The following is a 230,686-nucleotide window of genomic DNA, read 5'->3' as shown; positions in this document are numbered from 1 at the left end:
GAGATCACTGCAGTGTAACCAGCGGCCTTGGCCATCTGGATGGCTTCCAGGGTTTCGGTCAGTGTGCCGATCTGGTTGAACTTGATCAGAATCGAGTTGGCGATCTTTTTATCGATGCCTTCTTTCAGGATCTTGGTGTTGGTCACGAACAGGTCGTCGCCTACCAGTTGGGTCTTCTCGCCGATTTTGTCGGTGAGGATTTTCCAGCCAGCCCAGTCGGACTCGTCCAGGCCATCTTCGATGGAGATGATCGGGTAACGCTCGGTCAGACCTTTCAGGTAGTCGGCGAAACCTTCAGCGGTGAACACCTGGCCTTCGCCAGACAGGTTGTATTTACCGTCTTCGTAGAATTCGCTGGCCGCGCAGTCCAGAGCCAGGGTCACGTCGGTGCCCAGCTTGTAACCGGCGTTGGCAACGGCTTCGGAAATCACTTTCAAAGCGTCTTCGTTGGACGCCAGGTTCGGTGCGAAACCACCTTCGTCACCTACGGCAGTGCTCAGGCCACGGGCCTTCAGAACAGCTTTGAGGTGATGGAAAATCTCGGTGCCCATGCGCAGACCTTCCGAGAAAGACTTGGCGCCAACTGGCTGAACCATGAATTCCTGGATGTCGACGTTGTTATCGGCGTGCTCGCCACCGTTGATGATGTTCATCATCGGAACCGGCATCGAGTAGACACCCGGGGTGCCGTTCAGGTTCGCGATGTGTGCATACAGTGGCAGGTCCTGGTCCTGTGCTGCTGCCTTGGCCGCGGCCAGGGAAACGGCGAGGATCGCGTTGGCGCCCAGGGAACCTTTGTTTTCAGTACCGTCGAGCTTGATCATCGCGTGATCCAGCGCTTTCTGGTCGCTTGGGTCAGTACCTTTCAACAGGTCGCGGATCGGACCGTTGATGTTGGCTACGGCTTTCAGAACGCCCTTGCCCAGGTAACGGCTCTTGTCGCCATCACGCAGCTCGAGCGCTTCACGCGAGCCAGTGGAAGCACCGGACGGCGCGCAAGCACTGCCGATGATGCCGTTGTCGAGAAGCACATCCGCTTCCACGGTGGGATTGCCACGGGAGTCGAGAACTTCACGACCTTTGATGTCGACGATTTTAGCCATTGTTGTAAACACTCCAAAGTTGACGAAAACGACGCAGCTGTAGGAAATCTTTGGTCGTCGGCAAGCGAGGTGCAGCGGGCAGTCTTGCAGACGACAAGGCTCAGGCCCGAGGGCCTGAGCGTTAAATCGTGCGGTACTTTACCGGAGAAATGAGGATTACGCGGTTTCTACCGTCGGAAAACTCTTCACCAGCTCGTCCAGAGCTTTGAGCTGGGCCAGGAATGGCTCCAGTTTGTCCAGACGCAAGGCGCAAGGGCCGTCACATTTGGCGTTGTCCGGATCCGGATGGGCTTCGAGGAACAGGCCGGCCAGCGACTGGCTCATGCCAGCCTTTGCCAGGTCGGTAACCTGAGCGCGGCGCCCACCAGCGGAATCGGAGCGACCACCCGGCATTTGCAGCGCGTGGGTCACGTCGAAGAACACCGGGTATTCGAACTGCTTCATGATGCCGAAGCCGAGCATGTCGACGACCAGGTTGTTGTAGCCGAAACTCGAACCACGTTCGCAAAGGATCAACTGATCGTTACCGGCTTCCACGCATTTGCTCAGGATGTGTTTCATTTCCTGAGGCGCGAGGAATTGGGCTTTCTTGATGTTAATCACCGCACCGGTCTTGGCCATCGCGACCACAAGGTCGGTCTGGCGCGACAAGAAGGCCGGTAGTTGAATAATGTCGCAGACTTCCGCAACGACCGCGGCCTGATCAGGCTCGTGGACATCGGTGATGATCGGCACGCCAAAGGCTTGCTTGATGTCCTGGAAAATCCGCATGCCCTCTTCCAGGCCGGGGCCACGGTAAGAGGTCACGGAGGAACGGTTGGCCTTGTCGAAGCTGGCCTTGAACACGTAAGGGATACCCAGTTTCTGGGTAACCTTCACGTACTCTTCGCAGACCTGCATCGCCATATCGCGGCTTTCCAGCACGTTCATGCCGCCGAACAGCACCATTGGCTTATCGTTGGCAATCTCGATATCGCCTACACGGATGATCTTCTGCGCCATAAGGTTCAAGCCTTCTTCTGGTGTTGAGCCAAAGCTGCTTTAACGAAACCGCTGAACAACGGGTGACCGTCGCGTGGCGTCGAGGTGAACTCAGGGTGGAACTGGCAAGCGACGAACCATGGATGATCCGGTGCTTCAACCACCTCAACCAGTGCGCCATCACCGGAACGACCGGAGATTTTCAGGCCGGCCTCGATGATTTTCGGCAGCAGGTTGTTGTTCACTTCGTAGCGATGACGATGACGCTCGACAATCACGTCCTTGCCGTAGCAATCATGAACCAGGGAACCCGGCTCCAGCAGGCAATCCTGCGCGCCGAGGCGCATGGTGCCGCCCAGGTCGGAAGTTTCAGTACGGGTTTCGACTGCGCCGGTGGCATCTTCCCACTCGGTGATCAGACCCACGACCGGGTGACCGCTTGCACGATCGAACTCGGTGGAGTTGGCGTCTTTCCAGCCCATCACGTTACGAGCGAACTCGATCACGGCCACTTGCATGCCCAGGCAGATGCCCAGGTACGGAACCTTGTTTTCGCGAGCGTATTGAACGGCGGTGATCTTGCCTTCCACGCCACGCAGACCGAAGCCGCCAGGCACCAGGATCGCGTCGACACCTTCCAGCAGCGCGGTGCCCTGATTCTCGATGTCTTCGGAATCGATGTAGCGCAGATTGACCTTGGTACGGTTGCTGATGCCGGCATGACTCATCGCTTCGATCAGCGATTTGTAGGCGTCCAGCAGTTCCATGTACTTGCCGACCATGGCGATGGTGACTTCATGCTCAGGGTTGAGCTTGGCGTCGACCACGGCTTCCCACTCGGACAGATCGGCACCGCCGCATTGCAGGCCGAAACGCTCGACGACGAAATCGTCCAGACCCTGCGAGTGCAAGATGCCCGGGATCTTGTAGATGGTGTCGGCGTCTTCCAGCGCGATGACCGCACGTTCTTCAACGTTGGTGAACTGCGCGATCTTGCGACGCGACGACAAATCGATCGGATGATCGGAGCGGCAGACCAGTACGTCTGGTTGTAGGCCGATGGAGCGCAACTCCTTGACCGAGTGCTGGGTTGGCTTGGTTTTGGTTTCGCCGGCAGTGGCGATGTATGGCACCAGCGTCAGGTGCATCAGCATCGCGCGCTTGGCGCCGACTTCGAAACGCAACTGGCGGATGGCTTCGAGGAACGGTTGGGATTCGATGTCACCCACGGTGCCACCAATTTCGACCATCGCCACGTCAGCATCGCCGGCACCCTTGATGATGCGGCGCTTGATTTCGTCGGTGATGTGCGGAATCACCTGGATGGTTGCACCCAGGTAATCACCACGGCGCTCTTTGCGCAGCACGTGTTCGTAGACACGGCCGGTGGTGAAGTTGTTGTTCTGGGTCATGGTCGTGCGGATGAACCGCTCGTAGTGGCCCAGGTCCAGGTCGGTCTCGGCGCCGTCGTGAGTGACGAACACTTCACCGTGCTGGAACGGGCTCATGGTGCCCGGGTCGACGTTGATGTACGGGTCCAGTTTCAGCATGGTGACCTTAAGTCCCCGCGCCTCCAGGATGGCCGCCAATGATGCCGATGCAATGCCTTTCCCCAATGAAGAAACAACACCGCCCGTGACGAATATGTAGCGCGTCATGAAAAACCCTAGAAGTCTGCGTTAAAGCGGTCCGAGCCGCCGGGGAAAGCGAAGGAAGGCCGAAGCCCCCGATCACCTGCATTAATCACAGTGCACCTTTCAAAAAAACCGCCGCGTTGGGACAGACCGGGAGATGAAACACCGGTACGTTGCTCGCTACACATTTTTTGGAATCGCCCAGCAAAGACTGCTTGGTAATCGGCAACTCCTGCAATTCAGGCGAATCCACAGAAGTTGTATCAAGAAGGGAGCGTAGTCTACCGGAAAGCCCCTTTCAGCTCAAACCTTGATCTTCGCTTGGCGGCTGCCAATGCAAATTCCAACTACCCGATGCACCACCATCCAGCCCCTTGAGGTTCGCTACTGCCAGCAATTGCTCCCCTTTGAACAGCAGCGGCAATCTGCCGCGCACGAATAACGGCAAAGCACTTTCGTTGAGCAACCGCTTGAGGTCACGATGACCACGACCCGCCAAATCCATCACCTCTCCCCCTTCACGATAGCGGATATGCAAAGGGCCATCGGGAATTTGCCCGGTGAGCGTCAGCACGCCGTTGCGCGGCAACAGCAATGGCAGCAAGGGCTCTGGCCATTCACCCACTGCAGGCGCGGCACGCAACCAGACACCGGACACCCACCAGATTCGCCCACCTGCTCGATGCAGATCGCCATCCGCCAGCCGCCAGATCGGCCGGGCATCGCCGGTCGCATCACGCAAATCCTCCCAACCCGACCAATGGTCGCTGTCCGGTAGTCTTGTCCGCGGCCCAAGCCAATGGCTGAGCGCATTGCGCTGGCGAGCGATGGAGAGTTTTTCCAGCGATGCCAAATCAAGGGATGGCAGCCCGAGCCAATCGAAATCGCTGGCCGTACCCGCGTCCGCCAGATCAAGTTGCGCCAACTCATCGAGCAAGCCCTGCGCCTCGCTCAAATGCGTAGCGCTGCGAGCCATGGTCGCCATCGCCTGCGGCCAGCGCGCGGTCAATAACGGGAGCACTTGATGACGCAAGTAGTTGCGCGAAAAATGACGGTCCTGATTGGAAGGATCTTCGATCCAGCTCAAGCGATGCGTGGCAGCGTAGGCTTCAAGCTCCGCCCGCGTGACATCGAGCAACGGCCGCAGCAGACACCCTTTGCCCAACGGACGCTGACGCGGCATCCCTGACAGCCCCCTTACCCCTGCCCCACGCAGCAGGCGAAACAGCAACGTTTCCGCTTGATCGTCCCGATGCTGAGCGGTCAGCAGCACTTCATCGGCTTGAATCGCTTCGATGAATGCAGCGTAACGCGCATCCCGCGCGGCACGCTCAAGACTGGCGCCAGGCTGAACCTGCACGCGGGCAATCTGCAACGGCACACCTAACGACTCACACACCGCCTGACAGTGAGCCGGCCACGCGTCAGCAGCAACCAGAAGACCGTGATGAACATGGATGGCGCTTAGCGCAGGCAGGGATTGGGTTTTTGCCAGGTGGGCAAGAAGATGCAGCAGGACAGTGGAGTCGAGACCACCGGAGAATGCGATGCGCCAGGTTTTGGCGTTGCGCCAGGGTGTCAGACTTCTCAGGAGCTTGGTGGACAAGTCAATGTTGGAAGGACTCATAGAGTTCTATCGCTTCACATAACCCACCTGTAGGAGCTGCCGCAGGCTGCGAGCTTTTGATCTTGAAAAAGCAAGATCAAAAGATCGCAGCCTGCGGCAGCTCCTACAGGGGTACGGCGTGGTCAGTTAGAGGCCGTAGCTCATCAGACGCTCGTAACGACGGGCCAGCAACGCCTTGCTGTCGAGCTTCTTCAGCATCGCCAGTTGCGAGCTCAGCTCGGCACGGATCGATGCAGCCGCTGCGGCTGGATCACGGTGCGCACCGCCCAATGGCTCGCCGATCACTTTGTCCACGATGCCCAGGCCTTTCAGGCGCTCGGCAGTGATGCCCATCGCTTCAGCGGCGTCCGGTGCCTTCTCGGCGGTTTTCCACAGAATCGATGCGCAACCTTCGGGCGAGATCACCGCGTAGGTCGAGTACTGCAGCATGTTCAACTGATCGCAGACGCCAATGGCCAGTGCACCACCAGAACCACCTTCACCGATCACGGTGGCGATGATTGGGGTTTTCAGACGGGACATGACGCGCAGGTTCCAGGCAATTGCTTCGCTCTGGTTACGCTCTTCAGCATCGATACCAGGATAAGCACCCGGGGTGTCGATGAAGGTCAGGATAGGCATCTTGAAGCGTTCGGCCATTTCCATCAGGCGGCAGGCCTTGCGGTAGCCTTCCGGACGCGGCATGCCGAAGTTGCGACGAACTTTTTCGCGCACTTCACGGCCTTTCTGGTGACCGATGATCATCACCGGCTGGTCGTCCAGACGGGCAATACCACCCACAATGGCAGCATCGTCGGAGAAGTGACGGTCGCCGTGCAGTTCGTCGAACTCGGTGAAGATGTGTTCGATGTAGTCCAGGGTGTATGGGCGTTTCGGGTGACGCGCCAGACGCGCGATCTGCCAGCTGGTCAGCTTGCCGAAGATGTCTTCGGTCAGCGTGCTGCTTTTGTCCTGCAGGCGGGAGATCTCATCGCCGATATTCAGCGAATTGTCATTACCGACCAAGCGCAACTCTTCGATCTTGGCTTGCAGGTCGGCGATCGGCTGTTCGAAATCTAGAAAATTCGGGTTCATAGGCGTCCGTCTAGGGTCAACGTCCAAGAGAGCTTGGGTCGGCCGGTTGTCTATTCGCGCCCTACCTTAAGGGACAGGCGCGTTCAGGTCGAGATTAAAAATTCAGGTCAAGGTCAGGGCAATCTAATGGCACTGACCGTCAACGGTATTGGAGGAAGACGTTGTCTCGCCCGAACTGGTCACGCAGGGCTTGAATCAACGCGTCCGCCGGATCGATTCGCCAGCCTTCGCCGAACTGCAGCAAGGCCTTCGCATCGGGGCTGGTGTACTCCATGGTGATCGGGCATGCACCGCGGTGACGCTTGAACAATTCACCCAGCCAGCGTAGCTGATCGCCTTTCAAATCCTTGGTGTGCAGCTTCAGGCGCAGGCTTTCGGCCAGGTTGGTGCGCGCATCTTCCATGCTCATCACCCGCTTGACCCGCAAGCGCAGGCCGCCGGAGAAGTCGTCATTGCTGACCTCGCCTTCGACCACCACCATCGCATCGGTCTGCAACAGCGACTGCGCGGAATGGAACGCATCGGCAAACAGCGACGCTTCGATCCGCCCCGAACGGTCGTCGAGAGTGATGAAACCCATCTTGTCGCCCTTTTTGTTTTTCATCACCCGCAGGGCAATGATCATCCCGGCAACGGTCTGCGTGTCACGCGCCGGTTTCAGGTCGATGATGCGCTGACGCGCAAAACGGCGAATTTCGCCTTCGTATTCGTCGATCGGGTGACCGGTCAGGTACAGGCCCAGGGTATCTTTTTCGCCCTTCAGCCGTTCCTTGAGGGTTAGCTCTTTCGCCTTGCGATGGTTGGCGTAGACATCGGCGTCTTCCTCGACGAACAATCCGCCAAACAGGTCGGCATGCCCGCTGTCATGAGTGCGGGCCGTTTGTTCAGCAGCCTTGATCGCCCCTTCCATCGCATTCAGCAGAACCGCACGATTTTGGTCAATGCTCGCTTGATACGCTTTGGGTTCGTCATGGAAATACGGGCCCAGGCGATCCAGCGCACCGCTGCGGATCAACCCGTCCAGGGTGCGCTTGTTGATACGCTTGAGGTCGACACGGGCGCAGAAATCGAACAGATCCTTGAACGGCCCGTCCTGACGCGCCTCGGTGATCGCTTCCACCGGACCTTCGCCCACTCCCTTGATCGCGCCGAGGCCGTAAATGATCCGGCCTTCGTCGTTCACCGTGAACTTGAACTCCGAAGTATTCACATCCGGCGCGTCGAGACGCAGCTTCATGGTGCGAATTTCTTCGATCAAGGTCACGACCTTGTCGGTGTTGTGCATATCCGCCGACAGCACCGCAGCCATGAACGGTGCCGGGTAGTGTGTTTTCAGCCACGCAGTCTGGTAAGAAACCAGGCCATACGCCGCGGAGTGGGATTTGTTGAAACCATAACCGGCGAATTTTTCTACCAGGTCGAAAATGTTACCCGCCAGGTCGGCATCGATATTGTTGGACTTGCAACCTTCAATGAAACCGCCGCGCTGCTTGGCCATTTCTTCAGGCTTTTTCTTACCCATGGCACGGCGAAGCATGTCCGCACCGCCGAGGGTGTAGCCCGCCATGACCTGGGCAATCTGCATCACCTGTTCCTGATACAGGATGATGCCGTAAGTCGGTGCCAAAACAGGCTTGAGGCCTTCGTACTGGTAATCCGAGTGCGGGTACGCGAGTTCGGCGCGACCGTGTTTCCGGTTGATAAAGTCATCAACCATGCCCGATTGCAGCGGGCCCGGACGGAACAGCGCCACCAGTGCGATCAAGTCTTCCAGGCAGTCGGGCTTGAGCTTTTTGATCAGCTCTTTCATGCCGCGGGATTCGAGCTGGAACACCGCCGTGGTTTCGGCTTTTTGCAGCAGCGTATAAGTTGGCTTGTCATCCAGCGGGATGAATGCGATGTCCAGCGGTGGTTCATCCACCTTGGCGCGGTCGCGGTTGATGGTTTTCAGCGCCCAGTCGATAACCGTCAGCGTCCGCAGGCCGAGGAAGTCGAACTTCACCAGGCCGGCGGCTTCAACGTCGTCCTTGTCGAACTGGGTTACCAGGCCGTCACCCGCTTCGTCACAATAGATCGGCGAGAAGTCAGTCAGCTTGGTCGGAGCGATTACCACGCCACCGGCGTGCTTGCCGACGTTACGCACAACGCCTTCCAGCTTGCGGGCCATCTCCCATATTTCTGCGGCCTCTTCATCGACCTTGATGAAGTCACGCAGGATTTCTTCCTGTTCGTAGGCCTTTTCCAGGGTCATGCCGACTTCGAACGGAATCATTTTCGACAGACGATCGGCCAAACCGTAGGACTTGCCCTGCACCCGCGCCACGTCACGGACCACAGCTTTAGCCGCCATGGAGCCGAAAGTGATGATCTGGCTTACCGCATTGCGACCGTATTTTTCGGCCACGTAGTCGATTACCCGGTCGCGACCGTCCATGCAGAAGTCGACGTCGAAGTCGGGCATGGATACCCGTTCCGGGTTCAGGAAACGTTCGAACAGCAGGTCATATTCCAGCGGGTCGAGGTCGGTGATTTTCTGCACATAGGCCACCAGCGACCCGGCACCCGACCCACGGCCCGGACCTACCGGTACGCCATTACTCTTGGCCCACTGGATAAAGTCCATCACGATCAGGAAGTAACCGGGGAAGCCCATCTGGATGATGATATCCAGCTCGAAATTCAACCGGTCGACATAGACCTGGCGCTTGGCGTCGTAGTCTTCGGTGGTGTCTTTGGGCAGCAGAACGCTCAAGCGATCTTCGAGACCATCGAACGATACCTTGCGGAAATACTCGTCGATGGTCATACCATCGGGAATCGGGAAATTGGGCAGGAAGTGCGTGCCCAGTTTCACTTCGATGTTGCAGCGCTTGGCGATCTCGACGGTGTTTTCCAGCGCTTCGGGAATGTCGCTGAACAGCTCGGCCATTTCCTCGGCGCTTTTGAGGTATTGCTGATCGCTGTAGTTTTTCGAACGTCGCGGATCGTCCAGGGCGCGGCCCTCACCGATACATACACGAGTTTCGTGGGCGGCGAAGTCTTCCTGCTTGATGAAGCGCACATCGTTGGTCGCGACCAGCGGCGCGCCGATCTTCTCGGCCAGGGCCACGGCGCCGTGCAGTTGCTCTTCATCATTAGGCCGACTGGTGCGCTGGATTTCCAGATAGAAACGATCCGGGAACACCGCCATCCATTCACGTGCCAGGGATTCGGCTTCGCCCGGGTTGCCACTGAGCATCGCCAGGCCGATTTCGCCCTCTTTCGCCGCCGACAACATGATCAAGCCTTCGCTGGCTTCGGCCACCCACTCGCGCTCGATGATGATCGAGCCATTACGCTGGCCGTCGATGAAGCCGCGGGAGATCAATTCGGTGAGGTTGCGATAACCCACGGCGTTCATCGCCAGCAGGCTGATCCGGCTCAACGCGTTATCCGGATCCTTGTTCGACAGCCACAAGTCGGCGCCGCAGATCGGCTTGATCCCGGCCCCCATGGACGCTTTATAGAATTTGACAAGGGAGCACATGTTGTTCTGGTCAGTGACCGCAACGGCAGGCATGTTCATGCCGACCAGGGTCTTGACCAGCGGTTTGATCCGCACCAGACCGTCGACCAGGGAGTATTCAGTGTGCAGGCGTAGATGAACGAATGAAGCCGGCATAGTGATCCTGTCTGTGAACGTGAAGACAACAAGGCCCGGATTGTACCGGGCCTTGGTAAAAAAAATCAGCCTTGCGACTAACTCTCTATGAGGCTTTCTCGCGCTTCGTAGGCGAGACGCACCGGGGCAAATGAACGCCGATGAATCGGTGTCGGCCCAAGCCGAGCGAGTGCTTCCAGATGGACGGGCGTCGGGTAGCCTTTGTGTCCGCCGATGCCGTAACCCGGATAAATCAATTCAAAAGCCGCCATTTCACGATCGCGACTGACCTTGGCCAGAATCGATGCCGCGGCGATGGCCGGGACCTTGCCATCGCCCTGCACCACCGCTTCGGCGCGCATCGGCAGTTTCGGGCAGCGGTTACCGTCGATCATCGCCAGTTTCGGCTGGATATGCAGACCGGCAATGGCGCGCTGCATGGCCAGCATGGTGGCGTGCAGAATGTTCAGCTCGTCGACTTCTTCGACTTCCGCGCGGGCAATGCACCAGCTCAGGGCTTTTTCGCAGATTTCGTCGTAGAGCTTTTCGCGGCGGGCTTCGGTGAGTTTCTTCGAATCGTTGAGCCCGAGGATCGGACGGTTCGGATCAAGGATTACCGCCGCCGTGACCACTGCACCACAAAGAGGGCCGCGACCGACTTCGTCGACGCCGGCAACCAATTCTTCGACTTCGGCGACCAAGGTGAAATCCAGCCCCATTTGCATGCTTGTTTTACTCATTGTACTTGGCCGATCAGTTTCAGAACCGCATCCGCCGCCTGATTGGAGGCGTCGAGACGCAGGGTACGGTGGATTTCGTCGAAACCGCGGGTTTGCTCTTCGCCACCCTCGATCAGCGGCGCCAGGGTCTGGGCCAGGGCTTCGACTGTTGCATCGTCCTGCAGCAACTCGGGCACTAACAGGCGTTGGGCCAGCAGGTTCGGCAACGAGACGTAAGGACTTTTCACCATCCGCTTGAGAATCCAGAACGTCAGTGGCGCCATACGATAGGCGACCACCATTGGGCGCTTGAACAACAATGCTTCCAGAGTTGCCGTTCCAGAAGCGATCAGCACCGCGTTGCAGGCAGCCAGGGCAAGGTGAGACTTGCCATCGAGCAAGGTCAGCGGCAGATCCCGACCGGCCAACAGCTCTTCAAGCTGTGCTCGACGCTCGGGATTGGCACAAGGCACGATGAACCGCACACCAGGGCGCATTGCTCGCAGCCGCTGGGCGGTGTCGAGAAACAACGCCCCAAGACGGCCGACTTCGCCGCCGCGACTGCCTGGCATCAATGCAACCAATGGTCCGTCGGGTAAGCCGAGTTCGGCCCGCGCGGCGGCACGATCGGCTTCCAGCGGAATGGTATCGGCGAGGGTGTGCCCGACGAACCGCACTGGAACACCCTTTTCTTCGTAGAATTTCGCTTCGAACGGAAGCAGCGTCAGCATCAGGTCGCAACCTTCGCGAATCTTCAGCACCCGCTTCTGCCGCCAGGCCCAGACCGACGGGCTGACGTAATGCACGGTTTTGATACCGGCCTGACGCAACTTGAGTTCGATATTGAGGTTGAAGTCCGGAGCATCGATACCGATGAACACGTCCGGCTTCGCGGCGATCAGGTCCGCAACCAGTTTCTTTCGACGTGCCAGCAACTCACGCAACCGGCCCAGCACTTCCACCAGGCCCATTACCGAAAGACGCTCCATCGGGAAATACGAAGTCAGCCCTTCGGCCTGCATCAACGGGCCGCCGACGCCGATGAACTCGACTGCCGGATGCTGAGCCTTGAGTGCTCGCATCAGACCCGCGCCCAGAATGTCGCCGGAAGCCTCACCCGCTACCAGCGCTATACGCAGATTGGCCATGATTAGCGGGTAATGCCGCGGGTCGAAGACTGGATGGAGTCACGGAACACCGCGACTTCCGGGAACTGTGCCGAGGGTTCAGACAGCTCGATGAGCGCTTGCTCGACCGTCAGGCCCTGGCGATAAACCACCTTATAGGCACGACGCAAGGCATGGATCGCGTCTTCGCTGAAACCACGACGGCGCATACCCTCGAAGTTCATGCTGCGGGCTTCGGCCGGATTGCCGAACACCGTAACGTACGCGGGAACGTCTTTGCCGATAGCGGTCCCCATGCCGGAAAAGCTATGGGCACCGATGTGGCAATACTGGTGAACCAGAGTAAAACCGGAGAGGATCGCCCAGTCTTCAACATGCACATGACCAGCAAGCGCGGTGTTGTTGACCAGAATGCAATGATTGCCGATGACACTGTCGTGGCCAATGTGGGCATAGGCCATGATCAGGTTGTGATCACCCAGGGTCGTTTCCGAGCGGTCCTGAATGGTCCCACGGTGAATCGTTACGCCTTCGCGGATAACGTTGTGATCACCAATCACCAGGCGGGTTTCTTCGCCCTTGTATTTAAGATCGGGCGTGTCCTCGCCTACCGAAGAGAACTGGTAGATGCGGTTATGCTTTCCGATTCGGGTCGAACCTTTGAGAATCACGTGCGGCCCGATCACTGTTCCCTCGCCGATTTCCACACCTGCGCCGACGATCGACCACGGGCCGACCTCGACACCGTCAGCCAGGATGGCTGTCGGATCGATGATTGCGCGAGGGTCAATCAAACTCATAGTTTGCGTTCCGCGCAGATGATTTCAGCCGAGCAGACAGGCTTGCCATCGACCGAAGCCTGGCACTCGAACTTCCAGATCTGACGCTTGCAGCTCAGGAACTTGGCTTCAAGAATCAGTTGATCGCCCGGCAACACCGGCTGACGGAAACGCAGCTTGTCGGAACCGACGAAGTAGTAAAGGGTGCCATCGGCCGGTTTCACGTCGAGCATTTTGAAACCAAGGATCCCGGCAGCCTGAGCCATCGCTTCGATGATCAATACGCCCGGCATGATTGGATGCGCAGGGAAGTGGCCATTGAAGAACGGTTCGTTGATGCTGACATTCTTGTAGGCGCGAATGCGCTTGCCTTCCACATCCAGATCCACGACCCGGTCCACCAGCAGGAACGGGTAACGGTGAGGCAGGTATTCGCGAATCTCGTTGATGTCCATCATTTCGGGGGGAAGCCTATGTAAAGATTGGGAGCGCGCGACTGACGCGCACTCCTCTAGCAAATCAAGGACGCAGTCTAGCGGCTGTGCACACTTGATATGGAAATGGTATCAGCCATCTGATGAAGCATTACCGTCAGGGGTCACTTCCCCTACTTGCTTTTCCAGCTGTCGCAAACGCCGCGCGATGTCATCGAGCTGACGGATACGGGCCGCGCTTTTGCGCCACTCGGCCGCTGGCTGCATTGCCGTACCGGAAGAATAGGCACCCGGCTCGGTGATCGAGTGAGTCACCATGGTCATCCCGGTGATGAACACGTTGTCGCAAACATCGATATGCCCCACCAGCCCTACGCCACCGGCGAGCATGCAATGCTTGCCGATCTTGGTGCTGCCGGAAATCCCCACGCAAGCCGCCATGGCGGTGTGATCACCGATCTGGACGTTGTGGGCGATCTGAATCTGATTGTCGAGCTTAACGCCATTGCCAATGATGGTATCGGCCAGTGCGCCACGGTCGATGGCGGTGTTCACGCCAATCTCAACGTCGTCACCGACCAGCACACCGCCAATCTGGGCAATTTTCTGCCAAATACCCTTCTCGTTGGCAAAACCGAAACCTTCGCCACCGAGCACGGCACCGGATTGAATGACTACTCGTTTGCCTACGCGCACGTCGTGATAGAGCGTGACCCGCGGTGCGAGCCAGCCACCTTCGCCGATGACGCTACGGGCACCGATGAAGCAATGCGCGCCAATGGTCGCGCCCGCTGCAATATGCGCCGCACTTTCGATTACGGCAAAAGCACCGATACTCGCCGCCGGGTCGACCACCGCGTCCGCCGCAATCACTGCCGTCGGATGAATACCGGCAGGTGCCTTGGGCTTGGGGTCGAACAGATGAGAAATGCGCGCATAGGCGGCGTATGGATCAGGCACCACCAGCGCATTACCGGCAAACCCTTCAGCATCAGCGGCTTTCAGCAACAAGGCTGCAGCCTGACTGCCTGCCAGGTATTTACGGTATTGGGGGTTTGCGAGAAAGCTCAACTGAGTTGGGCCAGCCTCCTGCACGGTGGCTAGCCCAGTAATTGCTTTCTCCGGGTCACCACGTAGCGTGGCGCCAAGGAACTCGGCCAGCTGGCCGAGCTTGATAGTCGCGGTCATGGATTACTTCAGCTGATTCATGCGCTCGATAACCTGGCGCGTGATGTCGTACTGAGGTTTGACATCAATCACTGCGCCACGCTCGAAGACCAGGTCAAAAGCACCTTTCTTGATGACTTCTTCTACAGCGCTGTCCAGTTTCGGCTTGAGCTGCTTCAGCATTTCACGGTCAGCGACGGCTTTTGCTTCATTCAATTCCTTGGACTGGAACTGGAAGTCGCGAGCCTTTTGCTTGAACTCAAGCTCCAGACGCTCACGCTCGCCTTGCTGCATTTTGTCGCCACCGGCCATCAGGCGGTCCTGGATACCCTTGGCACTGCTTTCCAGAGTTTTGAGTTTGGTCAGTTGCGGACCAAATTTTTTCTCGGCATCCACGGCGTATTTCTTGGCCGCATCGGATTCCAGCAGGGCCATCTGATAGTTCAGAACAGCGATTTTCATGTCGGCAAAAGCCGGACCTGCTACCAATACGGAAGCCAGGAGAACCAATTGAGTCAACTTACGCACGATGCACTCCTACAAAATCCATTGTCGTTATCTTGGGTCAGACGCTTAGAACGTCTGGCCGAGGGAGAATTGGAACACTTGAGTATCAGCATCATCCGGTTTCTTGACTGGCATGGCCAACGCGAAACTCAGAGGACCCAGCGCGGTAACCCAGGTCACACCTACACCGACGGAACTGGCCATATTGCTGAGGCTAATGTCGTTGCATTGTGTGTTGGACTTAACGCCATCGGTGTTCGTGGAGTCCGAGCACTTGGAGTCGAATACGTTACCCACATCCCAGAATACCGAAGTACGCAGGGAGCGCTGGTCCTTGACGAACGGCAGAGGGAACAGAACTTCCACACCGCCCTGAATCAGGACGTTACCACCGAACGGCAGCGGGTCCTGGTCCGGGTCAGCTTGAGTACCGGCGTTACCCGTTACAGCCTGGCCACGACTCGGGGTACTGCGTGGGCCCAAGGTACTGTCCTTGAAGCCACGAACCGAGTTGAAACCACCAGCATAGTAGTTTTCATAGAATGGCAAGCCATCGGTCGAACCGTAACCATCGCCATAACCCAATTCGGTATGCAGGCGCACGGTGTAGTTCTCGCTCAAAGGCTGGAACAACTGGCCACGGTAGTCGAGTTTGAAGAACGACAAGTCGCTACCCGGAGTCGTGGTTTCCAGCACCAGGCTTTGGGAGTGACCACGCGTTGCGAGCACGCCTTTGTTCAGGGTCGACTCGGACCAACCGGCCGAAGCCTTGAAGTTCAGGTACTCGTCGCCTTCCCTGTTAACGAAGTCGAAGATCTCGTCGACGGTGTAAACGCCAGTCTTGATCTTGTCTTGCTGTGCAGTCAGGCCGAAGGTCAGACGCGAAGTCTCGCTGATCGGGTAACCGACGCTCACGCCTGCACCCAGGCTGTCTACTGCATAGCTGGCTACATCGACGTCGAGGTCTTTGTAGTCGGTGGTACGGTAGAAAGCGTTGTAACCCAGGCTGACGCCATCAGCAGTCCAGTACGGGTCGACATAACCGAAGTTATAACGACTCTGGTATTGGCTGCGGGTCAAACCGATGCTGACCTTGTTACCGGTACCCAGGAAGTTGTTCTGGGTGATCGAGCCACCAAGGATCAGGCCGGCGCTCTGGGCAAAACCGACGCTGGCGGTAATCGACCCGGACGCTTGCTCTTCAACGCTGTAGTTAACGTCAACCTGGTCATCCACACCCGGTACGGCCGGGGTTTCAACGTTGACTTCCTTGAAGAAGCCCAGACGCTCCAGACGAGTCTTGGATTGGTCGATCAGGTAGGTCGAAGCCCAACCACCTTCCATCTGACGCATTTCACGACGCAACACTTCGTCCTCGGACTTGGTGTTGCCACGGAAGTTGATGCGGTTGACGTAAGCACGCTTGCCCGGATCGACAGCGAACATGATGTCTACCGTGTGGTCTTCATCATGCGGCTGCGGCACACCGTTGACGTTGGCGAAGGTATAGCCTTCGTTACCCAGACGACGAGTGATCAGTTCAGAGGTAGTGGTCATCAGCTTGCGCGAGAACACCTGACCTTTCTGTACCAGCAACAGGGACTTGACCTGGTCTTCAGGGACTTTCAGGTCGCCGCTCAACTTGACGTCACGTACGGTGTACTTTTCGCCTTCGTTGATGTTGACAGTGATATAGACGTGCTTCTTGTCCGGGGTGATGGACACCTGGGTCGAAGCGATATCCATGTTGATATAGCCACGGTCCAGATAGTAGGAGCGCAAACGCTCCAGGTCACCGGAGAGTTTTTCACGAGCGTACTTGTCGTCGTTCTTGAAGAACGACAGCCAGTTGGTAGTCTTGAGTTCGAACAGGTCGATCAAGTCTTCATCAGGGAAGACGGTGTTACCCACCACGTTGATGTGCTGGATAGCCGCTACGGTACCTTCGTTGATGTTGACCTTCAAACCGACGCGGTTACGCGGCTGCGGCACCACTTCGGTGTCGACGGTAGCCGAGTAGCGACCCTGAGCAACGTACTGGCGCTGCAGTTCGTTACGCACACCTTCAAGGGTGGCACGCTGGAAGATCTCGCCTTCGGCCAGACCGGATTGCTTGAGGCCCTTCATCAGGTCCTCAGTGGAGATCGCCTTGTTACCTTCGATCTCGATACTTGCAACCGAAGGACGTTCGACTACCGTGATGACCAGGACGTTGCCATCGCGGCCCAGCTGGATATCTTGAAAGAAACCGGTTTTGAACAACGCACGAGTGGATTCCACCAGGCGACGATCATCCGCCTGTTCACCGACGTTCAACGGCAAAGCACCAAAGACGCTACCCGCGGAGACCCGCTGGAGGCCATTGACGCGAATATCAGAGATAGTGAAGGACTCGGCGTGAACTTCGGCGATCATCAATACGGTGAGAACCGCAGTTAGCAGCAGACGTTTCATGAAGTCCTTTCTTATTCCAACTGGCAATAAACAAACTGCCGCAAAATGCGGCAGATTCGCAATTCAGCGACGTTACAGACGACCCAGATCATTGACCAGAGCAAGCAACATCACTCCGACCACCAAACTGATGCCTATCTGTATCCCCCAACCTTGCACCCGATCTGACAAGGGACGACCACGCGCCCACTCGATCAGATAAAACAACAAATGCCCCCCATCCAGCACAGGAATGGGCAGCAAATTCAGAACCCCCAAGCTAATACTCAGATAAGCAAGGAAATTCAGGAAATCTGCGACACCCGACTGGGCCGAAGCGCCCGCCACTTTAGCAATGGTTATCGGTCCACTCAAGTTTTTTACCGAGAGCTCGCCGAACAACATTTTCTTGAGCGAATCGAGGGTCAGCACGCTCATGGTCCAGGTGCGTCGAGCCCCCTCTCCAATCGCGGCCACAGGACCGAAGCTGACCTCGCGAATCATCTCCGGCGGCCAATCGACCGCTTTCACCCCTGCCCCCAGGTAACCACTTGGCGCCTTGCTCTCGCCACGCGCAGCCAGCGTGACGGGGACGTCGATTTGAGCACCATCGCGCTCGACGCGCAGCATGATTTTGGTATCCGGATGCATACGGACCGTATCGACTACCTGCTGCCAGTCATCCAGCGCTTTGCCATCAAGTGCCAGCAGGCGGTCACCGGTTTTCAGCCCTGCGGTCTGCGCCGGCCCCTTCGGATCGAGCTCAGCCAGAATCGGCGGCAGCGCCGGACGCCAAGGACGAATACCCAGCGAACGAATCGGATCAGGCTCGTCAGCCCCCTTGAGCCATTTATCCAATGCCAGCTCACGGGGCGAATCGACCGTGGAGCCTTGATCACGGACAAGCACCTGAAGGGCACCACTTTCACCAAGACGGCGTACCAATTGCAAATTCACTGCCGCCCAACCGGAAGTCGGTTCACCGTCGATGGAGATAATTTCCTGGCCTGGGCTCAAGCCCCCCTTGGCGGCGATGCTGCCGGATTCAATGGCACCAATGACCGGGCGCACTTGCTCGCTACCCAGCATGGCCAGTACCCAGAAAAACACCATCGCCAACAGAAAGTTGGCAATCGGCCCGGCCGCCACGATAGCGATACGCTGACGAACGGATTTGCGATTGAAGGATTGATCGAGCTGATCGGCCGGCACTTCGCCTTCACGCTCGTCGAGCATCTTTACGTAGCCGCCCAATGGAATGGCAGCCACCACGAACTCAGTGCCTTTCTTGTCGTGCCAGCGCAGCAGCGGCATTCCGAAGCCTACAGAGAAGCGCAGCACTTTGACTCCACAGCGACGCGCGACCCAAAAATGGCCGAACTCGTGGAAGGTGACCAGCACACCCAACGCTACCAGGGTGCCGACAATCATATAGAGCGCGCTCATCTACTTTCTCCGCAATCCTATCCGGTGCCGCATGGACCCACACATTGCAGCACTTATCGCCCCTGACGACTCAACCATTGTTCGGCCAGCACACGCGCCTTCGCATCTGCCGTGAACACTGCCTCGAGATCATCCACTGCTACCACAGGTTCGAGATTCAATGTTTCCTCGATGATACTCGCGATTTCCGGGTAACGAACCCGTCCGTCGAGAAAGGCCGCCACTGCCACTTCATTCGCTGCATTCAGCATGGCCGGCGCGCTGTTGCCAGCTTCAGCTGCCTGACGAGCCAGGCGCAGACAAGGGAAGCGTTCTTCATCCGGTGCCTGGAAGTCCAGACGCGCAATGGCAAACAAATCAAGCGGTGCCACACCCGAATCGATGCGCTCCGGCCAGGCCAGTGCATTGGCGATCGGTGTGCGCATGTCCGGATTACCCAATTGGGCCAACACCGAGCCATCGACATAGTCGACCAGCGAATGAATCACGCTCTGCGGGTGAATCACCACTTCGACCTGGGACGGCTTGGCATCGAACAGCCAGCAGGCCTCGATCAATTCGAGTCCCTTGTTCATCATGCTGGCCGAATCGACCGAAATCTTGCGCCCCATGGACCAGTTCGGATGAGCGCATGCCTGCTCGGGAGAAACATGCGCCAGTTCAGCCATGGGTGTCTGTCGGAACGGACCGCCAGAAGCCGTCAGTAAAATCCGACGCACGCCCACCGCACCGAGACCACGGGCAAAATCTTGTGGCATGCACTGGAAAATCGCATTGTGCTCACTGTCGATCGGCAGCAATACCGAACCACTTTTGCGCACAGCCTGCATGAACAATGCACCGGACATGACCAGCGCTTCTTTGTTTGCCAGAAGGATTTTCTTGCCCGCTTCGACGGCTGCCAAGGTCGGACGCAAGCCCGCAGCGCCGACGATGGCCGCCATGACGGCATCAACTTCTGGGTCAGCAGCGATTTGACACAGGCCTTCCTCACCCACCAGAACGCGGGTCGAAAGTCCTGCCGCACGCAAATCATCCTGCAAGCCTCGGGCAGTCGCAGCTTCAGGCACAACGGCGAATCGCGGAGTGTGGCGCACGCACAGCGCCAACAGCTCACTCACCCGCGTGAAGCCGCTCAAGGCAAATACCTGGTAACGCTCGGGATGGCGAGCGATGACATCAAGCGTACTCAGGCCGATCGAGCCGGTCGCCCCCAAAACAGTAATCTGCTGTGGGCGACTCACGACGCTGCCATCCACAACAGCACTGCAAATACAGGAATTGCCGCGGTCAGGCTGTCGATCCGGTCCAGCACGCCGCCATGACCCGGCAGCAGATTACTGCTGTCCTTGATACCTGACTGGCGCTTGAACATGCTTTCGGTGAGATCACCTACGACCGAGATAAACACGATCACGGCTGCGCCGATCAGGCCTTTGAACAGTTCGGCCACTGTCCAGTCGCGGACGAACCCGACAACAACAGTGATGACCAGACTCAGAGCCAAGCCACCGTAAACACCTTCCCAGCTCTTGCCCGGACTGACCAGCGGTGCCAGCTTGCGCTTGCCGAAGGCCCGGCCGGAAAAGTACGCACCGATATCGGCCCCCCAAACCAGCACCATCACCGCCATGATCAGCCAGTTACCCAATGGCTCTTGCTTGATCAGGACCAGACCTTGCCAAGCCGGCAGCAGAATCAACAGGCCGATGACCAGCTTGCAGGCCGCACTGGCCCAGTGCTCGCTGGATCGCGGATACGTCAGCACCAGATAAGTCGCAATCCCCCACCAGAGCACAGAAGCACCCAGCACCCAAGGCGCAAGGCCCGGCAGGACATACATGACAAATAGCATCATCGCGACAACAGCGGCATAGGCAACGCGCATCGGCTGGGCAGTGAAGCCCGCCAGGCGCGCCCATTCCCAAGCACCCAGGGTTACGACCAGCCCGATGAACAGTGCAAAACCGGAACCTTCGAGCAGGAAAAAACCGCACAGGGCAATCGGCAGCAGGATCAGCGCGGTGATGATTCGTTGTTTAAGCATTAAACCCGGGCTCCAGCCTCGACCTGCTCGCTCGTTTTACCGAAGCGGCGCTGGCGAGATGCGAAATCGGCCAGCGCGTTACGCATGGCATCGTGTTTGAAGTCCGGCCAGAACAGGTCGGAGAAGTACAACTCGGCGTAAGCCAGTTGCCACAGCAGAAAGTTACTGATGCGGTGCTCGCCGCCGGTACGGATGCACAAATCCGGCAACGGCAGATCACCGGTGGCCAGACAGGTTTGCAGCAGTTCCGGGGTGATGTCTTCCGGCCGCAGGTGCCCGGCCTGAACTTCCCGCGCCAGGCGCTGCGCAGCTTGCGCAATATCCCACTGACCGCCGTAGTTGGCTGCGATCTGAAGAATGAAACGATTGGACCCGGCAGTCATCGTCTCGGCTTCACGCATGGCAGCCTGAAGCTCGGGATGAAATCGCGAGCGATCGCCAATGATGCGCAAACTGATGTTGTTCTCGTTGAGGCGCTTGGCCTCGCGGCGCAATGCCTTGAAGAACAGATCCATCAAAGCACTGACTTCATCGGCCGGGCGCTGCCAGTTTTCACTGGAGAAGGCGAACAAGGTCAATACTTCGACCCCCGCCTCAGCGCACACCTCGATGACCGCACGAACCGCGTCCACACCCGCTTTATGCCCGGCGACACCCGGCATAAAGCGTTTTTTCGCCCAGCGATTATTACCATCCATGATGATCGCGACATGGCGCGGCACCGCAGACGGTGCAACCTGCTTGGTCTTTTCCATGAAAACGCGACCCTTATACGGCCATCAGGTCGGCTTCTTTCTGCTTGGTGGCCGCATCGATGTCAGCTTCAGCCTTGTCGGTCAGCTTCTGGATATCGGCAGCAGCACGACGCTCTTCGTCTTCGCTGATTTCCTTGTCCTTGACCAGCTTCTTAAGGTCACCCAAGGCATCACGGCGGATGTTGCGCACGGCAACACGGGCATCTTCAGCTGCGCTACGCGCCTGCTTGGTGAAGCCCTTGCGGGTTTCTTCAGTCAGGGCTGGCATGGAGATCAGCAGCAACTCACCCAGGTTGGTCGGATTGAGGTTCAGGCCAGCACTCTGGATAGCCTTGTCGACAGCTGCGAGCATGTTGCGCTCAAATGCCACGACCTGCAGGGTGCGAGAGTCTTTTACAGTGATGTTCGCCACTTGAGTGATGGAAGTGTCGGCCCCGTAATACGGGACCATCACGCTGCCCAAAATGCTTGGGTGCGCCTTGCCGGTACGAATCTGACCAAATGCATGGTTCAGTGAGTCCAGGGATTTCTGCATGCGCTCTTGAGCGTCTTTCTTGATTTCGTTGATCATTGTTGGCCTTCCTCGATCAGGGTCCCTTCGGCGCCGCCATGCACGATATTCAGCAGGGCGCCGGGCTTGTTCATGTTAAATACGCGCAGCGGCATCTTGTGGTCGCGGCACAGGCAAATAGCCGTCAGATCCATCACGCCCAGCTTGCGATCCAGCACTTCATCGTAGGTCAGATGATCGAACTTCTCGGCATGCGGGTCTTTGAATGGGTCAGCGGTGTAGACACCATCAACCTTGGTTGCCTTGAGCACGACATCGGCGTCGATTTCGATCGCACGCAGGCAGGCAGCCGAATCCGTAGTGAAGAATGGATTGCCAGTGCCAGCCGCGAAAATCACGACTTCCTTGGAGTTCAAGTGGCGCATGGCTTTGCGGCGATCATAGTGATCGGTCACGCCAACCATGGAAATGGCCGACATCACGATGGCCGAGATATTGGCACGTTCGAGCGCGTCGCGCATGGCCAAGGCGTTCATCACAGTGGCCAGCATGCCCATGTGGTCGCCAGTGACCCGATCCATGCCGGCTGCACTCAGTGCCGCACCGCGGAACAGGTTGCCGCCGCCGATAACCAGACCCACCTGGACACCGATGCCGACCAGTTGGCCAACTTCAAGCGCCATGCGATCCAGAACTTTCGGATCGATCCCGAACTCTTCCGAGCCCATCAGGGCCTCGCCGCTAAGCTTGAGTAGAATGCGTTTATAGCGAGCCTGATAACCACTGCCCTGCTGAGCCATTGCGAATCTCTCCTGCGGCGTATTTTAAAAATTCTTTGCGAGCTGTTTTCAGCTGGCGCTCACTCTAGCTTGGCGCTGCTTCAGCGCCATCGGAACATGGCTTTGTAAGCCAGTTCCAAAAGGAAACCAATCAAAAATTGATAACCCATCTGAAAAGAGGCTGCGCGCGTTAGCGGGCAGCCTCTTCAGGGCGACAGTTAAAAAACCGTCTTATTGCTTGGCGGCAGCCAGCTGTGCAGCAACTTCTTCAGCGAAGTTGTCAACTGGCTTCTCGATGCCTTCGCCCACTTTGTAGTAAGTGAAGGAAACGATTTCAGCACCGGCTTTCTTGGCCAGTTCGCCGACCTTGATTTCAGGGTTCTTGACGAACGCCTGCTCAACCAGACTGGCTTCGGCCAGGAACTTGCTGATACGGCCTTTGACCATATTTTCAACGATGTTTTCCGGCTTGCCGGCGATTTTGTCAGCGTTGAGAGTCAGGAACACACCCTTCTCACGCTCAATCGCTTCATCGGAAACTTCCGATGGCAGCAGGAATTCAGGGTTGGTCGCCGCTACGTGCATAGCGATGTCCTTGGCCAATTCAACAGTGCCGCCTTTCAGGACAACTGCAACACCGATCTTGTTGCCGTGCAGGTAGCCACCAACAACGTCACCTTCAACGCGAGTCAGACGACGGATGTTGACGTTTTCGCCAACCTTGCCGACCAGAACCAGACGATCAGCTTCGCGCGCTTCGATCAGCGGAGCAGCATCAGTCAGCTTGTCAGCAAAAGCCTGTTCAACGCTGGCAGCAACAAATGCCTTGAAGTCGTCCTGCAGAGCCAGGAAGTCGGTCTGCGAGTTGACTTCCAGCAGAACGGCGGATTTACCGTCTTCCTTCAGAGCGATAGCGCCTTCAGCAGCTACGTTACCCGCTTTCTTGGCAGCCTTGATGGCGCCCGAAGCACGCATGTCATCAATGGCTTTTTCGATGTCGCCGCCAGCCATGGTCAAGGCCTTTTTGCAATCCATCATGCCTTCGCCGGTGCGCTCGCGCAGTTCTTTGACCAACGCTGCAGTAATCTCTGCCATTTCAAAATTCCTCTTGGATAGGTTATCAACCATTCCACCCGATCGAACGGGCGATCAATTCTTCCCGAGCCACTTTGTTAGCTGCCACACGTTACAGATAGAACAGTGGGCGCCGACAAATGGTTTTCGAGGTGGCAAAAAGGGGGCCAAGCCCCCTTTTTGCTTACTGAGTCAACGCCAGGGCGTCAATTACTCAGCTGCAGCTGCCGGAGCTTCTTCAACGAACTCTACGGTACCGCCAGAAACGTTGTTGCGACCACGGATAACCGCGTCAGCCATCGAACCCATGTACAGCTGGATAGCGCGGATTGCGTCATCGTTGCCTGGGATGATGTAGTCAACGCCTTCCGGGCTGCTGTTGGTATCGACTACGCCGATAACCGGGATGCCCAGCTTGTTGGCTTCGGTGATCGCGATGCGCTCGTGATCAACGTCGATAACGAACAGAGCGTCTGGCAGACCGCCCATGTCCTTGATACCACCCAACGAACGATCCAGCTTTTCCAGGTCACGGGAGCGCATCAGCGCTTCTTTCTTGGTCAGCTTGGCGAAAGTACCGTCTTCGGCTTGTACTTCAAGGTCACGCAGACGCTTGATGGAAGCACGGATGGTTTTGAAGTTGGTCAGCATGCCGCCCAACCAGCGGTGATCGACGTACGGCGAACCGCAACGTGCTGCTTCTTCAGCAACGATCTTGCCAGCGGAACGCTTGGTGCCGACGAACAGGATCTTGTTTTTGCCTTGGGCCAGACGCTCTACGAAAGTCAGAGCTTCGTTGAACATTGGCAGGGTTTTTTCAAGGTTGATGATGTGGATCTTGTTACGCGCGCCGAAAATGTATTTACCCATTTTCGGGTTCCAGTAACGGGTCTGGTGACCGAAGTGCACACCGGCCTTCAGCATATCGCGCATGTTGACTTGGGACATGATAGTTCCTTAATAAGTCGGGTTTGGCCTCCACGTATCCCAATGACCAACCAGCAGCATCAGCTGAAGGCACCCAGGTCATCGTGTCGACACGTGTGTGGATTTAGGCTTCTCGGGGCATCCCCGGAAAGCGGCGCATTTTATATCACAAGGCAGGAAAAAACGGAACCCGGATTCTGAAATCCTGTTGAACACGCTGCTACACCCCTTGGAATCCGCCCAGAATGCACCATTCTATAGAGAGAAGCGATGCACAGAGCGGCGGATTTGCGCTGATCGTCTGGTAGAATCGCGTTTTTCAGGGCTGCGAATATCGATTGCGCAACGCCCTTTTCGTTAAGAAAGCGCCATCGAGCGCAGAGAGAGCCTGTATGACCGTCACCCTCAAAACCCCCGAGGACGTCGCAAAAATGCGCGTCGCCGGCAAACTGGCCGCCGATGTGCTGGAAATGATTGCCGAATACGTCAAGCCGGGCGTTACCACCGATCAGCTGAACCAGATCTGCCACGACTACATCGTCAACGAGCAGAAAGCCATCCCTGCCCCGCTCAACTACAAGGGCTACCCGAAGTCGATTTGCACGTCGATCAACCACGTGGTCTGCCATGGCATCCCGAACGACAAACCGCTGAAGGATGGCGACACCCTGAACATCGACGTCACCGTCATCAAGGACGGTTACCACGGCGACACCAGCCGCATGTTCCACGTCGGCAGCGTACCGGTCTGGGCCCAGCGCCTGTCGCAAGTAACCCAGGAATGCATGTACAAGGCGATTGAAATCGTCAAACCTGGCTGCCGCCTCGGCGACATCGGTGAAATCATCCAGAAGCACGCGGAAAAGAACGGTTTCTCGGTGGTTCGCGAGTTCTGTGGCCATGGTATCGGCAAGGTGTTCCACGAAGAGCCGCAGATCCTGCACTACGGCCGCGCCGGCACCGGCATGGAACTGAAAGCCGGCATGACCTTCACCATCGAGCCGATGATCAACCAGGGCAAGGCCGACACCAAGGTACTGGGCGACGGCTGGACCGCGATCACCAAAGACCGCAAGTTGTCGGCACAGTGGGAACACACGCTGCTGGTGACTGAAACCGGCTACGAGATCTTCACCTTGCGCAGCGATGACACCATCCCGCGCATTTCGGCCTGATCCGCCCAAAAAGCTCCCAGCCTTAAAGAAAGGAAAGCCAATCGATGCCGCAGGTGGATCCAGAACTCTTCGACCGCGGCCAGTTCCAGGCTGAACTGGCCCTGAAGGCAAGCCCGATCGCGGCCTTCAAGAAGGCGATTCGCCAGGCCCGCGAGGTGCTCGACGGGCGCTTTCGCAGCGGCCGGGACATTCGCCGGTTGATCGAGGATCGCGCCTGGTTCGTCGATAACATCCTGCAAAAGGCCTGGGAGCAGTTCAACTGGAGCGAAGACGCCGACATCGCGCTGGTCGCGGTCGGCGGCTATGGTCGCGGCGAGCTGCACCCTTACTCCGACATTGATCTGCTGATCCTGCTGGACAGCGCCGACCACGAAGTTTTCCGCGATTCCATCGAGCGCTTTCTGACACTGCTGTGGGACATCGGCCTGGAAGTCGGTCAGAGCGTTCGCTCGGTCGACGAATGCGCCGTCGAGGCCCGCGCCGACCTGACGGTCGTCACCAACCTGATGGAAAGCCGTACCATCTGCGGCCCCGAACACTTGCGTCAACGCATGCTGGATGTCACCAGCACGGCGCACATGTGGCCGAGCAAGGAGTTTTTCCTGGCCAAACGCGCCGAGCAGAAGGCCCGCCACCACAAGTACAACGACACCGAATACAACCTGGAACCCAACGTCAAAGGCTCGCCCGGCGGCCTGCGGGATATCCAGACGATTCTATGGGTGGCCCGACGCGAGTACGGCACCCTGAACCTGCGAGCCCTCGCTGGCGAAGGTTTTCTGGTAGAGAGCGAAAACGCCCTGCTGGCCTCCTCCCAGGAGTTCCTGTGGAAAGTCCGTTACGCCCTGCACATGCTCGCCGGTCGCTCCGAAGACCGCCTGTTGTTCGATCACCAGCGCACCATTGCCAAGCTGTTGGGCTTCGAAGGCGACGACGCCAAGCAGGCGATCGAAAACTTCATGCAGCAGTATTACCGGGTGGTCATGAGCATCGCCCAACTCAGCGACCTGATCATCCAGCATTTCGAAGAAGTCATTCTCGCCCCGGAAGATGAAGCACCGCCGCAGCCAATCAACTCGCGGTTCCAACTGCACGACGGCTACATCGAGGCGCGCAACGACAACGTATTCCGTCGCACCCCGTTCGCCATGCTGGAAATCTTCGTGCTGATGGCCCAACAGCCGGAAATCAAAGGCGTACGCGCCGACACCATCCGCTTGCTGCGTGAGAACCGTCACCTGATCGACGATGATTTCCGCAACGACATCCGCAACACCAGCCTGTTTATCGAACTGTTCAAGTGCAAGATCGGCATCCATCGCAATCTGCGCCGGATGAACCGTTACGGCATCCTCGGGCGTTATCTGCCGGAGTTCGGCTTCATCGTCGGACAGATGCAGCACGACCTGTTTCACATCTATACGGTCGATGCGCACACCCTGAACCTGATCAAGCACCTGCGTAAGTTGCAATACACGCAGGTGTCGGAAAAATTCCCGCTGGCCGCCAAGCTCATGGCCAAGCTGCCCAAACCCGAACTGATCTACATGGCGGGTCTGTATCACGACATCGGCAAAGGCCGGCATGGCGACCACTCGGAAATCGGTGCCGTGGACGCCGAGGCTTTTTGCCAACGCCACCAGCTCCCCGTGTGGGACAGCCGCCTGATCGTCTGGCTGGTGCAAAACCACCTGGTGATGTCGACCACCGCCCAGCGCAAGGACTTGTCCGACCCGCAGGTGATCCACGATTTCGCACAGGCTGTCGGCGACGAAACACGCCTCGATTACTTGTACGTGCTGACTGTCGCCGACATCAACGCCACCAACCCGACGCTGTGGAACTCCTGGCGCGCCAGCCTGTTGCGCCAGCTCTACACCGAAACCAAGCGTGCCCTGCGTCGCGGCCTGGAAAACCCTGTGGACCGCGAAGAGCAGATCCGCCAGACCCAGAGCGCGGCCCTGGACATCCTGGTGCGCGGCGGCACCGATCCGGACGACGTCGAGCAACTGTGGGCGCAACTGGGCGATGACTACTTCCTGCGTCACACCGCCGGCGACGTCGCCTGGCACAGCGATGCGATTCTCCAGCAACCGGCGGACGGTGGACCGCTGGTGCTGATCAAGGAAACCACGCAGCGCGAATTCGAGGGCGGCACGCAGATTTTCATCTACGCACCCGACCAGCACGACTTCTTCGCCGTAACCGTGGCCGCGATGGATCAGCTCAACCTGAACATCCACGATGCCCGGGTAATTACTTCCAGCAGCCAGTTCACCCTCGACACCTACATCGTGCTCGACACTGACGGCGATTCGATCGGGGATAACCCGGCACGGGTCAAGCAGATCCGCGACGGCCTGACCGAAGCCCTGCGCAACCCGGATGACTACCCGACCATCATCCAGCGCCGGGTGCCGCGCCAGCTCAAGCATTTCGCCTTTGCGCCGCAGGTGACGATCCACAACGACGCGCAGCGACCGGTGACCGTGCTGGAACTGACCGCACCTGATCGCCCCGGCCTGCTGGCGCGGATTGGTACGATCTTCCTTGAATTCGACCTGTCGCTGCAAAACGCGAAGATCGCCACACTCGGCGAGCGCGTGGAAGACGTGTTCTTCATCACCGACGCCCACAACCAGCCGCTGTCCGACCCGCTGCTGTGCAGTCGCTTGCAGGATGCGATCGTTGAACAGCTGAGCGTCAGCCACGAACCCGATATCAAACTGTCACGACTCAGTATCTGAATTAACAACGGCCCGCCCTTTTGTAAGAGCGAGCTTGCTCGCGATGGATTTAATAACGCCGCGTTTTCCTGGCAAACACGCGTTATCGTTGACGACCATCGCGAGCAAGCGCGCTCCTACAGGGACCAGCGCCGCTCCCACATTGAACGAGATCCATCGATGAATAACGCTCTGACCCAGTTGCAGCCTTACCCCTTCGAGAAGCTCCGCGCCCTGCTCGGCAGCGTTACGCCAAACCCGGACAAGCGCCCTATCGCGCTATCCATCGGCGAGCCGAAACACCGCTCGCCAAGTTTCGTCGCCGAAGCCCTGGCGAGCAATCTGGATCAGATGGCGGTGTACCCGACGACCCTCGGTATTCCAGCCCTGCGTGAAGCCATTGCCGCATGGTGCGAACGTCGCTTCAACGTGCCGGACGGCTGGCTCGACCCGGCGCGCAACGTGCTGCCGGTCAACGGCACCCGCGAAGCGCTGTTTGCTTTCACCCAGACCGTGGTCAACCGTGGCGACGATGCGCTGGTGGTCAGCCCGAACCCGTTCTACCAGATCTACGAAGGCGCGGCGTTCCTCGCCGGTGCCAAGCCGCATTACCTGCCGTGCCTGGATGAAAACGGCTTCAATCCGGATTTCGATGCGGTTTCACCGGACATCTGGAAACGCTGCCAGATTCTGTTCCTATGCTCGCCAGGCAACCCGACCGGCGCGTTGATCCCGGTTGAAACTTTAAAAAAGCTGATCGCCCTGGCTGACGAATACGACTTCGTGATCGCCGCGGACGAGTGCTACAGCGAGCTGTATTTCGACGAGCAAACTCCACCGCCAGGGCTACTCAGTGCCTGCGTGGAGCTGGGCCGCAAGGACTTCAAGCGCTGCGTGGTGTTCCACAGTCTGTCCAAGCGTTCCAACCTGCCAGGCTTGCGCTCGGGGTTTGTCGCGGGTGACGCAGACATTCTCAAAGGCTTCCTGCTCTATCGCACTTACCACGGCTGCGCCATGCCGGTTCAGACCCAATTGGCCAGTGTTGCTGCCTGGAATGACGAAGTGCACGTGCGCGCCAACCGGGCGTTGTATCGCGAGAAGTATGACGCGGTACTGGCAATCCTCAGCCCGGTCATGGATGTGCAGCGCCCGGACGGCGGTTTTTACCTGTGGCCGAATGTTGAAGGTGATGACGAGGCGTTCTGCCGCGATCTGTTCGTTGAAGAACATGTGACGGTGGTGCCGGGTTCTTACCTGTCACGCAATGTCGACGGCGCCAATCCGGGCGCTGGTCGAGTGCGCATGGCACTGGTTGCACCGCTGGCGGAATGCGTCGAGGCAGCTGAACGGATTCGTGCGTTTATAAACAGACACAAGTAATAGACAAAGGCCTGCGCTGTGCAATGCAGTGCGGGCCCTATCTCACATACAGCAACAGAGCTTATTTAATCCAACTTTTCTCGCACTCACTTTTCCAACTAGAATCAACTTTCAACTACGCGAAACTTTGAAGAATGCCATTACTGCATTTGTTCGAATTCGCACACCCACCACAAACATGGAAGTTTAATTATGAACAGGATCACCTACTGCACGCCCACAGAACCTGTAGACCCTAATGCCTCTTACCAGGCAGCCACTCATGAGAACCCGACGAATGCAGCAAACCTGTCTGCGGGCCGGAAAAAGAGATCCATTGGCGAGCACACCAAATACTGGAAAGCCGGAAGAACATTAACCATTGCAATCGCACGATTTGACGATGACGCTTATACCGCTGTTAAAAACGCCATCAATCACTGGTCCCGCCATGTAAACCTGAAGTTTGAATTCATGGAACTTAGCGATAACGATGAGCTTTATGAAGGTGACATCCGTATTGATTTATCCCCTTACTACAACAGTCTGGCCAGTTCAGCCATCGGAACGGATGCACTCCTGACGCCTTCTCATAAACCGACAATGTTTGTGGGGACCAATTACACATGGTCTGGCTATGAGGCGTTGGTCATGCATGAGTTCGGCCATGCCTTGGGGTTAGAGCACGAGCATCAGCATCCTGACGCGAGTATTCCGTGGAACAAGGAAAAAACCTATGAGTGGTTTCAACGGCACAACAGCATGCCCAAAGCCTTGGTTGACGCTCAGATTTTCCCCCGCGAACGAAACATCAATCTGACTTACGCGCCTTACGACCGACACTCCGTGATGCACTACGCCGTACCAAGCGAATGCACTCTGGGCGATTGGCATCAACCCCTGAACACACAGCTCAGCGCGGGAGATATTGCATTCGCGCGCCGTATCTACCCGTAAATAAGCCGTGGGGGCACAGCACTATTTCACTGGCCCTAACTTAGCCTCGCTCAAATCGAGTTCTCCCAGCACCTCCCGCAACACGTCATCACCGATCTGGTGATGTCGACTGAGGCTGTAGAGTTCAAGGCGCTGCGCCCGCAGCGCCTTCAAGCGTAATCGCCGCTCCAGTAAGTCCATCTGAAAGGCCAGCGCCTGGGCTTCCGCAGAGTCGTTGAATACGTCCAGTTGATGCCGATACTCGGACATGATCCGCGCCTTCAGTTCCGCTGCCAGCGCAGCCTGGGCAGCGTCCTGCGGATTGACCTCTTCGTTTTCGAGGGCATGAATGGCCGCCTCGGCGGTCTTGCGCCAGGCGTCACGCACTTCGTTGCGGCGTTTGTCGTCGGGGCTTTTCTCGATGCCACGCAGCAACAGCGGCAAGGCAATACAAGCGGCGATCAGCGACAGCAGAATCACCCCGGCGGCAATAAAGATCAGCAAATCGCGCTCAGGAAAGCCGTTACCGCCCATGAGCATCGGCACTGACAACACACCCGCCAACGTCACCGCACCGCGTACGCCACCGACGGTCAGCAACCAGCAGGAGCGCGCGCTCGGCCCTTGTGTTATCTGATCCTCGCCACGTCGGCGCCGAAGCAGAATGGACAGACGCCAGGTGCTCTGCACCCAGACAAACCGCAACACCAACAACACCAGGAAAATCGCCAGTACATCCAGGCCACGGTACAGAAGCGTTGGCCACAGCGATGTTTCGTGACTGGCCACGGCTTTGATGATGTCCGGCAATTGCAGACCCAAGAGAAGGAAGATCAGGCCATTGAACGCGAACTCCAACAATGTCCAGACACTACGATTGAGCAGACGGGTGTTGGTCTGGCGCGGCAGCAGATCGAGCCAGCTCTGCATCATCCCCGCCGCCACCGCCGACAAAATGCCCGACACGCCCATCCGCTCGGCCAGCACATAGGCAGCAAACGGCAGCAGCAACATGAAGACAACGTGCGTGGCCGGGTCATCCCAACCACGGGCAATCATCCACGAGCGCAAGCGCCCGATCAGCCAGCTCAACGCCACCCCCGTGGCCAAGCCCCCGATGGCCACCAACACGAAAGTGACACTGGCGCTGGCCAGCGAGAACATGCCGGTGATGGCCGCGACCAGGGCAAACTTGAACGTCACCAGACCCGAGGCATCGTTCATCAGGGCTTCACCCTGCAGCATGTGCATCAAGGGTGTCGGCAAACGATTCTGGGAAATTGCCGAGACCGCCACCGCGTCCGTCGGTGACAACACCGCCGCCAGCGCAAACGCTACGGCCAGCGGGATGCTCGGCAACAACCAGTGAATGAAATACCCGGCACCCACCACGGTGAACAGCACCAAACCCACCGCCAGTGTGAGGATCGGCCCACGCAAACGCCAAAACTCGCGCTTGGGCATGCGCCAGCCATCGGAAAACAACAGCGGTGGCAGGAACAGAAACAGGAACAACTCGGGGTCCAGTGCCACATGCAACCCTAGCGTCGGCCATGCCAGCAAGGCACCGGCGGCAATCTGCACCAATGGCAACGGCAGCGGGATCACCCGTCCGATCAGGCGTGAAACGCCCACCAGCATCAACAGGATCAGGACGGTGTAGGCGGTTTGCATAAAGCGTGGTTCCCGAGCAATCGACAGCATTGAAGTGCCATATTAGACGCTTAGACTGAGACTGGCCGTTGCACTAATGTCGCACGCGGTCACGAGCATTGCTCATGCTCGCACCCACAGGTTTTGGGTTTTAACTGGAAGGTCATGGCATAATCCGACACCTTTTTTCTCCAGCACCTGTAAAGGGGGCAATTCCTTGACCGTTTCAAGTAAAACGTTGCACCTTTTCGGCATCAAAGCCTGCGACACCATGAAAAAGGCGCGCACCTGGCTTGATGAACACGCTGTCAGCTATGACTTCCATGATTACAAAGCGGTCGGCATCGACCGTGAACACCTGACCCAATGGTGCAACGAGCACGGCTGGGAAGTGGTGTTGAACCGTGCAGGCACGACCTTTCGCAAACTCGACGACGAACGCAAAGCCGATCTCGACCAGTCGAAAGCCATCGAACTGATGCTCGCACAACCTTCGATGATCAAGCGCCCGGTGCTCGATCTCGGTAACCGAACCCTGATTGGCTTCAAGCCAGATATCTACGCGGCCGCGCTCAAGTAAGCAGCCCGTTTCAATTTGTTAGAGGTATCAACATGTCTACTACTTCGTTCAGCCTGGCCTTTGGTGTCGGCACTCAAAACCGTCAAGGCGCATGGCTGGAAGTGTTTTACGCACAACCGCTGCTCAATCCATCGGCTGAGTTGATCGCTGCGATTGCTCCGGTTCTGGGCTACACCGAAGGCAATCAGGCCATCGCCTTTACGACCGCTCAGGCTTCGCAACTGGCTGAAGCGGTCAAAGGCGTCGACGCTGCCCAGGCCGCCCTGTTGACCCGTCTGGCCGAAAGCCACAAGCCGCTGGTCGCGACCATCCTGGCCGAAGACGTTCAACTGACCTCCACGCCTGAGGCTTACCTCAAGCTGCACCTGCTGTCCCATCGCCTGGTCAAGCCGCATGGCCTGAACCTGGCTGGCGTGTTCCCACTGCTGCCGAACGTGGCCTGGACCAGCCAGGGTGCAATCGACCTGTCCGAACTGGCCGAGCATCAACTGGAAGCACGCCTGCGCGGCGAGCTGCTGGAAGTGTTCTCGGTGGACAAGTTCCCGAAAATGACCGACTACGTCGTACCGGCCGGCGTGCGTATCGCTGATGCCGCACGTCTGCGTCTGGGCGCGTACGTTGGCGAAGGCACCACCGTGATGCACGAAGGCTTCGTCAACTTCAACGCCGGCACCGAAGGTCCGGGCATGATCGAAGGCCGTGTATCGGCAGGCGTATTCGTCGGCAAGGGTTCGGACCTGGGCGGCGGTTGCTCGACCATGGGCACTCTGTCGGGCGGTGGCAATATCGTGATCAAGGTTGGCGAAGGCTGCCTGATCGGCGCCAATGCCGGTATCGGTATCCCGTTGGGCGACCGCAACACCGTTGAATCGGGCCTGTACGTGACCGCCGGTACCAAGGTCGCACTGCTGGACGAGAAAAACCAGTTGGTGAAAGTCGTGAAAGCACGTGAGCTGGCCGGTCAGCCTGACCTGTTGTTCCGTCGCAATTCGGAAACCGGTGCCGTGGAATGCAAAACCCACAAATCGGCCATCGAACTGAACGAAGCGCTGCACGCTCACAACTAAGCGTCACACGATCACCTTGTAGGAGCTGCCGAAGGCTGCGATCTTTTGATCTTTGAATTATTGAAAATCAAGATCAAAAGATCGCAGCCTTCGGCAGCTCCTACAAAGTCAGGCATTTCCCCGCCCATGTTCAGCAGGGCCCGATAGCATGATGATTCCCTCTCCCTGGCGCGCCGACTTTCCGGCCATCGCCGCGCTGCAACGGCAAGACCAGACCTATCTGGACAACGCCGCCACCACGCAAAAACCTCAAGCCCTGCTGGATGCCCTGGCTCACTACTACGCCAACGGCGCGGCCAACGTGCATCGGGCGCAACACTTACCCGGCGCCCACGCAACCCAAGCGTTCGAGGACAGCCGCCGCAAAGCCGCTCAATGGCTGAACGCCGGTGACTGCGGGCAGATTATCTTTACCCACGGCGCCACTTCGGCGCTGAACCTCTTGGCCTATGGCCTGGAACACCTGTTCAATCCAGGCGATGAAATTGTCATCAGCGCCCTGGAGCATCACGCCAACCTGCTTCCATGGCAGCAACTGGCGCACCGCCGCGATCTGAAACTGGTGATATTGCCGCTGGATGCCGACGGCGTGATCGACCTCGAAGCCGCCGTTCGCTTGATCGGTCCGCGCACGCGCCTGTTGGCGGTCAGCCAGTTGTCCAATGTGATCGGCGCCTGGCAACCGTTGCCCGCACTTCTGGCAATGGCGAAGGTGCATAACGCCCTGACCGTCATCGACGGCGCCCAAGGCGTGGTCCACGGTCGCCATGACGTGCAGGCGTTGGGTTGCGACTTCTACGTGTTTTCCAGCCACAAGCTCTACGGCCCCGATGGCCTCGGCGTGCTGTTCGGGCGCAATCAAGCGTTGGAACAATTACGCCCCTGGCAGTTCGGTGGCGAGATGGTGTTGGACGCCAATTACCACGACGCCCGCTTTCGCCCGGCGCCGCTGGGTTTCGAAGCGGGAACACCGCCGATCGCCAGTGTGATCGGTCTGGGGGCGACCCTGGATTACCTCACCGGGCTCGATCAGGACGCCGTGTCCGCCCACGAAGCGGCGCTGCATGACTATCTGCTCAAAGGCCTTGAAGCGCGCAACGGCATCCGCTTGCTGGGCAAACCGCAACTGGCGCTGGCCAGTTTTACCGTCGAGGGTGTGCATAACTCGGACTTGGCGCACTTACTGACGGAACAAGGCATCGCCGTACGTGCCGGTCACCACTGCGCCATGCCGTTGCTCAAAAGCTTCGAATTGGCCGGGGCGATCCGGGTGTCGTTGGCGCTGTACAACGACTCTGACGATCTGGAGCGGTTCTTTGAAGCGCTGGATCAGGCATTGGAGTTGCTTCGATGAGCCTGCCCGCCGAAGCGGCTGTGGCGCTGGAGACGTTCCAGAACGCTGCGGGCTGGGAACAACGAGCGCGGTTACTGATGCAATTTGGCGACCGCTTACCAGCCCTGAGCGATGCGGATAAGTCGGACGCCAACCGCGTGCACGGCTGCGAAAGCCAGATGTGGTTGGTGGGCGAATTGCGCGACGGCCATTGGCAGTTCAGGGCCAACAGCGATGCACGGTTGATTCGCGGGTTAGTAGCGTTGCTGCTGGCGCGGGTCAACGGGTTATCCGCGTCGGAGTTGCGGCAGGTGGATTTGCCGGATTGGTTCAATCAGTTGGGGCTGAGCCGGCAGCTGTCGCCTTCGCGTAGCAATGGACTGAATGCAGTCCTGCAGCGAATGCGAGAACTGGCAGACTGAACCTATTCCTGTAGGAGCGAGGCTTGCCCGCGAAAGCGGTTTATCAGGTAAGACGCCTTCGCGGGCAAGCCTCGCTCCTACAGGTTTTGTACCCCGCCGGGGTCACGCAGGTTTGATCCGATCAGCCGGCCGCCGCACACCTGCCACAATCTTATCCACAGCCTTGGTCGCCGCGACCATGCCGAAGGTCGCCGTTACCATCATCACCGCGCCAAACCCGCCAGCGCAGTCAAGCTTGACGCCGTCACCGACAAAACTCTTCTGCAGGCAAATGCTGCCATCCGGTTTCGGGTAGCGCAGTTGCTCGGTGGAAAACACGCAAGGCACGCTGTAATGGCGGGTCACGGTGCGGGAGAAACCGTAATCGCGGCGCAAAGTGGAGCGCACTTTCGAGGCCAACGGGTCATTGAATGTACGGTTCAGATCGCACACCTGGATCAACGTCGGATCGATCTGCCCGCCCGCGCCACCGGTGGTGATGATCTGGATCTTGCGGCGCTTGCACCAGGCGATCAGCGCGGCCTTCGCGTTGACGCTGTCGATGCAGTCGATCACGCAGTCGATGTTCGGCGTAATGTACTCGGCCATCGTGTCGCGGGTCACGAAGTCCGGCACCGCGTGCACCGTGCAGTCCGGGTTGATCCCACGCAGGCGCTCGGCCATCACGTCGACCTTGGGTTTGCCGACGGTGCTGTCCAGCGCGTGCAACTGACGGTTGGCGTTGCTCACGCAGACGTCGTCGAGGTCGAACAGCGAAATCTCGCCAACACCACAACGGGCCATGGCTTCCGCCGCCCAGGAACCGACGCCACCGACGCCGACGATCGCCACATGGGCCGCGCGCAGGCGCTCAAGGCCTTCGATGCCATACAAGCGGGCGATGCCAGCAAACCGTGGATCTTCTGTACTCATGACCAACACCTCAAAAACCGGCGCGCATTATAGGGCTTCACAGCACCAAAATTTAAGTTTCACGCTACAAGTGTAAGAACTTATGTGAAAGCACATTGCCCAACGTCGGGCATTTCCCTGTCTGCTGTACGGTCAGAGAACTGCCGGTGTAGGATGCGCGCCCCCTTGGCGACTGCCGACCGATCCTTCGTTCCACAGCCTTTGGAACCCGAAATAGCTATGTCATCGCGTAAATTTGGACTCAACCTGGTGGTGGTGCTCGCCATCGCTGCCTTGTTTACCGGCTTCTGGGCGCTGATCAATCGCCCCGTCACCGCCCCCAACTGGCCTGAACAGATCTCCGGCTTCTCGTACTCGCCGTTCCAGCAAGGTCAATTCCCGCAAAAGGATCAGTACCCTACCGACGACCAGATGCGCCGTGATCTGGAGATCATGAGCAAGCTGACGGACAACATCCGTATCTACTCGGTCGACGGTACTTTGCAGGACATCCCCAAACTGGCGGAAGAGTTCGGCTTGCGGGTGACCCTGGGGATCTGGATCAGTCCGGACCAGGAACGCAACGAACGGGAAATCGCCCGCGCCATCGAAATCGCCAACACCTCGCGCAGCGTGGTACGCGTGGTTGTAGGCAACGAGGCGATTTTCCGTAAGGAAATTACCGCTGCGCAACTGAGCGTACTGCTCGACCGCGTCCGCGCCGCCGTTAAAGTGCCGGTCACCACATCCGAGCAGTGGCACGTCTGGGAAGAACACCCGGAGCTGGCCAAGCACGTCGACCTGATCGCCGCGCACGTCCTGCCTTACTGGGAATTCATTCCAGTGGACAAGGCCCAGCAATTCGTTCTGGACCGCGCCCGCGACCTGAAAAAGATGTTCCCGAAAAAACCGCTGCTGCTTTCCGAGGTGGGTTGGCCGAGCAACGGCCGCATGCGCGGTGGCGCCGATGCGTCGCCGGCAGACCAGGCGATCTACCTGCGCACGCTGGTCAACAAGCTCAACCGCCAGGGCTTCAACTACTTCGTGATCGAAGCGTTTGACCAGCCTTGGAAAGCCAGCGACGAAGGTTCTGTCGGCGCTTACTGGGGCGTGTTCAACGCCGCTCGTCAGCAGAAATTCAACTTCGAAGGCCCGGTGGTCGCAATTCCGCAGTGGCGCGTGCTGGCCATCGGTTCGGTAGTGCTGGCATTGCTGTCGCTGACCTTGCTGATGATCGACGGTTCCGCCCTGCGCCAGCGTGGCCGCACCTTCCTGACCTTTATCGCGTTCCTTTGCGGCTCGGTGCTGGTATGGATCGGTTATGACTACAGCCAGCAATACAGCACCTGGTTCAGCCTGACGGTGGGTTTCTTGCTCGCCCTCGGTGCGCTCGGGGTGTTTATCGTGTTGCTGACCGAGGCCCACGAACTGGCCGAAGCGGTCTGGACCCACAAGCGCCGGCGCGAATTCCTGCCGGTGGTGGGCGATTCGGACTACAGGCCAAAAGTCTCGATCCATGTGCCGTGCTACAACGAGCCGCCGGACATGGTCAAACAGACCCTTACAGCCCTGGCTAACCTCGATTATCCGGACTTCGAAGTCCTGATCATCGACAACAACACCAAGGACCCGGCGGTGTGGGAACCGGTGCGCGACTTCTGCGAAACCCTCGGCCCGCGCTTCAAGTTCTTCCATGTCGCGCCGCTGGCCGGCTTCAAGGGTGGGGCGCTGAACTACCTGATTCCGCACACCGCCAAGGACGCCGAAGTCATTGCCGTGATCGACTCGGACTACTGCGTACACCCGAACTGGCTCAAGCACATGGTGCCGCACTTCGCCGATCCGAAAATCGCCGTGGTGCAGTCGCCGCAGGATTACCGCGACCAGAACGAAAGCACTTTCAAGAAGCTCTGCTACGCGGAATACAAAGGTTTCTTCCACATTGGCATGGTCACCCGTAACGACCGTGACGCGATTATCCAGCACGGCACCATGACCATGACCCGGCGCTCGGTGCTTGAAGAATTGGGCTGGGCCGACTGGTGCATCTGTGAAGACGCCGAACTCGGTCTGCGAGTATTCGAAAAAGGTTTGTCTGCCGCGTATTACCACGACAGCTACGGCAAGGGCCTGATGCCCGATACCTTCATCGACTTCAAGAAGCAGCGTTTCCGCTGGGCCTACGGTGCGATTCAGATCATCAAGCGTCACACCGCCAGCCTGCTGCGCGGCAAGGACACCGAGTTGACCCGTGGCCAACGCTACCACTTCCTCGCGGGCTGGTTGCCGTGGGTGGCGGACGGCATGAACATCTTCTTCACCGTCGGCGCACTGTTGTGGTCGGCGGCGATGATCATCGTGCCGCAACGGGTCGATCCACCGCTGCTGATTTTCGCGATCCCGCCATTGGCGCTGTTCGTGTTCAAAGTCGGCAAGATCATCTTCCTGTACCGTCGCGCGGTTGGCGTGAACCTGAAGGATGCATTCTGCGCAGCGCTGGCCGGGTTGGCGTTGTCGCACACCATCGCCAAAGCAGTGCTGTACGGCTTCTTCACCAGCAGTATTCCGTTTTTCCGCACGCCGAAAAATGCCGACAACCACGGCTTTTGGGTGGCGATTTCGGAAGCCCGTGAAGAGCTGTTCATCATGCTGCTGTTGTGGGGCGCGGCGCTGGGGATCTTCCTGGTGAACGGGTTGCCGAGCAACGACATGCGCTTCTGGGTGACCATGTTGCTGGTGCAGTCGCTGCCGTACCTGGCGGCACTGATCATGGCGTTCCTGTCTTCGTTGCCGAAACCGGTTGCCGAGCCTGAGCCTGCAACGGCTTGATCCGTTATTAGATAACGTCAAACGGCGGCCTTCGGGTCGCCGTTTTGCTTTAGAATGATCGCCCTTTTCCACTGTAGGAGCTGCCGAAGGCTGCGATCTTTTGATCTTGATCTTTAAAAGCAGGATCAAAAGATCGCAGCCTTCGGCAGCTCCTACAGGTTTATCGTGCGCACCTCGGAGTTTTCACATGACGGCCCACGCCGACCTTTCGCCGACCCTTCAACTTGCCATCGACCTGATCCGCCGTCCGTCCGTCACGCCGGTCGACGCCGATTGCCAGAAGCAGATGATGCAGCGCCTGGGCGATGCCGGTTTTGCGCTGGAGCCGATGCGCATCGAAGATGTGGACAACTTCTGGGCCACCCACGGTAAGCATGACGGCCCGGTGCTGTGCTTCGCCGGCCACACCGACGTGGTACCGACCGGTCCGGTGACTGCCTGGCAGATAGACCCGTTCAACGCCGTGATCGACGAACACGGCATGCTCTGCGGCCGTGGCGCGGCAGACATGAAAGGCAGCCTCGCCTCGATGACCGTGGCCGCCGAGCGCTTCGTCACCGACTACCCGGATCACAAAGGCAAAGTCGCGTTCCTGATTACCAGCGACGAAGAAGGCCCGGCGCATCACGGCACCAAGGCTGTCATTGAGCGGCTGGTCGCGCGCAAGGAACGTCTGGACTGGTGCATCGTCGGCGAACCGTCGAGCACCACTCTGGTGGGTGACGTGGTCAAGAATGGCCGTCGCGGTTCACTCGGTGCCAAGCTGACCGTACGCGGCGTGCAGGGCCACGTGGCCTATCCACACCTGGCGAAAAACCCGATCCACCTCGCCGCCCCGGCGCTGGCCGAACTGGCCTCCGAGCATTGGGACCACGGTAACGACTTCTTCCCGCCAACCAGTTTCCAGATCTCCAACGTCAATTCCGGCACCGGCGCGACCAACGTGATCCCGGGTGATCTGGTGGCAGTGTTCAACTTCCGCTTCTCCACCGAGTCCACCGTCGAAGGCCTGCAAAAGCGCGTCGCTGATATCCTCGACAAGCATGGCCTGGATTGGCACGTCGACTGGGCACTGTCGGGTCTGCCGTTCCTCACCGAACCGGGCGCGCTGCTCGACGCGGTGTCGTCGAGCATCAAAGACATCACCGGTCGCGAGACCAAGGCGTCCACCAGCGGCGGCACGTCCGACGGTCGCTTCATTGCGACCATGGGCACGCAAGTGGTTGAGCTGGGGCCGGTCAACGCGACTATCCACCAGGTCAACGAACGTGTGCTGGCAGCCGACCTCGATGTGCTGACCGAAATCTACTACCAGACCCTGATCAAGTTGCTCGCCTGATGCTTGCTTGCCCGATCTGCAGTGAACCGCTGAACGCGGTGGACAACGGCGTGGTCTGTCCCGCCGGGCATCGTTTCGACCGCGCGCGCCAGGGTTACCTGAACCTGTTGCCGGTGCAGCACAAGAACAGCCGTGATCCTGGGGATAACCAGGCGATGGTCGAAGCCCGTCGCGACTTTCTGAACGCTGGCCATTACGCGCCAGTGGCCAAACGCCTGGCGGAGCTGGCAGCGAGTTATGCACCGGGGCGCTGGGTCGACATCGGTTGTGGCGAGGGTTACTACACCGCGCAAATCGCCGATGCCTTGCCGGACGCCGACGGCTACGCCCTCGACATTTCCCGGGAAGCGGTCAAGCGCGCCTGCAAACGCAACCCGCAGCTCACCTGGTTGATCGCCAGCATGGCTCGCGTGCCGTTGGCTTCGGGCAGTTGCCAGTTCCTGGCAAGCGTGTTCAGCCCGTTGGACTGGGAAGAAGCCAAACGCCTGCTCAGCCCCGGCGGCGGCCTGATGAAGGTCGGTCCGACCAGCGGCCATCTGATGGAATTGCGCGAGCGGCTGTACGACGAAGTCCGCGAATACACTGACGACAAGCATCTGGCCCTGGTGCCGGAAGGCATGGCGCTTGCGCACAGCGAAACCCTGGAATTCAAGTTGACGCTCGTCAGCGGTCAGGACCGTGCGAACCTGTTGGCCATGACGCCCCATGGCTGGCGCGCCAGTGCTGAACGTCGGGCGGCAGTCATCGAGCAGCCCGAGCCGTTCGAGGTCACCGTTTCGATGCGCTACGATTATTTCGTTCTTCAATAAATTCTAAAATTTTGGCCTTGAGCAACAGCTTGAGGCCGGCTAAATCCGCGAATGGATTTTTCAGACACGCAGTGAGGACATCCATGCGCCAACCCGATATCGAGATTTACCTGAAAGACGCCGACGTCGACCATAAAGCCGTCGCGGCTTGGCTCGGCGCTGCTTTGGGCCCGTGCACGGACTGGGTCCAGAAGGGCCAGACCTACAAGTGCAAGGCCGGCAATGTTCCGGTGACCTGGTTGCCGAAAGCCGTAGGAAAATGGAACAGCCTGTACCTGGAAAGTGACCAGACGCCGTGGGAAGACGACATCGCCTGCGCCCGCGCCGCGTTTGCCGCGCTGAACGTCGAAGTGCGTTGCGCACCGGGTAGCTGGGTCGAAGAAGAAGGCGAAGAAACGGCGGATCGCTGGATGCGCATCAGCGCCGATGGTGAAGAAGAGATCACCTGGAAAACTGTTTAAAAGCAAAAAGATCGCAGCCTGCGGCAGCTCCTGCACGGCACAGCTGTAGGAGCTGCCGCAGGCTGCGATCTTTTGATCTTGAAGGTTACAGCCCCACCACATCCTCAGCCTGCAAACCCTTCTCCCCCGTCACCACCGCATACTCAACCTGCTGACCTTCAGCCAGCGAACGGTGCCCCTCACCACGAATCGCGCGGTAGTGTACGAACACGTCCACTCCGTCCTGACGCTGAATAAAACCGTAGCCCTTGGCGTCGTTGAACCACTTCACGTTGCCGGTTTCACGTGTTGCCATCTGTTCATACTCCTTTTTTATTATTGATCGGGCTTTTCGCAGGGAAGCCTCGGGAACATTGCTTGCACTGATGGGTGCCACTATGTGGCCAGTGCGGGCTCGCCGAGTATATGCCAGGCACTAAAACTCTCAACAGGAGTTTACTTGCCTGCTTTTTTGCCGATTTTCGACGAATCCGGCACACTACCGGACCCGAGCAGTTGCTCGGTTTTTTTCAACTAAAGCAGATGCCGTATGACCCGTTCCCCGTTCCGCCGTCTTGTGTTTGGCACCCTGCGCCGACTGTTGTACCTCTGGGTCCGCTCGGAGACGATCAACCAGTCGTCGTTTACCCTTAACCTCGACCGCAGTCGTCCGGTGTTCTACGTCCTGCAAAACCCTTCGCTGACCGACCTCGCGGTGCTCGACACCGAATGCAGCAAGGCCGGCCTGCCGCGCCCGGTGCTGTCTGTCGCCGTGGGAAATCTGCTGGAACCTGCCGCGTTCTTTTATCTGACGCCTGAACCTGACTGGCTCGGCCGCCAGGACAAGCGCGGTGCACCGCCGACGTTAACCCGTCTGGTCAGCGCCCTGAGCCAGAACGCCGCCGAAGACGCGCAGATCATTCCGGTCAGCGTGTTCTGGGGCCAGTCGCCGGACAGCGAAAACAGCCCATGGAAGCTGCTGTTCGCCGACAGTTGGGCGGTGACCGGGCGTCTGCGCCGTCTGCTGAGCATCATCGTGCTGGGGCGCAAGACCCGCGTGCAGTTCTCCGCGCCGATCCATCTGCGCGAGCTGATCGAACACAACAAGGGCCACGAACGCACTGTGCGCATGGCCCAGCGCATCCTGCGGGTGCATTTCCGCAACCTCAAAGCCGCCGTCATCGGCCCGGACATTTCCCACCGTCGCAACCTGGTCAAGGGCCTGCTCAACCAGCCACAAGTCAAACAAGCAATCCTCGACGAAGCCGAGCGCGAGAACATTTCACCCGAGAAGGCCAAAGCTCAAGCGCTGCGCTATGGCAACGAAATCGCCTCGGACTACACCTACACTGCGATCCGTTTTATGGAAGTGGTGCTGAGCTGGTTCTGGAACAAGATCTACGACGGCATCAAGGTCAACCACATCGAAGGCGTGCAGAAGGTCGCCCAGGGTCACGAAGTCATTTACGTGCCATGCCACCGCAGCCACATCGATTATTTGCTGCTTTCCTACCTGTTGTTCCGCAATGGCCTGACCCCACCGCACATCGCTGCCGGCATCAACCTGAACATGCCGTTGATCGGCGGCCTGCTGCGACGTGGTGGCGCGTTTTTCATGCGCCGCACGTTCAAGGGCAATCCGCTTTACACCTCGGTGTTCAATGAATACCTGCACACGTTGTTCACCAAAGGCTTCCCGGTGGAGTACTTCGTCGAGGGCGGCCGTTCGCGCACCGGGCGCATGCTGCAACCGAAGACCGGGATGCTGGCGATTACCCTGCGCAGCTTCCTGCGCTCCTCGCGTATGCCCATCGTATTCGTGCCGGTGTACATCGGTTACGAGCGTGTGCTTGAAGGCCGCACTTATCTCGGCGAACTGCGCGGCGCGAGCAAGAAGAAAGAATCGATCTTCGACATTTTCAAAGTCATCGGCGCACTCAAGCAGCGCTTCGGCCAAGTGGCGGTGAACTTCGGCGAGCCGATCAAACTGGCGGAATTCCTCGACAGCGAACAGCCGGACTGGCGCAAGCAGGAACTCGGCCCGCAGTTCAAACCGGCCTGGCTCAACGAAACCACCAACCGTCTGGGCGAAAAAGTCGCGCAGCATCTGAACGAAGCGGCGGCGATCAACCCGGTGAATCTGGTGGCGCTGGCGCTACTGTCCACCAGCCGACTTGCGCTGGATGATCGCGCCATGGCGCGGGTACTCGACCTGTATCTGGCGTTGCTGCGCAAGGTGCCGTACTCGCCGCACACCACGCTGCCGGACGGTGACGGTCGCGCGCTGATCGAGCATGTGAAGGACATGGACCTGTTGTCCGAGCAGAGCGATGCCCTGGGAAAAATCCTGTACCTGGACGAGCAAAACGCCGTCCTGATGACCTATTACCGCAACAATGTGCTGCACATCTTCGCGCTGCCGGCGCTGCTGGCGAGTTTCTTCCAGAGCGCATCACGCATGAATCGCGAACAGATCCTGCGCTACACCCGCGCGCTGTATCCGTACCTGCAAGCAGAGCTGTTCATTCGCTGGTCGCTGGACGAGCTCGATGCGGTAATCGATCAATGGCTGGAGGCGTTCGTCGAGCAAGGCTTGCTGCGCTTCGAGAACGACGTTTACCTGCGCCCGGCACCGAGCTCGCGACATTTTGTGCTGCTGACGCTGCTGTCGAAAAGCATCGCCCAGACCCTGCAACGCTTCTACATGACTGTGTCCCTGCTGCTCAATAGCGGCCAGAACAGCATCAGTGCCGAAGAACTGGAAGACCTGTGCACGGTCATGGCCCAGCGCCTGTCGATCCTTCACGGCCTGAACGCTCCGGAATTCTTCGACAAGAGCCTGTTCCGCCACTTCATCCAGACCTTGCTCGACCTCGACGTGCTCAAGCGCGATGAAGCGGGCAAGCTGAGTTATCACGAGCTGCTAGGCGAGCTCGCCGAAGGCGCGGCCAAACGGGTGTTGCCAGCGGAGATTCGCTTGTCGATCCGTCAGGTAGCGTTGCATCGCAGTGAAGATGCGGCCGATCAGGCACAGAGCCACTAGCCCCAGCCGGCATTTAGATGACAGAAGCAAGGATGCTTCTGGCCTGTCCCGATGCAAATTCACCGCTGAACACAGGAACTCGCCTACACGGGATTCGCTCGCCTTGGCGGTATGCTGAACGCTCGTCATCTCCGACGATTCATTAGATAAGGAAATCCAAATGAGCAATGAACCCGTCATGAGCATCAGCGGCAAAGTGCATTACCTTCCACGAATCGGGCTTGAACCGAACTCGACGCTTTACGTCAGCCTGGAAGACGTATCTTTGGCCGACGTGCCTGCCAAACAGCTTGCCGCTCAGATCACATCGAATGCAGAGACCGCTGGTTTGGGCTTTAACCTCGTGTACTGCATTGCTGACGTCCTGCCCGGCCACACCTATGCAATCAAAGCGCAAATCAAAGTCTGCGACCGACTGGTCTTTACCAGCACTGAACATCCCCCGATCGAATTGGGTGTCAGCTACCTTCAGCCATTGGAAGTTCTGGTCGACCTCGCTTAAAGATCAGCCACCGAAATCGTTACGATTGAGCTTCAGCGCCTGACAATACGCCAGACGTTTGAAACATGTTGTTCGGCGAATTTACCGGCGTAATCCGCTAAATTGTCGTTGGCGTCAGTCTTCTTCAGGCGCCAATGACAAGGATATGCCTCATGAAAAAAATCACTCTCCTTGGGCTCACCGCATTATTGGGTGCCTGCCATTCCATGCAACCCGCGCCCAAGGCCAGCCTCGACGGCGAAGTCTTCTACCTGCAGCGCATCGCCCTGCCACCGACCGCGACCCTGAGCGTCAGCCTGCAGGACGTGTCCCTGGCTGACGCGCCGGCCGTGGTTCTCGACGAACAGCAAGGCCAGGTCAAAGGCCAGGTGCCGCTGCCGTTTCATCTGAGTTACGATCCGGCCCAGGTCAAACCGGGCCATCGCTATTCGGTCAGTGCGCGCATCGAGAACGATGGCAAGTTGTTGTTTATCACCACTGAACAACACGCCGTAAAACTCGACGGCAACGATCAGCAGCCACTGAAAATCCGCGTCGACGCTGTTCGCTAATCCACTATTTTGAACAAGGAAGCTGCCATGCTCCGCCCTACCCTTCGCTTCGCCGGCCTGTGTGCAGGTTTGATGATTTGCGCCAACGCCATGGCATTGTCCCTTAGTGACCTCTCGCAAAAAGACGCGACCGGTGGCCTTAAGGATGCGCTGACCCAAGGCGCACAACTGGCGGTGAAACAACTCGGCACACCGGGTGGCTTCAGCAACAACCCGGACGTAAAAATCGAACTGCCGGGCAAACTGGGCAAGGTCGCCAGCAAAATGAAACAGTTCGGCATGGGTGATCAGGTCGATGAACTGGAAGCCAGCATGAACAAAGCGGCGGAAACCGCTGTGGTCCAGGCCCAGCCAATCCTCGTCGATGCCGTGAAGAAAATGACCGTGGAAGATGCCAAGGGCATCCTCAGCGGCGGTAACGACTCAGCCACCCAATACCTGAACAAGACCAGTCGCGAACAGATCCGCGCCAAGTTCCTGCCCATCGTCAAGCAGGCTACCGACAAGGTTGGCTTGGCCCAACAGTACAACTCGTTCGCCGGACAAGCCGCAACAATGGGTGTAGTGGATGCGAAGAATGCCAACGTCGAAAATTACGTGACCGAGCAGGCGCTGAATGGCCTGTTCGAAATGATCGGCAAACAGGAAGAAACCATCCGCAAGAACCCAGCGGCTGCAGCGACCAGTTTGGCGAAAAAAGTGTTCGGCACTCTGTAAATATCATCTGTAGGAGCTGCCGCAGGCTGCGATCTTTTGATCTTGCTCTTAAGATCGCAGCCTGCGGCAGCTCCTACGGGGTTCCGCGTAAAAAGAACACCCACTCCCTGCCCATCTTCCGTTTCTCGAACAGGTTCAGCTCAACTAATCCGTTCAACATCGACGTCGCTGTCTTGTAGGAACACCCCAAATGTTCCTTCACGTTGTCTGCCGTAAACTCCTTGGCCATCCCACTCTTGGCAACTTGATAGACCGTGCGCTGCTTCTCTGTCAGCCGGTCAAAAAAACCTGACGCTGACAACCATCGATCAAAGCGCTCTGCATTGATCAAACTTTTCCGGTATGCCTCGGTAAAGCCCCCGACAGCACGCAAAATCACCGAGCACTGGAAATCGATGAAGTACGTCAAGTCGAGATCATCCGCTTCGGTATTGAGATACGAACGCCCATATTTCACCGGCGCATTGCGCAGCAGGATGCTGATCGCGATATAGCGAAACGCCGAGAAGTCATTCTTGAACATGAACCAGTAAAACAACGCCCGCGCGACGCGCCCATTGCCATCGCGAAAAGGATGCTCATAACCCAGAGCAAAATGCAGCGCGATGCCCTTGATTAATGGATGCAGGTAATCCACTTGATCGGGATCGTTGTGGGACTGATTGATCCACGTCGACAAACTCTGCAACCGTTGCGCGAGGCGTGCTGCGGGCGGCGGTACATGAACCGTGTTGCCCTCGCCATCCTGCACCACCACGTCGTCATTGACCCGCAACTCACCTGGCGAATACTGCGCATCGTCGATGCCTGCAACGCCAACGCTATGCAGTGCCACGATCAACTCGATACTCAAGGGTTCGTAACGTTTTTCCCAGGCGAAATTCATCATCTTGTAATTGCCGATCACCATTCGCTCGTCCGGTGTACGCGGCAGTCGATGGCGCTTGAGCATTTCCTTGGCCACACGGGTCGTGGTCGCCGCGCCTTCGAGTTGGCTGCTGCTGATAGCTTCGTCTTCGATCAGGTCATTGAGTAAATAGCTGAAATGCGCACGCTCACCAATCTGGCTGGTCATGTACTCCAGCGCAGCAGTGGTGGCTTGGCGGTCGACCGCTGAAATAGCTTTCTGTGCGACCGGTGTAAGCAGGAATTGGCCCCACGCAGTGGGCTCACCCAGCGGCAGAAGGCTGGCGTACTGCGCGGCTCGGGCCTTTTTGACCAAGGCCCAGCACAGGTTCGAATCCAGCCCCGGCGCCCAGCGATAGCGCAACTCATCGAACGGCAGGTAACGTCCCTGATCGTCCAAAGGCTTTAGCAGAGCGAGATAGTCCGCGAGGCGTTCCTTGTGCGGAGATTGCCCCAGCCGATCGAATACCGGGTCGGACCGGCCCTTCAACAAGGGTGGTTTTTTCGTTGGCACGGTACTCAAACACTCATATGACTGAGTTTTGAGTACACCATTTAGCCCCTAGCCTCTCAATATCAGACCGTTCCGAAATAAATGTAGGAGCTGCCGCAGGCTGCGATCTTTTGATCTTGTTCTTAAGAGCAAGATCAAAAGATCGCGGCCTGCGGCAACTCCTACAGTGGCGTGTTGGATTACGCCGGTTCTTTTTTGACTCTGAACCACGCCGCATACAGCGCTGGCAAAAACAGCAACGTCAGCGCCGTTGCCACAATCAACCCGCCCATGATCGCGACGGCCATCGGCCCGAAGAACACACTGCGCGACAGCGGGATCATCGCCAGCACCGCCGCCAGCGCCGTCAGCACAATCGGCCGGAACCGTCGCACCGTCGCTTCGATAATCGCCTGCCAAGGCTTCAACCCGGCAGCGATGTCCTGCTCGATCTGGTCCACCAGAATCACCGAGTTACGCATGATCATTCCCGACAAGGCGATGGTCCCAAGCATGGCCACAAACCCAAACGGCTGACGGAACACCAGCAGAAACAGCGTTACGCCGATCAGCCCTAACGGCGCTGTCAGAAACACCATCGCCGTGCGTGAGAAACTGCGCAGTTGCAGCATCAGCAACGTCAGCACCACCACGATGAATAGCGGTACGCCGGCCTTCACCGAGTTCTGCCCCCGCGCCGAATCTTCTACGGTGCCGCCGACATCCAGCAAGTATCCATCGGGCAGTTCGGCACGAATCGGATCGAGCGTCGGCATGATCTGCTGCACCAGCGTCGCCGGTTGTTCCTTGCCATAGATGTCGGCGCGGACAGTCACGTTGGGCAGACGGTTTCGGTGCCAGATGACGCCTTCTTCGAAGCCGTACTCCAGCGTCGCGATCTGCGACAGCGCCACGCTGCGACCGTTATCAGTCGGCACCGCGAGGCTTGGCAGCAACGACAATTCGGTGCGCTCATGCAACGTGCCGCGCAACAGGATCTCGATCAACTCGTTGTCTTCGCGGTACTGGCTGACGCTGGAACCGGTCAGTGAACTCTGCAAAAACTTCGACAGATTCGCCGTGGTGACACCCAGAGCCCGCGCACGGTCTTGATCAACGTTCAGGTACACGACTTTGCTCGGTTCTTCCCAGTCCAGGTGGACGTTGACCACATGCGGGTTTTCCCGAACCTTGGCTGCGACTTTACGTGCCAGTGCGCGAACTTCCTCGATGTGCTCACCGGTCACCCGGAACTGCACCGGATAACCAACGGGCGGACCGTTTTCCAGACGCGTCACCCGCGAACGCAGGGCCGGGAATTGTTCGTTGAGGGTTTCGATCAGCCACGTGCGCAGGGTTTCACGCTCCTCGATGGTTTTAGCCAATACGACGAACTGGGCGAAGCTTGCTGCGGGAAGTTGCTGGTCCAGCGGTAGGTAGAATCGCGGCGAGCCGGTGCCGATGTAGGCCACGTAGTTGTCGATCCCGGCCTTGTCCTTGAGCAGCGCTTCAAGACGTTTGACCTCTTCGGCGGTGTTGCTCAGGGAAGCGCCTTCCGCCAGTTTCAGGTCAACCATCAATTCCAGTCGCCCCGATGCAGGGAAGAACTGTTGTGGCACAAAGCGGAACAACACGATGGACGCAATGAACAATACAACGGTCAGCGTGATGACCGTTTTGCGCCAGCGCACACACCACTCAACCAGGCGTCTGACGCGCTGATAGAACGGTGTGCCATAAGGATCGGGTTGGCCCGTTCCGTGTTTGGCGGCGTGAATTTTCGCCAGGTCTGGCAGGAGTTTTTCCCCGAGGTACGGTACAAAAACCACGGCCGCTACCCATGATGCGAGCAACGCAATGGTCACCACCTGGAAGATCGAGCGGGTGTATTCACCGGTGCCTGATTGCGCGGTGGCAATCGGCAGGAAACCCGCGGCAGTAATCAGCGTACCGGTGAGCATCGGGAACGCGGTGCTGGTCCAGGCATAGCTCGCCGCTTTGACCCGATCGAAGCCCTGCTCCATTTTGATCGCCATCATTTCCACGGCGATGATCGCGTCGTCCACCAGCAAGCCCAACGCCAAAACCAGTGCGCCGAGGGAAATCTTGTGCAATCCGATGCCGAGGTAATACATGCAGGCAAACGTCATCGCCAACACCAGCGGAATCGCCAACGCGACCACCATGCCGGTGCGCACGCCGAGGGAGAAAAAACTCACCAGCAGCACAATCGCCAAGGCTTCCACCAACACTTGGACGAACTCGCCGACGCCGGTTTTTACTGCGGCCGGTTGATCGGAAACCTTGCTCAGTTGCATGCCGGCCGGGAGGTTTTTCTGGATGCGGGCGAATTCGATTTCCAGGGCTTTGCCCAGTACCAGAATGTCGCCACCGTCCTTCATGGCCACGGCCAGACCGATAGCGTCCTGAGCCATGAAGCGCATGCGCGGTGCCGGTGGGTCATTGAAACCACGGCGTACGTCGGCCACGTCAGAAATACGGAACGTGCGATCACCGACGCGTATCGGAAAGTTTTTTATCTCATCGACTGTCTGAAAATTCCCCGAGACCCGTAGCTGCAATCGCTCGCTGCTGGTTTCGAAAAAACCGGCGGTGGAGACCGCGTTCTGTTCTTCCAGTGCCTGCTGCACCGCGGCCAATGGCAAACCGAGGGTGGCGAGTTTGACGTTGGAGAGTTCGATCCAGATTTTTTCGTCCTGCAACCCGAGCAGCTCGACCTTGCCCACATCCTTGACCCGTTGCAGCTGGATCTGGATACGGTCGGCGTAGTCCTTGAGCACGGCGTAGTCGAAGCCGTCGCCGGTCAGCGCATAGATATTGCCGAACGTGGTGCCGAATTCGTCGTTGAAAAACGGCCCCTGAATGCCTGGCGGCAAGGTATGGCGGATGTCGCTGACCTTCTTGCGCACCTGATACCAGAGGTCCGGGATTTCCACGGAGTGCATGGAATCGCGCGCGATGAACGTCACCTGGGATTCACCCGGTCGGGAGAACGACACAATGCGCTCGTACTCGCCGGTTTCCATCAGCTTCTTTTCAATGCGCTCAGTGACCTGCCGCGAGACCTCCTGCGCCGTCGCACCCGGCCAGTTGGTGCGGATCACCATGGCTTTGAAGGTAAACGGCGGATCTTCGCTTTGGCCGAGCTTGGTGTAGGACAGCGCGCCGACGATTGCCAGCAACAGCATCAGGAACAGTACGATCTGGCGATTACGCAGCGCCCATTCGGAAAGATTGAAGCCCATCGGGGATTACTCCTTGTCCGCCAGATTGACCACGCGGTTGGAGCGATCCACCGGGCGCACGGGCTGCCCGTCCAGAAGCACATGGACGCCAGCGGCCACCACCCAGTCGCTGGCATTGAGACCTTCAAGCACCGGAACGGTTTTTTCACCGAAGGCGCCGATCCGCACCGGAGTCTTCTTCAAGGTGTTGTTGGCGCTGACGACCCAGACGTAGGTCACGCCGTTTTCCGCGGTCAACGCCGACAGCGGCACCGACAACGCAATCACTTCGGCGGTCTGCACGAACACCCGGGCGCTCTGCCCAAGTTCGGCAGGAACCTTGCCGCCGGTGAATGCAATGCGGGCTGCGAACGTGCGGGATTTCGGATCGGCCGACGGCGACAACTCGCGGATGTGCCCGGCGAAGCGCTGATCCGGTTGCGTCCACAACTCCACCGACACCGGCTGGCCGACTTTGAAGCGGCCGAAGCTCTGCTCCGGCAGGCTGATTAACACTTCACGCTCGCCATCGGTGGCGAGGGTAAACACCGTTTGCCCGGCCGCCACCACTTGCCCGACTTCCACCGCGCGCATCGCTACCACGCCATCCTGCGGCGCACGCAGCACGGCGTAACTGGCCTGATTGGTCGAGACGTTGAATTCGGCTTTGATTTGCTTCAGGCGCGCTTCACCGGAGCGGTAAAGGTTTTCGGCGTTGTCGTACTGCGAATGGCTAACCAGTTGACGGTCCATCAGGGTCTTGTAGCGATCGCGTTCGGAGCGCACCAGATTGAGGTTGGCTTCAGCGGCGGCAACCTGGGCGCGCGTGGCTTCCAGTTGCAGGCGCACGTCCTGGGGATCGAGTTCCGCCAGCGGTTGGTCGGCCTTGACCCGCTGCCCTTCCTCGACCAGTCGTCGGCTGACTTTGCCGCCAATGCGAAACGCCAGATCCGGCTCGTAACGGGCGCGGACTTCACCAGGATAGCTTTCCATCGCCTGCGCCGAAGGCTCTGGCTGGACCACCATGGCCGGTCGAATGCTGACTTGAGGCGCCTCTTCGTGACCACACGCAGTCAATAAAAACGCCAGACTGACTGGCAATGCGAGGGGCAAGGCATAGCGGAACATGGTGAAGGACCTTTCGCTAATGGTGCTTGGAATAATTATACTGGCCAGTATGTTATTAATAGCAAACTCACCAGTCCAGTAATAAAAGCGAATATGCCGAACAATCTTTCAGCACCTAACGGCCCGGGCCGTCCCAAGGATCTGGCCAAGCGCCAGGCGATCCTCGATGCGGCGAAAACTCTGTTTCTGACCAAGGGTTACGCCAGCACCAGCATGGACGCCGTGGCGGCCGAGGCCGGTGTGTCGAAGCTGACCGTCTACAGCCATTTCAACGACAAGGAGACGCTGTTCTCCGCCGCCGTGGTGGCCAAGTGCGAAGAGCAGTTGCCGACGCTGTTTTTCGAGTTGCCTGACGGCGTGGCCGTGGAAGCCGTGCTGCTGAACATCGCGCGCGGGTTTCATCAGCTGATCAACAGCGATGAATCGGTGAACCTGCATCGATTGATGATGACGCTGGGGAGCCAGGACCCGAAACTCTCGCTGATCTTCTTCGAGGCTGGGCCGCAGCGCATGCTGCATGGCATGGAACGCTTGCTGACCAAGGTCGATCAGAGTGGCGCGCTGAGCATCGACAAACCGCACAACGCGGCGGAGCACTTCTTTTGCCTGCTCAAGGGTGCGGGGAATTTTCGCTTGTTGTATGGCTGCGGCGAGCCGCTGACCGGAGAGGCGGCCGAGAGCCATGTGCAGGAAGTGGTGGCGTTGTTTATGCGGGCTTATCGGCCTTGATTCAGCGCTGTCTGCAAAAAGATCGCAGCCTTCTGCAGCTCCTACATCGGGCGATGCAAACCCAATCCTGAGCTGCCGCAAGCTGCGATCTTTTAAGGCTTGAGCGCCTTTTTCGGATAAATGTCATACCGGCTGGATTTACCATCCAGCGCATGACTCGGCTTCGGCCCTTGAATGCACGGTGCCTTGCGCGGGCGCTTGACCACCACGCGGTGGCTGGCCAGGGCCAGTGCGGCTTCAAGCAACGCCGGCGCATCAGGATCATCACCCACCAGTGGCCGGAACAGGCGCATTTCCTTCTTCACCAGCGCGGTTTTTTCACGGTGCGGGAACATCGGGTCAAGGTAGATCACCTGCGGTGGTTCACCTTCCCAGTTGCGCATCACCTCAATCGAGTTGCCCTTGAGCAGACGCATGCGCGCCACGATCGGCGCCACGTCAAAATCTTCCGCGCCACGCTCCAGGCCATCTTCGAGCAAGGCACCAATCAGCGGCTGACGCTCGATCAGGCTCATCTCGCAACCCAGGCTGGCCAGCACGAACGCATCCTTGCCCAGGCCTGCCGTGGCATCCAGAACGCGCGGACGCACGCCTTGGGCGACGCCCACCGCCTTGGCAATCATTTGCCCGCTGCCACCGCCATACAACCGACGATGCGCCGCGCCACCTTCGACGAAGTCCACCCGCACCGGGCCTGGCGCGTCCGGCCCCAGCTGTTGCAGCTGCAAACCCTGCTCACCCACCTGCAAGGCAAACTCGCCGTCAGTCACCCGCAACGGCAACCCCAGGCGTTCGGCCCATTGCTCGGCTTGTGGCTCGAAAGCCGCACTCAGGGCCTCGACATGGATGCGGCAGGCCGCAGGTTGATCAATCATCAGAAAACACGCTCAAAAAATTAATGATCGGCAAAAACGGCCGATAACAAAACTATCGAGCATTTTGCCAGACCTGAGCGTCGACCGAGAGCAATGTCAGACATTCAACCCACATTCACAGGTTTTATCTCGCCCTACGGCGACTACAACCTGCGAAACACCCAGGCCCTGAGCGGCGTCAGTCACATCTGGCAGGATTTCTTTGCCCGTGCGCTGGCCGAACAGTCGGGTGATGTGCTGCCTGAATCGCTGAACTTCCCACCTGTCGATCTCGAAAGCCCTGTTGAACCCACCGTTGGCAGCGACTTGCTCGCGCATATCGTGTCCCAGCGTGAATGCGATGTGACGGACACTATCGTTCGCCCACCCGAGCCGCTGTTCCTGCCAATTGCCGAGTTCGAAATGGACCTGGCCGACAAACCTTTCCCACCGTTCCCGCCGCAAGAAATCGCGGCGCAGCAAAAACAACAGAACTTCGAAAGCGGCTGGGTACGTCCGATCGTGTTGACCGCCGGTCAGCCAGTGCCAGCAGCCGGCCCGGCACCACAACCGCGCCCGTTGCACTTGCCAATTGCCGAGTTCGACCTCGATCTGCTGGACAAGCCTTTCCCGCCGTTCTCGCCTGAAGAACTGGTTGAACAACAGAAACAACTCGATTTCGATAATGGTTGGGCGCGCCCGATCATCCTGCAGAACCTGCGCCTCGCTGCCTGACCCTCGGCGATCGCCTCTGCGACCTCCTTACCTACAAAGCCACCAGGGCCCCACATCCACATGAAAGTGGTTGCGATGGGCAGCGTTGTAATCCGGGCTCAACACCACACTGAACAGGTCGCAGGCGCCATCGCGAACCCGTCTTAGAAACTGCGCATCGCGGTTGTCCTTTGGCCAATCCTTGAGCACGCTGATGGTTCGGCCATCGGCCAGGCGGAAACCGGAGATATCCAGCGCATTGGCCGAAGCATGCTGGCTGAGCCTGCCGGTCTCGCGGCCGTAGACATTACGGCAGGCGAAACTGCCAAGATGATCGACCCGCGTGACCGCTTGCCCATAGATCGCCTGCGCGGCGGGTTGCAGCGCGTGACGCTCGAACAGTGCAAAGGACACCGCCAGGCGACAACTGGCGAGAAAACTGCTGCTCAGGGCCACGTCGCCACCTTGTACACGCAGGGCATCGGTTAACGGGCATTTGGCGTCAGGATTGTTGGCCTGGCGGATCACGCGTAATCCGGAGCTGCTCAAGGCCTGCGTGCATAGCTGCGGATCATCGCGCAGCCGCATCAGCTTGTAGCGGGTCAACAGGTTCGGAGCCGCCTTCACGTCCAGCGGTGCCCAGGGATTCCATTGCGGCGGCAACGAGACCCAACCGCGCCAGACACTCACCGTCGCCGCGCCCATGATCAATGCCAGCACCGACAACACTCTGGCAAATCGCATGTTCAGCCTTTGAACAGTGAGTTGGCCTGCTGGAACGGCATGGAGCGGGAGGTGAAGCTGAACGTGCCCGAATCGCGGATCTCTTCGGCGGCGCGGAAAAATTCGCCATAGGCCGCCAGTGCCAGCGCTGAACCGACACTGATGCGTTTGACGCCCATTTCGCTCAACTGCTGTACCGTCAGTTTCAAGCCGCCGGACATCAACACGTTGACCGGTTTTGGTGCCACGGCACGCACCACCGCCAGTACGTCTTCAGCGCTGCGCAGGCCCGGCGCATACAGCACGCCGGCACCGGCTTCGCCAAATGCCTGCAAGCGGCGAATGGTGTCGTCGAGGTCGGGATTGCCATGCAGAAAGTTCTCGGCTCGCGCCGTCAGCGTGAAAGGGAACGGCAAGCTGCGGGCGGCAGCGACGGCGGACTCGATGCGTGCCACGGCATGCTCGAAACAGTAGATCGGGCCTTCTTCACGGCCCGTGGCGTCTTCAATCGAACCACCGACCGCGCCGACTTCTGCGGCCCGTAAAATACTTTTTGCGCAGTCCGCCGGGTTGTCGGCAAAACCGTTTTCCAGATCGACCGCGACGGGCAGGTCAGAGGCCGCGACAATCGCCTGAACGTTCATCAAGGTGTCGTCCAGGGACAGCCCGCCATCGGGACGCGCCTTGGAAAAAGCATAACCGGCACTGGTAGTCGCCAGCGCCTCGAAGCCCAGGCTGGCGAGCATTTTTGCCGAACCGGCGTCCCACGGATTGGGAATGACGAAGGCACCGTTGCGCTCGTGCAGGGCTTTGAAGGCTTGGGCTCGAAGGGTTTGCGCGTCCATTGGCAGGCTCCTGGAAAGGGGAACGAATCCGCTTCAGAGCAGGCCAAGTTGCTCCGCGGAGGGTTCTCTGTATAGCTCAGGCAGCGCTGGCAAGCCAGGCAAACGCAGCATCAATCTGGCGTGGAAACGTTGCGCCAGTTTCGCTGCCAGCACGTTGTCGGCGGTGTGCAGGAAGATGTACGGCGTGCGGCCCTCTTCGATCCACGCGGCGATTTTCTCCACCCACGGCTCAAGAAACGGATCATTGGCCTCCAGTTGCGGATGACCGATAAAACGTACCTGCGGAAATTGCGTAAACGCCGCCGGGCGTGTCGGAACCCTGGGCTTTTTCGATTGGGCGTGGAGCACCGACGCATCGGTCGAGGTGCAGCTAAAAAGCGCGCGCGGATCGAGGCAAATGCGCTCGACGCCGCGATCAAGCAGCAAGCGATTGAGCCTCCGCTCGCTGTCACCCTTGGCGAAGAAATCGTCATGCCGCACTTCCACCGCCAATGGCCGCTCCAGGGCATCGATGAACCCGGCCAGCTCGGGCAAGCGTTGTGGTGTAAAGCTTTTCGAGAGCTGCAACCACAGCGGCGACACTCGCTCACCCAGAGGGCTGAGCAACCGGGTGAAGGTTTCAGCGGCGGTCAGTTGTTCGCGCAGATCCCCGCCGTGGCTGATGTCGCCGGGGAACTTGGCGGTGAAGCGAAAGTGCTCGGGCAGGGTTTCGGCCCAACGTTGCACGGTGCTGGCAGCCGGACTCGCGTAGAAGGTCGTATTGCCTTCCACGGCGTTGAATACTTGAGAATAAAGATTTAGAAATTCGGCGGGTTTGGCGTCGGGCGGATACAGGTAATCGCGCCAGGCGTTTTCACTCCAGGACGGGCAACCGAGGTAGTAAGGCAGCAACATCAGATATACAGGTCGAGACCCAGCACTTCCGCATCCCAATCGACGAAACCGGCGGTGCTCAGGTAGCTGGCCAGGGCCATCGCCACACTTTTGCTCATGGCACGGTGGTAAAGCATGTCCTGCTGACGGGCGGGAAGATTGCTCAGTTTTTGCGCAGAGGCTTTGGCGGCACGGGCGGCCAGTTGCTCTTCGGACGGAAACTCCAGCTCGCCTTCGATATCGACAGACTCGTCTTCCACCACTGAGCCTTTGCGGGGCTTGCGCTTGATGGGGTAGGACTGAGAGGAAACGCCGTCTATACGCATAAGTGCATGCTCGGTATCAGTGATGGCAGTTTAGTGGCGCATATCCCACTTCGCAAACAGCCGAGTGATAACTAGAACACATAAAAAGCAAAAGGTTTAAAAGCCGGGGTTAGAAACTGACGATTGGCTTGTCAATGAGATCGTCTTCGGGGGCAAGCCTCGCTCCTACAAGGTTTTGCGCAGGCCTGTAGGAGCGAGGCTTGCCCGCGAATAGTTTGACACGGTACCGAGTATTCACCGCGCCTTGGGCGTCGCGACTTTATCGCGCAGATAAACCGGCTGCGCTTCATCGGCCACGATCGCCTCGCCACGCGCCCAGGCGAACCGCGCCAGGGTCAGCAAGTCTTCGGCATGGGGCAACATGCCCGCGTCGTGGCCACTCAGGTTAACGGCGATGCGCTCGGCATACCCCCAACCGGTGCCCGCGCCAAACCATTCGCCGCTGGCATCTGTCGGCAATGCCGCCACTTCCGGTGGCAACACGGCTTCAGCGCCCGCCAATCGCATCTCCCCCGCCGTCTCGCGGTAGCAACCCCAATACACTTCGTCCATCCGCGCATCGATGGCAGCCGCGACTTGATGGGCACCATGCTCGCGATAAGCACGCTGGGCCAGCACTGCCAGGTTCGACACCGGCAACACCGGGCGATCCAGGGCAAACGCCAGGCCTTGCACCACACCGATGGCGATGCGCACGCCGGTAAATGCGCCCGGCCCACGGCCGAAAGCGATGGCATCGACCGCTTGCAGCGTGGTGCCGGCATCGGCCAGCAGTTGCTGGATCATCGGCAGCAACTTCTGCGCATGCAGGCGCGGGATCACCTCGTAATGGCTCGTGACTTTGCCGTCATGCAGCAAGGCAACGGAGCAAGCTTCAGTCGCGGTGTCCAGGGCCAGCAAGGTACTCATCGATGTTTCCGTAAGAGAGGTCAGAAAAAAGTGCGTCAGTATAAACAACTACGGCCCGCAAGCGGGCCGTAGAAGATAAAGCGCTCAGACTTTTCAGTTCAGCGCTTCAAGCACCTTGCCGGTGATCGCTTCAACCGAGCCAACACCTTCGATGTGGCTGTACTTCGGTTTGCCCTGAGCTGCGGACAGCTCCTGGTAAAACTTCACCAGTGGCTCGGTCTGGGCATGGTAGACCGACAGACGATGACGCACGGTTTCTTCGGTATCGTCTTTACGCTGCACCAGCTCTTCACCGGTGATGTCGTCTTTGCCGGCAATTTTAGGCGGGTTGTAGACGATGTGGTAAACGCGGCCTGAAGCCTCGTGCACCCGGCGACCGGCGATACGCTGGACGATGTCTTCGTCCTTGACGTCGATTTCGACCACGTGATCCAGCTCCACGCCGGCTTTCACCAAGGCTTCAGCCTGGGGAATGGTGCGCGGAAAACCGTCGAACAGGAAACCGTTGGCGCAATCAGCCTGGCTGATGCGTTCCTTGACCAGATTGATGATCAGGTCATCGGAAACCAGACCGCCGCTGTCCATGACGCTCTTGGCGATCAGGCCCAGCTCGGTGCCGGCCTTGACCGCTGCACGCAGCATGTCGCCGGTGGAGATTTGCGGAATGCCGAATTTCTCGGTGATGAACTTAGCCTGAGTACCTTTACCGGCCCCGGGAGCTCCCAGCAGAATGACGCGCATCGATGTGCTCCTCAATTTTTTATATAGATAACGTCAGATTCGCCTCGTGGGGCCAATCTCAAAAATAGGGTCGTGGCCGCCCAAACGGCCAAAGGCTGATCAAGATACACAGCAGGCTGCGCCCACACAAGCCGCCAAAAGTCGGAGAAACCGCCGCTTCCTGTGACCTTTCGGCGCGGTTCCCCTAGTCGCAACCCCATCATTAACTGTCGCTTGGCAGCACATTTACACCCGCCGTCGGGCGGCATCCGCCCCGTGCGCCGGATGCCTGACCCCACGGCAAAAACCTTAGCCGGTATTTCGCAATCCGGCGGCAATCCCCGCCACAGACACCAGCAGCGCCTGCTCTACCGGGCTGCCCTGTGCCACATCCTGTTGTCGCGAACGTGCCAGCAATTCGGCCTGCAATAGATGAAGCGGGTCGAGGTAAGTGTTGCGTAAACGGATGAATTCCAGGGTATCTGGGCTATGTGCCAGTAGCTGAGACTGACCGGTCAGCCCAAGCACGATGGCGCATGCCTGCGACAATAGGTCGCGTAAGTGCGCGCCCAACGGCAACAAGTTCGGCTCGACCAGACGCTCATCGTAGGACTGGGCGATGTCCGCATCGGCCTTGGCCAGCACCATTTCCAACATGTCGATACGGGTACGGAAGAACGGCCATTGCTCGCGCATTTGCCCCAACAGCTCACCTTCGCCGCGCTCCAGTGCCTTGCTGAGCGCGGCCTCCCAACCGAGCCAGGCCGGCAGCATCAGCCGGGTCTGGGTCCAGCCGAAAATCCACGGGATCGCCCGCAGGCTTTCGATCCCGCCGGCGCGGCGCTTGGCCGGGCGACTGCCCAACGGCAAGCGACCGAGTTCCTGTTCCGGGGTCGACTGGCGGAAGTACTCGACGAATTGAGGATTTTCCCGCACCACGGCACGGTAAGCGCTGACGCCATCCGCCGCTAATTCGTCCATCAAATGGCGCCACTCGGGCGTGGGTGGCGGTGGTGGCAGCAACGTCGCTTCGAGCACCGCAGCCAAATACAGATTGAGGTTTTGTTCGGCGATGTCTGGCAGGCCGAATTTGAAACGAATCATTTCCCCCTGCTCGGTGGTGCGGAAACGCCCCGCGACCGAACCCGGCGGCTGCGACAGAATAGCCGCATGCGCCGGGCCGCCGCCACGCCCCACGGTACCGCCGCGACCGTGGAACAGCAGCAGCTCCACTTGTTGTTCGCGGCAGATGTCGACCAGACGCTCCTGCGCCCGATACTGCGCCCACGCCGCCGCAGTGGTGCCAGCGTCCTTGGCCGAGTCGGAATAACCGATCATCACTTCCTGCGGCCCTTGCAGGCGCGAGCGATAACCCGGCAGCAGCAACAGTTTTTCGATCACCGGGCCGGCGTTGTCGAGGTCGGCGAGGGTTTCGAACAGTGGCACCACGCGCATCGGCCGCAACACACCAGACTCTTTGAGCAGCAGTTGCACGGCCAGCACGTCGGAAGCGGCACCCGCCATGGAGATCACGTACGAACCGAGGGACGCACCTGGCGCGGCGGCTATTACCTTACAGGTCTCCAGTACTTCAGCGGTGTCGGCGGATGGTTTGTAGTGGGCCGGCAACAACGGCCGGCGGCTGCTCAGTTCGCGCATCAGAAACGTGATGCGCTCCTCTTCACTCCAGTCTTCATAACGACCGAGGCCGAGGTAATCAGTGATTTCGGTCATGGCAGCGCTATGCCGTGACGAATCCTGACGCACATCGAGACGCACCAGGAACAGGCCGAAGGTCACCGCACGGCGCAGGCAATCGAGTAACGGACCGTCGGCAATCACGCCCATGCCGCATTCGTGCAGCGAGTGGTAGCAGAGTTCTAGCGGATCGAGCAGGTCGCGGTTGTTTTGCAGGACGTCGGCGGGTGCAGGCGTCGGTGTCGTCAGCGACGTATGCGCCCAGTTACGTGTAGCACGCAGACGTTCGCGAAGTTGTTTGAGCACCGCACGATACGGTTCCGCACTCTCGCCAGACTTGGCTTTCAGCGCGTCACTGGCTTGCTGCATCGACAAATCGGCAGCGAGGTGATCGACATCACGCAGGTACAAATCGGCGGCCATCCACCGTGCCAGCAACAACACTTCACGGGTTACGGTCGCAGTCACGTTGGGATTGCCGTCGCGGTCGCCGCCCATCCATGAAGCAAAGCGAATCGGTGCTGCCTCTAACGGCAAACGCAGGCCAGTGGCGGCATGCAGGGCCTGATCGGCCTTGCGCAGGTAATTGGGGATGGCGTGCCACAGCGAGTGTTCGATCACCGCGAAGCCCCATTTGGCCTCGTCTACGGGGGTCGGACGCGTGCGGCGGATTTCTTCGGTGTGCCAGGCTTCAGCGATCAAACGCTGCAACGTCGACTTGATCTTGTCGCGCTCGGCGCCGGTGAGATCGCGATGGTCCAGGGCCGCCAGTTGCGCAGCAATGGCGTCGTACTTCTGGATCAGGGTACGCCGTGCAACTTCGGTTGGGTGCGCGGTCAGCACCAGCTCAATCTCCAGCCGGCCCAGTTGTCGGGCCAGGGACTCGGCGCCATGCCCTTCGGCGCGCAGACGCGCCAGCAGTTCCGGCAGCACGCGTGCTTCGAACGGGGCCGCTTTGGATTCTTCGCGGCGGTGAATCAGTTGGTATTGCTCGGCAATGTTGGCCAGGTTGAGAAACTGGTTGAACGCTCGCGCTACTGGCAGCAACTCGTCTTCGGTCAGCTGGTTGAGGCTGGCGCTCAGCTCGGCATCCATCGAACCCCGACGGTCCGCCTTGGCGCCCTTGCGGATCTGCTCGATCTTGTCGAGGAAGTCATCACCGTACTGTTCACGAATGGTGTTGCCCAGCAGCTCACCCAACAGGTGAACGTCTTCGCGCAAGCGTGCATCAATATCAGACATCAGCAGTTCTCCAGCAATAAATCCGGGGCGGCCAAGAAGCTAGAGAGTGCCGTTCCAAACGGCTTCTTACAAGCAAGACGACGAAGGGACTTTAAACCTTGGGCGTTGAAGCTAGTCTGAACAGTAAGCCGTACAACGGCTGTCGCCGGCCAATGCCGGATACTCACCCGGCCTGCCACGAGCAGGCGCGTCATGAGGTCATTATGAAAATCCGCGAATTAGCCCAGCATTGGGAAGAAAACGCCAAGGGTCGCCTGACCCAGACGGGCTACACGATTCATCTGGATGTGGAAGCTGCCGCACGGTTAGCGGCGATTACCGAGATGTACCCGAAACGGCAACCCGAAGAACTGCTCGGAGAGCTGATCGGCGCCGCCCTGGAAGAACTGGAAAAGAGTTTTCCGTATGTGAAGGGCTCGACCGTGGTCGCCACCGATGAAGAAGGCGATCCGCTGTATGAAGACGTCGGTCCGACCCCGCGTTTTCTCGCGTTGTCCCGTCGTCATTTGCACGATTTATCGGCGGGTAGCGACAAGCAGAAACACTGATTCAGACGACCAATAAGATCAAAAGATCGCAGCCTTCGGCAGCTCCTACATTTGGAATGCATTTCCCTGCAGGAGCTGCCGAAGGCTGCGATCTTTTGATTTTCTGCCCCGATTTAGAGCCTTGTCTCTCCGATCAGAGCTTTTTCGGCGACAGGCCAATTTCTCTGAACTTTTAAAAAACGCCTCGGGTCAATCCAAGTACCCCCCCTGGGACGGCCGTATCAAAACACCCCGAAAACGATGGTTGCGGCTCCTCGCCCAGGATGGATTTTTTCGTTGTTCAGGAGTTAGCCCAATGGAGTTGAAGACCATGAAAACCCGAACTGGCAAAGCCTCGTTTACCCGAAACCTGAAAATGACCGCGCTCGCCATTGGCGGCAGCCTCGTACTGGCGGGTTGCGCCGGCAATCCACCGACCGAGCAATTCGCCGTGACCGAATCGGCGGTCAACAACGCGGTCAGCGCTGGCGGTACTGAATTCGCCGCAGTGGAAATGAAATCGGCGCAGGACAAGCTCAAACAAGCCGAAATCGCCATGCACGACAAGAAGTATGACCAAGCCAAAACCCTGGCCGAGCAAGCCGAATGGGACGCTCGCGTCGCCGAGCGCAAAGCCCAGGCGATGAAAGCCGAACAAGCGGTGAAGGACTCTCGCCAAGGGGTTCAGGAACTGCGTCAGGAAAGCCAGCGCACCGTTCAGTAACGGCGCGGCACGACGTATTTCTTACATGACTAAAAGGACGAAACCATGAATTCCAAATTGATGATCCCTGCCCTGCTGGCTGCGAGTGTTGCATTGGCCGCTTGCTCGACCCCACCCAACGCCAACCTTGAACAGGCCCGAACCAACTATTCCGGCCTGCAAGCCAATCCGCAGGCGAGCAAGGTCGCGGCGCTGGAAACCAAGGACGCCAGCGATTATCTGGACAAGGCTGACAAGGCCTACATGGACAAGCAAGACCCGGCCAAAGTCGATCAACTTGCGTATTTGACTAATCAGCGAGTGGAAGTGGCGAAGCAGACCATCGTCCTGCGCACTGCTGAAGCCAACCTGAAAAACGCTTCGGCGCAACGGGCCCAGGCTCGCCTGGATGCTCGCGACCAGCAGATCAAACAGCTGCAAGACAGCCTTAACGCCAAGCAAACCGATCGCGGCACGCTGGTGACTTTCGGCGACGTGCTGTTCGCCACCGACAAGGCCGAGCTGAAATCCAACGGTTTGATGAACATCAACAAACTGGCCCAGTACCTTCAGGAAAACCCCGACCGCAAAGTGATCGTCGAGGGTTATACCGACAGCACCGGTACGGCGTCGCACAACCAGTCGCTATCGGAGCGTCGCGCCAGTTCAGTGCGGATGGCGCTGGTGAAGATGGGCGTCGACCCGACACGCATCGTCGCTCAAGGTTACGGCAAGGAATACCCGGTGGCGGATAACGCCAGCACCTCGGGCCGGGCGCAAAACCGTCGAGTGGAAGTGACGATTTCCAATGACAATCAGCCGGTGATTCCGCGTTCGGCGATCAGTGCCAACACGCAGTAATCACCATTGCAACATTCCCTGTAGGAGCGAGGCTTGCCCGCGAAAGGGACAACGCGGTCTCTCAGATACATCGCGTTATCGTTCTTCGCGGGCAAGCCTCGCTCCTACAGCGGGATCACGGTTGCAACTTCTGCGGTGTTTCCTGCCCCATGCAACGCACAGCCTTTTTCTGGCCGTTGATCAGCACACCGCTCAGGCCCTTCTGCTCGGTATCGAACAACACCAGCACGCCATCGATGCACTGGGCCACTTGGGCCGCTGGCTCAAGGGAGACTTTGTAGTCCTCGCCCGGCACGGTCTTGAGCATGGTGAATTCGTTGAGCAGCAACGCATCCTCAGGCTTGGCGAAGTGCAGGTAGCCGTACCACCACAGGGCGCCTACGGTGCCGAGGATGCTGCAGATACCGGTGATGATCAGCGGGATGGCGTTACGTTCTTCACTCATTGCGGACTCTCTGGTGGTTCATCTTCAGAATTCGGGGGTGCCGGGTAATTCGGGACTTCACCCAGGCGGCGCAGGCCGTTGAAATGCTGCGGATCATCAAGAAAACGCAGCATGACTTTGCGCCAGACCGGGTCGGCGAACGTTTGCACGTGGCCGCCACGGGTCAATTGCAGCACCCTTGGCGGCGGCGCAGCTTGATACAGTCGGATGCCATTGGAAAGAGGCACGATCGGATCGTCGATGCTGTGGTAGATCAGTTTCGGCACGCCGTTGACTTGCGCCATGGAATTGATCGCGCTGTCGCCATCCGGCACCAGCCACGACAGCGGCACCTGGAATGCCCACAGCGCCCATGAATGGCTCAGGGCAAACTGACCGACGCTGCGGTAGCTCGCGGGCACGCCATCGAGCACAAACGCCTTGAGTTGTTTCTGCCGCTCGGGGTGTTGCCCAAGGTAGTGAACCGCCATCGAACCACCGAGGCTTTGGCCGAGCAGTATCAGCGGTTTGCCCTTGACCTCCGGCGCCTGGTCGAGCCATTTGAACGCGGCGTCGATGTCCTGATAAATCGCCGGCAGACTGGGCTCGCCTTCGGACAGGCCATAACCGCGATAGTCCAGCAGCAACACTTGATAGCCTTGCTCTGGCAACCAGTAGCTACCGCCCAGGTGCATCGGCAGATTGCCGCCGTTGCCATGCAAGTGCAGCACCGTGCCCTTGACCTCGACACCTTTTTTCGCCGGCAGCCACCAGCCGTGCAACTTGAGTCCGTCGGCGGTGACCAGCGTGACATCACGGTATTCGAGCTTGGCTTTTTCCGGGGTGAACAGCTGGCCGGATTCGGGGTAGAACAGCAGCGAACTGCAACCGCTCAAGGCCAGGAGAAGGCAGAGGATGCCGAGGAATCTCATCCGGTGAAACCTCGCAATTGATTTGGGGATTTTCGATACGGCTCCAATCGCCAAGATCGCAGCCTTCGGCAGCTCCTACAGGTTTTGTGTATGCCGCAATGTCGCGGATGTACTCGATCAATGTAGGAGCTGCCGCAGGCTGCGATCTTTTGACGGCATCACAATATGTTGGAGTAATCCGCCTCGATCCGATCCAGGCTCAGGTGATTCAGGAAGTTGGAGAAGCACATCCACGCCGACAACGCGTTCATGTCACGGAACTGCTCCGGCAAATATTTCGGCGGCACCACCAACCCTTCATCCACCAACTGACGCAAGGTGCGCATGTCTTCCAGCGTGGTCTTGCCGCAGAACAGCAGCGGTATCTGCTCCAACTTGCCTTTACGCACCGCCAACTGAATGTAGTTGTAAATCATGATGAAGCCCTTGAGGTAGGACAAGTCTTTGGTAAATGGCAGACCTGTCGGCACCGAGCCACGGAAAACGCGACTGGCGTTGCTGTAGCTCTCGGGCATTTCGAAACCTTGCTCGCGGAAGAACTCGAACACCTGCAGGAAGTCGGCGCCCTCTTCCACCATGTGAATGGCCCGCGTGCGGTTGGTAAGTTTGCGCAGGCGGCTCGGGTAAGAGGCGAAGGTGATGATTTCCATCAGGATCGCCAGGCCTTCCTGAGTCACGGTCGACGAGGGCGGCCCCTTGGCGAGGAAGGTGCAGATCGGCTGGTTAAGGCCGTTGAGGGTGGTGCCGACGTGCACCAGCCCTTCATGGACTTCCAGCGCCCGCACGTCGCGGTCGTTGAACATCGCGTCGGCGCGGATCTTGATGTAGTCGGCGCCCGCCGCCGCATCCGCAACGATGCCGTCGGACTCGAACACCCGAATGGTTTCCTCGGCCTCGCCGAACACTTTGTTCAAGCGGGTCTGCAGCAGGTTGACGGCGTCCTTGGCGGTCAAGGTCTTCGGCTCATCCTTGAGGTCGCCGCGACCGTCGATGTTGTTCAGGTACTCGGACAACATCATGCCCAGGTCGGACAGCGTCGGGTCGCCGGCATGGAACGCGTCGGACGCAGCGCCGTACAGTTCTTGGGAAATCAGACCGAAATCCTCGGTGCCGCGCGCTTCGAGCATGCGCACCACCATCCGGTATTCCTTGCACATGCGGCGCATGATCTGCCCGACCGGGTTGAACTGGCCGAGCTGGCGGGTGATGTCGCGCTCGATGTTCTGGAACTCCAGCTTCACTTTGCTGGAGTCGAACGATAGTGGCCGGTTCAGGTAATAGTCGCGATCCACCGCCGGCATTTCCTTGCCCTTGGCCTTGAGGAAACCCTTGCGGATGTTCTCGTCCCATTTGACCGCATCAAGGACGCGGATCGGCGTCTGCGCCAGCACAATGCGATCGGACAAAATGCGTATCGACTGCTGGTAATCGTCCACCCGAAACTCCTGTAAAACCGTTATGTGCTGGGGTTATTTGGCTTTGGCCTGGCGTTGGTAACGCACCACTTCGACGAACACATCGGAGTTGGCCGGGTCATCGAGGTAAGCGGAAATCTGCTCCATGTTGCTGTTGATCAACACGCCATCGCCGTCATTGGTTTGAAAGCTTTCGCCGTTCAGGGCTTTTTGCTGCAGGGCCTGATTGATCTGCTCAAGGTCGAGGTTGTAGACCACCAGTTCATGTTTATCGGTCAGTTCGAACCCGGCAATCGTGAAGTTTCCGCCGAACTGTGCCGGCACTTTCGCCGACAGATACCAGCGGCTGCCATGGCGCGTTACCGTGAACGGATAGGCCTCGCGCTCTTTGGGTTTGGCCCGGAAATAGCTGACGGCCTGATAGTGATTGTCGCCGATGCGCGTCAACTCCAGGTTGACCGGCTCACCCCAGGCGTTGGTGCTGGTCCACTTACCGAGCAACCCTTTGGGCGCGGGCTCGCTGGTGGGCAGCGGTTCCTTGAAGGTCACCAGGCAGCCACTGAGCAGCAGGAACGACAAGGCGATCACGACGACACGCCAGGCTTTCATTCAACACTCCCTATGAAACAACGCCGTCCCCTGTAGGAGCGAGCTTGCTCGCGATCGCGGTGTGTCACACAACAACGATGTTGAATGTCAGACCATCGCGAGCAAGCTCGCTCCTACAGGGATTAGACCGACGCGAGTACCAGGTGCATATACCGCTTAAGGATGCCGAGCATTTCCTCTTCGGCCGCTGGGTCGGCGTCGTTGAGCAGGCCCTGATATTCCATCCGTCCGATTATAGCCGTCAACACTTTGGCATCCTGTTGTGGCTCATGAGAACCCAACACCTGAAAAAGCTGGCAGGAACCCTGCAACAGAATTTGCTGATGCGAGCGCACCAACCCGGCCAGACGCGGGTTCAGCAACGCTTCCTGACGGAATGCCTGCTCGGCCATCAAGTGTTCACGACGGGTGACCAATTGGCGGTGCACATAATCGGTCATCAGCCGTGCAATTTCGTCTGCCAGGCGTGACCGAGCGGCGGGACTGCCGTCGCCACTGTCGATCATCTCGCGCAGCAGCCCTTCGTTGTTCACCCACAGTTTGGCCATGTAGGCCGCGCTGCGTTCGACGTATTGAGCGAAGGTATCGGTGAGCAAGTCATCGATATCCTTGAAATAGTAAGTGGTGGCCGACAACGGCACACCGGCCTCGGCAGCCACCGCGCGATGGCGCACGGCGCGCACGCCATCGCGCACGACGATGCGCATCGCGGCATCGAGAATGTCCTGTCGACGCTGCTCGCTGCCCTGTCGGCTGGCCTTGCGGCCCTGGTACTGAACACTTTCAGCGACCGCAGTGGCGATACCCGCTGCACCTTCTTGAGCCATTGCACGATTCACGACAGGTCTTTCCTCTCAGATGAAAGTAACAAGTTGATACGTTTGTACCAGACAGGCAATAAAAAGCCGCCTGAAAAGGCGGCTTTTTAATTGAAACACTTATGCCTGCGGCCGCATGTGCGGGAACAGGATCACGTCGCGGATCGACGGAGAGTTGGTCAGCAACATCACCAGACGGTCGATGCCGATGCCTTCACCCGCCGTTGGCGGCATGCCGTACTCCAAAGCGCGAACGAAGTCGGCGTCGTAGTGCATGGCTTCGTCGTCGCCGGCGTCCTTGTCGGCCACCTGCGCCATGAAACGCTCGGCCTGGTCTTCCGCGTCGTTCAACTCGGAGTAGGCGTTGGCGATTTCGCGGCCACCGATGAACAGTTCGAAACGGTCGGTGACGTTCGGGTTGTCGTCGTTACGACGGGCCAGCGGCGACACTTCGAACGGATACTGAGTAATGAAGTGCGGCTGTTCCAGCTTGTGCTCGACCAGTTCTTCGAAAATCATCACTTGCAGCTTGCCCAGACCCTCGAAGCCCAGCACTTTGGCACCGGCTTTCTTGGCGATGGCGCGGGCCTTGTCGATGTCATTCAGGTCGTCAGCGGTCAGCTCAGGGTTGTACTTGAGGATCGAGTCAAAAACCGACAGACGCACGAACGGCTCGCCGAAGTGGAACACCTTGTCGCCGTACGGCACGTCGGTGCTGCCCAGGACCAGCTGCGCCAACTCGCGGAACAGTTCTTCGGTCAGGTCCATGTTGTCTTCGTAATCGGCGTAAGCCTGGTAGAACTCCAACATGGTGAATTCAGGGTTGTGACGAGTCGAAACGCCTTCGTTACGGAAGTTGCGGTTGATCTCGAACACCTTTTCAAACCCGCCAACCACCAGACGCTTGAGGTACAGCTCCGGGGCGATACGCAGGAACATTTCCATGTCCAGCGCGTTGTGGTGAGTTTCAAACGGCTTGGCTGCCGCGCCGCCCGGAATGGTTTGCAGCATCGGCGTTTCCACTTCCAGGAAGTCACGCTTCATCAGGAAGCTGCGGATGTGGGCGATGACTTGCGAACGCACGCGGAACGTCTGGCGCACTTCTTCGTTGACGATCAGGTCAACATAACGCTGACGGTAGCGCTGTTCGGTGTCGGTCAGACCGTGGTGCTTGTCTGGCAGCGGGCGCAGCGACTTGGTCAGCAGGCGCACTTCGGTCATTTCAACGTACAGGTCGCCCTTGCCGGAACGGGCCAGGGTGCCAACGGCGGCAATGATGTCGCCCATGTCCCAGGTTTTCACCGCGGCCAGGGTGTCTTCGGACAGGGTTTTACGGTTGACGTAAACCTGAATGCGACCGGTCATGTCCTGGATCACCATGAACGAGCCACGGTTGAGCATGATGCGACCGGCAACCTTGACCGGGATTGCAGCCTCTGCCAGCTCTTCCTTGGTCTTGTCCGCGTACTGCTTCTGCAAGTCTTCGCAGTAGTTTTCGCGGCGGAAGTCGTTCGGGAAGGCATTGCCCTTGGCGCGCTCGGCAGCAAGCTTTTCCTTGCGCAGGGCGATCAGGGAGTTTTCTTCCTGTTGCAGGGCTTGCGGGTCGAGTTCTAGGTCGCTCATGTCTTTAAAAATTCCATCACAGGTTCGTTGCCCCCGGCCATGAGCCGGGGTTCGCGGGCAAGCCTCGCTCCTACAAGTCTGTAGGGCGGGCCTTAGAGCCCTTGTTTCAGGCTGGCCACCAGGTATTCGTCGATGTCGCCGTCGAGCACCTTGTCGCAGTCGCTGCGTTCGATGTTAGTGCGCAAATCCTTGATTCGCGACGCATCGAGCACGTACGAGCGGATCTGGTGACCCCAGCCGATATCCGACTTGGTGTCTTCCAGTGCTTGCGAGGCAGCGTTGCGTTTCTGCACTTCCTGCTCGTACAAGCGCGCCCGCAGCATTTTCATCGCGGTGTCTTTGTTCGCGTGCTGGGAACGTTCGTTCTGGCAGCTGACCACGGTGTTGGTCGGTACGTGGGTGATACGTACCGCCGAGTCGGTGGTGTTTACGTGCTGACCACCGGCACCGGAGGAACGATAGGTATCGATCCGCAGGTCCGACGGGTTGATGTCGATTTCAATGTTGTCATCGATTTCCGGCGATACGAACACCGCGGAGAACGAGGTGTGACGACGGTTGCCGGAGTCGAACGGGCTCTTGCGCACCAGACGGTGCACGCCGATTTCGGTACGCAGCCAGCCAAAGGCGTATTCGCCCTTGATGTGCACGGTAGCGCCCTTGATCCCGGCAACTTCACCGGCCGACAGCTCCATGATGGTCGCATCGAAGCCGCGTTTGTCAGCCCAGCGCAGGTACATGCGCAACAGGATGTTGGCCCAGTCTTGCGCTTCGGTACCGCCGGAGCCGGCCTGGATGTCCAGGTAGGCGTTGTTGGCGTCCATCTCACCGCTGAACATGCGACGGAATTCGAGCTTCTCGAGGGCTTCGCGCAGACGCTCCACTTCAAGGGCTACGTCGTCGACGGCGGCCTGGTCTTCTTCCTCGGCAGACATCAACAGCAAGTCCTTGGCATCGGCCAGACCGCTGGACATCTCATCAAGGGTTTCTACGATCTGGGCCAGCAGCGAGCGCTCGCGACCCAGGTTCTGAGCGTACTCAGGGTTGTTCCAGACACTCGGATCTTCAAGCTCGCGATTGACTTCAGTCAGACGCTCATGCTTTTGATCGTAGTCAAAGATACCCCCGAATAGTTTCGGAGCGCTCGGACAGGTCCTTGATACTGTTAAGGATCGGGTTGATTTCCATGGCGGGCAGCACTCGTTGGCGAACTTTTGAAAGCCGGCGAGTATAACGGCAAACAGCCGCCAACGGCAGTCCGCTTGGCGGCTTTAGGGGTGAATGGTTTTGGAGATTGCGGCGAGCACTTGTAGGAGCTGCCGAAGGCCGCGATCTTTTGATGTCGCTTTAACTTAACGGCAAAGATCAAAAGATCGCAGCCTTCGGCAGCTCCTACAACGAACGTCTATCGCTCGTTTATTCAATCCCCACCTGATTACGCCCATTGTTCTTCGCCAGATACAGCCCCTTGTCCGCCGCCGAGATCAGTTCGCGGCAATTGCTGCCCGCCACCGGAGTGATGGTCGACAGGCCGATGCTGATGGTCAGGCTTGATCCTTCGCTCGGCGAGATGTGCGGGATTTTCAAGGCTTCGACGGTCATGCGCAGTTTTTCCGCGACCAGCCGCGCGCCGCCCTGAGAGGTGTTGGGCAGGACCAGGGCGAATTCTTCGCCGCCGTAACGAGCCGGGAGGTCCGAAGGTCGGGCGCTGGCGTCGCGGATTGCCGCCGCGACTTTGCGCAGGGCTTCGTCGCCTTCCAGGTGGCCGAAGGTGTCGTTGTAGGTCTTGAAATAGTCCACGTCGATCATCAGCAGCGACAATTGGCTCTGCTCACGCAACGAGCGGCGCCATTCAAGTTCCATGTATTCATCGAAATGCCGACGGTTCGACAGTCCGGTCAGGCCATCGGAGTTCATCAAGCGTTGCAGCACCAGGTTGGTGTCGAGCAACTGCTGCTGGCTGACACGCAAGGCGCGATACGCCGCATCACGCTGCAACAGCGTCATGTACGAACGCGAGTGATAGCGAATGCGCGCCACCAGTTCGATGTTGTCCGGCAGTTTGACCAGATAATCATTGGCCCCCGCCGCGAAGGCCGCGCTCTTGATCAGTGGGTCTTCCTTGGTCGACAGGACGATGATCGGAATGTCCTTGGTCGCCGGGTGGTTGCGGTACTCACGCACCAGGCTCAGGCCATCCAGGCCTGGCATGACCAGATCCTGGAGGATCACCGTCGGCTTGATGCGCACCGCATGGGCAACGGCCTGGTGCGGGTCGGCGCAGAAATGGAAGTCGATGTTTTCTTCGTTCGACAACCCGCGCCGCACCGCCTCGCCGATCATCGCCTGATCGTCCACCAACAACACCATGGCGGCATTTTCGTCGGTCTTGAAGTCGTCGAGCTGCAAATCATTCATGTGCGTTCACCTGAATACTACTTGGGCCAGGATTGCTGTGAAGGGTAGTCATTTGGGAAAAATCTCCAGCAATCGTGGCGCTATCTTTTCCAGCGGGCGGATTTCCACGGCGGCATCGATGGCCGCAGCCGCTTTCGGCATGCCGTACACCGCACTGCTTTGTTGATCCTGGGCGATGGTCAGGTAGCCCTGTTGGCGCAGAAGTTTAAGCCCTTGCGCACCATCACGCCCCATGCCAGTAAGCAAAACGCCTACCGCATCGCCGTTCCAGTAATTGGCCACGCTCTCGAAAAACACATCGATCGAGGGCCGATAAATTTCGTTGACCGGTTCGGCGGTGTAAGCCAGCGTCCCGTTTTTCAACAATCGAATATGGTGGTTGGTGCCGGCCAACAACACCGTGCCGCTTTGCGGCGTCTCACCTTCCTGAGCCAGGCGCACATCGAGACCACTGGCGCTGGCAAGCCATTCGGCCATGCCGGCGGCAAAGACTTGATCCACGTGCTGGACCAGCACGATAGCGGCGGAAAAATCCCGTGGCAGGCCCTTGAGCAATATCTCCAGCGCCGCCGGCCCGCCGGCGGAAGAACCGATGGCGATCAGGCGTTGGCGCGAGGCCGAACTGCGCAGAGGGCTGGGTGCCAGTCGTTCCCGATTGCCCTTCTCGCCGATCAGCCAGCCGATGTTCATGATTTTGCGCAACAACGGCGCCGCCGCCTCTTGGGCGTTACCGGCACCGAGGGCGGGCGTGTCCACCACGTCGAGGGCACCATGGCCCATGGCTTCGAACACCCGGTGCACGTTCTGCTGGCGATCCACCGTGACAATGACGATGGCGCAGGGCGTTTCGGCCATGATCCGCCGGGTGGCTTCGACCCCGTCCATCACTGGCATGATCAGGTCCATCAGAATCAGGTCCGGTGTCTGCTCGGCACACTTTTGCACCGCTTCCTTGCCATTACTGGCGACCCAGACCACCTGATGCGCCGGCTCGAAGGCCAGCGCCCGACGCAGGGCCTCTACCGCCATGGGCATATCGTTGACGATTGCTATCCTCATGCCCGCGCTCCTCCAATGAGCTCAACCACTGCATCAAGCAGGGCGTCGTCATGAAAACTGGCTTTGGCTAGATAATAGTCGGCTCCAGCGTCCAGTCCACGACGACGATCTTCTTCACGATCCTTGTAAGACACCACCATCACAGGCAGCGATTGCAGACGGTTATCCCGACGCAACAACGACACCAGTTCGATGCCGTCCATGCGCGGCATATCAATGTCGGTGATCAGCAGGTCGAAATCCTCCGAGCGCAAGGCATTCCAGCCATCCATACCGTCCACCGCCACGGCTACGTCGTAGCCACGATTAAGCAACAGCTTGCGCTGCAGTTCACGTACGGTCAGGGAGTCGTCGACCACCAGAATCCGCTTGCGAGCTGCCTCGACCGCCTGATTGCTGTGCCGGGCAATGCGCTCAAGGCGCCCGGTATTGAGCAGTTTGTCCACCGAGCGCAGCATGTCTTCGACGTCAACGATCAACACCACCGAACCGTCATCGAGCAAGGCCCCGGCAGAAATGTCCTGCACCTTGCCCAGACGCTCATCCAACGGCAGCACGACCAGCGTTCGTTCACCGATAAACCGCTCGACCGCTACGCCATAGATCGCTTCGCGCTCGCGGATCACCACGACTTTCAGGGTTTGCTGATTGCCCTGGCTCGCGGGGCGTTGCAACAACTGGCTGGCGGCGACGAGCCCGACATGCCGGCCCTCGTACCAGAAGTGCTGGCGGCCCTCGACCTGCACGATATCCGCAGAATCCAGATCACACATGCGCTCGATATGGGCCAGAGGGAAGGCATAGGCTTCGTCGCCAACCTCCACCACCAGGCTACGCACCACCGACAGAGTCAGGGGTACTTCGAGATGGAAGCGGCTGCCCTCGCCCGCCGTCTGTTCCAGCACCACCGCGCCGCGCAACTGACGGACCATGTGCTGCACGGCGTCCAGGCCAACACCCCGCCCGGAGACTTCGGTGACCGAATCACGCAGGCTGAAACCGGGCAGGAACAGGAAGGTCAGCAGCTCCTCCTCGCTCAACTGCGCAGCGGTCTCCGCTGGGGACAATTGGCGTTCGATGATGCTGCGCCGGACCTTCTCCAGATCGACGCCGTGACCGTCATCGCTCAATTCCAGCACCAGCAAGCCAGCCTGATGGGAGGCACGCAAGTGAATCAGCCCTTCCTCCGGTTTGCCAGCCAGCAGCCGTTGTTGCGGGGTTTCGATACCGTGGTCCACCGCGTTGCGCAGCAGGTGCGTCAGTGGCGCTTCGAGTTTTTCCAACACGTCGCGGTCGACCTGGGTTTTCTCGCCTTCGATTTCCAGACGCACCTGTTTACCGAGGCTACGACCGAGGTCGCGAACCATCCGTGCCTGACCACTCAGCACATCGGCGAACGGCCGCATTCGACAGGCCAGCGCGGTGTCGTACAACACCTGCGCGCGCTGGCTGGCCTGCCAGGCGAACTCGTCCAGCTCGGCGTTCTTTTCCACCAGCATTTGCTGGGATTGCGCCAACAATCGCCGGGCATCCTCAAGCGCTTCCTGGGCTTCGAGGCTCAGGGCATGTTCCTTGAGATGGACGTTGAGATTTTCCAGCGCTCGAAGGCTGTTGCTCTGGATGCGCTTGAGGCGCTGCATGGTGGCCAGATGCGGTTTCAGGCGCAGGGTTTCCACCAGGGATTTACTCGACAGGTCGAGCAGGCTGTTCAGCCGTTCGGCAGTAACACGCAGTACGCGCTCGCCGTTTTCGGTGGTGCGTTTGGTTTTCTTCGGCGCTGGCACAGGCTCAGCTGGCGCCTCAATGACCGTGACCGGGTCTGCGATTTTTGTTGCCGGCGCTTCGAGTTGAAGCTCCGCCATCACTGGTGCGGCTGATGCCATAGGGACAGCCATCGGGTCCAGCAACCGCCCCATCAAGGCCACATACGCTTCGATATCCGCAGGCGCAGGGTTGTTGTTCGGGGTCGCGATACGCATCAGTAAATCAGTGCCTTGCAGCAACGCATCAATGTGTTCGGGACGCAGGTACAGGCGCGATTCCTGGGCACTGACCAGGCAATCCTCCATGACATGCGCAACGCTGACGCCGGCATCCACACCGACGATGCGCGCCGCGCCTTTGAGCGAGTGCGCCGCACGCATGCACGACTCAAGGTGAGCGGCTTGGGTTGGATCGCGCTCCAGCGCCAGCAGACCCGCGCTCAGCACCTGGGTCTGGGCTTCGGCTTCCAGGCTGAACAGCTCCAGCAAAGAAGCGTCGCGCATTTGCTCGGGGGTCATGTGAGGCTCCGGGTCACGGCGGACAACAGCTGTTCTTCATCCAGCCAGCGCAGGCTGCGACCTTTGAATTGCAGCACGCCACGGGTGTATTTGGCAGTCGCTTGGGTGCCGGATCGCGACGCGGCATCGAGGATCCGTTCGTCGATGGCGTGAATGCCATCCACTTCATCCACCGGTACCACCACCGGCCCGCCGTGGGCAGCGATGATCAGCATGCGCGGCATGACTCGCGTGCCTGGGGCAACGCTGTTGACGCCGTCGAGCCCGAGCAACTCAACCAACGACAGGCACGCCACCAGCGCACCGCGCACATTCGCCACGCCGAGCAACGCCCGGGAGCGCTGGTGCGGAAGCGAATGAATGGCTTGCAACGGTGCCACTTCTACCAGACTGCGCGTCGCCAGGCCCAGCCACTCTTCACCGAGGCGGAACATCAACAGCGAACGTGTTTTAACTTCACTCTCGACCGCGCTGGAGACTTGCGTGCGATCTTCCTGTTGCAACGCATAGCGATCGAGCAGGCGCGTGGCGGCGGCCGAGTACACCGCGCAATTGCGGCAATGAATGTGTTCGATCAGCAATGGGCAGGACTTGTCGCCATGGATGCCGATGCGGTTCCAGCAATCGTCAATGGCCTGGGCATCTTCACGGGTGACGCTAAAGGTGTCGGAGGCGATCATCGTTTACGCTCACTGTCAGCGGCGCGCTCGCTGCGAGCGGCGCGGTCCTGCAATCGTCTGGCACCCACGCTGTCGCCCTGGGATTGCAGCAAAGCTGCCAGGTGCATCAACGCGTCGGGATGTTGCGGTTCAAGGTACAAAGCTTTGCGATAAAAACCCTGGGCTTCCAGGACACTACCGGCGACATCACTGAGCAGGCCCAGCCAACAAAACACCTGGGCCACCGGTTCGTGGCTGCGCAAATAACTTTCGCACGCGGCACGGGCTTCGGCGCTTTTGCCTTCGTTGGCCAGCGCGGCGATATTTGCCAACAGCGTTGCGGTCTCGGAATCGCTCGTTTTCGCAGCAGGCGCCGTGCGCGGAATGCTGGCGAATGGGCGTTTGATAACCGGCGGTGGAAGGACGTTACGCACTACTTGCGGTACTGGCAACGGTGCGGGAACGAAGGTCGGCAAGGGCTCTGGTTGTGCTTCATGCTGACGGTTGAAGGCAAACGACTGCGGGATGCCAATCGAGCGCATGCCAAAACGCCCGAGCAGGCTGCCCTCGGCAGGACCGATAAACAGCACGCCATCGACATGGGTCAGGCGCTTGAGCACTTCGAAAACCTGTGTTTGCGTCGGCTGATCGAAATAGATCAACAGGTTGCGGCAGAACACAAAGTCATAGGGCGGCTCATGGGCGAGCAAAGCCGGATCGAGCAGGTTGCCGACCTGTAACCGCACCTGGTCCAGTACCCGGCTGCTGAGTCGATAACCGTCGTTTTCCGCGGTGAAATATCGATCGCGAAACGCGATGTCCTGGCCGCGAAACGAGTTCTTGCCATACAGCGCACGCCGGGCTTTTTCCACCGACAACGGGCTGACGTCCATGCCCTCGACCTTGAACTGGTGCGGCTTGAGCCCGGCATCCAGCAGCGCCATGGCAATCGAATACGGTTCTTCGCCGGTGGAGCACGGCAGGCTGAGAATGCGCAGCGCGCGCATGTTATTGATCTCGGCCAGACGTTTGCTCGCCAGTTTCGCCAGCGTGGCAAAGGATTCCGGGTAACGGAAAAACCAGGTTTCGGGGACGATCACCGCTTCGATCAGCGCCTGCTGTTCATCCCGGGAACCCTGCAAGGTGTGCCAATACTCGTCAGCCGTCAGCGCATTGGACGCGGTGCTGCGCTGGCGTACGGCGCGCTCGATGATGGCCGGCCCCACCGACGTCACGTCGAGGCCGATGCGCTCCTTGAGGAAATCGAAAAATCGCTGATCGCTGCTCATGGCCGTTCCTCAAGCAGCGCCACGTCCAGTGGCGGCGTCGGAAACAGCAGCGCGCGTACGCGCTCATCCAGCAGATCGGCGACCCGCACCCATTGCAGCAACCCCTGTGCGTCTTCGCGCACCGGACCGAGATACGGCGCCTGGCGATTGTCCAGGCCATAGGGCTGAAAATCCGCCGGGTTGCAGCGCAACGTATCGGTGGCTTGCTCCAGAATCAGTCCGAGCAATTGCGTCGCTGCGGTGTCCTCCGCGCGGTAATGCACCAGCACCAGTCGCGTGCTAGTGCGAGCCTGCGCCGGCGTACCAAAGGTCAAAGCGCTGAGGTCGATCACCGGCACCACCGCACCGCGATAGGCGAACACTCCTGCGACCCAGTGTGGTGCGTGGGCAATCGGCTTCAAAGGCACGCGCGGCAGTACTTCCGCCACTTCGATGGCCTGCAATGCATAGCGCTCGCTGCCGATGCGGAACACCAGAAACAACGCATGCAACGCCTGCTTCACGGCAGTGCGTTTGGCCGTGAGTTCGCTCATCAGACTTTGAATCGCGAGACGCCGCTACGCAGCCCCACGGCCACCTGGCTCAGTTCATCGATGGCGAAACTGGCCTGGCGCAAGGACTCGACGGTCTGGCTGCTGGCATCGCCCAACTGCACCAGCGCGTGGTTGATCTGCTCGGCGCCGGTGGCCTGGGCCTGCATGCCTTCGTTGACCATCAATACCCGCGGCGCGAGCGCCTGGACCTGATGGATGATCTGCGACAACTGCTCGCCGACCTGCTGCACTTCGGACATGCCTCGGCGCACTTCTTCGGAAAATTTGTCCATACCCATCACGCCGGCCGACACTGCCGACTGAATCTCGCGCACCATCTGCTCGATGTCGTAAGTGGCGACCGCAGTCTGATCCGCCAGACGTCGTACTTCGGTGGCGACCACGGCGAAACCGCGCCCGTATTCACCGGCCTTCTCAGCCTCAATCGCGGCGTTGAGCGACAACAGGTTGGTCTGGTCGGCGACCTTGACGATGGTCACCACCACCTGATTGATGTTGCCGGCCTTCTCATTGAGGATCGCCAGTTTGGCGTTGACCAGATCGGCCGCGCCCATCACCGAATGCATGGTTTCTTCCATGCGAGCCAGGCCTTGCTGCCCGGAACCGGCGGCCACCGAGGCCTGATCGGCAGCGGTGGAGACTTCGGTCATGGTGCGCACCAGGTCACGGGAAGTCGCTGCGATTTCACGCGAAGTCGCGCCAATTTCAGTGGTGGTGGCGGCGGTTTCGGTGGCGGTGGCTTGTTGTTGCTTGGACGTGGCAGCAATCTCGGTGACCGACGTGGTGACTTGCACCGACGAACGCTGAGCCTGCGACACCAGGGATGTCAGCTCGGCCATCATGTCGTTGAAGCCGGTTTCCACGGCACCGAATTCGTCCTTGCGTTCCAGGTTCAGGCGGTTGCTGAGGTCACCGGTGCGCATGACTTCGAGGATGCTGACGATGCGATTCATTGGCGCCATGATCGCCCGCATCAACAGCAAACCACAGAGGCCGGCAGCCAATACCGCGACCAGCAGGGAAATGCCCATGCTGATTTTTGCCGCGACCACAGCGTCATCAATGGCGGCCATGTCCTTGTCCGCCACGACTTTGTTTTCGCTGATGATGTCATTGAGTTTCATGCGGCCTGCGGTCCAGGCCGGGGTCAGTTGCTCGGTGAACAACTTGATGGCTTCAGCTTCTTCGTTACGCTTATGCAAATCGAGCACGGCGGCGAGGATTTTGTTGAAATCCTCTCGCTTTTGTTCGAAGGCAGCAAATTCGACTTTGTCTTCGTCCGTGGTGACGGTGCCACGATATTTAGCCATCTGCTCCTGCAGACGCGCCTCGAACGCCTTGAAGTCTGCGGCATCCTCGGCACTGATGCCCTGCCCCTCTTTCAAACCGAGCATTTCCTGGGTCTGAAGAAAAGCGTCGACCCAGGCGCTGCGGATCATCGAGCTGTAATAGACCCCGGGCAACGCGTCGTCACGAACGCTGGCTTCACTTTCTTCGATCTTCAACAACCGTGAATAGGAGGCGACGACCATCAACAGCATGATGGCGATAATTACCGCAAAGCTCGCCAAAATGCGTTGGCGCAACGTCCAGTTCTTCACAGTCAGTCCTCGGGGCCATTTCAAATGTTGGGGAGTATAGCCGAGGGCGGTGTTTCATTTATAAGACGGATGCGCACCACTGCTCATCCCGCTGGAGAAAGCCGAGACTGGCTCTGGGTTGGGACTGTCCGCTAATTGCGTGGGAGGGTGTTAGGGGTGATTTGGTAGAAGCGGACCGTGTATCGGCCATTGAGATTTTTTCAGGATCGAAAGATCGCAGCCTTCGGCAGCGCCTACATTTGAAATGCGATCCCGTGTAGGAGCTGCCGAAGGCTGCGATCTTTCAGGGAGCGCCGCTTACATCGCTGCCTGCCGCACCTGCTTCTCCAACTCGGCCTTCAACCCCGGCTCCAACTTGAGTTGCCGCGCCAGTTCATCAAGGTAGGACTTCTCCATGAAGCTTTCCTCGTCCACCAGCATCACACTGGCGATGTACATTTCAGCGGCCATTTCCGGAGTACTGGCGGCGCGGGCGACATCGGCCGGGTCCAATGGTTTGTTGAGTTCGGCGTGCAGCCAATGCTGCAATTCCTGGTCGTTGTCGAGTCTGGTGAACTCGCCTTCAATCAGCTCGCGTTCGCGCTCGTCAATATGGCCGTCAGCCTTGGCCGCCGCCACCAGGGCTTTGAGAATGGCCTGGCTATGTTGTTCGGCCTGCGCCATTGGCAAGCGGTCGAGGGTTTGCGGTTCAGTCTTCGGTGCAGTGCCCTGCTGGGTCTGCCAATTGCCATAGGCCTTGTAGGCCAGCACACCCAACGCGGCGAGGCTGCCGTAAACCGCGACTTTGCCGCCTACCTTGCGTGCCTTCTTGCTACCCAGCAACAGGCCCATTGCCCCCGCTGCCAAAGCACCTCCGCCCGCGCCAGAGAGCAAACCGCCAAGCCCGCCCGAGCCACCGTTACCGCCAAGCAATCCGCCCAGCGCGCTGCCAGAGGCGTTGTTGCTCGGCACCCCGCCCGCCTTGTTCTGCAACATAGTCTGGCCGGACTTTAGTAGTTGATCGAGCAATCCACGGGTGTTCATTTTTCCGCCTCCATAAAAAGGTTTAACCGGACATTGAGGCCATCAGCCTAGATCGAAAGTACCGACAACCCGCCCGCGAGAGTGCTTCCAGATGTTGCACCAAAGCTTTTCACTGGCCGCTTGAAGCTAGCGGCTTGCAGCTGCTTTCAGAAATTTCGATATACACTGCAACAAATCGATAAAACCGCCCACCGGGTACGCTTGCCATGATGACCTTGCGTCAAATCCGACATTTCATCGCTGTGGCCGAGACCGGTTCGATCTCCGCCGCCGCGCAAACCGCGTTTATTTCCCAGTCCACCCTGACTCTGGCCATCCAGCAACTGGAGGAGGAAATCGGTGTCAGCCTGTTCAGTCGCCACGCCAAGGGCATGACACTGACCCACCAGGGCCATCAATTCCTGCGTCAGGCCCACCTGATTCTGGCCACCGTGGACAACGCCAAACGCAGCCTGCAACAAAGCACCGATCAGGTTGCCGGGCAGTTGATTGTTGGCGTGACCAGTCTGGTGGCCGGTTATTACCTGGCGGATTTGCTCACCCGCTTCCAGCGTGCTTACCCCAACGTTGAAATACGCGTGATGGAAGACGAGCGCCCGTACATCGAGCATTTGCTGGTCAGTGGCGAGATCGATGTTGGCGTGCTGATCCTCTCTAACCTCGAAGATCGCCATGCGCTACAGACCGAAGTGCTGACCCATTCGCCCCATCGACTCTGGCTGCCGGCCCAGCATCCACTGCTGGAGCACGACAGCATCAACCTCGCCGACGTCGCCCGCGAACCGCTGATCCAGCTGAACGTCGATGAAATGGACCGCAATGCCCAGCGCATGTGGACGGCGGCCTCGTTGCAACCACGCATCACCTTGCGCACTGCCTCGACCGAAGCGGTTCGAAGTCTGGTGGCCGCTGGATTGGGCGTATCGATACAGCCCGACATGACTTATCGCCCATGGTCATTGGAGGGCGACATCATTGAAGCGCGGCCGATTGCCGACCTCAGCCAGACCCTCGACGTCGGCCTGGCATGGCGTCGCGGCACCGCGCGACCGGCGCTGGTGGACCCATTCCTGACGGTCGCACGCGAGCAACCCCACGGCGGACGCAAGCCATCTATTTAATCGAACGCCACCTTCAGTATTTAGTATTTGTCGACCTCGGGTCCGCGCACTAGTCTTGTTCCATCTAATAAAGACGGCCGGCCCCCAGTCACTGGGAGCGCTGCTATGTCTATACAAGAAGCCACACAAAAAAAGAGAATCCGAAAAATGGCTGGCGCGCAGACCCCGTTGTTCACCGCGTTATTGATCGACGGCGAATTGGTCGCAGGCCAGGGTTTTGTCGAACCGATCATCAACCCGGCCACCGGCGAAGTCCTGACGCAGATCGCCGAAGCCAGCACCGAGCAAGTCGAAGCCGCCATCCTCGCCGCGAACCGCGCCTTCACCAGTTGGTCGCGGACCACACCGCAGCAGCGCTCCAGTTTGCTGTTGGACATCGCCAACGCCATCGAAAAAAACGCTGACCTGCTCGCCCGTCTCGAATCCCTGAACTGCGGCAAGCCGTTGCACCTGGCTCGCCAGGACGACTTGAGTGCCACGGTCGATGTGTTCCGTTTCTTCGCTGGCGCCGTGCGCTGTCAGACCGGCCAACTCAGTGGCGAATACATGCCGGGCTACACCAGCATGGTGCGCCGCGACCCGATTGGCGTGGTCGCGTCGATCGCGCCGTGGAACTACCCGATCATGATGGCCGCGTGGAAAATCGCCCCGGCCCTGGCTGCCGGCAATACGCTGGTGTTCAAACCTTCGGAACACACGCCGCTGTCGATCCTCGCCTTGGCCCCGGCCCTGGCGGAGATCCTGCCGCGCGGCGTGATCAACATCGTTTGCGGTGGCGGTGAAGGCGTCGGCAGCCATTTGGTCAGCCACCCGAAAATCCGCATGGTGTCGTTGACCGGCGACATCGTCACCGGGCAGAAAATCCTTCAAGCCGCCGCAAAAACCCTCAAGCGCACTCACCTCGAACTTGGCGGCAAGGCCCCGGTGATCGTCTGCAACGATGCAGACATCCAGGCCGTGGTCGAAGGTGTGCGCAGTTATGGCTATTACAACGCCGGCCAGGATTGCACCGCTGCCTGCCGGATTTATGCTCAGGCCGGGATTCATGACCGCTTGGTGGCCGAACTCGGCGCGGCGGTCAGCAGCCTGCGGTTTGCCGGCAAGCGAGACGCCGACAATGAAATCGGTCCGCTGATCAGCACTCGCCAGCGCGACCGCGTGGCCAGCTTCGTCGAACGCGCCCTGGGTCAGCCGCACATCGAACGTGTAACGGGCGCGGCGGTGCATTCCGGCGCCGGTTTCTATTACCAGCCAACCTTGCTCGCCGGCTGTAAACAGAGCGATGAAATCGTCCAGCGTGAAGTGTTCGGGCCGGTGGTCACCGTGACCCGTTTCGATGAGCTGGGGCAAGCGGTGGACTGGGCCAACGACTCGGAATACGGCCTGGCATCCTCGGTCTGGACCCAAAACCTCGACAAGGCAATGCAAGTGGCCGCGCGGTTGCAGTACGGCTGCACCTGGATCAACAGTCATTTCATGCTGGTCAGCGAAATGCCCCATGGTGGCCTGAAACGTTCGGGCTACGGCAAAGACCTGTCCAGCGATTCGCTCCAGGATTACAGCGTGGTGCGGCACATCATGGCGCGCCACGGACAGCATCTCTGACTACGCTAATAACAAGCCGCTAACGGCATGCTTCACCACGTTCAAAACTGCCCCGACCATAATTTAAAGAAGAGGGAAATCCCATGTTCGTGCACAAGACCGCACTGCTCAGTGCAATCACTACCGCGCTGCTGGCGAGTGCCAGTGTTCAGGCCGCCGAGTCGCTGAAGGCTGTCGGCGCTGGCGAAGGCCAACTGGATATTGTGGCGTGGCCTGGTTACATCGAACGTGGCGAAAGCGACAAGGCTTACGACTGGGTGACCGGTTTCGAGAAAGAAACCGGCTGCAAGGTCAACGTGAAAACCGCTGCAACCTCCGATGAAATGGTCAGCCTGATGGCCAAGGGTGGTTACGACCTGGTGACAGCATCCGGCGACGCATCCCTGCGCCTGATCGTCGGCAAGCGTGTGCAGCCGATCAACACTTCGTTGATCCCGAACTGGAAAAACATCGACCCGCGCCTCAAGGATGGCCCGTGGTACGTGGTCAATAAACAAACCTACGGCACCCCCTATCAATGGGGCCCGAACGTGCTGATGTACAACACTAATGTCTTCAAGACCGCGCCGGACAGCTGGAGCGTGGTGTTCGAAGAGCAGACCCTGCCGGACGGCAAATCCAACAAGGGCCGGGTTCAGGCGTACGACGGCCCGATCTACATTGCCGATGCCGCGCTTTATCTCAAATCGAAACGGCCGGAACTGGGCATCAAAGACCCGTACCAGCTCAACGAAGAGCAATACAAAGCGGCACTGGAGTTGCTGCGCAAGCAACAACCTCTGATCCACCGCTACTGGCATGACGCGACCGTTCAAATGAGTGACGTCAAGAACGAAGGTGTCGCGGCTTCCAGCACCTGGGGCTATATGGTCAATGGTCTGGTGGCGGACAAGCAGCCGGTGGCTTCGGTCATTCCAAAAGAAGGTTCCACGGGCTGGGCTGACACCACCATGTTGCACGCCGAGGCCAAGCACCCGAACTGCGCCTATAAATGGATGGACTGGTCGCTGCAACCGAAAGTCCAGGGTGACGTAGCGGCGTGGTTCGGCTCGCTGCCGGCGGTTCCGGCGGCGTGCAAAGACAACGAACTGCTCGGTGCCGAAGGTTGCAAGACCAATGGTTACGACCAGTTCGAAAAGATCGCCTTCTGGAAAACCCCGCAAGCTGAAGGCGGCAAATTTGTGCCGTACAGCCGCTGGACCCAGGACTACATCGCGATCATGGGCGGTCGTTAAGCCCTCATCTTAAGATCAAAAGATCGCAGCCTGCGGCAGCTCCTACATTGGATCGGCGCGCGCCTGCAGGAGCTGCCGCAGGCTGCGATCTTCTAACAGACGATTCGGTTTCAGATTTTTCAGAAGTCCAGGCAGGGCCGCTGCGACGGCCCTCGCCTTTTTGGAGCACCGCACCATGACGCTTGCAGTCCAGTTCACCAACGTTTCCCGTCAGTTCGGCGAAGTGAAAGCCGTTGACCGGGTTTCCATCGACATCCAGGACGGCGAGTTTTTCTCCATGCTGGGGCCTTCCGGCTCGGGCAAAACCACCTGTTTGCGCCTGATCGCCGGTTTCGAACAACCGAGTGCAGGCTCTATCCGGATTCATGGCGAGGAAGCCGCCGGGCTGCCGCCGTATCAGCGTGACGTGAACACCGTATTCCAGGATTACGCACTGTTCCCGCATATGAACGTTCGCGACAACGTCGCCTACGGCTTGAAGGTCAAAGGAGTCGGCAAGGCCGAACGCCTGAAGCGTGCCGAAGAAGCCCTCGACATGGTCGCCCTCGGCGGCTACGGCGAGCGTAAACCGGTGCAACTCTCCGGCGGTCAGCGCCAGCGCGTGGCCCTGGCCCGCGCCTTGGTCAATCGTCCGCGCGTGTTGCTACTCGACGAACCCCTCGGCGCACTGGACCTGAAACTGCGCGAGCAAATGCAAGGCGAGCTGAAGAAGCTGCAACGCCAGCTCGGCATCACCTTCATCTTCGTCACCCACGACCAGACCGAAGCGCTGTCGATGTCCGACCGTGTCGCCGTATTCAACAAGGGCCGCATCGAACAAGTCGACACCCCGCGCAACCTCTACATGAAACCGGCGACCACCTTCGTCGCCGAATTTGTCGGCACCTCCAACGTGATTCGCGGTGATCTGGCGAAGCAGTTGAGCGGCAACCCACAACCATTTTCGATTCGCCCGGAACACGTGCGTTTCGCCGAAGGCCCGTTGGCCGGCCATGAAATTGAAGTCAGCGGTTTGTTGCACGACATTCAGTATCAGGGCAGCGCCACCCGCTATGAACTGAAGCTGGAAAACGGCCAGACCCTGAACATCAGCCAGGCCAACAATCAGTGGCTGGACGTCAGCGCCCAACACCAGACCGGGCAACGCATGAGCGCACGCTGGGCACGTGAAGCCATGGTCCCGCTGTTCGACACCGTCGTGGGCGGAGTGTGAAATGAACACCTTGGCTATCTCTCAAACCCAGTCGGGCGGCTCACCGTTGCGCAGGTTTTCCAACCTGCTGTATCGCCGGCCGAACCTGTACCTGTCGCTGCTGCTGGTGCCGCCGCTGCTGTGGTTCGGCGCGATCTACCTGGGCTCGTTGCTGACGTTGCTATGGCAAGGTTTCTACACCTTCGATGACTTCACCATGGCGGTCACTCCGGACCTGACCCTGGCCAACTTCGCCGCACTGTTTCAACCGTCGAACTTCGACATCATCCTGCGCACCCTGAGCATGGCCATCGTCGTCTCGATTGCCAGCGCCATCGTCGCGTTTCCGATTGCCTATTACATGGCGCGCTACACCACCGGCAAAACCAAGGCGTTTTTCTACATCGCGGTGATGATGCCGATGTGGGCCAGCTACATCGTCAAGGCCTACGCCTGGACGTTGCTGCTGGCCAAGGGCGGCGTTGCACAATGGTTCGTTCAGCACTTGGGGCTGGAGCCAGTGTTGCAGTTTGTGCTCGGTATTCCCGGCGTTGGCGGTAGCACCTTGTCGACCTCGCATTTGGGGCGCTTCATGGTGTTCGTCTACATCTGGCTGCCGTTCATGATTTTGCCGATCCAGGCTTCGCTGGAACGCTTGCCGCCGTCGCTGCTGCATGCCTCCGCCGACCTTGGTGCCAAGCCGCGCCAGACGTTCATGCAAGTCATTCTGCCGCTGTCGATTCCGGGCATTGCGGCTGGCTCGATCTTCACCTTTTCGCTGACCCTGGGCGACTTCATCGTCCCGCAACTGGTAGGTCCGCCGGGCTACTTCGTGGGCAGCATGGTTTATGCCCAGCAAGGCGCGATTGGCAACATGCCGATGGCTGCCGCGTTCACTTTGGTGCCGATCGTACTGATCGCCATTTACCTGTCCATCGTCAAACGTCTGGGGGCCTTCGATGCACTCTGAGAAAGCTTCTTTAGGCCTGAAAATCGCAGCCTGGGGCGGATTAGTGTTCCTGCACTTCCCGATCCTGATCATCTTCATGTACGCCTTCAACACCGAAGACACAGCGTTCAGCTTTCCGCCCAAGGGCTTCACCCTGAAGTGGATCGGCGTGGCGTTCTCGCGGCCCGACGTGCTGGAAGCGATCAAGCTGTCGTTGCAGATTGCCTCGATTGCAACGCTGATCGCCATGGTCCTGGGCACGTTGGCGTCGGCGGCACTGTATCGTCGGGACTTCTTCGGCAAGCAAGGCATCTCGCTGATGCTGATCCTGCCGATTGCCCTGCCGGGGATCATCACCGGTATCGCGCTGCTGGCGACCTTCAAGACGCTGGGCATCGAGCCGGGGATGTTCACCATCATCGTCGGCCACGCGACCTTCTGCGTGGTGATTGTCTACAACAACGTCATCGCCCGCTTGCGCCGCACCTCGCACAGTTTGATCGAGGCCTCGATGGACCTCGGTGCCGATGGCTGGCAGACCTTCCGCTACATCGTCCTGCCAAACCTCGGCTCGGCGTTGCTGGCCGGCGGCATGCTCGCGTTTGCGCTGTCGTTCGACGAAATCATCGTGACCACCTTCACCGCCGGCCATGAACGCACCCTGCCACTGTGGCTGCTCAACCAGCTCAGCCGCCCTCGGGATGTGCCGGTGACCAACGTCGTCGCCATGCTGGTAATGATGGTGACCATGCTGCCGATTCTCGGCGCCTATTACCTGACCCGTGGCGGCGAAAGCGTCGCGGGCAGTGGCGGGAAATAGATCAATAACTGACAACAACTATCCCCTGTAGGAGCTGCCGCAGGCTGCGATCTTTTGACTTTTCTTTTCAAAAACAAGATCAAAAGATCGCAGCCTGCGGCAGCTCCTACAGGGGCACAACGAGGACATGAATATGCAAACCAAACTACTGATCAACGGCCAACTGATCGACGGCGAAGGCCCCGCCCAACCTGTGTTCAACCCGGCCCTGGGTCGTGTGCTGGTGGAAATCAACGAAGCCACTGAAGCCCAGGTCGATGCCGCCGTACGTGCCGCCGATGCCGCGTTTGACAGCTGGTCGCAGACCCCGCCAAAAGAACGTTCGCTGCTGCTGCTCAAACTGGCCGACGCCATCGAAGCCCACGGCGAAGAGCTGGCCAAACTGGAATCGGACAACTGCGGCAAGCCTTACAGCGCTGCTCTGAACGACGAGATCCCGGCGATTGCCGACGTGTTCCGCTTCTTCGCCGGCGCCAGCCGCTGCATGAGCGGTTCAGCGGGTGGCGAATACCTGGCCGGTCACACCTCGATGATCCGCCGCGACCCGGTCGGCGTAATTGCCTCCATCGCGCCGTGGAACTACCCGCTGATGATGGTCGCCTGGAAAATCGCCCCGGCCCTGGCCGCCGGTAATACCGTGGTGCTCAAGCCGTCGGAACAAACCCCGCTGACCGCCCTGCGCCTGGCGCAACTGGCGTCGGAAATCTTCCCGGCAGGCGTGCTCAACCTGGTATTCGGTCGTGGTCCTACCGTCGGTAGCCCATTGGTCACCCACCCGAAAGTGCGCATGGTGTCGTTGACGGGTTCGATTGCGACCGGTGCCAACATCATTTCCAGCACCGCCGACAGCGTCAAACGCATGCACATGGAACTGGGCGGCAAGGCTCCGGTGATCATCTTCGACGACGCCGACATCGACGCCGCCGTGGAAGGCATTCGCACCTTCGGTTTCTACAACGCCGGCCAGGACTGCACCGCCGCCTGCCGCATCTATGCGCAGGCCGGCATCTACGAAAAGTTCGTCGAGAAACTCGGCGCAGCGGTCAGCAGCATCAAGTACGGCCTGCAGGACGACCCGGCCACCGAGTTGGGTCCGCTGATCACCGCGCAACATCGCGACCGCGTGGCCAGCTTCGTCGAGCGCGCCGTGGCGCAATCACACATCCGTCTGGTCACTGGCGGCAAAGCGGTGGAAGGCAACGGTTTCTTCTTCGAGCCGACGGTGTTGGCCGACGCCCAGCAGGACGACGAAATCGTTCGTCGTGAAGTATTCGGTCCAGTGGTATCGGTAACCAAGTTCACTGATGAAGCACAGGTACTGGGCTGGGCCAACGATTCGGATTACGGCCTGGCGTCGTCGGTATGGACCGCCGATGTCGGTCGCGCCCATCGCCTGGCTGCCCGTTTGCAGTACGGCTGCACGTGGGTCAACACGCACTTCATGCTGTGCAGTGAAATGCCCCATGGCGGTCAGAAATTGTCTGGCTATGGCAAGGACATGTCGATGTACGGGTTGGAGGACTACACCGTTGTGCGGCATGTGATGTTCAAGCATTAAAAGCGAAAAGATCGCAGCCTGCGGCAGCTCCTACATGGATCGCATTTCCCTGTAGGAGCGAGGCTTGCCCGCGAATGATTGACCTCGGTTTCAAGGCCGAAACCGGCACCACGCACCACCAGGTTCCAGACCAAAGAAGTTCAAAACAATAACCACCGATCCGGGCTGAGCCTTCATGGCCCCGCCACGGTTTCGGACATCCGAAATCTGCCGATTTTCCGGAGCAAACACACATGAGTGCATCACCCGACCTCTCTGCAGCCGTCGCCGACAGCGACGCCGAGCAGTTACGCAAGCTGGGCTACACGTCCAACTTCAATCGCAGCATGAGCCTGTGGGAAAACTTCGCACTGGGCTTCACTTATCTCTCTCCAGTCGTAGGGGTTTATACCCTCTTCGGCCTGTGCCTCGCCGCCGGCGGGCCTCCGATGTTCTGGGCCTACTTGCTGGTCGGTTGCGGCCAGTTGCTGGTGTGCCTGATCTTCGGTGAAGTGGTTTCGCAATTTCCGATTTCCGGTGGCGTTTACCCATGGGCCCGTCGTTTGGTGGGCAAGCGCTGGGCGTGGATGGTCGGCTGGATCTACTCCATCGCGCTGTGCGTCACCATCGCTGCCGTTGCCGTCGGTGCCGGTCCGTACCTGGCCGCCATGATGGGCTTTGAACCCAGCAACAACACCAACATCGTCATCGCCCTGCTGCTGACGCTGTTCGCCACCCTGGTCAACCTCAGCGGCACCAAGGTGCTGGCACGCATTGCCATGTTCGGCTTCCTTTGCGAACTGGTCGGTGCCGTGATCGTTGGCGTTTACCTGCTGATTTTCGAGCGCCACCAGCCGATCAGCGTGCTGTTCAACACCTTCGACATCAGCGTCAACGGCTCGTACCTGCCGGCCTTCCTCACCGCTTCGCTGGCGGGGATGTTCCTGTACTACGGCTTCGAGGCCTGCGGCGACGTGGCCGAAGAAACCCCGAACCCAAGCAAGAAAATCCCGGTGGCCATGCGCATGACCATCTACATCGGCGGCATCGCGGCGATGTTTGCCTGCCTGGCGCTGATCCTCGCCGTGCCGGACATGCAAGCCGTGATCAACGGAACCGACAAGGACCCGGTAACCACCATCCTCAACAACGCCTTCGGCCCGGTCGGTTCGAAAGTGGTGATGGGCGTGGTGATGATTTCCTTCATCTCCTGCGTCATCAGCCTGCAAGCGGCGGCGAGCCGTCTGCTGTATTCCTACGCTCGTGACGAAATGGTCATCGGCAGCACACTGCTGAAGAAGATTTCTCCTACGACTCAGGTTCCGGTTGCCGCGCTGTTCGTGTCCGGTGTCCTGCCAGCACTGATCATCATCCTCGGCTTCTTCCTGCAGGATGCGGTCGCCACCATCGTCAGCTTCGCCGCGATCGGCATCTACCTGGCGTTCCAGATGATCGTGCTCGCTGCACTGTATGCCCGCCTGAAAGGCTGGAAACCGAGCGGCAAATTTACCCTCGGCGCATGGGGCTGGGCAGTGAACATTGGCGCGCTGGTGTATGGCGTTGGCGCCATCATCAACATGGCCTGGCCACGTACTCCGGACGCCGCGTGGTACATCAACTACGCCATGGTCCTGAGCACCGCCATCGTCATCGGTCTGGGCCTGCTCTACATGTTTATCGCCAAACCGTATGACCACGGTACAGCGCCTGCTGGGGATGCATGGCAGGTTAGTCGATAAGTGAGTTCGCCCCGGTACAGATAAGTGCCGGGGCGATCAGACCAATTCACAGACCAATCATTTCGCAACACTTCCCCTCCTCTGTACTAGCTTCCCAGCTAAAGTTTTCGTCACCAATGCACACAGGTTCGGTTGACGAAAATTTTGGACCAGCCTAGGGGGTTTACGTCGTTTACAACGTATACACCTTTAGGAAAGCCACCATGGCCTCGCCCGTTTTGTCCTTTCGCGTCGAAGAGCTTTTGGCCCAACAACTGGATCTGCTGGCTGCCGCCACCGACCGTGACCGTCAGTATCACCTCAAGCGTGCACTGGTTCGATATGTGGAATCCGAGTCATGGCATCTACAAGCCATAAGCGATGGCATAGCCGATGCCGACGCTGGAAAACTCACCGATCTGGACGCCGTTAAGGCTAAGTGGGCAAAACGTGCCGAGCGTAGCACTGACTGAAAAAGCCGAAAGCAACCTCGACAATATTCATGAGCATTACCGGTCGCCATCCATTCATCGCACCTTATCGATTTGCTCATGGCCGGATGCAAGTGTTGCGGGTGCTACATCAGCGTTCGGAACGATCACTGGATTGGTGAGTCAGGACATTCAGCCGCGGCTGCATGGCCACGACTGAATGCACCCTTTCCTCAAAACCGCGAAACACTCCTCATCGCATCCACCAGATACCGCATCGCAATCCGGTCGCTCTCAGACAACTCGCGATAACGCTCCAGCAGCTTCATCTCCTCTGAATTCAGTCGACGCCTGCGCCGCCCGCTGGCCAGGCACGGAAAGATTCCCAATATTTCGGTGATGCCTTGTACTTTCGACATGGACGATGTCCTTCTCTACGTCAAAGAAAACTTCAGAAACCGCATCGCCCTACCCCATTTCAGCCGCTGTCTTGTGCCAACTGAAGCACACCGGCCCGAAGGGCATAAACCGGTCATACCCACAGAATAGAAACTATCCTGGCACTGAAAAGCGGTTTTTAGAGTAATTAGTCGAAAAAAGCAGAAATGCCCTGTAAATCAGACAGTACTGTCGGAAATTTTTACCGAAACGTCTTGTTTCATTGCCGCGCTAGCGTCGTGCCATCAATCAATTTTGCTCTGCGATCGAACGGTTTAAGCTATCCGGCATCTGTTTAGAGTCCGTTGCGTTTGGCCAAGGCATGTCCGAACCGTTATTTCTGATCCAGCACGTGCCAGGAAAGGCGCGGGATTGTTCACGACAGGTTGTACTTATGCACCGCAGGAATTTGCTCAAAGCCTCCATGGCCATCGCGGCCTACACCGGTCTGTCCGCTTCAGGCCTGCTCGCCGCTCGCGCCTGGGCCGCCAGTGGCGGTGCCGCAGATGGCCAAGCGCAAGCCTTCGATTTCGACGCGCTGAAGCTGCAGGCCAAGCAACTGGCCAGCAATCGTTACCAGGACACCAAGCAGGTATTGCCGCCAACGCTGGCGACCATGACCCCACAGAACTTCAATGCCATCCGCTACGACGGCGAGCATTCGCTGTGGAAAGAACTCAAGGGCCAACTGGACGTGCAGTTTTTCCACGTCGGCATGGGTTTTCGTCAGCCGGTGCGCATGTACAGCGTCGACACCAAGACCCGCATGGCTCGCGAAGTGCATTTCCGCCCGTCGCTGTTCAACTATGACAACACCTCGGTCGACACCCAGCAGCTCAAGGGCGACCTTGGGTTTTCCGGGTTCAAGTTGTTCAAGGCCCCGGAGTTGGACAAGCACGACGTGGTGTCCTTCCTTGGTGCCAGTTACTTCCGCGCAGTGGATGCCACCGGCCAGTACGGCTTGTCGGCCCGCGGCCTGGCGATCGATACCTACGCCAAGAAACGCGAAGAGTTTCCCGACTTCACCAAATTCTGGTTCGAGACGCCAGACAAGGACAGCACCCGATTCGTGGTCTACGCCTTGCTCGATTCGCCGAGCGCCACCGGTGCCTACCGTTTTGACATCGATTGCCAGGCCGAGCGCGTGGTGATGGACGTCGACGCCCACGTCAACGCACGTACTGCCATCGAACAACTGGGCATCGCGCCGATGACCAGCATGTTCAGCTGCGGCACCCACGAACGGCGGATGTGCGACACCATCCACCCGCAAATCCACGATTCCGATCGCCTGGCGATGTGGCGCGGCAACGGCGAGTGGATTTGCCGCCCGCTGAACAACCCCGCCACCCTGCAATTCAATGCCTTCGCCGACAAAGACCCGAAAGGTTTCGGCCTGGTGCAGACCGATCACGAGTTCGCCAGCTATCAAGATACGGTCGACTGGTACAGCCGCCGCCCGAGCCTGTGGGTCGAACCGACAACCGCATGGGGCGAAGGCTCTATCGATCTGCTGGAAATTCCTACGACCGGCGAGACCCTCGACAACATCGTCGCGTTCTGGACGCCAAAAAATCCGGTCGCTGCCGGTGACTCGCTCAATTACGGCTACAAACTCTACTGGAGCGCCCTGCCACCGGTCGGCACACCATTGGCGCGGGTGCAGGCCACCCGATCGGGAATGGGCGGCTTCACCGAAGGCTGGGCACCGGGCGAGCATTACCCGGAAGTCTGGGCGCGTCGTTTTGCCGTGGACTTCACCGGTGGCGGGCTGGACCGTCTGCCGAGCGGAACAGGTATCGAACCGGTGGTCACCTGCTCGAACGGCGAGGTGAAAGACTTCAACGTGCTGGTGCTGGATGACATCAAGGGCTACCGCATCACGTTTGACTGGCTGCCAACCAACGACAGCGTCGAGCCGGTGGAACTGCGCCTGTTCATCCGTACCAATGACCGCACGCTGAGTGAAACCTGGTTGTACCAGTACTTCCCGCCCGCGCCGGACAAGCGCAAGTACACCTGATCATCGGTTGCACCGCTTTACATTCGGTTTTCCGAACGCGACCTGTCGGTCGGTTCGGTTAACCGGATGAATTACCGATGAAATCGACACCAAAAATATTTAATTTCTTTATAAATCAATATGTTGATCTGACAGGCCTGGCCTGGCACGGGTCATGCTCTACACTTCTTCGACGAATGCCTGTTGCGCCAACACTTCAGGAGCCGTCAGGCATTCGCAGCACAAAAGGGCCGATGAACTGGCTCCATAAAAAAAACAATGTCGAGGAAAATTTGATGCGCATCGTTCCCCATATCCTGGGCGCAGCCATTGCTGCCGCTCTGATCAGCACGCCAGTTTTCGCCGCCGAACTCACCGGCACCCTGAAGAAGATCAAAGAGTCCGGCACCATTACCCTGGGCCATCGCGACGCTTCCATCCCGTTTTCCTACATTGCAGACGCTTCCGGCAAACCGGTCGGCTACTCCCACGACATTCAACTGAAAGTCGTCGAAGCGCTGAAAAAAGACCTGGACATGCCTAACCTGCAAGTCAAATACAACCTGGTGACCTCGCAAACCCGCATCCCGCTGGTACAGAACGGCACCGTGGACCTCGAGTGCGGCTCCACCACCAACAACGTCGAGCGTCAGCAGCAGGTTGACTTCTCCGTTGGCATCTTCGAAATCGGTACGCGTCTGCTGTCCAAGAAAGACTCCAAGTACAAAGATTTCGATGATCTGAAAGGCAAGAACGTCGTGACCACCGCTGGCACCACGTCCGAGCGCATCCTCAAATCGATGAACGCCGACAAGCAAATGGGCATGAACGTCATTTCCGCCAAAGACCACGGCGAGTCCTTCCAGATGCTGGAATCGGGCCGCGCCGTTGCCTTCATGATGGACGACGCCCTGCTGGCTGGTGAAGCCGCCAAGGCCAAGAAAGCCGATGACTGGGCCGTGACTGGTACTCCACAGTCCTACGAAATCTATGGCTGCATGGTCCGCAAGGGCGACGAGCCGTTCAAGAAGGCTGTGGACGACGCGATCGTCGCCACCTACAAGTCGGGCGAGATCAACAAGATCTACGAAAAATGGTTCATGCAGCCAATCCCGCCAAAAGGCCTGAACCTGAACTTCCCAATGAGCGACGAGCTCAAGGCCCTGATCGCCAATCCGACCGATAAAGCGGCTGACGACAAGAAGTCCTGATTTCTGACTAACCTTATCTCCTGAGAGGGCACTGGCCCTTTCGGGAGGTTGTCACTCCCTGCTGGCATTTTTGGAAACACTCGCATTGGTAGCTGTCGAGCCGATGGTGTGTGCCTGATCTTCAAGATCAGGCGGGAACGGAGCTTCCCCCAAGCGGGCACTTGTACATCGATCGAATCCGAGGGGAGACCCTAATGAATTACAACTGGGACTGGGGCGTGTTCTTCAAGTCCACCGGTGTGGGCAGCGAGACTTATCTCGACTGGTACATCTCCGGTTTGGGCTGGACCATCGCCATTGCCATCGTGGCGTGGATCATTGCCCTGACGCTGGGCTCGATTCTGGGCGTCATGCGTACCGTGCCGAACCGCATCGTATCGGGCATCGCGACCTGCTACGTCGAGCTCTTCCGTAACGTGCCGCTGCTGGTCCAGCTGTTCATCTGGTACTTCCTGGTGCCGGACCTGCTGCCTGCGGACTTGCAGGAGTGGTACAAGCAGGACCTGAACCCTACCACCTCGGCTTTCCTCAGCGTCGTCGTGTGCCTGGGCCTGTTCACCACCGCCCGCGTTTGCGAACAAGTGCGCACCGGCATCCAGGCGCTGCCTAAAGGCCAGGAATCCGCGGCCCGTGCCATGGGTTTCAAGCTGCCGCAGATCTACTGGAACGTGCTGCTGCCCCAGGCTTACCGGATTATCATTCCGCCGCTTACCTCGGAATTCCTCAACGTCTTCAAGAACACCTCCGTGGCCTCGCTGATCGGCCTGATGGAGCTGCTCGCGCAGACCAAACAGACTGCCGAGTTCTCCGCCAACCTGTTCGAAGCCTTCACCCTGGCAACGCTGATCTACTTCACGTTGAACATGAGCCTGATGCTGCTGATGCGTCTGGTCGAGAAGAAAGTTGCCGTACCGGGCCTGATTTCCGTAGGGGGTAAATGATGGAATTCGACTTCTCGGGCATCATCCCGGCCATTCCCGGCTTGTGGAACGGCATGGTCATGACCCTGCAATTGATGGCACTGGGCGTGGTCGGCGGGATCATCCTCGGCACCATCCTGGCATTGTGTCGCCTGTCCCACAGCAAACTGCTGTCGAACCTGGCCGGCGCCTACGTCAACTACTTCCGCTCGATCCCGTTGCTGCTGGTGATCACCTGGTTCTACCTGGCGGTGCCGTTCGTATTGCGCTGGATCACCGGCGAAGACACCCCGATCGGCGCGTTTGCCTCGTGCATCGTGGCGTTCATGATGTTTGAAGCGGCTTACTTCTGCGAAATCGTCCGGGCCGGCGTGCAGTCGATTCCCAAGGGCCAAATGGGCGCTGCCCAAGCGTTGGGCATGACCTATGGCCAGATGATGCGCCTGATCATCCTGCCCCAGGCGTTCCGCAAGATGACCCCGTTGCTGTTGCAACAAAGCATCATCCTGTTTCAGGACACCTCGCTGGTCTACGCGGTCGGCCTGGTGGACTTCCTCAATGCTTCGCGTGCCAGTGGCGACATCATTGGCCGCTCCAATGAGTTCCTGATCTTCGCAGGTCTCGTGTACTTCATCATCAGCTTTGCCGCCTCGCAGCTGGTCAAGCGTCTGCAAAAAAGGTTCGCCGTATGATCTCTATCAAAAACATCAACAAGTGGTATGGGGACTTCCAGGTGCTGACTGATTGCAGCACCGAGGTCAAAAAAGGCGAAGTGATCGTGGTGTGCGGGCCGTCCGGTTCCGGCAAGTCGACCCTGATCAAGTGCGTCAACGCCCTTGAACCGTTCCAGAAAGGCGACATCGTGGTCGATGGCACTTCCATCGCTGACCCGAAGACCAACCTGCCGAAACTGCGTTCGCGCGTGGGCATGGTGTTCCAGCATTTCGAGCTGTTCCCGCACCTGACCATCACTGAAAACCTGACTATCGCGCAGATCAAGGTGTTGGGCCGCAGCAAGGCAGAAGCGACCAAGAAAGGCCTGCAACTGCTTGAACGCGTCGGCCTCTCGGCCCATGCGCACAAGCACCCGGGCCAATTGTCCGGTGGTCAGCAACAGCGTGTGGCGATTGCCCGTGCGTTGGCGATGGACCCGATCGTCATGCTGTTCGACGAACCAACTTCGGCGCTGGACCCGGAAATGGTCAACGAAGTGCTCGACGTGATGGTGCAACTGGCCCACGAAGGCATGACCATGATGTGCGTGACCCACGAAATGGGCTTCGCCCGCAAAGTGGCCGACCGGGTGATCTTCATGGATGCCGGCAAGATCATCGAAGACTGCAAGAAAGAGGAGTTCTTCGGCGACATCAGCCACCGTGCCGAGCGTACACAGCACTTCCTCAACAAGATTTTGCAGCACTAAAAAACACACCGCTCCCCCTGTAGGAGCTGTGTAGGAGCTGTCGAGTGAAACGAGGCTGCGATCTTTTGATTTCAAAAGATCAAAAGATCGCAGCCTTCGGCAGCTCCTGCAGGGGTTGTTGTTGTGGTTGACCCAAGGCATCTGTGATGAAATGCGACCCCAATCTCTATCGCGCAGCGCCGCCATCACTCGCCGTGAAACCCCGTCTGATTCGCCATCTGTTCCTGCCGCCGCTGATCATCGCGCTGATGATCGGTCTGGGTTATGTCGGCTTCTGGGTCAGTGAGCACTACGGCATCCGCAGCCTCAGCGAAAACGGCCAGCGCCAGCTGGAATTGCACGCCCGCGCCGTCGAAAGCGAAATCAGCAAATACACCTACCTCCCCAGCCTGCTCGAACTCGAAACCAGTGTCCCGCAGTTGCTGGCCGACCCGACCCCGGAACACCGGCAAACGGTCAACGATTACCTTGAAGGCCTGAACCGGCGCAGCCGCAGTCGGGCCATCTACGTCATGGACACCACCGGTCGCGTGATGGCCACCAGCAACTGGCGCGATGTCGACAGCTACCTCGGTGAAGACCTGTCCTTCCGCGCCTATTTCCAAAGCGCTGTACGTGGCCAGCCAGGACGTTTCTACGGCATCGGCAGCACCAACGGCGAACCCGGTTACTACCTGGCCCACGGCCTGGAAGAACACGGCAAAATCATTGGCGTCGCGGTGGTCAAGGTACGCCTGGAAGCCATGGAAGAACGCTGGCAACGGGCGCGCCTGGAAGCGTTCGTCAGCGACGAGAACGGCATCATCATTCTCTCCAGTGACCCGGCGCGGCGGCTCAAGTCGGTCGTACCTTTGAGCGACGAGACCAAGGAAAAACTGGCCCGCAGCCTGCAGTACTACTGGTTCCCGCTGAACGAGTTGCAACCGCTGGGCCGGGAAACCCTGTCCGAAGGCGTGGAAAAACTCACCTTCCCGGCCAACAGCGAATTGTCCTCAGACGAAGAAAACATCAGCTACCTGGCGCAGACCCGCCCCTTGAGCGATACACCGTGGAACTTCACCCTGCTCACGCCACTCCAGGATTTGCGTCGTGAAGCGATCAATCAAGGCATGCTGGTGGCGGTTGCGTTTGCCTTGGTGGCGTTCCTGCTGATTGCCTGGAACGAGCGGCGCAAGGTGATCGCAACCCGCCTCGCGGCCCGCGAAGCCCTGCAGGAAGCCAACAATCAACTGGAGCGTCGGATTACCGAACGCACCGTCGACCTGCGCGCCAGCAACGAACGGCTCAAGGGTCAGATTCGCGAACGACGGCATGCCGAAGAGACCTTGCGCCGCGCTCAGGATGAACTGGTGCAGGCTGGAAAACTCGCCGCCATCGGGCAGATGTCCACCAGCATCGCCCACGAATTGAACCAGCCACTGGCGGCGCTGCGTACCTTGTCCGGCAACACCGTGCGCTTTCTGGAGCGCGGGCAACTGGACGTGGCCAGCACCAACCTCAAGACCATCAACGAATTGATCGACCGCATGGGCCGAATCACCGCCAGCCTGCGCTCCTTCGCCCGGCGCGGTGATGACAAGGGCCAGGCCTGCCTTGGCAAGGGCGTCGACGCAGCCTTGCAGTTACTCGATGGGCGGCTGGCCAATGCGACGCTGCAACTTCACCGCAATTTCGACGATGTTCAGGTGCGGATCGACCAGACCCGTCTGGAGCAGATCCTGGTCAACCTGATCGGCAACGCCCTCGATGCCATGCAGGCGCAACCGCAGCCGGAACTGTGGCTCGAAGGTGAAGTGTTCGATGGCAAATACCGACTGCGCGTACGGGACAACGGCCACGGCATCGATGCCGAAGCACGCAAGCATTTGTTCGAACCCTTCTTCACCACCAAACCCGGCGAACAAGGCCTTGGCCTTGGCCTGACCCTTTCCGCCAGCCTGGCCGCTGCCACCGGCGGTCACCTGGGTGTTGAACACCCGGCCAGCGGTGGTACCACTTTCGTCCTCAGTTTACCGTTGGTAAGCCCCACTTCCGCCGAGCCAATATGAACAACGACCTTAGTGTGTTGATTGTCGAAGACGACCCCCATGTGTTGCTCGGCTGCCAGCAGGCGCTGACTCTGGAGGACATTCCCTGCATCGGCGTAGGCAGCGCCGAAGAAGCCCTCGAGCGCGTCGGCGACAACTTTGCCGGCATCGTCATCAGCGACATTCGCCTGCCGGGCATCGATGGCCTGGAACTGCTGAATCGGCTCAAGGCCCGTGACCGCAGCCTGCCGGTGGTGCTGATTACCGGCCATGGCGACATCTCCATGGCGGTCGGCGCGATGCAGAAAGGCGCCTACGATTTCATGGAAAAACCCTTCTCCCCGGAACGTCTGGTGGATGTCGCCCGTCGTGCTTTGGAGCAACGCAGCCTGGCACGGGAAGTCTCGTCACTACGTCGGCAAATGGCCGAACGTGACTCCCTCGAAGGGCGGATTATCGGCCGCTCGCCAGCCATGCAAAACCTGCGCGAACTGATCGCCAACGTCGCCGATACTTCGGCCAACGTGCTGATCGAAGGCGAAACCGGCACCGGCAAGGAACTGGTTGCCCGCTGCCTGCATGACTTCAGTCGCCGACACAGCAAACAATTCGTGGCGTTGAACTGCGGCGGTCTCCCGGAAAACCTGTTCGAAAGTGAGATCTTCGGCCACGAAGCCAACGCTTTCACCGGCGCCGGTAAGCGGCGGATCGGCAAGATCGAGCACGCCGACAATGGCACGCTGTTCCTCGACGAAGTGGAAAGCATGCCCCTGCCGTTGCAGATCAAACTGCTGCGGGTGTTACAGGAGCGCACCCTCGAACGCCTTGGCTCAAACCAGAGCGTGGCGGTGGATTGCCGGGTGATCGCCGCGACCAAGTCCGACCTCGACGAATCGAGCAAGGCCGGCGAATTCCGCAGCGACCTGTATTACCGCCTCAACGTGGTCACCCTGGAATTGCCGCCACTGCGCGAGCGTCGCGAAGACATCCTGCAACTGTTCGAACACTTTTTGCAGCAGTCCTCCCTGCGCTTTGACCGTGCCGCGCCGGAACTGGATAACCAGACCCTGTCGACCCTGATGAGCCACGACTGGCCGGGTAACGTGCGCGAACTGCGCAACGTCGCCGAGCGCTTTGCCCTCGGCCTGCCGGCGTTCAAGAAACCCGGTGCCAGTGGCAACACGCAAGGCCTGGCATTCGCCGAAGCGGTAGAAGCCTTCGAACGCAACTTGCTCGGCGATGCCTTGCAGCGCAGCGGCGGCAACCTGACCCAGGCCAGCCAGGAACTGGGCATGGCCAAAACCACCTTGTTCGACAAAGTGAAGAAGTACGGGCTGAGCCACTGATGGATCTGATTCTCAAAGCAACCTTGGGCGCGGCGGTGGTGCTAATTCTCGCCGCCCTGGCCAAGACCAGAAACTATTACATCGCGGGTCTGGTGCCACTGTTTCCGACCTTTGCACTGATTGCCCACTACATCGTCGGCAAAGGCCGTTCGGTCGACGACTTGAAGACCACCATTGCGTTCGGCATGTGGTCGATCATTCCGTACTTCGTCTACCTGGCGACCTTATACGTAATGGTCGACCGGATGCGACTGGAGGCATCTCTCGCCGTAGCCGCGGTGGCATGGCTGCTGGCGGCGACGGTGCTCGTCAGCGTCTGGCTCCGTTTCCACACCTGACCCCTGTAGGAGCTGCCGCAGGCTGCGATCTTTTGATCTTGATCTTCTGCGACCGGTCTTGCGCCAAAAACAAAAGCGAGATCAAAAGATCGCAGCCTTCGGCAGCGCCTACAGGTGCGCGCAACACCTGCCGCAGACGCCGATCTCTTTTGCGGTGGCCCGCCCCTTGCATTTACCCCCTAAAGCCCCCCGGCCGGTCTTCATGATGGATGAAGCCGGTGTCTGGAAGGGTCTGCCAAGGGTGAATTGCGACCTTGAACATTTTAGATCTCGACCACAGCCTGACTGCCCAGGCGCCCATCGCGCAGCTGCTTGCCAGTGGCCGCGCCAAACGCCTTGACCTGCTCGACCTCGGCCCGAAACTCCGATTGTGGTCGAGCGAACGCACCTGGCGCCGCTTTACCGAACGCCTGCATCGTCGGCCCCGACACGACGGCCCGCAGCCAGAAATCTTCTTCGTCGGTTCTGGCGACTACCACCATTTGACCCCGGCGTTTCTGAGCGACCTGCCGGAGCCGGCAAGCCTGATCCACTTCGACAATCACCCCGACTGGGTTCGGTTCGCCCCACGCCGGCATTGCGGTTCGTGGGTCAATCAGGCACTGAAACTGCCGAACATCCGGCGCATCGTCACGCTCGGCCCGTGCAGCGACGACCTGCAAAACCCGCAGTTCAAGGGCGGCAACCTGCGCGCGCTCAAACGCGGCGTATTGGAGATGTTTCCCTGGCAGCGTCCGCCGTCGAAAATCTGGGGCATGGTCGGGGATGGTGCCGGGCATCGACAGCAGGAAAACCTGCTGCACTGGCGCAATCTGGCGGGCCTGGACTGGGCGCAGTTTCTCCAGCAACTGGTCGCCAGCCTGCCCACCGAAGCGGTGTGGATCACCATCGACAAGGACGTGCTGGCCAGTGAAGACGCCGCAACCAATTGGGACCAGGGCGGCATGCGCCTCAGTCATCTGTTGCAGGCGATCCGCGCCTTGGCGGCGGGCAAACGCATTCTCGGCATCGACATCTGCGGCGAATACGCCCGACCGGCCTTCAGCAACGCCTTCAAACGCTGGGAAGCCCAATCTGATCAACCTCCTGCCGAACGCTGGAGTGAAGCCGATCTGTTGCGCAATGCCACGACCAATCAGGCGCTGATCGAGCTGTTCGAGGAGCTGTTCCCATGACCTTCACTGTGATCGTGCTGGTGGCGTTTTCCATTGTGCTGGACGTCATCGGCCAGCTCTGTTTCAAGCTCGGCCTGGACCGTTTGCCGGAGCTCGAAGGCGGCTTTCGCCTGAATGCGTTCTGGGGCCAGGTGTTCAACGCGCCGCTGCTGTGGTGCGGGATCGGAGCCTACGTGGTCGAATTTTTCGTCTGGCTCGAAGCCCTGTCCCGCGCACCGCTGAGCCTGTTGTTTCCGGCGGCGGCACTGGCTTATTGCGGCGTGGTGCTGGCGGGCAAAATGGTGCTTGGCGAAACCGTCAGCCGCCGGCGCTGGCTCGGTACGCTGGTGATTACGGCGGGCGTGATGCTCGTGTGTGTCACCCATGCATGAAGGCCAATCGATGATCAGTCGCAAAACCGACTGGCTGCATGAACGCCTTGGCACCGTTGTTCTTTGGGCGCTGTTGATCGCCTTCGAAAGCGCCGGGCAGATCGCTACCAAAGTGGGTGGCGATCAACTGGGGCAGATGGATTTCAGCCTGCAATGGCTGCAGGCGGTTGCGATCAGTCCGGGGGTTTGGCTGGCGATTGTCTGTTACATCGGCGCGTTTTTTGTGTGGATGCTGATTTTGCGGCGCAGCAGTTTGTCCCTGGCGTTTCCCTTGAGTTCGCTGGTGTTTGTTGGCGTGTTGCTGGGGTCGTGGCTGGGATTGGGCGAGCAGATCAGTGTGCTGCACTGGCTGGGCGTGGCGGTGATCATGGGCGGGATTGCGTTGCTGGCCGAGGGTGAAGAAACCTGAACTCCCTGAAGGAGTTGCCGCAGGCTGCGATCTTTTGATCTTGTTTTTAAAATCGACATCAAAAGATCGCAGCCTTCGGCAGCTCCTACAGGGTTAACAGTGAATCAATTGAATTTATAGGCAATTGCCACCTGCGCTTCACCCTGATCGGCACGCCCGACTTCTTTGACGATGCTGCTGTCCGCCGCCGACCCCGTCAGGTGAATCCAGCTCGCGCTGGTCAGCAACGACCAGTGCAGAGCCAGGGGAAACTCGAAGCTCTGGGTCAGCGCGACGTTCTGCAACCCACCGCCAGCGTTGTACGGGCGAATTCCAGAGGCCTGTGATTGCTCGGCACTGACGCCGAAGTAAGTCTGCGTTTGCCGGGCATCGGCGAAGTGGGCCGTCAGATTAGTACTGCCGATCACCCCGCCGCCGACTGGATAACCGACCTCGCCACCCACCCGCCCCAACACGCCACCCTGTCCGCCACCTCCGCCGACCGCCTGGCCAAGCGACGCAAACACCCGCCAGAAATCGGCCGGGGCGTATTGCACAAACCCGCCCACCTCGGCCATGTCCGGCACATCGCGCAATCCACGCAAATTGCCGTTGGCGGTCCGCCCGGACAAGTAATTCACAAACGGCCCGGCGCTGAAACCGTTGGCCTTGAGCGCATCCCAGGTCAACCCGTCATCGGTGCTCAGGCTGACATCGCCCCAATCCAGATCCAGGTACGGCACGGCCCGGTTTTCGTAACGACTACCGGTCGGGTCATGAGGTTGGTAGCTCAGGCCAAGACCGGCTTCACCGGTGATGCCATCGGCATGTGCGTTGATTGAAAGGCAGGTCAGCGCTGCGAACAGCGCCACAGTAATCCTCGACATGAGGTGATTCCTTGAACGGGACATGCGCGCATCAATCCCCGGATTGCCCCCGCCACGCAAGCACTCATGTTGTTTGTAGCGACCTACAAAAATTGTAGCTTCGCCCTACTCCGTTCCCGGTCAGAACCCCAGCCCCGCTGGGCCGAACACGATTGGCACAGTCCCTGCTCTACCCCCTTGGCAAGCGCAGACAGCGCGAAACACCCAATAGGTAAAACAGATGATTGACTGGCATATCGTGTGTGATTTCGACGGGACCATCACCCGCACCGACGTGATCGACAGCATCCTCCAACGATTCGCCGACCCGAGCTGGGAAGCGGTCGAAGAAGAATGGCTGGCGGGCGATATCGGTTCCCGTGAATGCCTCAGCCGCCAACTGTCACTGGTCAAGGCCACGCCGAGCGAATTGCTCGGGTTCTTCGACAGCATTGAAATCGACCCGGACTTCCCCGACTTCGTCGACCACGTCATCGGCCTCGGTGCGTCCCTGGAAGTGGTCAGCGATGGCATCGAACAAGGCATCGCCCGGATCCTGGCACGCAATTACGTCAGCCTCCTGCCGATCCTCGCCAATCGCTTGCGCCAGGTCGATCACGATAGCTGGCGCATCGACTTCCCGCACGCCAGCGACGCCTGCCGTGCCGCCGCCGGCAACTGCAAATGCAAGTCCACGCCTAAAGCCAAACGGGTGCTGGTGATCGGTGACGGCCAGTCCGACATGTGCGTGGCCAGCACCGCTGATTTCGTGTTTGCCAAAGATCGCCTGGCCGAACACTGCGAGCGCAACAGTATCCCCTACGCGCGCTTCGACAGCTTCGCCGAACTCCCTGCCCTGTTGGCCCAACTGCCCAACGCCAGCGCCGCCAACGCCACCTCTTTCAACACAGAAACACAGGAACTTTTCCACCATGTCTGATATTCGAATCGCTACCGCCGAAGACCAAATCCTGCTGGAAAAGGAAGCCAAGTACTGTTCCTACGGCGACACCGTTCACTACATCGAACCGCCGCGTATTTTCAGCCGCTGTGAAGGTTCCTACGTCTGGGACACCGAAGACCAGGCCTACCTCGACCTGCAGATGTGGTACTCGGCGGTCAACTTCGGTTACGCCAACCCACGCCTGAACAACGCGCTGAAACAGCAGATCGATACCCTGCCGCAGATCGCCAGCCAGTACCTGCACAAAGGCAAGATCGAGCTCTCGGAGATGATCGCCGTGGACGCGAAGAAAAAATTCGGCCTCGACGGTCGGGTGCATTTCAACGTCGGTGGTTCGCAGTCCATCGAGGACTCGCTGAAAGTCGTGCGCAACGCCAGCAACGGTAAAAGCCTGATGTTCGCCTTCGAAGGCGGTTACCACGGCCGAACCCTCGGTGCCTCGTCGATCACTTCCAGCTACCGCTATCGCCGCCGCTACGGCCACTTCGGCGAGCGCGCCAATTTCATCCCGTTCCCGTACCACTTCCGTGGCCCGAAAGGCATGAGCAAAGAAGAGTACGGCAGTCACTGCGTGCAGCAATTCGCCCGGCTGTTCGAGACCGAATACAACGGCGTCTGGGACCCGAAAGTCGGCCAGAGCGAATACGCCGCGTTCTACGTCGAGCCGATCCAGGGCACCGGCGGCTACGTGATTCCGCCGATGAATTTCTACAGCGAACTCAAGCATGTGCTGGATCAGCACGGCATTTTGATGGTGGTCGATGAAATCCAGATGGGCTTCTATCGCACCGGCAAGTTGTGGTCGATCGAACACTTCGACGTCAAACCGGACGTGATCGTGTTTGGCAAGGCGCTGACCAACGGCCTCAATCCGCTGGGCGGCATCTGGGCCAAGGAAGAGTTGATCAACCCGAAAATCTTCCCGCCAGGTTCCACCCACTCGACCTTCGCCTCCAACCCACTGGGCACGGCGGTAGGTCTGGAGATGTTCAAGATGACCAGCGAAGTCGATTACGGCGCGATGGTCATGAACAAGGGCAAGTACTTCCTCGAAGGCCTGAAAGACCTGCAGAAACGCTACCCGATCATCGGCGATGTCGACGGTCTGGGCCTGGCCCTGCGTTGCGAAATCTGTGGTCCTGACGGTTTCACGCCGGACAAGGCGACCCTGGACTTCATGGTCGAAGAAGGCATGAAGGGCGACATCGAAATCGACGGCAAACGCCTGGGCCTGATCCTCGATGTGGGTGGTTACTACAAAAACGTCATCACCCTGGCACCGTCGCTGGAAATCAGCTACCCGGAAATCGACCTCGGCATCGCCCTGCTCGATCGCTTGCTGCACCGAGCGATGAAACGATGAACGCCGCCGTCGAGTTCGATGCCATCGACATGGGCGAAGGCACGGCCGGATTCATTCTCGGCAGCGGCGAGGTCGCGGTGTTGTTGATCCACGGCCTCACCGGCACCCCGACGGAACTGCGCCGGGTAGCGATGGGCCTGGCTGCGGCGGGTTGCACCGTCTATGTGCCGACCCTCGCCGGCCACTGTGGCGACAACGCCGACCTGCAAGCCACTGGCTGGCGCGACTGGTACGAGAGCGCGCGCAACACCTTCGTCGGTGTGCGCAGGAAACACGAGCATGTGTTTGTCGGCGGCTTGTCCATGGGCGCGGTGCTGTCGATGTACCTGGCGGCCGAGCATCCGGGGCAGATCGAGGGCCTGTTGCTGTACTCGACGACCCTGCGCTATGACGGCTGGAACATGCCCAAAGTCGCCGTGCTCACTCCACTGCTGATGGCGATTCCGTTTGGCGTGCACCTGTGCCGCTTCAACGAAAAATCACCCTTCGGCATCAAGGACGAACGCTTGCGGGCGATTGTCGAGCGCCAGATGAGGGCCGGCGAAAGCAGCAATGCCGGGCTGTTGACCATGTCCGGGGTCAGCGTTCGGGAGTTGCATCGACTGGTGGCGGCGGTGAAGAAACGCATGCCCGAAATTACCACCCAGGCGCTGGTCCTGCATTCGCGAGAGGACGACATCACCAGCCGTTGGAACGCCGACTATGTCGAACGCAAACTCGGCGGGCCGGTGGTGAAAATCCTGCTCGATGATTGCTATCACATGATCACCGTCGACCTGCAATACCGCCGCGTGGTGGAGCTGAGCGCGGACTTTATCCAGCACCGTTTCATGCAACAAGGCATCACCCCACAACCCATGCGCCAGGACTATCGGCAACTGGCCTGACACTACCTCGCACAAACCCTGTAGGAGCTGCCGCAGCTGCGATCTTTTGATCTGTTTTTTGAAGATCAAGATCAAAAGATCGCAGCCTTCGGCAGCTCCTACAGGGATGGGTGAATGCGTAAAAAGTTGAAGGAAACGATGTGATCACCGCCCTTGCCTTTTCCACCATCGAGGCCATTGACCGCGAGGCCTGGAACGATTGCTTCCCCGAAGACCTGGAGAATTGGGATTACTACCGCGCTGTTGAACGGGCGAACATTGCCGACTTTCAGTGGCGTTATCTGGCGCTGTTTGAAGACGACGTATTGATGGCGGCAGCCGTGGCGTTTACCACGGTGTATTCGCTGGACACCACAGTTCAGGGCCCAGGCAAGCGCATCGCCGCACGCTTGCGCCGCTGGAGGCCGGGATTGCTTGAAATCCGCCTCTACGCCCTCGGCTCACCGGTGGCCGAGCAGTGCCATGTCGGTACGGCCCGACATATAGCGCCGGACCAACGTGTGGATTTGCTTGAGCAATTGTTGATCCTGGCACGCAACGATGCGGATCAGGCCGGGATCGGTCTGCTCGCAGTCAAGGACGCCTCGCATCGAGACCCGCAGTGGTTGAAGGCCTGCCGGGACGCCGGCCTGCAAAGCATGCCCGGCCTGCCCAGCGCCGAACTGCCGATCACGTTTGGCTCGGTGGATGCCTACCTGGGAAGCCTGGGCAAATCCACCCGCAAAGACCTGCGTCGCACGCTGCGCGGCCAGGGTCCACGCGTCGAGTGGCGGAACACGGTAGACGATCTGCTGCCAACCATGATGCAACTCTACGAAGCCACACTGGAGCGCAGCGAGCTGACGTTCGAACGCTTGCCGCCCGCCTATTTCCGCCAAGTGCTGGAGCACCTCGATGAGCGTTCCGCTTGCGTGCTCTATTGGCTCGGCGAGGAACTGGTGGCGTTCAATCTGGTGCTGCTGGACGAGCAGCGACTGGTGGACAAGTTTTTCGCCCACGACCTGAGCAAAACCCGCGAGCACAACCTGTACGTGCGCAGCTGGCTGGCCAATGTCGACTACTGTATTGAGCACGGCCTTACGATCTATGCGTGCGGCCAGGCCGGCTATGCCAGTAAGCTGCGGCTGGGTTGCTCGTTCATCGGCAACACCGTGTTTTTCCGCCATCGCAACCGCCTGCTCGACGGTCTGTTGCGACTGGTGAAAATGTTTATTCGCCCGGACCGATCCGACCCTGCCATGGCTGCTGCAATAAGCGAAGCATGATGATCAAAAACCGACGCCCCGACGCCCGACCTTTCGCCCTCTCCGGCTGGAGCCTGCAACGCAAACTGGTGCTGGCGTTCTGGTTGGTCAGCGTGATCCCGACCATGATCGCCGCCGAGCTGGCCGCCACCACCCTGTCGCAGATTTTCGACAGCAACGTGCGCATCTGGCTGCAGGAATCGACCAAGATCGTTGAAGACGAAATCACCGAAATCCTGCGCGATAACGCCCGCGTCGCGCAGTTGTTTTTGCGATACACCCGCCCGCCCACTGATCGACTGTCGACCAAGAACGACAAGCTGACCGCCGACATCGCCGATTCCATGGGCATCGACGTGGTAGCGCTGGTGCGCAACAGCGATCACAAAGTGTTGTTCAGTACGGCCGCCGACGACATCGTGCGCCAGATCAGCACCGCACCCAAAGCCGTCCTGCAAACGCTGCAAGTGGGCGGCGTGCCGACCGGCACGGTGGTCTCGACCTTTGAGACCGAGCAGGAAGGTGTCGAATACAAGTTGGTGATCGGCACTTATCTAGACAGCAGTTTCCTCACCAGCGTGGCCGACGTGCATTCCCTGGACCTGCGCCTGTACCTGGCCAAGGCCGATGACTTCTCGGAGATTTTTTCCACCCAGCGTTTCGAAGATCACCCGGCGGCCGTACCGGAAAAAATCGAACAGATCCTGCGCAGCACCAAGCAGCCGATCGAGCAATTCACCAACCGCTACAGCGGCATCTACCGACCGATCCTCAATGAAAACGGCGAGCTGCAAGGCGTGATCTTCAGCGGCTTGCTGCGCCACAGCAGCCTGTTGGGCCTGGTCAACCAGAGCAACCTGTTCATCCTGATATTCCTGCTCAGTTCGGCGGCGTCCCTGACGGTCGGCTGGTTGGTGTCGCAGCGCCTGACCCAGCCTTTGCGCGGGCTGTCCAAAGGCGTGCAAGCGGTGATCGCCGGCGATTACCGCCAGCGCCTGCCGGTGAGCGGCGGTGACGAACTCGCCGAGTTGAGCAGCACGTTCAACCACATGAGCGAACGCCTCGGCGAATTGCAAAACCTGGAATCGCAGTTGCGTCGCCGCGACCGTTTGCATGCACTGGGCGAAGTCGCGATGGGCCTGGCCCATGAAATCCGTAACCCGCTGGGCATCATCAAAACCGCCACGCAACTGCTGCATCGGCGCGCCGACCTGCCGGAAAGCGACAAGCGACATCTGGAGTACGTAGTCAGCGAAGTCAGCCGGATCAACGACCTGATCACTGATTTTCTCGACTTCGCCAAACCCAGCGCGCCGATGCGTTCGACGCAACCGGTGCGGCAACTGGTGGATGAGTTGGCCGGTTTCTGCACCCCGGAACTGGCCAGCCATAACATCGATGTACGCATCGACGATCAGGCCCCCGGCGCCACCGTTTACGCCGATGCGCGGCAACTCAAGCAGGCCGGGTTGAACCTGATCGTCAACGCCATCGACGCCATGCCCGACGGCGGCCGCCTGACCCTGACGATCAGCAGCGATGCGCCGTACACGGTGATCAGCATCGGCGATACCGGCCAGGGCATTGAGCCGGACATGCTTGAACGGATCTTCACACCATTCGTCACCACCAAGGCCTCCGGCACCGGCCTGGGTCTGGCGAAGGTATTCTCGATCATGGAAAGTCATGACGGGCGCATCGAGTGCACCAGTGAAAAAGATGCCGGGGCCACGTTCAGCCTGTACATTCCGGCCAATGGCGACGACTTAGACGAGGGCAGCGATGACACATAACGTACTGGTGGTCGACGACGAGCCCAAGCTCTGCGACCTGCTGGCCTCGGCGTTGAGTCAGAACGGCATCACCGTGTTCACCGCCGGCAATGGCCTGCATGCCCTCAAAGTGCTGGAGGTCGAAGACATCGACCTGGTGATCAGTGACTGGCGCATGCCCGGCATGGACGGTCCGCAATTGCTGGCGGAAATCAAAAGCCGTTTTCCGCAGTTGCCAGTGATCGTCATGACCGCCTACAGCACGGTGAAAAACGCCGTGCAGTCGATGCGCAACGGTGCCTTCGATTACATCGCCAAACCGTTCGACATCGACGAACTGGACATCACCGTCAACAAAGCCCTGCAATTTCGCGACATCCTCAAAGATAACCAGCGCATGCGCGCCGAACTCGACGAACACCAACAGTTCGACAGCCTGATCGGTGACAGCCCGAGCTTCCGCCGGGTGCTGCACGCCATCGACTCGGTGCGCGAAAGCAATGCGACGATCCTGCTGACCGGCGAAAGCGGCACCGGCAAGGAAATGGTCGCCCGGGCGATCCACAAACACGGCAATCGCGCCGACAAACCGTTCGTTGCAGTGAACTGCGCAGCGATCCCGGAAGGTTTGTTGGAAAGCGAAATGTTCGGCCATCGCAAAGGTGCCTTCACCGGGGCCGTGGCGGATCGGGTCGGGCGCTTCATGCAGGCCGACAAGGGCACCCTGTTCCTCGATGAAATTGGCGAAATGCCGTTGGCGTTGCAGGCGAAAATCCTGCGGGCTTTGCAAGAGCGAGTGATCGAACCGGTGGGCGACCCGCGCGAGCGCAAGGTCGATGTGCGTGTGATCGCGGCGACCAACAAAAACCTGCTGGACGCGGTGGCCAAAAAAGAGTTTCGCGAAGACCTGTATTACCGCCTCAATGTGTTCCCGATTCCCCTGCCGGCCCTGCGCGAACGCGTCGAAGACATCGCCCCGCTGGCCCGGCATTTCGCCCACACGCTGGGCGCCACGGCGGGCAAGCGCATCACCGGCTTTACCCCGGAGGCATTGCAGGCCATGGCCAATTATTCGTGGCCGGGCAATATCCGCGAGCTGCAAAACTGCGTGGAGCGCGCAACCATCGTCGCCTCTGGGGCGGTGATTGAAGACGATGATCTGCCGGCGTATCTGTTTGCTTCGTCACCGGCCAGCGGTGCTGCGATCTTGAGCGACGGCAGCAGCGTGCCGCCGGATCTGGAAGCCGCGCTGGCGGAAGTCGAGAAGGCCTACATTCTGGCCGCCCTGGCCCAGAGCAATGGTGTGCAGGCCGCAGCGGCGCAGTTGATCGGAATYTCCGARCGCAGCTTCTGGTATCGGCTGAAAAAACTGGGGATTCACGTGGACAAGATCGTCCGCTAACAATCGTCCCCCCTGTAGGAGCTGCCGCAGGCTGCGATCTTTTGATCTGTTTTTTAAGATCAAGATCAAAAGATCGCAGCCTTCGGCAGCTCCTACAGGGGGGGACGAAGTCGAGAAGKCCTACATTCTGGCCGCCCTGGCCCAGAGCAAYGGTGTGCAGGCCGCAGCGGCGCAGTTGATCGGAATTTCCGAACGCAGCTTCTGGTATCGGCTGAAAAAACTGGGGATTCACGTGGACAAGATCGTCCGCTAACAATCGTCACCCCTGTAGGAGCTGCCGCAGGCTGCGATCTTTTGATCTGTTTTTTAAGATCAAGATCAAAAGATCGCAGCCTTCGGCAGCTCCTGCACGGTGGGGTTAGCGCCCGTAAACCTTTTCCAGCTGCGCCTGGGTCAACGCATCCTCGAACGGCACCGGCACCGACTTCACCGCACCGTAGAGGTTGCGATAACGCCAGTAACTGCCGCTGCTCGCCAGTTGATAACCGCGCTCGACCACGCGCTGACCGTCCAGCACGTACCGCAGGGTTTCCTGGGCCGCCGGGGGCGGGGTCGGTTGCATCAGGTCGGTGGCCAGCACGCGCATGGATTCGTCGATGCATTCGTCGAGCACTGCAGTGATCTTCGCCAGTTCCAGGCTGCCGTCATCGATGCATTGCTGGCCACAACGACGGATCGGCTGGCTGGCCACTTCGATGCGCATGCGATACAGCGGTGAGCCGGCGATATCTTGAACCTGCACCTGATTGACCAGCACAAAACTGCCGCGATCCGGGGTCAACATCAGCTTGGGTTCGATCAACAGACGAGCCGTGACCTGCCCTTCGCCCTGCTTCAACCCGACCGCTTGCGACGCCTGTTGATAGCGCTGTTGCAAACGCTCCTGCAACGCCACGCCACCGAGCAAATCGGCCATCGGGCGCGAGTCCTTGAGTGCAGCTTTTTCCGCATCGCGTTGCAAGCTGCCGCTGCCCATCTGAGTATTGACCAGGCTGGCCACCAACACGCCGGCCAACCCGGCACTGATGCCCGAACTCGACACCATGTTGTAACTCGACGACGCAGCCTTCAGGGCATCCTTGCTATCGATCACCATGCTGGCACTGACAAACGCTTGCGGCACCTGCACATCGACCTTGAGTCCGTGGGCCTGTACATAAGTTAATGCGCCCTGATCCTTGAAACCGACCTCGGGGGCCTGCTTTTGCGCACAACCAGCCAACATCAGCAGGGCCAGCGCACTGGCCGCTACGATTGGACGCTTCATTGTGCGAACGGAGTAATCATTTGCTGACGGCTGTTATCCACAGCCTGGTAGAACGCGTTCGACAGGTTGGTGTAGGTCGGCTCGTCCCACTCACCTTGGGCCGCTTGTATCGCGGCAAAGGGCTGGAACCACAGCAGTTTGTTATCCGCCAGATCGACCACCATACCCTGCCCGCCCACCTGCGCCATCGGCACGCTGGTCGGTACGATGCTGTAGTAGCTGCGGGTCGCACCGGTGGCAGTGACGTACACCAACAACAGACGATCGACGCCATACTTTGCCTTGATCGGGGTCAAATCCTTGATCGTGTAACCTTCGCGGAATTTCATCTCCTTGTAGGTCGTCAGGTCCACTTTCTCGTCAATGCGCTTGGCTTTGTAACCCTTGGCCTGCAACTTGGCGACGATCACATCCGGCAACGTGTCGAAATCGCGCACTTGCCAGGTTTTGACGTTGTCACTGAGCTTGCTGTTAACGCCCGAATTGATGGCGTAATCAAGAATCCCCTGGTTGCCGGTCAGTGCCAGCACGGGTGGCGGCAATACGGTAATCGCCACACCAATGGTTGGCTCCTTGGCATCCCAGAATTGATGGTCCAGCGGCACGGGAGGTTGAACGTTGGCACAGCCGGTGAGGGTCAGGCAGGCGAGCAGAGTCAGCGCAGCAAAGGTGCGTAGAGCGTGGAGGTTCATGGATCAAATCCCTATGATTAAAAGTCGCTGCCTGTATCGGCAGCGACGCCCAAAACCATAGTGGCACATTGATACTTTTTTGACGACTGGAAATTGTCAGCTGACCGTTCCGCCTTTCGCTTCACTCATGATTTGCCGAATTGCCCCCACAAATGCCTCGACCGGCTGCCCGCCCGTGACCGCGTATTGGCCGTTGAAAACCACCGTTGGCACTGAACTGACTCCACGCGAAAGCCACAGCTGTTCCTCTTCGCGAACCTCTTTGGCGAATTCATCGGATGCCAGAATCGCCTCGGCCCGCTGCCGATCCAGCCCGACGCTCTGCGCGACCTGCGCCAACTGGGCGTGGTCTGACGGGTTGCCGCCATCCGTGAAAAACGCCTTGAACAAGGCCTCTTTCAGATTCAACTGCAAACCTTCCAGCCCGGCCCAATACAGCAAGCGGTGAGCATCGAAGGTGTTGTAGATGCGGCTATTGCCGTCCGTGCGAAAAGCAAACCCGACCTCGGCGCCCCGCGCGCGGATCATTTCGCGATTCTTCTGCGACTGCTCGGGTGTCGAGCCGTATTTTTCAGTGATGTGTTCGGTGATGTTCTGCCCTTCGGGCGCCATCTTCGGGTTCAGTTCGAACGGCTGGAACCGGATCTCGGCCCGGACTTCATCGCGCAAAATCTCCAGGGCACGGGTCAGGCCGTAAAGACCGACGACACACCAGGGACAGGACACATCGCTGACGAAATCGATTTTCAATGGGGTACCCATCACACACCTCGCTGGCTGAAACGCGCGGGAAAGGGTGAACGATACACCCGCAACTGGCGGATTTGTGTAGGAGCTGCCGAAGGCTGCGATCTTTTGATCGTGATCTTCAGCGGTCCCGAAAAGATCAGATCAAAAGATCGCAGCCTGCGGCAGTTCCTACAGTGTGGGTGGCTCAGGTATTACAGGAGGTTGTGATCGGCAGGAGGATCGATTTGCGCCCAATGCGAAGTGTCCTCGCGATGCGCCCGCAAATACGGCAACACCGCTGCCAGCAATGGCGCTTTGAATGCCTCCTGAAAACGATGGGCCAACCCCGGAATCAACTTGAGCTGACTGCCACGCAAATGCGCCGCCAGGTGCACGCCGTGCATCACCGGCAACAACGGATCTGCCGTGCCATGCACCACCAGCGCCGGCACCCGCAACTGATTCAGTAATGCCACCCGGCTCGGCTCGGCGAGAATCGCCATGATCTGGCGTTTCACACCTTCAGGGTTGAACGCCCGGTCATAGGACAGCGCCGCCTGATGCAGCAGCGCCTGGCGATCATCCGTCACGGTCGGGCTGCCCAGCGCCGCCAACAGGTCGGCCTGTTGCTCCAGGGCGACTTCACGATTAGGCGCGCCGCGACGTGCGAGCAACTGCACCAACGCCGCACTCGGCGCCGGCAAGCCTTCGGCCCCGGAACTGGTCATGATCAGCGTCAGGCTCTCGACCCGCTGCGGCGCCATGGCTGCCATGTGCTGGGCAATCATCCCGCCCATGCTCGCGCCCAGCACATGAAATTGTTCGATGTGCAAAGCATCCATCAACCCCAGACCATCGTCCGCCATATCCGTCAACGAGTAAGGCGCCGACACCGGCAAACCGAGCTTGTAGCGCAGCACTTCAAAGGTCAGGTTGGCTTCGGCCGGCGTTTGCCGCCAGGTCGACAGGCCGACATCGCGGTTGTCATAACGAATCACCCGAAAACCTTGCTGACACAGCGCAACCACCACCTCGTCGGGCCAGTGGATCAACTGCCCGCCCAGGCCCATCACCAGCAACAACGCCGGGTCCGACGCACGGCCGATGCTCTGGTACGCCAGGCTCACCTGCGCCAGATCAACCCGTTCGGTCGGAACGTTGACATCACAACGCGAGGCCGCCAATGACGGCAGGCCAAACAACAATGCGGCCAGAAAAATGGCCCGTGAAAAAAAAGACGCACGCATGAAAAACACCGAAACGCAGAACCCCAGTAGAGCGCGAGTCTGATGAAGTTTGTACAAGCGCGCTGCCACAGTTACGTGACAGTTTGATGAAGAGTGCTGAACGGTCATCGGCAAAAGAAATGGCACCACGCGATAACTATGTACCGCCAGCACCCTTCGCGATTGGCCGGTAATGACCGCTACGCCGGCAAGGACCGGCCCTCTGGAGATTCATCGTCATGGTTGACGAATTCACCCCTCGACCGGCCGACTTCGGCCTGACACATCCGTTGCCTTCCAGCCTGGATCAGAACCTGATCCTCAGCGCCTCGACTCGTTGCAATGATTGTCGCGATCAATGGCTCGAACTCATGGCGCAGAGCGCGCAGTCGACGTTCGATGAACAGTGGTGGAGTGCACGTGCACGCGGTACGGACGTTTCGCGCAGCACGCTGGCAGCACGGTTGTACCGCCAGCATTTCGAGGCATCGAGCCAACTGGCATTTGCCCAGGGAATCTTGACCCGCGAGCAGCTGAAACGGCTGCAGGCACTGATTGATCCCGCCCCGGCTGGAACGGCGACCGTTGCCCCTGCCATTCACGTCGAACAACTGGCCTTGAAAAGCGCCGATGGCACACGCGCCGAACTTATCGGGGCATTGGTCATCACTCAGGATACGGATCAGCCCGTCAACCAATGGCTATACCTGCCGTCCCGTCCATCAGCCTGGACGACCTTCAAAAACCGCAACGACATGGAGCAATGGCTGATCGAACATCACCAGCAACTGCTTGGGGGTTCCCGGCTTGACGCCGCCAGCGTCGATTACGCTGCACTTGAAAATGCCCCATTGGCCATCAGCGCCGAATCCCTGCTGACGCAGTTATCCACCCCCCAAACCGATCAACAACGACACAAGACTGTTTTTGCGCTGATACCTGACCTGCTGGCCGAGGATTCGGACGAAGAACAATGCCGCGACAGTGCCGGCCTTTTCGGCCTGTTGAGCCCCGATATTCCCTTGAGCATCCGTCGCAGCGCTCTCGCCGATCAGCACACAGCAATGCAGAACCTGCTCGGCAAAGACTTTCAGGGTGACCAGAATGACCCGCGCCTGCTCACACTGAAACAGCCACTCGATGCACTGGCGGCCGCCGAACAGGCCAGCGTCACGGCGGCGTCGGCGCTGCTCAATACCCGTAACCCGCTTCACATGCTGGAACTGCGTAATCTGCCGAACACTCATTACGACGCGCTTTACCAGGCACGCCTCGCCGGACTGCGTGCCGAAGCCGATGCTCAATTGGCCTTGAACCAGATCAGCGTCGAGGAACATCAGTGGATCACCAAGGTGCTGGATGCGCCGGAGCAAAAGGACCGGGATGCCGATGTAGTCGTCGCACGGCTGAGCTTGTCAGTAATCGAAGCCGATGCGGACAGCACCACGACTCACACCCAGGAACTGGACGGCGTGCTGTTGTTCGCTCATCCGTCGGCGCTGCTGATGTCTTCGTCCCATAGCCTGTTGCTGTACTGGCCCGGTCGCTTCGGCGGCTTGCAACGATTTGAAACCCGGCAGGACCTGGAAAAGACCCTGTTCAAACTCACGGCCAATGAAAAAAACCTGACGCTGCACCTTTCGGCGCTCACACGAAACCCTTTCGAATACGCATTGCAAAATCAGCTCTATAGCTGCGAGCAGCAGGCTGCCCGGTTGATCGCCGACCATCCTGCGCCGCAACGTACGCTTGAGCGCAAGCAGGCACTGGAAAAACTCCGTGAACAAACCCTCGTCCACCTGACAGTGCCAATGCCGGCCGCCCGAGAACTGGCGTACGCGCAATTGCTGGAACAGAACCACAGCAGCGCGTTGGCAGGCACTTTACCGACCTGGCTCGGCACCTTGACGCAAGCTCAGCGTGTGCGACTCAAAGGGCTGTTCACGTCCTACATCACCGCGATGAAGCGCTCCCACGAACTGCTCGAACGAGAGCTGCCACCGCGGGATGCCTTCAGTAAAAAAGCTATCGAGACACGCTTGCGTCAGGACTTCAGCCTCACACAAGATTTTGAAGTGACGCTGAACCTGCCTGAATCCACCACCTGGCAGAAAGTCCTGAGCGGCGGCGCGGCGCCGGGAACCCCCCAGCACAACGTGCTGATCCCCAGCCAACAACGTAGCAACGTCTCGCTGGCCGAACTGGCACAAGGCAACATCGACCAAGCGATGTGGTGGCGCCTGTCCTTGATGCGGGTCGATATCACCGGCTCAGATGAAACCGAACGCCAGAAGCTGAAAGCCGGCATCACCCAGGCCTGGTTGCGCACGTTGGTCAGTGATCTGGACCTGGCCGGAAAATATGAAACGCTGATCCGTCAGACCTTTCTCGGCACCTCAACCGCAACGGCCTTCAGCAATGAGTACCGTCGCGAATGCCTGAGCGAGCCCTGGCGCCTGATGCTCAAGCTGCAAGGCGAGTTCGCCCTGTTGCAACGCGACATCAACCCTGACGGTCAGCACGTGCTGGAGACCGCCATCGACGCCAATAGTCGTGAAGCCTATGCAGCCAACGGAAAACGCATCGTCCTGCTGCCAGCGCACCTGACAGTCGGTGGTGCAGACACACAACATCAGGGGCCAAGCACCTTGGCCGGTGTCACTTTTATCGTGGAACAGATCAGCGGCCTGACCCTGCTATACCTGCCCGACAGCCCTGACGGGGTATTTCTGCGCCAGTACGACAGTCTCGATGAAGCACGCAAAGCGTTGTTCAACCTTTGCCTGCACACACGAATGGTCAACTATCTGGCCGACCGCGCATTGACCGGCGACGTCGACCACCACGTCAGCCGGATCAACCAGGCGAGACTGAAAAACTTCGATGCCCTGATCGGTACGGGCATGGTCTGGCCGTCGACCACTTCATTGGCGGCCCACCTGCTTGATGTGCATATGGGACGATTGCTGGAAGCGCATCGGGCGACATCGCGCTCCAACGATGCCTTGTATCTTGAGCATGTAGCGTTGAAATCCGGCGCAATGTTCAATTACCTGAAAATGGCTTTTGGCATGGTCCCATTCGTGGGCACGGCCATTGCTCTGTACGACGCCTGGGGCAGCGCCAACCTGGCGGTTGCGGCGTTCTTGCGCGGTAATGTCGGCCATGGCCTGGCCGAAGTGGAAGCGGTGTTGTTGTCATTGATTGACGCGGCGATGGACATTCTGCCTGGCGTTGCCGCGACGTCCGGCGCACCCGCTGCCGCGCGCGCAATCACCCGCCAGCGCCACCTGCGGACCGTGGCGAAAAGCTCGCGCGCCTTGCAGTTAGGCACTCAACGTCAGGCACGGCGCACCCTGGAGCGATTCAAGGGCTACGAGTACGAGCACCAGATTTCTCTGGCCGGCCTGCAACCGGGGACTCACGGGATTTATCGCGGGGTCTATCGACATGCCGACGGCGACTTCATGATCAACCAGGGACGCATCTACCGGATCGAGCTGAGCGATGGCCGTCGTGGCTGGCGATTGCACGGCACTTGGGCGCGGCCGTACAAACAACCGATCGCACTCGATGAAGCGGGAAACTGGAACACCCATTACGCCGTATACGGCACCGTGATGGAGGGTGGTGGAGCTGGCGGCGGCGCCGTGCTCGGGCACCTTGCCGACGGTGCCGACCCGCTCTGGCCTGAGGCCATTCGCCGATGGTTGCCGCGCTGGTGGACCGACCGCGCCTTGCGTCGCCAACTGACCCTGACCAACACCGCCGATGCCTATACCCGGCGACTCGAAACCCAGACCCACAGCACCAACGCTACGCTGAATAACTACTTCGATCTCGAGCCCAATCAGCGCCCTCCCCTGCGCGCTCGTGCCGACCTGGCTTGCGCGAACGACATTGAGCTCGCACAAAACCAGTACCTGAATCTCGAAGAGCTGATGCTGTTCAGTCATGGCCGAAAACGGGCGATGATCGAAGACATTCAAAGTCGCTGTGCCTGGATCATCGTCGACCGCTCGGTCCGCAGGGTCATGCTGATGAAGGATCTGCTGGTGCAACACCTCGATCGTATCGATCAACTGATTGCCCGTTCAGACACCACACCGGTCACCGATACGACCGCGCATTTGCGGTTGATGGCGCAACGCAAGGCGGTACGCAAAGACTTCCTCAAGGACTTTGATCAACTGCACGAGACGGTCGAACAAGCCCATCGCTGGAATCGTCGAATCACCAACCGCGCGCAAAAGTCGATGATGGCGCAAGACATTACGAACTTGAGCGACAAATTCAGCGACGCCAATTACTACTACCTGAAGTCGGCCCATGTGCTGGAAATCATTACCCACTACGAAGCCGTCACCGACCTGTCCTGGGTTTACTTTCACGTGCAACTGAAAAAGGCCCGGACTAACGTCGGACGCGCCCTGCTCACCCAGCATCATCTCCCGGAAGTGCACGCCAATTTCACCCAGCGCAACAAGGTACTTGAAGACTGCCTGGCCACGTATGCCGAGTTCCGCCGCCACCTCAGCGCCTGGGCGCTTGGCTATCCGCAGCACCTGGATCTGGCGCAAGTCGCCGTGTTCCTGGACAACCTGGAGAAGGTCGAAGAATTCGCACGCCAGGCCATCAAGCATCGCCCTTCCCCGACGCCGAACGAAGGACGCGGCGCCAGGCAACTCTTCGAAACCGAAGACAACCAACTGCTGATCGGGGTTGCCAGTACCGATGCCGCCACCCGGCAAAAGCGCTTTACCATCGAAGGGGTCGATGGCCGGACGGAAACCTGGCTGCCACGCTCCAGCGGCAAATACCACCTCAGTGAGCCCGTGGGTGCTGCGCAACCCGAACTTCCGACCGATGTCGCGCCGTTGCTGGCGGAGGCCCGGAAAAGGCTCGGCACCGTAGACGCCTACAAAAGCAAAGTCGAAGGCTATGCCCGGCAAGACATGTTGCCCGTTGACCTCGAACACATGATGAGCAGCGAAGCCGCGGAGCTCAGCATGCGTGCACAGGCCATCGAGCGGCTGTCACCGACGGAGCCCGTCGCGCTGCAATTGCGCAATCGGGCGCAGGCGTTGTCACGTGCTGGACGCACGTTGCGGATCGATCAGTCCCTGCAGAGCAAAACCCCTACCGAGGGTTATCTGGACTATCTGCTGGAACAACGGGTGGTGGGCATTCGCAAGGAAGGTGGATTGCGAGAACTGGGCAAACGCCCGGACGGACGTCGGGATTTTCTACAGGAGTACGAAGTTCGCGATCTGACCGGCGAACCGGCGCAAACGCTATGGTATGCGCACTTCCACTACACCTCGGCAAAGCCTCAATTCAGTGACTTCGTCAAAGGCCATCTGAAACGGCCGGAACAACGCCATCTGGGCCTGCAATGGCAGCAGGCCCAGGCCAGTGGCGGTGGTCATGTCGAATCAATCTGGCGCGGCGATATCGGCAAGCCGCTGGGGATCAAGCACTTCTCCGAGCTCTAAAAAGCACAACACCACCACAAAACCTGTAGGAGCGAGCCTGCTCGCGAAAACCCCAGAGCGCCGCTGGGTGTCAGGCTTCACGCGTTATCGTTAACGTTCATCGCGAGCAAGCTCGCTCCTACGCCACCGCAAAACCTGTAGGAGCGAGCCTGCTCGCGAAAAACCCGAGAGCGCCGCTGGGTGTCAGGCTTCACGCGTTATCATTAACGCCCTTCGCGAGCAAGCTCGCTCCTACGCCACCGCAAAACCTGTAGGAGCGAGCCTGCTCGCGAAAAACCCGAGAGCGCCGTAGGGTCTCAGGGTTCACGCGTTATCGTTAACGTTCATCGCGACAGCGAGGCGAGGATCAAGCCAGTTGGCTACGCAGCTGGCGCGCTGCCGCCACCATGTTCACCAACGCCGCTTCGGTCTCGGGCCAGGCGCGGGTTTTCAGGCCGCAATCGGGGTTGATCCACAAGCGTTCGGCCGGGATGCGCTTCACGGCTTTGCTCATCAACTTGACCATCTCGGCCGTGTCCGGCACCCGTGGCGAGTGAATGTCGTAGACGCCGGGGCCGATGTCGTTCGGGTAGTCGAACGCCTCGAACGCTTGCAGCAACTCCATGTCCGAACGCGAGGTCTCGATGGTGATCACGTCAGCGTCCATGGCCGCAATGGCTTCGATCACATCATTGAATTCGCTGTAGCACATGTGGGTGTGGATCTGGGTTTCGTCACGCACACCACTGGCGCTCAGGCGAAACGCTTCTACCGCCCAATCGAGGTATTCCTGCCATTGCGCCCGACGCAGCGGCAGGCCTTCGCGGAACGCGGCTTCGTCGATCTGCACAATCTTGATCCCCGCGGCTTCGAGGTCCACCACTTCGTCACGCAGGGCCAGCGCCAGTTGCTGCGCCTGGATTTTGCGCGAGACATCTTCACGCGGGAACGACCACATCAACATGGTCACGGGACCGGTGAGCATGCCCTTCATGACCTTGTCGGTCTGGCTCTGCGCGTAGGTGATCCAGTCGACCGTCATGGCTTTCGGGCGGCTCAGGTCGCCGTAGATGATCGCCGGTTTGACACAACGGGAGCCGTAGCTCTGCACCCAACCGAAGCGAGTGAACAGGTAACCATCGAGCTGCTCGGCGAAGTACTCGACCATGTCGTTGCGCTCGGCTTCACCGTGCACCAGCACGTCCAGCCCCAGGCGTTCCTGAACCTGCACGGCGTGACGGATTTCGTGGTGCATGGCGTCGGTGTAATCGTTGGCCGACAGCTTGCCTTGCTTGAACGCCTGACGTGCCAGCCGGATCGAACCGGTCTGCGGAAACGAGCCGATAGTGGTGGTCGGAAACGCCGGCAGTTTCAACCGCGCACGCTGCTGCTCGATACGTTTGGCAAACGGCGAGTGGCGTTGGCTGTCCGCCGCGCCGATGGCGTTGATGCGGGCCTGCACTTCAGCTTTGTGGATACGTGGCGACTCGGCACGGCTGGCGGCGATGGCACGGCTTTCGGCCAGGGCGGTTTGCACTTTGGGCGCTTGCGGATCGTTCAGGGCATCGCGCAGTACGGCGATTTCGCCACACTTTTGCACCGCAAACGCCAGCCAGCTTTTCAGTTCCGGATCGAGTTTGTCTTCACGCTCCAGGTCCACCGGGCTGTGCAGCAGCGAGCAGGAACTGCTGACCCACAGGTTGTCGCCAAAACGTTCCTGGGCAAATTGCAGTTGCTCCAGCACCGGCTCCAGTTCACAGCGCCAGACGTTGCGACCATTGACCAAGCCAACCGAGAGAATCTTGTAGGTCGGCAGGCGATCAAGCACATGCAGCAGTTGGTCCGGCGCGCGCACCGCATCGATGTGCAAGCCTTGCACTGGCAAGCCAACGGCCAGGCCAAGGTTGTCTTGCAGGCCACTGAAATAGGTCGCCAGCAGTTTTTTCAGTGGCGAGTATTGAAGGATGTGATAAGCGCGTTCGAAGGCGCTTTTCCAGGCCTGTGGCAGGTCGAGAGTCAGGATCGGCTCGTCGATCTGCACCCACTCCACGCCTTGGTCGGCGAGGCGGTTGAGGATTTCGTTGTACACCGGCAGCAGGCGTTCCAGCAGATCGAGCTTGTCGAAATCCTTGCCTTTAGCCTTGCCCAGCCACAAGTAAGTCAACGGGCCGATGATCACCGGTTTGACGTTGTGCCCCAATGCCTTGGCTTCGTCGACTTCGTCGAACAGCTGCTCCCAGCTCAACTTGAATGACTGGTCTGCGGTGAATTCCGGGACCAGGTAGTGGTAGTTGGTGTCGAACCACTTGGTCAATTCCTGGGCGTATTGCGACTGGGCATGTTCGCCGCCGCAGCAGGTCGCGGTGGCGCCACGGGCCATGGCAAACAGAGTGTCGAGGGTCGGCAGGCCGCGCTCATCCTTGGCACTGTCGAAACGCTCGGGAATCACACCAAAGGTCAGAGAGTGAGTCAGTACCTGGTCGTACCAGGCAAAGTCGCCGACCGGCAGCAGGTCAATGCCCGCGTCCTTCTGCAACTGCCAATGGGTGGCGCGCAATTGGCGACCGACGCTTTTCAGCGCTTGCTGATCGAGATCACCCTTCCAGTAGGATTCGAGGGCTTTCTTCAGTTCGCGGTCAGCGCCGATGCGCGGGAAACCAAGTGTGTGGGCCAGAGCCATGGTGAATTTCTCCCTTTAAAAGAATGTGTAAAACATGGCGCTATTGTCGACAGCCAGACCAACATGAGACAAACTCAACCTTTTCGTGTTGATCACAAGTTTTCCTCATGGAGCCCCCGGTGCTTGAAATCCGTCACCTGAAGACCCTGCATGCCTTGCGCGAAGCCGATAGCTTGGTGGATGCGGCTGATCGCCTGCACCTGACCCAGTCGGCACTGTCCCACCAGTTCAAGGAGCTTGAGGAGCGGTTGGGGATGCAGCTATTTGTGCGCAAGACCAAACCGGTGCGTTTCACCAGCGCCGGTTTGCGTCTGCTGCAACTGGCCGATGCCACCCTGCCGCTGCTGCGTACAGCCGAGCGCGACATCAGTCGCCTGGCCGGTGGCACAGCCGGGCGCTTGCACATGGCGATCGAATGCCACAGTTGCTTCCAGTGGCTGATGCCGACCATCGACCAGTTCCGCGATGCCTGGCCGGAAGTGGAGCTGGACCTGGCGTCGGGTTTCTCCTTCGCGCCGCTGCCGGCCCTGGCCCGTGGCGATCTGGATCTGGTGGTGACCTCCGATCCGCTGGAACTGGTCGGGATCACCTATGTGCCGTTGTTCACCTACGAAGCGATGCTCGCGGTCGCCAACCAGCACCGTTTGGCGAGCAAGGCCTACATCGTCCCGGAAGATTTGCTCACGGAAACCTTGATCACCTACCCCGTGGAGCGCGACCGGCTGGACATCTTCACGCGCTTCCTGGAGCCAGCAGACATCGAGCCGGCACAGGTCCGGACCTCGGAACTGACGGTGATGATGATGCAATTGGTGGCCAGCGGACGCGGCGTGTGCGGCATGCCCCATTGGGCGCTGCATGAATACAGCTCACGGGGTTATGTGAAGGCCAAGCGCCTGGGCGAGAAAGGTTTGTTTGCGACGCTGTATGCAGGGATTCGGGCGGACATGCTGGATGCGCCGTACATGCGCGATTTCTTGCTGACGGCCAAGGACACATCGTTTTCGACATTGGACGGCGTCAGCGCCGTCCGCTAGGACGCAATCAACATGTAGGAGCTGCCGCAGGCTGCGATCTTTTGATCCTGATGTTTAAGATCAAAAGATCGCAGCCTGCGGCAGCTCCTGCATGGATACCTTTATAGCGGCGAGACTTCACGCCACATATGGATCTTGTCGAAGTAATCCTCGCCCACCCGCACTGCCATCGGTTCCAGCCCGAATTGCACAAAGCCACATCGCTGGTACAGGTTGAACGCCTGGTCGTTGCCAGCGGTGACGGTCAGCTTGATCAGCCGCAACCCCTGATGGACCTGCGCTTCAGCGAGGGCGGCCTGGACCAGTTGATAGCCGAAGCCGCGCTGCCGGACATTGCCCCTCACGTACATGCCAAACAGTGTCACTTTGTGCCGGGCCTTTTCCCGAGGCTCGAACGCCAGCCCGACAATACCTGCCAACCCGCCCTCTTCGAACGCTCCGAGTACCACATCGAGCTTGTTGGTCAGGCGCGATTCCCACCAACTCAGCGGCATCGCGGCGCGTTCGCGCACGCTCGACGTGAACGCCTGCGGGTGCAGGTCATAGGCTTCGAGCATCAGTTCCCGATAGTCCAGAGCATGCCTGGCATCCAGCCGCTCGATCCACATGGTCAGGCCATCCGGCGCTGTTCAAGCATCAGCCGCAACGCCAGTGCCGACAGCACGAAGCCCATGAAGTAGCGCTGCAGCGCCAGCCAGCTCGGGTTGTTGACGAACCACGAGGCGATGCCCGAGGCGAACAGTGCGATCAGCAGATTGACGCAGAAGCTGACACTGATTTGGGTCAGGCCCAGCACGATGCTTTGGGTGAACACCGAGCCATGTTCGGGCGTGATGAATTGCGGGAACACCGACAAATAAAACACCGCAATCTTCGGGTTCAGGGCGCTGGTCAGAAAACCCATGGTGATCAGTTTTCGCGTCGAGTCCGGCGGCAATTGCCGGGCTTCGAACGGTGAACGGGCACCGGGTTTGACCGCCTGCCAGGCCAGCCACAACAGGTACAACGCGCCGGCCCATTTCAGCACTTCATAAGCCACCGGCACCGCCAGAAACACCGCCGTCAAACCGGCCGCCGCGGCGAACAGATGGACGAAGAACCCCGAGACCACACCGAGCAACGAGGTCACGCCGGCCTTGCGGCCCTGGCAGATCGAACGGGAGATCAGGTAGATCATGTTCGGGCCCGGCGTCAGTACCATCAGCAACGCGGCAGCGGCGAAGATCAGCAAATCTTGAAGCGGGATCATGGCGGGTCCTTTGCGTAAATGATCAGGCGATCGCGGTCAGCGAAGCTCGATAAAACGGCAGGATCAGCTCCCGTGTCAATGGCGCCAGCGTGACATCGACGTCGGTGGCGGGGTCGATCCAGATCACCTCTTCGATCTCGGCGGCGGGGGAGACATCGGCATCGATTTTCAGCAGAAAAATCTCCGCCCTAACGACATGACCAGGCTCGTTGGCGGCCGGTGCGGAAAACTGCCCCAGAAAAACTGCCTGCGCCGGATCAATCTCCAGACCCAGCTCTTCTTCCAGTTCGCGGGCCAGCGCATGAACCGGCAGCTCATGGGCTTCGATCTTGCCACCCGGTTGCATGAATGCCTGGGTGCCGCGCTTGCGCACCAACAGGGTTCGACCGTCGGAGCCGATCAGCAGGGCGGCGGCAATGTGGATGAAGGCGGATTCGCTGAGAGATGCATCAGAAGAAAAAGACATTGCTGAACCAAGGTCTGTTTTGGAGGGGTGTAAAGAATCCCACGCCTTTACAACTCGGCCAAGGATTGAATCCCGACAAAGACCGGAACAGTCTGCTTACAAGCCCGGAAATTTCCCACGAACGAGTTTGGTAGCGTGCTTGCACCGTTTTTTAACGGTTGTCCGCCAATTCCGCCGCCAAATGGATCACCTGCATGTCCGACATTTCAACGCTTAAAGAAAAAATCAACACCAAGACATTTCATCTCTTTCTGCTTTGCATCGTGACGCTGGGGCTCTACCCGCTTATCTGGCTGTACAAAGCTTCTACGGCAGTTGAAGAGACTACTCATATCAAGGTCATGAGCATGACTTTCCTGATTGGCTACCTGGTTTTGCTGGGTGTGGGCTGTGTAGTGGCCATGTTTGTGAGTCTCTTCATTCCCGGGTTAGTCCTGTTATGGAACGTTTCGATTTTGTTGGTTCAGATCGTTTGGTGTTTTCGCGTAAGACGGGCAATCAGGGCTTACACCCTGACTGAACACAATTTCGAGCCACGGATAAACCGTGTCTTTTCGGTGTTGTTCACCTTTTACCATATCAACTACTGCATCAATGCCCTGCCCAATGACAAACAGAAACACGAGCGAAAGCAGCAGCTGACGGACAACTCCGTCGAGGCATGAAACTCGCCTACCTGTAGGAGCTGCCGAAGGCTGCGATCTTTTGACTTTGTTTTTTAAAGACAAGCTCAAAAGATCGCAGCCTGCGGCAGCTACTACAGGGGTCAGGAAAATCCGTTGCTTACGTGGCTTCCTGGAAATCCATCTCCGGTGGCTGGCGACGGAAGCCGCCAGTCAGTACCGCCAGGTACACCACGCCAATCGCCAACCAGCTCAAGCCGAGGTAGATCGCCAGGTGATCGAGGCTGACCATCAGCCACAGGTCCGCCGCGAGGCCGATGAACGGGAAGATCAGGAACAGCACCAGCTCGCGCAGGCCTTTCTTCTCGCCGCCGATCCAGTAGTGGAAGATCACCGACAGGTTCACCAGGCTGAATGCCAGGAACGCACCGAAGTTGATGAACGAGGTCGACGTGGTGACGTCCAGTTTCAGTGCCAGCAACGCTACCACCGCGCACAGCAGGATGCTGTTGATTGGCGTACCGAAGCGTTCGTGCAGCGTGCCGAAGAACGATTTTGGCAATACACCGTCGCGACCCATGGCGTACAGCAGTCGCGAGCCGCTGGCCTGCGCCGACAAGCCTGAGGCGAATTGGCCGACGATCAGGCCGATCAGGAAGATCGAGACGAACAAGTCACCACCGACGTTTCGGGCAATTTCATAGGCTGCCGAGTCGACGTTGTCGAACTGGAATGAGGGATGAGCGATCTGCACGAAGTACGACACACCGACGAAAATAAGGCCGCCGATCAGGGTGATCAACATGATCGCCCGTGGAATGGTGCGACGTGGGTCGCGGGTTTCTTCGGTCAGGGTGCTGACTGCATCGAAGCCGAGAAACGAGTAACAGGCAATGGCCGCGCCACTCATGATCAACGGCATCTGCATGTCACTATTGAAGAACGGTTTGATCGACCACAATGGCGTGCTCGCATCGCCACCGACGTAGTGCACACACAGCGCCACAAAAGCGATCAGCACCAGGAATTGAATCAGCATCAGCAAGGCGTTGATGCCGTTGGCCAGTTTCAGGCCGACGATGTTGATCGCGCTGGTGATGCCGATGAACGCCAGCACCCAGATCCATTGCGGCACCGCCGGGAACGCGGAGTTGAGATAGGCGGCGCCGATCAGCCAGATCGCCATGGGCAGGAACAGGTAATCCAGCAGTACCGCCCAACCGGCAATGAACCCGAGTTTCGGGCTGATGGCTTTGCGCACATAGCTGTAGGCGGAACCGGCTACCGGGAACGCCGAGGCCATGCGGCCGTAGCTCATGGCGGTGAAAAACATTGCCACCAGCGCCGCGAGGTAAGCGGCCGGAACCATGCCGGCGGTGGATTGAGCGAGGATGCCAAAGGTGCCGAGCACAATGATCGGCGTCATGTAGGCGATGCCAAACAGCACCACCGACCCTAATGACAGGGTGCGTTGCAAACGAGCCATGAGCGACTACTCCGGAATTATTAGATTTATGGCAGAGCCGAGTTCGGCGCAGAGTTTCGTATCTTGTGTTGTTGTTCTTCGGTGGTGAATCGTTAAAAGATCGCAGCCTTCGGCAGCTCCTACATTGATCGCATGGCCCTGTAGGCGCTGCCGCAGGCTGCGATCTTTTGATCTTCAGCCCTTGGGAATCATCAGCTCCCGCAGTCCAGAAGCATGCTCAACCATCGCCCCCGGCAGCTTCAGCCGCTGATCATCCAGATAACGATAATCCTGCCGCGCCGCCGTCAACTGCTTCAGGTCCAGTTCAACTGCAAACTGCCCTTCGTCGCGTCCGGCCTCGAACAGCAGCGTGCCCAGCGGATCGACCAGTGCACTGCCACCGGCGAACAGCAGACCGCCATCGCCCTCTTCCACCCGGTTGACCATCAGCGCAAACGCCTGGTTTTCCTGGGCGCGGGCCATGATCGCGGTGCGGTGCGTCGGGCCGTAGGGGTCCATGTTGCCGTTGGTCACCAGCAGCAATTCCGCGCCCAGTTGCGCCAGAGCGCGGGCGGTTTCAGGGAATTCGATGTCGTAGCAAATCAACAGGCCGACGCGCACGCCCTTCCACAGGCAAGTGGCATAGCGATCACCGGCCTCATAGACACCGCGATCCGACGCCCACAAATGCGTCTTGCGATATTTCAGCGCGATGCCTTCCGGGGTGATCAGCAGCGTGGTGTTGTAGAAACGGCCGTTGTCGTTCTCGGCGGTGCCGACGACCACGGCAATCTTGCGTTCACGGGCGGCGGCGACAATTGCGCTGACGGTCGGACCGTCCAGCGGTTCGGCAACCTCGGCCACCGTCTCGGCTGAAGGGAAGCCCATCAAGTGGCTTTCCGGAAACATGATCAACTGCGTGTCGGCGGCGCAGGCTGCAATGGCCGCCAGGGTGCGTTCCAGGTTGTAAGCCGTGTCGTTGTCACGGCCCGCCAATTGGGCGAGTTCGACTTTCATGGGTAGTCCTTGTTCTAAACGCCGGTAAGATTGCCCGGTCGCTGTCTGTGCGCCAGTATGCGCAGCAAGCAAGTGGCCGCGAAATCACGCTGCCGGGGTAACACGATAGGGGTAGATGCATGACACTCTCGTTGGACGACATCGCCTGGCACCGTTCGGTCGGGCATTTGATCGACGCCTTGGACAAGCCCAATTTCTGGGCGCAGCTGGTGCGGTTGCTGGATCAGTACGTCCCCTGCGACAGCTGGGTGGTCCTGCTGTTCAGCGCCGATCAGCACCCGCAGGTGTTCGCCGAAAGCCCCGGCGAGGATGGCAGCCCCGATCAGTTGTTCCAGGATTACCTGCGCGGCCTGTACCTGCTTGACCCGTTCTACATCGCGTGCCGCGAACAATCGCGCACCGGGTTGTATCGTTTGTCGGAAGTGGCCCCGGAGCACTTCGAACTGACCGAGTATTACCAGCGCTACTTTCGTGTAAATGTCGTGGCCGATGAAATCCAGTTTAATTGCCAGCTTCAAGGCGACCGCACGCTGTGCCTGTCACTGGGCAGCAAACAGCGTTTCAGCGCCGAGCAGATTGCCTTGCTGTCGTTGATCCAGCCGTGGGTATTGGGCCTGCTGCGCCAGCGCCTGCCGTATGAAATCAACGAAGTGGTAGCACTTGCTCCGGCGCCGGTACAAGGCGACTGGCGGGTGCAACTGGAAGCGTCGGTGCAGCAACTCAAAGGCGCGCAGTTGACCGCCCGGGAGCTGGATGTCGGGCGCTTGATGCTCAGTGGCTGCTCCAGCAAGGAAATCGCCCGCAAACTGGAAATCTCCATCGAAACCGTGAAAGTCCATAAGAAACACATGTACAGCAAGCTGGGGATCAAATCCCAGTCCGAGCTGTTTTCGATTTTTCTCCAGGCACAAAATGCCTGAAAAGATCGCAGCCTGCGGCAGCTCCTACATAGATTGCATTCCCCTGTAGGAGCTGCCGAAGGCTGCGATCTTTTAAAAATACCGAGTCCGAACCCAAGGAAACCGTATGAGCCTGTCACTCCTGAGCCGCTACGCCTTCTTTGCCGTCTGTGTGATGTTTACCCTCGCCAGCCTGCCTTTTCTCGACCACGATTGGCTTTGGCCGATCACTGCCGTCACGGGTGCCCTCAGCCTGATCGGTATTTTCGATCTGCTGCAAAGCCCTCACGCGGTGCGCCGTAATTACCCGATCCTCGGCAATATTCGCTACCTGGTCGAAGCCATCCGCCCGGAAATCCGCCAGTACCTGCTCGAATCCGACAGCGATGCCCTGCCCTTCTCCCGGTCCCAGCGCTCGCTGGTCTATTCGCGGGCCAAAAATGAAAGCGCCGACAAACCGTTCGGCACCTTGATCGACGTGTACCAGTCGGGTTTCGAATTCATCGGCCACTCCATGCGTCCGGCGCCCTTGAGCGATCCGAACGGTTTCCGCGTGATCGTCGGTGGCCCGCAATGCACCCAGCCGTACTCGGCGTCGGTGTTCAACATCTCGGCCATGAGCTTCGGCTCACTCAGCGCCAACGCCATTCGCGCGCTGAACCAGGGTGCCAAGCTCGGCAACTTCGCCCACGACACCGGTGAAGGCAGCATCAGCGCCTATCACCGCGAACACGGCGGCGACCTGACCTGGGAACTGGGCAGCGGCTACTTCGGCTGCCGCACCAGCGACGGGCGTTTCGACCCGGAACGCTTCGCCGCGCAGGCGCAAACACCGCAAGTGCGCATGATCGAAATCAAGATGAGCCAAGGCGCGAAACCCGGCCACGGCGGCATCCTGCCCAAACACAAAGTCACCAAGGAGATTGCCGAAACCCGCGGCATCCTCATGGGTGAAGATTGTGTTTCACCGTCCCGGCACAGTGCGTTTTCCACGCCGATCGAACTGATGCACTTCATCCAGCAACTGCGCGAACTGTCCGGCGGCAAACCGGTGGGTTTCAAGTTCTGCCTGGGTCATCCGTGGGAGTTCATGGGTATCGCCAAGGCCATGCTGGAAACCGGCATCCTCCCGGACTTCATCGTGGTCGATGGCAAGGAAGGCGGCACCGGCGCCGCGCCGGTCGAGTTCACCGACCACATCGGTGTGCCGATGCGCGAAGGTCTGCTGTTCGTCCACAACACGTTGGTGGGCCTGAACCTGCGCGACAAGATCAAACTCGGTGCCAGCGGCAAGATCGTCAGCGCCTTCGACATCGCCAGCGTCCTGGCCATTGGCGCCGATTGGGCCAACTCGGCGCGCGGCTTCATGTTCGCCATCGGTTGCATTCAGTCGCAGAGTTGCCACACCAACAAATGCCCGACCGGCGTCGCGACTCAGGACACGCTGCGCCAACGGGCGCTGGTGGTGCCAGACAAGGCCCAGCGCGTCTACAACTTCCACCGCAACACGCTCAAGGGCCTGGCCGAAATGCTCGCTGCTGCGGGTCTTGAGCATCCGTCGCAGTTGTCGGCCAAGCACTTGGTACGGCGCATGTCGGCGACCGAGATCAAGTTGTTCTCGCAGTTGCATGTGTTCCTCAAACCGGGGGAATTGCTGACGGGTGAAGTCAACGGCGAGTTTTATTCGCGGATGTGGCAGATGGCGCGGGCGGACAGTTTCGAGCCGAACGAGATCGCCGCTGCCTGACCCAAACGTCAAAAGATCGCAGCCTTCGGCAGCTCCTACAGGGTTGGGTTTGCACTCGATCAATGTAGAAGTTGCCGCAGGCTGCGATCTTTTGATCTTCACCAACGCAGCGTTTTAACTGGGACCGGCTCTTTGAAGACGATAAAACCGTAATCGCCGATCAGGTAAATCCGGTAGTACTGACTATCCACCAACGGCACAAACCCCTGATACCCCACCAACGTCGCGTTACGCCGCTCCCGCTCTGCAACCACGTTGGTGATTCCCACGGTCGGCAGGTTTTCGGCCAGCATGAAATAGTCGACGTTCAGCAAATAGTGCAGCACCGGCAGCTGTTTGAACGAGCCCGAGGCCGACACCAGCCAGTGATCGGAATACGTCACCGACATATAAATGCGCTTGGCATCGCGCAGCGGTTGGTGGCTGGCCATATCGTGCTCAAGGCTGAACAACGCGCCACTGGCGAAGGTTTTCTGCAGCGTCAGCACTCGCCCATAAGCAAACGACAGCGACAGCATCGCCAGCAGTGGCACCATCAACAGCAGCGGCAAGCGCTCGTGGATAGGTGCCAGCGCCCTATGGCTCAAGTAAAACAACAGCACCAGCAACACCGCGAACCCCATCAAGGTCCTGGCGCCTTCATTGAAGTCGCGAAAGAACAGCGCCACACCGGACACCAACAACATCACGACCGGCACGGTCAGCAAACACAACAGGCCGATCAATAGCTTTCTTGGCCCGCTGTCCTTGCGATCAACGACGCTAAAACCCAATCGAACCGCACCGGCAATGGCGCACAACAACAGGCCGGCAAACACCCAGGCAAATCCGCCATGGAACAGCAGCACGACGCTTTCCAGCACCCGGGCAATGTTGATGTGGATTTGCAGCAAAGGCTCTGCCGCCTCGTTCAGCAGCTGCGTGCGGCTTTGCCCCATGAACGGATAAGCAGTAACGCCGTAGATCAACCAGCCCAGCACGACTTGAGCGAGTCTCCAGCCGATCAAACCGAGCCACTGCGGCCAGGCCACCCTGTCACTTGCGGCCCTGAGCAGTTCCAGGCAACACAGGCCCACAAACACGTTCAGACTGATCTGATAAAGCCCCACCGCGAGCGCAATCAGGCAGGACGGCACCAGCCATTGCACACCGCGCGAAGGATGGCGGTAGGTGATCGCGTAAATCACCGCCACCACGCTCAAGACCATGATCGGGCCGTCGTATTGATAGGACAGGTTTTGCAGGAAGAACGGGTTGTACCAAAGCGGCAACAGCACCAGGCAATGGGCAATGGTCGGCTGAGGGTAGTAATGAAAAGTCAGGCTGGTCAGCGCCCAGGACATGGCTAGCGTGGCGATCAACAACGGCAACGGAAAAATGTTCGGCGCGGCATTGCTGAAGGTCAGCTCGTTGTAAAACAGTTCCGCGAACAGTCGGCCCTCCTTCGCCCAGGCCATACCCGCCGACAGCGAACGCCAATTGTCATCGATGTAAGGAAAGTCCGCGAGGATCAATGGCAGCACATACACAAATGTCGCCAACAGAAAAAACAGCCAGACTTGGCGGCGCCCGAGTTCCTTGATGAAAAAATCGCTGAACCTGCCCATGTCAGGGCCCGCGCCGGTCTTTGCCGCCAACGATATCCTTGACCACATAGCGCGGCCGATGTTTTGCCTCGATGTAGATCCGGCCGACGTACTCACCAAGGATGCCAATGCCGATCAGTTGCACGCCGCCGAGAAACAGAATCGCAGTCATCAATGACGGATAACCGGGGACATCGTTGCCGAAGAAAATCTTGTCCAGTGCCATGTACACCGCGTAAAGCACCGCGAAGATCGACACAAAACCACCAACGTACGTCCATAAACGCAACGGCACGGTACTGAACGAAGTCACGCCTTCCAGGGCCAGGTTCCACAGTTTCCAGCCATTGAACTTGCTGTTGCCCGCCACCCGCCTGGCCCGCTCGTATTCCACCACCACGGTATTGAACCCGGCCCAGGACAGCACGCCCTTCATGAACAACTGATGCTCGGGCAGTGCACGAATCACGTCGACTACCTTGCGGTCCATGAGGCGAAAATCACCGACGTTTTCTTCGATCCGGGTGTACGAAATCCGATTCAACAAGTGGTAAAACAACGCCGCGCTGTGGCGTTTCAAGTAACCGTCGGCGGTGCGGTCGCGACGCTTGGCCAGCACCACATCGGCACCTTTGTGCCATTGTTCGATCAGCAGGGGGATGACGCTGATCGGGTCCTGCAGGTCGACGTCCATGGGGATCACCGCATCACCGCTGGCATATTCCAGCCCTGCAAACAGCGCCGGCTCCTTGCCGAAATTACGCGAGAAATTGATCAGCATGACCTGCTCGTCTGCCTGCGCCAGCGCCGTGACCTGCTCAGCCGTATGATCGGAGCTACCGTCGTTGATAAACACGATTTCAACTTCGACTTGCTCAAGTCGCAACTCGCGCCGTACAGCCTCATAAAACAGGTTGATCGCCTGTTCTTCATTGAACACCGGAACGATGAGCGAGACTTTCATGCATCACGCTCGCGAAACACTACGTACTTGGAGAACAGGAAACCAAACACCAGGCTCAGCGCTGAAAACAGCGCCACGGTCAGTAAGCCATGCAATCGCCACAGGTCACCGGCATAGCCGACGCCAAAGCTCAGCGTGCCCATGGCCGCCATAAACAGCAGATAGCCGCTGACCGAACCCTTGGCATCAAAGGTGTAGATGGCGTTCATGTAGAAGGAAAACGAGGCGGCAACGCAGAATGCTGCAAGATTGCTGACAGCCTGACGCAGGCCGGCTGCAACGCTGAGCAGGAAGAAGACTTGCCAGTGAATCAGCGTGTTCGCAACACCAATCACCGTGTAGCTGGACAACCCTTTCCACACCCGTCTCATGTTGACGATCCTGTGCGAGTACGCTGCATTCCCCATAAGTATTTGAGCTTGTTTACTGTCAGAAATCGTAGATACAGACGTCTTTCAGACCAGCGGTTATGATCGCCAAAAGCGTCAGGAGACATTCCGAAATATCCCGACTTTGCAATTGCCGGTGAATCACGCCACCCTGCGCGCCGCCGATGTGCGGCAAGCAACCTTTTGCGCCCTCGGCTACTCCTTTTATTCAACACCCGTTTACGAGCCTGCTGTCATGACGTTCGAGCGCGATCACCGGATCGACTTTTTTCGTGGCCTGGCACTGATCTTCATCTTCTGGGATCACGTGCCCCACAACCCTTTGGGTCAAATCACCCTGCGTAATTTCGGCTTCAGCGATGCAGCCGAAGTTTTCGTGTTTCTGGCCGGTTACGCGGCGGTGCTGGCCTACGGCAAAATCCTTGCGCGTGACGGTTTTCTGATCGCCTGCGTGAAAATCCTGCGGCGTGCATGGGTGTTGTACGTGGTGCACATCTTCCTGCTGGCGATGCTGATGGGCATCGTGTTCTTCGCCAACAGTCATGTGGAAACCCGCGACCTGGTCGAAGAAATGGGCATGCATCACTTCATCGCCAGCCCTCAGCAGGCCTTGATCGATGAGTTGCTGTTGCGCTTCAAACCGAACCTGATGGACCCGCTGCCGTTGTACATCGTGCTGCTGGCGGGCCTGCCGCTGGTGCTGCCGATGCTGGTGCGCAAGGCATGGGTGGTGGTGGCGGTGTCGCTGACTTTGTACGCGCTGGCGCAGTGGTTAGGCTGGAACCTCTCCGCAATCAAGGACGGCGTGTGGTACTTCAACCCTGTCGCCTGGCAACTGCTGTTTGTCCTCGGCGGCGCGGCGGCTATCCATAGTCAGCGGCCGCGCTCGCCCGAAACCCGCCCACTGATGCGCCAGCCGTTGTTTGTCAGTGCGGCGCTGTACGTGGTGCTCGCCGGGGTGATTACCGTCGCGTGGCGCTGGCCACAGATACACGACGCGCTGATGCCGGCCAGCTTGAGCAACCTGTTGTACCCGATCAGCAAGACCAACCTGTCGCCAGTGCGCCTGATTCACTTCCTGGCGCTGGCTTATGTCACCGCCAAACTGATTCCCGACAGCGGGTGGACGCAGAACTGGCTGGCACAGCAAAGCTGTCGCATGGGGCGGTTTTCGCTGGAGATCTTCTGTTTGGGTGTGTTGTTGGCGCCGCTGGCGGATATGGTCAATGCCTTGACCGATGATGCTTTCGCCATGCAGATACTGACGGCGTTGGTGGGTGCTGGGTTAATGGCATTGCTGGCGGCCTGGCTGGAATTCAATAAACGGTTGAACCAGCCAATCAAAAGATCGCAGCCTTCGGCAGCTCCTACAGGTGTACGCGATCCCATGTAGGGGCTGCCGCAGGCTGCGATTTTTTGATCTTCCAAAAACAGAAAGCCCCGATCATTTCGACCGGGGCTTTTGCGTCAGACGTTACAACTTACGCGCCCTGGCGCACCGCGCCCTGCGACACGTTGGTCGGTTGCAGTTTGAACACGTAGAACAACACCGTCAGCAGCACCAGGAACGCCGGGCCCACGTACAGCGCCACGCGGGTGTCGGGGAAGTACGCCATCAAGCCGACCACCAGCACCAGGAACGCCAGCGCCAGATACGAGCTGATCGGGTAAAGCCACATGCGGTATTTAAGGCCGGCACGTTCACTGGCGCTCAGGCCTTGGCGAAACTTGAGCTGGGCCAGCAGGATCATCACCCAGGTCCAGATCGCGCCGAACGTGGCAATCGCCGTCACCCAGACGAAGACTTTTTCAGGCACCAAGTAGTTGAGCAACACCCCCAGCAGCAAGGCGCCAATCGACAACAGCAAGGCGCGACGCGGCACGCCGTTGCTGGACGTTTTGGCAAAACCCGCTGGGGCCTGACCGTTCTGCGCCAGGCTGTAGAGCATGCGCCCGGTGCTGAAAATACCGCCGTTGCAGGACGACAGCGCCGCAGTGATCACCACGAAGTTGATGATGCCGGCCGCAGTCTTGATGCCCAGCCGCTCGAAGGTCATCACAAACGGACTGCCCTGAGTGCCAATTTCGTTCCACGGGTAGATCGACAGAATTACGAACAGTGCGCCGACGTAGAACAGCAGAATCCGCCAGAACACCGAGCCGATCGCGTTGGGAATGGTCTTCTGCGGGTTCTTCGCTTCACCGGCGGTCAGGCCGATCATCTCGACGCCGAGGTACGCGAACATGACCATTTGCAGCGACATCAACACGCCCTGCACACCGTTGGGCATGAAGCCGCCATGGGTCCAGAGGTTGGAAATGCCCAGTGCTACGCCATCGTTGCCGAAACCGAAGGCGATCACACCGACACCGCCGATCACCATGGCAATGATGGTGACAATCTTGATCAGGGCGAACCAGAATTCGAACTCGCCGAAGGCTTTCACCGCGATCAGGTTGATGGTGCCCATGCTGATCAGCGCCGACAGCGCCCAGATCCAGCGCGGCACATCGGGGAACCAAACGCCCATATACACCGCCACGGCGGTGATTTCCGCGACACAGGTCACCAGCCACAGGAACCAGTAGTTCCAGCCTGTGAGAAAGCCCGCCAATGGGCCGAGGTAGTCTTGGGCATAACGGCTGAAAGAGCCGGCGACCGGGTTGTGCACCGCCATTTCGCCGAGGGCGCGCATGATCACCAGGATTGCCAGACCGCCAATGATGTAGGACAGCATGATGGCCGGCCCCGCCATTTCAATGGCCTTGGCCGAACCGAGAAACAGGCCGACGCCGATGCAGGCACCGAGAGCCATCAGACGAATATGCCGTTCGCCGAGTTCACGTTTGAGCGGGCCGCTCTGAGCGGTCTCGCCATGGGGCAGATGATTGCCTGTTGGCATAGGGGTACAACCTCGTCTTGTTATTGGATATGACCACTGAGTGTTGAAGCGACGGCCGATAAGCCATGGCTTCCCGTAACCGGCCCGGCCTCGTGGGCGGAACCGTCTTGCAGGACAAAACCTGCGAGATCAGCGGAGAGTGCAGTATAAAAAGCTGACGACAGAGTATTTCACTCTATGAATCATCAAAATCAGGTGTAGTTCTCGGTAAAAATGCCAATTACGGAGAATAAACACATTGTGTTTTGTAGGATTTTTCGCCTTTTGAAACGCTGGCGAGTATTGCACGCTATTGGTGCAGCGTCATGCCCCTGCGTTGGGCCACATTTAGCTTCGCGACGGCTCTAGCACAGATATCACAGCCTACTTACCCCTGTGGCGAGGGAGCTTGCTCCCGCCGGGACGCGTATCGGCCCCAAATCCTGCCATCAAGATGTTTCTGATAGAACCGGTTGCCTGGTTTTGCGGCTGCTGCGCAACCGAGCGGGAGCAAGCTCCCTCGCCACGAAGGCGCTGCGGCAGGAATGGATCGAATCCTTCAAGAGTTTCGGAACTTTCACTCAGCAACTGCGGCTGCGTGTAGGTTGGTGGGCGGCTAGGGTCATAAGGAACCTCTGCCAAAGGACGCAAGAATGCATCCACGCCCAAACTCACATTTACTGCGACACGGACGATTTTCCGAATCAGGTCGGGCCTACCTCATCACAGCGGTTGTACATCAGAGACAACCAATATTCAGCGATTTGAATAGGGGACGTTTGCTGGTTGCCGAACTCAGGCGCGCCCACGAACAGCATTGGGTGAGCTCAATTGCCTGGGTGGTCATGCCTGATCACCTTCATTGGCTGGTACAACTCGAACAAGTCACCTTGGCGCAGCTCATGCAGGCCACCAAGTCCCGCAGCACGCTGAACATCAATCGGGCACTCAAGCGTCAAGCAGCGTTCTGGCAGTCAGGCTTTCACGACCCGGGCTATTCGCGATGGCGAAGATCTGCGCCCGTTCGCACGCTATATCGTGGCTAATCCTTTACGCGCCGGGCTAGTGGAAAAAATTGGCGATTACCCACTCTGGGATGCCTGTTGGCTATGAAACCTGTGTCGCTTGATACCTCATTGTGGCGAGGGAGCTTGCTCCCGCCGGGACGCGTAGCGGCCCCAAGTCCTGCCATCAAGATGTTTCTGATTAAACCGGTTGCCTGGTTTTGCGGCTGCTGCGCAACCGAGCGGGAGCAAGCTCCCTCGCCACAGGTCTGGGGACAAACCCGATAGTTGGATCCTCACAATTTTTTCACCATCGCCATCCACCGTCTAAGCTTCAGTCAAGTCCGATCAATCTGCGTGAATGGATCAGTCGACTATGGGCGCTTTATGGCAAACCGATTCGAGTAAAACTGTGGTCCCGACTGAACGAGTGGATGAAGAAGCGCCGCCTCCTGAAAAACCCCGCCGTAGCAGACACGGCTGGAAGGCATTCTGGTTGTTGTTGCTCATTATTGCGATCGTGGTGGGCCTGGCCGCCGCCAAGGAGATGCGCACCTCGAGGTTTCAGGCCCGGGAAGTCAGCAAGTTTGCCAAGTCCCTGAGTTATGAGCTGAAACCCGGCCCCAGCGATGCCATTCACTACCCCGGGGCCGGTCCGTTCGACCAGCGTCTGGGCTACAGCTCCCTGGGTGAATTCCTGCCCCGCCTGCTCAAACGCGATTTCGTCATTGAAGCGCAAACCCGCTTTTCCCCGGAATTGATGAATTACAGCGACAAAGGCCTGTTCGTGCCCTATTCGGAAAAAATCCAGGCCGGGTTATCGATTACCGATTGCCGCGCAGCACCGTTATATCAGTACAAATATCCGCAACAACTCTATTCCAGCTTCGCCTCGATCCCGCCAGTGGTGGTCAGCAGCCTGCTGTTTATCGAGAACCGCTTTCTGCTCGACCCCAAACAACCGCTGGCCAACCCCGCCGTAGACTGGCCGCGGTTCGGCATGGCAGCGTGGTCCCAGGTTGCGAAGTTGTTGCATGTCCCCGGCCAATCCGCCGGTGGCAGCACCCTGGCCACGCAACTGGAAAAATACCGGCACTCTCCCGATGGCCTGACGGTCAGTGGCGCCGAGAAAATCCGCCAGATGATTTCCGCCACCGTGCGTGCCTATCAGGCCGGACCGGAAACGCTTGTGGCCCGGCAGAACGTCGTGCGCGATTACCTCAACAGCGTGCCGCTGTCCGCCGTACCCGGCCATGGGGAAGTGCACGGCATGGCCGAAGGTTTGCGCGTGTGGTACGGCTCCGACTTCACCGAGGCCAACCAGGCGCTGATCAGCACCGCGACGGATCCAAAGACCATGGCGGACAAAGGCCTGGCGCTGCGCGAGATGCTGTCGTTGATGATCGCCCAGCGTCGCCCTTCGCATTACCTGACCAAAGGTCACGACGAACTGGCCGACCTTACCGACAGCCATATTCGCCTGCTGGCACAAAATGGCGTAATCGACGCCCCCTTCGCCGCCGCCGCACTGGCCAGCAAGGTCACGTACCGCGACTGGGCGACCCAGCCGACCATTCAACCGATCGAAACCACCAAGGGCATCAGTGTGGCGCGCAGTCGCCTGGCCGGGTTGCTTAACCGTCCGCTGTACGACCTAGACCGCCTCGACCTTTCGGCCACCAGCACCCTGCAAGGCGAACTGCAAACCCAGGCCACCGAGTATTTGAAAAACCTCGCTGACCCAGCCTTTGCAACACAAATCGGCCTGATCGGCGAGCACCTGCTGACCAAGACCAGCACCACCCAGGTGCGCTACAGCTTCACCCTGTTCGAGCTGATGCCGGACGGTTCGCGGGTGCGGGTGCAAACCGACAGCACCGACCAGCCATTCGATATCAACGAAGGCAGCAAGCTGGAACTGGGCTCCACCGCCAAAATGCGCGTGCTCACCACCTACCTGCAGATCATTTCCGAGCTGCACGATAAATATGCCGGTATGACCATCCCGGAACTGAAGAAAGTCGACGTGCCGGAGCAGGACCGCCTGAGCCGATGGGTGATCGATTACCTGATTCAGAACAAGGACCGCAGCCTGCAACCCATGCTCGGTGCCGCGCTGGACCGCAAATACTCCGCCAGCCCAGGTGAAGCGTTTTTCACCGGTGGCGGCTTGCACGTGTTCCATAACTTCCGCAAGGAAGACAACGGCCGGATGCCGACCCTGCGTGACGCCATTCGTGAGTCGATCAACCTGCCGTTCATTCGCCTGATGCGCGACCTGGTGCGCTACACCACCTATTCCGGCCCCAACAGCAGCGCAGAATTGCTCAAGGACGACCGCGACCCACGGCGTCAGGAATACCTGGCCTCGTTCGCCGACCGCGAAGGCACTTCGTTCCTGCTGAAGTTCTGGAAAAAATACCGCAACAAAGACACCCAGGCGCGGCTCGAAACGTTCCTCGACAGCATGCGTCCGACGCCGATCCGCATGGCCGCCGTGCACCGTTACCTGCTGCCGCAGGCCAGTCAGGAAGACTTCAACACCTTCGTGCGCGCACACCTCAAAGGCGCCAAGCTCACTGAAAACCTCACTGATGATCGCCTTATCCGGCTCTACGACAGTTACGGCCCAGGCAGCTACGACTTGCCGGACCAGGGCTTTATCGCCAAGGTTCACCCGTTGGACTTGTGGATGATGGGTTACTTGCTGAACCATCCCGACGCCACGTTCAGCGACATCGTCAAAGCCAGCCAGTTTGAACGCCAGGAAGTCTATAGCTGGCTATTCAAAAGCAAGCACAAGGGCGCGCGCGACAGCCGCATCCGCACCATGCTGGAGATTGAAGCGTTCCTCGACATTCACCAGCGCTGGCAGAAAGTCGGCTATCCGTTCGATCATCTGGTGCCGTCGCTGGCCACCGCCATCGGCAGTTCCGGCGACCGTCCGGCAGCCTTGGCCGAATTGATCGGCACCATCCTCAATGACGGCGTGCGCATGCCGACCCTGCGTATCGACAGCCTGCATTTCGCCGCCGACACGCCTTACGAAACCAAGTTGATCAATGACCCGGATGTGGGCAAACGGGTAATGCCAATCGAGGTCGCCAAGGCCATGCGCGAAGCCCTGTCGCAAGTGGTAGACGCCGGGACCGCGAAACGGGTGGCCGGCAGTTTCAAACTGCCCAACGGCACCCCGCTGGCCATGGGCGGCAAGACCGGCACCGGCGACAACCGCATCGAAGCCATTGGCTCCGGCGGACGGATTCTGAGCTCCAAGTCACTCAACCGCACGGCCACATTCGTGTTCTATATCGGCGATCACCATTTCGGCACCCTGACCGCCTTCGTGCCGGGGCGCTCGGCCGAGAGCTTCACCTTTACCTCGGCGTTGCCGGTGCAAGTGCTTAAGGGCATGGCGCCGATTCTGACGCCGTACCTGCAACCGGATACGCATACGATGTGTCAGCCAACGGTATCAACGGCCAATCGTTAACCCGACAGCGCAATGGAGTAGCGAGGGGCGCTTGATTACGCCCCCTCGGTTATTGCGCGCCATCGAAACGAGGCAAAATACGCCTTACACTTCCGAGTCCCAAACCACCGTGACGTTGCCCGAGTATCGCTTTGCAACGCCCGGGTCCAGCATTCGCTCGACGTGTTCCTTGGCAATCTCGAAGTGCAGTGTTCCCGGTTTGCGATCGACATACAGGCTGGGTTGAAACAACTCGGTGCCGCTGCCATCCAGTCGTAATGGGAGGTGATTGACCGGTTGACCCGAAGCATCCGCCAAGCCGCTGGGCAGGCTCACGCTGGTATTCAATGGCACCCGTTGAGCAGTGTCCGTGTCGCTCAGCGCGCATGTATTTCCGTCGGTGTATTGGCATTCGAGCAGCATCTTGAAGCGGCTTGACGATGAGATGTTGAAGGTTTGATCACGGAACAAACGCACCGGTTTACGCCCCTGATTCAGCCAGGGCTGCCAGCCGCCCTGAGGCAGCAGTTCGATCTGATGGCCACCGGGCGGGATTTCCACCTTGAGCATGTGCATGACATTAAGGGTGAAATTGAGGGTGATTGCCGTGTCATTGGGAATCAGCACATCACCCATATCGAAGTCCATGCCGGGACCTGCGGTGTAGGTCAGAGACCCCTTGTATTCTCCTGACGACATACTCAAGGGATTGGGCGTCCTGAGTTCATAGACGTATTGGACCGAGATAAAGTTGAACCACGGGATGTCGACAAAGGGTGCTCTGCTACAGGCCCCGGCACCTTCAGGAACCAGCCAAAAAAAGGGCGAAGAATCGCTCCCGGCAATCCCCGCGTTGACACCGGTGCAAGGGGCCGGCGCATTCTTCCATTGATTAAACCAATATTCCCCGGGTCGCGCCCATGCACTGACTCCAGGTGGTCGCGCCATCCTCCAGCTACCGCCGATACCTGCGATACGCATCTGTACTTTCTCACGCTCACCAGTTGTGCCATGAACAACGTCCAGATCCCGCCAACTGGAAGGCACACTGAAGGTCGCACCCTGCCGAGGGTCCACATGCTCGGCAGGAATCGGCTGATTGGAATTAAACCTCAAGCCCGGCACAACTAGGCTGAAGATGCCCAAGCTCTTGCAACGAGCGGCCATGTATGTAGGGCACACCCCGGATTCCGGTGTCGTGTTGACAAACTTGTTGAACATCGGATTCGTTGGATCGGGCACAAACTCCGCCCGGATCTCCTGCACGACAGCCCCAACCGACGGAGCATGAAGCCCAATCAGCAAGCCACCTGCCAAAGAGAAAGCCGTTATCGTTCTTGCCAGCAAAGATAAATTCATAATTGATAAACCTGAAACATTATTACGGCCCCTCTGGATGCCCTCGAACAACTTCAAGGCGCGAGTGCCTCAAAAATCATGTGCACATTGCCGTAGTATTCACCGGGTTTATAACCGTCGACCGGTTTTACGGCTGTAATTTCAAGACCTACGCGTTTACCGGCCTTTGCGTCTATTTCCGAGATAACTTGCGCGTTATTCACCGTAAGTTTTATTTGATTGAATTTTACGTCCAGCGCGATGTTGTCGCTGTCTCTGCCATTGCTCAAATAAGGCTCTGCATTCAAGCGAGCAGCGATGCCACCGTTAGTATTCTTGACATCGAAACTTTTGCGCAGAGGACTTAACTCCGACGTCACCAGGTTCCAGGTCAAATCCTGTTCACGGCCCATCCATTCCGGGTCCACTGGCAGTACATGAAATTCTGAGGCAGGAATCGACACCGACACTTCAAAGGTCTCGCGCTCTACAAAAGCAAACGCATAAACGCAGGTCAACGACAGAGACACTATCGAAGTGACGGTTATGACTGTTTTAAACATAGTGATTACCTATTGCTTACACTTCGAGGCACATGAATCAAATAAGGAGCGAACCCGGTATAACGCCTGAAGTTCGAATCACAACCTGTACCCGGTTCATTCACAAAGACCGTGGGTTATTCCTTTACTTCGATTTTTCTGGTTTCTGTTCCTTCAATCATCGTGAATCGATATTCACGACCCGCCTGTTTTTCGAACTGGAACGTCCGACCGGCCAGAAGGTGATGCTTTGTGGTTGGCTGGCACTCCTGGTCGTTCTTTACCGAGCAATCCTTGAATTCGTCGATCACCACCACACTGTTGCCGTTGTTACGAATCTGGTATTGAAGTGCCCCGTTGTCGATCACGCTGTCAAAACGAGTCTCTTTAGGACGCACGAAAAAAATTGTGCCGTATCCGGAGAGCACGTTGACTCCAGCCGACAAGCCCTTTTTATATTCATCACGCTCTTCGACGGAAACCGCAAACTCATCTTCCTTTTCAGGCACCACTGGCACAAAACGCAAGCGGAAGTAACGCTCTTTCTCACGCTCGCCCATGTACAACAAACGCGTCCCCTGCATGCCGTTGGCAGGAACAATCAAACGGGCGGGGCTGGCCATCAATCCATCGCGAGCACCGGCATCACTCTGGGAGGTGACCGGTATTTCACGGTGAGTACCGTCCGCGTCGTAGATGATTTCCAGAATATTGACCTTGACGAACGCAGTGCTTTCGCCGCCATTGAATACACGTTTCAAGTAAGTACTTTTATCGCCATCCAGATAGTCGTACACCACCCCGACATTGATTTGAGGGCTGGCCAGGGCGGCGTGTGAAAGCAGTGAAAAACCAAACAGTGCCAACAAGCGTTTCATAACGTTTACCTTAATTATTAAAAACAGCGGTACCGGGCTGTTTAACTTCCCTCCAGCGAGCAAGTCGCGCTGGTTCTTGGCGGAAAAGATAAATTCATCATCGGTAACCTGAAATCTCATTGCGGTTGGAAAACCATTAACCGGCCTTCTCAACCTTGTAAGTCGCATCCGCCAACGTCTCCGGCAGGCAACGCAAATCACCGATCATCAGCACATTGTTTTCGCTGCGCGCGTTGGTGGTATCGAGGCGGAACTGGCAGAGCAACTGGTTGCCGGAACGTACTTCCAGCGTGGGTGAACCCGCATTCATTTCCATGGAGAAGAAGCCGTCCACCTCACTCACGCCACGGCTGGCGTGGTTGATGATGTGATGGCCCTTGAGCGGCTTGCCTTGGGGGTCGACCAGGCGCCCTAGTACGGTCAGGGTTTTGTTGATTTTGATCTTGCGATAATCCACACCGCCCTTGTTCAGGTGATAGCTGGTACGCGCCGGTTGGATGGTCGCCGCTGGCGGGTGGTTGCCTTCGAAATCGAAGCTCACCGAACTGCTCTTGTACGCCGTGATCGGGATAAAGTTGCGACCCGGGCGCAGGCTTGCGCTGCCGCCACTCAGGTCGTCGGCGCGCAACGCGATGTCATCGAGGTCGGATTCCACATCGATGATCATCCCGGCTCCGCCGCCGTGATGCTGGCTGGTCATGACGAATTTCCGGGCCCCCACGGCAACGGTGCTGTCCAGGTTCAAACCACCGGAAAGGTTGCTGTTGTAAGAAGAGCGCTGGAAAAAGGCATCGCCATTGATGGCCTCATTATTGAAACTCGTGTTGCCGGAAAGACCGACGCCGTAGGTGTCGGTGATCGCGGTGGCCGAGACGCTCTGCAAAACATGATCTTGCAGGTCTTTGCGGTAGGTCACCGACGCGTTGTTGTCGCGACCGCCTTCACGCGAGGTGCGTGAGCCGACACTGCCGGACCACTGCTCACCTGGGCCGCCGATTGCCAGGCTGACAGTCAAATCAACCCCACGATTACGGGCGTCGCCACTGCTGGACGAGCCCGGCCGGTCAAAGACCGAGAAGCGCCAGTTGGCGTCGCTGTTGAACAGTTGACCGCGTTGGGTCCAGCCCAAATCGAGGCCTACGCCTTCGGTATTGCCCTCACTGTGCGAGACCCGTGCATTGATCGAGCTTCGGTTGCTGACCCGATGATTCACCGACAATGACGAGTTGCTGGTCTGGCCGATAAACACTTTGCGCTGCCGCACCCGGGTGCCGTCAGGCAGGGTTTCGTAGGTGTTGGTGGTGTCCAGCCAACTGCGATTATGGGTGGCGAGCACGCTTCCGGAGCCATAGTTGTACATCCCTTGCAGATCAAGGCCGGTACCGTGATCCGAAGTCTGATAAAGGTTGGCAAAGAGGCTGGTGTTATCGGCCAGCGTCCAGTCGACCGAAGTACCATATTGCTGTTTGTCCCGAACCTGGCGACCCGAGAGGCCGACAATGACCCGTGGATGCAGCAGGTAGTTGAAGGCAGCGCCGGCAGTCATGTTGCCGTAAGTCTGCTCGTCCCAGTTACTCAGCAACTTGCTTTCCTGACCGGCAAACAGGTTGTAACGCCAGCGCTCGTCGTGGTTGTGCCAATTGCTCGGTTTGTACACCAACTCCTGCGTAGTGGAAGTTATCTGACCGTCTTCGATCAAACGCACTTCCACTTCGTAGATACCACCCGGCAAGGGACGGGTATCCAGGGTTTGCAAACCGGCATTGATCGGCTGGGTATTGATCAGCAAGCCATTGCGTAGAATCTCCACCGATGCCTGGCGGTTGGCCGTGACATAGATTGGATAGACGCTGGCTTTTGGGCTGTTGATCGCCAGACTGTCGGAGCTGCCGTACATGAGGCCCAGCGCCGTGTCCGGGCTGGCACCGAACGAACGCAACTGACGGCTCAGCCCTTGCGAAGTGGGGGTGAAGTAACCCAGGCGCATAAAGCTGCCTTCCAGTTCGCGCTGGCTATAGAGTTCATGTATTGCGTGATAGAGCTTCTCATCCGGGCCGCCCAAACTCGCCACTTGCATATTCAGGCTCTGGGTCCAGTTGCCCAGGCTGCTGCTGGCCTCCAGGCCGTAGCGTCCGCCGAAATCCTGATCCTGGCCACCGTAAAGGTTCAACTGATTGCGCACGATCAAACCGCTGCTGCCGTTTTCAGGCTGCTGGTAGTAGCGTTTGGCATCGGTGTCGCGCTCGGCATGCTCGGTGAGAATCGACACCAGGGAGCTTTCGAGGTTGTAGTGGATGGCCAGCATCTGTTCCGGACAACGACCTTCGCAGGCACCGAGGGCCACGCTTTGTTGCAAATAGGCCGCCCAGATTTCACGCTCACTGGCAGTGATGTGGCTGTCGCTGACATCGACAAATTCAAGCAGGGTCATTCGATCATCGCGGGATAACACGATCATCGCCTCACCGAGAAACTGTTGATCAAGTTCCACCCGAACCGCTAACGGTACATCAAAGAAGTGCTCTTCAAACTCCGCCGGCAAACCTTTGGCTTGAGCGAGCAAACTTCGCGGTGTTGTTCCGGCATTAGGCGCGGCAAATGCACTCGCACATAAAAGCAATGCAAGCGTTGCCGCGATGGGCGTCATCGGGAACATGAACTAATTACTCTGATCACATGAAAATATTAAAGCCCGGCCGACTGTCAAAATATGCAGCCGACCGGTTACCGTTATTAAACAAGACAGACTTTTTCAATAAACCTCAATTCAAGGAGTTGGCGGGGTAATGACTGGTTCGAAAACCACTGCAAAGCTACCAGCGTACTCACCGGTTTGAGTTGGGGTAGGTTTTGTAGGGGTGATAATCAAATCCCTCTGCGTGCCGGGTGTCGAATCCGCTACGTTCACAACTTCTACTGTGGTGTTGCTCAGCGCAATACCGCCAATTGTAACGTCCAACGGGATAGCATTCGCGCCGTTGAACAAGGACGCGTCACCGTCAATTAACGCATTGATCGAACCATTGGCATCACTGTGCCGAAGGTTATAAACAGCGCGCAGAGAACTCAGTTCGCCGTTGACGACGTTGTAGTTCAGCGTTTCATCTTTACCAAAATCAGGGTCTTGTGGCCGAGCGTGGAAAACGCTGCTTGGAATGCTCGCCTTGATATTGATAATGCTTCGTTCCTCGGTGGCAGCAAAAACCATGGAAGAACTCAGCGCCAGAATGGCCATCGGTACAGCGATTGCAATTTTCTTGAACATTATTAAATACCTGTCGTTTCAGATGAAGTCGAACAAACCAAGGTTTCCGTTTTAACGAAAACGCTCAAGATCAATAACTATTAGGAAGCAAATATTCATCGAGCTTCAGCGCCGCGGCATCTTCAACGACCGACCAGGAAATGTATGTAGGACTTTTCAGCATTGCGCGTAGGTCATCACGAATTAGGCATCGCGAAAAGAATACAAATTACGTCGCCGATTGATACCGAAGTGGAAAGTCAGGCTCTCCGCCGAACGTTTCTGATTGACCACTGCATCGCGCGTTGACTAACCCTTCTGCCGAAGTGGTGGTATCTATGTGTTTTTAACTTTTCAATTTTGGAACGTTTAAGCCCGGACCAGCACCGCTCCGATCCTATATTTGAGCTTTTTTTTTGAAGTTCGATTACCTAGGCTGGTTGCGCCACTATTAATCATGGACGATCAAGCAATGCCCAATTCCCCCCCGAAACTTCTACCGACAGGCCAGGCCTCTATCACCTTCCCCGATACAAGCACTCACTATGAGTTGGTCAGAAAAAACATCCCCTCCTGGTTGCAAAAAACTTCAGCGACACGCGTCAAAGCACTGAGAACTATCAACCTGACGATTCCCGATTGGCACAAGAGCGCTTCCGCTACTGCACACCGCAGCTTGAAGAACGACATCAAGCTCTACTGGAACGCACAAAACACCGTGGATCAGGCGCTAAGTCATCTGCAGGATATTCAAGCCTTCGCCAAACCCTTGCTGCAAAAGGCTCTGAAGGATCGCTTCGGCGTAGAAGATGACGTCGAGCAAACATGGCTGCGACTCTATGCGCCGGTTAACACGTCATGGTGGGTGCATGACTTCGCCTCAGGCGTTCAGAGTCGCACCGTTTCCTTGCTCGATGCCGCGCTGCATAACTTCGCGAGCACTGAAACATTCACGGCCGATTCCGAATTCATCACCCGTCCCGACGCGCGGGGTCACTTTGCAATCAAACACCTCAAGCAAAAAATCACGGTCGACCAGTTCAAGTCACTGTGTCGTGAACTGGACATCGGCGCTCGATACGAAAAACACTTGAATGAGTTTTTACGGTCGACCAATACAGTGGCCAGCAATGTCTTGCGCCACAAAGTCATCCTGAGCCAAAAGAGCGCGCTGAGTGTCGCGGCACGTATGGCCTTGATGAAAAAGGACATCGACCAGGACGCTTTTGACGTCGTGCAGGGCATGCTCGATGACCGCAGAAACCTGAAATGGCGCGGCCAACCCGTCAGCTATTACAACCTGGCAATGATGGACACACACCTGACCGGCATCGTCCTGATCGCCCCGGATGTATTGACCGCCACTCAACCCGTCCCCTTGATTGCCTATGTGCCCCATGACGCGGAGCATCCGCTCAAGCAATACCCGTCGTCGCTCGAATTCATGGCTGAACTCACGCAGCAATTACGCGATGTGCAATCTCCCGCAAGTTATCAACAGTACTTCAGCCAGTTCGTGAACCATCCAGAACGAGGGCATTTCTTTGCCGGTTTGAATGATCGTCTGAGCAAGGTGAAATGGCAGGCGACCGCACCGGGTTCGAATTTGCCCAACTGGCAAGCCACGCCTGTGGACAACCCAAACCTGCAATTCAGCCTTTCAAAGATTCAGGATGATCGCCAGACCCGTTTCAACGGTGATCTATGGGGTTATTTCTACCGACAGAAACTGAACAAAATCTTCAACGACACACGGGAAATCGCCATTTCCACCGAATACGCCGACCGCATGGCACGCTGGGCCTGGTGGGACAACCTGGAGAAAATGCTTTCGGACATCTTTAACATTGCCTTGCTGGTGGCGATTCCGTTTGTGCCGGGTCTGGGCACGCTGATGCTGGCTTACACCGCTTACCAACTGACCGATGAAGTGGTCGAGGGCATCGTCGATCTGGCCGAGGGTCGTTTGGCCGAGGCCGGTGAACAGACCATCAGCGTGCTGGAAAGCGTTGTACAGCTAGGTGCGTTCGCTGCGGCGGGTGCAATCGGCAACGTCGCACGGGCGAAACTCTCGCCGTTCTTCGAAAGTTTGAAACCCGTGCAGTTGCCTAATGGCCAGATGCGTTTATGGAACGCCGACCTATCGTCCTATGAGAAAAAACTGGCCTTGCCGACCGACGCGAGACCCGATGGGCAAGGTATTTACCAGCATCAGAACCAACGCATTTTGCGCCTGGACGGTAAGCACTTCGAAGTGCGGGAAGACCCCGTCACCGGCCAGCACCGCATCCAGCATCCACAACGCGCCGACGCGTACGCACCGACCCTGCGGCACAACGGCGAAGGTGCCTGGGTCAGCGAAACGGAAAACCCGCGGGAGTGGGAAGGATCGACATTGATGAGGCGCATCGGTCACACCACCGACGCCTTCAGCGACGAACAACTGGAACAGATCCGCCAGATCAGCGGCACCGATGAAGCGGCACTGCGCAGGATGCACGTTGAGAACGCCCCACCGCCGCCGCTGCTGACCGATACCCTGCAACGTCTTGGCACTGGCGCAAGCACGACCGCAGCGTTATCCCCCGAGATCACCCTGCTGTTCAGCGACTTTCCTGAGCTACCCGAAAACATTGCGCAAAACATCCTCGCCAGCGCCAGCGCAACCGAGCAACGGCAGATCGCGCAATACAATCGATTGCCACTGCGCTTGAAAAACTACGCTCGGGAACTTCAGTTCGAAGTCAGCTCGGTCAGAGCCGCCCAAGGCCTGTACCACGATGCACTGAGCAATATCGATACAGAACGCCTGGCACTGGGAGCACTGCGACTCCACACCGATATGTTCGGCGACGTGCGCATTGAGATCCGCCAGCGTACCTTCGATGGAGAATTGCGCGACAGCGCGGGGCCAGACGACGCCAGGAAAATTCGAATACTGATTCGCGATGACGCAGGGAAATATCAGGTGCGTGACGCCTCGGATCAGCCGATCCATGAGGCCGATGTTTTTTTTGAATCCCTGCTGCATGCGATGGGCAAGGAAGGACAAAACGCGCTCGGTTACAAACCGGGTGATGCAGAGTTTTTCAGGCAATGGGTCATCGCCAAGTCAGCTCCACCCAGTGAGCGACGTACTGTCCTTGCCACGCCGCCGATTCGCCCGGTTGCCGAGCATGAAACGATGTTGTTGGTTCGTGGCGGGGGCCTAAGCCGTGAAGCCGTCACTCTGCACGAACGAATTCGCGACCTGCATCCGCACTTCAATGAAAGTGAGGTCGATGCATTCGCCAATGCTTTGACCGCCCAAGGTGAACCGCAAAGGGCCATGGATGTGCAGGAACGTGATCTGGATGAGCTGAACGACATCGTGGCCACATGGGAAAACCAGCAAATAGAAGGTTGGGGGCCTGGCACTTATGCCTTTCGCGATGACGGCGGACTACACATCGCCGAACGCCTTATCGAGTGCTTCGAACGCAAAACCACTGGGCTGGGCAGCCGTGCTGAGCCGGACAGTTACTCGCTCGATCTCTCCAGGGAAATGCTGCCGCTCGATCTGCAACATTGGTGGTCCCAACGCCCGAAACTCGGAAGGTTTCTCGATAAGGTTACGGTGCTAAAACTCGACAACACTCGTTTTTCCAGCGAAGCGAACGGGCTGTTGAAGGACTTTCCCAACCTGCGGGAACTCAGTGCGAAAGGCTGCGAACTGACCAGAATGCCGAAGAGCATCAGCGCCATGCGCGGGCTGGAACGCCTGCGCCTGAGCGACAACCAGATCGTGCTGGATGTAGCCGATGTCGAACAACTGAACCGCCTGACTTATCTGGAAATCCTGCGGCTCGATGAAAACCCGCTGGGCAGACCTGTAGACATTGGGCACATGCCTCGACTGAAAGTCGTAGGGTTAAGGGACACGGTGATCATGACGTGGCCCGAAGGTACTTTTGCCAAGCCCAGGCCGCGCGGTTTTTTGCTTGACCTGCGGGATAATCCGATCGGCCAGATTCCCGAGGTGGTTCCCGGCTCGCCGGGCGCCTCGGTCGTCGCCCGCACATATCTTGACGTGGCTAACCTGTCGGATCTCGACCGGCTGCGCTATCAGACCATCCGCCGCTCGGTTGGCCTGTCCGTTGAACCCAGGGTGCTTCCATCGGGCGAAACCGATCCGATCATCCATGCGAACTTGAGCACCGACCTCTGGAACGAGGTACCGGGCTGGGGCAGCACACGAACGAACATCTGGGCCGAAGTGAAGTCGGAACCCGGCTCCGAGCAGTTCTTGTCCTTCCTGATCGACACTCGATATTTTTCCGACTATCGCGCGGGTGGCGAGCCGCGCAATCAACTGATGCAGCGCGTCTGGCGCATGCTCGATGCCGTGCACCTCGATGCAAATCTGCGTGAGGAGCTGTTCGCCGCCGTCGAGCAACCGGACAACTGCGCCGATGCCGGTGCGCAACGCTTCAACAACATGGGCATCAAGGTGCTGACCTCGGAGGCGTCCTCCTACTCCACTGATCCGGCGCAGCTTGAGCGCAAGTTGGTCACCCTGGCCAAAGGCGCGGCGCGGCTGGACCAAGTCAACGAAATCGCCGAGGCGGACATGGCGAGTCGAGGCGGCGATCCCGATGAAGTCGAAGTCTACCTGGCCTACCAGACAGCACTGGCCGAGCGCTTGAACCTGCCCTGGCAGTCCAGAGGCATGCTTTACCGAGAGATCTCGGGCGTTACCGATGCAATGGTCAACCAAGCCTATGACACCGTGCTTTCCCTGGAAGAAGGTGATGGTCTGGTGAACAAAATGCTCGAGCGAGACTTTTGGGAGCGATATTTGCGCGACAAATACCCGGTGGAATTCGAGACCAACAAACGGCTGTATATGCGCAAGTACGAACAGCTCGAAACCTTGCGTGAAACACAGCAGCAGTGGCTGGACTCGACGCAAGCGAGCGAGGCCGAACGGGGCGCACTACGAGAACGGCTCCGGAACCTGATAAATGATTTGCCGGTGCCACCAACCGTTGTGTTTGCCGATGAACCGATCAGCGATATGAACTTCGAGCGGTTTCTGATCGATCTTGGCGATGAAGAAAAAGAACTCTTGAGACGCTTGACCCGCGATGCACTGAGGCGAGCAGGTTTGTAAAAATCGCCACGTTTCAAATGACAGGAAGAAAGCAGCCTGACGGTAAAACTCACGGTCAGGCTGCCTGCAAATCGACGCACAATCCGTCAGACTTGCGAATCCCAAATAACCACGACGTTGCCGCGATAGTGCTTGGCCGTATGCGGTAAAAGCACCGCGTCAATCGCTTCTTTATGATGCATTTCGAAATGCAATGTCCCGGGTTTTCGATCCACATACTGACTGGGTTGAAACACTTCCCCCGCCGCTTCCCCGACTTTCAACACCTGGCGACTAACCGGTCGGCCACTGGTATCCATCAAACCCGCAGGCAGACTCACACTGATCTCTATCGGAACAAAAATGTTTTTGCCGTCATCCAGGTAGCAAGCCCTGCCGGGGCCAAACTGACAATCCAGGTACATCTTGAAACGAGAACTGGCGGAAATATTGAATGTCTGGTCACGGAACAATCGAACGGGCTTGCGTCCCGCGTGCAGCCAGCTTTGCCACCCGCCTGCCGGAACCAGCTGGACTTTGTCGCCACCGGGAGGAATGTCGACTTTGAGGGTGTGTTGAACGTCCAGTACGAAATTCAGGGTCAAGTCGGGGTCGCTCGGGATCATGACATCGCCGAAGTCGAAATCGCCGCCGGGGCCCAAGCGGTAACTCAGGCTCCCGTTGTAGAGCCCTGACGACATCCCCAGCGGATTAGGTGTGCGCAGTTCGTAGGCAAAGTCCAGGTATTCGTAGGTCATGCCCGGGATGGGAAAATTGGCGACTTTTACACACGCGCTAGCGTTGGGGTTTTTCCAGAAAAACGCGTAGGTGCTTTCGCCGAAGAATGCCATCCCGGTGGTTTGACAGGGAGTCGGGGCATATAGCCAGCCTGATCCTTTCCACAAGGCGTCGTGTCCTTCCCGTGCGTTCGAAGCACCCGTCAAATTGGCAGCGGTATCACTCAATACATGGTTGGAACCCACGCCGGAAATACGCACTTCGACGGTTTGATCATCGCCGGTTTGTGCATTGGTGACCGTCAACGCACGCCACCCTCCTGGCACCTTGAACATCGCGCTATTGCGCGGATCAGCATCGGCTTGTATGGCCGTGTTCGACTCGACACTGGTCAGCAGGCGAATGCTGAAGGTATTGCTGTTGCGACAGACCTCGGGGTAGTACTCGCAGTAACCACTGGACGGCGTTTTGTTGATGAAATCGTTACGCAGCGGGTTGGCCGAGTCAGGCGTGAATAATGCCCTGATTTCCTGGGTTGCCGCGCCCGCCGATGACGCGGCTACAACGGCCAGGAGTGCCAGCGAGCGGCCACGGCGAAGCCATCCCGGGGAATGAGTCTGGGAATTCATGTTTGCACTCTATGAAATTTGATCGGGGGTGTTCGGGCGTCTGGGATCAGGGCGCCGCGGCATTGAAGATCAACTGGACGTTGCCATGGTAAGCGCCCGGTTTATAGCCGCCAGCAGGCGTTTTCGGATGTATCTCCAGGGGGAAACGCCCACCTGCGACAGCCTCCGCGGCGGACACTACCTGCCGAGGCTGCGGGTCATGGCTGAGGTCCGTGCCGTTGAAGCTCACACGCAAGTAAATGTTCTGATCTGCCCGTCCGTTGGACAAATAAGGTTCACTTTCAAGCCGTGCTTCGATCGCGCTGGTGTCGTGTTTGACATCGAAGTTTTTGCGCAGCCCACCCAGCGTCGAAGTGTTTATATTCCACGGCAATATCTGTTCGCGATGAATCCAGTTTGTCTCGGCGGGTATCACGTAAAACCCCAGGGTCGGAATATTCACCGACACTTCGAACCTGTGCTCTTCGCGTGCCGCGAAAGCCGGAGAACTCATTAGCGTAATCCCGACTATCCACAAGACGATGGCCGATTGCTTGATCATTTCAGGTCCCTGTTCCAGATAAAAATCGCGAGGTTTGACCGCACTCGCACCGGGTCATGACGGGCTGGCAATACGCACGGTTTTTTTGCTGTCGCCCTCGACCAGATTGAAGCGGTATTCACGTCCGGGTTTCTTCTCGAACTCGAAGGTGTTGCCCGCCCTGACGTGATGTTTGGTGGTGGGCTCGCACTCGGTTTCGCTCTTCAGCGAACAGTTACGGAACTCATCGACCACCACCACAGTGTTGCCGTTGTTACGCAGCCGATAAGTGCCCGGGCTGTCATCGATTACGCTGTCGAACCGACTGTTTTTGGGGCGTACAAAAAACACGGTGCCGAACCCGGTCATGACGTTGACGCCCGCCGACAGGTTTTTTTTGTACTCATCGCGCTCTTCACTGGAGACGGCGAATTCGTCTTCCTTTTCCGGCACCACAGGAATGAACCGCACGCGAAAGTAACGCTCGGTGTCTCGCTCGCCCATGTGCAGCAGGCGCGTGCCCTGCATGCCGTTGGCCGGCACAATCAAACGCGCGGGGCTGGCCATCACGCCGTTACGCGCACTCACATCGGCCTGCGCCTCGACCGGTACTTCGCGGGCCGTGCCATCGGCGTCATAGATTATTTCCAGGATGTTGACCTTGACGAAGGCCGTGCTGTCACCGCTGTTGAACACACGCTTGAGGTACGTGCTTTTGTCGCCATCCAGATAGTCGTAAACCGTTCCGACGTTGATCTGCGGCCCGGCCTGAATGCCCAGGGAAAGTCCGCTTAAACTCATTAGTAGCCACAGTCGCTTCATACCGTTGAACCTCATGACATTGAACAGAACGCTGGCACGCCTTATTGGCGCGAGGTGCGTCAGACTTCCGAATCCCAGATCACCGTGGCGCTGCCGGAAAATGAGGGCCCTGCTCCGGGCCTCAGCATGAATTCCATCTGACTTTGCGGGACCTCGAAATGCAGAGTCCCCGGCGCCCGGTCCACATAGAAACCGGGTTGGAACTGCAACGCATTGGCCTCGCCCACCCTTAATCGCTGGCGCCTGACCGGTTGGCCGGAGAGGTCCGTCAAACCGTTGGGCAGGCTGACACTGACTTGTAATTCGACTGATCTTCTCTCGACCGTATCTCGAATCACGCAATCGAAGGGTGCCCCGTCGAGCCCGCATCTCAACTGCATCTTGAAGCGCGACGACGCGGAGATGTTGAACGTCTGGTCACGGAACAACCGCACAGGCCTGCGTCCCGCGTGCAGCCAGCTTTGCCAGCCGCCCGCCGGTACCAACTGGACCTTTTCGCCGCCGGGGGGAATCTCGACTTTCAGGGTGTGCTGAACGTCCAGCACGAAATCCAGGGTCAGGTCGGGGTCGTTCGGAATCATTACATCGCCGAAGTCAAAGTCGCCGCCAGGGCCCAGGCGATAACTCAGGCTCCCGGTGTAGAGCCCTGACGACATGCCCAGCGGGTTAGGCGTGCGCAGCTCGTAGGCAAAGTCCAGATACTCATAGGTCATTGCAGGGATTGGAAAGTTGGCCACTTTGACGCAGGCGCGTTCATCGGGGGTTTTCCAAAAAAAAGCGTATGTACGCGCCCCATAAAACCCCATCCCGGTGCTTACACAGGGAGGCGCCGGATTGACCCAGCTCAAGCCTTTCCATAATTTATTGTGCCCTTCTCCAGCGTTCTCAGCCCCGGTCAGATTGACCGCCGTATCACTCAAAACATGGTTGGAACCCACGCCGGCAATACGGACTTCGACTGCTTGTACATCTCCCGTTTCTGGATTGGTGACATTCAACGAACGCCACCCTCCCGGCACCTTGAACATCGCACTGTTGCGTGGATCTGCATCGGCTTGCAGGGCCTTGTTCGATTCGACGCTCGTCAGCAGCCGGAGACTGAAGGTATTGCTGTTGCGACAAATATCGGGGTAGTACTCGCAGTAACCACTGGACGGCGTCTTGTTGACGAACTCATTGCGCAGCGGGTTGGCCGAATCGGGCGTGAACAAGGCCCTGATTTCCTGGGTCGCCGCCCCCGCCGTCGTCGCCGCAAACATCGCCAGCAACCCCAGCCATCGGCCACGACTAAACCCTCCCGGCCATGCGGTGTTGAGATTCATGATTGCACTCCGTGAAAAATCAATACCTGTGCCATTAGCCGGCCTTCTGCTGGCTGACCGTGGCATCCGCCAAAGTGTCCGGACTGCAACGCAAATCCCCGATCATCAACACGTTGTTTTCACTGCGGTGCTGGTCGGTGTCGAGCCGGAACTGGCAGAGCAACTGGTCCGCATAACGCACTTCGAGCGTTGGCGAGCCGGCGTTCATTTCCATCGAGAAGAAGCCATCGACCTCACTGACACCACGGCTGGCGTGGTTGATTACGTGATGGCCCTTGAGCGGCCGCCCTTGCGGATCGAGCAAACGGCCGAGCACGGTCAGGGTTTTCATCACCCGCACCTTGCGGTACTCCACGCCACCCTTGTTCAGGTGATAGCGAGTGCGCGCCGGTTCGATGCTCGCCGCCGGGACGTGATTGCCTTCGAAATCGAAACTCACCGAGCTGTTCTTGTAGGCCGTGAGCGGAATGAAGTTGCGCCCTGGGCGCAAGGCGGCACTGCTGCCGCTCAGGTCGTCGGCGCGCAAAGCGACACCGTCGATGTCGGACTCGACGTCGACGATCATTCCGGCACCGCGCCCTTGATTTTGGCTGGTCAGCACCATTCTCTGACCACCGACGGCCACCGTGCTCTCCAGGTTCAGGCCACCGGTGAAGTTGTCGTTGAACGATGAACGCTGGATAAACCCGTCGCCGTTGACCGAGTCGGTGCGAAAGTTCGCCAGGCTCGACAGGCCGACGCCATAGGTGTCGGTGAGCGCCGTCACCGAGACACTCTGCAGCACGTGGTCCTGCAGGTCTTTGCGGTAGCCGAGCGATGCGTTGGTGTCGCGGCTGCCGTCACGGGCGGTGCGGCTGCCGATACTGCCGGAAATCTGCTGGCCCGGACCGCCCAGTGCCAGGCTGATACTCAAGTCGATCCCGCGATTGCGCGCATCGCCGCTGCTGTAGCTGCCGGGACGGTCGAACAGCGACAGTCGCCAGTTGGCATCGCTGCCAAACACTTCAGTGCGTTGGGTCCAGCCCAGATCCGCACCTACGCCTTCGACGTTGCCTTCACTGTGGGACACCCGCGCGTTGAGCGAACTTTTGCGGCTGATCCGGTGGTTCAGCGCCAGGGATGAATTGCTGGTCTCGCCAGTAAACACATTGCGTTGGCGTACACGGGTGCCGTCGGGCAACGTGTCGTACGTGTTGCGGGTGTCGAGCCAACTGCGATTGTGACTCACCACCAGACTGCCGGAGCCATAGTTGTACAGGCCTTGCAGATCGACACCGGTGCCGTGATCTTCGGTCTGGTACAGGTTGGCGAACACGCTGGTGCTGTTGGCCAGGCTCCAGTCGATGGAACCACCGAATTGAAGTGTGTCGCGAATCTGGCGCGCCGACAGACCGAGCACCACGCGGGGGTGCAACAGGTAATTGATCGCAGCACCGGCGGTCGCATCGCCCGTGTCCTGTTGATCCCAGTTGCTGAGCAATTTGCTTTCCTGCCCGGCGAACAGGTTGTAGCGCCAGCGTTCATCGTGGTTGCGCCAGTTGTTCGGCTTGTAGATCAGTTCCTGGGTGGACGAGGTGGCTTGACCGTCTTCGATCAGCCGTACTTCCACCTCATAAATGCCACCGGGCAATGGACGGGTGTCGAGGGTTTGCAATCCGGCCGGCACCGACTGGGTATTGATCAGCAACCCATCGCGATAGATCTCCACGGAGCCCTGCCGGTTGGCCGTGACATAGATCGGGTAGACGCTAGGTTTGAGATTGTCGATCGCCAGGCTGTCGGAGCTGCCATACATCACCCCGACGGCCGTATCGGGACTGGTGCCGAACGAACGGGGCTGCCGGGTCAGACCTTCAGAGTTGGGCGTGAAATAACCCAGACGGAAAAAACTGCCCTCCAGTTCTCGCTGAGTATAGAGCTCATGCACCGCGTGAAAGGTCTTGTCGTCGGGACCGCCCATACGGGCCAATTGCATGTTGAAGGCCTGGCTCCAGTTGCCCAGGCTACCACTGGCTTCGAGGCCGAAACGCCCGCCCAGGTTCTGATCCTGGCCGCCGTTGAGATTAAGCTGATTGCGTACTATCAGGCCGCTGCTGCCGCCTTCTGGATGATCGTAATAACGCTTGGCTTCACTGTCGCGCTCGGCATTTTCAGTGACGATCGACAGCAAGGAATTTTCGAGGTTGTAGTGAATCGCCAGCATCTGCTCCGGACATTGAGCGGTGCAGGCGCCCAGCGCCACGCCGGGTTTCAGAATGCCGGACCATGCATCGCGCTCGCCGGCGCTATAGCGGCTTTCGCTGGTATCGGTGAATTCGAGCAAAGCGACCCGATCATCGCGGGACAACACAATCATCGCCTCGCCAAGTGGTTGTTGATCGAGTTCAACCCGAACCGCCAACGGAACATCGAAGAAATGCTCCTCGAAATCCGCTGGCAAGCCTTTGGCCTGAGCCAGCAAACTTCGAGGCGTATTATCAACAGATGTGGGCGCCGCAAATGCACTGCTACATAACAGCAGCGCAAGCGCTGCCGCGATGGGCGTCATCGGGAACATGAAAAAGTACTCTGATTACAGGAAAGTCAAAGCACGGCCGACAAACCGAACAGTTTGTCGACCGGGTACGTTACTTGGAACAAGTAAACGTTTACCGTCGCAGCTGTAACTTAGACGGAAGGTTCAACTACCAGCATGACAACGCCGGTGTAATCACCCGCGTCAGGCTTGACGCCGGTTGCGCTGATTTTGAACGGCGCGCGATAGCGGGTGTTGGACTCAGTGTCGCCAACAACTTCCTGCGAAGCGGTCGTCAACGTTTTGCCGTTGAGTTCGACTTTCAAATCAATGGTCTTGCTACCGGCGATCAGCTTCGGCACGCCTTCCAGGCGGGCGTGAACCTTGCCGGCGGTGTGCAGGACGTCAAAGTGCCCATCGACCGTTCTCATCGTACCGGTGGACGGGTTGTAGCTCATGTCCTGATCCTTGTTGACCAGGTCCGAATCAACCGGTACCGCGTAGAAATCGTCGGATGGAACATGAGCAACAATGTTGATGGAGTGCTTGGCTTCGGTGGCGGCAAACGCCATCGAGGAGCTCAGTGCCAGAACAGCCAGAGGAGCAGCAAACGCGATCTTCTTGAACATCTTTCAGTACCTGTCTTTTAAATAAAAGGATCTAAGTATTGAAAGTTTCGCTGGATCAAAACAGTCACGAGCAGTGCTGACCCACCGAAACTTTCAATGCCGAAAGATGATCGGTCAATTCATCTGGAAAGTAAGCAGGCAAGTTCCTTAAACCTTGTAGCCAAGACGCTACTACCGAGGCTGAAAAAACCTGAAATAAAGGTTAATCGAATGTTTGACTGTAAGAGACAGACTACAAACCGCGCCCTATAAGTAATGATAAGCAGATACTCACCAAGCCACTTCTGTAAGACGGATACCACGCGCCCCGCAAACTCTGGATGAAAACGTGACATTAGAGAGTTAACACTAATTTCCGCTTTTTCACCTGTATTAATGGTCGCCATTTTTTCGATCGTGGGGCGTTTTTATCGGGCGATCCGTTCGAGACATCCGCGACAACCATCGGTCGGAAGGCCTTGCGCCCTCCGCAAGATATATCTTAAGTTGTATCTAAATACGACGAGAGAACGAAAAAATGAGAGACCATCATTCCCCCCACCGCGAACACGGCGATGGCCGTGACGGCTTCGAAAAACGCCCGGGCCGCGAACGCGGTGGACGCGGCCCGCGGGTATTCGCCCCCGGCGACCTGAAACTGCTGCTTCTGGCACTGATTGCCGAACAGCCCTGCCACGGCTATGACTTGATTCGCCAGATCGAAGGCATGTTCGACGGCGCCTACAGCCCGAGCCCCGGCGTGATCTACCCGACCCTGACCTTTCTGGAAGAGAGCGAGATGATTCAGGGCGACGCTGAAGGCGGGAAAAAACGCTACAGCGTGACGGACGCCGGGCGCTTGTCCCTGACCGAACAAGCCGTCGCCCTCGAAGGCGTGCGGGTGCGCATCGATGTGAGCAAACGCTCGTTGCGCGGTCATGATCGCCCCCCGGAAATTCACGAGGCGGTGCACAACCTGCGCCATGCCTTGCAACTGCACCACGGCCGCTGGAGCCCGGAAGAAATCCAGCGTGTCGCCGCCATGCTCAACAACACCGCCAAGGCCATCGTCGACGGCCCCGCCGTTCAGGTTGCCCAGGAGAAAGCCGAATGACTGAAGTGATTACACAAACCATTCACCGCGTCATGCACGAAATCAAACGCCGTCGCCTGCAGGTGCTGCGGGTGGTCGACCTGACACCGCGCATGCGCCGGGTCACATTGGGTGGGCCTGAGCTGGCGGGTTTCGTCAGCCTCGGCACCGACGATCACGTCAAATTGCTGTTCCCGCAGAATGCGGCCGAACAGGCCGCGCTGGAAACCCTGGTGCTTGGCGCCGGCAAAGACAACGGACCGATGCCCGCCATGCGCGATTACACGCCGCGTCGTTACGACCTCGACACGTTGGAGCTGGACATCGACTTCGTGCTGCACGGTGACGGCCCTGCCGCCACCTGGGCCGAACAAGCAAAACCGGGGCAATTCCTGCACATCGGCGGGCCTCGGGGTTCGATGATCGTGCCGGATATTTTTGACAGCTACCTGCTGATCGGCGACGAAACCGCCCTGCCCGCCATCGCCCGACGCCTCGAAGGCCTGCCGGCCAACCGCCGTGCACTGGTGATCGTGGAGGTGGAGAACGGCAAGGAACAGCAAGTGCTGGAGAGTGCCGCTGACGTCAATGTGATCTGGGTGCTGCGTGAAGGCGGCAAGGATCATTTACTGACTACCGTGCGCCAGGTTCAGGTTCCCACCGGCAGTTTGTATGCCTGGGTTGCGACCGAAAGCAAAGTGTCGCGGCAGATCCGCCGGGTGTTGCTGGATGAGCATGGGCTGGAGGAGCAATTCGTCAAAGCGGTCGGCTATTGGCGGCTGGGTGACAGCGACGACGAGTAGGCCTTGAAAGATCGCAGCCTGCGGCAGCGCCTACAGGGAACGTCTTCCAAATGTAGGCGCTGCCGCAGGCTGTGATCGTGGCAATCTCACTGATGCCGAAAACGTCGATCCAGCCCAATCACCAACAACGCAATCACCACAAACCCCACCAACAATCCCCCGGCATTGATAAACACCTGTGGATAACCCAACTTTTCCACATCAATGAACGGATACGGATAAACCGCCAGCAAATGCCCGCGCAGCAGCGAATACGCGAAATACACCAGTGGATAAATCACCCACAACCCGATGTGCCTCAGACGCAACGTCCCCTTGGGCACCCAGCAAAACCAATAGCCCAGAAACAGCAGCGGCATGACGTCATGCATCAGCTCATCGGCTAGCCATTGCCAGCCTTGCGGATGCCATAGATGGCGCAATAACACGTTGTAGGCCAGGCCGACCACGACGATGCTCACGGCAATTCCACTGCTGACCCACGGTTGCAAAAACCAGCGTCGCGCGGCCGATTCACGGGGGGTCAGTTCACAGGTCAAAACCGTCGCCACCAAGGTATTGCTCAGCACGGTGAAATAGCTGAAATAGCTCATCAAGCCGCCCAGCAGGCTGGCTTCCAGCGTCCAGCGCGAATAGAAAATCAGGTACAGCTGAATGCTCAATCCGGCCCAGCCGAGAACGGCCGCCACCGCCACAATACGACGCCGTGCGGCAGCTACTGGCGTCGATGGATGGTCCATGTTCAGAGTGGGCGCTTGGTGCGCATCAGCTTCACGTACAAGCGCTCGACCTTCTCCCGTGCCCATGGGGTTTTGCGCAGAAACGTCAGGCTCGATTTGATGCTCGGGTCACTCTTGAAGCAGCGGATATCGATGCGCTCGGCCAGCCCGGACCATTCGTAGTGTTCAACCAGCGCGTTGAGGATTTGCTCCAGCGTTACGCCGTGCAGCGGGTCGTTATTCTGTTCGGTCATGCCGGGCCTTTGCGAAGTAGGGGTGGGAAGCCGCGCACCTTAGCCGAGGGCTTCGTTGGGGGGAAGCGATCTGTGTGCTCTTGTTAAATGTAGGTGAATCGCAAAAGATCGCAGCCTTCGGCACCTCCTACATTGGAATGCATACCCTGTAGGAGCGAGCTTGCTCGCGATGGCGTCAACGATGACGCCTGCAGTCTGAATAAACGCGGTGTAGTGACATTCTTCGCGAGCAAGCTCGCTCCTACAGGGACGACTGTTACCGATTCTGAAAAGATGCATGTCTGTAAAAGCCCTTTCTCTATTTGTAACAGAACATTATCCTTGCCCCCGCCTTAAGCTGAAACGCTTCCGCTCATTCACCCCACTCCGTTTATCCCCCAGAAAAAGATCAAGAATTTCCTCTCTATGCCTGATTTACAACCCTCGCAAGACAGCGATGTCTTTATGCCTGTTGCCTGCGGAAAAGCTTTGAACCTGATTGGCGGATTCACCGCGCTGAGCCTTGCAACCTGCACTCAGGCAGCACCGGCTTTCGACAGCGATTCCCCGTGGATGCTCGGTGACTGGAACGGCACTCGCACCGAGCTTGCGGAAAAAGGCTACGACTTCAAAGTCGATTACACCGGCGAAATGGGCAGCAATCTGCACGGCGGCCACGACCACGATCGCACGGCGCGCTACAGCGACCAATTCGCCCTCGGCACGCATCTGGATTTGCAGAAAATCCTCGGCTGGGACGATGCCGAATTTCAGCTGACCGTCACCGAACGCAGCGGAAACAACATCAGCAACGACCGCATCAACGACCCGCGCGTCGGCGGTTTTACTTCGGCTCAGGAAGTCTGGGGCCGTGGCCAGACCTGGCGTCTGACGCAGATGTGGTATCAGCAGAAATTCGTCGATCAAACGCTCGACATCAAGGTCGGTCGTTTCGGCGAAGGCGAAGACTTCAACAGCTTCCCCTGCGACTTCCAGAACCTGGCGTTCTGCGGCTCCCAGGTCGGCAACTGGGTGGGCGGAATCTGGTACAACTGGCCGGTCAGTCAGTGGGCGATGCGGGTCAAATATCACCTCACGCCGCAGCTGTATGCGCAGGTCGGCGCCTACGAGCAGAACCCGTCGAACCTTGATCGCGGCAACGGCTTCAAGCTCAGCGGCAGCGGCACCCAAGGCGCGATCCTGCCGGTGGAACTGGTGTGGTCGCCGAAGCTCAATGGCCTGCCAGGCGAATACCGCGCCGGTTATTACTACAGCAGCGCCAACGCCACCGATGCCTATAAAGACAGCAATGGCCAGCCCGCAGCCCTGAGTGGCGAAGCTTACCGCAGCGCGTCGAGCAAGCACGGCGTATGGCTGGGCCTCCAGCAGCAGATCACCAGCATCGCCAGCGACCATTCGCGCGGCCTGAGTGTGTTCGCCAACGGCACGATGCACGACAAGAAAACCAACGCCATCGACAACTACGTTCAGGCGGGTCTCGTTTACAAAGGCCTGTTCGACGCCCGCGCCAAAGATGACATCGGCTTCGCGCTGGCCCGTGTGCACGTCAACCCGGCCTATCGCAAGAACGCCGAAGCGACCAATCAGGCTCACGCCGTTTATGCCTACGACGACCCGGCCTTCCTGCCACCGCAGGACACCGAATACAGCGCCGAACTCTATTACGGCGTGCACGTTACGAACTGGCTGACCGTGCGCCCGAACCTGCAATACATCCGCCACCCCGGTGGCGTGGACCAGGTCGATGACGCGCTGATTGGCGGGATCAAGATCACCTCATCGTTCTGAAACCCAAACCCACTGTAGAAGCGAGCTCGCTCGCGATGGTCGTCAACGATAACGCTGCGAACCTGACACCCCGCGGCGTTCTCAGGTTTTTCGCGAGCAAGCTCGCTCCTACAGAGTGATCGCATCAACCCAACAGTTTCTATCTGAACCATGCCCGCACAGGATCGTCATCTACAGTGAACTTGCGCGGGACTACTTAAAACGTCACGGAGAACCACACTATGAGCACTGAGGGTGCTTTGAGTCGAAGCCGTCTGCTGCCGAGCCTGCTCGGTATCCTGCTTCTGCTAATGGGCCTGGCCATGCTGGCCGGGGGGATCAAGCTGAGCATGCTCGGCGGCTCGCTGTATTACCTGCTGGCCGGTATCGGCCTGGCGCTGACCGGCATCCTGCTGATCGCCGCTCGCCGCGCTGCGCTGGGCCTGTACGCACTGGTGCTGTTCGCCAGCACCGTCTGGGCGCTGTGGGAAGTCGGCCTCGACTGGTGGCAGCTGGTGCCGCGCCTGGCGATGCTGTTTGCGCTGGGTATCGTCATGCTGCTGCCGTGGTTCCGCCTTCCGCTGTTGCGCGAAGGCGCCGCGCCGATGGGCACCGGCGCCTTGAGCGTGGCCGTGGTCATCGCTGGCGTCGCTGCACTGGCCAGCCAGTTCACCAACCCCGGTGAAATCAAGGGTCAACTGGACCGCGACAGCGTGCCGGGCATGACCAACACAGCCCCGGCCATGCCGGACGGTGACTGGAACTCCTACGGCCGCAGCGCCCACGGTGATCGTTACTCGCCGCTGGCACAGATCACCCCGCAGAACGTGAGCAAACTGGTGCCAGCCTGGACTTACCGTACCGGCGACCTGCCCGGGCCGGGCGATCCGGGTGAAACAACGGCGGAAAACACCCCGCTGAAAGTCAACGGCATGCTCTACGTCTGCACGCCGCACAGCCAGGTGATCGCGCTGGACCCGGACACCGGCAAGGAAATCTGGCGTTTCGATCCGAAGCTTTCGACGCAGAACGCGGCGAATTTCAAGGGTTGGGCGCACATGACCTGCCGTGGCGTGTCGTATCACGATGACGCCGTGTATGCCTCCGAGCAGAGCCCGACCGGCAGCGCCAGCGCGGCCGTCGCCAGTGCCTGCCCGCGCCGGATTTTCCTGCCGACCGCCGACACTCGCCTGATCGCCCTGAACGCCGACACCGGCAAGATGTGCGAAGACTTCGGCGACAAAGGCCAGGTTGACCTGCGCGCCAACATCGGCGGCTTCACCGCCGGCGGCTACTACTCCACTTCGCCGCCAGCGGTCACCAAAGACCTGGTGGTGATTGGCGGCCACGTCACCGACAACGTGTCCACCGACGAGCCAAGCGGCGTGATCCGCGCGTTCGACGTGCACACCGGCAAACTGGTGTGGAACTGGGACAGCGGCAAACCGGACGATACAACGCCTATTGCCGAAGGCCAGACTTACACCCGCAACTCGCCGAACATGTGGTCCATGTTCGCGGTCGATGAAAAACTCGGCATGCTCTACCTGCCAATGGGCAACCAGACCCCGGACCAGTTCGGTGGCGCGCGCACCCCTGAATCGGAACTGCATTCCGCCGGCCTGACCGCCCTGGACATTGCCACCGGTAAAGTGCGCTGGCACTTCCAGTTCACCCACCATGACCTGTGGGACATGGACGTCGGTGGTCAGCCAACGCTGATGGACCTGAAAACCGCTGACGGCGTAAAACCCGCAGTACTTGCGTCCACCAAGCAAGGCAGCATCTACGTACTGGACCGCAGCACCGGCCAGGCCATCGTGCCGATCAACGAAATTCCGGTGCCACAAGGCGCTGTCGCCGGGGATCACACCTCGCCGACCCAGCCTAAGTCCGACCTGAACCTGATGCCGCCGCCCTTGAAAGAACGCGACATGTGGGGCGTCACGCCATTCGACCAACTGATCTGCCGGATCGACTTCAAATCCATGCGCTACGACGGCCCGTTCACGCCGCCATCGCTGCAAGGTTCGATCGTTTATCCAGGCAATTTCGGCGTGTTCGACTGGGGCGGCATCTCGGTTGACCCGGTGCGTCAAATCGCATTCGTGAACCCGAGCTACATGGCGTTCAAATCGAAACTGATCCCGGCCGCCGAAATCGCTGCCCAAGGCCCACGCAAAAGCGAAACCGAAGGCGTGCAGCCAAACAAAGGCGCGCCGTACGGTGTGGTGCTCGAAGCATTGCTGTCGCCGATGGGTTTGCCTTGCCAGGCACCAGCGTGGGGCTATGTGGCAGCGGTCGACCTAACCACACATCAAGTCCTGTGGAAGCACAAGAACGGCACCGTGCGCGACAGCTCGCCGGTGCCAATCCCGCTGAGCATGGGTGTGCCCAGCCTGGGCGGCACCTTCACCACTGCCGGTGGCGTAGGCTTCCTCAGCGGTACTCTTGACCAGTACTTGCGGGCCTACGACGTGAAAAACGGCAAGCAACTGTGGGAAGGCCGCCTGCCAGCCGGCGCGCAGACTACGCCAATGACCTACACCGGCAAGGACGGCAAGCAATACGTGCTTGTGGTCGCTGGCGGTCACGGTTCGCTGGGCACCAAACAAGGTGACTATGTGATCGCGTATAAGCTTTCGGAATAAGCGGTAACGGCAGTTAAAACAAAGGCGACTCCCTCACAGGAGCCGCCTTTTTTGTTGCCGTACACCAACCCTTTAGGAGCTGCCGCAGGCTGCGATCTTTTGATCTTTAATTTTCAAGATCAAAAGATCGCAGCCTGCGGCAGCTCCTACATAAGCAAAAGCAGCGCGGTGTGCTCCCAGGATCCAGCTAACCTGAATCCCTGCTGAATACACCTTCGAATATCCCATTAACCCCAACGCATCATTGAAACCACCGCCAACCTGCCCCATCTAAGACCCATACCCCATTGCGCAGGTGCCCCATGAGCGACCAGCAAGAATTCCCCGAAGACCCGAGCGAATACGCCGACCCGGAAAAAGCCCCGCATCACACCACCGGCAAAGGTCTCGCCTTACCCGGCCAGAACCTGCCGGACAAGGTCTATATCATCCCGATCCACAACCGACCGTTCTTCCCGGCGCAGGTGCTGCCGGTCATCGTCAATGAAGAACCGTGGGCCGAAACCCTCGACCTGGTCAGCAAATCCGATCACCAGTCCCTGGCCCTGTTCTACATGGACACGCCCCAGGAAGACCCGCGCCACTTCGATACCTCAGCCCTGCCGCTCTACGGCACGCTGGTCAAGGTGCACCACGCCAGCCGCGAAAACGGCAAACTGCAATTCGTCGCCCAAGGCCTGACCCGTGTACGCCTGAAAACCTGGCTCAAGCACCACCGCCCACCGTACCTGGTGGAAGTCGAATACCCGCACCAGCCCACCGAGCCGACCGACGAGGTCAAGGCCTACGGCATGGCGCTGATCAATGCGATCAAGGAACTGTTGCCGCTCAACCCGCTGTACAGCGAAGAGCTGAAGAACTACCTCAACCGCTTCAGCCCCAACGACCCATCGCCGCTGACCGACTTCGCCGCCGCCCTCACGTCGGCGACAGGCAGTGAGCTGCAAGAAGTGCTCGATTGCGTGCCGATGCTCAAGCGCATGGAAAAAGTCCTGCCGATGCTGCGCAAGGAAGTCGAAGTCGCGCGCCTGCAAAAAGAAATTTCCGCTGAAGTAAACCGCAAGATCGGCGAGCATCAGCGCGAGTTTTTCCTCAAGGAACAACTAAAGGTTATCCAGCAAGAACTCGGTCTGACCAAGGACGACCGCAGCGCCGACCTCGAACAGTTCGAACAACGGCTGACCGGCAAGGTGCTGTCGCCGCAAGCGCAGAAGCGCATCGAAGAAGAGATGAACAAACTGTCGATCCTCGAAACCGGATCGCCGGAGTATGCGGTCACCCGCAACTACCTCGACTGGGCAACCTCGGTGCCGTGGGGTGTGTATGGCGAGGATAAACTCGACCTCAAGCACGCGCGCAAAGTGCTCGACAAACACCACGCAGGCCTGGATGACATCAAGGACCGCATCCTCGAATTCCTCGCGGTCGGTGCCTACAAAGGCGAGATCAGCGGTTCCATCGTGTTGCTGGTGGGGCCACCGGGCGTGGGTAAAACCAGCGTCGGTAAATCCATCGCCGAATCCCTCGGCCGGCCGTTCTACCGCTTCAGCCTCGGCGGCATGCGCGACGAAGCCGAGATCAAGGGCCACCGCCGCACTTACATCGGCGCGCAACCGGGCAAGCTGGTGCAGGCGTTGAAAGACGTCGAAGTGATGAACCCGGTAATCATGCTCGACGAAATCGACAAGATGGGCCAAAGCTACCAGGGCGACCCGGCCTCGGCGCTGCTGGAAACCCTCGACCCGGAACAGAACGTCGAATTCCTCGACCACTATCTCGACCTGCGCATGGACCTGTCGAAAGTCCTGTTCATTTGCACCGCCAACACCCTGGATTCGATTCCCGGTCCGTTGATGGACCGCATGGAAATCATCCGCCTGTCGGGTTACATCACCGAAGAAAAAGTCGCCATCGCCAAGCGCCACCTGTGGCCGAAACAGCTTGAAAAGGCCGGCGTGTCGAAAACCAGCCTTAGCATCAGCGACAGCGCACTTAAAGCGCTGATCGATGGTTATGCTCGCGAGGCCGGTGTGCGTCAGCTGGAGAAAAACCTTGGCAAACTGGTGCGCAAAGCGGTGATGAAACTGCTCGACGACCCGAACGCAATGATCAAGCTCGGTCCGAAAGACCTCGAAACCTCGCTGGGCAAACCGGTATTCCGCAACGAGCAAGTGCTGTCCGGAACGGGCGTCATCACCGGCCTGGCCTGGACCAGCATGGGCGGCGCGACCCTGCCAATCGAAGCAACCCGCATCCACACCCTCAACCGCGGTTTCAAACTCACCGGGCAACTGGGTGACGTGATGAAAGAGTCGGCAGAAATCGCCTACAGCTACGTCAGCTCCAATCTGAAGTCGTTTGGTGGCGATCCGAAATTCTTCGACGAAGCCTTCGTGCACTTGCACGTACCGGAAGGCGCCACGCCGAAAGACGGCCCGAGCGCCGGCGTGACCATGGCCAGCGCCCTGCTCTCGCTCGCGCGCAACCAGCCACCGAAAAAAGGCGTGGCCATGACCGGCGAATTGACGCTGACCGGGCACGTACTGCCGATTGGTGGCGTGCGCGAAAAAGTCATCGCGGCGCGGCGGCAGAAGATTTTCGAGCTGATCTTGCCGGAGGCGAACCGGGGTAACTTCGAGGAATTGCCGGAGTACCTGAAGGAAGGGATTACGGCGCACTTTGCCAAGCGGTTTGCGGATGTGGCGAAGGTGTTGTTCTGACAGTGATGTAGCGCCAGTAATATCGCATTCGCGGGCAAGCCTCGCTCCTACAAGGTTGCATCAAACCTGTAGGAGCGAGGCTTACCCGCGAATGCGTTGGCCCGGCCACCACCTGCCTCCGCTGGCTGTCACACTTTGTCTCATCTCGGTTATGCTCGCCGTTCGTCGTGAATGCCGGAGCCACTGACCTTATGTCCCCCACTCGCCTGTTTGTCCCCCTCGCCCTCTCGCTGCTGGCCGCTTGCGCCACGCAACCGAAGCACAACGTGACCGTGGAAAAACAAAGCGAATGCCCGGTGCAACTCGCCAGCGGGCAAAACCTGATCCTGACCCTGCCGAGCAATCCGACCACGGGTTACCGCTGGGCGATTCAGGATTCGGCCGGTGGTGTGTTGCGCGCGCTTGGCCCAGAGGTATATCGAAACCCGGAAGATGCCGGCGTCGTGGGTGCGGCCGGCGTGTCGACCTGGCGTTTTCAAGCGTTCGCCAGCGGCACCGGGCGTTTGCGCCTGACCTCGCAGCAGCCTTGGGCGCCGGAAGTGCTGCCGGTGGAATCGTTCGACTGCGACATCGCGGTTAACTGACCGTGGGCTGGCTGATTCTGGCGCTGATGGGCGCGGTGACGTTCCTTTACGGCCTCAGCGTGCATGCCGCGCTGCTGTGCCTGCTGGTCAAGCCGCTGCCCGTACTGGCGCTGCTCGGCTGGCTGAACGATGCGCCGCCCAGCGAATATCGGCGCTGGATCAGCCTCGGCTTGATTTTCTCCCTGCTCGGCGACGTATTGCTGGCGTGGCCGGGGGATTTGTTTGTGTTTGGGCTCGGGGCGTTTCTGGTCGCGCATTTGGCTTATCTGAAAGCCTATTTGAGCGATTGCCGGCGATTGGCGGTATTGCCACTGATCCTGGCCCTCAGTGTCGGTGCCGTATTGCTGGGGATTCTGATCTCTCACGGGCTGGGACCGTTGCTGATTCCGGTGATTGTTTATGGCCTGGCGATCAGCGCCATGCTCTGGCGGGCACTGGCCCGGGTCGGTACCGATGTGCCCAAACGCTCGGCACTGTTGGCTGCCGCCGGGGCGGTGGCGTTTGTTTTTTCCGACAGCGTGATTGGTATCAGCCGCTTTGTCGTGCCGTTCGAGGCGGCGGCTTACGTGATCATTCTCAGCTACTGGCTGGGGCAATGGGGCATTACTGCTTCGGCGTTTGATCAGACACCGCGTTCAGCTTGAGAAAAAGATCGCAGCCTGCGGCAGCTCCTACATGGATCGCATTTCAATGCAGGAGCTGCCGCACACTGCGATTTTTTGATTTGGCGCTTTATCAGACAACCCGCGCATCCGTGCCGCAAGTTGGCTAAAATGCCGGCCTTTTCATCTACGCCGCTGGAACCGCCGTGAGCAAAGAACCCGATCGCCTTTTCGCCCAGCCTTTGGCCCAGGTGCCTGACTTCGCCTTTAACGAGGACGTGGTGCGGGTGTTCCCGGACATGATCAAGCGCTCGGTGCCAGGTTATCCGACCATTGTCGAAAACCTCGGCGTGCTTGCCGCGCAGTTCGCGCAGCCCAATAGCGTGCTCTACGACCTGGGTTCGTCCCTCGGTGCCGTGACCCAGGCATTGCGCCGTCACGTGCGCACCGACGGTTGCCGCGTCATCGCTGTGGATAACTCTGCGGCGATGGTCGAGCGCTGCCGCGAATACCTCAACGGTCAGGACTCGATGTTCCAGGAGTTGCTGCCGGTCGAGGTGATCGAAGGTGACATTCTCGCGCTGCAATTCCAGCCGGCCTCGGTGGTGGCGCTGAATTTCACCCTGCAATTCATCGCCCCTGATCAGCGCACGGCATTGCTCAGCCGCATCCGCCAATCGCTGCTGCCCGGCGGTGCGCTGATCCTCTCGGAAAAACTGCGCTTTGAAGACGAGCAGGAGCACGCGTTGCTCACCGACCTGCACATCGCCTTCAAACGCGCCAACGGCTACAGCGAACTGGAAATCGCCCAGAAGCGCAGCGCCATCGAAAACGTCATGAAGCCCGACAGCCTTGAAGAACACCGCGAACGCCTGTTGGCCGCCGGGTTCTCGAAAGTCGTGCCGTGGTTCCAGTGTCTTAACTTTGCCTCGTTGATTGCCTTGCCATGATTGATCTGTACCCCCTCGCCCGCCGTCTGGCTGGCACGCCGCTGGCCGATTGGGCCAACACCCTGCAGGCGCAACTCGACAAGAAAATGGAAAAGGGTCACGGCGACCTGGAACGCTGGCAAAGCGCGCTGGACGCCTTGCCGAAAATCCAGCCGACTGAAGTCGACCTGTTGAACGGTCTGAAACTGGACACCGATTGCGACGATGAAACCCGTGCGCAAATGCGCACCGCGTTGATGGGCTTGTCGCCATGGCGCAAAGGGCCGTTCGACCTGTTCGGCGTGCACGTCGACACCGAATGGCGCTCGGACTGGAAATGGTCGCGGGTCGCGCCGCATCTGGACCTCAAGGGCAAGCGCATCCTCGATGTCGGCTGCGGTAACGGCTACTACATGTGGCGCATGCTCGGTGCCGGCGCGGACAGCGTGATCGGTGTCGATCCGAACTGGCTGTTCTTCTGCCAGTTCCAGGCGGTGCAGCGTTACCTCTCGGAGCCCAATGCCTGGCACCTGCCGTTTCCTTTCGAAGACTTGCCGCCGAATCTCGAAGGGTTCGACACGGTGTTTTCCATGGGCGTGTTCTACCACCGCCGTTCACCCATCGAGCATTTGCTGGCGCTGAAGGACTGCCTGGTCAAGGGTGGTGAGTTAGTGCTGGAAACGCTGGTGGTCGAAGGCGACAAGCATCAGGTGCTGGTGCCGGAAGACCGTTATGCGCAGATGCGTAATGTGTGGTTCCTGCCGTCGGTGCCGGCGCTGGAATTGTGGCTACGGCGTGCGGGCTTCACCGATGTGAAATGCGTGGACGTGAGCGTGACCACGGTCGAGGAACAGCGCGGGACGGAGTGGATGAAGTATCAGTCGTTGAGTGATTTCCTTGATCCGCAAGATCACAGCAAGACCGTTGAAGGGTTACCAGCGCCAATGCGGGCAGTCCTCGTGGCCCGCAAATAAAGCAAGATCAAAAGATCGCAGCCTTCGGCAGCTCCTACATTGATCCCTGTAGGAGCTGCCGAAGGCTGCGATCTTTTGATCTCACTCCCGGCTCGCGCGTCGAGCCTTGAAGAATTCGCTCAACACCGCCCCACACTCCTCCGCCAACACCCCGCCGTCATACAGCACCCGATGATTCAAAAAGCCCTGGGTAAAAAACTGTCCCTGGCTTTGTACGATCCCCGCTTTCGGCTCCAGCGCGCCGTACACCACCCGCGCAATCCGCGAATGCACGATCAGCCCGGCGCACATGCTGCACGGTTCCAGCGTCACGTACAGCGTACTGCCCGGCAGGCGATAGTTGCTGACGGCCTGGGCGGCCGCGCGGATCGCGACCATTTCGGCGTGGGCGCTCGGGTCGTTACCGATGATCGGGCAGTTGAAGCCACGCCCGATGATTTCACCGTCCTGCACCAGCACCGCGCCTACCGGCACTTCGCCGAGGGCCGCGCCTTGGGCAGCGAGGGCCAGCGCTTCGCGCATGAAGTCTTGATCACGGCTGCGGTCGATGATGGTAGCGGGACGTATCTGGCGCATCACGCCACCTCGATGGCGGCCATCAGGCCGGTTTCCATGTGATCGATCACATGGCAATGGAACATCCACACGCCGGGGTTATCCGCCACCAGCGCCACTTGCGCGCGCTCGTTCTTGCCCAGCAGATAGGTGTCGGTGAAGTACGGAATGACCTTGTGCCGGTTCGAGGCGATGACCTTGAAGCTCATGCCGTGCAGGTGAATCGGGTGTTGATACTGAGTCATGTTCTTCAATTCGAAAATGTAGCTCTTGCCCTTTTCGAGTTTGGCAATCGGGCGGTCGGCGCAGGTCTTGTCGGTGATGTCCCAGGCCTTGCCGTTGATCTGCCACAGGCTCGGTGGCTTGCCGTTGTCGACATTCACCGACACCGAGCCTACCCATTCGAAATTGAAGTTGAGTTTCTCGGCATTGGCCAGGTCCGGCTCGGCCACCGGATTGGCGGGCAGCGCGGGCGGCCAGTCGGTCGGCGCATCGGTGTTGGCCACCGAACGAAACGTGCCCAAGCGTACGGGGCCGTTGCGCAGGGCCAGTTCTTCACCAGCCGGTGGGGCCTTGATCGCCAGGCAAATGCGCATGCCGGGGCCAAGCCAGTATTCCTTGCCGAGCGGTCGCGGCTCGATGGGGTTGCCGTCCAGCGCATAAATCTGCGCTTCGACGCCCGGAATATTCAGTCGATAAGTCAGCGTGTTGTCGAGGTTAAGCAGACGCACGCGAGTGATCTGCCCGGCAGGCAAGTCGATCACCGCTTGCGAGACCCCGTTGATGGTCGACAAACGCCCCGCCGTACCGCCACGGGCTGCTTCGCGAGGTACGCTGAACGCGACAAAAGCGCCTTCTTCATCGACGTGCCAACTCTTGAGACTCAAGGTTTTCTCGTACTTGAAACCGGCAGGCTCGCGCTCTTCGATGATCAGCGGCCCGACCAGACCACGACCGAGTTCTTCGCTGCTGTTCACGTGAGGGTGATACCAGTAGCTGCCCGCGTCCGGCACGCGGAATTTGTAGTCGAAGTATTCACCCGGCAGCACCGGCAGTTGCGACACGTAAGGCACGCCGTCCATTTCCAGCGGCAGGCGGATGCCGTGCCAGTGAATGGTGGTGGCGACCGGCAGGTGGTTGATGAATCGCACCCGCAGCCATTCCCCCTGACGCACCCGAAGTTCGGTGCCTGGTGCCGACGGGCCGAAGGCCCAGGCCGGGGTCTTGTGCCCGGCCACCAACTCGACGTCCAGCGGTGCGGCAATCAGCTCATAGTCGTGGCCGGCCTCATCAGCATCGGCCATCTTGCCCAGCCAGTAACGCGACGCGCCACCGGCCCCCACGCCAACCACCACAAGACCGGCCAGACCACCGAGTATTTGTCGACGGGTAAAGGACATGAACTCAACTACCTCACGTATCAGCGACAGGCCCAAGGCCCGCAAAAGGCGAATACGATACACCTGCGGTTGCGAAACAGTAAGGGCGACCTGGGGTCGCAGATCTTCCACAGGCATAACTATGTAGTGCACATGCCTTGAAAAAACCGGTCATCGTCAATGCCCACTTCTCAAGGACAGAGAGCGCATGAACCCGACAGAATCACGCCCATTGCCCAATGCCGCCGACAAGGCCGCCCTCAAGGCCATCGCCACCACCGTCATCCAGACCTGCCCCAGCCTGCAAGACACGGCCCATGACGTCGCCAGCGACCTGCTGAAAAAGTACGACATCACCGGCCTCGATCCGGACAAGGTCTACTTCCACCGCTTTGACGCGTCGCAAAGCAGCACGAAAGCGTTCACCGGTTGGGAGCATGTCAAGGCAACCCCGACCTCGACCATGACGCTGACGCAACTGGTGATCCACCGCTTCCGTGCCGCCGACCAGGACAACGCCGACCTGCTGGATGTCTACGCAGGTTTCTACACCGCAGGTCCCAACGCCGGCACCTTCAATGAAACCAACGAAGTGCGCCTGCACGGCCACGAGGTGCTGAAGGATTTCTGGAGCATCGATTTCAGTGCGCTGTACTCCGAAAAGCTGACGGCGTACTGGGATAAATCCGGTGCCGACTTTCGCACGCTGGCCAAGTGCAATTTCCTGATCAAAGCCGTACAGGCACGGGACAAGCGCCAGTTGAGCGACGAGGACTTCCAGTTCGTCTCCCATGCGGTCATCGGCCCGATCACCTGGCCGGTCAGTTTGCAGTTGTTGCAAGCACAACACCCGGCCCCTGACAGCGTTCGAACGCTGGATGTCGATGGCTACGTCGCCACCAATATTCTTCGCTTTGTAGCGCCCAAAGGCCGACAGATTGTTTACCTGCCCGGTGAAACCAATGCCTTCCAGGTGCTGGAAACCGCCACGGACATGCACTACTGGATGTTGCAGCACATGAACAAGGAGGACGCACGCCAGGCATTCATGACGCATTTTTCCCTGGCCGATCGTCAGGCTGTCGCCGAAAACATCACCGACCTCATGAACCGGTTGGTCAGCACCTGGGGCAAGTACGACCATCACCTCATCAACCAGAAAAACCAGATCATCACCGGCGACGCCTTCAGTTGGCTGCGTGATTCGACCAAAGACGCGATGTTTGCGGAGGCCGCGCTCTCATTGACCTCCAATGGCGATTTACGGGAAAAACTCTGGATCGGCTATCTCAGTGCAGGCGTGAAAGTGTTCGGCCCGATGGCGGTCGTCGGGTGGCCGATCGCTTTGCCGCTGATCGGTGCCAGCATCGTCAACCTGGGCTTGAACATTGATCAGGCTGTAAACGGCAAAACCGCCGCAGAGCGCAAGGCCGGCGTCTTGGGGGCCGTATTCAGCGGCATTGATTTGTTGTTTAACCTGCTGGTTCTCAAGGGGCCGGGCTCATTACAAGAAATCGGCCCGGAGATTGATGTGGCCGAAGCGACGGAAATGGCCGAACTCATTGAAAGCACAAAACCGTCCCAAGGCATCGACTTGTCGGATGAACGCCTGGTCGAGGAATTGGACGAGGACCCGCAGTTATCCCCCACAACTTCCTCAATACCTGATGCCTTCAAGATCGATGAGCGCCTCGGCGTGGAAACGCTGGTCCGTGAGCCAGGAAAATTCCAGGGCATCCATCGACTCCCGTCCAGCCTGTCGACCGCAATCCCCCTGAACGACGCTGCCTATTACGTGCGCTTTGAAAAGAACCTCAACGGTCCCGGCACCTGGGCGATCATCGACCCTGCCAATCCCAATGCCTTCTCCGGTTCGATTCCTGTACGCCTGAACGCCGCAGGCAAATGGGAGATCGCCCCTCGACTGGGGCTCAGGGGCGGCATGGACCTATCAGCGGTTTCTGCCGAAGGCGCAGCCAGTCAGCCCGTCGTCGAGGAATGGGCGCGCTCGCCGGGCGTTACTGTACCCGGGCTCGAAGATCCGGAAATGAGGAACTGGGCGCTCGGTGGGGCTGACGTTCATGGCCTGTTCCGCAGGGTATGGACAATCGGCGGAGTGGATGTGCGCAGCGTACTCGGGGCCGATGCCGACGCGGTCAGACCACCCCACCTCCTCGCGCCCAATTTCAACGAGCAAACCCTCTCTTTAAGTGAGTTCGACCTGGCTCAAGAAGAGCCTCGAAGAATCCTCATCAGCGACGCAAACGCCTATTACGAGCTTCATCCAGCCACTCCACGCCTGACAGTAGCGTCAACGGCACAGATCAATACGCCTGCCGAATTGCTCGAAACAGCACTTGATACGAAACCGGGACTGGTCGTGGGTGAGCATTACGGGAGTATCGGCAGCAAACAATTCCTGATCGAAAACATGCCTGTATTAGCCCGGCGCGGGGTCAAGACGTTGTACCTGCAGGAGCTGCTGGCCAACGTTAATCAAGGCGAACTGGACGCTTTTGCGCGAACCGGTGAAATGCCCGAGGAGCTTGAGAGTTACCTGAAGAAACTCGACTTCAAGGCCGGCAACGACCCGGAAGGCAAATCCAGTCTCCTGGCACTGGTCAAGGCTGCCAACGCCCAGCGTATCCGGGTTCAAGCCATCGATATGACGACGACCTACAACATCAACAAAGACGCCCTGAGCCAGGTACCGAACAGTCAGATGGCCAGGAGTTTTTTTGCCAGCGAGGTTATTCAGTTCAATGAACAATTGAAGGGCCCGGCCAAATGGGTTGCCTTGGTCAATCAGGAAAACATGACCCGTTTCAGAGGCTACCAAGGCATCAGTGAGCAGACCGACGCTCTGAGCATCCGTATCGATGATGTGCCTCCGGGTCAGGCGCAACCCATCAGTTCCGATCCCGGATTAGCCGTGGAATACGCGGATTATCCGGACGCCCCGGTCGAGGCGTCGCCAGACCTTACCGACCCCATGAACACCCTGGCGCTGATCAAAGGCGATTGGCGCGTGCAGGTGCAATCCCCGTGGGCCTACAGATCCCCGCAAGACCTCAGGGCGCTATTGCCGGAGCCCGGCATGTTCACCTTTCAGCGCTACAGAAGCAGCTGTCTGGTGGTCTATCGCAATGCGCAAAACCGATTGGCTGACAGCGTCATCAGGCTGACACCCGGCGGCAGGCTCAACCTGGATACCCCACTCAGGCCGGCCTACGAATCCATGACCGTGGATGACTTCGATGAACTGAAACAGGCACTGACCGCAAGGGGCATGCGGCCAATGGGCTGGTCCACACTCACTGAAATAGAACAGCACCCCGTGGTGCCAGACCACTGGCAAGCCAATGAACTGCTCGAAGGCGCAACACCGGGTAGTGAGCCCGGAAAATTCCAGGGTATCTATCGACTCAACGCTAACCCTTCAGCCGCCATCCTGATGAACGACACCGCCTACCACGTCCGCTATGAAACCGATATAAACGGCGGCGGGCATTGGGCGATCATCGACCCGGCCAATCCCGAAAGCTTCTCGGGTTCGATTCCTGTACGACTCAACGCCGAAGGGGAATGGGAAACGGTGTCACGCAATGGGCTCATGGGTGGCGGCAAGACACCCGTTGCTCCCATTCGCTTTGTCGACCGAGCCGCCACGACCCCGCTGCCGGCCACGGACTATGATGTGCCAGGCCAACTGAAACCCGACCTGGAAGAGGGCGCGGCCGGGCGCAACGATGATGCGCTACGGGATGTCTACGACAGCATGCACGCGTTCGATCCCTACCGGGATTTCAAGGCCATCAGGAAGCGCCTTTATCGGGATGCTATCGGTTTTTACAAGAACCTCGTTCTGCCGGCAAGACCACCCGTCCCACAGCTTGAGCCCGCCGCCAGCGCCGAGGAAATCATCGAAAAAACCCTCGAAAATGCTCGCGGGCTGGTGATTGGTGAAAGTCACGACGGCATCGGCAGCAAGCAATGGCTGATCGAGAACATGGAGCTGCTGGCCAGCAAAAACGTGAAGACGCTTTACATGGAACACTTGCTGACCGACTTCCATCAGGCGGCGCTGGATTCTTTCGCGCGAACCGGGGTCATGCCAAAGGAACTGGAGAGCTACCTTAAGGCGCTCGATACCGGAAACATAACCGATCCGCTGGGGCGCGATACCTTTCTTCAAGTGGTCCGGGAAGCCGGAAAACAAGGGGTCCACGTGCAAGCCATCGATTGCATGGCGAGCTACCGACTCAATGGCATGGACATTATTTCGGGCCAGGAACGCATCGTCGACGAAACGGCGCGACAAAAAATGATGAACTACTTCGCCAGATCGATCATTCGTACCGACCAGGCTGTACGCGGTGCGCACAAATGGGTGGCGCTGATGGGCAACTCTCACTCCAACACTTTTGAAGGCGTTGCCGGTGTCAGTGAACTGGAAGAAGCCATCGGCATTCGCGTTGAAGACGTCGCCGAGGGTGCCTCCAGTGGCATCGAGGTTGATCCGGGCAAAATTCTGCCCACAGGCAATGGCGTAATGGATCGCGCCGCACTGGTCAGAGGCGACTTGCGCCTGCAAGTGGAAGCGCCATGGAGAGCGCAGACCATGTCGGAGATCGAAGCCCTGTTGCCACGCTACGGTATGTACACCCTGAAACTGCAACCTCGCATGACGTATCTGGTACACCGCAGTCGCAGCAAAGAACTGGTACGCACCCTCATCGAGACCGATGCCGGTCGTTACTACATCGAACGCCCTAACTGGCCTTCGGTCAGCGGTAAACGCTATGACAGTATCAAAGAGCTGTTGCAGGGACTGGATGATATGGGGTTGAGGTTGGCCGGCTGGTCACGCCCGCTATAACCCGGAAACGAAAAAGCCGTGTGAAACGAATTTCACACGGCTTTTACTATTGCAGCGGTCAAGCCATCAAGGCTTGCGCCCAATCATTCCCACTCAATAGTCGCCGGCGGCTTGCTCGACACGTCGTAAGTGACGCGGGAGATGCCTTCGATTTCATTGATGATGCGGCCGCTGACGGTTTCCAGCAGTTCGTAAGGCAGGTGCGCCCAACGCGCGGTCATGAAGTCGATGGTTTCCACGGCACGCAGGGCAACGACCCAGGCGTAACGGCGGCCATCCCCAACAACGCCAACCGATTTCACCGGCTGGAACACGACGAATGCCTGGCTGACTTTGTGGTACCAGTCGGCCTTGCGCAGTTCTTCGATGAAGATGTGGTCAGCACGACGCAACAGGTCGGCGTATTCCTTTTTCACTTCACCCAGGATGCGCACGCCCAGGCCCGGGCCCGGGAACGGGTGACGGTAGACCATGTCGTACGGCAGGCCGAGTTCCAGGCCCAGACGACGCACTTCGTCCTTGAACAGTTCGCGCAGAGGCTCGACCAGTTTCAGGTTCATTTCTTCCGGCAAGCCACCCACGTTGTGGTGCGACTTGATCACGTGGGCCTTGCCGCTTTTGGCGCCAGCCGACTCGATCACGTCCGGGTAGATGGTGCCTTGGGCGAGGTACTTGATGTTGTCCAGTTTGTTGGACTGGGCATCGAACACGTCGATGAAGGTACGGCCGATGATCTTGCGCTTTTTCTCTGGGTCGCTTTCGCCAGCCAGGTTGTTGAGGAACTGCTCCTCGGCGTTGGCGCGGATCACTTTGACGCCCATGTTCTCGGCGAACATGGCCATCACTTGCTCGCCTTCGTGCAGACGCAGCAGGCCGTTGTCGACAAAGACGCAGGTCAGCTGGTCGCCAATGGCTTTGTGCAGCAGCGCGGCAACGACCGACGAATCCACACCGCCGGACAGACCGAGCAATACGTTGTCGGTACCGACCTGGGCGCGAACCTGGGCGATGGCGTCTTCAGCAATCTTCGACGGGGTCCACAGGGCTTCACAGCCGCAGATGTCGAGGATGAAGCGCGACAGGATGCGACCGCCCTGCTTGGTGTGGGTCACTTCCGGGTGGAACTGCACGCCGTAATAGCCGCGATCGTCGTTGAACATACCGGCGATCGGGCAGCTTGGGGTGCTGGCCAGGATGTGGAAGTCTTCCGGCATCTTGGTGACCTTGTCACCGTGGCTCATCCATACATCGAGGCCGAACAGGCCGTCGGCGTCGATGTGGTCTTCGATGCCGTCGAGCAGGCGGCTCTTGCCAACCACGTCAACACGGGCGTAACCGAACTCACGCAGTTCGGAACCTTCAACCTTGCCACCCAGTTGCTCGGCCATGGTCTGCATGCCGTAGCAGATACCGAAGACCGGTACGCCCAGGTCGAAAACCGCTTGCGGGCAACGTGGGCTGTTGGCTTCGTGTACGGACTCGGGGCCGCCGGCGAGGATGACACCTTTAGGAGCGAATTCGCGGATCGCATCTTCGTCCATGTCGAACGGGTGCAGTTCGCAGTACACGCCGATTTCACGCACTCGGCGGGCGATCAGTTGGGTGTATTGGGAACCGAAGTCGAGGATCAGGATGCGGTGGGCGTGAATATCGAGGGCCATGATTCAGTCTCGTCTAAGTCATTCAGAAACAGTCGTGATTCAGAAACAACTCGGGGCTGAATCGAACAGCCCCGGTTGCTTAACTTATTGCTTGAAGGCTCAACCTACGCGGTAGTTTGGCGCTTCTTTGGTGATCTGCACGTCGTGAACGTGGGACTCGGCCATGCCTGCGCCGGTGATCCGCACGAACTCAGGCTTGGTGCGCATCTCTTCGATGTCGGCACTGCCGGTGTAACCCATCGAGGAACGCAGGCCGCCCATCAGTTGATGGATGATGGCGCTCAGGCTGCCCTTGTACGGGACACGCCCTTCGATGCCTTCCGGAACCAGCTTCTCGGCACCCGCTGAAGAGTCCTGGAAGTAACGGTCGGAGGAACCTTGAGCCTGGGACATGGCGCCCAGCGAACCCATGCCGCGGTAAGCCTTGTACGAACGACCCTGGAACAGTTCGATCTCGCCCGGCGCTTCTTCAGTACCGGCGAACATCGAGCCCATCATCACGCAGGAAGCACCGGCAACGATGGCCTTGGACAGGTCACCGGAGAAACGGATGCCGCCGTCGGCGATCAACGGAACGCCGGTGCCTTCGAGGGCAGCGGCAACGTTGGCGATGGCACTGATTTGCGGGACGCCGACACCAGCGACGATACGGGTGGTGCAGATCGAGCCAGGGCCGATACCGACCTTGACGGCGTCAGCGCCAGCTTCGGCCAGGGCCTTGGCGGCAGCGCCGGTGGCGATGTTGCCGCCGATGACCTGCACTTCAGGGAAGTTCTGTTTGACCCAGCGAACGCGGTCGATCACGCCTTTGGAGTGACCGTGAGCGGTGTCGACCACCACCACATCAACGCCGGCATTGACCAGGGCAGCGACGCGATCACCGGTGTCTTTACCGGTGCCGACCGCAGCGCCAACACGCAGACGACCTTGATCGTCCTTGCTGGCCAGCGGGTAAGCCTTGGCTTTTTCGATGTCTTTGACGGTCATCATGCCTTTGAGGGCAAACTTGTCGTCGACGATCAGGACTTTTTCCAGGCGGTGCTTGTGCAGCAACTCGCGGACTTCGTTCTTGTTGGCGCCTTCGCGTACGGTGACCAGACGCTCTTTAGGCGTCATGACTTCACGTACGGTGGCTTCCAGACGGGTTTCGAAGCGCACGTCACGGGAAGTGACGATGCCGACCAGGTCGCCATCGTGCAGCACCGGAACGCCGGAAATGTTGTGCATGCGGGTCAGTTCGAACAGGTCACGAACCGTGGCGTCAGCCTCGATGGTAATCGGGTCCTTGACGACGCCGGCTTCGAACTTCTTGACCTTGCGGACTTCGGCAGCTTGCTGCTCGATGGTCATGTTCTTGTGGATGATGCCGATGCCACCTTCCTGAGCCATGGCGATTGCCAGACGGGCTTCAGTGACGGTGTCCATAGCGGCGGAAACCAGTGGAATATTCAGCTCGATGCCACGGGTAAGGCGGGTCTTGAGACTGACTTCGTTAGGAAGCACCTCGGAATAACCGGGCACTAGGAGAATGTCGTCGAATGTCAGAGCTTCTTGGCTGATACGCAGCATCGCGGGGGCTCCCGAGCGGGAAAATGGAAGCGCGCCATTATAGTCAGACACCCCCTCGGGTTCAATGTAAAACTCTGTCTATTATCGATGCAGTGATCGACGGGGGTTTTGCGACACAAATCCCGTAGGAGCGAGGCTTGCCCGCGAAGGCGTCGACTCGGTGCATTTGAGTACCGCAGCGATGCCTTCGCGGGCAAGCCTCGCTCCTACAAATCAAAATCAGAGTTCGACTTTGATCCAGCTGACGGGCAGATCGAGCCAATCGGCGAACTCGTCGAGAAAGCTCTGCCTGAACCCGGCCTCGGCCCAGTTGTTGAAAATGAACCCCAGGTTGGAAAAGCCGCATTCCTGCAGAAACAGGAAGCCGTTGATGTCATCTTCGTGCCCGCATTCCGGGCAAGTGAAGTTATCGGTGCGCCCCGGCATCCAGTCTTCCAGGCTTTCAAACAGTGCTTCGCCGATTTCCTTGCGGCACTCCGCGCAACCCGCCTCGCCCAAAAAACCCTTGGCCGGCGTATAGATGCAGCGCTTGGTGACGATTTCCAGGCCATTGATCGGCTCGCCGAATGGCAGGGCTTCCGGGTGCAGGACCACGGCACGGGCACCCTCGGCGAGGGCGTGGGCCATGCGATTGCCGGTGCGGCCGCAGGTGGTCAGCTCTTCCTGGATGATGTTCTTGCGCACCAGCCAACGCACAATCGCCCGGGCCCGGGGTTCGTGCACCGGCAGGGTGGAGATTTTCGGGACGATGATGCTTTGCGAATTCATGGGTACAGGCCTGAAGCATTAATGAAGGGGTCGTACGGGAACCCCTTGTAGGAGCGAGGCTTGCCCGCGAAGGCGATGTCATGATCAACAATGATGCTGGATATGAAATCGCCTTCGCGGGCAAGCCTCGCTCCTACAGGTCAACATGGCGAGCCCGTTCCTTGAAGGTATAGGCCCGCTAAAGGTGTTTTTACAACTCGACGACAACCGCCTGCGACGCACGGGTGGCCTTGGCGCGAGCGGCTTCGATCGACTCGTCGCGCGCCAGGGCGACGCCCATCCGGCGCTGGCCGTTCACTTCAGGCTTGCCGAACAGACGCAGCGCCGTGTCCGGCTCGCTCAACGCGGCACCAAGATTGGCGAAAGCCGTTTGGGTCGATTGCCCCTCCACCAGAATCACCGCCGAGGCCGATGGCCCGAACTGACGGATCAATGGGATCGGCAGGCCGAGAATCGCCCGCGCGTGCAGGGCGAATTGCGACAGGTCCTGGGAGATCAACGTCACCAGACCGGTATCGTGCGGGCGCGGCGACACTTCGCTGAACCACACCTGATCACCTTTGATGAACAGTTCGACGCCAAACAGGCCACGGCCACCGAGTGCTTCGGTGACAGCTTTGGCAACACGCTCGGACTCAGCCAGCGCAATCGGGCTCATGGCTTGTGGCTGCCAGGATTCCTGGTAGTCGCCCTTCTCCTGACGGTGGCCGACTGGCGCGCAGAACGTAGTGCCGCCGATGTGACGCACGGTCAGCAGGGTGATTTCGTAATCGAAATCGATAAAGCCTTCGATGATCACCCGGCCTTTGCCGGCGCGGCCGCCTTCCTGGGCGTAATCCCAGGCCTTCTTCACGTCATCGACGCTGCGCAACAGGCTCTGGCCTTTACCCGACGAACTCATGACCGGCTTGACCACGCACGGGAAACCTAGGTCTTCGACGGCCTTGCTGTAGTCCTCGAAGGTGTCGGCGAAGTGGTACGGCGAGGTCGGCAGGTCCAGCTCTTCGGCGGCCAGACGACGGATGCCTTCGCGGTTCATGGTCAGCTGGGTGGCACGCGCGGTAGGGATCACGGTGAAGCCTTCGGCTTCCAGTTCCACCAGGGTTGCGGTGGCAATAGCTTCGATTTCCGGCACGATGAAGTGCGGCTTCTCGGCTTCGATCACCGCACGCAGGGCGGCGCCATCGAGCATATTGATCACGTGGCTGCGGTGGGCAACCTGCATGGCCGGCGCGTTGGCGTAGCGGTCCACGGCAATTACTTCAACGCCCAGGCGTTGCAGCTCGATCACCACTTCCTTGCCCAACTCGCCACAGCCACACATCAATACGCGGGTCGCGGTGGGCGACAATGGAGTTCCGATACGGGTCATCTGAAGGTCCTCAAGGAGCGGATCATCGAGGGAAGCGCACTTCCCATGGGGAGAAAGCGCGGCATTTTACATGAACCAGAGGGTTTGGCTTCAGCTGACGACAGCCTGTTTGCGCAAGCGCCAGGCCATGATCAGCCACACCGCAGTCACACCGGCGAACTTCGAGCCCAGGGCGGTGACGAGCACGCCGGGGGTCAGTGCGCCGATCATGCCGAAGAAGATAAAGGTATCGAGGGGGATGCTCAGCGCTGAACTTATCCACAGGCGGTCGTGCAGCGGACGCTGGGTGACGCTGAATACCAACCAGTCAATGCACTCGGACACCGCGAAGGCCATGGCGCTGGCAAGAGCGATAGACGGGTCGGATGTCACATAGGAAAGCACCAGCGCCGCCAGCATCGCCGCAATCGCGCCGTGGCCGAAGCGGGTTTGCACCATGTCGCGCAGCACGAACACCAAACCGCCCCAGGCTGACCAGATGATGTCCAGGTCCGGGGCGGCGGAAAAGGCGTAATTGATCAGCACGACGCTGCTGATGTAGGCGATCAGGAAGAGCATGGGCTTGGAAGTACCTGTGAATTTGCCGCACAGGATACTGTAGGAGCGAGCCTGCTCGCGATGGTCGATAACGATAATGCGTTGAGTCTGGTTCCCCGCGGTGTTCTTGAGTCCATCGCGAGCAAGCTCGCTCCTACAACCGCGGCTTTGCCTCGATCATCCACACCAACCCACTCGACTTCGCCCGTTCATGACACAACCCCAACACCTTGCGGCGCTCTTCGTTGTCCATCCGGCTCCAGCGGGTGATTTCCTCCACCGTGCGCTGGCAACCGGTGCAGATGTCATCGTCGTCCAGCGCGCAAATATTCACGCAGGGCGATGGCACCGGGCGTTCTGGCGTGGTCATTCTTCCTGCTCGACCAGATCGCGGGCATAACGCTGCGAGTTATGCACATAGTGAGCGGCGCTGGCTTCGAGCATCTTCTTCTGCGGCTCAGTCAGCTCGCGCACGACTTTACCCGGCGAGCCCATTACCAACGAACCATCCGGAATTTCCTTGCCCTCACCGATCAGCGAATTGGCGCCGATGATGCAGTTCTTGCCGATTTTTGCGCCATTGAGGATGACCGCATTAATGCCGATCAGGCTGTAATCGCCCACGGTGCACCCATGCAGCATGGCGTTATGGCCAATGGTCACGCCCGTACCGATGGTCAGCGGGTAGCCCATGTCGGTGTGCATCACCGTGCCGTCCTGAACGTTGCTGTTTTTGCCGATCAGGATCAATTCGTTGTCGCCACGCAATACGGCGTTGAACCAGACGTTGGCGCCCTCTTCCAGTTTGACCTTGCCCACCAGCACGGCGTTGGGTGCGACCCAGCTTTGCGGGTGGGTTTCGACGCGGGCGTCGCCCAGGCGGTATTTCATCTAGTTGTCCTCAAGGCTTGGGCAATCGTGTTTTCTGACCATTCGAATGATGGCTTCAGATATTGATAAAGCTTTTTGGCGGTTGGTGCAGGCTGATTTTCGCGTCATAGAGCAAGTTGATCAACTCGACGATCATGATCGCCGTCAGCCCCCAGATCTTGTACTCGCCATAGCGATAACTCGGCACGTACCAACTTCGGCCCTGGTAATCGATGCGGTGAGTGTGTTCGCGAGGGTCTTTGCGGAAGAACTCCAGCGGCACACTGAATACCGCAGCGATTTCAGCATCATTGGCCCGGTATTCGACGAAATCCGGAATCACCCCGACATAAGGTGTGACCTTGATGCCATGCAGGGAGATGAGCGGGCTCAGGGGGCCGATCACCTCGACCAGCCCCGGCGGCAGGCCGATCTCTTCTTCGGCTTCGCGCAGGGCAGTGAAAATCAGGTCAGGGTCGTCGGGGTCGCGCCGGCCACCGGGGAAAGCGACTTCGCCGCCATGGGTCGAAAGCCCGCTGGCACGCAGGGTCAGCAGCAGTTCCGGCTCGTCACTGCGGGTGATGGGCACCAGTACGGCGGCCTCGGGGAAACGTCGGTCGGTCTCCAGCGTTCGCGGTGTGTGGTTACTTACCCGATGCAGTAGCTCGTCCAGCATGAGTGTTCTCGATCTGTGCCTTACCCGGCATCATGCACCAATCGCTGCGGTCGCCCAACCCCTCGAATCGCGGCATGTCGCGAAACGACAACTTGCCGACAGACACCGCCGCACGCCAAGATAGGCGCAGCATTCAGGAACCCAAGCATGAAATTTTGCAGTCAGTGCGGCAACCCGGTGACCCAGCGCATTCCCGAAGGCGATTCGCGCCTGCGTTTTGTCTGCGACAGCTGTCAGGCCATTCACTACCAGAACCCCAATATCGTCGCAGGTTGCGTCGCAACCTGGGGCACCAAGGTTTTGCTCTGCCGCCGCGCCATCGAGCCGCGCCTCGGCTACTGGACGCTGCCCGCGGGGTTCATGGAAAACGGTGAAACCATCGAGCAGGCGGCCATTCGCGAGACTGCCGAGGAAGCCTGCGCGCGGGTGCGCAACCTGAGCATCTATACCTTGATCGACGTGCCGCACATCAGCCAGGTGCACGTGTTCTTCCGCGCCGAACTGGCGGATCTGAACTTTGCCGCCGGCCCCGAGAGCCTGGAAGTGCAACTATTCGACGAAGTCGACATTCCTTGGGACGAGCTGGCTTTCCGCACGGTGGGCCGTACCTTAGAATGCTTCTTTGCTGACCGGCGGACCGAGGTCTACCCCGTGCGGTCCGAATCGATTCCGCCGCTGGTTCAGCCGGCCATTACTTGATTCCATTTTGGTATTGTTGCAGGCGCGATAAAGTCGTCCGAACGCGGCCCGAACCTGCGGCAGCTCCTGCAAAAACACCTATAACTTATAGATAGTCGCGACACCTCTTGGGGAATCGTTTCAATGCGCTGGTTGCTTGCCCTGTTTTGCTTGTCGTTCATTGCGGTGTCCCAGGCTTCTGCCGTGGGAAGCCTGGACGGCAAGCCCATCGAGAAAATTCTGGTTCTCAAGTCCGCCCATCAATTGCAGTTGATCAATGACGGCAAGCCGCTCAAGACCTATCGCATCTCATTGGGCAAGCGGCCCAAGGGACCGAAGTTGATGGAAGGCGACAAACGCACGCCTGAAGGTTTCTACTGGGTCGACTGGCGCAAGGTCAGCGACCGATTCAACCTGGCCATGCACATTTCCTACCCGAACATCAGTGATTCCGCCCGCGCTCGCCGCGAAGGCGTCGAGCCTGGTGGCATGATCATGATCCATGGCACCCCGGACACGGAAGAAAACCCGGAAGACCTGTTCCATACCCTGGACTGGACTGACGGCTGCATCGCCATGCGAAACATGGACATGCGCGAAATCTGGAACCTGGTGCCGGACGGCACAATGATCGAGATTCGTCCGTAACCAATGGCTGGATACCATTCCCACCTGTAGGAGCTGCCGCAGGCTGCGATCTTTTGATTTAGATTTTCAGAAACAAGATCAACAGATCGCAGCCTTCGGCAGCTCCTACAGGGGAATCGCGGCCCATAAAAAACCCGCTGAAATCACTTTCAGCGGGTTTTTTGTTTCAGCGGACTGGATGATCAGAAATCTTCCAGTCGCCACACCTCGTAAGCCGGCGTCTCGTAAGGATGGCTCTGTTTCAAAGCCGCCACCACCGAGCGAATCAACTCATCGGCCACTACCAGCTCAACCTTCCATTCCTCGACCTGCTCGACCTGCCCCGCTTCACCAATGAACGGCTGACTACCGTCCAGTGGTCGAAACTGGCCCTGGCCCAACACCTGCCAGGCGCAATGGTCATAAGCACCGATTCGTCCGCCACCGGCAGCGAATACGGCGCTTTTGACCACCTCGACATGACTGTCGGGAACAAAAAAGCTGAGCTTGTACACGGCGCTTTAGTTAACCCACACGCGAGCATTACGGAACATACGCATCCAAGGTGCGTCTTCGGTCCAGTCTTCCGAACGCCACGAGTTCTGCACAGCGCGGAACACACGTTCCGGGTGCGGCATCATGATGGTCACGCGACCGTCGCGGCTGGTCAAACCGGTGATCCCGCGCGGCGAGCCGTTCGGGTTGGCCGGGTAGCTTTCGGTGACCTTGCCGTGGTTGTCGACGAAACGCATCGCCACGCAACCCGACAGATCGGCTTCCAGCAACGCTTCTTCGCTGGCGAATTCCGCATGACCTTCACCGTGGGCGATGGCGATTGGCATACGCGAACCGGCCATGCCTTGCAGGAAGATCGAGTTCGATTCCTGGATCTGTACCATCGCTACACGGGCTTCGAACTGCTCGGAACGGTTACGCACGAAGTGCGGCCAGAACTCGCTGCCCGGCACCAGTTCGTGCAGGTTGGACATCATCTGGCAACCGTTGCACACGCCGAGGGTGAAACTGTCGGTACGTTCGAAGAAACCCTGGAACGCATCGCGAGCGCGGCTGTTGAACAGTGCCGACTTGGCCCAGCCTTCACCGGCACCCAGTACGTCGCCGTAGGAGAAACCGCCGCAAGCAACCATGCCCTTGAACTCGTTCAGGTCGACACGGCCGGCCAGAATGTCGCTCATGTGCACGTCGATCGCGTTGAAACCGGCGCGGTCGAACGCCGCCGCCATTTCCACCTGGCCGTTGACGCCCTGCTCACGCAGTACGGCAACCTGTGGGCGGATGCCTTTCTTGATGTAAGGCGCGGCGATGTCCTGGTTGACGTCGTAGCTGAGCTTGACGCTCAGGCCCGGGTTGTCTTCTTCCAGCAGCACGTCGAATTCCTGATCGGCGCAATCGGCGTTATCACGCAGACGCTGGATCTGGTAGCTCGTCTCAGCCCACTGACGCTGCAGCAGACGACGCTGGCCTTCGAATACGGTTTCACCGTTGAAGGTGATGTCGATCTGGCCGTTGTTGATCGGCTGACCGATCACCGACACGCAGTCGCCCAGACCAGCCGCGCTGAACTGCGCGAGGATGTCCGGGGTCGCGTCCTGGCGAACCTGAATCACGGCACCCAGTTCTTCGTTGAACAGGATCGCTGCGATGTCGGCGGAAGTCTCTGCCAGACCGTCGAGGTTCAGGCTCAGGCCGCAGTGACCGGCGAAGGCCATTTCCACGACACTGGTCAGCACACCACCGTCGGAACGGTCGTGGTAGGCCAGCAGGTGACCGTCGGCGTTGAGGCCCTGGATCACGGCGAAGAAAGCTTTCAGGTCTTCGGCGTCGTCGACGTCCGGCGCTTGCGAGCCGAGCTTGCCGTGCACCTGGGCGAGGATCGAGGCACCCATGCGATTCTGGCCACGACCGAGGTCGATCAGGATCAAGTCGGTGGTGCCCTTGTCCATGCGCAGTTGCGGGGTCAGGGTCTGACGGATGTCAGTGACTGGCGCGAAACCGGTCACGATCAGCGACATCGGCGACGTCACGGACTTGTCCACGCCTTCGTCGTTCCAGCGCGTGGCCATGGACATCGAGTCCTTGCCCACCGGAATGGTGATACCCAGCTCAGGGCACAATTCCATGCCGACCGCTTTAACGGTGTCGTACAGACGTGCGTCTTCACCCGGGTGACCGGCAGCCGACATCCAGTTCGCCGACAGTTTGATGTCGGAGAGCTTGCCGATGCGCGAGGCCGCAATGTTGGTCAGGGTTTCGCCGATGGCCATGCGGCCCGACGCCGGAGCGTCCAGCAATGCCAGCGGAGTACGCTCGCCCATGGCCATGGCTTCACCGGTGTAGACGTCGAAGCTGGTGGCGGTGACGGCAACGTCGGCCACCGGAACCTGCCACGGGCCGACCATTTGGTCACGGGCCACGAGGCCGGTGATGGTGCGGTCACCGATGGTGATCAGGAAGCTTTTGCTCGCCACGGCTGGGTGATGCAGAACACGCTCGACGCAGTCGGCGATGCTCAGGGTCGACGGATCAAAATCGTCGCCCAGCTCGTTTTCACGCACTACCGAACGGTGCATGCGCGGGGCTTTGCCCAGCAGCACTTCCAGTGGCATGTCCACCGGGCTGTTGCCGAAGTGGCTATCGGTGACAGTAAGCTGCGGCTCGGCAGTGGCTTCGCCGACCACCGCGAACGGGCAACGCTCGCGTTCGCAGATCGCCTTGAAACGCTCGAAGTCAGCCGGGCCGACGGCCAGCACGTAACGTTCCTGGGATTCGTTGGACCAGATTTCGTGCGGGGCCATGCCCGGCTCGTCGTTTGGAATGTTGCGCAGTTCGAAACGGCCACCGCGGTCGCCATCGTTGACCAGTTCCGGGAAGGCGTTGGACAGGCCACCTGCACCCACGTCATGGATGAAGCTGATCGGGTTCTTGTCGCCAAGCTGCCAGCAACGGTCGATGACCTCTTGGCAGCGACGTTCCATCTCTGGGTTCTCGCGCTGTACCGAAGCGAAGTCCAGGTCCGCCGAGCTGGTGCCGGTGGCCATGGAGGAAGCCGCGCCGCCGCCCAGACCGATCAGCATCGCCGGGCCGCCCAGCACGATCAGCTTGGAGCCCACGAGGATTTCGCCTTTCTGGACGTGATCTTCACGGATGTTGCCCATACCGCCGGCCAGCATGATCGGCTTGTGGTAACCGCGAACTTCATCGCCGTGCGGGGTGGTGATCGACTGCTCAAAGGTACGGAAGTAACCGGTCAGTGCCGGACGGCCGAATTCGTTGTTGAATGCAGCGCCGCCCAATGGGCCTTCGATCATGATGTCCAGCGCGGTAACGATGCGCTCGGGTTTGCCGTATGGCACTTCCCATGGCTGTACGAAACCCGGGATCTGCAGGTTGGATACGGTGAAACCGGTCAGGCCAGCCTTTGGCTTGGCACCGCGACCGGTGGCGCCTTCGTCGCGAATCTCGCCACCGGAACCGGTGGACGCGCCCGGGAACGGGGCAATCGCGGTCGGGTGGTTGTGGGTCTCGACTTTCATCAGGATGTGCACCGGCTCCTGCACCGCGCCGTACTGGCGGGTTTCAGGGTCCGGGAAGAAACGACCGGCCACGGAACCGACGATCACCGAAGCGTTGTCCTTGTAAGCTGACAGAACGCCTTCGCTGTGCATCACGTAGGTGTTCTTGATCATGCCGAACAGGCTTTTTTCCTGGCTCTCGCCGTCGATGTCCCAACTGGCGTTGAAGATCTTGTGACGGCAGTGCTCGGAGTTCGCCTGGGCGAACATCATCAGTTCGATGTCGTGCGGGTTGCGCTTCAAGCCGACGAAGGCGTTGACCAGATAGTCGATCTCGTCTTCAGCCAGGGCCAGGCCCAACTCGGTGTTGGCTTTTTCCAGCGCAGCACGGCCGCCACCCAACACATCAATCGCAGTCAGGGGCTTGGGTTCGGCGTGGCTGAACAGGCCGGCAGCTTGTTCGAGGTTGCCCAGGACAATCTGGGTCATGCGGTCGTGCAGCGCATCAGCGATGAGTTGAGCTTCAGCATCGCTGAACTGGCCGGCGACGTAGAAGGCAATGCCGCGCTCCAGGCGCTGGATCTTGGTCAGACCGCAGTTGCGAGCGATGTCGCTGGCCTTGCTCGACCATGGCGAGATGGTGCCGAAACGCGGCAACACCAGGAACAGACGACCGGTCGGCTCTTGAACCGGAACGCTTGGACCGTACTTCAGAAGGCGCGCGAGCACCTGCTGTTCGTCGCCGGTCAGGACGCCGGTAACTTCGGCGAAGTGAGCGAATTCAGCATACAGGCCGCTGACAGCCGGAACCTTCTGGCTCAGTTGCTCAAGGAGTTTGCTGTGGCGAAAGGCAGAAAGGGCAGGAGCGCCGCGCAGGATCAACATCTTCGGGACAGCCTCGGGAGGGGTGTGCTTTGAGGCCGTGCATTCTAGCCTAAACAGCTCGCGACATCACCCGAAACGCTACGCACGGTTGCACTCGAGCATCAATCTGTGTTTCTGCCTCGAAAGTCAGGTTACCTGGCCCCCTGAGGACAGCTTATTTTTACAGTAACAAAAACCCGGCAATGCCCATTCCTGCGGTGTTTCGGCCGGTTTTGTGATCTCTAGCAGACAAGCCCTTCTCTGTCGAGATATGGTGCCCGTGGTCCTTTGCGTATACTGCGCAAATGTTTTCCCCAACGGCTTTGCGTCCGCGGTACGCCAAATGGCTGATCGCAACCGGACTCTTCCTGATGCTCAGTGGCTGTGTTGATAAACCCAACACCCTGGAGCGCATAAAGGAGGATGGCGTGCTGCGGGTGGTTACCCGAAACAGCCCCGCCACCTACTTTCAGGATCGCAACGGTGAAACCGGCTTCGAATACGAGCTGGTGAAACGCTTCGCCGACGATCTGGGGGTCGAACTCAAGATCGAGACCGCCGACAACCTCGACGACCTATTCAGCCAGGTCGGCAAGCCCAACGGCCCGGTCCTGGCGGCTGCCGGTTTGGTTGCCAGCGAAGAACGCAAAAAGCAGGTGCGGTTTTCCCACTCCTATCTGGAAGTGACCCCACAGATCATCTACCGCAGCGGTCAGTCGCGACCTACCGATGCGAAGGATCTGGTGGGCAAGAAGATCATGGTGCTCAAGGGCAGCACTCACGCCGAGCAACTGGCGCAGCTGAAAAAGCAGTATCCCGGCATCGAATACGAAGAGTCCGACGCGGTTGAAGTTGTCGACCTGCTGCGCATGGTTGACGAAGGCCAGATCGATCTGACCCTGGTGGACTCCAACGAAGTCGCGATGAACCAGGTGTACTTCACCAACATCCGGGTCGCCTTTGACCTGGGTGACGCCAGCGATCAGAGCTGGGCGGTAGCCGCCGGCGATGACAACAGCCTGCTCAACGAGATCAACGCTTACCTCGACAAGGTCAAGAAAAACGGCACCCTGCAACGCCTCAAAGACCGCTATTACGGGCATGTCGACGTTCTCGGCTACATGGGCGCCACCACTTTCGCCCAGCACTTGCAACAACGCCTGCCGAAGTACGAGCAGCACTTCAAGGCGTATGCCAAAAAAGAGAAAGTCGACTGGCGCCTGCTGGCGGCAATTGGTTATCAGGAATCGCTGTGGCAACCGGCGGTCACGTCCAAAACCGGCGTACGCGGCCTGATGATGCTGACCCAGAACACCGCGCAAGCCATGGGTGTGTCAAACCGTCTCGACCCCAAACAAAGCATCATGGGCGGCGCCAAGTACCTGGCTTACATGAAGGATCAGCTGGATGAATCAATCCAGGAACCGGATCGCACCTGGTTTGCCCTGGCGGCCTACAACGTCGGCAGCGGCCACCTGGATGACGCGCGCAAAATGGCAACCAAAGAAGGTTTGAACCCGGACAAATGGCTGGACGTGAAGAAAATGCTGCCGCGGCTGTCCGAGAAAAAGTATTACAGCAAAACCCGTTATGGCTACGCCCGTGGCGGCGAGCCTGTGCATTTTGTGGCGAACATCCGTCGCTACTACGACATCCTGACCTGGGTCACGCAGCCGCAGCTTGAGGGTGATCAGGTTGCCGAGGGCAATCTGCATGTGCCGGGGATCGACAAGACCAAGCCGGCCCAGGAAACCCCTCCGCTTTAAAGCAAAAAGATCGCAGCCTGCGGCAGCTCCTACAGGAAATCGCATTCCAATGCAGGAGCGCCGCAGGCTGCGATCTTTAGATCTTAGCCTTTTAAAGCAGCCGCCAAAATCAACGCCTTCATCTCCGACACTGCCGACTTGAAGCCAACAAACAACGCATGAGCCACCAGCGCATGGCCGATGTTCAATTCGTTGATGCCCTTGATCGCGGCCACCGCTTCGACGTTGTGATAGTGCAGGCCGTGGCCGGCATTGACGATCAGACCCTGGGCCAGACCAAAGGCCACGCCATCGGCCACACGCTTGAGTTCTTCAGCCACGTCGGTCGGCGTCTCGGCATCGGCGTAACGACCGGTGTGCAATTCAATAGCCGGCGCGCCAACACGCCGTGACGCTTCGATCTGGCGCTCGTCGGCATCGATGAACAACGACACTTCAGAACCGATCTTCGACAGACGTTCCACCGCCGCCTTGATCCGCGCCTCTTGCCCCGCCACGTCCAGGCCACCTTCAGTGGTCAGCTCCTGACGGGTTTCCGGCACCAGGCAAATGTGCGCCGGGCGAATGCGCTCGGCGAACGCCATCATTTCTTCGGTGACGCCCATTTCGAAGTTCATGCGGGTTTGCAGCACATCCTTGAGCACCAACACATCGCGCTCCTGGATGTGGCGGCGGTCTTCGCGCAAATGCACGGTGATGCCGTCGGCGCCCGCCTCTTCCGCATCCAGTGCCGCCTTGACCGGGTCCGGGTAGCGAGTGCCCCGGGCCTGACGCAAGGTGGCAACGTGGTCGATGTTCACGCCAAGAAGAATGCGGGTGCTGGTGGTCACGGAAAGCGCTCCAGAAGAAGAGAAAGTTCGGTGCACAGCATACGGGGAGACTACGGCTTGCGAAACAGCTCGCGACTGACCAAGGGACGACCACCCAAATGCACGGCCAATGCCTGACGCATCAAACGCTTTGCCGCCGACAAGGCACCCGGTGCACTCCAGTCCGCGTCGGCCATGGCCAGCAGTTCCACGCCGTTGAACAGACCGGGTTGCAACAGGTAGACCCGCTCCAGCCCTGCATCCACTTGCAAGCGATAGAGACCATCCGGCGCGACAGACTCGCCATGGATGTCCGTGGCCAGGGCAAAGCCATAACCGAGATCATCGAGCAGCCGCCATTCGAACGAACGCAGCAAGGGCTCAAGCGGTCGCCCTTCGGCCAATGCCAGCAAGGTCGCGGCGTAGTGGTCGAATACAGCGGGATGAGGATCTTCGGCGGGCAGCAGGCGAATCAGCAATTCATTGAGATAAAGCCCGCTGAATAATGCCTCGCCATTGAGCCAGGTGGAAACCCCGGCACTTTCCATGCGCCCGACATTCTTCAGCTCCCCACGCCCACGGAACTCGACTTCCAGCGATACGAATGGCCGCGCCAGCGTCCCGGCCTTGCCGCGCGCACTGCGCAACACCGCCCGCAGCCGACCTTGCGGCGTGAGGAAGTCCACCAGCGCACTGTTTTCACGGTAGGCGCGGGAGTGGAGGACGTAGGCGGGTTGGCCGGTGGGTTGAGTGGACGACATGGTGGGCATTTACCTGTCAACAATTGCAAAAAGATCGCAGCCTTCGGCAGCTCCTACAGGTAAACACAAAACCCATGTAGGAGCTGCCGAAGGCTGCGATCTTTTGATCTTCGGATCAGTTACAGGTCGCCATAACCCAGCGAACGCAGGGCGCGCTCGTCGTCGGACCAGCCACCCTTAACCTTGACCCAAAGGTTGAGCATGATCTTGGAGTCGAACAGCAGCTCCATGTCCTTGCGCGCCTCGGTACCGATGCGCTTGATGCGCTCGCCCTTGTCGCCAATGATGATTTTCTTCTGGCCGTCACGCTCGACGAGGATCAACGCATGAATGTGCAGGGTCTTGCCCTGCTGCTTGAACTCTTCGATTTCGACGGTGATCTGGTAAGGCAGCTCGGCACCCATCTGACGCATGATTTTCTCACGCACGAGTTCAGCGGCGAGGAAGCGGCTGCTGCGGTCGGTGATCTGATCTTCCGGGAAGAAGTGATCGTTTTCCGGCAGGTAACCGGCAATCACACGCTCCAGCGCTTCGAGGTTGTGCCCGTGCTGGGCCGAGATTGGCATGATCTGCGCGTTCGGCAGCTGTTCCTGCAACCAGGACAGGTGCGGCATCAGCTCGGCCTTGTCTTCGATGCGATCGGTCTTGTTCAACGCGACGATCAACGGGCCGGTCACGTATTGCACGCGCTCCAGAACCATCTGGTCTTCGTCGGTCCACTTGGTGCGGTCAACCACAAAGATCACCACATCGACGTCTTTCAACGCCGCCGACGCAGTCTTGTTCATGTAACGGTTGAGGGCTTTCTCGCCACCCTTGTGCATGCCAGGGGTATCGACGTAGATCGCCTGCACATCACCTTCGGTCTTGATACCGAGCATGTTGTGGCGGGTGGTTTGCGGCTTGCGCGAGGTGATCGCCAGCTTCTGACCCAGGATGTGGTTCAGCAGCGTGGACTTGCCCACGTTGGGACGGCCGACGATGGCAACATAGCCACAGCGAGTTGCAGTTGAATCAGTCATTGCCATTCTCCACACCCAGGGCAATCAGTGCTGCGGCGGCCGCTACCTGTTCGGCAATACGACGACTCACACCCTGACCTCGGCTTTTTTCATTCAGTAAGGTGATTTCGCATTCGACGAAGAACGTCCGGCAATGCGGCTCACCCTGGATATCCACCACTTCGTAACGCGGCAGCTCGCAACCACGCGACTGCAGAAACTCCTGCAGGCGGGTTTTCGGATCTTTGTTGGTGTCGACCAGTGTCAGGCCTTCGAACTCTCCAGCCAGCCAGGCCAGCACGCGTTCGCGCGCCTTTTCCATGCCGGCGTCCAGGTAGATCGCACCAATCAGCGCTTCCAGCGCATCGGCCAGAATCGACTCGCGCCGGAAACCGCCGCTTTTCAACTCGCCGGAACCCAGGCGCAAGTAATCGCCCAGATCGAAACCACGGGCCAGTACGGCCAGGGTCTCACCTTTCACCAGTCGTGCGCGCAAACGCGACAATTGGCCTTCGCGGGCTAACGGGAAGCGATCGAACAACGCCTCGCCAGCGACGAAGTTGAGAATGGCATCACCGAGGAATTCCAGGCGTTCGTTGTTGCGCCCGGCAAAGCTGCGGTGAGTCAGGGCCAGGACCATCAGTTCCTGATCCTTGAAGGTGTAGCCGAGCTGACGCTCGAGACGGCTTAAGGAGACGCTCACGGTTTACCCACGCTGAGTTCGTGGTTGGATTCCACCGCCATCGCCGCAATTGGGCGCAGGCTTGGGACAATTAACGCTGTGTTCAAAAATAACGTCCTGAATATCATTGGCTTCATGCCTTCGGTGCCGAATGTGCCGGCTCCAGAAATGCATTCGGCGCTGTGTTCAACAGCGCCGTGTGTGATTACTTGATCAGGCCAACCCGCGAGAAATTCGGCAGGTGACTGAGTTTTGGTTCCGGCCAGCTCATCCAGACTGCAAAGGCCTTGCCGACGATATTCTTGTCGGGAACCATGCCCAGCAGATCCTTGGGAATGTTCGGATCATCCCAGTAGCGACTGTCGTTCGAATTGTCGCGGTTGTCGCCCATCATGAAATAGTGCCCGGCCGGCACAGTCCACGTATGGTCAGGCGTGGCGCGGTAGCGGCTCATCTCCTTGCGGATCAGGTGCTCGGCAGCGCCGAGTTTTTCCTTATAGAGCTCTGCGCTGCCCAACGTGCCTGGCTCGGAGCCGACCAGCTGTTCGGCAATCGACTGACCATTGACGAACAAACGCTTGTCGGCGGTGTAACGAACCTGATCGCCCGGCAGGCCAACTACACGCTTGATGTAGTTGACGTTCGGATCGCTCGGATAGCGGAACACCATCACATCACCGCGTTGTGGCTCACCGACTTCGATGACTTTCTTGTCGATCACCGGCAAGCGGATCCCATAAGAAAACTTGCTCACCAGAATGAAGTCGCCGACGTCCAGGGTCGGTTTCATCGATCCGGAAGGAATCTGGAACGGTTCCACCAGGAACGAACGCAGCACCAGCACGATGAACAACACCGGGAAGAACGATTTGCCGTATTCAACCAGCAGCGGCTCTTTGTTCAGTTTCTCGACCACCACCACATCAGGCTGGCTGACGCTGCCCTGATAGGAGGCAATGGCGGCACGCCGACGCGGCGCCAGGATAAGCAGATCGAGCAACGCCAACAGGCCGCAGACGAACACGGCGATGACCAGCAACAGCGGGAAATTTAGTGACATAGGACCTAACTATCCAACCTGAGCACTGCAAGGAAGGCTTCTTGTGGAATTTCCACGTTACCGACTTGCTTCATGCGTTTTTTACCGGCCTTTTGCTTTTCCAGCAGCTTCTTCTTACGGCTGACGTCACCGCCGTAGCATTTGGCCAATACGTTCTTTCTGAGCGCCTTGACGGTTGTACGCGCCACAATCTGCCCGCCAATGGCGGCCTGGATTGCCACGTCGAACATCTGCCGCGGAATCAGTTCTTTCATCTTCTCGGTCAACTGGCGACCTTTGTAGTGCGCATTGTCACGGTGCACGATCAGCGCCAGGGCGTCGACCTTGTCACCGTTGATCAGCACGTCCAGTTTCACCAGACTAGCCGACTGGTAACGATCGAAGTGGTAATCCAGCGAAGCATAGCCGCGACTGGTGGATTTCAGACGGTCAAAGAAGTCCAGGACCACTTCGTTCATCGGCAAGTCATAGGTCACTTGAACCTGGGAACCGAGGAACAGCATGTCGTGCTGCACGCCACGCTTTTCGATGCACAGGGTAATGACGTTGCCCAGGTGCTCTTGCGGCACAAGAATATTGGCCCGCACGATCGGCTCGCGCATGTCTTCGATGGAAGACAGGTCCGGCAGTTTCGACGGGTTATCGACGTAGATCGTCTCGCCGGTCTTGAGCAGCAACTCGAAGATTACCGTCGGTGCCGTGGTGATCAGGTCCAGGTCGTACTCGCGCTCCAGGCGCTCCTGGATGATTTCCATGTGCAGCATGCCGAGGAACCCGCAGCGGAAGCCGAAGCCCAGGGCGTCGGAGCTTTCCGGGGTGTATTGCAACGACGAGTCGTTCAGGGTGAGCTTTTGCAGCGCTTCACGGAAATCTTCGAAGTCGTCGGAGCTGACCGGGAACAGGCCGGCATACACCTGCGGCTGAATGCGTTTGAAACCCGGCAGCACGTCGACGTCTGGCGTCGAGCTCAGGGTCAGGGTATCGCCCACTGGCGCACCGTGAATGTCCTTGATACCGGCGATGATGAAGCCTACTTCACCGGCCTTCAGGTCAACGGTAGCGGTGTGTTTCGGGTTGAAGACACCGACGCTGTCCACCAGGTGGATCTTGCCGGTGGATTTGACCAGAATCTTGTCGCCCTTCTTCACACGGCCGTGGCGTACGCGTACCAGGGAGACAACGCCCAGGTAGTTGTCGAACCAGGAGTCGATGATCAACGCTTGCAGCGGATCTTCGTAGTTGCCGGTTGGTGCCGGAATGGTGGCGACCAGTCGCTCAAGAACTTGATCGACGCCCAGACCGGTTTTGGCACTGCACTCGACCGCATCGGTGGCATCGATGCCGATGATTTTTTCGATTTCTTCTTTGACGCGGTCCGGATCGGCCTGTGGCAGGTCGATCTTGTTCAGCACCGGCATCACTTCCAGGCCCTGCTCGATCGCCGTGTAGCAGTTGGCTACCGACTGAGCTTCAACACCTTGACCGGCATCGACCACCAGCAGCGCACCTTCACAGGCCGCCAGCGAACGGCTGACTTCGTAGGTGAAGTCAACGTGGCCAGGGGTGTCAATGAAGTTCAGCTGATAGTTGATACCATCTTGGGCTTTGTAATACAGAGTAACGCTGTGAGCCTTGATGGTGATCCCGCGCTCACGCTCAAGGTCCATGGAGTCGAGCACCTGGGCTTCCATCTCGCGCTCGGCCAGGCCGCCACACATCTGGATGAAGCGATCGGCCAGCGTCGACTTGCCATGGTCAATGTGGGCGATGATGGAGAAATTGCGGATATGACTCAAATCACTCACGGATCAACACTCAAAAAGGCTGCAGGCATAGCCCGCCGAAAAATAGCCGGGAATTGTACCTGATCCACGGCGCAAGCGTCACGTTCGCAGGTCAGACGGCCAGTACAAAAACGCCCCGGTCTTGCGACAGGGGCGTTTTTTATGACCAGTTAAGCCGGGAATCCCCTGCCATCAGCCGGCGCGACGCAGCAGCCAGACCCCTGCCAGGGCGCAAATTCCGGCCGGCACCAGCACCGCAAACAGCGGCGAGAAGCCAAATACCAGGCTCGAAGGCCCCAGCAAATCCTGGGCGATGCGGAAGGTGAAACCCACCAGCACGCCGGTAAATACCCGCTGGCCGAGGGTCACCGAACGCAACGGACCGAAGATGAAGGAAATCGCCATCAGCACCAATGCAGCGGTGACCAACGGCTGCAACACCTTGACCCAAAATGCCAGCCAGTAACGGCCATTGTTCAAGCCCTGATCAGCCAGGTAGTGGATATAACCCCACAACCCGGTGATCGACAGCGACTCGGGCGCCATGACCACAGTGCTCAGCAGCTGCGGGCTCAGCGCCACGTCCCAGCGTTCGGACGGGGTGGTGACCACTTCAGTGCTCTTTTCATGGAACAGCGTGGTCGTCACGTCGTTCAACTGCCAGTAATCCTTCTCGAACTCCGCGCGCTTGGCGAAGCTCGCCGACAACATGTGGCGCTCTTTGTCGAAGTGATAACGAGTCACGCCATACAGCAGGCCGTTGGGCTGCACGGAGTTGACGTGAATGAACTCGTCCCCCTGACGGTGCCACAAACCGTGCTTGGCACTCTGCGCATCGCCGCTGCCCTGGGCCAGCGAGCGATTGGCCGCCGCAGTGCTTTCAGTCACCGGCGCGACGTACTCACCGATCAACACACCCACCGCCATCAGGATCAGCATCGGCTTCATGACGGCCCAGACGATCCGGCCGATCGACACGCCGGCAGCGCGCATGATGGTCAGCTCGCTGTTGCTGGCCAGACTGCCGAGGCCAATCAGGCAACCGATCAGCGCTGCCATCGGCAGCATGTCATACAGGCGCCGTGGTGCCGTCAGCAGTACGTAGCTCGCGACATCGGACAGGGTGTAGGTATCGCTGATCTCGCCCATCTCATCGATAAACGCAAACAACGTTGCCAGCCCCAGAATGATCCCCAGTACCGCCAGGATCGCCATGAACACGCTGCTACCAATGTAGCGGTCGAGCTTAACCACGGGCCACCTCCAGCGCACTGCGGCGACTCGCCATCTTCAAGCGAAAAGGTTCCCAATAAAGCAGCCCCAGGCCAATCGCCAGGAACAGTCCGTGCACCCACCACAAACCAAGCGCCGCTGGAATCTTGCCCTTTTCGAGGGCGCCGCGAGCGGCAATCAGGATAGTCAGGTAAGCCATATAAAGAAGAATCGCCGGCAGCAGCTTGAGGAACCGACCCTGGCGTGGATTGACCCGAGCCAGCGGCACCGCCATCAAGGTCACGATAAACACCAGTATTGGCAAGGAAATCCGCCATTGCAGCTCGGTGCGCGAGCGGATGTCATCGCTGCCCAGCAAGGACGCGGTGGTCATCGCATCGCGGTCGGTGACTTCGTCGCTGACGTCCGGCTTGGGCAGCAGCACGCCGTACTCGTCGTACTTGATCGCGCGATAGTCGGCTTGCCCCGGATTGCCGTCGTAGCGATAGCCATTGTCGAGAATCAGGTAGCGGTTGCCGTCGGGGCGGATTTCCTGACGGCCCTTTTCAGCCACCAGTACAGAGATCCCGCGATCCTTATTGTCGGAATTGATGTTTTTTTGCGAAATGAATACACCGGCCAGATTAATGCGGTCATCCGACAATTGTTCGGTGTAGGTCACCCGGGTGCCGTCACGCAGAGCCTGGAAACGACCAGGCTCCAGGGTATCGAACTCGGTCAGGGCATCCTGCTTGTTCAACAGCAACTGAAACTGGTTGGCACCTTGCGGCGCCAGGCTCAGGCTCAACCATGCGACGACCAGTGCAACCAGCGTGGCCGGGAACATCGTCATGCAAAACAGGCGTTGCTGGCTCATGCCGGTGGCCGACAGTACGGTCATTTCACTTTCGAGGTACAGGCGGCCGTACGCCAACAGAATCCCCAGGAACAGTCCCAATGGCAGGATCAGTTGCATGAACCCCGGGAGACGGAAGCCCATGATCAGGAACAATGAGCCCGGATCGAGAAGGCCCGAAGCTGCCTGGGCGAGGTATTTGATGAAGCGTCCGCTCATGATGATGACCAGCAGCACGGCGCTGACGGCGCTCAAGGTCAACAGGACTTCGCGGGATAGATAACGGAAGACGATCAAACCAGACACTCCAGGGCTGTCAGGCTAAGGCGGCCAAACAAGCAAACATATCAGACAGCCCGCAAGGCAGAGCCGCCGAAAAAGATGGCGCATTATCCTGTGATTGGATGCGCCTGTCACTGCGCAATGCATGGAGGCGCCTGCAGGAGCGTGCTTGCTCCCGGCGGCGATCCGACGATGTCGTCAACGATAACGCGCAAAGCCTGAAACCCCGCGGCGATCTCAGGTTCTTCGCGAGCAAGCTCGCCCCTACAATCGTACAACCGAGGGTTGTCAGCCGCCGGTAGCGGGGTTCAAACTGCGGCCTTCGTCGCCGGTCGGTACCGGCGCCTATCTATTTATACGCAAGCGCCGCGCACCCACTGTCGAGCGCTAGCGAGTTGACCATCAATTCAGGGACCCGGACATGGAACTGGTTGTAAAGAGCGTTAACCCGGAAACGTTGAAGACCGCCACGCTGGTGGTCGCTGTCGGTGAAGGCCGCAAACTCGGTGCCGCCGCCAAACAACTCGACGAACTGAGCGGCGGCGCGATCAGCGCTGTTCTCAAGCGCGGCGACCTGGCCGGCAAAGTCGGCCAGAGCCTGTTGCTCCACAGCCTGCCGAACCTGAAGGCCGAGCGCGTGTTGCTGGTCGGCGTGGGCAAGGATGAAGAGCTGGGCGATCGCCCGTTCCGCAAACTCGTCGCCGGCGTACTAAACACCCTCAAAGGTCTGGGCGGCACCGATGCGGTACTGGCCCTGGATGAAATCGTGGTCAAAGGCCGCGACAGCTACGGCAAGACCCGCCTGTTGGCCGAAACTTTGGTGGACGGCGAATACACCTTCGATCAGTTCAAAAGTCAGAAAGCCGAACCGCGCGCCCTGAAAAAAATCACCCTGCTGACCATCAAGGCCGCCCAGGCTGAAGTGCAACGCGCCGTGACCCACGCCACCGCAATTGCCAACGGCATGGCCTTCACCCGTAACCTGGGTAACCTGCCGCCGAACATCTGCCACCCGACCTTCCTCGGCGAGCAGGCGAAAGACCTTGGCAAAGAATTCAAGGACCTGAAAGTCGAAGTCCTCGACGAGAAGAAAATCAAGGCGTTGGGCATGGGCTCGTTCTACGCCGTCGGCCAGGGCAGCGCCCAGCCGCCGCGCCTGATCGTCATGCAATACAACGGCGGCAAGAAATCCGAGAAGCCGTACGCACTGGTCGGCAAGGGCATCACCTTCGACACCGGCGGCATCAGCCTCAAGCCGGGCGCCGGCATGGATGAAATGAAGTACGACATGGGCGGCGCTGCCAGCGTGTTCGGCACCCTGCGTGCCGTGCTCGAACTGAAACTGCCGATCAACCTGGTGTGCATCCTGGCCTGCGCCGAGAACATGCCGAGCGGCAACGCCTCCCGTCCGGGCGACATCGTCACCACCATGAGCGGCCAGACCGTAGAAATCCTCAACACCGACGCCGAAGGCCGTCTGGTGCTGTGCGATGCCCTGACCTACTCCGAGCGCTTCAAGCCACAAGCCGTCATCGACATCGCAACCCTGACCGGCGCGTGTGTGGTTGCACTGGGTTCCCACACTTCGGGCCTGCTGGGCAACAACGACGAACTGATCGGCCAACTGTTGAGCGCCGGCAAGGCTGCCGACGACCGCGCCTGGCAACTGCCGCTGTTCGATGAGTACCAGGAACAGCTGGACAGCCCGTTCGCCGACATCGCCAACATCGGCGGCCCGAAAGCCGGCACCATCACCGCTGCCTGCTTCCTGTCGCGCTTCACCAAGAACCTGAACTGGGCGCACCTGGACATCGCCGGCACCGCCTGGACCAGTGGTGGCAAGGACAAGGGCGCCACTGGCCGTCCGGTTCCGTTGTTGACCCAATACCTGCTGGACCGCGCCAAAGCCTGAAACCGATGACTTCAAATGGCGTCGCTTCAGGGTGACGCCATTTGAATATCAGGAACCGCAATGACCAAAGTCGACTTCTATATCCTGCCCAGCGCCGATCCTTCGGCACGCCTGGATTTTGCCTGCAAGCTCACCGAAAAAGCCTGGCGCATGGGCCACCGCGTCTACCTGCATTGCAGCGATACCGCCCAGCGTGACGATCTCGATGCGCGCCTGTGGGCTTTCAAGGGCGAAAGCTTCGTGCCCCACGGTCCCGCCGAAAGCGAACCGGACAGCCTGATCGTCCTGGGGCTTGGCGATGACTGCGGTCAGCATCAGGATTTGCTGGTCAATCTCGACCTGAAAGTACCGGCCTTTGCCCAGCGTTTTGCCCGGGTGGCAGAAGTGGTGGTCGAAGACCCGGCGATTCGACAGGCCGCGCGGGAGAGTTTCCGTTTCTACCGCGAACAGGGCTATCCTCTGCAAGATCACCGTTTACAGCGACTCTGAGCATTCCGATGGACACTCCAAAACCGCTGCAACAGTCCGCGCACCTGCTGGACGACCTTGAGTCGATCCGCCAACTGCTCGGCGATGACAACCTGCAACCACCCCTGCTGACCGACACGGTCGAAGACGGTGATCAGGAACAGATTCCGATGCTGTTCGACACCGTCAGCGAGCCTTCGCCCACCGTCGAGCCGAAACCTCAAATGCACGCCACGGCACCCGCCGCCGAACCGGCGCCGAGCGCCAGCAAGAACGCCGACGCCCTGCTCTACCTCGACAGCGAACTGCGCGCCGCCGCGCAACTGATCATGCAGGACGTGATCGACGACTTCGCGCCGCACATCGAAACCGAAATCAAGCGCCGCCTCAGTGCACGGATGGAACGGTTGTTGAGTCAGTACAACGACTGATTTCTCCGCGACGCTATGACACGCTTAAATTGCTTTTTGTAGGAGCGAGGCTTGCCCGCGAAGGCGATCTCAAGGGCCCCTTCGCCGGCAAGCCTGGCTCCTGCGAAGAGCAAAAAACTCTCCTGCGATCCGATCAGGTGCTGAGGTAACGCCCGATCAAGGCGATCCCGCTGGCGAGCACCAACCACGTCACCAATCGCACAAACGCTTCCCGGGACAGCCGCATAGTCAAACGTCGGCCAATCCACAACCCCAGCGCCATGGCTGGTGACAGGCACAGTGCCAATACCAGCAATGGCAACTCGGCATATACACCTGCGATAGCAAACAAACTCAAACGCACCACGGTGCTGCAACTGATCAGCGCGCTTTGCGTCGCCCGGGCTTCTTCCTTGGGCAGCCGACTGTTCAGATAAATCGCATATAAAAATCCGCCACTACCAAACAACGCGCCGAACATCCCGCCCACGGTGCCCATCGGCACTGCCCATGTGGCGGACAATTGTTCCGGGCGGGTTTTTATCCACAGGCTGTAAATCGCATAGGCGCTGATAAACAGCCCCATCAACAGCAGCAACAGGTCGGACTTCAGGTTCAGCAGGAAAATCACGCCCAGCGTGCACCCTACGGCCATGCACGGCAGCAGGCGCATCAGCTCCGGTTTCGCAACATCACGGCGCGAGGGCAACAGATTGCCGAAGGCTGCGACGAAATCCAGCAGCACCAGCAACGGCACGATTTTCGATAACGGCATGAACAGGATCAGAATCGGTCCGGCCACCAACGCAGTGCCGAAGCCTGCGATGCCGAACACAATGTAAGCCAGTGCGATCCCCGCACCGATTACCGTCCACCCCACCGCACCAAAATCCCATTGACCCAACAAATCAACCAACATTTCACTCAATCCCTGTAGGAGCTGCCGAAGGCTGCGATCTTTTGATTTTGTTTTTTAAGATCAAAAGATCGCAGCCTTCGGCAGCTCCTACAAGGGATCGTGCATTCGGCTGGAGAATGCCTTTATCATGCGCCCCATGATTAAAGATCCCTTTGCAAGACTCGGCCTGGACCGCGAAGTCCTGACTGTCAGCCAGCTCAACGGCCGCGCGCGGGTGTTGCTCGAAGACGTGTTCAGCAACATCTGGGTAGAAGGCGAAATCTCCAACCTCGCCCGTCCGGCGTCGGGTCATGTGTATTTCACCCTCAAGGACAGCGGCGCCCAAGTGCGTTGCGCGTTGTTCCGGCAGAACGCGGCGCGGGTGCGCCAGGCGTTGAAGGACGGCCTCGCGGTCAAGGTGCGTGGCAAGGTCTCGCTGTTCGAGGGCCGTGGCGATTACCAGTTGATCCTCGACACTGTGGAACCCGCCGGCGATGGTGCTTTGCGCCTGGCCTTCGACGCCCTCAAGGAAAAGCTCAGCGCCGAGGGCCTGTTCAGTGCTGAACGCAAAGTGCCGCTGCCCGCGCACCCGCAACGCATTGGCATCATCAGCTCGCCAACCGGCGCGGTGATTCGCGACATCATCAGCGTATTCCGCCGCCGCGCACCGCAGATACAACTGACGCTGATCCCCACAGCCGTTCAGGGCCGCGAGGCCACTGCGCAGATTGTCCGCGCGTTGAAACTGGCGGATGCCCGTGGTTTCGATGCCCTGATCCTCGCCCGTGGCGGCGGTTCGCTGGAGGACCTCTGGTGCTTCAACGAAGAAGCCGTGGCCCGTGCCGTGGATGCCTGTGTGACGCCAATTGTCAGTGCCGTCGGTCATGAAACCGATGTCTCGATCAGCGACTTTGTCGCCGACGTGCGCGCCCCGACTCCGTCCGCCGCAGCCGAACTGCTGGCGCCCGATTCCAGCGATCTGGTGCGCCGGGTCGAAAGCCTGCATCGGCGGCTGGTGATGCGCATGCGCGACCGTTTGATGCGCGACCGCCTGCGTCTGGAAGGCATCTCCCGCCGCCTGCGCCATCCCGGTGAACGCCTGCGCCAGCAAGCGCAGCGCCTGGATGATCTGGACATGCGCATGCGCCGCGCCTTCGAGCGCAGCCTTAATACTCGCCGTGAACGACTGATTCGTCTGGAAACCCGCCTGGCCGCGCAACATCCCGGCAAGCAACTGGCAATGCTGCGTCAACGCCTCGACAGCCTCGCCGAACGCTTGCCCCGCGCCATCCGCGAAGGACTGAAAAGCCGTCGCCTGCAACTGCAAAGTCAGATGCAGACGCTGCATGTGGTCAGCCCCTTGGCGACCCTCGGCCGGGGTTACAGCATCCTGCTCGACGAGCGCGGCAACGCGATTCGCAGTGCCGCGCAAACCCACAACGGGCAACGCCTGAAAGCCAAACTGGGCGAAGGCGAACTCCAAGTGCGGGTCGAAGACAATCACCTGACGCCCGTCACCCCTTCTCTACTGGATTGATCCATGCCGCGTTTTTTTGCTTCGTTGCTGTTGCTGTGCCTGACCTTCAACGCCCACGCCGACAGTTACATCACTCGCCTGTTGAACAAACCGGTGCCGGGCGGTGTGGCAGTAGTGGATCTGGGCGCTTCGGCGCAAGCGCCGAAAGCCAGTTATCAGGGCAAACCCGTGTTGGTGGTCAAGGAACAGGACAACTGGCTGGCCATCGTTGGCGTGCCGTTGACGGTCAAGCCGGGCACGCAGTCCATCACCAGTGGCGGACGCAACCTGAACTTCAGCGTCGGCAACAAGAAATACCCGGAACAGCGCATCACCCTGAAGAACACGCAGCAGGTCAATCCAGACCCGGAGAATCTCAAGCGCATCGAGGGTGAGCTGGCCGAGCAGATTGCGGCCTACCGCACGTTCAGCCCGAACACCCCGAGCAACCTGCTGCTGGACAAACCGGTCAATGGCCCGCTGTCGAGCAAGTTCGGTGTGCGTCGCTTCTTCAATGGTGAAGAGCGTAATCCTCACGCGGGCCTGGATTTCGCCGTGCCTGCGGGCACGCCAATCAAGACCCCGGCCGCCGGCAAAGTGATTCTGATCGGTAACTACTTTTTCAATGGCAATACGGTCTTTGTCGACCATGGGCAAGGCTTCATCAGCATGTTCTGCCATATGTCGAAAATCGACGTGAAGGTCGGCCAGCAACTGGCTCGCGGCGGAGTGGTGGGCAAGGTCGGTTCGACCGGTCGGGCGACCGGGCCGCATATGCACTGGAACATCAGCCTGAATGATGCTCGGGTGGACCCGGCGATTTTTATCGGCGCGTTTCAGCCTTAAGTAAGATCGAAAGATCACAGCCTTCGGCAGCTCCTACAGGGGATCGCATTTCAATGTAGGAGTTGCCGAAGGCTGCGATCTTTTTTGCAAGGCGTTACTCGGCTTCCAGGTCTTCGATCCCATGAACCTCCCGATCCGCCAGACAGTGTCTGATCCACTCCTGGGTTTCGGCTGAAAAGCCCTTCAACTCCTCAGCCGTGATCAACTCCCGGGCACACAACCCCAGCAAGTGCGAGCGCGCTTCATGCCGTGAAAACCTGAAGACGCCAAACGCCCAGTACAGCTCCTTCTGACCAGCCTTGAGCAGTTCTTCGCTCGCATCTATCCGCTCGTAGGGCGAGACGCTTTTATCCAGCACCGTCTTCTCGACATCCGCCATGATCCGCACGCACATCCGCTCATGGGCCAACGGGCGTAATACGCAATAAAGCTTCCAATCGGACTCATTCATTGCCGACTCCTGCTTGCCACTCGGGGCTTTAAGCATAGCTGCGCCAATACGTTCCGACACCAGACACCTCGATTGCGCATCGCTCAACCCTTACGCAAACATCCACACAATCGACGCAATCCGGAGCAATAAAATCTCGATAAACACGTCTTCACGAGTATTCCTCTCAATTTTTTTCGACTGCTTGCCATCCTTCCCCCCCGCGGTTAGGGTTGAAGGCATGAAAACCTCACACACCCTCATTCAGCTTCGCCAGCACCGCAGCCTGTGCCTCGTCAGCGCACGACTGCCGGGCTGAATCGCGGCGCCTCGTCTTACGCTCTACCCCAGAACATTCGATCCACCGGCAGGCCGCCTTTTTTCGGCCCACACAATAAGGATTACCTCCATGAGCATGCTCAAAGACCCGTCTTCGAAATACCGCGCGTTCCCGACGATCGACATCCCGGATCGTACCTGGCCGTCGAAGACCATCACCGCCGCGCCGATCTGGTGCAGCTCCGACCTGCGTGACGGTAACCAGTCGCTGATCGAACCGATGGACGCGGTCAAGAAGCTGCGTTTCTGGAAAACCCTGGTGCAAGTGGGCGTGAAGGAAATCGAAGCGTCTTTCCCGGCCGCTTCGCAAACCGACTTCGACTTCGTGCGTACCCTGATCGAAGGCAAACACATTCCGGACGACACTACTATTCAGGTGCTGACCCAGGGTCGTGAAGACCTGATCGAACGGACTTTCGAATCCCTGCGCGGGGCGAAGAAAGCCATCGTTCACCTGTACAACGCGACCTCCCCTTCCTTCCGCCGCATTGTCTTCAACCAGGACAAAGACGGGATCAAGGCCATCGCCGTGAACGCCGCCAAGCTGTTCGTCAAATACGCGGCCATGCAACCAGACACCGAGTGGACCTTCGAGTACTCGCCGGAAACCTTCAGCGCCACCGAACTGGAGTTCGCCAAGGAAGTCTGTGATGCGGTGATCGAGGTCTGGAACCCGACGCCTGAGCACAAGATGATCCTCAACTTGCCGGCCACCGTCGAATGCGCGACCCCGAACATCTATGCCGACCAGATCGAATGGTTCGGCCGTCACATCAACCGTCGTGACAGCGTGATCATCAGCCTGCACACCCACAACGACCGTGGCACCGGCGTTGCCGCCACCGAACTGGGCCTGATGGCCGGTGCCGACCGTGTCGAAGGCTGCCTGTTTGGCAACGGCGAACGCACCGGTAACGTCGATCTGGTGACTGTGGCATTGAACCTCTACACCCAGGGCGTGCACCCTGAGCTGGACTTCTCGGATATCGACGGCGTGCGCAAAGTTGTCGAAGAGTGCAACCAGATCCAGGTGCACCCACGTCATCCATACGTCGGCGACCTGGTTCACACCGCGTTCTCCGGTTCTCACCAGGACGCCATTCGCAAGGGCTTCGCCCAGCAGAAACCCGACGCCCTGTGGGAAGTGCCGTACTTGCCGATCGACCCGGCCGACATCGGCCGCAGCTACGAGGCGGTGATCCGCGTCAACAGCCAGTCGGGCAAGGGCGGTATCGCTTACCTGTTGGAACAGGAATACGGCATCAGCCTGCCGCGTCGCATGCAGATCGAGTTCAGCCAGGTCGTGCAGCGTGAAACCGATCGCCTGGGCCTGGAAATGACCGCCCAGCAGATCCACGCGCTGCTGCACAGCGAGTACTTGCAGGCCAACACACCGTACGCGCTGGTCAGCCATCGTTTGCAGGAAGAGAACGGCAACAGCGCCGTCGAAGTCGAAGTCGCCAGCCAAGGCCAGGGCGAAACCAACCTGCACTGGCGCGGCAAGGGCAATGGCGCGCTGGAAGCACTGGTGGCCGGTTTGCCAATCCCGGTGGAAATCATGGACTACAACGAACACGCCATCGGCGCGGGCACCAATGCCAAGGCTGCGGCCTACATTGAACTGCGAGTGAACGGTGAACGTGCGGTGCACGGTGTCGGCATCGACGAAAACATCACCACCGCCAGCTTCAAGGCCCTGTTCAGCGCACTGAACCGCTCCCTGAGCCAGCCGGAAGCGAAAGCGGCGTAAGCCTTCGCTGAAACACAAAAGGCCCCGGGGTGAGAACCTCGGGGCCTTTTTGATTGTGTGGTTTGAAGATCCAAAGATCGCAGCCTTCGGCAGTTACTACATTGAAATGTGCCCTCTGCAGGAGCTGCCGAAGGCTGCGATCTTTTAGGGATCAGGTGAACTCGAAGGTATCGGCATCCAGATTCGCCGGAAACCGCGTGCGATAAGCCGCCAGTTCCGCCGCATCCAAAACCACCTTGAATACCCCATCCGCCTCCCCGGCACTGAGCAACGTCTCACCCTGGAAATCCAGCACCTGACTGTCGCCGGTATACGCGAAGCCTTTGCCATCGGTGCCGATGCGATTCACTGCCGCCACATAGCACAGGTTCTCGATCGCCCGCGCCGGCAGCAAGCGGTTCCAGTGCTGGCGCCGCGCGCCCGGCCAATTGGCCGTGTACAGCAGCAAGTCAGTGTCCTGAGCGTCACGACTCCACACCGGGAAACGCAGGTCGTAGCAAATCAGCGGCCGCACTCGCCAGCCCTTGAGTTCGAACTGCACCTGGCGTTCGCCGGGGGTGTAGTGGTTGTGCTCGCCGGCCATGCGAAACAGATGGCGCTTGTCGTAGTGCCATACCTCACCGTCGGGTCGCGCCCACAACAGACGATTGCGGTGACTGCCATCGGCAGCCTGAACGATGACGCTGCCAGTGATCACCGCATCAAGCTTCGACGCCTGAGCCCGCATCCATTTGCTGGCGGGGCCGTTTTCCGGCTCGGCGAGGGTCTCGGACTCCATGGAGAAACCGGTCGTGAACATCTCCGGCAGGACAATCAGGTCCGCGCCGCGCGCCTGTTCCAGCAAGGGCTCGAAATGCTCCAGATTGGCCTGACGGTCATGCCAGGCCAAGGAGGTCTGAATCAGCGCAACGGTCAGATTCGGCAATGCACTCAGATCACGCATAGTTTTTCCGCTGCTTCGCGCAGGGTCTCCTCGCGTTTGGCAAAGCACAGTCGCACCAGGCGCTGGCCTTCGGGTGGTGTCTGGTAGAACACCGATATCGGGATACTCGCCACGCCATGCTCGCGGGTCATCCACAGGGCCATCTCGACGTCATTGAGGTCCGGCCGGATCTGCGAGTAATCGACCAACTGGAAATAGGTGCCGGTCACCCGAGTGAAAGTGAATCGCGACGGCGCCAGCAGATCGCAGAACAAATCGCGCTTGGCCTGGTAAAAGCCCGGCAGTTCTTCGACGTGTTCCGGATGCTCGGCCATGTAATCGGCCAGGGCGTATTGAAGTGGCGTGACGCCGCAGAAACTGACGTACTGGTGCACCTTGCGCAGCTCCGCCGTGAGTGCCGGCGGAGCGACCACGTAGCCGGTTTTCCAGCCAGTGACATGGTAGGTCTTGCCGAAAGAGCTGACCACGAAGGCGCGCTGATACAACTCTTCATGATTCAGCACGCTGGCGTGCGGCACACCGTCGTACACCAAGTGTTCGTAGACCTCGTCGCTGACCACGTAGATGTCTCGATTACGGATCAATGCCGCCAATTGATCCAGCTCGGCACGGCTGATCAGTGCGCCGCTGGGGTTGTGCGGGGTGTTGAGGATGATCATCCGCGTTCGCGGACTCAGGGCTTCGGCGAGCCTCTGGAAATCGATGGAGAAGTCATTCAGTCCCAACTGCACATGCACGCAACGACCACCGGCCAGCTCCACCGAAGGTTCGTAACTGTCATAGGCTGGATCGAACACGATCACTTCATCGCCATTGTGGATAACTGCCTGAATGGCACAGAAGATCGCCTGGGTCGCGCCGGGGGTGACCGTCACTTCGTGATCGGCATCCACATTGACGCCATAGCTGCGGGCAATCTTCGTCGCAATCTGTTGACGCAATGCCGGTAAGCCGGTCATCGGCGAATATTGGTTGTGGCCGCTGGCAATATGCCGACCGACCGCATCGCACAGGGCCTGCGGGGCATCGAAATCAGGAAAACCCTGGGACAGATTGAGCGCGCCGGTCTGCGCCGCGAGCTGAGACATCTGAGTGAAGATAGTGATGCCGACATTCGGCAGCTTACTGGTGATCATCGGTGAGCCCCTGCAGGTGAGCTGCAAGTTTCAAGCGACAAGCTGTAAGCGGTCAAGCATCAAACCGCCAGACGCAAAAAAGGGCGCTCTGCTGAGCACCCTTTTATGATCGAACCCTGTAGAGCTGCCGAAGGCTGCGATCTTTTGATCTTGTTCTTAAAATCAAAAGATCGAAGCCTGCGGCAGCTCCTACAGAAGCGCGGCGTTACTTCTTATCGCGGCGTTTCTTGTCGGCCTTTTTGTGGTGCGACATCATGCGACGCTTCTTGTTGACCTGACGGTCGGTGAGCGAGTTCTTGTTGCCTTCGTACGGGTTCTCGCCGCCCTTGAACTCGATGCGGATCGGCGTACCGACCAGCTTGAGGACACGACGGTAAGTGTTTTCCAGGTAACGCACGTAAGACTTCGGCACCTTCTCGATCTGGTTACCGTGAATCACGATGATCGGCGGGTTCGCACCACCCAAGTGCGCATAACGCAGCTTGATCCGGCGATTGTTGACCATCGGTGGCGCGTGCTCGCCGACCGCATCTTCCAGGATCGAGGTCAGACGGTTGGTCGGCCAGCGGGTAACCGCGGACTTGAACGAGTTCTGTACCGAGGCGTAGAGGTTGCCCACGCCAGTACCGTGCAGCGCCGAGATGAAGTGGATGTCGGCGTAGTCAACGAAGAACAGTCGACGTTGCAGCTCGACCTTCACGAAGTCACGCTCGCTTGGCGTCATGCCATCCCACTTGTTGATCGCGATAACCAGCGCACGACCCGATTCAATGGCGAAGCCCAGCAGGTTGAGATCGTGGTCCACCACGCCTTCGCGGGCATCCATCACGAAGATCACCACGTTGGCGTCTTTGATCGCCTGCAGGGTTTTGACCACGGAGAACTTTTCAACTTCTTCGTGGATCTTGCCGCGCTTGCGCACACCGGCGGTGTCGATCAGCGTGTACTTCTCGTCGTTACGCTCGAACGGGATGTAGATGCTGTCGCGAGTGGTGCCGGGTTGGTCGTAGACGATTACCCGGTCTTCACCGAGCATGCGGTTGACCAGCGTCGACTTGCCGACGTTCGGACGGCCGATGATGGCAATCTTGATCCCGTCTTTTTCGCTAGGGCCAGGAATGCGCTTGGCTTCCTCGCCTTCGGCAACGATCTCTTCCTCGCCTTCTTCCAGCTCTTCTTCGTCTTTCGGGAAGTCGCTCAGGGCGATTTCCAGCATCTGGGTGATGCCACGACCGTGAGCACCGGCGATCGGAATGGCGTGACCCATGCCCAACGGGGCGAACTCGGCGCGGGCCATTTCAGGGTCGATGTTGTCGACCTTGTTGGCAACCACGTAGGAACGCTTGTTACGTTTGCGCAAATGCTCGGCGATCATCTGGTCGGCAGCGGTGAAACCGGCCTTGGCATCTACCAGGAACAGAACAACATCTGCTTCTTCAATGGCCAGCAGTGACTGCTCGGCCATTTTTTCGTCCATACCGTGCTCGTCACCGGAGATACCGCCGGTGTCGACCAGAATGTAGGAACGCCCTTGCCACTTGGCCTCACCGTATTGGCGATCACGGGTCAGACCGGACAAGTCGCCGACGATGGCGTCACGAGTCCTGGTCAGGCGGTTGAACAAGGTGGACTTGCCGACGTTCGGTCGGCCCACCAGGGCGATTACGGGAACCATGCGGCTCTCCACTTCGTTATTTCAGAAAATACAAAAGCCGCTGCGAGGCAGCGGCTGGTGCTCGGGGCAATCACCGTGTGTTTGTCTGCAGGAGCGAGCTTGCTCGCGATAAACGCAAGAACACCGCGTTTATTCAGGGTGCCAACGTAATCGTTGAAGTCCATCGCGAGCAAGCCCGCTCCTACATTCATCAATACAGGTGAAGCCGCTTGGGGTTAAACCCAAGCATAGTCAAACCTTTACTTAATGGTCAGGGCTTCCAGTTTGCCGCTGTTACCAAATACATAAATCGTGTCACCCACCACCAGCGGACGGGCACGCAGGCCGTCGCTATCGATGCGCTCGCGGCCGACGAATCGACCGTCTACCTGACTCAGCAGATGCAGGTAACCTTCCAGGTCACCGACTGCAACGTAGCTGGAGAACACCTCCGGAGCCGACAGTTGACGGCGAGCCAGCGAGTCGTTGCTCCACAAGGCTGTGGTGGAACGCTCGTCGACGCCTTCAACGGTGCCCGAAGCCAGGCTCACGTAGACGCTGCCAAAACCCTGGGCGACACCGGCGTAGCTGGAAGCATCACGCTGCCAAAGCTGACGACCGCTTTCCAGGTCCAGCGCCGCAACACGACCCTGGTAACTTGCAACGTACAGTGTGCCGCCGGACAGCAGCAGGCCGCCGTCGATGTCGACAACGCGCTCCAGTTCCGAACGACCTTGCGGGATCGCTACACGCTGTTCCCACACCGGCACGCCGTTGGAAATGTTGAGCGCGACCACTTTACCGGTCGACAGGCCAGCCACTGCAAGGTGGTTGGTCACGATCGGCGCACTGGTACCGCGCAGGGTCAGTACTGCCGGAGTGCTGTCATACAACCAGCGCTGGTTGCCGGTAGCGGCATCCAGACCGATCAGACGGTCGTCCTGGGTTTGAACCACCACCACATCACCGTTGTTGGCCGGTGGTGCGAGGACTTCACTGGACACGCGAGCGCGCCATTTCTCTTCGCCGTTGATAGCGTCCAGGGCAACGATTTCACCCTTGAGCGTGCCGATCGTCAGCAGCCCGTAACCCACGCCAACGGCGCCGGAAACAGGCAGTTCGAGATCTTTCTTCCATTTGACGTCGCCGTTGCTGCGATCCAGCGCCATCACCACGCCGGTAACATCGGCGGCGTAGATGGTATCGCCATCGATTGCAGGAACCAGCATGTTGTAGGTTTCGCCCTGACCGTCACCGATCGAACGACTCCACTCTTTATGCAGAACCACTTCTTCCTTGAAGTCGACCAGTTCGGCCGGAGGCAGTTCTTTTTTGCTGTTGCTGCTGCAACCCGCGGCCAAAACGGCCAGAGCCAGCAATGCTGCATGTTTCCAACGGATCACGTCACGCATCCCCTTTGGCCAGATCGTCCAGCTTGATTTGTAGGCCACCGACCGCCGCTTCATCCGACAGTGCCGCCTTGGCTTTTTGATACGCCGCGTGCGCTTCATCGTTACGACCCAGCTGTACCAGCAGGTCGCCCTTGAGTTCTTCGCGAGTGGCCAGGAATGCCTTGTCAGCATCGCCTTCGAGCAGTTTCAGGGCTTCATCGGCCTTGTTCTGCGCAGCCAGTACCTGTGCCAGGCGCTGACGGGCGATTTCGCCCAATGCCGGGTTGGCCGGTTTCGCGGTAATGGCTTTCAGCTCGCTGGCTGCGTCATCCAGCTTGCCGCTGTCGACGGCGACTTTCGCCACGAACAGGCTGCCGTATTGCGCATAGGCACTGCCACCGAACTCGCTGTTGAGCTTGCCGGCCAGGTCGGAAACACGGGCTGCGTCAGGCTTGCCGTCAGGCGTCAGCGTGGTTTCCAGCAGTTGCTGATAGAGCATCGAGGCGCCTTGCGACTGATTACTCTGATACTTGTGAAAGGCTTGCCAGCCGAACACGATGACCAGCGCCAACAGGCCGCCAGTGACCAGGGGCTTGCCGTTGCGTGACCACCAGTCCTTCAAATCCGCCAGCTGTTCGTCTTCGGTACTCGACACCCCAATACTCCTTAATCGCTAAATCGGCTGTTTATGACAGCTTCAACCCTGCACGACGCAGGTGGCCAGGTGAGCGGCAAGCGCATCCCAGGCAATGCTTTGTTGTTCGCCCTGGCCACGCAGGGGTTTGAAACCTACCACTTGCTGGGCCATCTCGTCGTCACCGAGGATCAGTGCATACAGCGCACCGCTCTTGTCGGCTTTCTTGAACTGGCTTTTGAAGCTGCCGGCGCCGGCATTCACTTGCAGGCGCAGGTTCGGTAACTGATCACGCACGCGCTCGGCCAAGGTCAAACCAGCCAGCTCGGCCGCTTCACCGAAGGCGCAGAGGTAGAAGTCGACCTGACGGGAAATCTCTTCCGGAATCTGTTCCAGGGTTTCCAGCAGCAGCACCAGGCGCTCGATACCCATGGCGAAACCTACGCCAGCCGTCGGCTTGCCGCCCATCTGCTCGACCAGACCGTCGTAACGGCCACCGGCACATACGGTGCCCTGGGCGCCCAGTTTGTCGGTGACCCATTCGAAAACGGTCTTGCTGTAGTAATCAAGCCCGCGAACCAGCTTCGGGTTGATTACATAAGGAATGCCGGCGGCGTCAAGGCGAGCTTTCAGGCCCTCGAAGTGCACACGGGATTCTTCGTCGAGGTAGTCGGCCATTTTCGGCGCATCAACCAGAATCGCCTGGGTATCGGCGTTCTTGGTGTCGAGCACGCGCAGCGGGTTGGTTTTCAGGCGGCGCTGGCTGTCTTCGTCCAGCTTGTCCAGATGCCCGGACAGGAACTCGACCAGCGCTTCACGATAACGGCCACGGGACTCGCTGGTGCCCAGGCTATTGAGTTCGAGCTTGACCGCATCGCGGATACCGAGCTCGCCCCACAGGCGCCAGGTCAGCACGATCAGCTCGGCGTCAATGTCCGGACCGTCGAGGTTGAAGACTTCGACACCGATCTGGTGAAACTGGCGATAACGGCCTTTCTGCGGGCGCTCGTGGCGGAACATCGGGCCGATGTACCAGAGTTTCTGCACCTGGCCACCGCCAGTGATGCCGTGCTCAAGCACCGCGCGCACGCAGGCTGCCGTGCCCTCAGGGCGCAGGGTCAGGGAGTCGCCGTTGCGGTCGTCGAAGGTGTACATCTCTTTTTCGACGATGTCAGTCACTTCACCGATGGAGCGCTTGAACAACTCGGTGAACTCGACGATCGGCATGCGGATCTGCTTGTAACCATAGTTATCCAGCAGACGCGAAACTGTACCCTCGAAATGACGCCACAGGGGCGTCTGCTCGGGCAGGATGTCGTTCATGCCACGAATGGCTTGCAGAGACTTGCTCACTTTAAATCCTTAAATTCGTTCGGCTCTTCAGTCCGGCTCAGCCGCGTGCGATAACCGCTGCGTCAGCTTCGACCTTCTCGGCCGCTTTCTGGCGGATCAAGCGTTCAAGCTCATCCACCAGATTGTCATTCGTCAGTTTCTGCGACGGCTTGCCGTCGATGTAAATCAGGTTCGGTGTGCCGCCGGTCAAGCCGATATGGGCTTCCTTGGCTTCACCCGGGCCGTTGACCACGCAACCGATGACCGCAACATCAAGCGGCACCAGCAGGTCTTCGAGACGCCCTTCCAATTCGTTCATGGTTTTGACCACATCGAAGTTCTGCCGCGAGCAGCTCGGGCAGGCGATGAAGTTGATGCCACGGGAACGCAAGTGCAGGGACTTGAGAATGTCGTAGCCGACTTTCACTTCCTCGACCGGGTCAGCCGCCAACGAGATGCGGATAGTATCGCCAATCCCTTCGGCGAGCAGCATACCGAGGCCCACGGCAGATTTCACTGTGCCGGAACGCAAACCACCGGCTTCGGTGATGCCCAAATGCAGCGGCTGGACGATTTCCTTGGCCAGCAGGCGATAGGCTTCGACGGCCATGAACACATCGGAAGCCTTCACGCTGACCTTGAAGTCCTGGAAGTTCAGGCGCTCAAGGTGTTCGACGTGACGCAAGGCAGACTCGACCAGCGCGGCCGGAGTCGGCTCGCCATATTTCTTTTGCAGGTCTTTTTCCAAGGAGCCGGCATTGACGCCGATGCGGATCGGAATCCCGCGATCACGGGCGGCATCGACCACTGCGCGTACACGATCTTCTCGACCGATGTTGCCCGGGTTGATGCGCAGGCAGTCAACGCCCAGCTCCGCGACACGCAATGCGATGCGGTAGTCGAAATGGATATCGGCAACCAACGGCACCTTGACCAATTGCTTGATCTTGCCAAAGGCCTCGGCGGCGTCCATGTCCGGCACCGAGATCCGCACGATATCGACACCGGCGGCTTCAAGGCGATTGATCTGCGCCACGGTGGCCGCGACGTCGTTGGTGTCGCTGTTGGTCATGCTCTGAACAGCGATAGGTGCATCGCCGCCAACCGGTACGTTACCGACCCAGATCTTGCGCGATTCGCGACGTTTGATTGGAGATTCGCCGTGCATGACTTATTGACCCAACTTCAGGCGAGCAGTCTCGCCACTGGTGAACGGAGCAACATCAACCGCCTGACCGTTGTAGCTGATCTGCGCGCCACGGGCGAAGCCCAGGCGTACGGCAAATGGCGGCTTGCCGCTGACGGAAACGCTATCGCCTTTACGCTTGAGACCACTCAACAACACCTTGCCGGTGCCATCGGTCACTTGCGTCCAGCAATCGGCTGTAAATTGCAGTTGTACCTGACCTTGGCCGGCGACCGGAGCAGCGGCTGGCGCTGGAACGCTCGCAGCAATTGGCGCGGCCATGGTGGGCGCCGGTACGACAGGAGCAGTTGGGGCCGACGCTGCAGGCGCGGCCGGAGTTGCGACAACTGAAGCAGTGCTATGTGCCGGAACAACTGGCGCTGGCGCGGTCGGAGCCACTACCGGAGCCGTCGATTGACCTTCTGCCAGCGCTTCAGCCGATTTTTCTGTTTGCGGCAATTCAAGCGCGGTCGAATTTTCAACCTGACCTTCGGCAACTGCCTGGTCTTCCGGCTCATCCAGCGGATGGATCTGGGTTTTGCCGTCGGCGCCTTCGACTTCGACGTGCTCCGGGCTCAGGCTGATCAGGTCTTTAGTGCGCTGCGAGGTTTGATCCTGCCACCAGACAAAACCGCCACCAATCACGGCGATCAGCAACAACAGGCTGACAATTCGCAAGATGGTATGGGAAACCCGCACAGGTTCTTCGATTCGACCCAGGCTGTGAACGCTGCTGCCCTGGGAATCGGTGCCGGTGGATTGATCGAACTGCTGGACCAGAACGGCCTGGTCCATGCCAAGCAATTTGGCGTAAGCGCGAATATAGCCGCGAGCAAAGGTGTGCCCAGGCAGCTTGTCGAAAGCACCGGCTTCCAGATTACTCAAGGAATTGACGGTGAGATTGAGCTTGAGGGCCACTTCGGCCAGCGTCCAGCCATTGTTTTCGCGGGCCTGGCGCAAGGTCTCACCCGGGTTAACGCGATTCGCTGCTACAACTTCAGGATGCGCCGCTTTCATCATTGCTCCGACAGGTATTGCTGATATTCCGGTGTACCGGGATAGAGTCGTTTTAATTGCAGGCCCGCACTTGCAGCCTTGTCGCGATCTTCAAACACTTTTGCCAGTCGAACGCCGAGCAATAGACTACGTGCATTTTGCTCGGCCAGCAGGCTAAAACGATCGTAATAGTCTCGCGCGGGCACATAATGCCTGTCTTCGTAAGACAACTCAGCCATTTCCAGCAATGCACGTGGTTGTTGGCGATTCAAACGCAAGGCTTTTTCCAGTTGCTGTTGCGCCAGATCGCGTTGACCGAGCATCGAAGCGGTCATGCCCAAGTTCTCGAACACTCGCGAACGCTCAGGATACAGGGTATCGGCGGCGGCTTGTTCGAAGCGCTCGTAAGCTTCCTTGTAACGTTTCTGCTCGAAAAGAAAACTGCCGTAGTTGTTGAGGATTCGCGCATCGCCGGGGCGGGAGGACAACGCCTTGCGAAAATGCTGGTCTGCCAGTTCCGGCTCCATTTCGGCCTGGAACACCAGCGCCAGCGCCGCATTGGCGTCCGGATCAGCGCCATCCAGTTCCAGCGCCTTTTTCAACGGTACTTTTGCACGCTCGGTCATGCCCTGCTGCAAATAACCGATCCCCAACTGCACGTACGCCTCACGCGCTTCGTCACGGCCCTTGCTGGTTTTCATCGGATTGTAATCGCCCGAAAGAACGCAGCCAGCACACAGGCTGGCCAACAGCAAAAGCAGCGCGAAGCGCAGGGACATAGAGATCCTCTCTTGGTTACTTGTTCGCGGCGTTCTGCGCCATATCGCTGTCGGCGTTCAATTCACGCACGGCGATATAACGTTCGCTGCGACGGGTGCGATCCAGCACCTGCCCTACCAATTGACCACAGGCGGCGTCGATATCTTCACCACGGGTGGTGCGGACAGTGACGTTGAAACCGGCATGATGAAGCTGATCCTGGAACCGACGAATGGCATTATTGCTTGGCCGCTCGTACCCGGAATGCGGGAACGGGTTAAACGGAATCAGGTTGATCTTGCACGGAATGTTCTTGAGCAGTTCGATCATCTCGACCGCGTGCTCGACCTTGTCATTGATGTCTTTGAGCAAGGTGTACTCGATGGTCAGCACGCGCTTTTCGCCCAGGGACGACATGTAGCGCTGGCACGACTCGAGGAGCATCTTAAGCGGATACTTCCTGTTGATCGGCACCAATTGGTTACGCAATGCGTCATTCGGTGCGTGCAGGGACAACGCCAGGGAAACGTCGATGTGCTTGGACAGCTCATCGATCATCGGCACCACGCCCGAAGTGGACAGGGTCACGCGGCGCTTGGAAATCCCGTAGCCCAGGTCATCCATCATCAGGTGCATGGCGGCCACGACGTTGTCGAAGTTCAGCAGCGGCTCACCCATGCCCATCATCACCACGTTGGTGATGGCACGGTCGGCGGTCGCCGGGATGCTGCCGAACGATTTATTGGCAATCCACACCTGGCCGATGACTTCGGCGGCGGTGAGGTTGCTGTTGAAACCTTGCTTGCCGGTGGAGCAGAAACTGCAATCCAGGGCACAGCCTGCCTGGGACGAAACGCACAACGTGCCGCGTTTGCCCTGGGGAATGTACACGGTCTCGACGCAGCTGCCGGACGCCACGCGCACCACCCATTTACGGGTACCGTCGGTGGAGATGTCCTCGCTGACAACCTCGGGACCGCGAACTTCGGCAATAACCTTGAGCTTGTCGCGCAGGGCCTTGCTGACGTTCGTCATGGCGTCGAAATCATCGACGCCAAGGTGGTGAATCCATTTCATTACCTGACCGGCACGGAAACGCTTCTCCCCGATTGAGTCGAAGAATTTTTCCATTTCCAGCTGAGTCAGACCCAGCAGGTTAGTTTTAACAGTCGATGTAGTCATGGATTCACCTTCACTCTTAAGCCAATGCTTAGCGAGTGGTTACTTCAGTAGCTGCGAAGAAGTACGAGATTTCGCGAGCAGCAGCGGCTTCGGAGTCCGAACCGTGTACAGCGTTGGCGTCGATGGAATCAGCAAAGTCAGCACGGATGGTGCCGGCAGCAGCTTCTTTAGGGTTGGTAGCGCCCATCAGCTCACGGTTCAGAGCGATAGCGTTTTCGCCTTCCAGAACCTGAACGACAACCGGACCGGAGATCATGAAAGCAACCAGGTCGCCGAAGAAACCACGAGCGCTGTGCTCAGCGTAGAAGCCTTCAGCTTCAGCTTTGGACAGTTGCTTCAGTTTCGAAGCTACAACGCGCAGGCCAGCTTTTTCGAAACGAGTGGTGATCTCGCCGATAACGTTTTTTGCAACAGCGTCAGGCTTGATGATGGAGAAAGTACGTTGAACAGCCATGGTGTAACTCCAGAAACGGTAATTTGTGAAAAATTAAACCCGCGAATTATACGCGGGTTCTTGGGTATTGCCTAACTGTGTAAGGTCGCGACCTCTGTAGGAGCTACCGCAGGCTACGGTCCTTTGACCCTGTTCCTGCCCTTGACACTCAGCTGGAACTGGAAAAGATCGCAGCCTCGCTTCGCTCGCCAGCTCCTACTCGCGTTCTTCGATCCAATGGGCCTGAATGGCCTCCAGGATCTTCTCGCCACAATGCTCAGGCTTGTCGTCGAACTCGGGCAATTCCATCACCCATCTGCGCAGATCGACGAAGTTGACCGACATAGGGTCAACGTCGGGTTTGCTCTCAGTCAGCTGGATCGCGATTTCCAGCACATCAGTCCACTTGAGACTCATGACAGTTCCTTGAATCAGTGCGGCGCTTCGGCTGCGTGGTTGAGCGAGTATTTCGGAATCTCGACGGTCAGGTCTTCAGTCCCGACTTTTGCCTGACAGGCCAGGCGCGACTGGGCTTCCAGCCCCCAAGCCTTATCAAGGTAGTCTTCTTCCAGCTCGTCGGCGTCCTCCAGCGAGTCGAACCCTTCGCGAATCAGGCAGTGACAAGTGGTGCAGGCGCAAACGCCGCCACAAGCACTTTCCATTTCGATATGGTGCTCATGAGCCAGTTCGAGGATGGACGTACCGGTCTCAGCCTCCACGACCATGCCGTCCGGGCAAAACTTTTCGTGTGGCAGAAAAATGACCTGCGGCATCGTTATTCCTCAATCTCATTCAGGTTGCGCCCCGCCAGCGCGGCTTTCACCGTCGAGTCCAGGCGGCGAGCAGCAAAGGCATCGGTCACTTGCGACAGACGCTTGGTCTGCTGCTCGATGGCGTAACCATCGGTACCTTTCATCAGTTCGGTCAGTTCCTGCACCTGCAAGTCGATAACCATGCGCTCATCGGCATCGAGCAGACGCTCACCGTCGACCTCCAGAGCCGCTTGCACAGCTTCGATCAGGCGCTCGGCGTCGACCTGCTGCTCACGCAGAACACGGGCGACCTTGTCATCGTTGGCATGCTGGAACGAATCCTTGAGCATCCGGGCGATTTCGCCGTCGGTCAGACCGTAGGACGGCTTGACCTGGATACTGGCTTCAACACCTGAACCCAGTTCACGGGCCGAAACACTGAGCAGACCATCGGCATCGACCTGGAAGGTCACGCGAATCTTCGCTGCACCGGCAACCATCGCCGGAATGCCGCGCAATTCGAAGCGCGCCAGGGAGCGACAATCACTGATCAGCTCACGCTCACCCTGTAGAACATGGATCGCCATGGCCGACTGGCCATCTTTGTAAGTGGTGAAGTCCTGAGCGCGGGCGACGGGAATGGTGGTGTTGCGCGGAATCACCTTCTCCATCAGTCCGCCCATGGTTTCCAGGCCCAGGGACAACGGAATCACGTCCAGCAGCAACAATTCGTCGCCGTCTCGCTTATTGCCAGCCAAGGTATCGGCCTGGATCGCGGCACCGATGGCCACCACTTGATCCGGATCGATTTCAGTCAGCGGTTCACGACCAAAGGATTCAGCGACAGCTTCGCGAACACGAGGAACACGAGTCGAACCGCCAACCATGACGACGGCATGCACTTCTTCCAGTTCAACACCGGAATCGCGAACGGCGCGGCGGCATGCTTTCAGGCTGCGGGCAACCATCGGCTCGATCAGCGCATTGAAGGCTTCGCGGGTCAGTTGGGCTTTCCACTCGCCATAAGCGACTTCGACGACTGCGGCATTGGTCAACGCTTCCTTGGCCGCACAAGCGGTTTGCAGCAGATGACGTTGCGTACCCGGATCGAGATCAGCGGACAGGCCGGCGCTCTCGATAATCCAGCCAGCGATTGCGTGGTCGAAGTCATCGCCGCCCAGCGCGCTGTCGCCGCCGGTGGCCAGGACTTCAAAGACACCACCCGTCAGACGCAGAATCGAAATATCGAAAGTACCGCCGCCGAGATCGTAAATAGCGACCAGGCCTTCAGCGTGTTGATCCAGACCATAGGCCACCGCGGCGGCGGTTGGCTCATTGAGCAAACGCAGCACATTCAGACCGGCCAGCTTGGCCGCATCCTTGGTGGCTTGACGCTGAGCGTCGTCGAAATAGGCCGGAACAGTGATCACCGCACCCACCAGTTCGCCACCCAATGTCGCTTCGGCACGCTGACGCAGTACCTTGAGGATATCGGCGGAGACTTCGACCGGGCTTTTCGGGCCCTGGATCGTCTCGATGAACGGCATGTGCGACTCGCCACCGACAAAGCGGTACGGCAGTTGCTCGCCCAGCTGCTTGACGTCGGACAGACCACGACCCATCAAGCGCTTGACTGACAGCACAGTATTCAAAGGATCGGTGGCGGCAGCCAGCTTGGCCGACTCGCCAACCTCCACACGATCAGCGTGATAGCGCACGGCGGACGGCAAAATGACTTGCCCTTGCGCGTCAGCCAGAGGCTCGGAAAGACCACTGCGCAACGCAGCGACCAGCGAATTGGTAGTGCCCAAGTCGATCCCCACAGCCAGACGACGCTGGTGCGGTTGAGGACTTTGGCCGGGTTCGGCGATCTGCAGTAGGGCCATCGTTATCAGGACTTATCTGTATATCAGGCGTGCGACCGGAGCGGCACTGGGTTAATCGTCGAGGCGCTCTTCTAACTGGCGCACTTCGTAGGTGAGCTTATCGAGGAACTGCATGCGCCGCATCAGGCGTTCGGCCTGTTCGCGGTGCGCGGCATCGTTCCAGCAAGCTGCGAAGCTTTGGTTCAGTTCATCCTGGGCAGCCTTCAGGCGGCGCTTGAACACGGCGACGCCGCCAAGGTCGGCGCTGTCCTGCAAGTCTTCAAGCTCCTCGCGCAACTCCATCTGCTGCAGAAGAAACTCTGGATCATGCACCGTGACCTCCAGCGGCAGCTCACCACCGTTCAAGGCGAGCAAATAACGCGCGCGCTTGGGTGGACTTTTGAGCGTCTGGTAGGCCTCGTTGAGGCTCGCGGATTGCTCTAGCGCCAGCCGCTGCTCGCGCTCGGAAGCGTCTGCAAAGCGGTCCGGATGAACACTGCGCGCCAACTCACGGTAGCGCGTAGCCAGCTGATCGAGGTCCAGATTGAAACTCGGTTGCAGCTCAAATAAAGCGAAATGACAAGGAGTACCCACGAGCAGCCTCAGATGTTGAAGCTTTCGCCGCAGCCACACTCACCGCGCACGTTGGGGTTGTTGAACTTGAAGCCTTCGTTCAACCCTTCCTTGACGAAGTCGAGTTCGGTGCCGTCCAGGTAGGAGAGGCTTTTCGGGTCGATGATCACTTTCTCGCCGTGACTCTCGAACACCTGATCCTCAGCAACTACCTCGTCGACAAACTCCAGCACGTAGGCAAGGCCGGAACAGCCCGTGGTGCGAACACCCAGGCGAATCCCCTCACCTTTGCCGCGCCCATCAAGGGAGCGTCGTACGTGCTTGGCCGCCGCTTCTGTCATGCTGATAGCCATCGTTGACTCCTTACTCGTCGCCAAATGCTTAGATCAAGCCTTTCTTCTGCTTGTAGTCGCGAACGGCCGCTTTGATAGCGTCTTCAGCGAGCACGGAGCAGTGAATTTTCACTGGCGGCAGAGCCAGTTCTTCAGCCAGCTGGGTGTTCTTGATGGTTTCCGCTTCGTCCAGGGTCTTGCCCTTCATCCACTCGGTGGCGAGGGAGCTGGACGCGATAGCCGAACCGCAGCCGTAGGTCTTGAACTTGGCATCTTCGATGATGCCGGCGTCGTTGACCTTGATTTGCAGACGCATAACGTCGCCGCACGCCGGCGCGCCGACCATGCCAGTGCCGACATCAGGATCTTCCGCGTCCATCTTGCCGACGTTGCGCGGGTTTTCGTAGTGGTCGATGACCTTTTCGCTGTAAGCCATGATGCTTAATCCTCACTCATCAGAGAGTCGCTCTTTAAGCCCCGGAACCGAAGTTCACAGGGCCGGTTCGCGGCGACTTGAAATCAGTGTGCCGCCCACTCGATTTTCGAAATGTCGACACCGTCTTTGTACATGTCCCACAGCGGCGACAGAGCGCGCAGCTTGGTAACGGCCTCGCAGACTTTCTGCGCGGCGTAGTCGATTTCTTCTTCGGTGGTGAAGCGGCCGAAGGTGAAGCGGATCGAGCTGTGTGCCAGTTCGTCGTTGCGACCCAGGGCGCGCAATACGTACGAAGGCTCCAGCGAAGCCGAGGTGCAGGCCGAACCGGACGAAACCGCCAGATCCTTGAGCGCCATGATCAGCGACTCGCCTTCAACGTAGTTGAAGCTCAGGTTCAGGTTGTGCGGAACGCGGGCGGTCATGCTGCCGTTGATGTACAACTCTTCCAGATGCTCGACCTGCTTGTAGAAACGATCGCTCAGGGCTTTGATGCGCACGTTTTCGGCAGCCATGTCTTCCTTGGCCACACGAAAGGCTTCGCCGATGCCGACGATCTGGTGGGTCGCCAGGGTGCCGGAACGCATGCCGCGCTCATGACCACCGCCGTGCATGGTCGCTTCGATGCGAACACGCGGCTTGCGGCTCACGTACAGCGCGCCGATGCCTTTAGGGCCGTAGGTTTTGTGAGCGGAGAACGACATCAGGTCGACTTTCAGCTTCTGCAAGTCGATCTCGACCTTGCCGGTGGACTGAGCAGCGTCGACGTGGAACAGGATGCCCTTCGAACGAAGCAGTTCGCCGATGGCGGCGATATCGTTGATGGTGCCGATTTCGTTGTTCACGTGCATGACCGAAACCAGGATGGTGTCATCACGCAGTTCAGCTTCGATCATTTCAGGCGTCACCAGGCCATCGGTACGAGGCTCGATGTAGGTGACTTCGAAACCTTCACGCTCCAGTTGGCGCATGGTGTCGAGGACAGCCTTGTGCTCAATCTTGGTGGTGATCAGGTGCTTGCCTTTGGTGGAGTAGAAATGCGCCGCACCCTTGATTGCCAGGTTGTCGGATTCGGTGGCACCGGAGGTCCAGACGATTTCGCGAGGGTCGGCATTGACCAGGTCGGCCACCTGACGACGGGCGTTTTCGACGGACTCTTCAGCTTTCCAGCCAAACACGTGGGAACGGGACGCCGGGTTACCGAAGTTTCCGTCGACCAGCAGGCATTCACTCATCTTTTGCGCGACACGCGGATCAACCGGGGTAGTCGCAGAGTAATCAAGGTAAATCGGCAATTTCATGGACTATCTCCTAAATCAGGCTGGCTGGCGCGCCGTTAGCTCTTTGGCTGTCATTCGACGGCGGACGCTTCAATCTTGTCCAGGCGTGGCGCCTTGCTGTTGCAACGGCGTTGATCCTGACGCTGGGCTACTTCTTGTACCTCACGGCGAGTCACAAGGTCAGCCAAGCTGATACCGCTCAGAAATTCGTGGATCTGCAAGCTCAGGTCGCACCACAAGTGGTGGGTCAGGCAAGTGTCGCCTTGATGGCAATCACCCTGGCCCTGGCATTTGGTGGCATCGACCGATTCGTTTACCGCATCGATCACCTGGGCGACCTGGATACCTTGCATGTCGCGTGACAGCTGGTAGCCGCCGCCTGGACCACGAACGCTGGACACCAGATTGCTGCGGCGCAATTTGGCAAAAAGCTGCTCGAGGTAGGACAGGGAGATGCCTTGGCGCTCGGAGATATCGGCCAGGGACACGGGCCCGTGCTGCGCATGCAACGCCAAGTCGAGCATGGCGGTCACGGCGTATCGGCCTTTTGTAGTCAGTCGCATGGACAATTACCACGGAGTTCGGAATGGGGCGAGTATGCAATTCCCGAGTATTTAAGTCAACTATAAGACCTAGTACTTTAGTCAGGTTTACCCGCAAAAGAGCGGGCGCATCATAGCAGGGTCTGCGGCTGAATGGCACACCGGCGAGCGCAGTGCCA

General features: G+C 58.9%; 195 protein-coding genes and 2 pseudogenes (1 of these 197 only partly in view). 77 read left to right on the top strand and 120 right to left on the bottom strand.

Features of this window, described 5'->3' with window-relative positions; translation table 11 throughout:
• From eno to rpsB, 21 genes are all read right to left on the bottom strand, one after another.
• Positions 1–1,103: the 5' portion of a phosphopyruvate hydratase gene (gene eno, locus KUF73_RS06005; protein ID WP_131059171.1), read on the bottom strand. The gene continues 187 nt to the left of window position 1, outside the view; only the first 1,103 of its 1,290 coding nucleotides appear in the window; it begins with the start codon at positions 1,101–1,103; the stop codon falls past the left edge of the window.
• Positions 1,104–1,259: 156 nt separating this feature from the next.
• A complete protein-coding gene (gene kdsA / locus KUF73_RS06000) occupies positions 1,260–2,105 on the bottom strand; it encodes a 3-deoxy-8-phosphooctulonate synthase (RefSeq protein WP_218437139.1) in 846 nt (281 codons plus the stop codon).
• A 5-nt stretch (positions 2,106–2,110) separates the two neighbouring features.
• Positions 2,111–3,742 carry a CTP synthase gene (locus KUF73_RS05995; RefSeq protein ID WP_218437138.1) on the bottom strand — a complete coding sequence of 544 codons (1,632 nt, stop codon included), beginning with the start codon at positions 3,740–3,742 and terminating at the stop codon, positions 2,111–2,113.
• Between the two features lie 274 nt (positions 3,743–4,016).
• Entirely contained in the window at positions 4,017–5,345 is a 1,329-nt protein-coding gene (gene tilS, locus KUF73_RS05990; protein WP_218437137.1) for a tRNA lysidine(34) synthetase TilS, read from the bottom strand.
• A gap of 126 nt (positions 5,346–5,471) precedes the next feature.
• Positions 5,472–6,419, bottom strand: coding sequence for an acetyl-CoA carboxylase carboxyltransferase subunit alpha (locus KUF73_RS05985; protein WP_218437136.1), 948 nt, complete (start codon positions 6,417–6,419; stop codon positions 5,472–5,474).
• Between the two features lie 139 nt (positions 6,420–6,558).
• Positions 6,559–10,080, bottom strand: a complete 3,522-nt coding sequence (gene dnaE, locus KUF73_RS05980) for a DNA polymerase III subunit alpha (protein WP_218437135.1) — start codon at positions 10,078–10,080, stop codon at positions 6,559–6,561.
• A 77-nt stretch (positions 10,081–10,157) separates the two neighbouring features.
• The gene (rnhB, locus tag KUF73_RS05975; protein ID WP_218437440.1) at positions 10,158–10,784 is read right to left on the bottom strand and encodes a ribonuclease HII; all 627 of its coding nucleotides are present in this window, start codon (positions 10,782–10,784) and stop codon (positions 10,158–10,160) included.
• Positions 10,785–10,795: 11 nt separating this feature from the next.
• Positions 10,796–11,926 (bottom strand): lipid-A-disaccharide synthase, encoded by a 1,131-nt coding sequence (gene lpxB / locus KUF73_RS05970; protein ID WP_218437134.1) that lies wholly within the window; start codon positions 11,924–11,926, stop codon positions 10,796–10,798.
• Between the two features lie 2 nt (positions 11,927–11,928).
• Positions 11,929–12,705 (bottom strand): acyl-ACP--UDP-N-acetylglucosamine O-acyltransferase, encoded by a 777-nt coding sequence (gene lpxA, locus KUF73_RS05965; protein WP_218437133.1) that lies wholly within the window; start codon positions 12,703–12,705, stop codon positions 11,929–11,931.
• Positions 12,702–13,142, bottom strand: a complete 441-nt coding sequence (gene fabZ, locus KUF73_RS05960; RefSeq protein ID WP_007907157.1) for a 3-hydroxyacyl-ACP dehydratase FabZ — start codon at positions 13,140–13,142, stop codon at positions 12,702–12,704. The genes lpxA and fabZ overlap by 4 nt, the downstream gene beginning before the upstream one ends.
• 108 nt (positions 13,143–13,250) lie before the next feature.
• The gene (gene lpxD, locus KUF73_RS05955; RefSeq protein ID WP_218437132.1) at positions 13,251–14,306 is read right to left on the bottom strand and encodes a UDP-3-O-(3-hydroxymyristoyl)glucosamine N-acyltransferase; all 1,056 of its coding nucleotides are present in this window, start codon (positions 14,304–14,306) and stop codon (positions 13,251–13,253) included.
• A gap of 3 nt (positions 14,307–14,309) precedes the next feature.
• A complete protein-coding gene (locus KUF73_RS05950; RefSeq protein ID WP_007990260.1) occupies positions 14,310–14,813 on the bottom strand; it encodes an OmpH family outer membrane protein in 504 nt (167 codons plus the stop codon).
• Between the two features lie 45 nt (positions 14,814–14,858).
• On the bottom strand, positions 14,859–17,246 hold the full coding sequence (gene bamA / locus KUF73_RS05945) for an outer membrane protein assembly factor BamA (RefSeq protein ID WP_218437131.1): 2,388 nt from the start codon (positions 17,244–17,246) through the stop codon (positions 14,859–14,861).
• 72 nt (positions 17,247–17,318) lie between these two features.
• Entirely contained in the window at positions 17,319–18,671 is a 1,353-nt protein-coding gene (rseP, locus tag KUF73_RS05940; protein WP_218437130.1) for a sigma E protease regulator RseP, read from the bottom strand.
• 53 nt (positions 18,672–18,724) lie between these two features.
• Entirely contained in the window at positions 18,725–19,915 is a 1,191-nt protein-coding gene (gene ispC / locus KUF73_RS05935; protein ID WP_218437129.1) for a 1-deoxy-D-xylulose-5-phosphate reductoisomerase, read from the bottom strand.
• A complete protein-coding gene (locus KUF73_RS05930) occupies positions 19,912–20,718 on the bottom strand; it encodes a phosphatidate cytidylyltransferase (RefSeq protein ID WP_218437128.1) in 807 nt (268 codons plus the stop codon). The genes ispC and KUF73_RS05930 overlap by 4 nt, the downstream gene beginning before the upstream one ends.
• Positions 20,718–21,473 (bottom strand): polyprenyl diphosphate synthase, encoded by a 756-nt coding sequence (gene uppS, locus KUF73_RS05925; RefSeq protein ID WP_218437127.1) that lies wholly within the window; start codon positions 21,471–21,473, stop codon positions 20,718–20,720. Before uppS ends, KUF73_RS05930 begins: the two co-directional genes overlap by 1 nt.
• A gap of 13 nt (positions 21,474–21,486) precedes the next feature.
• Positions 21,487–22,044: a ribosome recycling factor gene (gene frr / locus KUF73_RS05920; RefSeq protein ID WP_131059158.1), complete on the bottom strand. Its 558-nt coding sequence runs from the start codon at positions 22,042–22,044 to the stop codon at positions 21,487–21,489.
• On the bottom strand, positions 22,041–22,784 hold the full coding sequence (pyrH, locus tag KUF73_RS05915) for a UMP kinase (protein ID WP_003189161.1): 744 nt from the start codon (positions 22,782–22,784) through the stop codon (positions 22,041–22,043). The genes frr and pyrH overlap by 4 nt, the downstream gene beginning before the upstream one ends.
• Positions 22,785–22,994: 210 nt before the next feature.
• The gene (tsf, locus tag KUF73_RS05910; RefSeq protein WP_218437126.1) at positions 22,995–23,858 is read right to left on the bottom strand and encodes a translation elongation factor Ts; all 864 of its coding nucleotides are present in this window, start codon (positions 23,856–23,858) and stop codon (positions 22,995–22,997) included.
• A 189-nt stretch (positions 23,859–24,047) separates the two neighbouring features.
• Positions 24,048–24,785 (bottom strand): 30S ribosomal protein S2, encoded by a 738-nt coding sequence (gene rpsB, locus KUF73_RS05905; RefSeq protein ID WP_218437125.1) that lies wholly within the window; start codon positions 24,783–24,785, stop codon positions 24,048–24,050.
• Between the two features lie 371 nt (positions 24,786–25,156).
• Between rpsB and map the strand changes: the two genes are divergently transcribed.
• The 4 genes from map (at position 25,157) to KUF73_RS05885 (ending at position 30,981) form a co-directional block, all read left to right on the top strand.
• Positions 25,157–25,939 carry a type I methionyl aminopeptidase gene (map, locus tag KUF73_RS05900; RefSeq protein WP_218437124.1) on the top strand — a complete coding sequence of 261 codons (783 nt, stop codon included), beginning with the start codon at positions 25,157–25,159 and terminating at the stop codon, positions 25,937–25,939.
• 44 nt (positions 25,940–25,983) lie between these two features.
• Complete coding sequence (locus KUF73_RS05895; RefSeq protein ID WP_218437123.1) at positions 25,984–28,686, top strand: [protein-PII] uridylyltransferase; 2,703 nt, start codon at positions 25,984–25,986, stop codon at positions 28,684–28,686.
• Positions 28,687–28,845: 159 nt separating this feature from the next.
• Positions 28,846–30,045, top strand: a complete 1,200-nt coding sequence (gene dapC / locus KUF73_RS05890; protein WP_218437122.1) for a succinyldiaminopimelate transaminase — start codon at positions 28,846–28,848, stop codon at positions 30,043–30,045.
• A gap of 192 nt (positions 30,046–30,237) precedes the next feature.
• On the top strand, positions 30,238–30,981 hold the full coding sequence (locus KUF73_RS05885) for a M12 family metallopeptidase (RefSeq protein ID WP_218437121.1): 744 nt from the start codon (positions 30,238–30,240) through the stop codon (positions 30,979–30,981).
• Positions 30,982–31,002: 21 nt separating this feature from the next.
• Here KUF73_RS05885 and KUF73_RS05880 read toward each other — a convergent pair whose 3' ends face one another.
• The gene (locus tag KUF73_RS05880) at positions 31,003–32,634 is read right to left on the bottom strand and encodes a Na+/H+ antiporter (protein ID WP_218437120.1); all 1,632 of its coding nucleotides are present in this window, start codon (positions 32,632–32,634) and stop codon (positions 31,003–31,005) included.
• A 196-nt stretch (positions 32,635–32,830) separates the two neighbouring features.
• Here KUF73_RS05880 and KUF73_RS05875 point away from each other — a divergent pair, with 196 nt between their 5' ends.
• From KUF73_RS05875 to KUF73_RS05860, 4 genes are all read left to right on the top strand, one after another.
• A complete protein-coding gene (locus KUF73_RS05875) occupies positions 32,831–33,193 on the top strand; it encodes an ArsC family reductase (RefSeq protein WP_218437119.1) in 363 nt (120 codons plus the stop codon).
• A gap of 32 nt (positions 33,194–33,225) precedes the next feature.
• Positions 33,226–34,260, top strand: a complete 1,035-nt coding sequence (gene dapD / locus KUF73_RS05870) for a 2,3,4,5-tetrahydropyridine-2,6-dicarboxylate N-succinyltransferase (RefSeq protein WP_218437118.1) — start codon at positions 33,226–33,228, stop codon at positions 34,258–34,260.
• Between the two features lie 148 nt (positions 34,261–34,408).
• On the top strand, positions 34,409–35,614 hold the full coding sequence (locus tag KUF73_RS05865; protein ID WP_218437117.1) for an aminotransferase class V-fold PLP-dependent enzyme: 1,206 nt from the start codon (positions 34,409–34,411) through the stop codon (positions 35,612–35,614).
• On the top strand, positions 35,611–36,015 hold the full coding sequence (locus tag KUF73_RS05860; protein WP_218437116.1) for a SufE family protein: 405 nt from the start codon (positions 35,611–35,613) through the stop codon (positions 36,013–36,015). The genes KUF73_RS05865 and KUF73_RS05860 overlap by 4 nt, the downstream gene beginning before the upstream one ends.
• A 102-nt stretch (positions 36,016–36,117) precedes the next feature.
• On the opposite strand, the gene tcdA is transcribed toward KUF73_RS05860, so the two are convergent.
• Positions 36,118–36,927, bottom strand: coding sequence for a tRNA cyclic N6-threonylcarbamoyladenosine(37) synthase TcdA (gene tcdA, locus KUF73_RS05855; protein ID WP_218437115.1), 810 nt, complete (start codon positions 36,925–36,927; stop codon positions 36,118–36,120).
• Between the two features lie 219 nt (positions 36,928–37,146).
• Here tcdA and KUF73_RS05850 point away from each other — a divergent pair, with 219 nt between their 5' ends.
• The 4 genes from KUF73_RS05850 (at position 37,147) to KUF73_RS05835 (ending at position 42,344) form a co-directional block, all read left to right on the top strand.
• On the top strand, positions 37,147–39,735 hold the full coding sequence (locus KUF73_RS05850) for a glycosyltransferase (RefSeq protein ID WP_218437114.1): 2,589 nt from the start codon (positions 37,147–37,149) through the stop codon (positions 39,733–39,735).
• Positions 39,736–39,922: 187 nt separating this feature from the next.
• Positions 39,923–41,074 (top strand): succinyl-diaminopimelate desuccinylase, encoded by a 1,152-nt coding sequence (gene dapE / locus KUF73_RS05845; RefSeq protein ID WP_218437113.1) that lies wholly within the window; start codon positions 39,923–39,925, stop codon positions 41,072–41,074.
• Entirely contained in the window at positions 41,074–41,883 is an 810-nt protein-coding gene (locus KUF73_RS05840; RefSeq protein WP_218437112.1) for a putative RNA methyltransferase, read from the top strand. The genes dapE and KUF73_RS05840 overlap by 1 nt, the downstream gene beginning before the upstream one ends.
• Positions 41,884–41,966: 83 nt before the next feature.
• The gene (locus KUF73_RS05835) at positions 41,967–42,344 is read left to right on the top strand and encodes a hypothetical protein (RefSeq protein ID WP_218437111.1); all 378 of its coding nucleotides are present in this window, start codon (positions 41,967–41,969) and stop codon (positions 42,342–42,344) included.
• Positions 42,345–42,429: 85 nt separating this feature from the next.
• On the opposite strand, the gene KUF73_RS05830 is transcribed toward KUF73_RS05835, so the two are convergent.
• Positions 42,430–42,639: a cold-shock protein gene (locus tag KUF73_RS05830; protein ID WP_218437110.1), complete on the bottom strand. Its 210-nt coding sequence runs from the start codon at positions 42,637–42,639 to the stop codon at positions 42,430–42,432.
• A gap of 234 nt (positions 42,640–42,873) precedes the next feature.
• Between KUF73_RS05830 and plsB the strand changes: the two genes are divergently transcribed.
• The 4 genes from plsB (at position 42,874) to KUF73_RS05810 (ending at position 47,136) form a co-directional block, all read left to right on the top strand.
• On the top strand, positions 42,874–45,366 hold the full coding sequence (gene plsB / locus KUF73_RS05825; protein ID WP_218437109.1) for a glycerol-3-phosphate 1-O-acyltransferase PlsB: 2,493 nt from the start codon (positions 42,874–42,876) through the stop codon (positions 45,364–45,366).
• A gap of 160 nt (positions 45,367–45,526) precedes the next feature.
• Positions 45,527–45,868 (top strand): YbaY family lipoprotein, encoded by a 342-nt coding sequence (locus KUF73_RS05820; protein ID WP_218437108.1) that lies wholly within the window; start codon positions 45,527–45,529, stop codon positions 45,866–45,868.
• A gap of 152 nt (positions 45,869–46,020) precedes the next feature.
• On the top strand, positions 46,021–46,419 hold the full coding sequence (locus KUF73_RS05815) for a YbaY family lipoprotein (RefSeq protein WP_218437107.1): 399 nt from the start codon (positions 46,021–46,023) through the stop codon (positions 46,417–46,419).
• Between the two features lie 27 nt (positions 46,420–46,446).
• Positions 46,447–47,136 (top strand): DUF4197 domain-containing protein, encoded by a 690-nt coding sequence (locus tag KUF73_RS05810; RefSeq protein WP_218437106.1) that lies wholly within the window; start codon positions 46,447–46,449, stop codon positions 47,134–47,136.
• A 73-nt stretch (positions 47,137–47,209) separates the two neighbouring features.
• Here the strand turns inward: KUF73_RS05810 and KUF73_RS05805 are convergent, their stop codons facing one another.
• The 3 genes from KUF73_RS05805 to KUF73_RS05795 all read right to left on the bottom strand — a co-directional run bounded on the left by KUF73_RS05805 (position 47,210) and on the right by KUF73_RS05795 (position 52,908).
• Positions 47,210–48,556, bottom strand: a complete 1,347-nt coding sequence (locus KUF73_RS05805) for a Fic family protein (RefSeq protein WP_218437105.1) — start codon at positions 48,554–48,556, stop codon at positions 47,210–47,212.
• A gap of 179 nt (positions 48,557–48,735) precedes the next feature.
• Entirely contained in the window at positions 48,736–51,801 is a 3,066-nt protein-coding gene (locus KUF73_RS05800; RefSeq protein ID WP_218437104.1) for an efflux RND transporter permease subunit, read from the bottom strand.
• Between the two features lie 6 nt (positions 51,802–51,807).
• Positions 51,808–52,908, bottom strand: coding sequence for an efflux RND transporter periplasmic adaptor subunit (locus KUF73_RS05795; RefSeq protein ID WP_218437103.1), 1,101 nt, complete (start codon positions 52,906–52,908; stop codon positions 51,808–51,810).
• Between the two features lie 93 nt (positions 52,909–53,001).
• Between KUF73_RS05795 and KUF73_RS05790 the strand changes: the two genes are divergently transcribed.
• The gene (locus KUF73_RS05790; RefSeq protein ID WP_218437102.1) at positions 53,002–53,637 is read left to right on the top strand and encodes a TetR/AcrR family transcriptional regulator; all 636 of its coding nucleotides are present in this window, start codon (positions 53,002–53,004) and stop codon (positions 53,635–53,637) included.
• Between the two features lie 92 nt (positions 53,638–53,729).
• On the opposite strand, the gene KUF73_RS05785 is transcribed toward KUF73_RS05790, so the two are convergent.
• On the bottom strand, positions 53,730–54,512 hold the full coding sequence (locus KUF73_RS05785) for a class I SAM-dependent methyltransferase (protein ID WP_371135403.1): 783 nt from the start codon (positions 54,510–54,512) through the stop codon (positions 53,730–53,732).
• A gap of 93 nt (positions 54,513–54,605) precedes the next feature.
• Here KUF73_RS05785 and KUF73_RS05780 point away from each other — a divergent pair, with 93 nt between their 5' ends.
• The gene (locus KUF73_RS05780) at positions 54,606–55,226 is read left to right on the top strand and encodes an energy transducer TonB (RefSeq protein ID WP_218437101.1); all 621 of its coding nucleotides are present in this window, start codon (positions 54,606–54,608) and stop codon (positions 55,224–55,226) included.
• A 27-nt stretch (positions 55,227–55,253) separates the two neighbouring features.
• On the opposite strand, the gene KUF73_RS05775 is transcribed toward KUF73_RS05780, so the two are convergent.
• From KUF73_RS05775 to ppc, 7 genes are all read right to left on the bottom strand, one after another.
• Entirely contained in the window at positions 55,254–55,949 is a 696-nt protein-coding gene (locus tag KUF73_RS05775) for an extensin family protein (protein WP_218437100.1), read from the bottom strand.
• A 2-nt stretch (positions 55,950–55,951) separates the two neighbouring features.
• A complete protein-coding gene (locus KUF73_RS05770) occupies positions 55,952–56,773 on the bottom strand; it encodes an oxaloacetate decarboxylase (protein ID WP_218437099.1) in 822 nt (273 codons plus the stop codon).
• Between the two features lie 33 nt (positions 56,774–56,806).
• On the bottom strand, positions 56,807–57,667 hold the full coding sequence (locus tag KUF73_RS05765) for a DUF72 domain-containing protein (RefSeq protein ID WP_218437098.1): 861 nt from the start codon (positions 57,665–57,667) through the stop codon (positions 56,807–56,809).
• Positions 57,667–57,972, bottom strand: coding sequence for a hypothetical protein (locus KUF73_RS05760; RefSeq protein ID WP_218437097.1), 306 nt, complete (start codon positions 57,970–57,972; stop codon positions 57,667–57,669). Before KUF73_RS05760 ends, KUF73_RS05765 begins: the two co-directional genes overlap by 1 nt.
• 234 nt (positions 57,973–58,206) lie before the next feature.
• A complete protein-coding gene (gene tsaB / locus KUF73_RS05755; RefSeq protein ID WP_218437096.1) occupies positions 58,207–58,881 on the bottom strand; it encodes a tRNA (adenosine(37)-N6)-threonylcarbamoyltransferase complex dimerization subunit type 1 TsaB in 675 nt (224 codons plus the stop codon).
• A gap of 93 nt (positions 58,882–58,974) precedes the next feature.
• Positions 58,975–59,622, bottom strand: a complete 648-nt coding sequence (gene adk / locus KUF73_RS05750; protein WP_218437095.1) for an adenylate kinase — start codon at positions 59,620–59,622, stop codon at positions 58,975–58,977.
• 288 nt (positions 59,623–59,910) lie between these two features.
• Positions 59,911–62,541: a phosphoenolpyruvate carboxylase gene (ppc, locus tag KUF73_RS05745; protein WP_218437094.1), complete on the bottom strand. Its 2,631-nt coding sequence runs from the start codon at positions 62,539–62,541 to the stop codon at positions 59,911–59,913.
• A 203-nt stretch (positions 62,542–62,744) separates the two neighbouring features.
• Here ppc and KUF73_RS05740 point away from each other — a divergent pair, with 203 nt between their 5' ends.
• The 3 genes from KUF73_RS05740 (at position 62,745) to KUF73_RS05730 (ending at position 64,632) form a co-directional block, all read left to right on the top strand.
• Positions 62,745–63,089, top strand: coding sequence for a pilin assembly protein (locus KUF73_RS05740; RefSeq protein ID WP_218437093.1), 345 nt, complete (start codon positions 62,745–62,747; stop codon positions 63,087–63,089).
• A 295-nt stretch (positions 63,090–63,384) separates the two neighbouring features.
• Positions 63,385–63,792, top strand: coding sequence for a DUF4398 domain-containing protein (locus KUF73_RS05735; RefSeq protein WP_218437092.1), 408 nt, complete (start codon positions 63,385–63,387; stop codon positions 63,790–63,792).
• Positions 63,793–63,837: 45 nt separating this feature from the next.
• Positions 63,838–64,632: an OmpA family protein gene (locus tag KUF73_RS05730; protein ID WP_218437091.1), complete on the top strand. Its 795-nt coding sequence runs from the start codon at positions 63,838–63,840 to the stop codon at positions 64,630–64,632.
• Positions 64,633–64,747: 115 nt separating this feature from the next.
• On the opposite strand, the gene KUF73_RS05725 is transcribed toward KUF73_RS05730, so the two are convergent.
• From KUF73_RS05725 to KUF73_RS05655, 15 genes are all read right to left on the bottom strand, one after another.
• Positions 64,748–65,077, bottom strand: a complete 330-nt coding sequence (locus tag KUF73_RS05725; RefSeq protein WP_218437090.1) for a hypothetical protein — start codon at positions 65,075–65,077, stop codon at positions 64,748–64,750.
• The gene (locus tag KUF73_RS05720; RefSeq protein WP_218437089.1) at positions 65,074–65,988 is read right to left on the bottom strand and encodes an alpha/beta hydrolase; all 915 of its coding nucleotides are present in this window, start codon (positions 65,986–65,988) and stop codon (positions 65,074–65,076) included. Before KUF73_RS05720 ends, KUF73_RS05725 begins: the two co-directional genes overlap by 4 nt.
• Positions 65,989–66,146: 158 nt before the next feature.
• The gene (locus tag KUF73_RS05715) at positions 66,147–67,424 is read right to left on the bottom strand and encodes a flavohemoglobin expression-modulating QEGLA motif protein (protein WP_218437088.1); all 1,278 of its coding nucleotides are present in this window, start codon (positions 67,422–67,424) and stop codon (positions 66,147–66,149) included.
• A gap of 33 nt (positions 67,425–67,457) precedes the next feature.
• A complete protein-coding gene (locus tag KUF73_RS05710; protein WP_218437087.1) occupies positions 67,458–68,012 on the bottom strand; it encodes a hypothetical protein in 555 nt (184 codons plus the stop codon).
• A 122-nt stretch (positions 68,013–68,134) separates the two neighbouring features.
• Entirely contained in the window at positions 68,135–68,851 is a 717-nt protein-coding gene (locus KUF73_RS05705; RefSeq protein WP_218437086.1) for a TetR/AcrR family transcriptional regulator, read from the bottom strand.
• A 99-nt stretch (positions 68,852–68,950) separates the two neighbouring features.
• On the bottom strand, positions 68,951–70,453 hold the full coding sequence (gene lysS, locus KUF73_RS05700) for a lysine--tRNA ligase (protein WP_218437085.1): 1,503 nt from the start codon (positions 70,451–70,453) through the stop codon (positions 68,951–68,953).
• A gap of 92 nt (positions 70,454–70,545) precedes the next feature.
• A protein-coding gene (gene prfB / locus KUF73_RS05695) for a peptide chain release factor 2 (RefSeq protein WP_218437084.1) occupies positions 70,546–71,641 on the bottom strand; the annotation gives its coding sequence in 2 pieces (ribosomal slippage) (positions 70,546–71,568 and positions 71,570–71,641; 1,095 coding nt in all).
• Between the two features lie 228 nt (positions 71,642–71,869).
• Positions 71,870–72,871 carry a PleD family two-component system response regulator gene (locus tag KUF73_RS05690; protein ID WP_218437083.1) on the bottom strand — a complete coding sequence of 334 codons (1,002 nt, stop codon included), beginning with the start codon at positions 72,869–72,871 and terminating at the stop codon, positions 71,870–71,872.
• A gap of 48 nt (positions 72,872–72,919) precedes the next feature.
• Positions 72,920–73,930: a chemotaxis response regulator protein-glutamate methylesterase gene (locus KUF73_RS05685; protein ID WP_218437082.1), complete on the bottom strand. Its 1,011-nt coding sequence runs from the start codon at positions 73,928–73,930 to the stop codon at positions 72,920–72,922.
• Positions 73,927–76,212, bottom strand: coding sequence for a hybrid sensor histidine kinase/response regulator (locus tag KUF73_RS05680; RefSeq protein WP_218437081.1), 2,286 nt, complete (start codon positions 76,210–76,212; stop codon positions 73,927–73,929). The genes KUF73_RS05685 and KUF73_RS05680 overlap by 4 nt, the downstream gene beginning before the upstream one ends.
• Positions 76,209–76,892: a chemotaxis protein CheW gene (locus tag KUF73_RS05675; protein WP_218437080.1), complete on the bottom strand. Its 684-nt coding sequence runs from the start codon at positions 76,890–76,892 to the stop codon at positions 76,209–76,211. The genes KUF73_RS05680 and KUF73_RS05675 overlap by 4 nt, the downstream gene beginning before the upstream one ends.
• Entirely contained in the window at positions 76,889–78,160 is a 1,272-nt protein-coding gene (locus KUF73_RS05670) for a protein-glutamate O-methyltransferase CheR (protein ID WP_218437079.1), read from the bottom strand. Before KUF73_RS05670 ends, KUF73_RS05675 begins: the two co-directional genes overlap by 4 nt.
• Positions 78,157–78,693, bottom strand: a complete 537-nt coding sequence (locus KUF73_RS05665) for a chemotaxis protein CheW (protein WP_218437078.1) — start codon at positions 78,691–78,693, stop codon at positions 78,157–78,159. The genes KUF73_RS05670 and KUF73_RS05665 overlap by 4 nt, the downstream gene beginning before the upstream one ends.
• On the bottom strand, positions 78,693–80,315 hold the full coding sequence (locus KUF73_RS05660) for a methyl-accepting chemotaxis protein (protein WP_218437077.1): 1,623 nt from the start codon (positions 80,313–80,315) through the stop codon (positions 78,693–78,695). The genes KUF73_RS05665 and KUF73_RS05660 overlap by 1 nt, the downstream gene beginning before the upstream one ends.
• A gap of 297 nt (positions 80,316–80,612) precedes the next feature.
• The gene (locus KUF73_RS05655) at positions 80,613–81,338 is read right to left on the bottom strand and encodes a tellurite resistance TerB family protein (RefSeq protein ID WP_218437076.1); all 726 of its coding nucleotides are present in this window, start codon (positions 81,336–81,338) and stop codon (positions 80,613–80,615) included.
• Positions 81,339–81,544: 206 nt separating this feature from the next.
• Here KUF73_RS05655 and KUF73_RS05650 point away from each other — a divergent pair, with 206 nt between their 5' ends.
• The 9 genes from KUF73_RS05650 (at position 81,545) to KUF73_RS05610 (ending at position 91,988) form a co-directional block, all read left to right on the top strand.
• A complete protein-coding gene (locus tag KUF73_RS05650) occupies positions 81,545–82,459 on the top strand; it encodes a LysR family transcriptional regulator (RefSeq protein WP_110966601.1) in 915 nt (304 codons plus the stop codon).
• A 147-nt stretch (positions 82,460–82,606) separates the two neighbouring features.
• Positions 82,607–84,064 carry a gamma-aminobutyraldehyde dehydrogenase gene (locus KUF73_RS05645; protein ID WP_256345411.1) on the top strand — a complete coding sequence of 486 codons (1,458 nt, stop codon included), beginning with the start codon at positions 82,607–82,609 and terminating at the stop codon, positions 84,062–84,064.
• 83 nt (positions 84,065–84,147) lie between these two features.
• Positions 84,148–85,299, top strand: coding sequence for a putative ABC transporter substrate-binding protein YdcS (gene ydcS, locus KUF73_RS05640; protein ID WP_218437074.1), 1,152 nt, complete (start codon positions 84,148–84,150; stop codon positions 85,297–85,299).
• Between the two features lie 175 nt (positions 85,300–85,474).
• On the top strand, positions 85,475–86,512 hold the full coding sequence (locus KUF73_RS05635) for an ABC transporter ATP-binding protein (RefSeq protein ID WP_218437073.1): 1,038 nt from the start codon (positions 85,475–85,477) through the stop codon (positions 86,510–86,512).
• Between the two features lies 1 nt (position 86,513).
• Entirely contained in the window at positions 86,514–87,461 is a 948-nt protein-coding gene (locus tag KUF73_RS05630) for an ABC transporter permease (RefSeq protein WP_218437072.1), read from the top strand.
• The gene (locus tag KUF73_RS05625; RefSeq protein WP_218437071.1) at positions 87,451–88,260 is read left to right on the top strand and encodes an ABC transporter permease; all 810 of its coding nucleotides are present in this window, start codon (positions 87,451–87,453) and stop codon (positions 88,258–88,260) included. The genes KUF73_RS05630 and KUF73_RS05625 overlap by 11 nt, the downstream gene beginning before the upstream one ends.
• A gap of 133 nt (positions 88,261–88,393) precedes the next feature.
• Positions 88,394–89,818, top strand: a complete 1,425-nt coding sequence (locus KUF73_RS05620; RefSeq protein WP_218437070.1) for a gamma-aminobutyraldehyde dehydrogenase — start codon at positions 88,394–88,396, stop codon at positions 89,816–89,818.
• A 233-nt stretch (positions 89,819–90,051) separates the two neighbouring features.
• Positions 90,052–91,536, top strand: coding sequence for an APC family permease (locus KUF73_RS05615; protein ID WP_218437069.1), 1,485 nt, complete (start codon positions 90,052–90,054; stop codon positions 91,534–91,536).
• A gap of 203 nt (positions 91,537–91,739) precedes the next feature.
• Complete coding sequence (locus tag KUF73_RS05610) at positions 91,740–91,988, top strand: CopG family ribbon-helix-helix protein (protein ID WP_218437068.1); 249 nt, start codon at positions 91,740–91,742, stop codon at positions 91,986–91,988.
• A gap of 191 nt (positions 91,989–92,179) precedes the next feature.
• Here the strand turns inward: KUF73_RS05610 and KUF73_RS05605 are convergent, their stop codons facing one another.
• Entirely contained in the window at positions 92,180–92,365 is a 186-nt protein-coding gene (locus tag KUF73_RS05605) for a hypothetical protein (RefSeq protein WP_218437067.1), read from the bottom strand.
• Between the two features lie 413 nt (positions 92,366–92,778).
• Here KUF73_RS05605 and KUF73_RS05600 point away from each other — a divergent pair, with 413 nt between their 5' ends.
• From KUF73_RS05600 to KUF73_RS05550, 11 genes are all read left to right on the top strand, one after another.
• The gene (locus KUF73_RS05600) at positions 92,779–94,407 is read left to right on the top strand and encodes a glucan biosynthesis protein D (protein WP_218437066.1); all 1,629 of its coding nucleotides are present in this window, start codon (positions 92,779–92,781) and stop codon (positions 94,405–94,407) included.
• A gap of 275 nt (positions 94,408–94,682) precedes the next feature.
• The gene (locus KUF73_RS05595; RefSeq protein WP_218437065.1) at positions 94,683–95,597 is read left to right on the top strand and encodes a glutamate/aspartate ABC transporter substrate-binding protein; all 915 of its coding nucleotides are present in this window, start codon (positions 94,683–94,685) and stop codon (positions 95,595–95,597) included.
• Between the two features lie 194 nt (positions 95,598–95,791).
• Positions 95,792–96,538 (top strand): amino acid ABC transporter permease, encoded by a 747-nt coding sequence (locus KUF73_RS05590; RefSeq protein ID WP_218437064.1) that lies wholly within the window; start codon positions 95,792–95,794, stop codon positions 96,536–96,538.
• Positions 96,538–97,209, top strand: coding sequence for an amino acid ABC transporter permease (locus KUF73_RS05585; protein WP_218437063.1), 672 nt, complete (start codon positions 96,538–96,540; stop codon positions 97,207–97,209). The genes KUF73_RS05590 and KUF73_RS05585 overlap by 1 nt, the downstream gene beginning before the upstream one ends.
• On the top strand, positions 97,206–97,940 hold the full coding sequence (locus KUF73_RS05580; protein ID WP_218437062.1) for an amino acid ABC transporter ATP-binding protein: 735 nt from the start codon (positions 97,206–97,208) through the stop codon (positions 97,938–97,940). The genes KUF73_RS05585 and KUF73_RS05580 overlap by 4 nt, the downstream gene beginning before the upstream one ends.
• 146 nt (positions 97,941–98,086) lie before the next feature.
• Positions 98,087–99,988, top strand: coding sequence for a sensor histidine kinase (locus KUF73_RS05575; protein ID WP_218437061.1), 1,902 nt, complete (start codon positions 98,087–98,089; stop codon positions 99,986–99,988).
• Positions 99,985–101,313, top strand: coding sequence for a sigma-54 dependent transcriptional regulator (locus KUF73_RS05570; RefSeq protein ID WP_218437060.1), 1,329 nt, complete (start codon positions 99,985–99,987; stop codon positions 101,311–101,313). The genes KUF73_RS05575 and KUF73_RS05570 overlap by 4 nt, the downstream gene beginning before the upstream one ends.
• A gap of 8 nt (positions 101,314–101,321) precedes the next feature.
• Positions 101,322–101,651, top strand: a complete 330-nt coding sequence (locus tag KUF73_RS05565; RefSeq protein ID WP_218437438.1) for a GlpM family protein — start codon at positions 101,322–101,324, stop codon at positions 101,649–101,651.
• A 254-nt stretch (positions 101,652–101,905) separates the two neighbouring features.
• Entirely contained in the window at positions 101,906–102,826 is a 921-nt protein-coding gene (locus KUF73_RS05560) for an arginase (protein WP_218437059.1), read from the top strand.
• The gene (locus tag KUF73_RS05555) at positions 102,823–103,197 is read left to right on the top strand and encodes a transporter (RefSeq protein WP_218437058.1); all 375 of its coding nucleotides are present in this window, start codon (positions 102,823–102,825) and stop codon (positions 103,195–103,197) included. The genes KUF73_RS05560 and KUF73_RS05555 overlap by 4 nt, the downstream gene beginning before the upstream one ends.
• Positions 103,198–103,207: 10 nt before the next feature.
• Entirely contained in the window at positions 103,208–103,606 is a 399-nt protein-coding gene (locus KUF73_RS05550; protein WP_218437057.1) for a transporter, read from the top strand.
• 104 nt (positions 103,607–103,710) lie between these two features.
• Here KUF73_RS05550 and KUF73_RS05545 read toward each other — a convergent pair whose 3' ends face one another.
• Positions 103,711–104,472 (bottom strand): MipA/OmpV family protein, encoded by a 762-nt coding sequence (locus tag KUF73_RS05545; protein ID WP_218437056.1) that lies wholly within the window; start codon positions 104,470–104,472, stop codon positions 103,711–103,713.
• Between the two features lie 220 nt (positions 104,473–104,692).
• Between KUF73_RS05545 and KUF73_RS05540 the strand changes: the two genes are divergently transcribed.
• From KUF73_RS05540 to KUF73_RS05510, 7 genes are all read left to right on the top strand, one after another.
• The gene (locus KUF73_RS05540) at positions 104,693–105,391 is read left to right on the top strand and encodes an MtnX-like HAD-IB family phosphatase (RefSeq protein ID WP_218437055.1); all 699 of its coding nucleotides are present in this window, start codon (positions 104,693–104,695) and stop codon (positions 105,389–105,391) included.
• On the top strand, positions 105,384–106,778 hold the full coding sequence (locus tag KUF73_RS05535) for an aspartate aminotransferase family protein (protein ID WP_218437054.1): 1,395 nt from the start codon (positions 105,384–105,386) through the stop codon (positions 106,776–106,778). The genes KUF73_RS05540 and KUF73_RS05535 overlap by 8 nt, the downstream gene beginning before the upstream one ends.
• On the top strand, positions 106,775–107,665 hold the full coding sequence (locus KUF73_RS05530) for a carboxylesterase (protein WP_218437053.1): 891 nt from the start codon (positions 106,775–106,777) through the stop codon (positions 107,663–107,665). The genes KUF73_RS05535 and KUF73_RS05530 overlap by 4 nt, the downstream gene beginning before the upstream one ends.
• Before the next feature lie 140 nt (positions 107,666–107,805).
• Positions 107,806–108,930 carry a GNAT family N-acetyltransferase gene (locus KUF73_RS05525; protein ID WP_218437052.1) on the top strand — a complete coding sequence of 375 codons (1,125 nt, stop codon included), beginning with the start codon at positions 107,806–107,808 and terminating at the stop codon, positions 108,928–108,930.
• Positions 108,930–110,702, top strand: coding sequence for an ATP-binding protein (locus tag KUF73_RS05520; protein WP_218437437.1), 1,773 nt, complete (start codon positions 108,930–108,932; stop codon positions 110,700–110,702). The genes KUF73_RS05525 and KUF73_RS05520 overlap by 1 nt, the downstream gene beginning before the upstream one ends.
• Positions 110,692–112,083 carry a sigma-54 dependent transcriptional regulator gene (locus KUF73_RS05515; RefSeq protein WP_218437051.1) on the top strand — a complete coding sequence of 464 codons (1,392 nt, stop codon included), beginning with the start codon at positions 110,692–110,694 and terminating at the stop codon, positions 112,081–112,083. Before KUF73_RS05520 ends, KUF73_RS05515 begins: the two co-directional genes overlap by 11 nt.
• 31 nt (positions 112,084–112,114) lie before the next feature.
• Entirely contained in the window at positions 112,115–112,336 is a 222-nt protein-coding gene (locus KUF73_RS05510) for a helix-turn-helix domain-containing protein (RefSeq protein WP_371135420.1), read from the top strand.
• A gap of 105 nt (positions 112,337–112,441) precedes the next feature.
• Here KUF73_RS05510 and KUF73_RS05505 read toward each other — a convergent pair whose 3' ends face one another.
• The 4 genes from KUF73_RS05505 to KUF73_RS05490 form a co-directional block, all read right to left on the bottom strand.
• Positions 112,442–113,350 (bottom strand): hypothetical protein, encoded by a 909-nt coding sequence (locus KUF73_RS05505; RefSeq protein ID WP_218437050.1) that lies wholly within the window; start codon positions 113,348–113,350, stop codon positions 112,442–112,444.
• Positions 113,347–114,042, bottom strand: a complete 696-nt coding sequence (locus KUF73_RS05500) for a hypothetical protein (RefSeq protein WP_218437049.1) — start codon at positions 114,040–114,042, stop codon at positions 113,347–113,349. The genes KUF73_RS05505 and KUF73_RS05500 overlap by 4 nt, the downstream gene beginning before the upstream one ends.
• 96 nt (positions 114,043–114,138) lie before the next feature.
• Positions 114,139–114,804, bottom strand: coding sequence for a DsbA family oxidoreductase (locus KUF73_RS05495; RefSeq protein ID WP_218437048.1), 666 nt, complete (start codon positions 114,802–114,804; stop codon positions 114,139–114,141).
• A 179-nt stretch (positions 114,805–114,983) separates the two neighbouring features.
• The gene (locus tag KUF73_RS05490) at positions 114,984–116,018 is read right to left on the bottom strand and encodes an alpha/beta fold hydrolase (protein WP_218437047.1); all 1,035 of its coding nucleotides are present in this window, start codon (positions 116,016–116,018) and stop codon (positions 114,984–114,986) included.
• 218 nt (positions 116,019–116,236) lie between these two features.
• Between KUF73_RS05490 and KUF73_RS05485 the strand changes: the two genes are divergently transcribed.
• The gene (locus KUF73_RS05485) at positions 116,237–121,492 is read left to right on the top strand and encodes a dermonecrotic toxin domain-containing protein (RefSeq protein WP_218437046.1); all 5,256 of its coding nucleotides are present in this window, start codon (positions 116,237–116,239) and stop codon (positions 121,490–121,492) included.
• 346 nt (positions 121,493–121,838) lie between these two features.
• Here KUF73_RS05485 and metE read toward each other — a convergent pair whose 3' ends face one another.
• On the bottom strand, positions 121,839–124,151 hold the full coding sequence (gene metE, locus KUF73_RS05480; protein WP_218437045.1) for a 5-methyltetrahydropteroyltriglutamate--homocysteine S-methyltransferase: 2,313 nt from the start codon (positions 124,149–124,151) through the stop codon (positions 121,839–121,841).
• 119 nt (positions 124,152–124,270) lie between these two features.
• Here metE and metR point away from each other — a divergent pair, with 119 nt between their 5' ends.
• On the top strand, positions 124,271–125,188 hold the full coding sequence (gene metR, locus KUF73_RS05475) for a transcriptional regulator MetR (RefSeq protein ID WP_218437044.1): 918 nt from the start codon (positions 124,271–124,273) through the stop codon (positions 125,186–125,188).
• Between the two features lie 101 nt (positions 125,189–125,289).
• On the opposite strand, the gene KUF73_RS05470 is transcribed toward metR, so the two are convergent.
• From KUF73_RS05470 to KUF73_RS05460, 3 genes are read right to left on the bottom strand one after another with little or no spacing between them, the layout of a single operon-like run.
• Positions 125,290–125,796, bottom strand: a complete 507-nt coding sequence (locus KUF73_RS05470; RefSeq protein WP_218437043.1) for a GNAT family N-acetyltransferase — start codon at positions 125,794–125,796, stop codon at positions 125,290–125,292.
• A gap of 2 nt (positions 125,797–125,798) precedes the next feature.
• On the bottom strand, positions 125,799–126,437 hold the full coding sequence (locus tag KUF73_RS05465) for a LysE family translocator (RefSeq protein WP_218437042.1): 639 nt from the start codon (positions 126,435–126,437) through the stop codon (positions 125,799–125,801).
• A 22-nt stretch (positions 126,438–126,459) separates the two neighbouring features.
• Positions 126,460–126,903 (bottom strand): NUDIX domain-containing protein, encoded by a 444-nt coding sequence (locus KUF73_RS05460; RefSeq protein ID WP_218437041.1) that lies wholly within the window; start codon positions 126,901–126,903, stop codon positions 126,460–126,462.
• 194 nt (positions 126,904–127,097) lie between these two features.
• On the opposite strand from KUF73_RS05460, the gene KUF73_RS05455 reads away from it, so the two are divergent.
• A complete protein-coding gene (locus KUF73_RS05455) occupies positions 127,098–127,568 on the top strand; it encodes a hypothetical protein (protein ID WP_218437040.1) in 471 nt (156 codons plus the stop codon).
• Positions 127,569–127,686: 118 nt separating this feature from the next.
• On the opposite strand, the gene KUF73_RS05450 is transcribed toward KUF73_RS05455, so the two are convergent.
• Together KUF73_RS05450 and KUF73_RS05445 are read right to left on the bottom strand one after the other, a co-directional pair.
• Positions 127,687–129,012: an APC family permease gene (locus KUF73_RS05450; RefSeq protein ID WP_218437039.1), complete on the bottom strand. Its 1,326-nt coding sequence runs from the start codon at positions 129,010–129,012 to the stop codon at positions 127,687–127,689.
• A gap of 174 nt (positions 129,013–129,186) precedes the next feature.
• The gene (locus KUF73_RS05445; protein WP_218437038.1) at positions 129,187–130,008 is read right to left on the bottom strand and encodes a carbon-nitrogen hydrolase family protein; all 822 of its coding nucleotides are present in this window, start codon (positions 130,006–130,008) and stop codon (positions 129,187–129,189) included.
• A gap of 119 nt (positions 130,009–130,127) precedes the next feature.
• On the opposite strand from KUF73_RS05445, the gene KUF73_RS05440 reads away from it, so the two are divergent.
• Positions 130,128–130,928, top strand: a complete 801-nt coding sequence (locus KUF73_RS05440) for a helix-turn-helix transcriptional regulator (protein WP_218437037.1) — start codon at positions 130,128–130,130, stop codon at positions 130,926–130,928.
• A 106-nt stretch (positions 130,929–131,034) separates the two neighbouring features.
• A complete protein-coding gene (locus KUF73_RS05435) occupies positions 131,035–132,654 on the top strand; it encodes an FMN-binding glutamate synthase family protein (protein WP_218437036.1) in 1,620 nt (539 codons plus the stop codon).
• A gap of 98 nt (positions 132,655–132,752) precedes the next feature.
• Here the strand turns inward: KUF73_RS05435 and KUF73_RS05430 are convergent, their stop codons facing one another.
• From KUF73_RS05430 to KUF73_RS05420, 3 genes are read right to left on the bottom strand one after another with little or no spacing between them, the layout of a single operon-like run.
• A complete protein-coding gene (locus KUF73_RS05430; protein WP_218437035.1) occupies positions 132,753–134,261 on the bottom strand; it encodes a glucosyltransferase domain-containing protein in 1,509 nt (502 codons plus the stop codon).
• Between the two features lies 1 nt (position 134,262).
• A complete protein-coding gene (locus tag KUF73_RS05425; RefSeq protein ID WP_218437034.1) occupies positions 134,263–135,204 on the bottom strand; it encodes a glycosyltransferase family 2 protein in 942 nt (313 codons plus the stop codon).
• Entirely contained in the window at positions 135,201–135,575 is a 375-nt protein-coding gene (locus KUF73_RS05420) for a GtrA family protein (RefSeq protein ID WP_218437033.1), read from the bottom strand. The genes KUF73_RS05425 and KUF73_RS05420 overlap by 4 nt, the downstream gene beginning before the upstream one ends.
• Before the next feature lie 253 nt (positions 135,576–135,828).
• On the opposite strand from KUF73_RS05420, the gene KUF73_RS05415 reads away from it, so the two are divergent.
• Entirely contained in the window at positions 135,829–136,986 is a 1,158-nt protein-coding gene (locus KUF73_RS05415; RefSeq protein ID WP_218437032.1) for an OpgC family protein, read from the top strand.
• Positions 136,987–137,074: 88 nt separating this feature from the next.
• Here the strand turns inward: KUF73_RS05415 and KUF73_RS05410 are convergent, their stop codons facing one another.
• The gene (locus KUF73_RS05410) at positions 137,075–138,496 is read right to left on the bottom strand and encodes an amino acid permease (RefSeq protein ID WP_218437031.1); all 1,422 of its coding nucleotides are present in this window, start codon (positions 138,494–138,496) and stop codon (positions 137,075–137,077) included.
• Between the two features lie 632 nt (positions 138,497–139,128).
• Between KUF73_RS05410 and KUF73_RS05405 the strand changes: the two are divergent.
• Together KUF73_RS05405 and KUF73_RS05400 are read left to right on the top strand one after the other, a co-directional pair.
• A pseudogene (locus tag KUF73_RS05405) lies at positions 139,129–139,588 on the top strand (transposase).
• A 267-nt stretch (positions 139,589–139,855) separates the two neighbouring features.
• Positions 139,856–142,972 (top strand): transglycosylase domain-containing protein, encoded by a 3,117-nt coding sequence (locus KUF73_RS05400; protein ID WP_218437030.1) that lies wholly within the window; start codon positions 139,856–139,858, stop codon positions 142,970–142,972.
• An 84-nt stretch (positions 142,973–143,056) separates the two neighbouring features.
• On the opposite strand, the gene KUF73_RS05395 is transcribed toward KUF73_RS05400, so the two are convergent.
• The 5 genes from KUF73_RS05395 to KUF73_RS05375 all read right to left on the bottom strand — a co-directional run bounded on the left by KUF73_RS05395 (position 143,057) and on the right by KUF73_RS05375 (position 148,974).
• On the bottom strand, positions 143,057–144,367 hold the full coding sequence (locus tag KUF73_RS05395; RefSeq protein ID WP_256345408.1) for a hypothetical protein: 1,311 nt from the start codon (positions 144,365–144,367) through the stop codon (positions 143,057–143,059).
• Entirely contained in the window at positions 144,364–144,852 is a 489-nt protein-coding gene (locus KUF73_RS05390; protein WP_218437029.1) for a CS1 type fimbrial major subunit, read from the bottom strand. The genes KUF73_RS05395 and KUF73_RS05390 overlap by 4 nt, the downstream gene beginning before the upstream one ends.
• Positions 144,853–144,968: 116 nt before the next feature.
• Positions 144,969–145,709, bottom strand: coding sequence for a molecular chaperone (locus KUF73_RS05385; protein ID WP_218437028.1), 741 nt, complete (start codon positions 145,707–145,709; stop codon positions 144,969–144,971).
• 136 nt (positions 145,710–145,845) lie between these two features.
• Positions 145,846–148,365, bottom strand: coding sequence for a CS1-pili formation C-terminal domain-containing protein (locus KUF73_RS05380; RefSeq protein WP_218437027.1), 2,520 nt, complete (start codon positions 148,363–148,365; stop codon positions 145,846–145,848).
• Positions 148,366–148,476: 111 nt separating this feature from the next.
• Positions 148,477–148,974 carry a CS1 type fimbrial major subunit gene (locus tag KUF73_RS05375; RefSeq protein WP_218437026.1) on the bottom strand — a complete coding sequence of 166 codons (498 nt, stop codon included), beginning with the start codon at positions 148,972–148,974 and terminating at the stop codon, positions 148,477–148,479.
• A gap of 451 nt (positions 148,975–149,425) precedes the next feature.
• Between KUF73_RS05375 and KUF73_RS05370 the strand changes: the two genes are divergently transcribed.
• Complete coding sequence (locus KUF73_RS05370) at positions 149,426–154,105, top strand: dermonecrotic toxin domain-containing protein (RefSeq protein ID WP_218437025.1); 4,680 nt, start codon at positions 149,426–149,428, stop codon at positions 154,103–154,105.
• 86 nt (positions 154,106–154,191) lie between these two features.
• Here KUF73_RS05370 and KUF73_RS05365 read toward each other — a convergent pair whose 3' ends face one another.
• The 6 genes from KUF73_RS05365 to KUF73_RS05340 form a co-directional block, all read right to left on the bottom strand.
• Complete coding sequence (locus KUF73_RS05365; RefSeq protein ID WP_218437024.1) at positions 154,192–155,451, bottom strand: hypothetical protein; 1,260 nt, start codon at positions 155,449–155,451, stop codon at positions 154,192–154,194.
• 46 nt (positions 155,452–155,497) lie between these two features.
• Positions 155,498–155,992 (bottom strand): CS1 type fimbrial major subunit, encoded by a 495-nt coding sequence (locus KUF73_RS05360; RefSeq protein ID WP_218437023.1) that lies wholly within the window; start codon positions 155,990–155,992, stop codon positions 155,498–155,500.
• 54 nt (positions 155,993–156,046) lie between these two features.
• Positions 156,047–156,793: a molecular chaperone gene (locus tag KUF73_RS05355; RefSeq protein ID WP_218437022.1), complete on the bottom strand. Its 747-nt coding sequence runs from the start codon at positions 156,791–156,793 to the stop codon at positions 156,047–156,049.
• Between the two features lie 59 nt (positions 156,794–156,852).
• Positions 156,853–158,115 (bottom strand): hypothetical protein, encoded by a 1,263-nt coding sequence (locus KUF73_RS05350; protein ID WP_218437021.1) that lies wholly within the window; start codon positions 158,113–158,115, stop codon positions 156,853–156,855.
• Positions 158,116–158,149: 34 nt separating this feature from the next.
• The gene (locus KUF73_RS05345) at positions 158,150–160,672 is read right to left on the bottom strand and encodes a CS1-pili formation C-terminal domain-containing protein (RefSeq protein WP_218437020.1); all 2,523 of its coding nucleotides are present in this window, start codon (positions 160,670–160,672) and stop codon (positions 158,150–158,152) included.
• A 110-nt stretch (positions 160,673–160,782) separates the two neighbouring features.
• Positions 160,783–161,259 (bottom strand): CS1 type fimbrial major subunit, encoded by a 477-nt coding sequence (locus tag KUF73_RS05340; protein WP_218437019.1) that lies wholly within the window; start codon positions 161,257–161,259, stop codon positions 160,783–160,785.
• A 517-nt stretch (positions 161,260–161,776) separates the two neighbouring features.
• Here KUF73_RS05340 and KUF73_RS05335 point away from each other — a divergent pair.
• Both KUF73_RS05335 and KUF73_RS05330 read left to right on the top strand, forming a co-directional pair.
• Complete coding sequence (locus tag KUF73_RS05335) at positions 161,777–162,352, top strand: PadR family transcriptional regulator (RefSeq protein WP_218437018.1); 576 nt, start codon at positions 161,777–161,779, stop codon at positions 162,350–162,352.
• Complete coding sequence (locus KUF73_RS05330) at positions 162,349–163,134, top strand: siderophore-interacting protein (protein WP_218437017.1); 786 nt, start codon at positions 162,349–162,351, stop codon at positions 163,132–163,134. Before KUF73_RS05335 ends, KUF73_RS05330 begins: the two co-directional genes overlap by 4 nt.
• A gap of 86 nt (positions 163,135–163,220) precedes the next feature.
• Here KUF73_RS05330 and KUF73_RS05325 read toward each other — a convergent pair whose 3' ends face one another.
• Positions 163,221–163,874 (bottom strand): Pr6Pr family membrane protein, encoded by a 654-nt coding sequence (locus KUF73_RS05325; protein ID WP_218437016.1) that lies wholly within the window; start codon positions 163,872–163,874, stop codon positions 163,221–163,223.
• Positions 163,875–163,876: 2 nt separating this feature from the next.
• On the bottom strand, positions 163,877–164,107 hold the full coding sequence (locus tag KUF73_RS05320) for a VF530 family DNA-binding protein (protein ID WP_056855216.1): 231 nt from the start codon (positions 164,105–164,107) through the stop codon (positions 163,877–163,879).
• A gap of 405 nt (positions 164,108–164,512) precedes the next feature.
• Here KUF73_RS05320 and KUF73_RS05315 point away from each other — a divergent pair, with 405 nt between their 5' ends.
• The 8 genes and pseudogenes from KUF73_RS05315 to cmoB all read left to right on the top strand — a co-directional run bounded on the left by KUF73_RS05315 (position 164,513) and on the right by cmoB (position 174,334).
• On the top strand, positions 164,513–165,895 hold the full coding sequence (locus tag KUF73_RS05315; protein ID WP_218437015.1) for a carbohydrate porin: 1,383 nt from the start codon (positions 164,513–164,515) through the stop codon (positions 165,893–165,895).
• Between the two features lie 35 nt (positions 165,896–165,930).
• Positions 165,931–166,008: pseudogene (locus KUF73_RS31305) on the top strand (outer membrane lipoprotein carrier protein LolA); the annotation flags it as partial.
• A gap of 108 nt (positions 166,009–166,116) precedes the next feature.
• Positions 166,117–168,525, top strand: a complete 2,409-nt coding sequence (locus KUF73_RS05310; RefSeq protein WP_218437014.1) for a glucose/quinate/shikimate family membrane-bound PQQ-dependent dehydrogenase — start codon at positions 166,117–166,119, stop codon at positions 168,523–168,525.
• Between the two features lie 302 nt (positions 168,526–168,827).
• A complete protein-coding gene (gene lon, locus KUF73_RS05305; RefSeq protein WP_218437013.1) occupies positions 168,828–171,245 on the top strand; it encodes an endopeptidase La in 2,418 nt (805 codons plus the stop codon).
• Between the two features lie 191 nt (positions 171,246–171,436).
• Complete coding sequence (locus KUF73_RS05300) at positions 171,437–171,829, top strand: protease inhibitor I42 family protein (protein WP_218437012.1); 393 nt, start codon at positions 171,437–171,439, stop codon at positions 171,827–171,829.
• A gap of 2 nt (positions 171,830–171,831) precedes the next feature.
• A complete protein-coding gene (locus KUF73_RS05295; protein ID WP_218437011.1) occupies positions 171,832–172,473 on the top strand; it encodes a lysoplasmalogenase in 642 nt (213 codons plus the stop codon).
• Positions 172,474–172,637: 164 nt separating this feature from the next.
• Entirely contained in the window at positions 172,638–173,381 is a 744-nt protein-coding gene (gene cmoA / locus KUF73_RS05290) for a carboxy-S-adenosyl-L-methionine synthase CmoA (protein WP_218437010.1), read from the top strand.
• On the top strand, positions 173,378–174,334 hold the full coding sequence (cmoB, locus tag KUF73_RS05285) for a tRNA 5-methoxyuridine(34)/uridine 5-oxyacetic acid(34) synthase CmoB (protein ID WP_218437009.1): 957 nt from the start codon (positions 173,378–173,380) through the stop codon (positions 174,332–174,334). Before cmoA ends, cmoB begins: the two co-directional genes overlap by 4 nt.
• An 81-nt stretch (positions 174,335–174,415) precedes the next feature.
• Here cmoB and tadA read toward each other — a convergent pair whose 3' ends face one another.
• Both tadA and KUF73_RS05275 read right to left on the bottom strand, forming a co-directional pair.
• Positions 174,416–174,910 carry a tRNA adenosine(34) deaminase TadA gene (gene tadA, locus KUF73_RS05280; protein ID WP_218437008.1) on the bottom strand — a complete coding sequence of 165 codons (495 nt, stop codon included), beginning with the start codon at positions 174,908–174,910 and terminating at the stop codon, positions 174,416–174,418.
• Positions 174,910–176,289, bottom strand: a complete 1,380-nt coding sequence (locus KUF73_RS05275) for a multicopper oxidase family protein (protein ID WP_218437007.1) — start codon at positions 176,287–176,289, stop codon at positions 174,910–174,912. Before KUF73_RS05275 ends, tadA begins: the two co-directional genes overlap by 1 nt.
• Positions 176,290–176,476: 187 nt before the next feature.
• Here KUF73_RS05275 and KUF73_RS05270 point away from each other — a divergent pair, with 187 nt between their 5' ends.
• On the top strand, positions 176,477–181,147 hold the full coding sequence (locus KUF73_RS05270; RefSeq protein WP_218437006.1) for a membrane-targeted effector domain-containing toxin: 4,671 nt from the start codon (positions 176,477–176,479) through the stop codon (positions 181,145–181,147).
• An 83-nt stretch (positions 181,148–181,230) separates the two neighbouring features.
• Here the strand turns inward: KUF73_RS05270 and guaA are convergent, their stop codons facing one another.
• The 8 genes from guaA to KUF73_RS05230 form a co-directional block, all read right to left on the bottom strand.
• Positions 181,231–182,808: a glutamine-hydrolyzing GMP synthase gene (guaA, locus tag KUF73_RS05265; RefSeq protein WP_218437005.1), complete on the bottom strand. Its 1,578-nt coding sequence runs from the start codon at positions 182,806–182,808 to the stop codon at positions 181,231–181,233.
• Positions 182,809–182,907: 99 nt separating this feature from the next.
• On the bottom strand, positions 182,908–184,377 hold the full coding sequence (guaB, locus tag KUF73_RS05260; protein ID WP_017340298.1) for an IMP dehydrogenase: 1,470 nt from the start codon (positions 184,375–184,377) through the stop codon (positions 182,908–182,910).
• A 219-nt stretch (positions 184,378–184,596) separates the two neighbouring features.
• The gene (locus tag KUF73_RS05255) at positions 184,597–185,145 is read right to left on the bottom strand and encodes a sugar ABC transporter ATPase (RefSeq protein ID WP_218437004.1); all 549 of its coding nucleotides are present in this window, start codon (positions 185,143–185,145) and stop codon (positions 184,597–184,599) included.
• Between the two features lie 190 nt (positions 185,146–185,335).
• Entirely contained in the window at positions 185,336–186,517 is a 1,182-nt protein-coding gene (gene purT, locus KUF73_RS05250; protein ID WP_218437003.1) for a formate-dependent phosphoribosylglycinamide formyltransferase, read from the bottom strand.
• A gap of 90 nt (positions 186,518–186,607) precedes the next feature.
• On the bottom strand, positions 186,608–187,075 hold the full coding sequence (locus KUF73_RS05245) for a preQ0 transporter (protein ID WP_218437002.1): 468 nt from the start codon (positions 187,073–187,075) through the stop codon (positions 186,608–186,610).
• A gap of 133 nt (positions 187,076–187,208) precedes the next feature.
• The gene (locus KUF73_RS05240) at positions 187,209–187,424 is read right to left on the bottom strand and encodes a DUF1289 domain-containing protein (protein ID WP_218437001.1); all 216 of its coding nucleotides are present in this window, start codon (positions 187,422–187,424) and stop codon (positions 187,209–187,211) included.
• Positions 187,421–187,945, bottom strand: a complete 525-nt coding sequence (locus KUF73_RS05235) for a gamma carbonic anhydrase family protein (RefSeq protein ID WP_007954617.1) — start codon at positions 187,943–187,945, stop codon at positions 187,421–187,423. Before KUF73_RS05235 ends, KUF73_RS05240 begins: the two co-directional genes overlap by 4 nt.
• Before the next feature lie 55 nt (positions 187,946–188,000).
• Complete coding sequence (locus KUF73_RS05230) at positions 188,001–188,600, bottom strand: CoA pyrophosphatase (RefSeq protein ID WP_218437000.1); 600 nt, start codon at positions 188,598–188,600, stop codon at positions 188,001–188,003.
• Positions 188,601–188,747: 147 nt separating this feature from the next.
• On the opposite strand from KUF73_RS05230, the gene KUF73_RS05225 reads away from it, so the two are divergent.
• A complete protein-coding gene (locus KUF73_RS05225) occupies positions 188,748–189,299 on the top strand; it encodes an NUDIX hydrolase (RefSeq protein WP_218436999.1) in 552 nt (183 codons plus the stop codon).
• A 123-nt stretch (positions 189,300–189,422) separates the two neighbouring features.
• Complete coding sequence (locus tag KUF73_RS05220) at positions 189,423–189,926, top strand: murein L,D-transpeptidase family protein (RefSeq protein WP_218436998.1); 504 nt, start codon at positions 189,423–189,425, stop codon at positions 189,924–189,926.
• A gap of 182 nt (positions 189,927–190,108) precedes the next feature.
• Here KUF73_RS05220 and KUF73_RS05215 read toward each other — a convergent pair whose 3' ends face one another.
• Both KUF73_RS05215 and purL read right to left on the bottom strand, forming a co-directional pair.
• Complete coding sequence (locus tag KUF73_RS05215) at positions 190,109–190,420, bottom strand: YqfO family protein (protein ID WP_214378479.1); 312 nt, start codon at positions 190,418–190,420, stop codon at positions 190,109–190,111.
• Positions 190,421–190,426: 6 nt separating this feature from the next.
• Positions 190,427–194,323: a phosphoribosylformylglycinamidine synthase gene (gene purL / locus KUF73_RS05210; protein ID WP_218436997.1), complete on the bottom strand. Its 3,897-nt coding sequence runs from the start codon at positions 194,321–194,323 to the stop codon at positions 190,427–190,429.
• Positions 194,324–194,607: 284 nt separating this feature from the next.
• Between purL and mltF the strand changes: the two genes are divergently transcribed.
• The gene (mltF, locus tag KUF73_RS05205; RefSeq protein WP_218436996.1) at positions 194,608–196,068 is read left to right on the top strand and encodes a membrane-bound lytic murein transglycosylase MltF; all 1,461 of its coding nucleotides are present in this window, start codon (positions 194,608–194,610) and stop codon (positions 196,066–196,068) included.
• Between the two features lie 83 nt (positions 196,069–196,151).
• On the opposite strand, the gene pdxJ is transcribed toward mltF, so the two are convergent.
• From pdxJ to lptF, 8 genes are all read right to left on the bottom strand, one after another.
• On the bottom strand, positions 196,152–196,898 hold the full coding sequence (gene pdxJ, locus KUF73_RS05200; protein ID WP_218436995.1) for a pyridoxine 5'-phosphate synthase: 747 nt from the start codon (positions 196,896–196,898) through the stop codon (positions 196,152–196,154).
• Positions 196,899–196,948: 50 nt separating this feature from the next.
• Complete coding sequence (recO, locus tag KUF73_RS05195; RefSeq protein ID WP_218436994.1) at positions 196,949–197,638, bottom strand: DNA repair protein RecO; 690 nt, start codon at positions 197,636–197,638, stop codon at positions 196,949–196,951.
• Between the two features lie 119 nt (positions 197,639–197,757).
• A complete protein-coding gene (era, locus tag KUF73_RS05190; protein ID WP_218436993.1) occupies positions 197,758–198,660 on the bottom strand; it encodes a GTPase Era in 903 nt (300 codons plus the stop codon).
• Complete coding sequence (gene rnc / locus KUF73_RS05185; RefSeq protein ID WP_218436992.1) at positions 198,653–199,342, bottom strand: ribonuclease III; 690 nt, start codon at positions 199,340–199,342, stop codon at positions 198,653–198,655. The genes era and rnc overlap by 8 nt, the downstream gene beginning before the upstream one ends.
• Before the next feature lie 184 nt (positions 199,343–199,526).
• Entirely contained in the window at positions 199,527–200,381 is an 855-nt protein-coding gene (gene lepB / locus KUF73_RS05180; RefSeq protein WP_218436991.1) for a signal peptidase I, read from the bottom strand.
• A 5-nt stretch (positions 200,382–200,386) separates the two neighbouring features.
• Positions 200,387–202,186 (bottom strand): translation elongation factor 4, encoded by a 1,800-nt coding sequence (gene lepA, locus KUF73_RS05175; protein ID WP_218436990.1) that lies wholly within the window; start codon positions 202,184–202,186, stop codon positions 200,387–200,389.
• 171 nt (positions 202,187–202,357) lie between these two features.
• Positions 202,358–203,419, bottom strand: coding sequence for an LPS export ABC transporter permease LptG (lptG, locus tag KUF73_RS05170; RefSeq protein WP_218436989.1), 1,062 nt, complete (start codon positions 203,417–203,419; stop codon positions 202,358–202,360).
• The gene (gene lptF, locus KUF73_RS05165; RefSeq protein ID WP_218436988.1) at positions 203,412–204,530 is read right to left on the bottom strand and encodes an LPS export ABC transporter permease LptF; all 1,119 of its coding nucleotides are present in this window, start codon (positions 204,528–204,530) and stop codon (positions 203,412–203,414) included. The genes lptG and lptF overlap by 8 nt, the downstream gene beginning before the upstream one ends.
• Positions 204,531–204,936: 406 nt before the next feature.
• On the opposite strand from lptF, the gene KUF73_RS05160 reads away from it, so the two are divergent.
• The 3 genes from KUF73_RS05160 to KUF73_RS05150 are packed head-to-tail and all read left to right on the top strand — an operon-like array spanning position 204,937 to position 207,326.
• The gene (locus KUF73_RS05160) at positions 204,937–206,427 is read left to right on the top strand and encodes a leucyl aminopeptidase (protein WP_218436987.1); all 1,491 of its coding nucleotides are present in this window, start codon (positions 204,937–204,939) and stop codon (positions 206,425–206,427) included.
• Positions 206,428–206,487: 60 nt separating this feature from the next.
• On the top strand, positions 206,488–206,916 hold the full coding sequence (locus tag KUF73_RS05155) for a DNA polymerase III subunit chi (protein ID WP_218436986.1): 429 nt from the start codon (positions 206,488–206,490) through the stop codon (positions 206,914–206,916).
• Positions 206,917–206,924: 8 nt separating this feature from the next.
• Entirely contained in the window at positions 206,925–207,326 is a 402-nt protein-coding gene (locus KUF73_RS05150) for a DNA polymerase III subunit chi (RefSeq protein WP_218436985.1), read from the top strand.
• A 133-nt stretch (positions 207,327–207,459) separates the two neighbouring features.
• On the opposite strand, the gene KUF73_RS05145 is transcribed toward KUF73_RS05150, so the two are convergent.
• The gene (locus tag KUF73_RS05145) at positions 207,460–208,224 is read right to left on the bottom strand and encodes a sulfite exporter TauE/SafE family protein (protein WP_218436984.1); all 765 of its coding nucleotides are present in this window, start codon (positions 208,222–208,224) and stop codon (positions 207,460–207,462) included.
• Positions 208,225–208,360: 136 nt separating this feature from the next.
• Here KUF73_RS05145 and xseA point away from each other — a divergent pair, with 136 nt between their 5' ends.
• Entirely contained in the window at positions 208,361–209,740 is a 1,380-nt protein-coding gene (xseA, locus tag KUF73_RS05140) for an exodeoxyribonuclease VII large subunit (RefSeq protein ID WP_218437435.1), read from the top strand.
• A gap of 3 nt (positions 209,741–209,743) precedes the next feature.
• Positions 209,744–210,565, top strand: coding sequence for a peptidoglycan DD-metalloendopeptidase family protein (locus tag KUF73_RS05135; protein WP_218436983.1), 822 nt, complete (start codon positions 209,744–209,746; stop codon positions 210,563–210,565).
• Between the two features lie 94 nt (positions 210,566–210,659).
• Here KUF73_RS05135 and KUF73_RS05130 read toward each other — a convergent pair whose 3' ends face one another.
• A complete protein-coding gene (locus tag KUF73_RS05130; protein ID WP_218436982.1) occupies positions 210,660–211,016 on the bottom strand; it encodes a hypothetical protein in 357 nt (118 codons plus the stop codon).
• Positions 211,017–211,404: 388 nt separating this feature from the next.
• Between KUF73_RS05130 and leuA the strand changes: the two genes are divergently transcribed.
• Positions 211,405–213,084 carry a 2-isopropylmalate synthase gene (gene leuA, locus KUF73_RS05125; RefSeq protein ID WP_218436981.1) on the top strand — a complete coding sequence of 560 codons (1,680 nt, stop codon included), beginning with the start codon at positions 211,405–211,407 and terminating at the stop codon, positions 213,082–213,084.
• 151 nt (positions 213,085–213,235) lie between these two features.
• Here the strand turns inward: leuA and KUF73_RS05120 are convergent, their stop codons facing one another.
• The 19 genes from KUF73_RS05120 to iscR all read right to left on the bottom strand — a co-directional run bounded on the left by KUF73_RS05120 (position 213,236) and on the right by iscR (position 230,528).
• Complete coding sequence (locus KUF73_RS05120; RefSeq protein ID WP_218436980.1) at positions 213,236–214,027, bottom strand: amidohydrolase; 792 nt, start codon at positions 214,025–214,027, stop codon at positions 213,236–213,238.
• Complete coding sequence (locus KUF73_RS05115; RefSeq protein ID WP_218436979.1) at positions 214,015–215,163, bottom strand: pyridoxal phosphate-dependent aminotransferase; 1,149 nt, start codon at positions 215,161–215,163, stop codon at positions 214,015–214,017. Before KUF73_RS05115 ends, KUF73_RS05120 begins: the two co-directional genes overlap by 13 nt.
• Before the next feature lie 205 nt (positions 215,164–215,368).
• Positions 215,369–216,838, bottom strand: a complete 1,470-nt coding sequence (der, locus tag KUF73_RS05110) for a ribosome biogenesis GTPase Der (protein ID WP_218436978.1) — start codon at positions 216,836–216,838, stop codon at positions 215,369–215,371.
• Positions 216,839–217,077: 239 nt separating this feature from the next.
• Positions 217,078–218,229 carry an outer membrane protein assembly factor BamB gene (gene bamB / locus KUF73_RS05105; protein ID WP_218436977.1) on the bottom strand — a complete coding sequence of 384 codons (1,152 nt, stop codon included), beginning with the start codon at positions 218,227–218,229 and terminating at the stop codon, positions 217,078–217,080.
• Entirely contained in the window at positions 218,222–218,863 is a 642-nt protein-coding gene (locus KUF73_RS05100) for a tetratricopeptide repeat protein (RefSeq protein WP_218436976.1), read from the bottom strand. Before KUF73_RS05100 ends, bamB begins: the two co-directional genes overlap by 8 nt.
• 42 nt (positions 218,864–218,905) lie before the next feature.
• Complete coding sequence (hisS, locus tag KUF73_RS05095) at positions 218,906–220,195, bottom strand: histidine--tRNA ligase (protein ID WP_218436975.1); 1,290 nt, start codon at positions 220,193–220,195, stop codon at positions 218,906–218,908.
• A gap of 37 nt (positions 220,196–220,232) precedes the next feature.
• Positions 220,233–221,342, bottom strand: a complete 1,110-nt coding sequence (gene ispG, locus KUF73_RS05090; protein WP_007944259.1) for a flavodoxin-dependent (E)-4-hydroxy-3-methylbut-2-enyl-diphosphate synthase — start codon at positions 221,340–221,342, stop codon at positions 220,233–220,235.
• A gap of 3 nt (positions 221,343–221,345) precedes the next feature.
• A complete protein-coding gene (locus tag KUF73_RS05085; protein WP_218436974.1) occupies positions 221,346–222,377 on the bottom strand; it encodes a RodZ family helix-turn-helix domain-containing protein in 1,032 nt (343 codons plus the stop codon).
• Entirely contained in the window at positions 222,377–223,135 is a 759-nt protein-coding gene (gene pilW, locus KUF73_RS05080) for a type IV pilus biogenesis/stability protein PilW (RefSeq protein WP_218436973.1), read from the bottom strand. The genes KUF73_RS05085 and pilW overlap by 1 nt, the downstream gene beginning before the upstream one ends.
• Before the next feature lie 16 nt (positions 223,136–223,151).
• On the bottom strand, positions 223,152–224,297 hold the full coding sequence (rlmN, locus tag KUF73_RS05075) for a 23S rRNA (adenine(2503)-C(2))-methyltransferase RlmN (RefSeq protein ID WP_218436972.1): 1,146 nt from the start codon (positions 224,295–224,297) through the stop codon (positions 223,152–223,154).
• A 28-nt stretch (positions 224,298–224,325) separates the two neighbouring features.
• On the bottom strand, positions 224,326–224,751 hold the full coding sequence (gene ndk / locus KUF73_RS05070) for a nucleoside-diphosphate kinase (protein ID WP_007916882.1): 426 nt from the start codon (positions 224,749–224,751) through the stop codon (positions 224,326–224,328).
• Positions 224,752–224,946: 195 nt separating this feature from the next.
• Positions 224,947–225,147: a Fe-S cluster assembly protein IscX gene (gene iscX / locus KUF73_RS05065; RefSeq protein WP_218436971.1), complete on the bottom strand. Its 201-nt coding sequence runs from the start codon at positions 225,145–225,147 to the stop codon at positions 224,947–224,949.
• A gap of 14 nt (positions 225,148–225,161) precedes the next feature.
• Positions 225,162–225,503 carry an ISC system 2Fe-2S type ferredoxin gene (gene fdx, locus KUF73_RS05060; RefSeq protein ID WP_218436970.1) on the bottom strand — a complete coding sequence of 114 codons (342 nt, stop codon included), beginning with the start codon at positions 225,501–225,503 and terminating at the stop codon, positions 225,162–225,164.
• A gap of 2 nt (positions 225,504–225,505) precedes the next feature.
• On the bottom strand, positions 225,506–227,368 hold the full coding sequence (gene hscA, locus KUF73_RS05055; RefSeq protein ID WP_218436969.1) for a Fe-S protein assembly chaperone HscA: 1,863 nt from the start codon (positions 227,366–227,368) through the stop codon (positions 225,506–225,508).
• 51 nt (positions 227,369–227,419) lie between these two features.
• Entirely contained in the window at positions 227,420–227,941 is a 522-nt protein-coding gene (gene hscB / locus KUF73_RS05050) for a co-chaperone HscB (RefSeq protein ID WP_218436968.1), read from the bottom strand.
• 8 nt (positions 227,942–227,949) lie between these two features.
• Positions 227,950–228,273 carry an iron-sulfur cluster assembly protein IscA gene (iscA, locus tag KUF73_RS05045; protein ID WP_218436967.1) on the bottom strand — a complete coding sequence of 108 codons (324 nt, stop codon included), beginning with the start codon at positions 228,271–228,273 and terminating at the stop codon, positions 227,950–227,952.
• Between the two features lie 28 nt (positions 228,274–228,301).
• Positions 228,302–228,688 carry a Fe-S cluster assembly scaffold IscU gene (gene iscU / locus KUF73_RS05040; protein ID WP_007974006.1) on the bottom strand — a complete coding sequence of 129 codons (387 nt, stop codon included), beginning with the start codon at positions 228,686–228,688 and terminating at the stop codon, positions 228,302–228,304.
• 83 nt (positions 228,689–228,771) lie between these two features.
• The gene (locus KUF73_RS05035) at positions 228,772–229,986 is read right to left on the bottom strand and encodes an IscS subfamily cysteine desulfurase (RefSeq protein WP_218436966.1); all 1,215 of its coding nucleotides are present in this window, start codon (positions 229,984–229,986) and stop codon (positions 228,772–228,774) included.
• Positions 229,987–230,036: 50 nt separating this feature from the next.
• Positions 230,037–230,528: a Fe-S cluster assembly transcriptional regulator IscR gene (gene iscR / locus KUF73_RS05030; protein ID WP_007903581.1), complete on the bottom strand. Its 492-nt coding sequence runs from the start codon at positions 230,526–230,528 to the stop codon at positions 230,037–230,039.
• Positions 230,529–230,686: the final 158 nt, after the last annotated feature.

Source organism: Pseudomonas sp. PD9R, from assembly GCF_019200975.1.
Lineage (GTDB): Bacteria > Pseudomonadota > Gammaproteobacteria > Pseudomonadales > Pseudomonadaceae > Aquipseudomonas.
This window is presented reverse-complemented; position numbering and strand designations above follow the sequence as displayed.

Excerpts from the sequence above, each read along its gene's own strand:
- kdsA (WP_218437139.1), bottom strand. The coding sequence starts at position 2,105 with ATGGCGCAGAAGATCATCCGTGTAGGCGATATCGAGATTGCCAACGAT.
- KUF73_RS05810 (WP_218437106.1), top strand. The coding sequence starts at position 46,447 with ATGCTCCGCCCTACCCTTCGCTTCGCCGGCCTGTGTGCAGGTTTGATG.
- tsf (WP_218437126.1), bottom strand. The coding sequence starts at position 23,858 with ATGGCAGAGATTACTGCAGCGTTGGTCAAAGAACTGCGCGAGCGCACC.
- frr (WP_131059158.1), bottom strand. The coding sequence starts at position 22,044 with ATGATCAACGAAATCAAGAAAGACGCTCAAGAGCGCATGCAGAAATCC.
- bamB (WP_218436977.1), bottom strand. The coding sequence starts at position 218,229 with ATGCGTGACGTGATCCGTTGGAAACATGCAGCATTGCTGGCTCTGGCC.
- rseP (WP_218437130.1), bottom strand. The coding sequence starts at position 18,671 with ATGAGCGCGCTCTATATGATTGTCGGCACCCTGGTAGCGTTGGGTGTG.
- KUF73_RS05685 (WP_218437082.1), bottom strand. The coding sequence starts at position 73,930 with ATGAGGATAGCAATCGTCAACGATATGCCCATGGCGGTAGAGGCCCTG.
- KUF73_RS05315 (WP_218437015.1), top strand. The coding sequence starts at position 164,513 with ATGCCTGATTTACAACCCTCGCAAGACAGCGATGTCTTTATGCCTGTT.
- KUF73_RS05465 (WP_218437042.1), bottom strand. The coding sequence starts at position 126,437 with ATGATCCCGCTTCAAGATTTGCTGATCTTCGCCGCTGCCGCGTTGCTG.
- adk (WP_218437095.1), bottom strand. The coding sequence starts at position 59,622 with ATGCGCGTCATTCTGCTGGGAGCTCCCGGGGCCGGTAAAGGTACTCAG.
- KUF73_RS05765 (WP_218437098.1), bottom strand. The coding sequence starts at position 57,667 with ATGTTGCTGCCTTACTACCTCGGTTGCCCGTCCTGGAGTGAAAACGCC.
- KUF73_RS05540 (WP_218437055.1), top strand. The coding sequence starts at position 104,693 with ATGATTGACTGGCATATCGTGTGTGATTTCGACGGGACCATCACCCGC.
- KUF73_RS05790 (WP_218437102.1), top strand. The coding sequence starts at position 53,002 with ATGCCGAACAATCTTTCAGCACCTAACGGCCCGGGCCGTCCCAAGGAT.
- KUF73_RS05605 (WP_218437067.1), bottom strand. The coding sequence starts at position 92,365 with ATGTCGAAAGTACAAGGCATCACCGAAATATTGGGAATCTTTCCGTGC.
- KUF73_RS05300 (WP_218437012.1), top strand. The coding sequence starts at position 171,437 with ATGTCCCCCACTCGCCTGTTTGTCCCCCTCGCCCTCTCGCTGCTGGCC.
- KUF73_RS05820 (WP_218437108.1), top strand. The coding sequence starts at position 45,527 with ATGAGCAATGAACCCGTCATGAGCATCAGCGGCAAAGTGCATTACCTT.
- KUF73_RS05670 (WP_218437079.1), bottom strand. The coding sequence starts at position 78,160 with ATGAGCAGCGATCAGCGATTTTTCGATTTCCTCAAGGAGCGCATCGGC.
- lysS (WP_218437085.1), bottom strand. The coding sequence starts at position 70,453 with ATGAGCGACCTAGAACTCGACCCGCAAGCCCTGCAACAGGAAGAAAAC.
- tcdA (WP_218437115.1), bottom strand. The coding sequence starts at position 36,927 with ATGAGTACAGAAGATCCACGGTTTGCTGGCATCGCCCGCTTGTATGGC.
- KUF73_RS05690 (WP_218437083.1), bottom strand. The coding sequence starts at position 72,871 with ATGAATGATTTGCAGCTCGACGACTTCAAGACCGACGAAAATGCCGCC.
- KUF73_RS05740 (WP_218437093.1), top strand. The coding sequence starts at position 62,745 with ATGAAAATCCGCGAATTAGCCCAGCATTGGGAAGAAAACGCCAAGGGT.
- KUF73_RS05145 (WP_218436984.1), bottom strand. The coding sequence starts at position 208,224 with ATGTTGGTTGATTTGTTGGGTCAATGGGATTTTGGTGCGGTGGGGTGG.
- plsB (WP_218437109.1), top strand. The coding sequence starts at position 42,874 with ATGACCCGTTCCCCGTTCCGCCGTCTTGTGTTTGGCACCCTGCGCCGA.
- KUF73_RS05130 (WP_218436982.1), bottom strand. The coding sequence starts at position 211,016 with ATGAATGAGTCCGATTGGAAGCTTTATTGCGTATTACGCCCGTTGGCC.
- KUF73_RS05995 (WP_218437138.1), bottom strand. The coding sequence starts at position 3,742 with ATGACGCGCTACATATTCGTCACGGGCGGTGTTGTTTCTTCATTGGGG.
- KUF73_RS05580 (WP_218437062.1), top strand. The coding sequence starts at position 97,206 with ATGATCTCTATCAAAAACATCAACAAGTGGTATGGGGACTTCCAGGTG.
- KUF73_RS05275 (WP_218437007.1), bottom strand. The coding sequence starts at position 176,289 with ATGTCCTTTACCCGTCGACAAATACTCGGTGGTCTGGCCGGTCTTGTG.
- lpxA (WP_218437133.1), bottom strand. The coding sequence starts at position 12,705 with ATGAGTTTGATTGACCCTCGCGCAATCATCGATCCGACAGCCATCCTG.
- KUF73_RS05795 (WP_218437103.1), bottom strand. The coding sequence starts at position 52,908 with ATGTTCCGCTATGCCTTGCCCCTCGCATTGCCAGTCAGTCTGGCGTTT.
- tsaB (WP_218437096.1), bottom strand. The coding sequence starts at position 58,881 with ATGAGTACCTTGCTGGCCCTGGACACCGCGACTGAAGCTTGCTCCGTT.
- KUF73_RS05865 (WP_218437117.1), top strand. The coding sequence starts at position 34,409 with ATGATGATTCCCTCTCCCTGGCGCGCCGACTTTCCGGCCATCGCCGCG.
- KUF73_RS05835 (WP_218437111.1), top strand. The coding sequence starts at position 41,967 with ATGCGCCAACCCGATATCGAGATTTACCTGAAAGACGCCGACGTCGAC.
- mltF (WP_218436996.1), top strand. The coding sequence starts at position 194,608 with ATGTTTTCCCCAACGGCTTTGCGTCCGCGGTACGCCAAATGGCTGATC.
- KUF73_RS05320 (WP_056855216.1), bottom strand. The coding sequence starts at position 164,107 with ATGACCGAACAGAATAACGACCCGCTGCACGGCGTAACGCTGGAGCAA.
- KUF73_RS05770 (WP_218437099.1), bottom strand. The coding sequence starts at position 56,773 with ATGGACGCGCAAACCCTTCGAGCCCAAGCCTTCAAAGCCCTGCACGAG.
- KUF73_RS05675 (WP_218437080.1), bottom strand. The coding sequence starts at position 76,892 with ATGATCGCCTCCGACACCTTTAGCGTCACCCGTGAAGATGCCCAGGCC.
- KUF73_RS05590 (WP_218437064.1), top strand. The coding sequence starts at position 95,792 with ATGAATTACAACTGGGACTGGGGCGTGTTCTTCAAGTCCACCGGTGTG.
- KUF73_RS05585 (WP_218437063.1), top strand. The coding sequence starts at position 96,538 with ATGGAATTCGACTTCTCGGGCATCATCCCGGCCATTCCCGGCTTGTGG.
- ndk (WP_007916882.1), bottom strand. The coding sequence starts at position 224,751 with ATGGCTGTTCAACGTACTTTCTCCATCATCAAGCCTGACGCTGTTGCA.
- KUF73_RS05520 (WP_218437437.1), top strand. The coding sequence starts at position 108,930 with ATGATCAAAAACCGACGCCCCGACGCCCGACCTTTCGCCCTCTCCGGC.
- KUF73_RS05500 (WP_218437049.1), bottom strand. The coding sequence starts at position 114,042 with ATGAACCTCCACGCTCTACGCACCTTTGCTGCGCTGACTCTGCTCGCC.
- KUF73_RS05230 (WP_218437000.1), bottom strand. The coding sequence starts at position 188,600 with ATGCTGGACGAGCTACTGCATCGGGTAAGTAACCACACACCGCGAACG.
- dapD (WP_218437118.1), top strand. The coding sequence starts at position 33,226 with ATGTCTACTACTTCGTTCAGCCTGGCCTTTGGTGTCGGCACTCAAAAC.
- KUF73_RS05270 (WP_218437006.1), top strand. The coding sequence starts at position 176,477 with ATGAACCCGACAGAATCACGCCCATTGCCCAATGCCGCCGACAAGGCC.
- KUF73_RS05610 (WP_218437068.1), top strand. The coding sequence starts at position 91,740 with ATGGCCTCGCCCGTTTTGTCCTTTCGCGTCGAAGAGCTTTTGGCCCAA.
- KUF73_RS05735 (WP_218437092.1), top strand. The coding sequence starts at position 63,385 with ATGGAGTTGAAGACCATGAAAACCCGAACTGGCAAAGCCTCGTTTACC.
- KUF73_RS05115 (WP_218436979.1), bottom strand. The coding sequence starts at position 215,163 with ATGATCACCAGTAAGCTGCCGAATGTCGGCATCACTATCTTCACTCAG.
- iscR (WP_007903581.1), bottom strand. The coding sequence starts at position 230,528 with ATGCGACTGACTACAAAAGGCCGATACGCCGTGACCGCCATGCTCGAC.
- KUF73_RS05985 (WP_218437136.1), bottom strand. The coding sequence starts at position 6,419 with ATGAACCCGAATTTTCTAGATTTCGAACAGCCGATCGCCGACCTGCAA.
- KUF73_RS05615 (WP_218437069.1), top strand. The coding sequence starts at position 90,052 with ATGAGTGCATCACCCGACCTCTCTGCAGCCGTCGCCGACAGCGACGCC.
- KUF73_RS05655 (WP_218437076.1), bottom strand. The coding sequence starts at position 81,338 with ATGAACACCCGTGGATTGCTCGATCAACTACTAAAGTCCGGCCAGACT.
- pilW (WP_218436973.1), bottom strand. The coding sequence starts at position 223,135 with ATGTCCCTGCGCTTCGCGCTGCTTTTGCTGTTGGCCAGCCTGTGTGCT.
- rnhB (WP_218437440.1), bottom strand. The coding sequence starts at position 10,784 with ATGCAAATGGGGCTGGATTTCACCTTGGTCGCCGAAGTCGAAGAATTG.
- KUF73_RS05830 (WP_218437110.1), bottom strand. The coding sequence starts at position 42,639 with ATGGCAACACGTGAAACCGGCAACGTGAAGTGGTTCAACGACGCCAAG.
- KUF73_RS05365 (WP_218437024.1), bottom strand. The coding sequence starts at position 155,451 with ATGAATTCCCAGACTCATTCCCCGGGATGGCTTCGCCGTGGCCGCTCG.
- der (WP_218436978.1), bottom strand. The coding sequence starts at position 216,838 with ATGGTTCCCGTAATCGCCCTGGTGGGCCGACCGAACGTCGGCAAGTCC.
- KUF73_RS05390 (WP_218437029.1), bottom strand. The coding sequence starts at position 144,852 with ATGTTTAAAACAGTCATAACCGTCACTTCGATAGTGTCTCTGTCGTTG.
- KUF73_RS05665 (WP_218437078.1), bottom strand. The coding sequence starts at position 78,693 with ATGAGCGAACTCACGGCCAAACGCACTGCCGTGAAGCAGGCGTTGCAT.
- dapE (WP_218437113.1), top strand. The coding sequence starts at position 39,923 with ATGACGGCCCACGCCGACCTTTCGCCGACCCTTCAACTTGCCATCGAC.
- guaA (WP_218437005.1), bottom strand. The coding sequence starts at position 182,808 with ATGGCCCTCGATATTCACGCCCACCGCATCCTGATCCTCGACTTCGGT.
- KUF73_RS05725 (WP_218437090.1), bottom strand. The coding sequence starts at position 65,077 with ATGAGTGAAGAACGTAACGCCATCCCGCTGATCATCACCGGTATCTGC.
- KUF73_RS05635 (WP_218437073.1), top strand. The coding sequence starts at position 85,475 with ATGACGCTTGCAGTCCAGTTCACCAACGTTTCCCGTCAGTTCGGCGAA.
- KUF73_RS05775 (WP_218437100.1), bottom strand. The coding sequence starts at position 55,949 with ATGCGATTTGCCAGAGTGTTGTCGGTGCTGGCATTGATCATGGGCGCG.
- leuA (WP_218436981.1), top strand. The coding sequence starts at position 211,405 with ATGAGCATGCTCAAAGACCCGTCTTCGAAATACCGCGCGTTCCCGACG.
- ppc (WP_218437094.1), bottom strand. The coding sequence starts at position 62,541 with ATGTCTGATATTGATGCACGCTTGCGCGAAGACGTTCACCTGTTGGGT.
- KUF73_RS05350 (WP_218437021.1), bottom strand. The coding sequence starts at position 158,115 with ATGAATCTCAACACCGCATGGCCGGGAGGGTTTAGTCGTGGCCGATGG.
- tadA (WP_218437008.1), bottom strand. The coding sequence starts at position 174,910 with ATGCGCCAGATACGTCCCGCTACCATCATCGACCGCAGCCGTGATCAA.
- KUF73_RS05400 (WP_218437030.1), top strand. The coding sequence starts at position 139,856 with ATGGGCGCTTTATGGCAAACCGATTCGAGTAAAACTGTGGTCCCGACT.
- KUF73_RS05255 (WP_218437004.1), bottom strand. The coding sequence starts at position 185,145 with ATGAATTCGCAAAGCATCATCGTCCCGAAAATCTCCACCCTGCCGGTG.
- KUF73_RS05310 (WP_218437014.1), top strand. The coding sequence starts at position 166,117 with ATGAGCACTGAGGGTGCTTTGAGTCGAAGCCGTCTGCTGCCGAGCCTG.
- KUF73_RS05245 (WP_218437002.1), bottom strand. The coding sequence starts at position 187,075 with ATGCTCTTCCTGATCGCCTACATCAGCAGCGTCGTGCTGATCAATTAC.
- dnaE (WP_218437135.1), bottom strand. The coding sequence starts at position 10,080 with ATGCCGGCTTCATTCGTTCATCTACGCCTGCACACTGAATACTCCCTG.
- KUF73_RS05235 (WP_007954617.1), bottom strand. The coding sequence starts at position 187,945 with ATGAAATACCGCCTGGGCGACGCCCGCGTCGAAACCCACCCGCAAAGC.
- KUF73_RS05645 (WP_256345411.1), top strand. The coding sequence starts at position 82,607 with ATGGCTGGCGCGCAGACCCCGTTGTTCACCGCGTTATTGATCGACGGC.
- KUF73_RS05555 (WP_218437058.1), top strand. The coding sequence starts at position 102,823 with ATGACCTTCACTGTGATCGTGCTGGTGGCGTTTTCCATTGTGCTGGAC.
- purL (WP_218436997.1), bottom strand. The coding sequence starts at position 194,323 with ATGTTGATCCTGCGCGGCGCTCCTGCCCTTTCTGCCTTTCGCCACAGC.
- KUF73_RS05680 (WP_218437081.1), bottom strand. The coding sequence starts at position 76,212 with ATGACCCCCGAGCAAATGCGCGACGCTTCTTTGCTGGAGCTGTTCAGC.
- KUF73_RS05710 (WP_218437087.1), bottom strand. The coding sequence starts at position 68,012 with ATGAAAGCCTGGCGTGTCGTCGTGATCGCCTTGTCGTTCCTGCTGCTC.
- dapC (WP_218437122.1), top strand. The coding sequence starts at position 28,846 with ATGAATAACGCTCTGACCCAGTTGCAGCCTTACCCCTTCGAGAAGCTC.
- KUF73_RS05760 (WP_218437097.1), bottom strand. The coding sequence starts at position 57,972 with ATGCGTATAGACGGCGTTTCCTCTCAGTCCTACCCCATCAAGCGCAAG.
- KUF73_RS05035 (WP_218436966.1), bottom strand. The coding sequence starts at position 229,986 with ATGAAATTGCCGATTTACCTTGATTACTCTGCGACTACCCCGGTTGAT.
- iscX (WP_218436971.1), bottom strand. The coding sequence starts at position 225,147 with ATGAGTCTCAAGTGGACTGATGTGCTGGAAATCGCGATCCAGCTGACT.
- KUF73_RS05575 (WP_218437061.1), top strand. The coding sequence starts at position 98,087 with ATGAAATGCGACCCCAATCTCTATCGCGCAGCGCCGCCATCACTCGCC.
- KUF73_RS05430 (WP_218437035.1), bottom strand. The coding sequence starts at position 134,261 with ATGGGCAGGTTCAGCGATTTTTTCATCAAGGAACTCGGGCGCCGCCAA.
- KUF73_RS05335 (WP_218437018.1), top strand. The coding sequence starts at position 161,777 with ATGAGAGACCATCATTCCCCCCACCGCGAACACGGCGATGGCCGTGAC.
- KUF73_RS05505 (WP_218437050.1), bottom strand. The coding sequence starts at position 113,350 with ATGAAGCGTCCAATCGTAGCGGCCAGTGCGCTGGCCCTGCTGATGTTG.
- KUF73_RS05570 (WP_218437060.1), top strand. The coding sequence starts at position 99,985 with ATGAACAACGACCTTAGTGTGTTGATTGTCGAAGACGACCCCCATGTG.
- KUF73_RS05620 (WP_218437070.1), top strand. The coding sequence starts at position 88,394 with ATGCAAACCAAACTACTGATCAACGGCCAACTGATCGACGGCGAAGGC.
- KUF73_RS05930 (WP_218437128.1), bottom strand. The coding sequence starts at position 20,718 with ATGCTTAAACAACGAATCATCACCGCGCTGATCCTGCTGCCGATTGCC.
- KUF73_RS05490 (WP_218437047.1), bottom strand. The coding sequence starts at position 116,018 with ATGCGTGCGTCTTTTTTTTCACGGGCCATTTTTCTGGCCGCATTGTTG.
- KUF73_RS05880 (WP_218437120.1), bottom strand. The coding sequence starts at position 32,634 with ATGCAAACCGCCTACACCGTCCTGATCCTGTTGATGCTGGTGGGCGTT.
- KUF73_RS05535 (WP_218437054.1), top strand. The coding sequence starts at position 105,384 with ATGTCTGATATTCGAATCGCTACCGCCGAAGACCAAATCCTGCTGGAA.
- metE (WP_218437045.1), bottom strand. The coding sequence starts at position 124,151 with ATGGCTCTGGCCCACACACTTGGTTTCCCGCGCATCGGCGCTGACCGC.
- tilS (WP_218437137.1), bottom strand. The coding sequence starts at position 5,345 with ATGAGTCCTTCCAACATTGACTTGTCCACCAAGCTCCTGAGAAGTCTG.
- KUF73_RS05435 (WP_218437036.1), top strand. The coding sequence starts at position 131,035 with ATGAGCCTGTCACTCCTGAGCCGCTACGCCTTCTTTGCCGTCTGTGTG.
- KUF73_RS05325 (WP_218437016.1), bottom strand. The coding sequence starts at position 163,874 with ATGGACCATCCATCGACGCCAGTAGCTGCCGCACGGCGTCGTATTGTG.
- rpsB (WP_218437125.1), bottom strand. The coding sequence starts at position 24,785 with ATGTCCCAAGTCAACATGCGCGATATGCTGAAGGCCGGTGTGCACTTC.
- KUF73_RS05150 (WP_218436985.1), top strand. The coding sequence starts at position 206,925 with ATGGACACTCCAAAACCGCTGCAACAGTCCGCGCACCTGCTGGACGAC.
- KUF73_RS05460 (WP_218437041.1), bottom strand. The coding sequence starts at position 126,903 with ATGTCTTTTTCTTCTGATGCATCTCTCAGCGAATCCGCCTTCATCCAC.
- ydcS (WP_218437074.1), top strand. The coding sequence starts at position 84,148 with ATGTTCGTGCACAAGACCGCACTGCTCAGTGCAATCACTACCGCGCTG.
- KUF73_RS05445 (WP_218437038.1), bottom strand. The coding sequence starts at position 130,008 with ATGAAAGTCGAACTCGCCCAATTGGCGGGCCGTGACAACGACACGGCT.
- KUF73_RS05240 (WP_218437001.1), bottom strand. The coding sequence starts at position 187,424 with ATGACCACGCCAGAACGCCCGGTGCCATCGCCCTGCGTGAATATTTGC.
- ispG (WP_007944259.1), bottom strand. The coding sequence starts at position 221,342 with ATGCACGGCGAATCTCCAATCAAACGTCGCGAATCGCGCAAGATCTGG.
- KUF73_RS05545 (WP_218437056.1), bottom strand. The coding sequence starts at position 104,472 with ATGTCGAGGATTACTGTGGCGCTGTTCGCAGCGCTGACCTGCCTTTCA.
- map (WP_218437124.1), top strand. The coding sequence starts at position 25,157 with ATGACCGTCACCCTCAAAACCCCCGAGGACGTCGCAAAAATGCGCGTC.
- bamA (WP_218437131.1), bottom strand. The coding sequence starts at position 17,246 with ATGAAACGTCTGCTGCTAACTGCGGTTCTCACCGTATTGATGATCGCC.
- KUF73_RS05720 (WP_218437089.1), bottom strand. The coding sequence starts at position 65,988 with ATGAGATTCCTCGGCATCCTCTGCCTTCTCCTGGCCTTGAGCGGTTGC.
- iscA (WP_218436967.1), bottom strand. The coding sequence starts at position 228,273 with ATGGCTATCAGCATGACAGAAGCGGCGGCCAAGCACGTACGACGCTCC.
- lepB (WP_218436991.1), bottom strand. The coding sequence starts at position 200,381 with ATGTCACTAAATTTCCCGCTGTTGCTGGTCATCGCCGTGTTCGTCTGC.
- KUF73_RS05155 (WP_218436986.1), top strand. The coding sequence starts at position 206,488 with ATGACCAAAGTCGACTTCTATATCCTGCCCAGCGCCGATCCTTCGGCA.
- KUF73_RS05495 (WP_218437048.1), bottom strand. The coding sequence starts at position 114,804 with ATGGGTACCCCATTGAAAATCGATTTCGTCAGCGATGTGTCCTGTCCC.
- KUF73_RS05850 (WP_218437114.1), top strand. The coding sequence starts at position 37,147 with ATGTCATCGCGTAAATTTGGACTCAACCTGGTGGTGGTGCTCGCCATC.
- KUF73_RS05595 (WP_218437065.1), top strand. The coding sequence starts at position 94,683 with ATGCGCATCGTTCCCCATATCCTGGGCGCAGCCATTGCTGCCGCTCTG.
- KUF73_RS05415 (WP_218437032.1), top strand. The coding sequence starts at position 135,829 with ATGACGTTCGAGCGCGATCACCGGATCGACTTTTTTCGTGGCCTGGCA.
- KUF73_RS05345 (WP_218437020.1), bottom strand. The coding sequence starts at position 160,672 with ATGTTCCCGATGACGCCCATCGCGGCAGCGCTTGCGCTGCTGTTATGT.
- KUF73_RS05455 (WP_218437040.1), top strand. The coding sequence starts at position 127,098 with ATGTCCGACATTTCAACGCTTAAAGAAAAAATCAACACCAAGACATTT.
- KUF73_RS05470 (WP_218437043.1), bottom strand. The coding sequence starts at position 125,796 with ATGTGGATCGAGCGGCTGGATGCCAGGCATGCTCTGGACTATCGGGAA.
- KUF73_RS05485 (WP_218437046.1), top strand. The coding sequence starts at position 116,237 with ATGGTTGACGAATTCACCCCTCGACCGGCCGACTTCGGCCTGACACAT.
- KUF73_RS05355 (WP_218437022.1), bottom strand. The coding sequence starts at position 156,793 with ATGAAGCGACTGTGGCTACTAATGAGTTTAAGCGGACTTTCCCTGGGC.
- era (WP_218436993.1), bottom strand. The coding sequence starts at position 198,660 with ATGACTGATTCAACTGCAACTCGCTGTGGCTATGTTGCCATCGTCGGC.
- lon (WP_218437013.1), top strand. The coding sequence starts at position 168,828 with ATGAGCGACCAGCAAGAATTCCCCGAAGACCCGAGCGAATACGCCGAC.
- KUF73_RS05160 (WP_218436987.1), top strand. The coding sequence starts at position 204,937 with ATGGAACTGGTTGTAAAGAGCGTTAACCCGGAAACGTTGAAGACCGCC.
- iscU (WP_007974006.1), bottom strand. The coding sequence starts at position 228,688 with ATGGCTTACAGCGAAAAGGTCATCGACCACTACGAAAACCCGCGCAAC.
- KUF73_RS05135 (WP_218436983.1), top strand. The coding sequence starts at position 209,744 with ATGCCGCGTTTTTTTGCTTCGTTGCTGTTGCTGTGCCTGACCTTCAAC.
- fdx (WP_218436970.1), bottom strand. The coding sequence starts at position 225,503 with ATGCCGCAGGTCATTTTTCTGCCACACGAAAAGTTTTGCCCGGACGGC.
- KUF73_RS05630 (WP_218437072.1), top strand. The coding sequence starts at position 86,514 with ATGAACACCTTGGCTATCTCTCAAACCCAGTCGGGCGGCTCACCGTTG.
- cmoB (WP_218437009.1), top strand. The coding sequence starts at position 173,378 with ATGATTGATCTGTACCCCCTCGCCCGCCGTCTGGCTGGCACGCCGCTG.
- KUF73_RS05120 (WP_218436980.1), bottom strand. The coding sequence starts at position 214,027 with ATGCGTGATCTGAGTGCATTGCCGAATCTGACCGTTGCGCTGATTCAG.
- recO (WP_218436994.1), bottom strand. The coding sequence starts at position 197,638 with ATGTCGTCCACTCAACCCACCGGCCAACCCGCCTACGTCCTCCACTCC.
- lpxD (WP_218437132.1), bottom strand. The coding sequence starts at position 14,306 with ATGACCGCGACTATCAAGCTCGGCCAGCTGGCCGAGTTCCTTGGCGCC.
- KUF73_RS05440 (WP_218437037.1), top strand. The coding sequence starts at position 130,128 with ATGACACTCTCGTTGGACGACATCGCCTGGCACCGTTCGGTCGGGCAT.
- KUF73_RS05340 (WP_218437019.1), bottom strand. The coding sequence starts at position 161,259 with ATGTTCAAGAAGATCGCGTTTGCTGCTCCTCTGGCTGTTCTGGCACTG.
- rlmN (WP_218436972.1), bottom strand. The coding sequence starts at position 224,297 with ATGACTACATCGACTGTTAAAACTAACCTGCTGGGTCTGACTCAGCTG.
- KUF73_RS05370 (WP_218437025.1), top strand. The coding sequence starts at position 149,426 with ATGCCCAATTCCCCCCCGAAACTTCTACCGACAGGCCAGGCCTCTATC.
- KUF73_RS05650 (WP_110966601.1), top strand. The coding sequence starts at position 81,545 with ATGATGACCTTGCGTCAAATCCGACATTTCATCGCTGTGGCCGAGACC.
- KUF73_RS05815 (WP_218437107.1), top strand. The coding sequence starts at position 46,021 with ATGAAAAAAATCACTCTCCTTGGGCTCACCGCATTATTGGGTGCCTGC.
- KUF73_RS05895 (WP_218437123.1), top strand. The coding sequence starts at position 25,984 with ATGCCGCAGGTGGATCCAGAACTCTTCGACCGCGGCCAGTTCCAGGCT.
- fabZ (WP_007907157.1), bottom strand. The coding sequence starts at position 13,142 with ATGATGGACATCAACGAGATTCGCGAATACCTGCCTCACCGTTACCCG.
- KUF73_RS05840 (WP_218437112.1), top strand. The coding sequence starts at position 41,074 with ATGCTTGCTTGCCCGATCTGCAGTGAACCGCTGAACGCGGTGGACAAC.
- KUF73_RS05425 (WP_218437034.1), bottom strand. The coding sequence starts at position 135,204 with ATGAAAGTCTCGCTCATCGTTCCGGTGTTCAATGAAGAACAGGCGATC.
- uppS (WP_218437127.1), bottom strand. The coding sequence starts at position 21,473 with ATGGAAAAGACCAAGCAGGTTGCACCGTCTGCGGTGCCGCGCCATGTC.
- KUF73_RS05785 (WP_371135403.1), bottom strand. The coding sequence starts at position 54,512 with ATGATTGATCAACCTGCGGCCTGCCGCATCCATGTCGAGGCCCTGAGT.
- KUF73_RS05780 (WP_218437101.1), top strand. The coding sequence starts at position 54,606 with ATGTCAGACATTCAACCCACATTCACAGGTTTTATCTCGCCCTACGGC.
- KUF73_RS05360 (WP_218437023.1), bottom strand. The coding sequence starts at position 155,992 with ATGATCAAGCAATCGGCCATCGTCTTGTGGATAGTCGGGATTACGCTA.
- KUF73_RS05625 (WP_218437071.1), top strand. The coding sequence starts at position 87,451 with ATGCACTCTGAGAAAGCTTCTTTAGGCCTGAAAATCGCAGCCTGGGGC.
- KUF73_RS05600 (WP_218437066.1), top strand. The coding sequence starts at position 92,779 with ATGCACCGCAGGAATTTGCTCAAAGCCTCCATGGCCATCGCGGCCTAC.
- KUF73_RS05800 (WP_218437104.1), bottom strand. The coding sequence starts at position 51,801 with ATGGGCTTCAATCTTTCCGAATGGGCGCTGCGTAATCGCCAGATCGTA.
- KUF73_RS05530 (WP_218437053.1), top strand. The coding sequence starts at position 106,775 with ATGAACGCCGCCGTCGAGTTCGATGCCATCGACATGGGCGAAGGCACG.
- hscA (WP_218436969.1), bottom strand. The coding sequence starts at position 227,368 with ATGGCCCTACTGCAGATCGCCGAACCCGGCCAAAGTCCTCAACCGCAC.
- KUF73_RS05385 (WP_218437028.1), bottom strand. The coding sequence starts at position 145,709 with ATGAAACGCTTGTTGGCACTGTTTGGTTTTTCACTGCTTTCACACGCC.
- lpxB (WP_218437134.1), bottom strand. The coding sequence starts at position 11,926 with ATGGCCAATCTGCGTATAGCGCTGGTAGCGGGTGAGGCTTCCGGCGAC.
- KUF73_RS05860 (WP_218437116.1), top strand. The coding sequence starts at position 35,611 with ATGAGCCTGCCCGCCGAAGCGGCTGTGGCGCTGGAGACGTTCCAGAAC.
- KUF73_RS05410 (WP_218437031.1), bottom strand. The coding sequence starts at position 138,496 with ATGCCAACAGGCAATCATCTGCCCCATGGCGAGACCGCTCAGAGCGGC.
- KUF73_RS05450 (WP_218437039.1), bottom strand. The coding sequence starts at position 129,012 with ATGGCTCGTTTGCAACGCACCCTGTCATTAGGGTCGGTGGTGCTGTTT.
- KUF73_RS05375 (WP_218437026.1), bottom strand. The coding sequence starts at position 148,974 with ATGTTCAAGAAAATTGCAATCGCTGTACCGATGGCCATTCTGGCGCTG.
- KUF73_RS05085 (WP_218436974.1), bottom strand. The coding sequence starts at position 222,377 with ATGAAAGCGGCGCATCCTGAAGTTGTAGCAGCGAATCGCGTTAACCCG.
- purT (WP_218437003.1), bottom strand. The coding sequence starts at position 186,517 with ATGACCCGTATCGGAACTCCATTGTCGCCCACCGCGACCCGCGTATTG.
- KUF73_RS05380 (WP_218437027.1), bottom strand. The coding sequence starts at position 148,365 with ATGTTCCCGATGACGCCCATCGCGGCAACGCTTGCATTGCTTTTATGT.
- xseA (WP_218437435.1), top strand. The coding sequence starts at position 208,361 with ATGATTAAAGATCCCTTTGCAAGACTCGGCCTGGACCGCGAAGTCCTG.
- KUF73_RS05420 (WP_218437033.1), bottom strand. The coding sequence starts at position 135,575 with ATGAGACGGGTGTGGAAAGGGTTGTCCAGCTACACGGTGATTGGTGTT.
- KUF73_RS05220 (WP_218436998.1), top strand. The coding sequence starts at position 189,423 with ATGCGCTGGTTGCTTGCCCTGTTTTGCTTGTCGTTCATTGCGGTGTCC.
- KUF73_RS05550 (WP_218437057.1), top strand. The coding sequence starts at position 103,208 with ATGATCAGTCGCAAAACCGACTGGCTGCATGAACGCCTTGGCACCGTT.
- guaB (WP_017340298.1), bottom strand. The coding sequence starts at position 184,377 with ATGCTGCGTATCAGCCAAGAAGCTCTGACATTCGACGACATTCTCCTA.
- KUF73_RS05330 (WP_218437017.1), top strand. The coding sequence starts at position 162,349 with ATGACTGAAGTGATTACACAAACCATTCACCGCGTCATGCACGAAATC.
- pyrH (WP_003189161.1), bottom strand. The coding sequence starts at position 22,784 with ATGGCTCAGCAGGGCAGTGGTTATCAGGCTCGCTATAAACGCATTCTA.
- KUF73_RS05885 (WP_218437121.1), top strand. The coding sequence starts at position 30,238 with ATGAACAGGATCACCTACTGCACGCCCACAGAACCTGTAGACCCTAAT.
- KUF73_RS05225 (WP_218436999.1), top strand. The coding sequence starts at position 188,748 with ATGAAATTTTGCAGTCAGTGCGGCAACCCGGTGACCCAGCGCATTCCC.
- KUF73_RS05730 (WP_218437091.1), top strand. The coding sequence starts at position 63,838 with ATGAATTCCAAATTGATGATCCCTGCCCTGCTGGCTGCGAGTGTTGCA.